The organism is Shewanella sp. WE21, assembly GCF_002966515.1.
GTDB classification, from domain to species: Bacteria; Pseudomonadota; Gammaproteobacteria; order Enterobacterales; family Shewanellaceae; genus Shewanella; species Shewanella oncorhynchi.
This window is the reverse complement of sequence record NZ_CP023019.1, coordinates 2,306,855-2,537,540: the sequence shown is the minus strand read 5'-3', so window position 1 is coordinate 2,537,540 and position 230,686 is coordinate 2,306,855. Positions and strand designations below refer to the sequence as shown.

At 46.8% G+C, this 230,686-nt stretch carries 199 protein-coding genes, 3 tRNA genes, 4 rRNA genes and 4 pseudogenes (1 of these 210 only partly in view); 99 read left to right on the top strand and 111 right to left on the bottom strand.

The features are described 5' to 3' along the window. Window positions 1-94: 94 nt before the first annotated feature. Window positions 95-2,221 carry a TonB-dependent receptor gene (locus tag CKQ84_RS11030; protein ID WP_105251300.1) on the top strand — a complete coding sequence of 709 codons (2,127 nt, stop codon included), beginning with the start codon at window positions 95-97 and terminating at the stop codon, window positions 2,219-2,221. A gap of 266 nt (window positions 2,222-2,487) precedes the next feature. Here CKQ84_RS11030 and pmbA read toward each other — a convergent pair whose 3' ends face one another. Next, window positions 2,488-3,831 (bottom strand): metalloprotease PmbA, encoded by a 1,344-nt coding sequence (gene pmbA, locus CKQ84_RS11025; RefSeq protein ID WP_105251299.1) that lies wholly within the window; start codon window positions 3,829-3,831, stop codon window positions 2,488-2,490. A gap of 174 nt (window positions 3,832-4,005) precedes the next feature. Here pmbA and yjgA point away from each other — a divergent pair, with 174 nt between their 5' ends. Together yjgA and CKQ84_RS11015 are read left to right on the top strand one after the other, a co-directional pair. Then, window positions 4,006-4,542 (top strand): ribosome biogenesis factor YjgA, encoded by a 537-nt coding sequence (gene yjgA, locus CKQ84_RS11020; protein ID WP_105251298.1) that lies wholly within the window; start codon window positions 4,006-4,008, stop codon window positions 4,540-4,542. Window positions 4,543-4,571: 29 nt separating this feature from the next. Then, window positions 4,572-7,094, top strand: coding sequence for an Ig-like domain-containing protein (locus tag CKQ84_RS11015; protein ID WP_105251297.1), 2,523 nt, complete (start codon window positions 4,572-4,574; stop codon window positions 7,092-7,094). A 162-nt stretch (window positions 7,095-7,256) separates the two neighbouring features. Here the strand turns inward: CKQ84_RS11015 and CKQ84_RS11010 are convergent, their stop codons facing one another. From CKQ84_RS11010 to CKQ84_RS10840, 35 genes are all read right to left on the bottom strand, one after another. Beyond that, the gene (locus tag CKQ84_RS11010) at window positions 7,257-8,582 is read right to left on the bottom strand and encodes an APC family permease (protein WP_105251296.1); all 1,326 of its coding nucleotides are present in this window, start codon (window positions 8,580-8,582) and stop codon (window positions 7,257-7,259) included. Window positions 8,583-9,006: 424 nt separating this feature from the next. Then, window positions 9,007-9,894: an ion transporter gene (locus CKQ84_RS11005; RefSeq protein ID WP_105251295.1), complete on the bottom strand. Its 888-nt coding sequence runs from the start codon at window positions 9,892-9,894 to the stop codon at window positions 9,007-9,009. Between the two features lie 222 nt (window positions 9,895-10,116). Then, window positions 10,117-11,307, bottom strand: coding sequence for an ABC transporter permease (locus tag CKQ84_RS11000; protein WP_105251294.1), 1,191 nt, complete (start codon window positions 11,305-11,307; stop codon window positions 10,117-10,119). Window position 11,308: 1 nt separating this feature from the next. Further along, on the bottom strand, window positions 11,309-12,526 hold the full coding sequence (locus CKQ84_RS10995; protein WP_028759359.1) for an ABC transporter permease: 1,218 nt from the start codon (window positions 12,524-12,526) through the stop codon (window positions 11,309-11,311). Between the two features lie 80 nt (window positions 12,527-12,606). Then, the gene (locus CKQ84_RS10990; RefSeq protein ID WP_105251293.1) at window positions 12,607-13,581 is read right to left on the bottom strand and encodes an HlyD family secretion protein; all 975 of its coding nucleotides are present in this window, start codon (window positions 13,579-13,581) and stop codon (window positions 12,607-12,609) included. After that, complete coding sequence (locus tag CKQ84_RS10985; protein ID WP_105251292.1) at window positions 13,571-14,953, bottom strand: TolC family protein; 1,383 nt, start codon at window positions 14,951-14,953, stop codon at window positions 13,571-13,573. Before CKQ84_RS10985 ends, CKQ84_RS10990 begins: the two co-directional genes overlap by 11 nt. 94 nt (window positions 14,954-15,047) lie before the next feature. Continuing rightward, window positions 15,048-16,496, bottom strand: a complete 1,449-nt coding sequence (gene tldD / locus CKQ84_RS10980; RefSeq protein ID WP_105251291.1) for a metalloprotease TldD — start codon at window positions 16,494-16,496, stop codon at window positions 15,048-15,050. A 133-nt stretch (window positions 16,497-16,629) separates the two neighbouring features. Further along, window positions 16,630-17,460: a carbon-nitrogen hydrolase family protein gene (locus CKQ84_RS10975; protein WP_105251290.1), complete on the bottom strand. Its 831-nt coding sequence runs from the start codon at window positions 17,458-17,460 to the stop codon at window positions 16,630-16,632. After that, window positions 17,384-21,730 carry a YhdP family protein gene (locus tag CKQ84_RS10970; protein ID WP_105251289.1) on the bottom strand — a complete coding sequence of 1,449 codons (4,347 nt, stop codon included), beginning with the start codon at window positions 21,728-21,730 and terminating at the stop codon, window positions 17,384-17,386. Before CKQ84_RS10970 ends, CKQ84_RS10975 begins: the two co-directional genes overlap by 77 nt. Beyond that, a complete protein-coding gene (rng, locus tag CKQ84_RS10965; RefSeq protein WP_168825804.1) occupies window positions 21,730-23,196 on the bottom strand; it encodes a ribonuclease G in 1,467 nt (488 codons plus the stop codon). The genes CKQ84_RS10970 and rng overlap by 1 nt, the downstream gene beginning before the upstream one ends. A gap of 218 nt (window positions 23,197-23,414) precedes the next feature. After that, window positions 23,415-24,020, bottom strand: coding sequence for a nucleoside triphosphate pyrophosphatase (locus tag CKQ84_RS10960; RefSeq protein WP_105251287.1), 606 nt, complete (start codon window positions 24,018-24,020; stop codon window positions 23,415-23,417). 2 nt (window positions 24,021-24,022) lie between these two features. Then, on the bottom strand, window positions 24,023-24,511 hold the full coding sequence (gene mreD, locus CKQ84_RS10955) for a rod shape-determining protein MreD (RefSeq protein WP_105251286.1): 489 nt from the start codon (window positions 24,509-24,511) through the stop codon (window positions 24,023-24,025). Beyond that, complete coding sequence (gene mreC, locus CKQ84_RS10950) at window positions 24,511-25,515, bottom strand: rod shape-determining protein MreC (protein ID WP_105251285.1); 1,005 nt, start codon at window positions 25,513-25,515, stop codon at window positions 24,511-24,513. The genes mreD and mreC overlap by 1 nt, the downstream gene beginning before the upstream one ends. Window positions 25,516-25,559: 44 nt before the next feature. Beyond that, window positions 25,560-26,609, bottom strand: coding sequence for a rod shape-determining protein (locus CKQ84_RS10945; protein ID WP_105251284.1), 1,050 nt, complete (start codon window positions 26,607-26,609; stop codon window positions 25,560-25,562). Window positions 26,610-26,949: 340 nt separating this feature from the next. Continuing rightward, a complete protein-coding gene (locus CKQ84_RS10940; RefSeq protein ID WP_105251283.1) occupies window positions 26,950-30,684 on the bottom strand; it encodes a DUF6701 domain-containing protein in 3,735 nt (1,244 codons plus the stop codon). Beyond that, entirely contained in the window at window positions 30,674-31,165 is a 492-nt protein-coding gene (locus CKQ84_RS10935) for an MSHA biogenesis protein MshP (RefSeq protein WP_173913174.1), read from the bottom strand. The genes CKQ84_RS10940 and CKQ84_RS10935 overlap by 11 nt, the downstream gene beginning before the upstream one ends. Next, window positions 31,155-32,027 carry a PilW family protein gene (locus CKQ84_RS10930; RefSeq protein ID WP_105251282.1) on the bottom strand — a complete coding sequence of 291 codons (873 nt, stop codon included), beginning with the start codon at window positions 32,025-32,027 and terminating at the stop codon, window positions 31,155-31,157. The genes CKQ84_RS10935 and CKQ84_RS10930 overlap by 11 nt, the downstream gene beginning before the upstream one ends. Then, window positions 32,027-32,581, bottom strand: a complete 555-nt coding sequence (locus CKQ84_RS10925) for a prepilin-type N-terminal cleavage/methylation domain-containing protein (RefSeq protein ID WP_105251281.1) — start codon at window positions 32,579-32,581, stop codon at window positions 32,027-32,029. Before CKQ84_RS10925 ends, CKQ84_RS10930 begins: the two co-directional genes overlap by 1 nt. Continuing rightward, the gene (locus tag CKQ84_RS10920; RefSeq protein ID WP_168825685.1) at window positions 32,571-33,059 is read right to left on the bottom strand and encodes a type II secretion system protein; all 489 of its coding nucleotides are present in this window, start codon (window positions 33,057-33,059) and stop codon (window positions 32,571-32,573) included. The genes CKQ84_RS10925 and CKQ84_RS10920 overlap by 11 nt, the downstream gene beginning before the upstream one ends. Window positions 33,060-33,230: 171 nt before the next feature. Then, on the bottom strand, window positions 33,231-33,749 hold the full coding sequence (locus CKQ84_RS10915; RefSeq protein ID WP_105251279.1) for a type II secretion system protein: 519 nt from the start codon (window positions 33,747-33,749) through the stop codon (window positions 33,231-33,233). 127 nt (window positions 33,750-33,876) lie between these two features. Continuing rightward, window positions 33,877-34,494, bottom strand: coding sequence for a prepilin-type N-terminal cleavage/methylation domain-containing protein (locus tag CKQ84_RS10910; protein WP_105251278.1), 618 nt, complete (start codon window positions 34,492-34,494; stop codon window positions 33,877-33,879). 76 nt (window positions 34,495-34,570) lie between these two features. After that, entirely contained in the window at window positions 34,571-35,065 is a 495-nt protein-coding gene (locus tag CKQ84_RS10905; protein ID WP_105251277.1) for an MSHA biogenesis protein MshF, read from the bottom strand. Between the two features lie 50 nt (window positions 35,066-35,115). Next, complete coding sequence (locus CKQ84_RS10900) at window positions 35,116-36,336, bottom strand: type II secretion system F family protein (RefSeq protein ID WP_105251276.1); 1,221 nt, start codon at window positions 36,334-36,336, stop codon at window positions 35,116-35,118. A 2-nt stretch (window positions 36,337-36,338) separates the two neighbouring features. Next, complete coding sequence (locus tag CKQ84_RS10895; protein WP_105251275.1) at window positions 36,339-38,099, bottom strand: GspE/PulE family protein; 1,761 nt, start codon at window positions 38,097-38,099, stop codon at window positions 36,339-36,341. Beyond that, window positions 38,096-39,409 carry a lipopolysaccharide assembly protein LapB gene (locus CKQ84_RS10890; protein ID WP_105251274.1) on the bottom strand — a complete coding sequence of 438 codons (1,314 nt, stop codon included), beginning with the start codon at window positions 39,407-39,409 and terminating at the stop codon, window positions 38,096-38,098. The genes CKQ84_RS10895 and CKQ84_RS10890 overlap by 4 nt, the downstream gene beginning before the upstream one ends. After that, on the bottom strand, window positions 39,406-40,314 hold the full coding sequence (locus CKQ84_RS10885) for an ExeA family protein (protein WP_105251273.1): 909 nt from the start codon (window positions 40,312-40,314) through the stop codon (window positions 39,406-39,408). Before CKQ84_RS10885 ends, CKQ84_RS10890 begins: the two co-directional genes overlap by 4 nt. Before the next feature lie 6 nt (window positions 40,315-40,320). After that, the gene (mshL, locus tag CKQ84_RS10880) at window positions 40,321-42,003 is read right to left on the bottom strand and encodes a pilus (MSHA type) biogenesis protein MshL (RefSeq protein WP_105251272.1); all 1,683 of its coding nucleotides are present in this window, start codon (window positions 42,001-42,003) and stop codon (window positions 40,321-40,323) included. Between the two features lie 14 nt (window positions 42,004-42,017). Next, a complete protein-coding gene (locus CKQ84_RS10875) occupies window positions 42,018-42,338 on the bottom strand; it encodes an MSHA biogenesis protein MshK (RefSeq protein ID WP_105251271.1) in 321 nt (106 codons plus the stop codon). Next, window positions 42,325-42,975, bottom strand: a complete 651-nt coding sequence (locus CKQ84_RS10870) for an MSHA biogenesis protein MshJ (RefSeq protein ID WP_105251270.1) — start codon at window positions 42,973-42,975, stop codon at window positions 42,325-42,327. The genes CKQ84_RS10875 and CKQ84_RS10870 overlap by 14 nt, the downstream gene beginning before the upstream one ends. Then, on the bottom strand, window positions 42,972-43,574 hold the full coding sequence (locus CKQ84_RS10865) for a fimbrial assembly protein (RefSeq protein ID WP_105251269.1): 603 nt from the start codon (window positions 43,572-43,574) through the stop codon (window positions 42,972-42,974). Before CKQ84_RS10865 ends, CKQ84_RS10870 begins: the two co-directional genes overlap by 4 nt. Beyond that, entirely contained in the window at window positions 43,571-44,449 is an 879-nt protein-coding gene (locus tag CKQ84_RS10860) for an MSHA biogenesis protein MshI (protein WP_105251268.1), read from the bottom strand. The genes CKQ84_RS10865 and CKQ84_RS10860 overlap by 4 nt, the downstream gene beginning before the upstream one ends. Before the next feature lie 245 nt (window positions 44,450-44,694). Then, entirely contained in the window at window positions 44,695-46,638 is a 1,944-nt protein-coding gene (gene csrD, locus CKQ84_RS10855) for an RNase E specificity factor CsrD (RefSeq protein ID WP_105251267.1), read from the bottom strand. Window positions 46,639-46,823: 185 nt separating this feature from the next. After that, on the bottom strand, window positions 46,824-48,068 hold the full coding sequence (locus CKQ84_RS10850) for a malic enzyme-like NAD(P)-binding protein (RefSeq protein ID WP_105251266.1): 1,245 nt from the start codon (window positions 48,066-48,068) through the stop codon (window positions 46,824-46,826). A 522-nt stretch (window positions 48,069-48,590) separates the two neighbouring features. Then, complete coding sequence (rpmE, locus tag CKQ84_RS10845; RefSeq protein ID WP_063883331.1) at window positions 48,591-48,803, bottom strand: 50S ribosomal protein L31; 213 nt, start codon at window positions 48,801-48,803, stop codon at window positions 48,591-48,593. A 181-nt stretch (window positions 48,804-48,984) separates the two neighbouring features. Then, a complete protein-coding gene (locus CKQ84_RS10840; protein ID WP_105251265.1) occupies window positions 48,985-49,998 on the bottom strand; it encodes a FimV/HubP family polar landmark protein in 1,014 nt (337 codons plus the stop codon). Window positions 49,999-50,100: 102 nt separating this feature from the next. Between CKQ84_RS10840 and priA the strand changes: the two genes are divergently transcribed. From priA to CKQ84_RS10820, 4 genes are all read left to right on the top strand, one after another. Further along, window positions 50,101-52,296, top strand: a complete 2,196-nt coding sequence (gene priA, locus CKQ84_RS10835; RefSeq protein ID WP_105251264.1) for a primosomal protein N' — start codon at window positions 50,101-50,103, stop codon at window positions 52,294-52,296. Window positions 52,297-52,430: 134 nt separating this feature from the next. Then, on the top strand, window positions 52,431-54,176 hold the full coding sequence (argS, locus tag CKQ84_RS10830) for an arginine--tRNA ligase (RefSeq protein ID WP_105251263.1): 1,746 nt from the start codon (window positions 52,431-52,433) through the stop codon (window positions 54,174-54,176). 3 nt (window positions 54,177-54,179) lie between these two features. Continuing rightward, entirely contained in the window at window positions 54,180-54,896 is a 717-nt protein-coding gene (locus tag CKQ84_RS10825; protein ID WP_105251262.1) for an SPOR domain-containing protein, read from the top strand. 315 nt (window positions 54,897-55,211) lie between these two features. Further along, window positions 55,212-55,436 carry a hypothetical protein gene (locus CKQ84_RS10820; protein WP_006083282.1) on the top strand — a complete coding sequence of 75 codons (225 nt, stop codon included), beginning with the start codon at window positions 55,212-55,214 and terminating at the stop codon, window positions 55,434-55,436. A 191-nt stretch (window positions 55,437-55,627) separates the two neighbouring features. Here the strand turns inward: CKQ84_RS10820 and CKQ84_RS10815 are convergent, their stop codons facing one another. Genes CKQ84_RS10815 through CKQ84_RS10805 form a run of 3 tightly spaced genes read right to left on the bottom strand, consistent with a single transcriptional unit; the run spans window position 55,628 to window position 57,984 of the window. Then, the gene (locus CKQ84_RS10815) at window positions 55,628-56,566 is read right to left on the bottom strand and encodes an SPFH domain-containing protein (RefSeq protein WP_168825701.1); all 939 of its coding nucleotides are present in this window, start codon (window positions 56,564-56,566) and stop codon (window positions 55,628-55,630) included. After that, entirely contained in the window at window positions 56,566-57,501 is a 936-nt protein-coding gene (locus tag CKQ84_RS10810) for a slipin family protein (RefSeq protein WP_105251260.1), read from the bottom strand. The genes CKQ84_RS10815 and CKQ84_RS10810 overlap by 1 nt, the downstream gene beginning before the upstream one ends. 12 nt (window positions 57,502-57,513) lie before the next feature. Continuing rightward, window positions 57,514-57,984: an NfeD family protein gene (locus CKQ84_RS10805; RefSeq protein WP_105251259.1), complete on the bottom strand. Its 471-nt coding sequence runs from the start codon at window positions 57,982-57,984 to the stop codon at window positions 57,514-57,516. 474 nt (window positions 57,985-58,458) lie between these two features. Here CKQ84_RS10805 and CKQ84_RS10800 point away from each other — a divergent pair, with 474 nt between their 5' ends. Further along, on the top strand, window positions 58,459-59,211 hold the full coding sequence (locus tag CKQ84_RS10800; RefSeq protein ID WP_105251258.1) for an outer membrane protein OmpK: 753 nt from the start codon (window positions 58,459-58,461) through the stop codon (window positions 59,209-59,211). Between the two features lie 102 nt (window positions 59,212-59,313). Here the strand turns inward: CKQ84_RS10800 and udp are convergent, their stop codons facing one another. Then, the gene (udp, locus tag CKQ84_RS10795) at window positions 59,314-60,072 is read right to left on the bottom strand and encodes a uridine phosphorylase (RefSeq protein WP_105251257.1); all 759 of its coding nucleotides are present in this window, start codon (window positions 60,070-60,072) and stop codon (window positions 59,314-59,316) included. A 413-nt stretch (window positions 60,073-60,485) separates the two neighbouring features. On the opposite strand from udp, the gene CKQ84_RS10790 reads away from it, so the two are divergent. Next, on the top strand, window positions 60,486-60,698 hold the full coding sequence (locus tag CKQ84_RS10790) for a YdcH family protein (RefSeq protein ID WP_006083288.1): 213 nt from the start codon (window positions 60,486-60,488) through the stop codon (window positions 60,696-60,698). Between the two features lie 65 nt (window positions 60,699-60,763). Here the strand turns inward: CKQ84_RS10790 and CKQ84_RS10785 are convergent, their stop codons facing one another. Both CKQ84_RS10785 and CKQ84_RS10780 read right to left on the bottom strand, forming a co-directional pair. Next, complete coding sequence (locus tag CKQ84_RS10785) at window positions 60,764-61,939, bottom strand: type III PLP-dependent enzyme (protein ID WP_105251256.1); 1,176 nt, start codon at window positions 61,937-61,939, stop codon at window positions 60,764-60,766. A gap of 377 nt (window positions 61,940-62,316) precedes the next feature. Further along, window positions 62,317-62,796, bottom strand: coding sequence for a hypothetical protein (locus CKQ84_RS10780; protein WP_105251255.1), 480 nt, complete (start codon window positions 62,794-62,796; stop codon window positions 62,317-62,319). Window positions 62,797-62,965: 169 nt separating this feature from the next. On the opposite strand from CKQ84_RS10780, the gene CKQ84_RS10775 reads away from it, so the two are divergent. From CKQ84_RS10775 to CKQ84_RS10765, 3 genes are all read left to right on the top strand, one after another. Beyond that, the gene (locus CKQ84_RS10775; protein ID WP_105251254.1) at window positions 62,966-63,802 is read left to right on the top strand and encodes a mechanosensitive ion channel family protein; all 837 of its coding nucleotides are present in this window, start codon (window positions 62,966-62,968) and stop codon (window positions 63,800-63,802) included. Window positions 63,803-63,920: 118 nt separating this feature from the next. Next, a complete protein-coding gene (locus CKQ84_RS10770) occupies window positions 63,921-65,459 on the top strand; it encodes a tetratricopeptide repeat protein (protein ID WP_105251253.1) in 1,539 nt (512 codons plus the stop codon). A 232-nt stretch (window positions 65,460-65,691) separates the two neighbouring features. Then, window positions 65,692-66,468: an ABC transporter substrate-binding protein gene (locus CKQ84_RS10765; RefSeq protein ID WP_105251252.1), complete on the top strand. Its 777-nt coding sequence runs from the start codon at window positions 65,692-65,694 to the stop codon at window positions 66,466-66,468. 33 nt (window positions 66,469-66,501) lie between these two features. Here the strand turns inward: CKQ84_RS10765 and CKQ84_RS10760 are convergent, their stop codons facing one another. After that, the gene (locus CKQ84_RS10760) at window positions 66,502-67,341 is read right to left on the bottom strand and encodes a LysR family transcriptional regulator (RefSeq protein WP_105251251.1); all 840 of its coding nucleotides are present in this window, start codon (window positions 67,339-67,341) and stop codon (window positions 66,502-66,504) included. A gap of 191 nt (window positions 67,342-67,532) precedes the next feature. On the opposite strand from CKQ84_RS10760, the gene CKQ84_RS10755 reads away from it, so the two are divergent. From CKQ84_RS10755 to CKQ84_RS10735, 5 genes are all read left to right on the top strand, one after another. After that, entirely contained in the window at window positions 67,533-68,264 is a 732-nt protein-coding gene (locus tag CKQ84_RS10755; protein WP_105251250.1) for an SDR family oxidoreductase, read from the top strand. Between the two features lie 482 nt (window positions 68,265-68,746). Next, window positions 68,747-69,076: a cytochrome c gene (locus CKQ84_RS10750; protein WP_105251249.1), complete on the top strand. Its 330-nt coding sequence runs from the start codon at window positions 68,747-68,749 to the stop codon at window positions 69,074-69,076. A 191-nt stretch (window positions 69,077-69,267) separates the two neighbouring features. After that, a complete protein-coding gene (locus CKQ84_RS10745; RefSeq protein WP_105251248.1) occupies window positions 69,268-70,992 on the top strand; it encodes a DUF3373 domain-containing protein in 1,725 nt (574 codons plus the stop codon). A 55-nt stretch (window positions 70,993-71,047) separates the two neighbouring features. Beyond that, window positions 71,048-72,436: a tetrathionate reductase family octaheme c-type cytochrome gene (locus tag CKQ84_RS10740; protein ID WP_105251247.1), complete on the top strand. Its 1,389-nt coding sequence runs from the start codon at window positions 71,048-71,050 to the stop codon at window positions 72,434-72,436. A 314-nt stretch (window positions 72,437-72,750) separates the two neighbouring features. After that, on the top strand, window positions 72,751-73,911 hold the full coding sequence (locus tag CKQ84_RS10735; RefSeq protein ID WP_105251246.1) for a putative sulfate/molybdate transporter: 1,161 nt from the start codon (window positions 72,751-72,753) through the stop codon (window positions 73,909-73,911). A gap of 104 nt (window positions 73,912-74,015) precedes the next feature. Here CKQ84_RS10735 and CKQ84_RS10730 read toward each other — a convergent pair whose 3' ends face one another. The 3 genes from CKQ84_RS10730 to CKQ84_RS10720 are packed head-to-tail and all read right to left on the bottom strand — an operon-like array spanning window position 74,016 to window position 76,779. Further along, the gene (locus CKQ84_RS10730; protein WP_105251245.1) at window positions 74,016-75,008 is read right to left on the bottom strand and encodes a polysaccharide deacetylase family protein; all 993 of its coding nucleotides are present in this window, start codon (window positions 75,006-75,008) and stop codon (window positions 74,016-74,018) included. Continuing rightward, a complete protein-coding gene (locus tag CKQ84_RS10725; RefSeq protein WP_105251244.1) occupies window positions 75,005-75,643 on the bottom strand; it encodes an ester cyclase in 639 nt (212 codons plus the stop codon). Before CKQ84_RS10725 ends, CKQ84_RS10730 begins: the two co-directional genes overlap by 4 nt. Next, complete coding sequence (locus CKQ84_RS10720) at window positions 75,643-76,779, bottom strand: alkene reductase (protein ID WP_105251243.1); 1,137 nt, start codon at window positions 76,777-76,779, stop codon at window positions 75,643-75,645. The genes CKQ84_RS10725 and CKQ84_RS10720 overlap by 1 nt, the downstream gene beginning before the upstream one ends. A gap of 111 nt (window positions 76,780-76,890) precedes the next feature. On the opposite strand from CKQ84_RS10720, the gene CKQ84_RS10715 reads away from it, so the two are divergent. After that, complete coding sequence (locus tag CKQ84_RS10715) at window positions 76,891-77,802, top strand: LysR family transcriptional regulator (RefSeq protein ID WP_071938732.1); 912 nt, start codon at window positions 76,891-76,893, stop codon at window positions 77,800-77,802. A gap of 7 nt (window positions 77,803-77,809) precedes the next feature. Here CKQ84_RS10715 and CKQ84_RS10710 read toward each other — a convergent pair whose 3' ends face one another. Continuing rightward, the gene (locus CKQ84_RS10710; RefSeq protein WP_173913173.1) at window positions 77,810-79,621 is read right to left on the bottom strand and encodes a PhnD/SsuA/transferrin family substrate-binding protein; all 1,812 of its coding nucleotides are present in this window, start codon (window positions 79,619-79,621) and stop codon (window positions 77,810-77,812) included. A 212-nt stretch (window positions 79,622-79,833) separates the two neighbouring features. Between CKQ84_RS10710 and CKQ84_RS10705 the strand changes: the two genes are divergently transcribed. The 8 genes from CKQ84_RS10705 to CKQ84_RS10670 all read left to right on the top strand — a co-directional run bounded on the left by CKQ84_RS10705 (window position 79,834) and on the right by CKQ84_RS10670 (window position 85,737). Continuing rightward, entirely contained in the window at window positions 79,834-80,436 is a 603-nt protein-coding gene (locus CKQ84_RS10705; protein ID WP_105251242.1) for a response regulator transcription factor, read from the top strand. Window positions 80,437-80,851: 415 nt separating this feature from the next. Beyond that, window positions 80,852-81,127 carry a hypothetical protein gene (locus CKQ84_RS10700; RefSeq protein ID WP_105251241.1) on the top strand — a complete coding sequence of 92 codons (276 nt, stop codon included), beginning with the start codon at window positions 80,852-80,854 and terminating at the stop codon, window positions 81,125-81,127. Window positions 81,128-81,142: 15 nt separating this feature from the next. Next, entirely contained in the window at window positions 81,143-81,694 is a 552-nt protein-coding gene (locus tag CKQ84_RS10695; protein ID WP_105251240.1) for a dihydrofolate reductase family protein, read from the top strand. A 165-nt stretch (window positions 81,695-81,859) separates the two neighbouring features. Next, window positions 81,860-82,435, top strand: coding sequence for a type II secretion system protein (locus CKQ84_RS10690; RefSeq protein ID WP_105251239.1), 576 nt, complete (start codon window positions 81,860-81,862; stop codon window positions 82,433-82,435). A gap of 144 nt (window positions 82,436-82,579) precedes the next feature. Then, window positions 82,580-83,104, top strand: coding sequence for an ATP-dependent protease subunit HslV (hslV, locus tag CKQ84_RS10685; protein ID WP_006083300.1), 525 nt, complete (start codon window positions 82,580-82,582; stop codon window positions 83,102-83,104). Window positions 83,105-83,123: 19 nt separating this feature from the next. Then, window positions 83,124-84,452, top strand: a complete 1,329-nt coding sequence (hslU, locus tag CKQ84_RS10680) for an HslU--HslV peptidase ATPase subunit (RefSeq protein ID WP_105251238.1) — start codon at window positions 83,124-83,126, stop codon at window positions 84,450-84,452. Between the two features lie 194 nt (window positions 84,453-84,646). Beyond that, entirely contained in the window at window positions 84,647-85,033 is a 387-nt protein-coding gene (locus tag CKQ84_RS10675; protein WP_063883307.1) for a gamma-butyrobetaine hydroxylase-like domain-containing protein, read from the top strand. Between the two features lie 119 nt (window positions 85,034-85,152). Beyond that, entirely contained in the window at window positions 85,153-85,737 is a 585-nt protein-coding gene (locus CKQ84_RS10670) for a DUF4375 domain-containing protein (protein ID WP_105251237.1), read from the top strand. Between the two features lie 34 nt (window positions 85,738-85,771). Here CKQ84_RS10670 and CKQ84_RS10665 read toward each other — a convergent pair whose 3' ends face one another. Further along, the gene (locus CKQ84_RS10665; protein ID WP_105251236.1) at window positions 85,772-86,248 is read right to left on the bottom strand and encodes a hypothetical protein; all 477 of its coding nucleotides are present in this window, start codon (window positions 86,246-86,248) and stop codon (window positions 85,772-85,774) included. Between the two features lie 291 nt (window positions 86,249-86,539). Then, window positions 86,540-87,002, bottom strand: a pseudogene (locus CKQ84_RS10660) (transposase); the annotation flags it as partial. Window positions 87,003-87,220: 218 nt separating this feature from the next. On the opposite strand from CKQ84_RS10660, the gene CKQ84_RS10655 reads away from it, so the two are divergent. The 5 genes from CKQ84_RS10655 to CKQ84_RS10635 all read left to right on the top strand — a co-directional run bounded on the left by CKQ84_RS10655 (window position 87,221) and on the right by CKQ84_RS10635 (window position 94,464). Further along, complete coding sequence (locus CKQ84_RS10655) at window positions 87,221-87,658, top strand: hypothetical protein (protein ID WP_105251235.1); 438 nt, start codon at window positions 87,221-87,223, stop codon at window positions 87,656-87,658. 423 nt (window positions 87,659-88,081) lie between these two features. After that, on the top strand, window positions 88,082-88,840 hold the full coding sequence (locus CKQ84_RS10650) for an IS5-like element ISSod6 family transposase (protein ID WP_011071076.1): 759 nt from the start codon (window positions 88,082-88,084) through the stop codon (window positions 88,838-88,840). A gap of 409 nt (window positions 88,841-89,249) precedes the next feature. Then, complete coding sequence (locus CKQ84_RS10645) at window positions 89,250-90,815, top strand: cryptochrome/photolyase family protein (protein WP_105251234.1); 1,566 nt, start codon at window positions 89,250-89,252, stop codon at window positions 90,813-90,815. A gap of 85 nt (window positions 90,816-90,900) precedes the next feature. Next, window positions 90,901-91,608, top strand: a complete 708-nt coding sequence (locus CKQ84_RS10640) for an SDR family oxidoreductase (RefSeq protein WP_105251233.1) — start codon at window positions 90,901-90,903, stop codon at window positions 91,606-91,608. A gap of 522 nt (window positions 91,609-92,130) precedes the next feature. Further along, window positions 92,131-94,464, top strand: a complete 2,334-nt coding sequence (locus CKQ84_RS10635; RefSeq protein WP_105251232.1) for a M4 family metallopeptidase — start codon at window positions 92,131-92,133, stop codon at window positions 94,462-94,464. Window positions 94,465-94,661: 197 nt separating this feature from the next. Here CKQ84_RS10635 and CKQ84_RS10630 read toward each other — a convergent pair whose 3' ends face one another. The 3 genes from CKQ84_RS10630 to CKQ84_RS10620 are packed head-to-tail and all read right to left on the bottom strand — an operon-like array spanning window position 94,662 to window position 97,443. Further along, on the bottom strand, window positions 94,662-95,213 hold the full coding sequence (locus CKQ84_RS10630; RefSeq protein ID WP_105251231.1) for a response regulator transcription factor: 552 nt from the start codon (window positions 95,211-95,213) through the stop codon (window positions 94,662-94,664). Beyond that, window positions 95,210-96,520, bottom strand: coding sequence for a HAMP domain-containing sensor histidine kinase (locus tag CKQ84_RS10625; RefSeq protein ID WP_105251230.1), 1,311 nt, complete (start codon window positions 96,518-96,520; stop codon window positions 95,210-95,212). Before CKQ84_RS10625 ends, CKQ84_RS10630 begins: the two co-directional genes overlap by 4 nt. 8 nt (window positions 96,521-96,528) lie before the next feature. Further along, window positions 96,529-97,443 carry an SDR family oxidoreductase gene (locus tag CKQ84_RS10620; RefSeq protein WP_105251229.1) on the bottom strand — a complete coding sequence of 305 codons (915 nt, stop codon included), beginning with the start codon at window positions 97,441-97,443 and terminating at the stop codon, window positions 96,529-96,531. Window positions 97,444-97,621: 178 nt separating this feature from the next. Here CKQ84_RS10620 and CKQ84_RS10615 point away from each other — a divergent pair, with 178 nt between their 5' ends. Next, window positions 97,622-99,472 carry an alkaline phosphatase D family protein gene (locus tag CKQ84_RS10615; protein WP_105251228.1) on the top strand — a complete coding sequence of 617 codons (1,851 nt, stop codon included), beginning with the start codon at window positions 97,622-97,624 and terminating at the stop codon, window positions 99,470-99,472. A 4-nt stretch (window positions 99,473-99,476) separates the two neighbouring features. Here CKQ84_RS10615 and CKQ84_RS10610 read toward each other — a convergent pair whose 3' ends face one another. The 4 genes from CKQ84_RS10610 to CKQ84_RS10595 all read right to left on the bottom strand — a co-directional run bounded on the left by CKQ84_RS10610 (window position 99,477) and on the right by CKQ84_RS10595 (window position 102,816). After that, window positions 99,477-99,869, bottom strand: a complete 393-nt coding sequence (locus CKQ84_RS10610; RefSeq protein ID WP_105251227.1) for a hypothetical protein — start codon at window positions 99,867-99,869, stop codon at window positions 99,477-99,479. Between the two features lie 147 nt (window positions 99,870-100,016). Further along, a complete protein-coding gene (locus CKQ84_RS10605) occupies window positions 100,017-100,934 on the bottom strand; it encodes a pseudouridine synthase (protein ID WP_105251226.1) in 918 nt (305 codons plus the stop codon). A 53-nt stretch (window positions 100,935-100,987) separates the two neighbouring features. Next, entirely contained in the window at window positions 100,988-101,563 is a 576-nt protein-coding gene (locus CKQ84_RS10600; RefSeq protein WP_105251225.1) for an LON peptidase substrate-binding domain-containing protein, read from the bottom strand. A 197-nt stretch (window positions 101,564-101,760) separates the two neighbouring features. Continuing rightward, window positions 101,761-102,816: an alpha/beta hydrolase gene (locus CKQ84_RS10595; RefSeq protein WP_105251224.1), complete on the bottom strand. Its 1,056-nt coding sequence runs from the start codon at window positions 102,814-102,816 to the stop codon at window positions 101,761-101,763. 347 nt (window positions 102,817-103,163) lie between these two features. Here CKQ84_RS10595 and CKQ84_RS10590 point away from each other — a divergent pair, with 347 nt between their 5' ends. The 4 genes from CKQ84_RS10590 (at window position 103,164) to CKQ84_RS10575 (ending at window position 108,095) form a co-directional block, all read left to right on the top strand. Then, complete coding sequence (locus tag CKQ84_RS10590) at window positions 103,164-105,557, top strand: TonB-dependent siderophore receptor (RefSeq protein ID WP_105251223.1); 2,394 nt, start codon at window positions 103,164-103,166, stop codon at window positions 105,555-105,557. Between the two features lie 177 nt (window positions 105,558-105,734). Beyond that, window positions 105,735-106,196, top strand: a complete 462-nt coding sequence (locus CKQ84_RS10585; RefSeq protein ID WP_105251222.1) for a YhcH/YjgK/YiaL family protein — start codon at window positions 105,735-105,737, stop codon at window positions 106,194-106,196. Window positions 106,197-106,339: 143 nt separating this feature from the next. Then, a complete protein-coding gene (locus CKQ84_RS10580; RefSeq protein WP_105251221.1) occupies window positions 106,340-107,260 on the top strand; it encodes a manganese-dependent inorganic pyrophosphatase in 921 nt (306 codons plus the stop codon). A gap of 220 nt (window positions 107,261-107,480) precedes the next feature. After that, the gene (locus CKQ84_RS10575) at window positions 107,481-108,095 is read left to right on the top strand and encodes a DedA family protein (RefSeq protein ID WP_105251220.1); all 615 of its coding nucleotides are present in this window, start codon (window positions 107,481-107,483) and stop codon (window positions 108,093-108,095) included. A 12-nt stretch (window positions 108,096-108,107) separates the two neighbouring features. On the opposite strand, the gene CKQ84_RS10570 is transcribed toward CKQ84_RS10575, so the two are convergent. The 5 genes from CKQ84_RS10570 to CKQ84_RS10550 all read right to left on the bottom strand — a co-directional run bounded on the left by CKQ84_RS10570 (window position 108,108) and on the right by CKQ84_RS10550 (window position 112,317). Continuing rightward, window positions 108,108-108,332 carry a DUF6500 family protein gene (locus tag CKQ84_RS10570; RefSeq protein WP_105251219.1) on the bottom strand — a complete coding sequence of 75 codons (225 nt, stop codon included), beginning with the start codon at window positions 108,330-108,332 and terminating at the stop codon, window positions 108,108-108,110. Window positions 108,333-108,428: 96 nt separating this feature from the next. Further along, window positions 108,429-109,889, bottom strand: coding sequence for a thioesterase (locus tag CKQ84_RS10565; RefSeq protein ID WP_105251218.1), 1,461 nt, complete (start codon window positions 109,887-109,889; stop codon window positions 108,429-108,431). Between the two features lie 141 nt (window positions 109,890-110,030). Continuing rightward, window positions 110,031-111,071: an MJ1255/VC2487 family glycosyltransferase gene (locus CKQ84_RS10560; protein WP_105251217.1), complete on the bottom strand. Its 1,041-nt coding sequence runs from the start codon at window positions 111,069-111,071 to the stop codon at window positions 110,031-110,033. Between the two features lie 70 nt (window positions 111,072-111,141). After that, entirely contained in the window at window positions 111,142-111,654 is a 513-nt protein-coding gene (locus tag CKQ84_RS10555; protein ID WP_105251216.1) for a phosphatase PAP2 family protein, read from the bottom strand. Between the two features lie 414 nt (window positions 111,655-112,068). Next, window positions 112,069-112,317: a YgjV family protein gene (locus CKQ84_RS10550; protein WP_105251215.1), complete on the bottom strand. Its 249-nt coding sequence runs from the start codon at window positions 112,315-112,317 to the stop codon at window positions 112,069-112,071. Window positions 112,318-112,641: 324 nt separating this feature from the next. On the opposite strand from CKQ84_RS10550, the gene rraA reads away from it, so the two are divergent. The 13 genes from rraA to CKQ84_RS10485 all read left to right on the top strand — a co-directional run bounded on the left by rraA (window position 112,642) and on the right by CKQ84_RS10485 (window position 123,649). Beyond that, window positions 112,642-113,127 (top strand): ribonuclease E activity regulator RraA, encoded by a 486-nt coding sequence (gene rraA, locus CKQ84_RS10545; RefSeq protein ID WP_105251214.1) that lies wholly within the window; start codon window positions 112,642-112,644, stop codon window positions 113,125-113,127. Window positions 113,128-113,256: 129 nt separating this feature from the next. After that, window positions 113,257-114,321: a formimidoylglutamase gene (locus CKQ84_RS10540; protein WP_105251213.1), complete on the top strand. Its 1,065-nt coding sequence runs from the start codon at window positions 113,257-113,259 to the stop codon at window positions 114,319-114,321. Between the two features lie 245 nt (window positions 114,322-114,566). Further along, complete coding sequence (gene ubiE, locus CKQ84_RS10535) at window positions 114,567-115,322, top strand: bifunctional demethylmenaquinone methyltransferase/2-methoxy-6-polyprenyl-1,4-benzoquinol methylase UbiE (protein WP_006083326.1); 756 nt, start codon at window positions 114,567-114,569, stop codon at window positions 115,320-115,322. Then, window positions 115,322-115,942, top strand: a complete 621-nt coding sequence (locus CKQ84_RS10530) for an SCP2 domain-containing protein (protein WP_105251212.1) — start codon at window positions 115,322-115,324, stop codon at window positions 115,940-115,942. Before ubiE ends, CKQ84_RS10530 begins: the two co-directional genes overlap by 1 nt. Then, window positions 115,939-117,588 (top strand): ubiquinone biosynthesis regulatory protein kinase UbiB, encoded by a 1,650-nt coding sequence (gene ubiB, locus CKQ84_RS10525; RefSeq protein WP_105251211.1) that lies wholly within the window; start codon window positions 115,939-115,941, stop codon window positions 117,586-117,588. Before CKQ84_RS10530 ends, ubiB begins: the two co-directional genes overlap by 4 nt. Window positions 117,589-117,647: 59 nt before the next feature. Next, a complete protein-coding gene (gene tatA / locus CKQ84_RS10520; RefSeq protein WP_105251210.1) occupies window positions 117,648-117,887 on the top strand; it encodes a Sec-independent protein translocase subunit TatA in 240 nt (79 codons plus the stop codon). A gap of 6 nt (window positions 117,888-117,893) precedes the next feature. Then, window positions 117,894-118,382, top strand: a complete 489-nt coding sequence (gene tatB, locus CKQ84_RS10515) for a Sec-independent protein translocase protein TatB (RefSeq protein ID WP_105251209.1) — start codon at window positions 117,894-117,896, stop codon at window positions 118,380-118,382. 3 nt (window positions 118,383-118,385) lie between these two features. Beyond that, a complete protein-coding gene (gene tatC, locus CKQ84_RS10510) occupies window positions 118,386-119,138 on the top strand; it encodes a twin-arginine translocase subunit TatC (protein WP_105251208.1) in 753 nt (250 codons plus the stop codon). A gap of 45 nt (window positions 119,139-119,183) precedes the next feature. Further along, complete coding sequence (locus tag CKQ84_RS10505) at window positions 119,184-119,714, top strand: hypothetical protein (RefSeq protein WP_105251207.1); 531 nt, start codon at window positions 119,184-119,186, stop codon at window positions 119,712-119,714. Beyond that, window positions 119,714-120,517 (top strand): TatD family hydrolase, encoded by an 804-nt coding sequence (locus tag CKQ84_RS10500; protein ID WP_105251206.1) that lies wholly within the window; start codon window positions 119,714-119,716, stop codon window positions 120,515-120,517. Before CKQ84_RS10505 ends, CKQ84_RS10500 begins: the two co-directional genes overlap by 1 nt. Beyond that, window positions 120,510-122,396: a diguanylate cyclase gene (locus tag CKQ84_RS10495; protein WP_105251205.1), complete on the top strand. Its 1,887-nt coding sequence runs from the start codon at window positions 120,510-120,512 to the stop codon at window positions 122,394-122,396. Before CKQ84_RS10500 ends, CKQ84_RS10495 begins: the two co-directional genes overlap by 8 nt. A gap of 9 nt (window positions 122,397-122,405) precedes the next feature. Continuing rightward, complete coding sequence (gene hemB, locus CKQ84_RS10490; RefSeq protein WP_105251204.1) at window positions 122,406-123,413, top strand: porphobilinogen synthase; 1,008 nt, start codon at window positions 122,406-122,408, stop codon at window positions 123,411-123,413. A gap of 8 nt (window positions 123,414-123,421) precedes the next feature. Then, entirely contained in the window at window positions 123,422-123,649 is a 228-nt protein-coding gene (locus CKQ84_RS10485) for a hypothetical protein (protein ID WP_105251203.1), read from the top strand. Between the two features lie 6 nt (window positions 123,650-123,655). Here CKQ84_RS10485 and rrf (CKQ84_RS10480) read toward each other — a convergent pair. The 9 genes from rrf (CKQ84_RS10480) to CKQ84_RS10440 form a co-directional block, all read right to left on the bottom strand. Next, window positions 123,656-123,771 (bottom strand): 5S ribosomal RNA (gene rrf, locus CKQ84_RS10480). Between the two features lie 37 nt (window positions 123,772-123,808). After that, window positions 123,809-123,884, bottom strand: a tRNA-Thr gene (locus CKQ84_RS10475). Window positions 123,885-123,921: 37 nt separating this feature from the next. Beyond that, a 5S ribosomal RNA gene (gene rrf, locus CKQ84_RS10470) occupies window positions 123,922-124,037 on the bottom strand. Between the two features lie 139 nt (window positions 124,038-124,176). After that, window positions 124,177-127,079, bottom strand: a 23S ribosomal RNA gene (locus CKQ84_RS10465). A gap of 362 nt (window positions 127,080-127,441) precedes the next feature. After that, a tRNA-Ala gene (locus CKQ84_RS10460) sits at window positions 127,442-127,517 on the bottom strand. A 138-nt stretch (window positions 127,518-127,655) separates the two neighbouring features. After that, a tRNA-Ile gene (locus tag CKQ84_RS10455) sits at window positions 127,656-127,732 on the bottom strand. 99 nt (window positions 127,733-127,831) lie between these two features. Continuing rightward, window positions 127,832-129,376 (bottom strand): 16S ribosomal RNA (locus tag CKQ84_RS10450). The 16S, 23S and 5S rRNA genes sit together here with 3 tRNA genes alongside, the layout of an rRNA operon. Before the next feature lie 760 nt (window positions 129,377-130,136). Further along, on the bottom strand, window positions 130,137-132,863 hold the full coding sequence (secA, locus tag CKQ84_RS10445) for a preprotein translocase subunit SecA (protein WP_105251202.1): 2,727 nt from the start codon (window positions 132,861-132,863) through the stop codon (window positions 130,137-130,139). A 60-nt stretch (window positions 132,864-132,923) separates the two neighbouring features. Next, window positions 132,924-133,823 (bottom strand): M23 family metallopeptidase, encoded by a 900-nt coding sequence (locus CKQ84_RS10440; protein ID WP_105251201.1) that lies wholly within the window; start codon window positions 133,821-133,823, stop codon window positions 132,924-132,926. A gap of 27 nt (window positions 133,824-133,850) precedes the next feature. On the opposite strand from CKQ84_RS10440, the gene CKQ84_RS10435 reads away from it, so the two are divergent. Further along, the gene (locus CKQ84_RS10435; protein ID WP_105251200.1) at window positions 133,851-134,297 is read left to right on the top strand and encodes a DUF721 domain-containing protein; all 447 of its coding nucleotides are present in this window, start codon (window positions 133,851-133,853) and stop codon (window positions 134,295-134,297) included. Between the two features lie 12 nt (window positions 134,298-134,309). Here the strand turns inward: CKQ84_RS10435 and lpxC are convergent, their stop codons facing one another. The 15 genes from lpxC to mraZ form a co-directional block, all read right to left on the bottom strand. Continuing rightward, entirely contained in the window at window positions 134,310-135,230 is a 921-nt protein-coding gene (lpxC, locus tag CKQ84_RS10430) for a UDP-3-O-acyl-N-acetylglucosamine deacetylase (protein WP_011845621.1), read from the bottom strand. A gap of 182 nt (window positions 135,231-135,412) precedes the next feature. Next, window positions 135,413-136,600 (bottom strand): cell division protein FtsZ, encoded by a 1,188-nt coding sequence (gene ftsZ / locus CKQ84_RS10425; RefSeq protein WP_105251199.1) that lies wholly within the window; start codon window positions 136,598-136,600, stop codon window positions 135,413-135,415. Between the two features lie 33 nt (window positions 136,601-136,633). Then, window positions 136,634-137,869 carry a cell division protein FtsA gene (gene ftsA / locus CKQ84_RS10420; protein ID WP_006079897.1) on the bottom strand — a complete coding sequence of 412 codons (1,236 nt, stop codon included), beginning with the start codon at window positions 137,867-137,869 and terminating at the stop codon, window positions 136,634-136,636. Then, a complete protein-coding gene (locus tag CKQ84_RS10415; protein ID WP_168826587.1) occupies window positions 137,850-138,599 on the bottom strand; it encodes a cell division protein FtsQ/DivIB in 750 nt (249 codons plus the stop codon). Before CKQ84_RS10415 ends, ftsA begins: the two co-directional genes overlap by 20 nt. Window positions 138,600-138,750: 151 nt before the next feature. Beyond that, complete coding sequence (gene murC, locus CKQ84_RS10410; protein WP_105251197.1) at window positions 138,751-140,217, bottom strand: UDP-N-acetylmuramate--L-alanine ligase; 1,467 nt, start codon at window positions 140,215-140,217, stop codon at window positions 138,751-138,753. A 2-nt stretch (window positions 140,218-140,219) separates the two neighbouring features. After that, on the bottom strand, window positions 140,220-141,308 hold the full coding sequence (murG, locus tag CKQ84_RS10405) for an undecaprenyldiphospho-muramoylpentapeptide beta-N-acetylglucosaminyltransferase (protein WP_105251196.1): 1,089 nt from the start codon (window positions 141,306-141,308) through the stop codon (window positions 140,220-140,222). Continuing rightward, window positions 141,308-142,519 carry a cell division protein FtsW gene (gene ftsW, locus CKQ84_RS10400; RefSeq protein ID WP_105251195.1) on the bottom strand — a complete coding sequence of 404 codons (1,212 nt, stop codon included), beginning with the start codon at window positions 142,517-142,519 and terminating at the stop codon, window positions 141,308-141,310. The genes murG and ftsW overlap by 1 nt, the downstream gene beginning before the upstream one ends. Then, window positions 142,509-143,828, bottom strand: a complete 1,320-nt coding sequence (gene murD / locus CKQ84_RS10395; protein WP_105251194.1) for a UDP-N-acetylmuramoyl-L-alanine--D-glutamate ligase — start codon at window positions 143,826-143,828, stop codon at window positions 142,509-142,511. The genes ftsW and murD overlap by 11 nt, the downstream gene beginning before the upstream one ends. A 6-nt stretch (window positions 143,829-143,834) precedes the next feature. Continuing rightward, complete coding sequence (gene mraY, locus CKQ84_RS10390) at window positions 143,835-144,917, bottom strand: phospho-N-acetylmuramoyl-pentapeptide-transferase (protein ID WP_006079891.1); 1,083 nt, start codon at window positions 144,915-144,917, stop codon at window positions 143,835-143,837. After that, window positions 144,918-146,300: a UDP-N-acetylmuramoyl-tripeptide--D-alanyl-D-alanine ligase gene (gene murF, locus CKQ84_RS10385; RefSeq protein WP_105251193.1), complete on the bottom strand. Its 1,383-nt coding sequence runs from the start codon at window positions 146,298-146,300 to the stop codon at window positions 144,918-144,920. A 156-nt stretch (window positions 146,301-146,456) separates the two neighbouring features. After that, complete coding sequence (gene murE / locus CKQ84_RS10380) at window positions 146,457-147,959, bottom strand: UDP-N-acetylmuramoyl-L-alanyl-D-glutamate--2,6-diaminopimelate ligase (RefSeq protein ID WP_105251192.1); 1,503 nt, start codon at window positions 147,957-147,959, stop codon at window positions 146,457-146,459. Continuing rightward, window positions 147,956-149,710, bottom strand: coding sequence for a penicillin-binding transpeptidase domain-containing protein (locus tag CKQ84_RS10375; protein WP_105251191.1), 1,755 nt, complete (start codon window positions 149,708-149,710; stop codon window positions 147,956-147,958). The genes murE and CKQ84_RS10375 overlap by 4 nt, the downstream gene beginning before the upstream one ends. A 13-nt stretch (window positions 149,711-149,723) precedes the next feature. Next, window positions 149,724-150,038, bottom strand: coding sequence for a cell division protein FtsL (gene ftsL / locus CKQ84_RS10370; RefSeq protein WP_105251190.1), 315 nt, complete (start codon window positions 150,036-150,038; stop codon window positions 149,724-149,726). A gap of 10 nt (window positions 150,039-150,048) precedes the next feature. Further along, window positions 150,049-150,990, bottom strand: a complete 942-nt coding sequence (gene rsmH, locus CKQ84_RS10365) for a 16S rRNA (cytosine(1402)-N(4))-methyltransferase RsmH (RefSeq protein ID WP_105251189.1) — start codon at window positions 150,988-150,990, stop codon at window positions 150,049-150,051. Between the two features lie 31 nt (window positions 150,991-151,021). Continuing rightward, window positions 151,022-151,480 (bottom strand): division/cell wall cluster transcriptional repressor MraZ, encoded by a 459-nt coding sequence (gene mraZ, locus CKQ84_RS10360; RefSeq protein ID WP_105251188.1) that lies wholly within the window; start codon window positions 151,478-151,480, stop codon window positions 151,022-151,024. Window positions 151,481-152,141: 661 nt separating this feature from the next. On the opposite strand from mraZ, the gene CKQ84_RS10355 reads away from it, so the two are divergent. Next, complete coding sequence (locus tag CKQ84_RS10355; RefSeq protein ID WP_105251187.1) at window positions 152,142-152,477, top strand: hypothetical protein; 336 nt, start codon at window positions 152,142-152,144, stop codon at window positions 152,475-152,477. A gap of 171 nt (window positions 152,478-152,648) precedes the next feature. Here CKQ84_RS10355 and glpK read toward each other — a convergent pair whose 3' ends face one another. The 6 genes from glpK to leuA form a co-directional block, all read right to left on the bottom strand. Beyond that, window positions 152,649-154,133, bottom strand: coding sequence for a glycerol kinase GlpK (glpK, locus tag CKQ84_RS10350; protein WP_105251186.1), 1,485 nt, complete (start codon window positions 154,131-154,133; stop codon window positions 152,649-152,651). Window positions 154,134-154,326: 193 nt separating this feature from the next. Beyond that, window positions 154,327-155,676 (bottom strand): outer membrane protein transport protein, encoded by a 1,350-nt coding sequence (locus CKQ84_RS10345; RefSeq protein ID WP_105251185.1) that lies wholly within the window; start codon window positions 155,674-155,676, stop codon window positions 154,327-154,329. A 526-nt stretch (window positions 155,677-156,202) separates the two neighbouring features. After that, the gene (gene leuD, locus CKQ84_RS10340) at window positions 156,203-156,808 is read right to left on the bottom strand and encodes a 3-isopropylmalate dehydratase small subunit (protein WP_105251184.1); all 606 of its coding nucleotides are present in this window, start codon (window positions 156,806-156,808) and stop codon (window positions 156,203-156,205) included. Window positions 156,809-156,835: 27 nt separating this feature from the next. Next, window positions 156,836-158,236: a 3-isopropylmalate dehydratase large subunit gene (gene leuC / locus CKQ84_RS10335; protein ID WP_173913221.1), complete on the bottom strand. Its 1,401-nt coding sequence runs from the start codon at window positions 158,234-158,236 to the stop codon at window positions 156,836-156,838. Window positions 158,237-158,259: 23 nt separating this feature from the next. After that, on the bottom strand, window positions 158,260-159,354 hold the full coding sequence (gene leuB, locus CKQ84_RS10330; RefSeq protein WP_105251182.1) for a 3-isopropylmalate dehydrogenase: 1,095 nt from the start codon (window positions 159,352-159,354) through the stop codon (window positions 158,260-158,262). A 70-nt stretch (window positions 159,355-159,424) separates the two neighbouring features. Further along, complete coding sequence (leuA, locus tag CKQ84_RS10325) at window positions 159,425-160,993, bottom strand: 2-isopropylmalate synthase (protein ID WP_105251181.1); 1,569 nt, start codon at window positions 160,991-160,993, stop codon at window positions 159,425-159,427. A gap of 509 nt (window positions 160,994-161,502) precedes the next feature. On the opposite strand from leuA, the gene CKQ84_RS10320 reads away from it, so the two are divergent. Then, a complete protein-coding gene (locus CKQ84_RS10320) occupies window positions 161,503-163,284 on the top strand; it encodes a diguanylate cyclase (protein WP_105251180.1) in 1,782 nt (593 codons plus the stop codon). On the opposite strand, the gene recQ is transcribed toward CKQ84_RS10320, so the two are convergent. Continuing rightward, entirely contained in the window at window positions 163,266-165,089 is a 1,824-nt protein-coding gene (gene recQ, locus CKQ84_RS10315) for a DNA helicase RecQ (RefSeq protein WP_105251179.1), read from the bottom strand. The two genes, CKQ84_RS10320 and recQ, sit on opposite strands and share 19 nt — an antisense overlap. Window positions 165,090-165,416: 327 nt before the next feature. Here recQ and CKQ84_RS10310 point away from each other — a divergent pair, with 327 nt between their 5' ends. Both CKQ84_RS10310 and rarD read left to right on the top strand, forming a co-directional pair. After that, window positions 165,417-165,881, top strand: coding sequence for a thioesterase family protein (locus CKQ84_RS10310; protein WP_006079875.1), 465 nt, complete (start codon window positions 165,417-165,419; stop codon window positions 165,879-165,881). 205 nt (window positions 165,882-166,086) lie between these two features. Continuing rightward, the gene (gene rarD / locus CKQ84_RS10305) at window positions 166,087-166,971 is read left to right on the top strand and encodes an EamA family transporter RarD (protein WP_105251178.1); all 885 of its coding nucleotides are present in this window, start codon (window positions 166,087-166,089) and stop codon (window positions 166,969-166,971) included. Window positions 166,972-167,020: 49 nt separating this feature from the next. Here the strand turns inward: rarD and CKQ84_RS10300 are convergent, their stop codons facing one another. The 5 genes from CKQ84_RS10300 to radC form a co-directional block, all read right to left on the bottom strand. After that, complete coding sequence (locus CKQ84_RS10300) at window positions 167,021-167,539, bottom strand: PH domain-containing protein (RefSeq protein ID WP_105251177.1); 519 nt, start codon at window positions 167,537-167,539, stop codon at window positions 167,021-167,023. 119 nt (window positions 167,540-167,658) lie between these two features. After that, a complete protein-coding gene (argA, locus tag CKQ84_RS10295; protein WP_105251176.1) occupies window positions 167,659-168,978 on the bottom strand; it encodes an amino-acid N-acetyltransferase in 1,320 nt (439 codons plus the stop codon). Window positions 168,979-169,300: 322 nt separating this feature from the next. Next, window positions 169,301-169,474, bottom strand: a complete 174-nt coding sequence (gene rpmG, locus CKQ84_RS10290) for a 50S ribosomal protein L33 (protein ID WP_006079871.1) — start codon at window positions 169,472-169,474, stop codon at window positions 169,301-169,303. Window positions 169,475-169,480: 6 nt separating this feature from the next. Next, the gene (rpmB, locus tag CKQ84_RS10285) at window positions 169,481-169,717 is read right to left on the bottom strand and encodes a 50S ribosomal protein L28 (RefSeq protein ID WP_006079870.1); all 237 of its coding nucleotides are present in this window, start codon (window positions 169,715-169,717) and stop codon (window positions 169,481-169,483) included. A gap of 121 nt (window positions 169,718-169,838) precedes the next feature. Further along, window positions 169,839-170,516 carry a DNA repair protein RadC gene (gene radC, locus CKQ84_RS10280; RefSeq protein WP_105251175.1) on the bottom strand — a complete coding sequence of 226 codons (678 nt, stop codon included), beginning with the start codon at window positions 170,514-170,516 and terminating at the stop codon, window positions 169,839-169,841. Between the two features lie 122 nt (window positions 170,517-170,638). Between radC and coaBC the strand changes: the two genes are divergently transcribed. The 5 genes from coaBC to folE all read left to right on the top strand — a co-directional run bounded on the left by coaBC (window position 170,639) and on the right by folE (window position 175,989). Further along, window positions 170,639-171,862 carry a bifunctional phosphopantothenoylcysteine decarboxylase/phosphopantothenate--cysteine ligase CoaBC gene (gene coaBC, locus CKQ84_RS10275; RefSeq protein ID WP_105251174.1) on the top strand — a complete coding sequence of 408 codons (1,224 nt, stop codon included), beginning with the start codon at window positions 170,639-170,641 and terminating at the stop codon, window positions 171,860-171,862. Next, window positions 171,859-172,317: a dUTP diphosphatase gene (gene dut / locus CKQ84_RS10270; protein WP_105251173.1), complete on the top strand. Its 459-nt coding sequence runs from the start codon at window positions 171,859-171,861 to the stop codon at window positions 172,315-172,317. The genes coaBC and dut overlap by 4 nt, the downstream gene beginning before the upstream one ends. A gap of 34 nt (window positions 172,318-172,351) precedes the next feature. Continuing rightward, complete coding sequence (slmA, locus tag CKQ84_RS10265) at window positions 172,352-172,945, top strand: nucleoid occlusion factor SlmA (protein WP_105251172.1); 594 nt, start codon at window positions 172,352-172,354, stop codon at window positions 172,943-172,945. 135 nt (window positions 172,946-173,080) lie between these two features. Beyond that, window positions 173,081-175,069, top strand: a complete 1,989-nt coding sequence (locus tag CKQ84_RS10260; protein WP_105251171.1) for a S9 family peptidase — start codon at window positions 173,081-173,083, stop codon at window positions 175,067-175,069. A gap of 269 nt (window positions 175,070-175,338) precedes the next feature. Next, entirely contained in the window at window positions 175,339-175,989 is a 651-nt protein-coding gene (gene folE / locus CKQ84_RS10255; RefSeq protein WP_006079864.1) for a GTP cyclohydrolase I FolE, read from the top strand. Between the two features lie 226 nt (window positions 175,990-176,215). Here folE and pyrE read toward each other — a convergent pair whose 3' ends face one another. Continuing rightward, entirely contained in the window at window positions 176,216-176,857 is a 642-nt protein-coding gene (gene pyrE / locus CKQ84_RS10250) for an orotate phosphoribosyltransferase (protein ID WP_006079863.1), read from the bottom strand. 176 nt (window positions 176,858-177,033) lie between these two features. Further along, entirely contained in the window at window positions 177,034-177,747 is a 714-nt protein-coding gene (rph, locus tag CKQ84_RS10245) for a ribonuclease PH (protein ID WP_006079862.1), read from the bottom strand. Between the two features lie 537 nt (window positions 177,748-178,284). On the opposite strand from rph, the gene CKQ84_RS10235 reads away from it, so the two are divergent. Continuing rightward, the gene (locus CKQ84_RS10235; protein ID WP_105251170.1) at window positions 178,285-179,148 is read left to right on the top strand and encodes a YicC/YloC family endoribonuclease; all 864 of its coding nucleotides are present in this window, start codon (window positions 178,285-178,287) and stop codon (window positions 179,146-179,148) included. 137 nt (window positions 179,149-179,285) lie between these two features. Here the strand turns inward: CKQ84_RS10235 and yjjG are convergent, their stop codons facing one another. After that, the gene (gene yjjG / locus CKQ84_RS10230) at window positions 179,286-179,966 is read right to left on the bottom strand and encodes a pyrimidine 5'-nucleotidase (RefSeq protein ID WP_105251169.1); all 681 of its coding nucleotides are present in this window, start codon (window positions 179,964-179,966) and stop codon (window positions 179,286-179,288) included. 295 nt (window positions 179,967-180,261) lie between these two features. Between yjjG and CKQ84_RS10225 the strand changes: the two genes are divergently transcribed. The 4 genes and pseudogenes from CKQ84_RS10225 to CKQ84_RS10210 all read left to right on the top strand — a co-directional run. Continuing rightward, window positions 180,262-181,158: a LysR family transcriptional regulator gene (locus CKQ84_RS10225; RefSeq protein WP_105251168.1), complete on the top strand. Its 897-nt coding sequence runs from the start codon at window positions 180,262-180,264 to the stop codon at window positions 181,156-181,158. 293 nt (window positions 181,159-181,451) lie between these two features. After that, on the top strand, window positions 181,452-181,718 hold the full coding sequence (locus CKQ84_RS10220; RefSeq protein ID WP_105251167.1) for a helix-turn-helix domain-containing protein: 267 nt from the start codon (window positions 181,452-181,454) through the stop codon (window positions 181,716-181,718). Next, window positions 181,718-183,025 carry a type II toxin-antitoxin system HipA family toxin gene (locus tag CKQ84_RS10215; RefSeq protein WP_105251166.1) on the top strand — a complete coding sequence of 436 codons (1,308 nt, stop codon included), beginning with the start codon at window positions 181,718-181,720 and terminating at the stop codon, window positions 183,023-183,025. Before CKQ84_RS10220 ends, CKQ84_RS10215 begins: the two co-directional genes overlap by 1 nt. 6 nt (window positions 183,026-183,031) lie before the next feature. Continuing rightward, window positions 183,032-183,259: pseudogene (locus CKQ84_RS10210) on the top strand (LysR substrate-binding domain-containing protein); the annotation flags it as partial. A gap of 11 nt (window positions 183,260-183,270) precedes the next feature. Here CKQ84_RS10210 and CKQ84_RS10205 read toward each other — a convergent pair. Both CKQ84_RS10205 and CKQ84_RS10200 read right to left on the bottom strand, forming a co-directional pair. Beyond that, entirely contained in the window at window positions 183,271-186,438 is a 3,168-nt protein-coding gene (locus CKQ84_RS10205; protein WP_105251165.1) for a DUF3427 domain-containing protein, read from the bottom strand. Between the two features lie 222 nt (window positions 186,439-186,660). After that, window positions 186,661-186,855 (bottom strand): annotated as a pseudogene (locus CKQ84_RS10200) (DUF4172 domain-containing protein); the annotation flags it as partial. 396 nt (window positions 186,856-187,251) lie between these two features. On the opposite strand from CKQ84_RS10200, the gene CKQ84_RS10195 reads away from it, so the two are divergent. Further along, on the top strand, window positions 187,252-188,085 hold the full coding sequence (locus tag CKQ84_RS10195) for a sulfotransferase (protein ID WP_105251164.1): 834 nt from the start codon (window positions 187,252-187,254) through the stop codon (window positions 188,083-188,085). Between the two features lie 53 nt (window positions 188,086-188,138). On the opposite strand, the gene CKQ84_RS10190 is transcribed toward CKQ84_RS10195, so the two are convergent. The 3 genes and pseudogenes from CKQ84_RS10190 to CKQ84_RS10180 form a co-directional block, all read right to left on the bottom strand. Then, on the bottom strand, window positions 188,139-189,203 hold the full coding sequence (locus CKQ84_RS10190; RefSeq protein WP_173913172.1) for a phosphotransferase enzyme family protein: 1,065 nt from the start codon (window positions 189,201-189,203) through the stop codon (window positions 188,139-188,141). Beyond that, window positions 189,196-190,067 (bottom strand): annotated as a pseudogene (locus CKQ84_RS10185) (NTP transferase domain-containing protein). The gene CKQ84_RS10190 and the pseudogene CKQ84_RS10185 overlap by 8 nt, the downstream one beginning before the upstream one ends. A 166-nt stretch (window positions 190,068-190,233) precedes the next feature. After that, complete coding sequence (locus CKQ84_RS10180) at window positions 190,234-191,946, bottom strand: hypothetical protein (RefSeq protein WP_105251163.1); 1,713 nt, start codon at window positions 191,944-191,946, stop codon at window positions 190,234-190,236. Window positions 191,947-192,198: 252 nt separating this feature from the next. Between CKQ84_RS10180 and gmk the strand changes: the two genes are divergently transcribed. From gmk to CKQ84_RS10030, 30 genes are all read left to right on the top strand, one after another. Further along, the gene (gmk, locus tag CKQ84_RS10175; protein ID WP_105251162.1) at window positions 192,199-192,822 is read left to right on the top strand and encodes a guanylate kinase; all 624 of its coding nucleotides are present in this window, start codon (window positions 192,199-192,201) and stop codon (window positions 192,820-192,822) included. 58 nt (window positions 192,823-192,880) lie between these two features. Beyond that, entirely contained in the window at window positions 192,881-193,159 is a 279-nt protein-coding gene (rpoZ, locus tag CKQ84_RS10170; protein WP_007651394.1) for a DNA-directed RNA polymerase subunit omega, read from the top strand. Between the two features lie 42 nt (window positions 193,160-193,201). After that, window positions 193,202-195,307: a bifunctional GTP diphosphokinase/guanosine-3',5'-bis pyrophosphate 3'-pyrophosphohydrolase gene (gene spoT / locus CKQ84_RS10165; protein ID WP_105251161.1), complete on the top strand. Its 2,106-nt coding sequence runs from the start codon at window positions 193,202-193,204 to the stop codon at window positions 195,305-195,307. Window positions 195,308-195,332: 25 nt separating this feature from the next. Next, entirely contained in the window at window positions 195,333-195,716 is a 384-nt protein-coding gene (locus CKQ84_RS10160) for a RidA family protein (RefSeq protein WP_105251160.1), read from the top strand. A gap of 228 nt (window positions 195,717-195,944) precedes the next feature. After that, complete coding sequence (locus tag CKQ84_RS10155) at window positions 195,945-197,609, top strand: AMP-binding protein (protein ID WP_105251159.1); 1,665 nt, start codon at window positions 195,945-195,947, stop codon at window positions 197,607-197,609. A 181-nt stretch (window positions 197,610-197,790) separates the two neighbouring features. Further along, window positions 197,791-198,735 carry a calcium/sodium antiporter gene (locus CKQ84_RS10150; RefSeq protein ID WP_105251158.1) on the top strand — a complete coding sequence of 315 codons (945 nt, stop codon included), beginning with the start codon at window positions 197,791-197,793 and terminating at the stop codon, window positions 198,733-198,735. Window positions 198,736-198,982: 247 nt separating this feature from the next. Next, window positions 198,983-199,687: a tetratricopeptide repeat protein gene (locus CKQ84_RS10145; protein ID WP_105251157.1), complete on the top strand. Its 705-nt coding sequence runs from the start codon at window positions 198,983-198,985 to the stop codon at window positions 199,685-199,687. Window positions 199,688-199,805: 118 nt separating this feature from the next. Next, window positions 199,806-200,885: a sensor histidine kinase gene (locus tag CKQ84_RS10140; protein WP_105251156.1), complete on the top strand. Its 1,080-nt coding sequence runs from the start codon at window positions 199,806-199,808 to the stop codon at window positions 200,883-200,885. Next, the gene (locus CKQ84_RS10135; RefSeq protein WP_105251155.1) at window positions 200,885-201,481 is read left to right on the top strand and encodes a DNA-binding response regulator; all 597 of its coding nucleotides are present in this window, start codon (window positions 200,885-200,887) and stop codon (window positions 201,479-201,481) included. Before CKQ84_RS10140 ends, CKQ84_RS10135 begins: the two co-directional genes overlap by 1 nt. Window positions 201,482-201,672: 191 nt before the next feature. Beyond that, the gene (gene recG, locus CKQ84_RS10130; protein WP_105251154.1) at window positions 201,673-203,748 is read left to right on the top strand and encodes an ATP-dependent DNA helicase RecG; all 2,076 of its coding nucleotides are present in this window, start codon (window positions 201,673-201,675) and stop codon (window positions 203,746-203,748) included. A gap of 203 nt (window positions 203,749-203,951) precedes the next feature. After that, on the top strand, window positions 203,952-204,848 hold the full coding sequence (locus CKQ84_RS10125) for a DUF3014 domain-containing protein (RefSeq protein WP_105251153.1): 897 nt from the start codon (window positions 203,952-203,954) through the stop codon (window positions 204,846-204,848). A 337-nt stretch (window positions 204,849-205,185) separates the two neighbouring features. Then, entirely contained in the window at window positions 205,186-205,923 is a 738-nt protein-coding gene (locus CKQ84_RS10120) for a beta-ketoacyl synthase chain length factor (RefSeq protein ID WP_105251152.1), read from the top strand. Then, window positions 205,916-206,791 carry a 1-acyl-sn-glycerol-3-phosphate acyltransferase gene (locus tag CKQ84_RS10115; RefSeq protein ID WP_173913171.1) on the top strand — a complete coding sequence of 292 codons (876 nt, stop codon included), beginning with the start codon at window positions 205,916-205,918 and terminating at the stop codon, window positions 206,789-206,791. The genes CKQ84_RS10120 and CKQ84_RS10115 overlap by 8 nt, the downstream gene beginning before the upstream one ends. Further along, entirely contained in the window at window positions 206,775-207,029 is a 255-nt protein-coding gene (locus tag CKQ84_RS10110) for a phosphopantetheine-binding protein (protein ID WP_011787697.1), read from the top strand. Before CKQ84_RS10115 ends, CKQ84_RS10110 begins: the two co-directional genes overlap by 17 nt. 9 nt (window positions 207,030-207,038) lie before the next feature. Continuing rightward, the gene (locus tag CKQ84_RS10105; protein WP_014609665.1) at window positions 207,039-207,287 is read left to right on the top strand and encodes an acyl carrier protein; all 249 of its coding nucleotides are present in this window, start codon (window positions 207,039-207,041) and stop codon (window positions 207,285-207,287) included. Beyond that, a complete protein-coding gene (locus tag CKQ84_RS10100; protein WP_105251151.1) occupies window positions 207,287-207,835 on the top strand; it encodes a hypothetical protein in 549 nt (182 codons plus the stop codon). Before CKQ84_RS10105 ends, CKQ84_RS10100 begins: the two co-directional genes overlap by 1 nt. Then, window positions 207,832-209,196, top strand: coding sequence for an AMP-binding protein (locus CKQ84_RS10095; RefSeq protein ID WP_105251150.1), 1,365 nt, complete (start codon window positions 207,832-207,834; stop codon window positions 209,194-209,196). The genes CKQ84_RS10100 and CKQ84_RS10095 overlap by 4 nt, the downstream gene beginning before the upstream one ends. Further along, the gene (locus CKQ84_RS10090; RefSeq protein ID WP_105251149.1) at window positions 209,189-209,596 is read left to right on the top strand and encodes a thioester dehydrase; all 408 of its coding nucleotides are present in this window, start codon (window positions 209,189-209,191) and stop codon (window positions 209,594-209,596) included. Before CKQ84_RS10095 ends, CKQ84_RS10090 begins: the two co-directional genes overlap by 8 nt. Beyond that, window positions 209,590-211,449, top strand: a complete 1,860-nt coding sequence (locus CKQ84_RS10085; protein WP_105251148.1) for a glycosyltransferase — start codon at window positions 209,590-209,592, stop codon at window positions 211,447-211,449. Before CKQ84_RS10090 ends, CKQ84_RS10085 begins: the two co-directional genes overlap by 7 nt. Further along, window positions 211,446-213,020 (top strand): histidine ammonia-lyase, encoded by a 1,575-nt coding sequence (gene hutH, locus CKQ84_RS10080; protein WP_105251147.1) that lies wholly within the window; start codon window positions 211,446-211,448, stop codon window positions 213,018-213,020. Before CKQ84_RS10085 ends, hutH begins: the two co-directional genes overlap by 4 nt. Next, entirely contained in the window at window positions 213,017-213,451 is a 435-nt protein-coding gene (locus CKQ84_RS10075) for a thioesterase family protein (RefSeq protein ID WP_105251146.1), read from the top strand. The genes hutH and CKQ84_RS10075 overlap by 4 nt, the downstream gene beginning before the upstream one ends. Continuing rightward, complete coding sequence (locus tag CKQ84_RS10070; RefSeq protein WP_105251145.1) at window positions 213,448-214,200, top strand: outer membrane lipoprotein carrier protein LolA; 753 nt, start codon at window positions 213,448-213,450, stop codon at window positions 214,198-214,200. The genes CKQ84_RS10075 and CKQ84_RS10070 overlap by 4 nt, the downstream gene beginning before the upstream one ends. Before the next feature lie 2 nt (window positions 214,201-214,202). Then, window positions 214,203-216,665, top strand: coding sequence for an MMPL family transporter (locus CKQ84_RS10065; RefSeq protein ID WP_105251144.1), 2,463 nt, complete (start codon window positions 214,203-214,205; stop codon window positions 216,663-216,665). Between the two features lie 23 nt (window positions 216,666-216,688). Continuing rightward, entirely contained in the window at window positions 216,689-217,978 is a 1,290-nt protein-coding gene (locus tag CKQ84_RS10060) for an NAD(P)/FAD-dependent oxidoreductase (RefSeq protein WP_105251143.1), read from the top strand. A 4-nt stretch (window positions 217,979-217,982) separates the two neighbouring features. Further along, on the top strand, window positions 217,983-218,747 hold the full coding sequence (locus tag CKQ84_RS10055; RefSeq protein WP_105251142.1) for a DUF3261 domain-containing protein: 765 nt from the start codon (window positions 217,983-217,985) through the stop codon (window positions 218,745-218,747). Between the two features lie 46 nt (window positions 218,748-218,793). After that, the gene (locus CKQ84_RS10050) at window positions 218,794-219,993 is read left to right on the top strand and encodes a beta-ketoacyl-[acyl-carrier-protein] synthase family protein (RefSeq protein ID WP_105251141.1); all 1,200 of its coding nucleotides are present in this window, start codon (window positions 218,794-218,796) and stop codon (window positions 219,991-219,993) included. Between the two features lie 4 nt (window positions 219,994-219,997). Then, complete coding sequence (locus CKQ84_RS10045; RefSeq protein WP_105251140.1) at window positions 219,998-220,531, top strand: hotdog family protein; 534 nt, start codon at window positions 219,998-220,000, stop codon at window positions 220,529-220,531. Between the two features lie 111 nt (window positions 220,532-220,642). Continuing rightward, complete coding sequence (locus tag CKQ84_RS10040) at window positions 220,643-221,368, top strand: 3-ketoacyl-ACP reductase FabG2 (protein ID WP_105251139.1); 726 nt, start codon at window positions 220,643-220,645, stop codon at window positions 221,366-221,368. Continuing rightward, window positions 221,369-222,628, top strand: coding sequence for a beta-ketoacyl-ACP synthase (locus tag CKQ84_RS10035; protein ID WP_105251138.1), 1,260 nt, complete (start codon window positions 221,369-221,371; stop codon window positions 222,626-222,628). Between the two features lie 31 nt (window positions 222,629-222,659). Then, window positions 222,660-223,403, top strand: coding sequence for a hypothetical protein (locus CKQ84_RS10030; RefSeq protein ID WP_105251137.1), 744 nt, complete (start codon window positions 222,660-222,662; stop codon window positions 223,401-223,403). A gap of 477 nt (window positions 223,404-223,880) precedes the next feature. On the opposite strand, the gene CKQ84_RS10025 is transcribed toward CKQ84_RS10030, so the two are convergent. Beyond that, on the bottom strand, window positions 223,881-224,876 hold the full coding sequence (locus CKQ84_RS10025) for a hypothetical protein (protein WP_105251136.1): 996 nt from the start codon (window positions 224,874-224,876) through the stop codon (window positions 223,881-223,883). Window positions 224,877-225,448: 572 nt separating this feature from the next. Between CKQ84_RS10025 and CKQ84_RS10020 the strand changes: the two genes are divergently transcribed. After that, window positions 225,449-225,904, top strand: a complete 456-nt coding sequence (locus CKQ84_RS10020; protein WP_105251135.1) for a GNAT family N-acetyltransferase — start codon at window positions 225,449-225,451, stop codon at window positions 225,902-225,904. A gap of 51 nt (window positions 225,905-225,955) precedes the next feature. On the opposite strand, the gene CKQ84_RS10015 is transcribed toward CKQ84_RS10020, so the two are convergent. Next, window positions 225,956-227,143 carry a benzoate/H(+) symporter BenE family transporter gene (locus CKQ84_RS10015; RefSeq protein ID WP_105251134.1) on the bottom strand — a complete coding sequence of 396 codons (1,188 nt, stop codon included), beginning with the start codon at window positions 227,141-227,143 and terminating at the stop codon, window positions 225,956-225,958. 163 nt (window positions 227,144-227,306) lie between these two features. On the opposite strand from CKQ84_RS10015, the gene CKQ84_RS10010 reads away from it, so the two are divergent. From CKQ84_RS10010 to CKQ84_RS10000, 3 genes are all read left to right on the top strand, one after another. Further along, window positions 227,307-227,882, top strand: a complete 576-nt coding sequence (locus CKQ84_RS10010; protein WP_105251133.1) for a helix-turn-helix domain-containing protein — start codon at window positions 227,307-227,309, stop codon at window positions 227,880-227,882. 119 nt (window positions 227,883-228,001) lie between these two features. Next, window positions 228,002-228,325 (top strand): rhodanese-like domain-containing protein, encoded by a 324-nt coding sequence (locus CKQ84_RS10005; protein ID WP_105251132.1) that lies wholly within the window; start codon window positions 228,002-228,004, stop codon window positions 228,323-228,325. A gap of 75 nt (window positions 228,326-228,400) precedes the next feature. Beyond that, on the top strand, window positions 228,401-228,586 hold the full coding sequence (locus CKQ84_RS10000; RefSeq protein WP_105251131.1) for a hypothetical protein: 186 nt from the start codon (window positions 228,401-228,403) through the stop codon (window positions 228,584-228,586). Between the two features lie 166 nt (window positions 228,587-228,752). On the opposite strand, the gene azoR is transcribed toward CKQ84_RS10000, so the two are convergent. The 4 genes from azoR to CKQ84_RS09980 form a co-directional block, all read right to left on the bottom strand. Further along, on the bottom strand, window positions 228,753-229,349 hold the full coding sequence (gene azoR, locus CKQ84_RS09995; RefSeq protein ID WP_105251130.1) for an FMN-dependent NADH-azoreductase: 597 nt from the start codon (window positions 229,347-229,349) through the stop codon (window positions 228,753-228,755). A 181-nt stretch (window positions 229,350-229,530) separates the two neighbouring features. Continuing rightward, window positions 229,531-229,968 carry a thioesterase domain-containing protein gene (locus CKQ84_RS09990; protein ID WP_105251129.1) on the bottom strand — a complete coding sequence of 146 codons (438 nt, stop codon included), beginning with the start codon at window positions 229,966-229,968 and terminating at the stop codon, window positions 229,531-229,533. A 94-nt stretch (window positions 229,969-230,062) separates the two neighbouring features. Beyond that, entirely contained in the window at window positions 230,063-230,500 is a 438-nt protein-coding gene (gene dtd / locus CKQ84_RS09985) for a D-aminoacyl-tRNA deacylase (RefSeq protein ID WP_105251128.1), read from the bottom strand. A 16-nt stretch (window positions 230,501-230,516) separates the two neighbouring features. Beyond that, window positions 230,517-230,686: the 3' end of a hypothetical protein gene (locus CKQ84_RS09980; RefSeq protein WP_105251127.1), read on the bottom strand. Its footprint extends 436 nt past the window's final position; the window shows 170 of its 606 coding nt (coding positions 437-606); its start codon lies beyond the right edge, outside the window — the gene reads right to left on this strand; it ends in the stop codon at window positions 230,517-230,519.

Below are 230,686 nucleotides of genomic sequence, written 5' to 3'. Positions count from 1 at the left end.
TTTGTTACCCTCTGCGACAATATGCCGCACCTGCCACACTGAGATGCTCTTTATAATGCAGCGCAATTAATCCAAGTGAATGGAAGACAATAAGATGGCTGCAAATTCTGCGTATTTATCTCACCCGTTTAAAACTTCAGTAATTTCCTCATCCCTCGCAATCGCCATGGGCTTATCGCTAGCGCCACAAGCCATGGCTGACGACAGCGAATTAGCCAATATTGAACGCTTAGAGGTACATGGCCAACAGACCGAAAACCGTAACGCCTTAGGCTCGGCTGAAAATCTACTGAAAGGGCAAGGAGTCGATTTCTCCGAAGCGGGCGGCGTATCGGCCCTACCTATCCTCAATGGCATGATGGGCGATCGTATCAAAGTGCTGGTCGATGGTGCGGACATTACTGCCTCCTGTGCAAACCAAATGAATCCACCACTGTCCTATATCTCCGCCAATCAAATCACCACAGCCGAAGTCATTGCGGGCGTATCGCCAGTCAGTGCCGGTGGCGACAATATTGCGGGTGTGATTAAGGTTAGCAGCCTTAACCCTAAATTTGGTGAAAGCGATAGCATCAAGTGGAATAGCGGTGATATTTCAACTGGATATCGCAGTGTGAGTGACACCTTATTACTCGGCACCAACGCCACTGTCGCCAGCAAAAATGTCAGTCTTAGCTATCAAGGCGCTTATGAAGATGCCAACAGCTATAAAGATGGTAATGGCGATAAAGTCATCGATACCCTGTACCGCGCACAAAACCATGCACTGACCGCCGCATGGCGCGATGAGACTCAAGAAGTTGCCATCAAATTGACCCACCAAAATATTCCATTCCAAGGTTTTGCTAACCAATACATGGATATGACGGATAACAAGAGTTACGGTGCCCTCGCCCGTTATCAACTCAAACTCGACGATGACGGTGAATTCAGTGCCCAAGTAAACTGGCACGGCGTGAAACACGAGATGGGCTTTTTCACCCCAGAAAAAACCGGCAAGATGCCAATGAACACTGAAGGTGATGACTACAGCTATCAACTACACTGGCGCTTGCCAATGGGTGATGACAGCACCTTACTGGTCGGCCAAGAATACTATAGCTACCGGCTCGACGATGTTTGGCCTGCGGTGCCTGGCACTATGATGGCGCCCAATGACTACATCAACATCAACGATGGCCAGCGAAAACGTGCCGCCGTTTATGGCGAATGGCAGCAAGATTTAAGTCAAAGCTGGTGGTTATCGGCGGGTGTTCGCTTTGAGTATGTCACCACCAATACAGGTGAAGTCCAAGCCTATAGCAACATGCCTATGATGGGCATGCCCAATGTCGACGCCGAAGCGGCAAAAGCCTTTAATGCGATGGACAGAAAACGTGATGATAATCTGATCGATGCCACCTTACTGGCGCGCTATCAATTATCGACCAATCAACAACTTGAGTTTGGTTTAGCCCGCAAGAATCGTGCACCGAATCTGTACGAACGTTACAGCTGGGGCCGCGGCACTATGGCGACCACTATGATAGGTTGGTATGGTGATGGTAATGGTTATGTGGGTAATCCGGATCTTAAACCAGAAACCGCCCATACCCTGAGCGCAGCCTACAAATATAACGATGATAGCTGGCAAGTCTCGACCACGGCTTGGTACACTGCTGTAACTGACTATGTCGATGCCGAAGTCATTGGTAGCTTCAATCGCACCAGTTCGCCTGATGGCAAACGCAATATTCTCCAATTCACTAACTTAGATGCCAATCTCTATGGCGCACGTTTTAATGCGCTCTACCAGTTTGCCGAAACCAGCACAGGTAAATGGCAAGTGTTAGGCAAAGTGAATATAACCCGTGGCGAGCGAGATGAAGGTGATGAACCTTTATATCAAATCAAGCCGTTGCAAACAGAGCTGGCACTGCAACATCAGTTAGGTCAATGGGAAAACAGTCTTTCATGGCAATGGGTTGCGACCAAAGATCGCGTAGATGACCGCCGCCTTGAAAATGAAACCGACAGCTACTCCTTGCTCAATTTGAACAGCAGTATGAAATGGCAGGATCTGACTGTTACCGTCGCCGTGAATAACCTGTTCGACAGCTACTATGAGCTGCCACTGGGCGGCGTGAGTGTGGCGGAATTTAAGGCCGATAATACCAATGGCTTTAACCAGATTGCCGGTGCAGGTCGCTCGTTCGAACTCAGCGCAAGCTATGCATTTTAACGACTGATTTTAAAGGCACTGTTTTTAACAACATCGTTTTTAACCACATGGTTTTTAACCACATGGTTTTTAACAGCACGGCTTTTTAGGTCGAACAGCTCTAATCCAAACGTTAAACAAAAAGGGCAAGCAGATTAAGTGATTAATCGCTTGCCCTTTTTTATGCTCAAACCACATTCATGCTACTAACACTAAAGCACAGGCACTAAAGCACTGAGACGACTTAAGCGCACTATGCAGCACGGCTGAATGAGTGACACTATGGATTAGTTACCCGCAATCTTCATTTCAGATAACAAGATACCGCCGGTACGAATCGATGAGCGCAAATCAAAATCCTTACTCACGGCTTGCACGCCACGGAACATCTCTTTTAAGTTACCCGCGATAGTGATCTCTTCCACTGGATATTGAATCTCACCGTTTTCAACGTAGAAACCCGCCGCACCACGGGAATAATCGCCCGTTACCATGTTCACGCCTTGGCCCATGACTTCGGTCACAATCAAACCTGTGCCCATGTCTTTAACCAATTCGTCGAAGGTTTGGCCTGTATGACCAAGCGTCCAGTTATAAATACCGCCCGCATGGCCCGTGTTGGTTAAGCCTAACTTGCGCGCCGAGTAGCTGGTCAGTAAATAGGTTTCTAACATGCCGCGGTCAATAATGCGTCTGTCTTGGGTCGCCACGCCTTCACTGTCGTAGTTCGCACTCGCTAGAGCACCCAGTAAATGTGGCTGCTCTTCGATATTGAACCAATCGGGGAAGATTTGGGTGTTGATCGAATCCAATAAGAAACTGGATTTACGGTATAAACTGCCACCGCTGATCGCACCGATAAAGTGGCCGATTAACCCTGTGGCGATATCTGGCGCTAATAAAATGGGTAAACGCGTCGTCGCGATCTTGCGCGCACCGAGGCGGCTTACTGTCTTCTCGGCGGTCTTTAAACCTACCGTTTCAGGTGCAAGCATCTCGCTGAATTTACGGGCGATAGTGTAATCGTAATCCCGTTGCATATTGCCTTCGCTATCTTCACCGATCACGCTGCAACTCAAGCTATAACGCGAGCTGCAATAACCGTTTAAGAAACCGTGGCTGTTGCCATACACTTTAACCGCGGTGTGAGCATTGGCACTGGCGCCGTCGGAATTATTGATACGTGGATCGGCATCGAGCGCCGCAGTTTCGGCGCGGATCGCTAGTTGCGCTAACTCATCGGGGGAAATATCTTGTGGATAATACAGTTGAAGATCGCGGATCTGATTTGCCATCAAGGCTTTATCGGCAAGGCCACTGAATGGATCGGGAGAAGTATAACGGGCGATATCGTCGGCCGCTTTCACCGCGAGTGCAATGGCCTCTGGACTTAAATCCGACGTCGATGAACTGCCCTTGCAACCATCGCGATAAACCGTAATCCCTAAGGCACCATCTTTATTAAATTCAACGGTTTCAACTTCTTTTAAACGGGTAGAAACCGACAAACCTTGTTGTTTACTGATCGCCACTTCGGCAGCGTTCGTTCCTAATTTGTTGGCATATTCCAGCGCCACGGCCACCGCATCTTTCAGCGCGCCCAATTCACTATCGATTCTGTTCAAAGACACAAAGCTACTCTTTCGTTGTCGGCAATTGCCGTAGCATAACAAACACAAATCCCATTCACATTAATTATTCGCGGCTGACTTAGGCTTAAGAGCGCATCCTAAGCACATTCACCTAGGCGATTTTTGGCTGGAGATGTTATTATTAGCCAGTTATTTACTTGAGGTTTTATCTATATGAAGATTGTTGGTGATTCAGAACATTTTAAACAGCCCTACGACATAGATGAAGATTATGTCAGCAGCAAAACAACGGACAAGCGTGATAGCGAAGCCGTGCAAAAAGTCGGTATGGAGCTTGTTTCACTGAGCAAGACTCAGCTAGATAAAATCGAGCTGGATGAGTTTTTGTACGACGCTATCCTGCAAACACGTAAAATCAAGGTCAATACTGAGGCGTATCGTCGTCATATGCAGTATATCGGCAAATTGATGCGTAATTTTGATATTGAGCCTATCAAGGCTTCACTCGCTATCGTGTTGAATAAAAACAACAACGAGACCGCGAAGTTGCAGATGTTCGAAAAAATGCGTGAACGCTTACTCACCCAAGGTGATGATGAGATTCAAACTGTCGTCGAGCATTATCCGCAATTAGACAGACAAAAACTGCGTACTTTGGTGCGTCAAGCCACCAAAGAACTGGCCAAAGGCCCTGAATCAAAATCATCTAAAGAGCTGTTTAAATATCTACGCAGCGAAATCCAAGACTAATTAACTTCAGCCCCACAAGGATGTTGCTTATGCGACTTAGCAAAACGTTATGTAGCCTAGCTTTGCTTTTTATTGGACTATTTGGACTCGGGGCCTGTAACGGCCCTGCGGACGAAGATAACGGTGGCACAGATGCCACTGACGGTATCTATAAACTGTCTATCGACTTTAAAACCTTATCGGGTTCTGAATGCGGCAGTGTTACTTCACTCCAAAGTTTCCCTAAAAACACAGGCTTTTGCGCAGTCGCGAAGTTAAAGAAAGGCTCAGCTACAGTGAGCAATCAGAAAGTAGACTTTACGACAGACCTTGGTGTATTAACACCTAATAGCAAACTAACAGACAATAACGGTGAAGCCATTATTATCGTTAGTAATCCTGATTTACTTGTCAATGCAGGGATAATTACTGCAACGACAACCCCAAATGATTCCACAACGGCGCTAACAGCTACCCGCAATTTTGAGTTTTTAAGTGCTAGCGATGGTACTTCTCCTGCTGCACCCAAACTCAGCGCCAGTATTTTAAGCAGCTCAGCCTTAGTCACTCGCTTTAAAGTCGATGAGTCGGTGCAATTACAAGCCATATTGCTCGATAGCGAAAGCAAAGGTATCGAAGGCGCTAAAGTCACCTTTACTGCTGGTTCAGCGGCGCTCAATCCTGCCAGTGCGCTGACCAACACTCAAGGTATTGCGCAGGTACCCTATACGCCAAGTGCAACTGAATTGGGGGCAAATGCCTTAACGGTCACTGTGGACTATCAAGGTCAATCGCTGCAAACCAGCAGTTTGTATGAAGTCTTGAGTAAAGATGCCGTCAACCAAGAAGGCACGCTAAAACTCGGGTCATTCAATGGCGCAGTCTTTACCGAAGGTCAATTGGCGAGCACCTTAACAGCCGATGCCAATGGCAAATATAAAATCAGCGCAGGCGGTAGTTTTGGTGTAAGTGCAAGTTTAGTATTAGAGGCCAATGACGGCACGGTTACGCGAGTACAAACACCCTCATCCATCAGCTTTAGCTCAGATTGCACCACAAACAATAGCGCCACACTCGATACCCCAGTTACAACCTTATCGGGTAATGCGAGCTCGACCTTCCAAGACACAAGTTGCAGTGGCAACAGTGAACGTAGCGACCAAATCATCGCTACAACCGTAGCTGGCAATCAGACGTTAACGGCGAATTTCCCATTTACTCTGCAACGTCAAACGCTTGCCAGCTTAAGTTTTGAGTCGGCAGAGCCTGCACAAATTCGCATCAAAGGTGCGGGCGGCACAGGTTCAAGCGAATCCTCTTTAGTCAGCTTCAAAGTCACCAGCGCCAATGGCCAACCCGCAGCGCAACAGAATGTCAGCTTTACCTTAGATACGGTTGTCGGTGGTTTAAGTTTTGCCAATGGCACTGCGAATGCGCAAAGCCTGACTAACTCCCAAGGTATCGCCAGTGTGCGCGTATTATCCGGTACAGTACCCACGCCAGTGCGCGTAGTCGCTACTGCAGTTGATACTGATACTAAAGAAGTCATCACTAGCCAATCGGAGCAACTGACCGTCAATACCGGCTTGCCGCAACAGCTTGGATTTAGTTTAGCGACGAGTAATGCCAACCCTGAAGCGGGTAATATTGATGGTGAGAAAGTCACAGTGACAGCAAGACTGTCTGATAGTTTTGGCAACCCTGCGCCCAATGACACAACAGTTAACTTTACCAGTGAAGGTGGCCAAATAGAGCCAAGCTGCTTAACTCAAAATGGTGTCTGCAGTGTGACTTGGACATCAAGCGATCCAAGGCCTCAAAACCATCGCATAACAGTATTAGCCTACGCTTTAGGTCACGAAACCTTTTTCGACACCAATGGTAACAACCAATTTGATACAGCCGATGGTAGTGCCATTGCAAAAGCTTGCTTGATAAATGGCGTTCCTGTGGCTTGCAGTGGTAACGGCTTAGATATTGAAACCTTTCATAGCTCAGGCTTTAGCGATCTGCCGACAGCCTTTCGCGATGATAACGAAAACTTCGCCTATGATAGTGGTGAACGCTATTTCGATAACCTCGCTAGCGACACCTATAAAGGTGCCGATGGCAAGTTTAATGGCCCTCAATGTCAAGGCGCACTCTGCGGGACAGGACAAGCGAATAAGACTTATGTTCGTAAAGCAGTTGTGATGATAATGTCTGGCTCAAAAGCTTATTTCTCCCTATGGCAAGATGGTGTCAAAGTATATGAAGATCGCCTAGGTCAAAATATTCTCAACAATCTTGAGTCTTTAACGGCAATTCCTGCAGGGCAAACATCCGAATTTACCGTAAAGTTCTACGACAGTGCCGATCAAATTATGCCCTCTAGTACAACGCTTAATATCGATGCGGATAAAGGGGAATTGCTATCAACGACCTATACTGTCCCTAAAACAAATAGTGCAAATGCAGGCTTGACGGACTTTTCCCTCAAGAATACTGAAACCGCTAGCAGCCAAGTGGTACTAACTGTGAATACACCAAGTGGCGTTGAAACCTTGCTTAAGTTCAATGTGTTGCTGCAATAATAACGAACTGATAGATAATAAAAAGACCCGCGAATGCGGGTCTTTTTATTGGAAGATTTTATTAGAGGATGACAACCCACGCCCCTTCGATCTACTACACATCTTTAGTTATAGCTGTGCATCTATGAGCCATGACTCTCACTAATTTTATAACTCTTAATTTTATAGCTCTACTGCACGGCGTAAACGGAAACTCCGTAAAGCCAAATACAATGCTCCCACAGCCGCCCATATAAGCCCCAGCTCTAATGATTGTGACTCTAAGTTCACCCAAAGCACACCAATAGTGCCGGCGCCACACAAGGGTAATACTAAGTATTGTAAGTGGTCTCTAAAAGATTTATTACGCTGCTCCCTTAGATAAAACTGCACAATCACGGATAAATTCACGAAGGTGAACGCCACTAAAGCGCCAAAATTCACTAAGGCTAAGGCCATTTCCAAATCAAATGAGACGGCAGACAGCGCAAGCGCACCCACCAACAAGACATTAAATGCAGGGGTTCGCCATCTAGGATGGATATAAGCAAACCCTTTACGTGGCAACATATTATCCCGCCCCATCACATATAAAATCCGTGCAACCCCAGCATGGGCAGCCATACCGGATGCCAATACGGCAACTGTGGTCGCGACTAATACGATGGACTGGAATAGATTACCACCCACATAGAGTGCAATTTCAGGCAATACCGCATCAAGCTGTTGAAAGCGGGAGATATCGGGGAAATAGAGCTGCAAAAAATAAGACACTCCAACAAAAATCACGCCACCGAGCAAAGCCGTCAACACAATCGCGCGAGGAATAACACGTTGAGCATCTTTAGTTTCTTCAGTCAGTGAACTTAACCCGTCAAAGCCGAGGAAGGAGAAACACAGAATCGTCGCCCCTGTGAATAATGGCGCCATCGCCATATTATCGGCATAAAATGGTCGCACACTCGCGACGACACCTTCGCCTTCACCGAAGGAAATGCTATAGGCCATTAGACCAATGAACACCACAATAATGGCGATCTGTGCAAACACTATCACCCCATTAAAGTTCGCGACGAGATCAATCCCCTTGAGATTAAGCAAGGTCATTATGGTCACAAGAGCGAAAATAAAGATCCAAGGTTCGACGCTGGGAAACATGGCGGTTAAATAGATTTTTGCGAGCAACATATTGATCATTGGCATAAACATATAGTCCAGCAGCGATGACCAACCCACCATAAAACCAACATTCGGGTTAAAGGTTTTTTGAGCATAAGTGTAGGCTGAACCCGCATAGGGATATTTACGTACCAAATGACCGTAACTAAACGCGGTAAATAAAATCCCCGCCAATGCGAATAGATAAGACGTAGCCACATGGCCAGAGGTGATCTCGGAAACAATACCAAAGGTGTCAAAAACGGCCATCGGCGTGAGATAGGCAAGCCCCATCACCACCACTTGCCATAAGTTGAGGGTCTGCTTCAAACCTAGATTTTGTTGGCTCATCAGCACACCCCCATTGTACAGGGTTGAACACCTAAGCACGCATCTGCAATTAGTTTTTTCTTGCGGCTAACCGTCTGCACTCTAGGTTTAATGGCTAACGCAACAACTTGATTTACAACAACTACCGACAATCCGGTACACAACAGCCCCATTGGTCTTTCCTCAGTAAAATAGGTTCAACTGAACCTCATATCATTTCCGGATGTTTACCGGCCTCAATTGTTTTAAAACACATACGCCATAAATAAAAAATAACCGAGATACTGAGTATCTCGGTTATTTTTTCGGCGCGCATTCTCCCCCAAAACCAACAAGAAGACAACCCAATAAAAATATTAAGTGATCCGCAATCTGTGATGGCTTAGCGAAAAACGACAGAATCCAAGTACAAGACTTGATATCAGCTCACGATCCTTAATCTGCTTTAATCAGAACCAATATCTCCCTTTGTCGATACATTAGAAGAATCACCAGCAGCACTGCGCAGCAAGGTTTGTAATTGTTGTAGCTCGAGTCTGATGGCTTTCAACTCCTCGTGCATTTGTCTTTGTTCCTGCTCCAAGACTTGTTTGTCCCGCTCACGCTCTAATGCATGCTCTTCGTCACTGAAGGTTTGCATGGTATTGACGATAATCGCAATAAACAAATTTAGCATAGTGAAAGTAGCCACCAGAATAAATGGCACGAAAAATACCCAAGCATAAGGGTAAACTTCCATCACTGGCCGCGAAATTCCCATAGACCAGCTTTCAAGCGTCATTATTTGAAATAGGGTATAAAACGAATCAGCAATGGTGCCAAACCATTCCGGAAACGTACCACCAAAGATTTTGGTGGCGATCACCGCAAACACATAATAAATCAACAGTAATACCGTGGCGATCGATGCCAATCCTGGAAGTGATCCCAACAGAGCTGACACGACCCGTTTCATTGATGGCACAATTGTTAACACTCTCAGCACCCGCAACACCCGTAGCGAACGCAGTACAGCCAGAGGCCCAGATGCAGGGATCAGTGCAATCACTATCACGGTAAAATCGAACACACTCCAAGGGTCTTTAAAAAATTTCCCCCTATAGGCATAAATCCGCAGCAATAACTCCACGACAAATACACTCAGCAGCACCTTATCAAGATTCATCAATAAAGTACCGTATTGTGCCATCAGGCTGGCTGAGGTCTCCATACCTAACTGCACCGCGTTGATTAAAATCAATGTCAAAATAAAATGACCAAACCAGTTTTGCTCAACCAAGCTAATCACTCGTGCCTGCAAACCCGTTGGTGCGTTAAGTAAAGATGTACTCATGTCGACTCCTATAATCACAATTGCGGCGATTGTAGCGAGTGCGCTTTCAGATGCCCAGTTTTTACGGTGGGTTAAATAACAACAGGGTTAAATGCAGTGGATTGAGCAAGATTTGGATAATATGAACAGCAACTTTTATGAGGGGGTGGGTAAAACGTCATAACGTCCTCAGTAAACGATTAACACTCGCCAATAAATATAAATCTAAGATATCGCTAAAAACTAATGGGTACCAATCAGCAACAACTTCGTTCTTCGCTTAATCCCCAACATCGCTAGGCCGAAAAAGACCGCAAATAAGCCCCAGAGTTGCAGCCATTTTGGCATAACACTCGCCCAACTTGCGCCCATTTGATTGAGCTCTAGCATACCCATAATCGCGGGTACGGCCGGAATAAACTGTGAGCCGAGTACTAAAGGCTCTGGGATCAGGGCTATCGGCCACACAAAACCTGACACGAATAGAATAGGCATAGAGATCAGCAGTAGCACTTGGGTGGGTAAATCGCGGCGGGTGAACAAGGTGCTCATGGCAACACCTGCGGCGGCGGTAGCCAGTAAAAACGGCAATAACCACAGCGCAACTAAGCCAAGGCTCGCTTGAATACTCACGTTATACCAGTGATAACAATAGCCCACATAAAAGCTGGTAAAGAAGATATAAATCAACATGAAAGCAAGAATACGACCACAGACTAATTGCACCGGTGACACCTGCTGCCAATACCCTTTATGCCGCCATTGCCCGGCCCCTAAAATGCCAGTACCTATGAGTAAGGTTTGGTGCAAAATCAGCAAGAACAGTCCAGGTACCACATAGGGCGTATAACCTAGGCTCTGGTTAAAGGCAGGCACACTGTTAAGATGAAGCGAGTTTAAACTCTCTTGGGCCTGCTTAGGATTTTGTCCTTGAGCAAGCATGCCAATCAATTGCACTTGCTTACCCGCATCCATTCCTGCGCTAACTAAGCCTTCAACAACCGCGGAATAAATCAAAAAGTAACTAGCATCACCGCCATAGCTTAGCGTCACACCTTTACCGAGCAATAAATCGCGGCGGAATCCTTCAGGGATCACGAGTAAGCCGTGGGCCTTACGCGTCTCAATAAAACGCTTCGCCTCAGTAATCGAACCGACTTGGCCTATGACTTGAATTTTTGCGCTGGCATCGGCATGACGGATCAATTGACGGCTTAGGGAAGAATGATCTAAGTCCACCACGATCAGTTGTTGCTCGGTCGGCACTTGATTCAAATAGGGCAAAGGATACAAAACCGAATAAAACAGTACACCGCCAAATAAGGTCACAGCGATCGCTTTATCGCTAATAATGGCCTTAAACTCAGTGAGGATCAGTCGCCACAGACTGAGCTGACGTGGTGTGTTTGCGTGTTCGCTCTTGGATAAATTCATCCTATTGCCCCTTCGCAGATATAGCTGCGTCCGAGTCATAAACCGTCACTGCAGCATTGGTGTTAACTGTGGTAGGCAGTAATTTACGCGACAGAAAATATATCAAAGGTATCAAACAGATAAAGCCCCAATAGCTGGTGATTTGGCTCGCTACACTTGGCCAAGTGGCGCCATAACTCACGATACTAACATGGGACTCAATATAATGGCTCGATGGCATGATAAGTCGCCACCACTGGGCTAATTGCGGCATTTCGTGAGTCGGAAAAGTAATGCCCATAAAAGCAAACGCTGGCGCAAATAAAGCGGTACAAAAGCTGATGACCCGCGCACTGTCACGCATCACTACAAATATTAATAACACTAAGCTCCAGACTGCCAATAACATGACTAATTGCGCGAGCAATAATAGGGCTAAACTCCCCGCCATCGGCAGAGCAAGATACAAATACAGCCAAGCTAAAATAAAGCCTCCCTGCAGCATCAATATCGGCGTAAACAGCACCATTTTCGCCCACACCTTAGGCCAAAAATGTTCAGTTAAGAGATTCGACATGCCATCGGCCTGAGTGGTAGGCGCTAAATGCAGCTCTCGATTTAAACTGTTTGCCATCACTAACATAGATAACAACTGCCACAGCGCAATCAGCACTGGCGGTACTAAGAAACCTATGTAATTGTTATTTCGGTTAAACAAGGCTGTTGTTTGGCTTTTGACTGGGCTTAAATTCACTGCGACTTGGGATTTCGGTGTACCATTTGCGAGCTGCTTTAAACCCGCCACTTGCTGTAATCCGTCGCCTAAACTCAGCTGAATTTGGCTTGAGAGTAACTTACCCACCAGCAAAAATTGACTGTTGTAGCGCACATCAATTGTAGGCTTATGGCCTGTAAGTAAATCCTTTTTCATATCATAGGGAAAAACCACAATAGCGTAGACTTTCGCCTGTTGCATCGCGCTTATCGCCGAGGATAAGTCGGTAAAACTTTGCGGATCGGTAACTGGGTTTGCCTTAAGCTGACGGGTCAACATGCGGCTCAATTGACTATGATCTTGGTCGACAATCGCCACGGGCAGTTGCCTTGGCAGACCTGCACTGAACAACCACCATAAGCATAAAATCCCCAGTAGTGGAATATAACTTATCAGCGCTAACTGCCAAGGGTCATGCCATAGGGCACGCAGCTCACGGCGAACTAACGCTGTGAGCAACGCCATAAAGCTTATGCTCGATGGCTGTGATTCGCCCTTAATCTTGTCCGCCGCGTTGGCGTGAGGCGTACGTTCAGTCACGACTTTTACTCACTACGCAGCAGCACAGACATGCCGACACGCAGATCGGTAATCGGCTGGTTTGGACGCAATTCCACTTCAAAGGTTCGCATATCAAAATCATGGCCACTTTCGGTCGAACGCCAAGTGGCAAACTCACCCATCACACTGATATGGGACACAGTAAAATCCACATCCTGCCAGAGTGCCGGAATCGTTAATTGAATTGTTTGACCTTTTTTGAAACGTTTAAGTTGGTCTTCTCGCACTTGGAACACGGCCCAAGCATCCTGCATATCAATCAAACTGACAATCGGAAAACCACTGGGTGCCAATTCACCCGCCTGTAACAGCACGTCGCTGATCTCACCCGATTTAGGTGCGCGCATTTGGCTATCTTCCATAATGGCGCTAACTTCTTTCACTGCACCTTCAGCCTTACGGGCATTACCTGCCGCAGCCACTTTGGTTTCCGCCCGCGCACCTTCCTCGGCCATTTGGTACATGGCTAAGGCCGCTTGTTCTGTGTATTTTGCAGCTTGCCATTGGGTAAAGGCTTCATCGCGTTTTTGTCTTGCCGCCACACCTTCGTTAAATAAATTTTCGACTCGGGTATAAGTGGTTTTAGCGAGCGTTGCCGCCGCCTGCGCCTTGAGCCATTGCTCCTTGGCTGCCATCACTTCTTGACTGCGAGCACCGTTGTTGGCTTCTAGCTGCATCGCCTTAGCGGCATCACGGCCACCTTCGGCCTGCATTAACTTTGCATCTAGCTCAGGACTGCGGATCGCAAATAATAAATCCCCTTGGGCCACACTATCACCGCGGCGCACGAGCACTTGCTCGACTCTGCCTGGCACCTTGGACGAAACATTGTACTCACGGGCTTCAATCTGGCCCTGCAACAAACTCGGCTGCGGGCTATAAGCGAGCTTGAGTCCATAGGCTAAGATAAGGCCTAATGCGACCAACGCCACAAGGGCAAGTATTCTGTTAGCGCGCATTGTTTGTCTCCTGCACTTGGGTAGGGGCTGTGGTACGACCGATAAATTCATCTAATTGACCACTGATGGCCATTAATCTGGCATAGGCTTGCACATAACGATAACGGGCAGCCAATTGCTGAGTTTTCACTGCGCTCAGTTTCAGCTCCGCATCGACTCTGTCGATAGAGGTTGAAAGCCCTTGATTAAAGGCGATTTCCCTAAGACGCAGGTTTTCAATAGCAAGTTCGAGCGAAGTATCGAGCGCCGTCACTTCTTCCTCGGCCTGTAATAATTGGCGATAGCTTTGATCCACCAGCAGGCTCAAGTCTTGTTTAGTTTGTGCCTTGGTATAACGAGCTTGTAAGAGTGCACTTTTCGCCGCTTCGACCTTACCGCTACGGCCATCGCGGCTGATCAGTGGTACATTGACCCCAACCCCAACCATCCAGTCAGGTGTGATGCTCGTCAAGAGTGTGTCTTCTTCATACAAGGTGTAGTTACCGAAGAGGAAAACCGTTGGATGGTATTTACCTTTTTCCAACGCTATTAAACCGTTCGCTTGCGTTTCTTTCGCTTCGAGCAATTTGAGCGCCGGATGTTGGCTCAGGGTAATTTGGCTGAGTTGAGCAAATGAAGGAGCCTGCGGCAGTACAAATAAGGGAGAATTTGTGCTCACCTGACTTTGCTGTAGCATACGTGCCAGCGCGATCACTGCCATTTCGTGTTGCCGACGAGCACTGCCTAAATTGACTTTAGCATTATCTAGGGCGACCTGCGCATTGAGGCGCTCGACCTTAGCAATTTGCCCTTCTCGCTCTAGTGCTAAAGCATGATCAACATGCTTAGCTAACGAGCCAACCAGATCAGTCTGAGTATCCACCAATGCCAACGTCACATCGACAGCGTAATATCTATCCACCAGCAGGGTAAATAAATCACGCGTTGCCAATTGTAATTCTTGTTGCTTCTCGGCCACCATCGCCGCGTGTATACCTTGAGCCGCAGTGATTTGTCCGCCCGTATAAATCGGCCACATTGCCTGTAAGCTGGCGCTAAAAATATCTTGCTCACTTAAGGGCAGCGGCGGAATACCCGCAATAATGCCGCCAAGCGATGGCGGGATAGAAATCACAGAATTTAATTCTTTCAGATCAAACTCAATCGGTTTATCCAAATGAATATAATTACCGCGAATGTCTAATGAGGGCAAATTTAAGCTCTCGCCCGCCTCTTGTTCCCCCTTAGCGCGGTTAACTTCCTGCGATTGTGCTTGCAACTTGTCGCTCACCTTCAGCACTTGCTGCCAAGCATCAGTAAAGCTAATCGGCTGAGCATAGCCAGCCGAAGGCAATGATAATAGGCACAGCCATACTACACGTGATAGTTTCATTAACACCTCTAGAGTAGTTACTCTAATTTCCTTTGCGAATGATAACATTCATGGTGGGTAGCGACTAGAACCCATAAGCGTAAGGTTCTAGGTTTTATGCTGTTCCGCCCACGGTGAGCTTATCGAGTTTTAGGGTCGGTTGACCCACACCCACAGGCACACTTTGACCATCTTTACCACAAACGCCCACACCTTGATCTAAAGCCATATCGTTACCGACCATAGAAATCTGGCTCATAGCCTCAGGGCCATTACCGATTAAAGTAGCGCCTTTAATGGCTTGAGTCACTTCACCATTTTCGATCAAATAGGCTTCGGATGCTGAGAACACAAACTTACCCGAAGTGATATCGACTTGACCACCGCCAAAGTTAGGGGCGTAAATTCCCTTCTTCACTGACTTAATAATCTCACTGGGATCTGACTCACCAGCCGTCATATAAGTATTGGTCATACGTGGCATAGGCAAATGCGCGTAGGATTCACGGCGGCCGTTCCCCGTTGGCGCAACACCCATTAAGCGAGCATTGAGTTTGTCTTGGATGTAACCCTTTAAAATACCGTCTTCAATCAATACGGTTCTTTGGGTTTGTACACCTTCATCGTCGATACTCAGTGAACCACGACGATTAGGCAAGGTGCCATCGTCGACCACAGTCACTAACTTAGACGCAACTTGCTGACCAACCTTGCCGCTAAAGGCACTGCTGCCCTTACGGTTAAAATCGCCTTCCAAACCATGTCCAACCGCTTCGTGGAGCAATACACCGGGCCAGCCATTACCTAACACCACTGGCATTTCACCCGCAGGTGCATCGATGGCATTTAGATTGACCTGCGCTTGACGCACGGCTTCGCGGGCAAAGGCGAAACACATAGGTAAACCAGTGTCATCGCTTGCCATTAAAACACCGTAGTCATGACGACCACCACCACCAGCGCCGCCACGTTCACGTTTACCGTTTTCTTCCAAAATCACGCTGCAATTAAAACGCACCAGAGGACGGATATCGGCCGCCAGAGTGCCATCACTCGCAGCAACGAGGATTTCTTCGTGCACACCAGCAAGGCTAACCACCACTTGAATAATCCGGCTATCTAGACTGCGAATAAAAGCATCGGCTTCTTTCAGTAGGTTGATTTTTTTGACTTCTTCCATCGCCGCAATCGGATCTAAGCTGTCATATAACGCCAATGCTTTTTGACGTTTAAAGGCTTGAACCTGAGTCTGCTCACCCGCACTAGCAATGCCACGGGCAGCCTGTACTGCAGCGCTTAAGGCGGCAGGAGTGATATCGTCGGCATAGGCAAAACCCGTTTTCTCACCGCTAATGGCCCGCACGCCCACACCGCGTTCAATATGGAAACTACCGTCTTTGATGATGCCGTCTTCCAGCACCCAAGATTCGTGGCGACTACCTTGAAAATAGAGATCGGAATAATCGATTTTGTGCTGATGTATGGTGTTTAGATAGGTTTGCAGGCCCTCTAACGCTAACCCATTCTTCAATAAACTTTGCTCTACTTGTGCTAAAAATGGCATCTATGCTCTCTTTGACCCCAAGGGATCTTGATATTCTGAGTGTAAATTCGGTGTACTAATTCTATGTGTTAATGCTGCATATCGACTCAAGCGCAAATTCAGCATTTCAACTCGTCTGCTGGCTATTGGCACATTATTTCAAGCTTGGTTCAAGGAAACGATTATGCTGCATGACGGGCATTTTACTGCGCATACTGTGCAGTTCGGTTAAGTCGACCTCAGCCTGTACCCAACCCGTACCGGTTTTAAGTTCAGCCAAAATATTCCCCCAAGGACCGACTATCATGCTCTGCCCCCAAGTTTCGCGGCTACCTTCGTTATGCTGTCCCCACTGAGCTGCAGCAAGAATAACGCATTGGGTTTCAATCGCTCTGGCCTGTAACAATACCTGCCAATGGGCTTCACCCGTCACCTTGGTGAAGGCAGAAGGGACAGCAATAATCTCGGCACCCGCAAGGCGCATCGCCCTAAACAAGTCAGGAAAGCGTAAATCATAACAGATGGTTAAGCCAATTTTGCCAAAAGGTGTATCGATAACACTAATGTGATCACCGGGGCAGAAGGTTTCGCTCTCGCGATATTGTTTTGTACCATCGGCAACATCCACATCAAAAAGGTGCAGTTTATCGTAATGCCCTAAAGTATCACCTTTATCATCAAACAGATAACTGCGACTATAGACACGACCATCCTCAGCCAACGCCGGAATAGTCCCCGCGACCATAAACACCCGATACTTGGCGGCCAGTGCACTTAACGCCGATTTGAGCGGACTCTGATGAACATCGCCCGCATAGGCAAGTTGCTGACTTTCATGGCCACCAAACAGTAAACTGCATTCGGGTAACACGACTAAATGGGGCGCATCGGCATCCCGTTTGAGTTCGTTAAGCTGCGATTCGATAAACTGCAGATTGGCGCTGACGTCGCGACTGCTCTGACATTGCAACAGGCTGATGTGCATTCTGCTCTCCCTGAATTTGCTTAATCGGTTCTACTGCTGGCTGATTCTCTGGTGTGGCAGGCGTGTTCGGCACGTCAGGCGAAGGCGTCGCTTGAGGTTGCTCCCGCTTTAAATCGGGCGCTTTAATTTGATCTGTTGCAGGCTTTAGCTCTTCTGATTTTGATTCTTCAGATCTGGCCTCTTCAGGCTTAACGTCTTGTGGCTCGAGCGCTTCTGGTTGTGTTTCTTGAAGCTGTGGCTCAGATTTAGCGTTGCTTGGTTTGACTTCAGTTGACTGAGCTTCAGTTAATTTAGCTTCAGTTAGCTTAGCTTCTGTTAATTGAGCCTCGGTCGATTTAGTCTCTACCGGCTGAGCGATATCGGCGTTATGACTCGCGGCTTCGGTTGGCACCGCTGGGCGCTCAACGCCAACCACAGGTAAAATAGATTCTGGAATTTCAATCTCTTTACTCTTACGCTCTAACTCTTCGACCACGGGCTCAGCCATAGTCCCAGTCACCCGAAAACGAATTTCTGAAATCACTTCAATCACAGGCTCAAGCACTTTTGTCAGGGCAAAGGCCCCCAGACCCAGTGTCCACGCGCTGGTACTGAGCAATACGACAGTCGGCACACTTGAGGCCAATTGTGGCACAAAGCGGATATCGTAATTCAAACTTTCAGTGGTGAGATCCGTATAGCCACGCACCTTCATATTACCCGCGATGGCATCCATTTCAGTGTCTGTGGTTTTCACCACGCCATTATCAATCTGCAGATTGCCATTGAAAGAGTTGAAATACATGCCCTGACCGAAGACATCGGTGAAATCCAGCGACAGTTTACGCACCAGAGAATCTAAACTGAACAGGGAGAAAATCCGCGCGCCCTTGTCACTCACCTGAGATAAGTGGCCTTTGCCTAAGTTGAATTTCACCTTGCCATTTAAGGTTTCGAGGGAGAAGGCATAGGGAGCACCTTGCCAAGATAAGTCCGCATTAACCTTCAAGGGGGCTTCATTAACGCCAGGCTCTATACCCAATTGAGCAGATAGATAACTAAACTGAGTGGCATTCAACTCAACACTGAGATCAGTTTTATTCTGTCCAGCCTGTTGCTGCCAAATGCCACTGCCCTGCAAATTGACATTGGGCGTAGTCAAAGACAATGTTTGAATCTTATATCCTGCCGCTTGTGGGCTCGCCTGCAAAACGAGCTTTCCAAAGGATTTATCGAAGAAACGAAAATCTTCCACATTCACTGCCACGGGCGGCAAGTTAGTGAGCACTTGATCACTGGCAAAATTGGCATCCGTGTTCGGCTTTACCTCAGGTGAAAAATAGAATTTATTCGCCACAACTTTGAGACCTTGAGTTTTCCAATTTGGATAGAAATCGATCCAACCGTCAAATTCGTTGGCAACGGTATTAAAACGCCATCCCGTCTCGTTAGGCTTAGCATTAAGCCTAAGCTCCGTCAGTTGTTGCCCTAAAAGATCGAGCCGACCGATATGAGAATCGATACTCGCCACCGCGGGAAATAAACTTTTATGGGGAATATCATCAACTAAAATGCCCGTTTTCGGTATTTTCTCTTGACCAACAAAGGCATTAATCACAGGTAACCATTCGGCTAATTTGGCCTTACCGAGATCGATTTGAATATGACCTTGTTCCGTATTTCTGGCTTCATCCTCATCGAATAAACGCCCCAATAACAAGTCAAAATAACTAAAATTTGCGCCTTTATCGGCATCGAAACCACCGATAAACTCGGCATGACTGGCAAGTTTGACATCGAGCGTCGCATTATCTTGATCGCCAACAAACTCAGCGACTAAAGGTCGTGGTTCATTTTCGGGTTTAGCAAAGTATCCTGGAAGTAACAGTTGCGTCCCCAGCATATCCGAAGTCACTTTGGCTTGGATTTGATAACCTTGCTCAGTAAATAGCATAGTCATAGCACCGTCCCAACTGATTTTTCCTTGATAAAAATCACTCAAGGGATTGTGCAATTCATCGGGGAGACGGCTGAGATCCCAACGACTTTTCAGCGAAAGATTAAGGCCAAAATCTTTACCTTTAGGCTGAGTGTCGAAAGTTAAACTGAGCGGTTGTTCGAACAACCGCGCTTTGATGCCTTTTCCTGTCACAACTTCATTCGCAAAGTCGACTACACCAGTCACGCCATGAAGTTGAAGCCCTGGCTGAGCAATATATACAGGCGTATTATCAAAACGGATTTGACCACGAATATCTTCAGCTTCACCTTCATACAGTGGAATGCTGATGTCTAAAGTGCCAGTGACAGCACCTTGCACTTGCACGACATCTAAGGTTTTACCTACTGAGTTCGCCAAAGGTGAGGCTTGTAACACCTTAGTCGCCGCACTGCCTTGAGTAGCAAGTTCGGCTTCAATCCTTAGCAGCGTCTGTTCACCAATGGCGGGAATAAATACATGGGCCCCTGTGGCATCCACATTCATCAGCTTGCCTTGGTTTAACCAAAGATCCATGCGGGTATTTTCAAACAAAGCGTTAAGGGACAGATCTGTGACCGCAGGCCAGTCGGGTTGAAACTGAAATTGGGCGTCTGTTAAGGTAAATGCTGCCTGAAATACGCCGCTATTATCGTCGAAGGGAAAACCACTTAACGGACCACGCCAAACAACTTGCGCATCTTGGGTCTGACCCGCTTTAAGCCCAGTATCCAAATACTCAGCCAGTGATTCACCCATCGCCTTATTGGGGAAATACTTGTCGGCATTAGCCACATTGTTGATACGAACATTGGCCGCCAGCGCCATGTGTGCAGCACCGCTAAAGTCCAAATTCAATGCCGCATCAACGCCGATATCTTCGTTTTCAAACTGCAACTGAGGCACATTTAAACTCAGATGTTCAGTATCGAATTGACCATTAATTGGCGCCCCATTGAACACTAATGGCGCCGAAAATTCATCACCAAAATCGAGGGTGTACACTTGTTCAGGTAGAGAGAAATACAGCGTCTTATCTTGCCAGCGCAGGCTTGCATCTATTGGATGAGTATTGGGAATACCCTCGACCTTCTGCCAATGCAACTGCTTCACTTCGGTACTGGCGAGCAAAGGCTGGTCTGCTTTTTGATACAGGCGGATTGGTCCAATACTAGCCTCGGGAGCTAACGCATGCCATTGACGTAATACGGCTCTATCGACTCCAGGAAATAGCGGCAGCAGCGGCAATAGACTCTGAGTATTAACTTGATTCACATAGGCAAATAATTCATCGTTTTGACGCTTCGCGGCCAGCGTTAACGCCGGCCAATGCTCACCATTGGTGACAAAATCCAGTCCTGAACTTTGCACTTCCCAACCTGTCGCCTTTGGCTGCCAAACAATATCGCCCGCTTGAATTTCAAATCTCTGCGGCTCTTGCTTTAATGTCCATTGCAGCCAGCTCGGCTCAAAATGAACCATAGCAGAACTGATGCTGCGGTCGGCAAACGTAAGCCAAGCCTTAAGATTGACAACCCCTTCTAAGGGTAACTTTTGAGTAGAATCATAGGGATTAGGCTGACGTGAAGCCCATTCACCTAAATCCAAAGAGTTAGCCGCCAAATAAATCTGCCCAGTCAAACTGTCGGGATTTGCACCATCGCCCTTGATATCTAACTGTAATCCGAGAGATTCATGCTCAGAGGCATGACTATCAAGATACAACTCTCCCGCACCGCGGTGACGTTCACCCTGATTGCGCCAGTTCAAATGACGGATATGGATCGGGCGAAACTCTTGGTGCATGCTCAGCAATTGCACTGTGGCATTGGTTAAGGAGAATCTATCGAGTTGTTTGAGTAACAGGGCATAAAGCCAATCGAGTTGCGGGGCTTTATTAATTGTGGCGGGATCGTTTTCAGTAAGCTTATCCATGTCTAAAGCGACATGGACACCCTCAAAATTGACATCTTCGATTCGCGGGGTGAGCGTGAGCAGCGATTGCCAAAAATCTAACTTCACTTGTACGTTCTTGATCATCAAGGTCACAGGCAGTTGTTCCTGTGGCGGGATCACTAAGTCATCGATGTTAATTGCAGGGCCAAATGCCTGCCAATGGGCGGATAGCTCCCCCACTTGCACATCGACTTTATATTCGCTTTTTACGTAATTAACCAGTTGCTGGCGAACTTCATCAACCTGCGGTAATAAGCCACGGATCAAACTGACGGCAAGCGCAAACAAGACCAAAATAAGCGCCAGAAATTGCCAACAAAAACGGCTAAATTTTTTTGCAGTAAAAAGCGTAGCCACTACATCATCACCACATCATATTTATGCTGTGAGTACATAGGCTCATTTTGCAAACGGATGCGCTTACCTATGTAAACCTCAAGTTCAGCAATAAGATGATTATCATCGGTATGCAGACTTTGATACACGGCAGGCGAACAATACAACAGGAACTCATCAGCATCGTAGGCACGGTTTAAACGGATTATTTCGCGAAAGACCTCATAGGAAACCGTCTCGACTGTCTTCATGCTCCCCGTGCCATGGCAGGCCGGACACTCGCCGCAGACGACATGCTCTAAACTTTCTCGGGTACGCTTACGGGTCATTTCGACTAGACCTAACCCCGAAAAACCACTCACATTGGTTTTCACCCTGTCTTTAGACAAAGCGCTGGTTAAGCTACTAAGAACACGAGCCTTATGATCCGCCGTCATCATGTCGATAAAATCGATAATAATGATGCCGCCGAGATTACGCAGACGTAACTGCCTCGCTATCGCTTGGGTCGCTTCGAGGTTGGTATTAAAGATGGTTTCTTCAAGATTCCTGTGCCCCACAAAGGCACCGGTATTGATATCCACAGTCGTCATGGCTTCGGTTTGATCTATGATCAAATAGCCACCAGACTTGAGCTCGACTTTACGGCCGAGTGCACGTTGAATTTCGTTCTCCACATCGTAGAGATCAAAAATAGGCGCAGGTCCTGAATAGTGCTCTATCTTATCGGCAATCTCTGGCATAAACTCCTGCGCAAAAGACTGCAACTCGGCAAAAGTGCGGCGAGAATCCACTTGAATACGGTCCAGCTCAGTACCGACAAAATCACGCACAATACGCACAGGTAAGGCTAAATCTTGATACAGGAGCGACACACCACTGCGTTTACGTCGCTCACTCACCTTTGACCAAACTCGGCGTAAAAATGCCGCATCTTGGGATAACTCATCTTCCCCTACGCCTTCGGCGGCGGTGCGGATAATAAAACCACCGTCATCATCAACATAAGGCAAAGTAATTTGTTTGAGACGACTGCGCTCTTCTTCTAGTTCAATACGCTGGGAAACACCAACATGGCTAGAACCTGGCATAAAGACTAAATAACGGGAAGGCAGCGTGATATCGGTCGTTAGGCGTGCGCCCTTAGTGCCCAGCGGATCTTTAACCACTTGCACCATAATGTCTTGCCCTTGACGGACTAACTCGGCGATATCACGAACAACGAAATGACCTTTCTCAACATCGGCGACACACTCAGTGTGCGGTACTATGTCGGACGCATGTAAAAAAGCGGCTTTATCTAAGCCAATATCGACAAAGGCGGCTTGCATACCGGGTAACACACGGCTGATTTTACCTTTGTAAATATTACCCACTAAACCCCGTTTCATCCGGCGTTCAATATGGACCTCTTGCAGCACACCATGCTCAACTAAAGCAACGCGCGCCTCAGATGGAGTTACGTTGATCAGTAATTCTGAACCCATCTTGCGCTGTATTTTATTTGGATTTAAGCGACTGGTATTCACGACTCACCCCATTCGGGAAACTAGATTAATTAATCGAAGTTACAAACTCTCTAAGCATGAAAACCGAATAAAGGAACAAGGTCAACGTCATTGGAGTACTCGATTCAGAGCCCTAAACGCCAATAAGGTTCATTCTAACCTCAAGCCAAAATCGCAATATAAGCAACCAGCAACAGTTAAATAAAGCCAATTTCGGCTAACAACTCACGCGTTTCAACCAGAGGTAAACCTACAACGCCAGAATAACTGCCTTCAATTGCAGCCACAAAGCAACCGCCGAGCCCTTGTATGCCATAACTGCCCGCCTTATCCATGGGCTCTTTTGAAGCCACATAAGCCTCAATGTCAGCTGTCGATAAAGCGCAAAAACGCACTTGTGTTTCGACTAAGCGCACTGAGGTTTTTAAGGTTGAGTCAGACTCGCCTGCTTTGTAGGTCAGTGCCACAGCCGTCATCACAGTATGCGTTCTGCCAGACAGTTCACTGAGCGTTTGCTTAGCATCGGCCACATCCAGCGGTTTACCTAATATTTGATTTTCAAGCACTACGATAGTATCAGAACCTAATACAGCAGGCTGTGACATATCTGCGCATAATGCCAGTCCAGCTTGGGCTTTTTCAGCAGCTAAACGTCGTACATAATCCCTTGGCGCTTCGCCCTGTTGCACAGTTTCATCAATATCCGGTGCCACTTGCGTGAAACTAAACTCAGGACGACCGAATCCAATCTGTGCCAATAATTCTTTGCGACGTGGCGAAGTTGAAGCTAAAACTAAATCCACAGTTAACGAACCTTATAATGACGTCGAACCCGACGTAAAATCCAAAATATCCAAGGCCAGATCACTAATCCTGAAATCGCAGGTAAAAATAGATCTGTTTTGAAAACAGCCTCTTGCATCACAAATTCAACCCAGTAAATCACTAAGTGATAAATACAAATCAGTAGCATGATCACTAACGACTGCTGCCATTGAGGGAAGTTTCGCAAACGCTGGCAATGCAAGATAGCAATATAAATAACCAAAGACATGGCTAAAGAGCGCACACCTAAGGTGGCTCCCAATAAAATATCTAATACTAGGCCTAAAACCCATGCGGTTAAGATGTTGTATCTGTGGGGTAATGCGATAGACCAATAGAGAACAATCATTAATAGCCAGTCTGGACGCCAAGCATCAACAGCACTTGGCAAAGGCATGATCTGGCTGATCACGCCGATAAATAATGTCACCCAAACAATAAAGCGCCCATTGGCGGCCTGAAAACTCATTAATGCACCTCAGCCACAGGAGGAGTGGCTTCCGTTGACGGTTTGGTCGCAGGCGCGGTCACAGGTTTAGAAGCCTCTGCTGACGTGACACTTCCGCCAGCAGGAACAGCGCTATCTGCTTTTGATACATAATCGCTCGATGAATGATCCGCAGCAGGCACGGTAGGCTGGCTCGGTAAAGTCACACCAGAATCGGGAGATGGCCAAATCAACAATAAATAACGAATACGATCTAAAGCCGCTAAAGGCTGGGCGGTGACTCGAGCGTAACTTTGACCATCTTCAGTCAACACTTCCATTACCCGCGCGACCGGATAACCTTCCGGGAAACGATTCCCTAAACCTGAGGTGACCAGCAAATCGCCGACACGAATATCGGTACTCTTGGCCACATGGCGCAGCTCTATTTCATCTAACTCACCCGTACCATTGGCAACAAGGCGCACATCATTACGGGTGATACGCACAGGTAATCCGTGTGATACATCGGAGAGCAATAGCACCCTACTGGTCATTTCACTGACTTGTACCACTTGGCCAACAACCCCTTGGGCGTCGACCACAGGCTGCCCAACAAATACACCACTGCGTGAACCATGGTTTAACACCGCATAGTGATGGAAAGGATCGCTAGCAACCTCCAATACTTCAGCCACCATTTTGCGCGAATCAAGGTAGGCTGGTGAGCCCAACAGTGCGCGTAAACGTTCATTTTCTTGGCGTAAGTGTTCGAAACGCTGTAAGCGTTCACTCATCAGCAATTGCTGCCTGAGCAGCTCTTTATTCTGCAACGCTAACATATTGCGGGTGGCAAAACTTTCAGACGACCAGTCAAGCGCAACACCGGGCACGCTCGCTAAATACTGCAATGGACTAAAAAAAGAGGATAACGATTGCCGTACAGGATCGAGGCGATGATTAGCCACGAGCAAAGCCACCGACAAAATAATTGCCAGTGTCAGACGGAATTGGTTTGAAATACCACGAACAAAAATTGGCTTCATAGGAAAGCTAAGGCGGTGATTAACCGCCCCATACCGAAGTTAAATTAGGTTTCTTCGGAGAACAGATCGCCGCCGTGCATATCAATCATTTCGAGGGCTTTACCACCGCCACGTGCTACGCAGGTCAATGGATCGTCCGCCACCATTACAGGAATTCCGGTTTCTTGCATTAATAAACGGTCTAAATCACGCAATAAAGCGCCGCCGCCAGTTAACACCATACCGCGCTCAGAAATATCTGAAGCTAATTCTGGTGGAGATTGTTCTAACGCCACCATCACAGCACTTACGATGCCAGACAATGGCTCTTGTAAGGCTTCTAAAATTTCATTGCTGTTCAGTGTAAAGCTACGAGGTACACCTTCTGCCAAATTACGGCCGCGGACTTCGATCTCGAGCACTTCATCGCCAGGATAAGCAGTGCCGATAGTGTGCTTGATACGCTCAGCCGTGGCTTCACCAATCAAACTCCCGTAATTACGGCGGACATAGTTGATGATCGCATCATCAAACTTATCACCGCCGATACGTACCGAAGACGAATACACTACACCATTAAGTGAAATAATCGCGACTTCAGTGGTACCACCACCGATATCCACCACCATAGAGCCGGTCGCTTCAGATACGGGTAAACCCGCACCAATCGCAGCTGCCATTGGTTCTTCAATTAAATACACTTCGCGAGCACCAGCGCCCATGGCTGATTCACGAATAGCACGGCGTTCTACTTGAGTGGCACCAACGGGCACACACACAAGCACGCGTGGACTTGGACGAAAAAAGCTATTGTTGTGCACTTGTTTAATAAAGTGCTGCAACATTTTCTCCGTCACATAAAAATCTGCAATAACACCGTCCTTCATTGGGCGGATAGCTTGGATATTGCCAGGCGTTCTGCCTAGCATTTGTTTAGCTTCTGTGCCGACCGCGGCAACAGATTTCTGACCGGAGCCACTACGCTCACCACGTATAGCAACAACAGAAGGCTCATTGAGGACTATGCCTTCGCCACGAACATAAATTAATGTGTTAGCTGTACCCAAATCGATCGATAGATCATTAGAAAAAATGCCGCGTAGCTTCTTAAACATGTAACTAGCCTGTATTCTGTGGAGTCAGAAGAAAAGAAAAATCAGCTAACTTTATCAATGCCACCCTGATTCCACAAGACCGATGAGGTTAACAATCGCTAATGAGGTGATTTTTTTTCAAATCGCCACGTAAAAAACAGTATTTAAGCGGAAAATACTGTTTATTGACGATAATATCAGCAACAAAAAACGAGTGAACACACAATTCAGCAACAAATATAAAACTAAGGCATTGCATTTAGAATCTGTTATAAGCGTTTTCGTCGACTTCCAATAAGTGAAATGGCAGCCCATTTCAAGGGAAAGCCTGAGTTCAATTTAATGAGAGAAAGAACTCAGATTAGTTTACCTCACGCCAATAGATTATTTTGTCATGCCCTCGGTAGCGACCAAAATACGCGCTCGCCCGCGGTTCAGTAAGATCTGCTGGTGATACACCATTCCAATTCCAGTACCATTCTAGCCATGGCTGCACATCCAAGGGCGCAGTCACTTGACCTCGGTATGGCGCGCCACTTGAGGTGACCGCTTGCCAGAGCAACTCAAATTGGCCAGCTTGGAATGTAGCAGTCCCGCCAGAACGAACAACACTTTGTCCCGCCACTAAGTCGGGATCAAAATTGTAACCCAGAGCGGAATGATCAACCTGCGAACCCAAAGCATACACTGCCGTTGTGCAGTTATCGGCAGTATTTAAGGCCCAGCTGCTGCCATTCCAATATTCGGCTCGAGTCGGCATACGCAGTATTTCTGTCTCAGGACCATAGGTGTTATCCATCACCACACGGCCATGACGAAGGGTTTGAGTGCTGATTTTCTTAGCATTACAGTTAGTGCAAGTGCCTGTAGATGCTGCATCCATGTCTGGTGAGGCCACATAGCTGTAAAGCCCATTCGGCCGAGGATCGTTATCCATCAATTGCACGCCAATATCGAGCAGCTCGAAGGGGCCATCCTGATACAGATTCGTCGCCACATTTGGGGTCACCCGACTAAAGTTAGCTTGGTAAGAAGCATCGACCGTCGCCACACCTTGATTCCAACTATCAGCCTTTATACGTAAGTCACTTAAGCGACTCTGTAAATCAACACCATTATTGTTGTTTTCTCCCACCAGTTTTGCCGTGGCAAGGGAAAATGGCGGGAAATAGTTTTTCGTTATATCCCCCGCGATATTTAAAGCACTGAGCTCCATCGACATAGGGAACAGCTGATCCATATAGCTAAAACCGCCACAGGCAGGTATGACCGATACGTTACTGACTAAAAATCTATCGGGCACAAAACGGCCAATATTAGCTGAATATCCAATTGGAATATTTAAGCTGCTTGCCGTCCCTAAATAATTTGGGCTAGCCTGCGCTGCAATTTGGAATACTCCAACTTCGCTGATGGTCTGATTGCTGATGGTATTGATATTATTGGCCTGCGCCGAGTGGCTGTAGGATGCCACGCCTAACGCCCCATCAAGTCCGCCGTTGGCAATGCTTGGCGCAACGACTTTACTGGCAAGCTTCATCTGCGCATCACTAAAGTTAGGCGTGGGTAAGTTGCCCGAACAAAAGTCCGGATCGCCATCTTTTTCCCATGCCATCGCTTGTACTGTCATGCCGAAACTTTGTCCGGCTTTATGGTAAGCATTGCAGCTCATATTCGCACTTGGGCAACTGGCACTGGCGTCCACAGGCTTAACACACAATCCCGCGGGTACGCTGACAAATTGGTCTGAACCTGCCATGACTAAGCCCTGTTCATCACCAGTACCTGTATATTTTGCATCTAATTGTAATTTACCTGCATCAGGGTAATTTACTGAAATGCTTGCTTGTCCGTTGGTATCAAACAGCAGGTTCACCGCCGTAGGCGAGGCACTTGATGTGCCAATTGCCGTATTGTTGATGGTGACTGCTTTAGGCGAGATAGGCGCGCTTGGCGTTTGGTAACTGCTCCAGAAATTCAGCGTTTTGGTCTGGCTTTGGAAGCTTGGGACACACTGCTTCGTCACATCGGATTTTTTCACCGCTTTGACTAACACTTGCTCGGGGCGATTCGCACGCTTATCGGGTACATCGAATACAAAACCACTGTCGGCAAAGGTGAGTGAACAATTGTTTTCACTCAAGCCACCATTACCAATACGGCAAAGGGTTTTGCTTAATGGTTTAGTGGTGGGATTAGAGCCCTTCACCCCTAAAGTCACTACACCGGGAGTATTTCGCCTCAGTTGCAGTTGCGCTGTGCCACCGCTAAAACTCACTTGATTACCGCCAACCCATACGCCATCTGCCGCAGAATCAGGTAATAAGGTTGCGCTAAGAGGTGCAGTAAAGGGTTGACTACAACTCGCATTTGCACAGGCTCTAATCGTTACCGTCTCAGCATTACAGGTCAGACCTTGACCCGTATGATCAAACTCAAAATGATCGATCTGAGCACCAATAGGATTCGATTTTAACGCACAAATTTGCACGTTATCGATTTCGTGGTTGTTATTTGAGCCCCCCGTTGAGCCCGTTAAAGACAATAAAAAATCACTTGGAATGGCAGCCTGACCAATTTGTGCAGCGACGTTAAATGCGGGAACTAAAGTCACAAAACCCGAACCGGTATTACGCTCAATTTTCACAATAGATTGATTCGCGGCTTGCGAATCAATTGTAATTTTATACCTGTGCGCAGGCGACACATTATTGCCGTCTACCGCAGGCGATAAGCAACTACCGTTCGTATTAGTAGTGCCATTACTACAAGCGCCGCGTAAATAATTATACCCTGACGTGCCGACACCCGAACCGCGAACCGCAACGGACTGGCGTCGCTGGCCGACATTAGAACTACCGCCTTCACCGGAGAAGTTACCGAACTCATCAATACCAAACCCAAGCCAACCACCCGCGAACCCATTAATACCAGGTTTATAACCGTAACCCAATGGACCGCCAAAGGCGCCAGGCTGCGGCGTTATAGAAGCATCCGATAACACTACCGCAATGCCGTCGGCACCATTGCCACCATAGGCATAGTGATCAAACTGGATCTCCACTAAGTTAGCTTTTCCAGGAAAGAGTCTTTGATAGGTAGATGCCGTAGATTGGTCAGATTTAGCTTCGGTTAAGCGTAATCGACCGCTTCGAATAGATGGAGTAAAAGTGCCACTGCTACGGGAAACGACCCAATCACTGCTTAATGCACTTTGGGAGAAAGTGTCATTAAAACACTGTAATACCGGTACATAATCATTAATACGACCACTACTCATAACCAAATAACGGCTGGTGACTCGGCCATTGATAATCGAGTTATTATTTAGACTTAATGTTGCATCGCTATAAACTCGCCCATTGAGTACAGCATCACTATTTAGCTGAATATTGCTATAACCGATAATAAGAGCAGAAGCAGCATTATTTTCATTGAATTTACTGCCATTTAATTCAAACTGTTGCTTTATAAAAATGCGGACATTGCCTTGCAAAATCACCTTAGCATCTTGATTCAAAGTAAAACTATCTACCCAATAGTCCCCTTCAGGTAAAACGAGTGTCGCGCCGCCCCCAATAGCGATAGTGTTAAATCGATACTCATTTTGAGTGGACGATAGAGTCAGAGTACAAGCAGAATAAAGCGAAACATTGCTAAACTGACTTTGCCCATTACCACCAAGCGTTAATTGCTCGCCAGTATTACAAGAACCATAACCGCCACCAGCGCCGCTACTCGATAAAAAAGCATTACTCCCAGTTAATTTTAAACCTCGAATATCACTGCCATCGATAGTGCATTTCCGCACTCCGCCTGTACCGTTATCACAACTGTTATTAGAAAGCCCACTGCCATCGTTACTCGAGCAATAATCTAATGCAGCACCACCAGTACCATTAATGATGCCATTACCATTTATCATTAATTGTGGCGATGATATCTGACGGCACACGTTTGAGTAATCACCATGATGACCTTGAGCAACTTTGGCAAAAATCGCACTCTGATCAATAGGGTCGAATGCCATCACTGACGAGGGAAAACTCAAGATAAGTGCTGCCAATATGGTACGATAAAAAAGATTAATTCCCACGAGCTTCTACCTCAACTTGTCGGCTGACACGGGTCTCGCCGCTTTCACATACTGCTTTACTGTTGATTCGATATTGGGTGGTTGTACCTACCGCATAGGCTTTGCACGTCAAGGTCACAGTGCAGGCATGAAAACCGGTTACATTAGGAGGATTCCAAGTGCTCGTTGCAGGGCAAATGCCAACTAAACCATTTAATGGGAATAATGTTGCCAATGCGGCATCGGCGCCACTGTTCGCGGCGGCAAAGGCACGAGTCCCCCACACCTCCTGGGTTAATCCAGTATCCCCATCCTGCACAATATTGATCAGGGCTGACGCCAGTAGAAACATCACTGTGATCACAAACACGCCAATAATCAATGCACTGCCGCGTTGACGCGCAGGTAAAGCAGTTCGTTGCAACCTTGCTAGTGATGTTCTGGGTAAGATTCGCATTACCGAGTGATGACCTGTCGATTGACGATATAAATTAAGGGACATTGATCACCTGCACTTGATGTCGATATTGGAACGTCTCACCATTAACATTAAACCGCGGTTGTAAATGCACCATGGCATTATTCACTAGGCTAGATGGCGTTAAAATCAGCGGTAAATCAGCACCATTATTTAAAACATTTGCCACACTTTGCGCCATTAGCACGCCCGTGCCCATAGTGGCAGGCATAGCGGCAGGATTTGGCTGAATGGCATTAAAGCTATAACCAGCATAACGCAATAATTGTAATTCATTGCCGCTTGGCCCCTTTTCAAAGCAATAGCTCACTGGACTCGAACCAAAATAGATCCTTTGTCGTGGTGATGCTTCTGCAAAACGTGTTGGCGCAGTAAAAGTCAGCGTCACTTGATGCTCCAAAGGGGAAGGCGCAGTAGCAATCGTTTTAACCTGTGCCCGCTTTTGTCTCGCGCTGCTATACACATCGGCATCAATCAAGGGATAGATCCAAGCGAATTGATTCACACGAATCGCACTCACCGTATTATCTAGAATAACTATCCCAGTGCTCGCGGCGGCAACTGGCACTATTGGCATGGTTAGATAAGTCGTGCTGGCTTCGATAGGCACAAACTCAACACATTGATAGGTCAGCGAATCGGTATTAACTCGCAAGCTATTAGGTAAGGCACTGCGCAACTCACGGGTCACTCGCTCAACAGCAAAACGGCTCTGACTTAGCACTTGATCGACTGAACTCGACTCAACAAAAATCCGCGTACCAAAAATAATAAAACTACTCACCCCGACCACGAGAATCCCCAGAATCAAGATAACAGTGACCATCTCGACCAAGGTAAAACCTAGTGTGGATTTTTTATTAACCGCAGATAAAGGTGAGGCCATCAGTAATTACTCCTCACCATATTGTAAGTAATCACTTCGTTGTCGGGCGTAGTCACATTAATCGTCACTAGCTTAGTATTGGACACTGCGCCATAAGCAACTGTGACGCTTAAGCGATAGTTAGGATAAGCATTTGCATAGGTTTGGGTCGAATTGAGCATAGTCGCGGTTTCATTTAAGCCATTGTAATCATCCACATCGTTAAAGTTGTTACGACTCTCACCGAACTCAGGGCCTAATGACGTTGAACAATTACTACCGAGCGAACTACCACAGGCTGGCGTGCCACCATTGGCATTGGTGTTTTGATCGTAACGTTTACCCCAGATTTCATTCATCACCGAATGTGCAAGCTCAGCACTGCGTACTCTATGTAAGGTACTGGCCGCACGATCAGCTTGGGGGAATAACATGCTGGTTAGCATCACTATTGCAATGGCAATCACCAGCATGCCAATCACTAATTCGATAAGGGTAAAACCCTGCTGTGGTTTGGCTTTTTTGGATGCTTTTACTGATGCTTTGCCCAATAGCAACCGAGGATTAATTCGCATAAATATAGCCCTCAGAGGAGACGTTAATCATCACAGTGTCATTAGCAATCACATTAATGCATGGCCCATTACAAGCCAACGAAGTGCTACCATCGATATCGAAATCAAGGCTAAAGTCGCTGCTGTTAGGGCTTACTAGTACTAATTGAGCACCACCTTGAAAAGCTTGGGTATAAAGCGGGTTTGGCGATAATGCAGTACCAGAACAAACCGCCCCATTTCGGGTAGAGAATTGACTCACTTGATAGCCAGTGCCAGAGACGGTTACACGAAAACACCTGTCGGTATTATTGAGCGCTTTTTGCTGTACTTGACGCAGCTCGCTAATGAACTCGTTACGTAAACTATAGGCACTGTAGGAAGACTGGGTAAACAGGCGAGGCAGTACCACCACAGCAAGAATTGAAATCAAGATGATGGTCGTTACTAATTCTACTAAGGTAAATCCAGCTTGTTTTGACATAGAGAATTTAAGCATCGCTCGCGTTAATTGCTGATTTCAAGTGCTAGGTTCAGTTTCTGCCAACGATATGATTAACGCAAATAAATGTCGGAAAACTCTTGGCTGGCTCATTTATTTAAAATCATGTAAGAACCGTATTTTATCTAAAAAAAAGGCCTGCTAGGCAGGCCTTTTCATAAATGCATATTAACAATCAGAAGCATCAGGAATTGCAGAGTAAACAGGAGCAACTGTCGCACTTGTTGCTTGTGTATAAGTAAAACGACATTCTGCTGGAGCACCTTTTTGCCACATGGTCACAACACCCTGACCTTCAAATATAATCCAATCTGCACCGGTGTCAGTAGCAACTGTTGGATCTGTAGCACTGGTTCCTTCATCAAAGCTCACTTCTATAGCATTCTCCAACTCAATTTCTGTTGCTTGAAGATAGCCAAATTGCGTAACTGCGTTAGTACCTGTGCCAATATCAACAGAAGGAGGAGGAGTTGCTGTTGCAGCTTTTTTCTCTTCTCCAGCCAAGGCCGCTTTAGAATAAACCAAGCTATTTGCACCTTGGATTGAGGCTTTTAGGCCATTCAAAGCAGAAACACGCGCATCACCTTGCAGGTTAATAAACTTAGGTGCCGCTGTGACAGCAAGAATACCTAAGATAATGATCACTACGACTAATTCAATTAAGGTAAAACCTTGTTGTCTTTTCATATAAAACTACCTTTCTTTCTAAGTGAGTACTCGTGTGAGTACTAATTAAGTTAAGTCACTTTTAGACTCTATTACTTTTAAACTAAGCTACTTAAAACATGAACAAAATAAAACTATTAATTACGGCCTATGGTACAAATGGTGTTTGAGTGAAGCTTAACACTCTGCCTGTGCCTGGGTTATACACAATTCCCTTAGCACCTACAGTTGTTAAATCAGGGGCAGGAGTGGGTACACCATTCGTTTGATTTAGCACTAGTGAAGCCACTTGGTGATAAACACATAAATCTAAACCTGCGACGACTGCGCCAGTAATTGAGTTAGCACTGCCACCTGCGGCGTTAATAACACGAGCGGTATAACGTTGATTACGTGCATCTTGGTTAAATAATACGTTACGTGGAGCACTCTGCAACACAGTGTTAAACACTTCTTGGCAACTGGCATTAGTCATAGCAGTCGCACTGGTTACTGAAGTCCCTGTAGGATAACCAAAACGTGTATCGACATTTACTGTGTTACCGTCGAGGATAACGCTGCTATTTTGACGCCCATCAACTTCCCACTGAGAACGCACAAAGCTGACTGCAGTCGATAAACCACCCGCAACACCGTCAACACTGGCATCTTCAGCATCATCGGTGACATTTAAGAATCGTGGGATCGCAGTTGCGGCGAGTAAACCCAAAATCACAATCACAATCACAAGTTCGATTAATGAGAACCCTGTTTGCTTAGTTTTCATATATATGTCCCCAGACCTCAGAAATTTTATTCTAACAGTTAAATCAATTTTAAAAAGCCATTGAGTTAACAATATTTTACGGAGCAGTCAAAAAAATGACCCTGCCAGAGTTCAGTTGATAGCCTAAACTATCGCCATTTTTAGACCGATAGTGGCAGCTATTATCCTTAGCCAAATAATCCGCCTCTAGACCTAAATTATCAGTTTCAGCGCCCATTAACTGTTGCCACAAATCTTGGCAGCCTTGATCATTTAAGTGCTTAGGTTGTGGCCATCCTAAATCATTGATATCGACAACACTCGACTCAGTTTCTGGGGAGAGATTATCAAATACCTCCCAGTTCAACTGCAATTGCGCCGGCTTACCCAAAGACAACCACTGGGAACGCACCATCACCAGCACATTTAAAAAACGAGCGTGTTCCACTTCCAATCCACGAGTCGCTATTTGTGGTAGCGTAAAAAAGTACTTAGCTCCGATCACCGCCATGATAACCAATACAATTCCAATGGCGATCATACGTCCATAGATACGTAATAGATCGCTTTCAGCCTTTTGCTGAGTCTGCATTTAACCTCAGTCCCACGTATAAGATAGGAAATAAATATTATCCATATCGCTTACTTACCGCCTTTGACCACATTGAGCATATCCCACATTGGCAGGTATATCCCCAAGGCCAACACTAAGACAATCACGGCCACAAAACCGATCAAAATTGGCTCCAATTTCGCGGTGAGGTTCTTTAAATCATAGTCTACTTCGCCCTCATAGAAATCTGCCGCATCATTAAGTAATTGATCGATTTGCCCCGTTTCTTCGCCCACAGCCACCATTTGCAGCACTAGTGGCGTAAATAACTTGCTCTGATTCGATACCCTCAGCATAGAGTCGCCAGACTCTATGCCACGGCGCATACCGACTATCTTGTCGTGCATGTAGGCATTATCTACCGCGTCGGCCACTAAACTTAAGGCCTGCGTCATCGGTACGCCCGCACTGAGCATCATAGAGAAACTGCGACAATAACGGGCTAACGTCGAACGCTCAATAATCGACCCTACGGCGGGAATGTGTAACTTCCACTTATCCCACTGCTTCTCGCCTTTTTCCGTATGGTGCCAGTAACGAATGCCAATAATAGTGCCAATCAGCGCCACCAACATCAGCGCCCAATAATTCACGAATAGATTTGATGTACCAATCAACACTTTTGTCGCCCACGGCAAGTCGGCGCCAAAACGAGAAAACATCTCAGCAAACTTAGGGATCACCATGATATTGAGGATCACCATAGCGAGCGCAATCGCAATCAATACAAAAATGGGATAACGCATGGCCGATTTAATTCGTCGCCGCGTCTCTTGCTCACGCTCGATATAACCTGAAAGTTGAATGAAGGCATCTTCTAACTTACCCGTGTTCTCCCCCACGTGCACCATAGAAACAAACAAAGAATCAAACACATCGGGATGTTGATTCATGGATGATGACAAGGGTCGCCCTGCGGTGAGGTGCTCAGAAATATCATTAAGCGCATCTTTCATTCGCTGGGAATGCGCCGTTTCAGATAAGCCTGCAATCGCCCGCAAAATAGGAATGCCAGAACGGGTCAAGGAGTACATTTGTCGGGTAAAAATCTGTAATTCTTCTAACGCGACTTTGCCACCAAATAACTTAGTCAGTGAGAACGACTTAACCACTTTGGCGACTTTGACTTCAAGGGGGATAATGCCACGCGCCAATAGCATGTCAGCAGCGGCACTTTCCGACGCGGCATCCAATTGTCCCGTAACGGATTGACCTTGACCACTGCGTCCACGGTATTGATAAATTGGCATAATTACGCCTCAACGCCTTGTTGGCTGATAATATCCTTCGACAAAGGTATCTGAGATTCACTCACGTCTTCCACCAACTTAGCAACCTCTTCAATCGTCGTCATGCCTTCGCTCAGATATTGCAAAGCTGACTCAGCGAGTGGGGTGAAGTTAGGGCTCTGCAACGCGGCTCTGGCAAAATCCTGCGGATTACCAGTACGCATAGCATCGATCATCTTTTCATCTAGCTCGAGAATTTCAAAAATACCAATACGGCCACGATAACCACTGCCATTACAACTCTGGCAACCCGTACCAATTCTAAAATTCGCATGGCTAAAATCTTTACGACTCACACTACTCAGCCAGGCTTTTTCCTGCGGTGTCGGTTGATACTCTACCCCACAGTTATGGCAGACACGGCGCACTAAACGCTGGGCAATAATCACCCTTAAGGCACTAGCAACTAAATAACTCGCAGCGCCCATATCGAGTAAACGCAGCGCACTGGTGACCGCATCGTTGGTATGCAAGGTCGATAGCACAAAGTGACCCGTTAATGCGCCCCTAAGGCCAATCTCCACGGTTTCTTGGTCTCGCATTTCCCCCACCATGATGATATCGGGGTCTTGACGTAAGGTGGTGCGTAATACATTTGAAAAGTTTAAGCCAATCTTATGGTTAACTTGTACTTGGTTGATCCGCGGCAATTGATACTCGACCGGATCTTCGACCGTGATGATCTTACGGTCGGCGGTATTGAGCTCGCTCAAAATACCGTACAAGGTGGTCGTTTTGCCGCTACCCGTTGGACCTGTGACCAGTAGCATGCCGTGGGGACGTTTAATCTGTTTACGAATACGCGCCAAAATAGCAGGCGGCATACCGGTTTCGTTTAAGGTCAATAAACCCGCCGATTGATCGAGCAAACGCATCACCACAGATTCGCCGTGGTAAATCGGCATAGTAGACATACGCACATCGATATGATGACCTTTGATTTCCATATGAAAACGACCATCCTGCGGCAAACGTTTCTCGGAAATATCGAGACCCGCCATCAACTTAAGTCGTAATACTAAAGCCGCGGCAATATTAACTTCATTCAGAATCGTTTCATGTAGCTGACCATCGATACGCTGGCGAATACGTAAGGCTTTATCACCGGGTTCGATATGGATATCCGAGGCGCGCATTTGCACCGCATCTTCAAAAATCGACTGCAGCAACTTAACCACTGTGGTTTCATTGTCACTGTCGCCCGACGTGAGGCTGGCTAAATCGAACATCTCATCGGCGGCGTATTCTTCTTCGAGCTTACCGGCAATCTGGGCAATTTGGTCTGTACGACGATATAAGTTATCAAACGCTTGCAGCAGTTGCTGCTCGGGCGCTACCGCTAACTTCAAACGCTTAGGTGCGATAAGCATTTCGAGGTGATCGAGCGCCTGCAAATCCGCGGGGTCGCTCATTGCAACCAATACGCTATCGCCCCGGTCTTCAACCGCTAAAGCGCGGAAACGTCGTGCTTGCACCTCAGGAATAAGATGCACCACTTCCGCAGGGATAGGCATTTTACTGATATCCAGCAAAGGCACATTCAATTGTTGCGACAAGAACTGCAGTAACTGATGTTCGGTAATCGATTGCAAATCAATCAGAGTACGACCCAGTTTTTTGCCCGTATTGCGCTGCTCGGCCAACGCCTGTTGCAACTGCGCTTCAGTAATAATGGCTTCTTGAACTAACAGATCGCCCAAACGCATTTTTAATCTGGGTTTCATTGGCTATCTCCTAGCTGAGTCAAACGTTGTTCAATAAAGGCACTCGCCTGCGCCGATAAGCCTCTATGGCCTAAAGCAGTCCGATAGGCTTGGCGTGCTTGGGGAAATTGTTGCTGCGAATCGAGCGCATAGGCCAGCCCCATCCACCATTTAGCCTGTTGAGGTTCTTGTTGCAATAATTGTCTATAGGCTTGTTCTGACAACGAAAACTGTCCTAACTTTTGCGCTAAATCCGATTGTGCCATCCACTTTTGTCTCGCCAGTGGATGCGTGTCAGGTATGTTGGCTAACGTCACTAATGCGAGATCAGCCTGACCAGAGGCTTGCTGAACCCGAGCAAGCAATAAGGCAAAGTCTAACTGCTGTGGGAATAACAGCATGCCTTGCAGTAACACTTCACTGGCTTTGGCTAATTGACCTTGCCCATAATGCAGCGCAGCTAACTGCTTGCGCGCTTCATGCATACTGGGATCAAAGCCTAATGTTTGCTCATAATAACTAATGGCATCTTTGAGTTTGCCATCCCTTTCAGTCTCATTCGCTAATGTGAACCGCTTCTGCGCCAGCTGCTTTGGGGTCAACTTCACCTCAGTAATCGCCATTTGCCCTTGCTGTTGGGGCGTGAGTCGATTAGTGCCTGCATCAGCTTTAACTTCTTGTACTTTAAGCTCATTGCTCGCGTTAAGTTCATTATCGGCAGCAACACTGGCACGTTCTGACATCATTAATGCAGAGGGTGCGGCAGCAGTGACCTCGGCGCTTCGCACACTCGATGTCACACGATTTGACTGTGAATGGCTTGGCTCGCTTGACGTATTGACTAGGCCATCGGCGAGTACTGAGCTCTCATCTTGTTGCCGTTGTGACTCTTGTTCAACATCATGTTCTGATTCAAATTCTTGCGGCTGATTAAGTACAACGTCGTCGACACTGGGTTCAAGCTCTTCATTCTTAGTCGTAAACTCCTGCGTCGTCGCAACTTTAAGCGGTTCTTCGACGACAACGACGCTTGCTGAAGGCTGCCTCGAAGTAATCTTGTCTACCTGCACAGGCTCGATTTGAGTCTGAGTAGATTCATTTTGCCCATTTGTTTGAGCCGAAATAGTCGCTTCAGCAGGCTTTGCCATGAAAAGTTGCCAGCCATAAACCAGAGCGCCACCGAATAGCAATGACACACCACAGAGCAGCAGCCCGTTAAACGGAGCCCGCCTGCGAGCTAAATATTGCACCTGTGGCTGAGCCACGTTGCTGAGCTCATGCCCCTGCTGACGCTTATCGAGATCCTGCAGCATCTTGTTGATCACGCTCATACAACACCCCTGAAAAAGTGTTGTAATCCCAAACCGAAAGCCACTGTCATCAAAGTGAAAAAAGGCAACCATTTCCACGATAATAATCGGCGAACACTTGCATCTTCGGTGTCTTGAATTGCGGCTTTAACGTGGGAGGTTTGCACACGAGTAGCGCCTTCGCCGAAACTCAATAACAAGGCTTTATGGGCAAGAATATTGATCAATCTGGGGATCCCTCGGGACGCATAGGCTATCTGACGTGTTTCCCGTGATGTAAAGAGTGGTTCGCCCGCACGCCCAGCGATAGCTAACCGGTGGCGAAGATAAGCGTCGGTTTCATCCCATGTCAGTGGGCGAAGGTTGTAGCTAAAAGTAATCCGCTGTCTTAATTGCCTAAATTCTTGGCGTTTAAGCCTGTCATCGAGCTCGGGTTGCCCAAATAACACTACCTGTAATAATTTGCGTGTCTCGGTTTCCAGATTAGTGAATAACCGCAGCGCCTCAAGACTGTCGTCCGGCAATGCCTGCGCTTCATCGAGTACCAATACGATGGCGTGACCGTGGGCGCTCAAGGCTAAAAGCTGCTGTTGAATAAGTCCTGTGAGTTGCTGCTGGTCGATATTGCTGGTGTATTTAAGGCCCAGCTCACTCGCTACCGCCCAGCGTAATTCAGCTGGCGTGAGATAAGGATTAGGCAAATATGCGCAATGAAACTGACTCGGCAATTCGTTGATGAGCTTGCGGCAAATCAACGTTTTACCAGTCCCCACTTCCCCTGTCACCTTGATAAAGCCTTCGCCCGTTTGCAGCGCGGTTTGCAAGACTTGCAAGGCTTCTACATGTGGCGACAGGCCGAAAAAAAATCCGGTATTGGGTGTCAGTGAAAATGGAGGTTGGCTTAGGCCAAAATGCTTCTGATACATAGAAGCTTACTTTGTCTCCGGATACCAACGATCTAATAAGGTCTTAGAACGTTGCAGCTCCGTTTTCCAAGTATCGACACCGACTATCGTAGGTTTTAACAGAATAATAAGCTCGGTTTTCTTCTTCTGCTTACTACGGTTTTTAAACAATTCACCTAGGAAGGGAATATCACCCAACAAAGGCACTTGCGATACCACTTCGATGTTTTCACTCTTCATCAAACCACCAATCACCACCACATCACCGGAAGCCGCGCGGATGACAGTATCAGACTCACGAATTTCACTCTGAGCTAAGGGTAATTCAAGCAATTCATTACTCACTTTGATATTTTTTCTCTGCTCTTTTACATCGATAACAGATGGATGCACATGCAGTAACACATTGCCGTCACTATCAATTTGCGGCGTAACGTCTAAGGCTATGCCCGAGAAAAACGGCGTAAGCTCGACTTGCGGAGTCGTCACAGGTGTTGTTCCCGCAACTGTGGTCGAAGAAACGTCGGTGACAAAGTACTCATCGGAACCCACTTTAATTACGGCTTTTTGGTTATTCGATGCAGTGACCCTTGGGCTAGACAGTACATCTACATCACCTTGGGTATCTAATAGGTTGATCATAGTCGTAAAGTCAGAACCTTTAATGCTCAACGAGGTGACACCACCCATAGCCGAGGTGATTTTATCACTTAAACCTGGGCCCGCTGATGTACCAAAATTCACATTAGTATTGCCAACATGTCCCAGCACATTATCCCATTGGATACCTTGCTGATAACCATCGGATAATGTGACTTCAAGGATCTTCGCTTCTAAAATTACTTGGCGTTGTAAATGACTTTCTGCGGAATTTAAGAAAGTACGCACTTGGCGTAATTCACTAGGAAAAGCACGAATAGTGACTAAACCCGCCTGCGGCGTAACAACAACCTGACGACCGCCACCCGTTTCGCCGATTATCGAGGATAATGTCTCTTTCAACTCTCCCCAAAAATCTGTCTTAGTACGCGAACGGATAAAAGTACCGTTGCTACTATCGCTACCGCCATTACTACTCGAGTTATTGCCATTACTGCTGTTCGAGTTATTGTTATTATTCGAGCCGCTATTGTTTGAATTGTTATTGTTCGAATTACTATTGGAATTATTGCTATCCGAAATCCGTCCTGAACTCACTGACGTCACAGATAAGCCATCGCGTTCCATGTAGAGATAATTCAGCGGAAACGTCTCGGTACGCATTCCAGCAGGAAACACTCTTAGGATGCGCCCTTCGCGACTGACTTCGTAGCCGTAGATATCTTCAACCACTTGAATTGCTTCAGTTAACGTCACACCTTTAAGGGATAATGAAATCGTACCTTGCACGTCAGGATGTACGGCAACACTCAGCGGTGTACCTTGAACTAAGCTTGGAAAAAATACTTTAGCATCAACATCGTGGGCTGATACATCGAAACGACGCTCAGTTTCCAATGTGGGGGTCAAACCTGATAGCAATGCGCCTGAATTCAATTCCCGCTGAACCGCGTCCGGCATAGTCGCAGGCGGTGGCGTCGTTGATGCCGTTGCCGTCGCCATTGAGGCCGCTAATTCAGCCTTACTCGCCTCCGGCTGTGGCCTATTTGTGGTCTGACACGCCACAAGGCAAAGTGAGAGCAGAGGTGTAAAGTATTTAATCGCTTTCATCTGAGGTGTATTCCCTATCTCTCTGTTATTGCTTGAAACAATGTCAATTTCCGTCCATCGGACAGCGATACATAAGTGGGGGTAATTTTAACGATACTCAGCCCCTGAACGCTGTCGCCAACAGACAATATCTTGTTATTTATCACAGCATAAGCCGTGTTTCCTGAGCTTACTATGCTGTTAAGTACAAGCGCCTGATCCTGCGTTTGACTCGCATGACCCTGCACAGCAAAGCCTTTACCGGGCAAAGTCGGGTCGCGCAGCGATTCAGCAGATACCATAGGGCTACTAACCAATAACAACACACTGATAATATAAGACTTATTTAGAAACACTGATAAAGTCCTTATTAATACTCAAGGTATAAAGTTCAATCTCAACGGTCGCTTTTGGATATTCCGCGACTTTATAGTCGAGACGCTTCCAATAAAGTTTATCTGCCATGGCCTCAACGGCTTCAACAAAGCGCAACACAGAAAAATAATCGCCCTCTAGACTTAAGCGAATACCATGGCTATATAGATTGAGTTTTTTCTCTTCACCCACGGGTAACAAAGGGATGGGCGCTATCGACATAAACTTAACTAATTTAATCCCTTGCACTTGTCCTAGTAAATTACCCAGCAACTGCGGCATATAGTCTGCCGGCACCATATCCACCATCTGCTCATCGAGCTGGGCATCTAGGGCTTGATTCTGTTGCTGCAACAGCACTAAACGCTGTTGGTAATCTTGATTGGGATCTAACGCTAAACGTTGCTGATACAAGTCAATCTGCTGAGCCGAAATCGCGTTTTCCTGCTCTAAGGCTTTTAGCTGTTGTGAAACAGCCACATGGGTTTTCCACAGGGACTCTAAAGGTAAATAACTCAGCATGCCGACCACGGCCAGAATGGCGACTGAGATCAACACTCGCTCACGGCGACTTAGCGCATCAAACTGTTGTCCTAATTGGGCTAACTTTTGCTTCATTGCGCGGCTTCCTCCTTGTTATCGCTTTTCAAGGTAAAGGCCAAAGGTTTATCTTCACCGCGATCCATGCTCATCGACGAGAAAGCTTGCCCCTTTAAAGTCTGCGTAGTTTTGAGTTTGCCAATCCACTGCGGAATGCTTTGAGGATGGTCGGCAAAACCTTCGAACATAAAATCTTGCTCATTAATGACGATATGACTAAGCCAAACACTCGCATCCGACACGACGGCTAAATCTTTAAGAACTGGCGCAAAACCACGGCTAGTTAAAGAAGTCCTAAGACTCAATTCTCCCATGAGTAATTGCTTCAGCTCTAACTGTTGTGCAGCTAAATCGACTCGCGCAACAAGATCGGCATCGGGTTTACGCGCAGCAATTTGTGCTTCTAATGCCTGTTTTTGGGTATCGAATTGCTGCTTTTGTTGGGCAGCCAACTGCTGGGCCTGTTGTAACTCACTGACTTGCCAGTAGCTATAACCACCTAAAACCGCAAATAAGATCGCAAAAACCAAGGCGTAGGCACTTAAACGCGCAAAGGTTAATCTTTGCTTCGGGGGCAATAATGAAGGAGTGTAAAGATTGACTCGGTATTTAATCACTCAGTACCTCGATAAAATTCAGCAAAGGCTAATCCCGCCATTCGCGCGCCAACACAGCTTTTATCAATGACATTCACAGCTTGATTGAAGTTTGCCGAGACTAACTTAGCTAAAGTATCCACGGCACCATCGGCGAGGAGTTCGATAGAAGATACCGGAGCCTGTCTCAATTGACTTTCAAAATAATCCATAGAGCGCTGAATTTCTAAGCTTAAATTGTCTGCCATGCCATAACTTAACTCATCCGCTTGAGTCTTATCCAATTGAGTAAATCCGCGTACGCGACGCTGCATATACAGCTGACCTTGCTTAACCACAGTCAGTAGCAATTCTTGACCGGGATTATGGCTTACCACCAGACGCGCTTGGTTGTCATCATTAAATAGGTTAGTCACGGCTAACTCTTCGATACTAATACCGAAAAGTTGTAAATCTTGTTCATGAATGGCCTGCACCATACTCACTAGCTTAGCTTTATCCACCACCACAACATTGATTTTATTACTCGGAATGGGTGACTCAAAGTAATCCAAATGGATTTGCGGTACAGGTAGCGTGACCATGTCTTTAATTGACCACAACAAGGCTTGGGATAACTCGACAGTATCGACATTCGGTTTATCGGTCAGCAGTAATTGATAAAGGCCTGAAGCCAAAATCAGCTGTAACTGTGCATTAGGAAAGGATTTAGCCACAGCAGCAAACGCCAATGACCAGTGCTCATCTTTCAGCTCAAAGGGTAACCACTGCTCAGCATTCTCTTTTTGGGCAGGTGCGTACACCCATAATTTATCGGCGCAGACATAGACACCAAGGCTAGTCGGTTCTGTTCTCTTCTGCCAAAAGGCTAATCGACCTATAAGACTTTTTTCCATAAAGATGCCTATAACCAACTGAATTTAAAAGCTTGAGTAGTCTCTTTCGCACAAACTTCCTGTCACTCCACTCTCCAGTGCTCCTTGACCTATGACCTGCTCGATACAGAATAAAAACCGCAAACGTCATATTTTTGGCACTGGCTAGTTTAGCCGCAAATGCTCGTATTTTATAGATAAATACGTGAATAATAGGATCTATTTGTCTCTAAGACGACATTAATCACCCAAACACTGAACTTCCCTTACTTAGCCTCTATGGGTTCACTGAAATACATACCCTGCGCTGCGCCAACACCGAGGATTTGCAGTGTCTGCCACTCTTCAAAGACTTCTACCCCTTCGGCGCAGACTTGTACTTCCGTTCGATATAAACCGCCAATCAAACTGCGGATAAATAATTGGTTTTCTGGCCGTAAATGAATATGACGCACGATGGATCTGTGTAACTTAATTAAATCAAAATGGCATTCGCGAATGTAATAAGTACCGACAACCTGCTGACCCACATGATCGACACATAATCTCGCGCCCATTTTACGGATCATATCTAATTTAGGCTGCAACTTTTCTTGATGTTGAATAACGATATCTTCAGACACTTCGAAAATCAGTCGCGTGGTTAGATGGCGATATTCTAATAGCGTCGTTTTTAGCCATTGAGTGAAGGCTCGGCTCATTAGCGAATCCAAACTCAGATTAATACTGTATATCTGCGGCGCTGATTTCTTAATTGTTTGAGCATTCGATACGCCGTCTGCTAATTCATTCGACAATAATAACAATACCCGCTCAATAATTTGCCGTTCAACCTGTGGCATTAAGCCACATTTATTAGCCATTGGAATAAACAGTGTGGCACGGATTAACGCTCCCTGATTATCCCGAGCCCGCGTAAATATCTCTTTATGGTGCTCATTACCATCTGAATCAATTATCGGCTGGCTAAAGGGGAAAAATCGCCTTTGCACTAATGCATTTTCTAAAAAACTACGCCAACGCACTGAGCCTTTGGCAAATTCTTCATCAATCGCGCCTTTGTCATACATAAACCAATTACTATTACCCTGTAATTGTGCCGCCCTTAAAGCCATATCGGCTTCTTCAATTAACTGAGCCGCATTATCGCCTGCGGTAAAATAAGCGCATCCGAGGTGGAAAAAGTTATCGCTATTCTCAACATCAGGCAAAGGCTGGCTTAGACATATCTTGAGTAATTTGCTGGCAAATTGATCCGCTTCAATTAAGGAGATTTGTGGCACGACTATGGCAAATTGATTATGGGAGCGACGGGCAAAAATACTATTAGCTTGAGTTTGCAGCAATTGACTTATCGCATTAACTGTCGAGTTTAATAGCTCTTTCGTCACTGCTTCACCTTGGGATTGCTGCAATAAATCCAGATCATCCATTTCTAATAAATAGATCACCCCGTGGGCAAGCATAGCCTGATTATGACTAAGGGCGTCGAGACGATTATTCAAAAAGAGTCGGTTACCAATGCGAGTTTCCGCATCGAGAAAGGTATTAGAACGGATGAATTTGTCGAAACGCCCCCGCTCCTTTTGTGCGTCTTGTAACTCTTCTAACAACTTAGTCAAAGCACGGTTAATCAGCCTTGGTTTACCATTTCCGGGGGTAGCGAGTGCTTGCTCATGCTTACCTTGCAAAATCAATCGACTGCGTAAGGCTAATTCTTCAATGCCATCGAGCTGCTGTGAAAACCATAAATAACCAAAACGCACTAAGGCAGCCACGGCTAAGATACCGACCAACAAAATCAGAATTTCATACCAACTGAAAGTGTAATGCTCGAAGGGCTGAGTCAAGGTTAACTGCATACGCAAGCCTGATGTCGGCTCTAGCACATGGTCATACACCATCGCATTTTGCGTAGAAAGGTTGCCTTCATAGGCAAATAACACTTCATCTTTCAAGGTCAACCGAAAATTAACGGCATTATAAGCAAGCAACATAGGCGGTAGCCAAGCCTCTAGCTCCCAATCCGGTTGGTGTTGGAACTGATCGACTAACATAGTTTCGAGTTCAGCGACTTTTTGCTGCTGAAATTTATAGGTCAGCTGCACGAAACTCATCATAGCGCTCAGCAAAAATACGAAGGCGATAGCGGCTAATGACATTAACCAAAAGCTGGTTAATTTTGTAGTTAACATTCGGGTGAATTTCATCTATCCACTATCCTGCAGGATTATTATAATTATTTGTGCGATTTTAACAGGAGTACAACAAAGTTGTCCGTTGATTATTCAGTAGCATAACCTAAAAGGCAACTAAGACGCTGTGACTTTAATGTCCACTTAAAAACAAAAAAGAGGCTAATTAGCCTCTTTTTAATGTTTTTACCACTTTTAGCCTAGTCGGCGTATTTAGGTAAAGTGGTGATCGCAGCCACACCAGAGTCGATAGCCGCTTGTGCAACCGCACGGGCAACATTTGGCAATAAACGTGGGTCCATAGGTTTTGGCAGCACATATTCAGGGCCAAAACTCAGCGACGTCACATTAGGATAAGCCTTCAATACACTCGCAGGCACAGGCTCTTTCGCCAGTGATGCAATTGCATGAACTGCCGCAATTTTCATCTCATCATTAATGCAAGACGCACGCACATCCAATGCACCACGGAAAATAAACGGGAAACACAATACGTTATTGACTTGGTTTGGATAGTCGCTACGACCCGTACCCATGATCAAATCACTACGCGTTGCATGAGCAAGTGCAGGTTTGATTTCAGGATCTGGGTTAGAACACGCAAAAATCACTGGCTTATCGGCCATCAGCGCGACTTCTTCTGCACCAATGACGTCAGGACCTGATAGACCTAAAAATACGTCTGCACCTTTAATAACATCAAGAAGCGTGCGTTTTTCGGTATCATTCGCAAATAGTGCTTTATATTCATTAAGATCTGTACGGCCAGAATGAATAACTCCTTTAGTATCTAGCATGTAAATGTTGGCGCGATTCGCACCGCATTTTACCAGCATAGTCATACAAGCGATGGCAGCAGCACCCGCGCCCATACACACAAAAGTCGCGTCGCTTATCAACTTACCTTGAATTTCCAGCGCATTGATCATACCCGCCGCAGTCACGATTGCGGTGCCGTGTTGATCATCATGGAATACAGGTACTTTACAACGAGCAATCAATTCACGTTCGATAACAAAGCATTCGGGCGCTTTAATATCTTCAAGATTGATACCACCAAAGGTGTCAGCAATCGCAGCAACAGTATTAATAAATTCCTCAGGCGTATTATGCGTAATCTCAATATCTGTCGAATCGATATTCGCAAAATGCTTGAACAATAATGCTTTACCTTCCATTACAGGTTTAGAAGCCAAAGGGCCCAAATTCCCTAAACCTAAGATAGCCGTACCATTGGTAATCACGGCAACCGTATTACCTTTATTGGTATAACGATACGCATTGTCAGGATCTGCAGCGATTTCGCGTACTGGCTCAGCCACACCTGGGCTATAAGCTAGGGCGAGATCGTGACTCGTTTCGGCGGGTTTGGTAAGGCAAACTGCGGTTTTGCCTGGTATGGGAAATTCATGATAATCGAGTGCTTGTTGACGAATATCTGACATTTTAAAATCCTGAAATGCGACATTTATAATTTATGAGAGTAAGACCTACCAACACACATCTAGTCTCACCAAAGGGTGATGTTAATAGTCTGGCTGGTCGGGGTAAGATACGCCAATAAGGGGAATTTATAAATAAGAGATTCATAAATTTCACTTTAGCCGCCAAATAGACCCTCTAAGCTTAGTTTTATAAACTTATCTCCTATAATAAAGCTGCATTTCTTAATATGTTTTGTAGGAAACAAACATATATTTTGTAGTTACTGCGCTAGTTGTAGCGACTTAATCTCAAAAATGTTGGTTAAATTACAATATATGGCGACTAGCATATTTATCTTATAGTTAATTGCTATAAATAAGTCGAATTATACACTTGAACTCTCAATACAGAATAAGTTGACGATTTATTGAGTGAAGTCGTACCAGCTAGATATGTAGAATAAGCGGAATAAAGAAAATTGACGAATAACAAAAAGCAAAAAGGCGCCATAGGCGCCTTTTCTAGAAACATTGCAATCGCAATTATTTCTTTGCAAGCACTGCGAAGCGCTTGTTGAATTTGTCGATACGACCGCCGGTATCAACAACTTTTTGTGTACCAGTGTAGAATGGGTGACAAGCACCACATACGTCTAAATGCAGATCTTTACCAGCAGTAGAGTTTACTTTGATAACGTTACCACAAGTACAGTTTGCAGTGATGATAGCGTATGTTGGGTGGATACCTGGTTTCATTGGGGTTACCTCAAAAGTGTAAGGCCATGTCGCTCTTCCAACCCGTAGTCGGACACCACATGCATGTTAATAACAATATGTTTAGGGCGCAGAATGGTACAGCATACCTACAAGGGATACAAGTAGATTATCTGAGCGTTTGCCGGTTAATCTGTGTCTATTTTGACTTTAGTTAAGCGGCTTATTTTCCCGCTTCTTTAGCCTCAAATACCGCCCGCGCCTCTTTAGCATCAGAATGCTGATCCAAAATCATTTTCGAAGGACAAGATAGCACCGCATTGCTCTTGAGTGCATTGATTCTATTCTTCGAGAAAGCCACAGGATTTGCCTCGTAAATCGCCAACATAGCGCCATATACACTCACATCCCAATCCTTGGCATATCGATTGGCGATACGCCACAACGTCTCGCCAGCAAGATACGTTAACTGGCAATGTTCGGGCGTCTGTGAGGCCGTTTCAGCAATATTCTGTTTTTGCTCATTATTTGCCGTTTTCACTATTTCTGGAACCACAGTTTCAGTTGCAGCGTTTTCAACAGCCCCTTTTTCAACAGCAATCGTCTCAGAGGTTTTAGCGAAGGCGTTTATCTCAGTAGCCGACGTATTTTGTTTATTCGCGGCTTCAGGAAATTTAAAGCCAGTCACCACTTCTACCGTTGGTACTTTGGATTGAGTATTTGCAGCAGTAACAACAGTAGCTGCGGGCGTTACCTCTACAAGTAGCTTTGATTCTGCCACCACTTTTACAGGCTTAATGCCCACTTTATCAGCACTTTTGGGGGCGCCCGCTGTGGTGGTATTTTTCGAATCCGAAACCGCTTTTGTCGTTAACGCGGCAGAGGCCGGTTTAGCCGCACCGAATAAATTGATACTTTTGACGTCATACCATCGGTCAAGGCGATACTCTCTCACTAAAAGTTTAGCGCTGCTATCCTTCACATCTTCAACGCCAGTGAGTAAAACTAAAAAGCGATTAATCTCCTCAACCATTAACCTTTCTTCGCCGCTAGCTTGCTGCACGACAAACTCTAAGCGCGACATATCTTGATTGTCTGCGATCACATTCACCCTGAGTTTAGGGTAAGCGCCTAATTCAAACATCCGGCTATTAATGCTCACATGGGAGACTTGTGCCATGCTAGGTGCGCTGCACACCAAAGCAAGTAGACCTAATGATTTCACTATATTAGCCATTTATTTACTCTCAACTATCCTTGGTAAACCATCATTAGGGCTAGCCCTAGCCAGCCGCGCTGAGTACACTAAACCACATTCTTGTCTAAGACTTGCCTGCATATGTCATTGTTTGTCGAAGTTGCGTTACCTGTGCCTATGCGGCAAACCTTTAGCTACCGCGTACCCGAATCCTATCCTAGTACACCGCAAATAGGTGTGCGCGTTAAAGTTCCCTTCGGTCGTCAACAATTGATCGGGTTAGTCACAGGTATCACTGAGTCTTGCAGCTTAGCCCCAAAGCAAATTAAGTCTGTGCTCGAGTTTATCGACGATAAACCTTTACTGCCTGAATCACTTTATAAATTAACTCTTTGGGCTGCGAGATACTATTTTTGCAGCCAAGGGCAGATGCTAACCCAAGCCTTACCTGTGGCTCTGCGTAAAGGGCTCGATGCCGCGCCACAAAAAATCCAATTCTGGCAATTAACTGAAATAGGCCAAAATATTGCGCCCGAAGTGGTTAAACGCGCACCCGCACAGAAAAAACTACTCGAGTTACTCAAAACCGCCAGCTTAACCCAAGAAGAGGTTATCAGCTTAGACATCAGTAAAGCGGCGCTTAAAGCCCTAGAAGATAAAGGCTGGGTGGCACGCCATGAAAAAATTGCCGAGCTTAACCTCGACTGGCGCACCACACTCGAAATGGACGAAACGCCACATAAACTCAATAAAGAACAAGCCGTCGCTGTTGCCACTTTAAATCTGCAACAAGGATATCACTGTACTTTATTAGAAGGCATTACCGGTTCGGGTAAAACGGAAGTCTATCTTGCTGTACTCGAAGAAATCCTCAAGCAAGGCAAACAAGCGTTAATTTTAGTGCCTGAAATCGGCTTAACACCCCAGACAATCAATCGCTTTAAGCGCCGTTTCAAAGTCAATGTTGCCATTTTGCATTCAGGGTTAACCGACAATCAGAGACTCGAAGCATGGCGCCAAGCCCGCTGTGGTCAGGCGGCAATCATTATTGGCACGCGTTCAGCCTTGTTCACACCTATGGCGTATCCCGGCATCATCATACTCGATGAAGAACACGACAGTAGCTTCAAACAACAGGAAGGCGTTGGTTATCATGCCCGCGACTTGGCAGTCATGCGTGGCCATTTAGAAGCGATTCCGGTGATTTTGGGCACAGCAACGCCCTCACTCGAAAGTCTACAAAATGCCTTAAGCGGCCGTTACCATCATTTACAATTGGGTGAACGCGCAGGTGCGGCTAAAAAAGTGCGCCAAGGCATTATCGATATTAAAAATATGCCGCTGAAAGCCGGTATGTCAGTGCCGTTACTGAACGAAATCCGCTTGCATTTAGACGCAGGCAACCAAGTCTTGTTGTTTCTCAATCGCCGCGGCTTCGCACCAGCCCTGCTTTGCCACGAGTGTGGGCACTTACACGAATGCGACCGCTGCGACGCGTTTTTCACAGTACATCAATCCCTTGGCGAAATTTGCTGTCACCATTGTGGCAATCAATACGCTATCCCCAAGCAGTGTCACAAATGTGGCAGCACTATGTTGATGGGCCAAGGCATAGGCACAGAACAGCTCGCCGAAGCGCTGCAACAAGAGTTTCCTAAACATCCAGTAGTGCGCATCGACCGTGATACGACCCGCCTTAAAGGTTCATTAGAAACCCACTTAAATGCGATTCATAAGGGGGAATATAAAATCCTCGTCGGCACGCAAATGCTAGCTAAGGGCCACCACTTCCCTGATGTGACGCTTGTTGGGTTACTCGATGTCGATGGCGCTTTATTTAGCGCCGACTTCCGCGCGCCCGAACGTTTTGGACAACTCTATACCCAAGTTGCAGGTCGCGCAGGGCGCGCCAGTAAACCCGGCACGGTATTATTGCAAACTCATCAGAGCGACAATCCCATTTTGCGGGATTTGCTGCACCGCGGTTATGGCGAGTTTGCTCGCAGCCAGCTCAAAGAACGTCAACAGGCACTGCTGCCGCCAGCATGGCATATGGTATTGGTGCGCGCCGAAGCGCATTTAGCCAGTGATGCCGATAACTTTCTCAACGCCTTCGCCGCGCTCTTGCCCCAAGATAAAGAATTTGAGGTGATTGGCCCTATGCCCGCGCCCTTAGATAAAAAAGCTGGCAAGTTCCGTCGCCAACTCTTATTCCAAGCTAAAAACCGCAACCGTCTGCAGCAAGAGTTTGAACGTATTCATCCGCTTGTAGAACAACTTATCGAAGCTAAACGCTGCCGATGGAGCTTAGACAGAGATCCGCAGGATCTCCTCTGAGTCGAGTATTTGATAAGTATTTAAGCGCCATTTGATAAAAAATCATCGGGAAGATAGCAATTGTTAACCACAAACGGCTAAAATATGCGGTTATTCCCTGTATTCACTCTTAAAGTTAGTGCCGATTAGAACCCATGAAATCACATATCCAATCATTACTTGAACAAACTCTAGAATCCTTTAAACAACAAGGTATTGTGCCTGCTGACTTTGAAGCACGCATTCAGGTAGATCGAACCAAGGATAAGAGTCATGGCGACTTGGCAACCAACTTAGCCATGATGCTAACCAAGGTCGCAGGCAAGAATCCACGCGAATTAGCCCAACTGATCATAGATACCTTACCAGCTTCGGCTTTTGTGGCTAAGGTTGAAATTGCAGGACCAGGCTTTATCAACTTTTTCATCAACGACAGCGCCTTAGCAGATCAACTGCAAAATGCCGTCAACGATGAGCATTTAGGCATTAAGTTACCGACACCACAAACCGTTGTTGTCGATTACTCTTCACCCAACCTCGCCAAAGAAATGCATGTAGGCCATCTGCGTTCAACCATCATTGGTGACAGTGTTGTGCGTGCATTGGAGTTTTTAGGCCACAAGGTTATCCGTCAAAACCATGTGGGCGACTGGGGCACACAATTTGGTATGTTGCTGGCCTATATGGAAGAGCTGCGCGCCAAAAATGGTGAAGAAGCTCAACTTGAACTGTCTGATTTAGAAAACTTTTATCGTGCCGCTAAACTGCGTTTCGACGAATCAGCAGAATTCGCAACCCGCGCTCGTCAGTTAGTGGTCGAACTGCAATCTGGTGACGAGTATTGCAACAAACTGTGGCGCGAATTTAACGACATTTCGTTAAGCCACTGCCATGAAGTCTACGCCCGTTTAGGTGTGAGCCTGACCCGCGCCGACGTGCACGGTGAAAGTGCTTATAACGCCGATCTCGAGCAAGTGGTTAAAGATTTAGATGCCCAAGGTTTATTAACCGAAAGTAACGGCGCTAAAGTCGTATTCCAAGAAGCCTTCCGTAACAAAGAAGGTGAGCCACTGCCTGTTATCATCCAAAAGGCCGATGGCGGCTATTTGTATGCCACCTCAGATCTTGCGGCAATGCGCTACCGCTCGAACGTGTTAAAGGCCGATCGCGTCCTGTATTTTGTTGACCTACGTCAGGCACTGCATTTCCAACAAGTCTTTAGCCTAGCGAAACTGGCTAAGTTTGTCCGTGAAGATATGTCATTAGAACACTTAGGTTTTGGCACTATGAACGGCGAAGATGGCCGTCCATTCAAAACCCGTAGCGGCGGTGTCGTTAAGTTAGTTGACCTGTTAGAAGAAGCCAATGTGCGCGCGCTAGAACTCGTTCGTAGCAAAAATCCTGATATGGATGAGGCCACGCTGACTGAAATCGCCCGTGTCGTTGGGATCAGCGCCGTTAAATATGCTGACTTGTCGAAAAACCGTACCAGTGATTACATTTTCAGCTTTGAACAAATGCTCAGCTTCGAAGGCAATACCGCACCTTACCTGCTGTACGCTTACACCCGTGTTGCGGGCATATTCAAGCGAGTAACCGATCTGGATCTCAGCCAAGCGAAAATCGTGCTTGAGCATGAAAAAGAGAAAGATCTCGGTAATAAGTTGGCGCAGTTCGGTGAGATCCTCAATCGTGTTGTCGATAAAGGTCAGCCGCACGTACTGTGTGCTTATTTATATGAATTAGCGGGTGCTTTCTCTAGCTTCTACGAAGCTTGTCCAGTGCTTGCCGCCGATAATGACGCGCAAAAGAACAGCCGTTTATTACTCGCGCAACTGACGGCTCGTACGTTACAAAAAGGCCTAAATCTACTCGGTATTGAAACCTTAGAGCGGATGTAAGCCATGAGTAATCGCGATTATGCCAATAGAAGGCCGCAGTCGGGCGCTAAACCGCGCCCAATCCGCGCGACTCGCCCAACTCGAGCAAAGCCTTCACAATCTAAATCGGCGCCGCGTAAGAAGCTGCCGCTGACCTTGATAGGCTTTGTCATACTCGCTGTGGGTTGTTTCGTCTATTTCCTGTCAAGCATTAAAGATAATGCTAAGCAAGAAGTGAAGCCGATACCCGCTCCAACCAAAAAAACGGAAGTACAAGTTAAGCCTCAAGAGACAGCAGTGCTCACTCCTAAGGTCAAAGAACCTGAACGCCAAGCGGTCGTTATCCCAGTAGAGACAACTGAAACTGCTGAGCTTATTGTTCCGCCAAAGAAGGATCCTAATGCTCTGCCACCACAACCAAAGGAAGAATGGACCTATCTCAACGAGCTTGAAAATAAGCATGTTGAGGTCGATATTCCCGATATTGTTGCGAGCAGAACACCGATGCAATATCAGTTGCAGTGTGCTTCTTTCCGCCAAGAATCACAGGCGAACGAGATGAAAGCCGTCATCGCTTTCCAAGGTTTAGAGGCGCAAGTGAGACAAGTCGAAGGTACGACTGGCGTATGGTACAAGGTTGCTTTAGGCCCCTTCGAGCGTAAACGTGATGCAGAGCGTAAACGTCATACACTGCAAAAAGCGGGGATTAATGGTTGCCAGATTCTGGCGATTCCTAAATAAGGCTTTAGCCTACTCCTGATAGACTATTAAGAATAAATAGCGGCCAGCGTTTTATCGCTCGTCGCTATTTTTTTATCCGTATAACATGACTCACTCATTGATTCTGCCTGCCCATAAAAACTCAGTTTTAAACAACAACTCATTTCAAATTTGCTGATCTACTAAATTTATAACCCATTATTTACAAACAACAAAATCCTTTATTAAGAAAGATTAATATGCAGTTTAATTGACCTAGATCAAACTTAGGCGTATCTCTTAATTAACAGCAAGACCGCTGTATCTGTGTCAAATCCAACCTCAGGGTGAAGTATTATGAATGCATTAATCGAGATAGAAGCCACCGAATTCAGCCAACTGTTCAAGAGTGGCGACATGCTGGGAATTAGGATGTTTATGGAACATGTGCGCATGCCGCTGGATGTTCAAGACAAGATTTATGACGAAATTTCTGCGCTTCAGCAATTAGAACAAAACCAAATTGCCAAGCTCATTGAAACCCACGCCCATTCCCAAATTCATGAACGCCTAGCTTATTAGCCTTCCATTCAATGAAAAATTTATCTATGCCCAACTGCAGCTTCTGGCGGTTCATTCAACAGAAGCTGTATGATCTCCCCGCAATTCGCGACACAAACTGTTATATCATCCAATTTCAGCCAAAAAATAAGGCCAAATACTTGGGTATTTGACCTTAATGATCTAGCTAGTTTCAGATTTTAACCACAGCCTTAGCTCGGTTTTTCTTCCGTTAAGCCTATGCTATTCATCCAATAATCGAAATCCACCATATTACCCGGTAACACCACTCGACTATTCTTCTGGCTTAAGCCATCGAGCTGTTTAAAGTATTGCTCACCGAGTTGCATCCGCAGGGCATTGTGACCACCCGGCGCGGCAATCACAGAAGCGAGACGTTCAATCGATTCTGCCGTTGCGCGGGAAATGGTTAAAATTTCCTCAGCCTTACCTTCGGCTTCGTTAATCCGGCGCTGCATCTCACCTTCAGAACGGTTTACCGTTTCAGCTTTAACCCCTTCAGAACGGTTAATTTTACTCTGTTTGTCGCCTTCACTCTTAGCCAATAATGCACGGCGCTCACGCTCGGCATTTACTTGCATTTCCATGGCATTTTTAACGGTTTCAGGTGGTGTGATATTTTTTATTTCATAACGATGCACACGTATTCCCCACAGGGCACCCGCTTGATCTAAGACTTGCACTACCTTGGCTGAAATCACATCACGCTCTTCAAACGTACGATCAAGATCAAGTGTCCCTATGACAGAGCGCGTCGTCGTTTGCGCCAACTGAATTGCTGCATAACGATAATCAGTAATACCATAGCTGGCCTTCACTGGGTCAGTCACAGAGATATAAATCACCCCATCCACTTCAACGTTTACTTCGTCGCTCGAGAAACATTCCTGCGGTGGTACGTCAATGGTTTCTTCTTTCAAATCATGAATAAAAGCCACTTTATCCACAAAGGGGATCAAAGTATGGAACCCCGCATCTAACGTACTGTGATACTTACCTAAACGCTCAACAATAAAAGCCGATTTAGTGGGCACTAGGCGGATCGATTGAAATAGTTTAATCACAAAAATGGCAAATATCAGGCCCCAAATCGCCATCACAATCAAATCTGTATCTACTGGAATATTCATTATCGCGCTCCTTTGCCAAGATTATTCTGGCCACTCATAGTCTGAGTGACTTGCTCCATACCTTCGAAGAAACCTTCAAGTTTTGCCATTTCAGCGGGAACAACAGAGACTTGTGCATCATTGAGGATCTTACCAACTTGAGCAATAAACTGTTCTTTTAATAGCATATTCATCGCATCTGTACCGCCATTGACGGCTAATGCTTGCGAGATCATTGCCATACCTTCGGATTTTGCTTTCGCTATGATAGCGATCTCCTGACCTGTACCTTTAGCTTCATTAATCCGTTTCTGTTTTTGACCTTCTGACAGGTTAATGGCCTCTTGGCGCTCACCTTCAGACATATTGATCATCGCGGCTTTTTCAGCATTCGCTAAGGTAATTTCGGCACGTTTACGACGCTCAGCTTCCATCTGCTTCTCAAGAGTGTGGATCACATGGCGTGAAGGCGTGATATTACGAATTTCATAGCGCAATACCTTGATTCCCCATGGCTCGGAAGCCTTATCTATTTCCCGCACGATTGATTCATTTAAGCTATCACGTTCAGAGAAAGTCTCACTCAAACTCAGCTTACCGATTTCAGATCGCATAGTGGTCTGAGCTAAATTCACCGCTGCTTTACGGTAGTTTTCAATACCATAACTCGCCAATTTGCCATCCATCACTTTTAGGTAGACCAAGCCGTCCACTTCAAGTTGAGTGTTATCTTTGGAGATACAACTCTGTGGCGGCACATCTAATACTTGCTCACGGGTATCGTGACGGTAGGAGACGCGATCGAAAAAAGGGATCAAAAAATGAAATCCAGGGCTTAATACTGCGCGGAATTTGCCAAGACGCTCAATGACATGCACTTCACGCATCGGCACAATTAACATCAACTTATAAAGAATAAAAAAGATAAATAAAATGACTAAGGTAAATACAAACATAGATTCCATCCTTTAGTTTTTGGAAGCTTCTATTGAAATAGGCTCAACGACTAGAGCGATATTTTCACGACAAATAATTCTGACTTCGGTACCCGCCTCAATAATGCTGCCATCGCCAAGCGCTGGCCATTCACTACCTTGAAACTCCACCCGCCCGGGTGTTTGCCCAGGACCTATGGTCTGCTTTACGCGAACAATTTGATTGTATAGTTCGATTGCTTCATCCGTGTTATCCACATGGGAATCACCACCAACGAGCTTCTGAGTGACTTGTCTGAAAGCCAATAACAACACAATGGCAGAGATAAACCACAGAGTCATGCTCTGCACGACACCTTCGACCAGTCCTATGCCTAACGCACCTGCCACGACTAAACAAGCCGCACCCAGCAACACTATTATGCCACCTGGAACCACTATTTCGGCGAGCATTAACACTAAACCAACCACTGCCCACACTAAAATCGGATTTGAAAACTCCATATTTCCCCCTGAAATGAGAGTGTCCTTTACTGCACTATAACAGCAGAGTTTCGGATAATCGACATAATATGTCAAAATTTACCCTGTCAAAACGCACACTCAATCACCTATGACTTAATCCTCATTCTCCCATATCCGCCCACGAAAGCCGTCAGGTTGTTTTAAAATTAAGCATAATCAATTCAAAAAGATAGCAAGCCCCCAATCCACAAGCGGCGCAATAACAATAAAAACATTAAAAATCAATTATCTAAAAACAAAACTCCTCACTAATGATTATGTGATTTTGACAACAACATTCGATAAAAACTTTGAATAAATGTAAATTTTTGCATATATTGCCCCCACTTTTGAGCAAGTCCTTTGACGTACACTCGCGCTAGGTTTGAACTTACCCATCAAACCATGCCATAGGTCAGAGAGCGGATTGAGTAAGACACGAATTAACTTCGACCTATACAACAGGAAATAACAATGAAAAAAACATGCCTATGCCTAGCACTAATGCTTTCTCCTCAAGCATTTGCGGGTGACTTAGTACAGTGGTGGGATTTCAGTGCAACAGCCCTCTATGGCGAAGACTACGATTTAGCGCCATCAGATAAACAAGCCACTATTACCTTAGAAACGGCTGGCGGCTGGAAATACGGTGATTGGTTTGCCTTCCAAGATTTTATCTATTTCAAAGGTAACGACACGGGCATGGAAAGCACTACCTATGGTGAAATTTCGCCACGTTTTAGTGCCAGTAAAATTCTTGGCGAAAAAATAGCCTTTGGCCCAATAACAGACTTGTCTCTAGCGTTAACCTATGAAGAAGGTGAAGGCCCAGTCCACAGCTTACTTTACGGTTTAGGGGTTGACGTAGCAGTACCATACTTCACTTATCTTAACTTTAACACCTATCGCCGCGATGGTATGAGCACTGGTAACCATAGTGACGGCTGGCAGTTCACTCCTGTATTTCGTATCGATATCCCTGTTGGATCTGCCAACATAGTACTCGATGGCTTTATCGACTGGGTATTTGCCACCGACGATAACGGCTACGAGGAGAACTTCCATTTCAACCCACAGCTAAAATACGATCTCGGAAAGAGCCTGTTCGGTGATCATCAAGCCAATAAATTATTGGTGGGTATCGAATACGATCTGTGGACCAATAAATACGGTGTGAAAGGCGTCGATCAAGACACTTACTCTGTGATTGCTCAATACCATTTCTAATCGGTATCGGCATAGTTTTAAAACAACAAAAAAGGTGCCATTGGCACCTTTTCTATTCTGAGCACTCACTTTGCAGGGGAGTGTTGCTTAGCTTACTAAAAATTAAGCTAACAATTTTTTCGCTGCTGCAACCACGATAGAAACCGCACTCACTTCAGTTTTCTTCATTGTGGCTTCATTAGGAATTTCTTGTTGGGTGCGGTTTACAATCACACCTGCAACGCAGGCTGCACGCCAACCTTGAGTAGCACACATAGTGAACAAAGTGGAAGACTCCATCTCATAGTTCAGTACGCCCATATCTTGCCATTCTTTCATTGAACCCGCGAAACGACGCGTTACACGGCCTGTGACAGTGTCATAACGCTCTTGGCCTGGGTAGAAAGTATCAGAAGAAGCTGTTACGCCAATGTGTGGCTCAACACCAGCATCGCGACACGCTGCAACCATAGCAGTGGTACATTCAAAGTTTGCAACCGCTGGATATTCCATAGGTGCAAAATGTAAGCTCGCGCCATCTAAACGTACTGAAGCTTGAGTCACAATCACATCACCCACATTAACATGAGGTTGGATTGCGCCTGTAGTCCCTACACGCAGGAAGGTATTCACACCTAATTGTGCAAGTTCTTCTACTGCGATAGAAGTAGATGGACCACCGATACCGGTTGAACACACCACTACTGGCTTGCCATCGGCATACGCTAAATAGCTTGTATACTCGCGGTGGCTAGCAAGAAACGTCGCATTGTCCATTAGTTCAGCAATACGTTTTACACGCTCTGGATCACCAGGAACGATTGCTAAGGTTGCACCATCGAGCATCGCTTTGGTCAAACCTAAATGAAATACATCAGCCATTGTGAAAACCCCTTTCATTTTTGATAATTAAATTCTTATAAAATCGACTTTAACCTAGTATCGAAGCGGTGAAGGTTAACTTGATCACAGAATTATCGGCAAGAAGTAATTGTTTAGTCGTAATGAAATTACCAACTACACCAGCATCTGCTCACAAGATAGCAAATTTGCCCATATTTCGAATGTCAGTCTGATTTATACCAAACAAAGTGTGAACCAGATCCTGAACTCATGCCAGAGTCGGTGGTAATAAATGTCTAAGATGCTGATTTAAAATAGATTAAAATAAATCATCCATTAGTATTAATCTAAGTGACCGCTAAAAGTGATCTAAGTCACGTTTAACGACTTGGTATAAGGTTAGGGTTAAGGCGTAACCTGAAGTGTAGTAAATGACGACAAGGAGAATGCCGATGTTTCCAGAGTACAGAGAATTAATTTCCACCCTGAAAACCCAAGATGCTCATTTTCAACGTAAGTTTAATGAGCATAATCAGTTAGACGAGGAAATCAAACAACTGGAAAAACGTGTCGCCAGTGATTTCAACCCCACTGTGAAAGAACTCAAAAGCAGAAAGTTACACTTAAAAGAGGAAATTTATCAGATCCTCAAATCCCACGAGTAATCCCGCTATTACTCTAAAGACAAATAAGGGCGCCTAAGCGCCCTTATTAATGTCACCACAATCGCTTACAGATAGTAATCCTTCAGCGGTGGGAAACCGTTAAAGCATACTGCTGAATACGTCGTCGTATAAGCCCCTGCGGTTAACCAATACATACGATCGCCAATGGCTAAGTCATTTGGTAAGCCATAGCTATAGTGCTCATACATGATATCTGCACTGTCACAGGTTGGGCCGGCAATCACGCATTTATCCAGCTCGCCTTGACGCTCAGTATAAATCGGGAACTTAATCGCCTCGTCCATCGTTTCAATCAAGCCAGAGAATTTACCCACATCGGTAAACACCCAACGCTCTAACGCTGTGTAAGATTTTTTGCTGATCAGTACCACTTCAGACACTAAAATCCCCGCGTTAGAGATCAACGAACGACCTGGTTCCAAAATAATTTGTGGTAAATCATCACCAAAATCTTCCTTCAGGAAGTGAGTGATTTGCTCGGCATACACACCCAATTGATTGGTTTTATCAATATAGTTAGCAGGGAAACCGCCGCCCATATTGATCATCTTCAGGGTGATATTGTGCTCATCACGCAGACGGTCAAAAATACTTTTCACTTTACCAATAGCGGAATCCCAAGCACCTATGTCACGTTGCTGAGAACCCACATGGAAAGAAATACCGAAAGGTTCTAAGCCTAATTCCTGTGCCAATACTAATAGCTCATAGGCCATTTCGTTTTGGCAGCCGAATTTACGGGATAACGGCCAATCAGCGGTATCTGTACCTTCGGTCAGAATACGCACATAAATACGTGAACCCGGCGCTTCTTCAGCGATCATTCGCAAATCGGCTTCTGAGTCAGATGCATACATACGCACGCCACGCTCATAAAATGCACGCACATCTTGACGCTTTTTAATCGTATTACCATAGCTGACTCGATCGGTTGTCACACCGACATTCATGACCATATCTAGCTCATAAATCGAGGCAATATCAAAGTTTGACCCTTTATCTTTTAGTAAAGATAAGATCTCGGCCGCGGGGTTTGCCTTAACTGCATAATAAACGTTGGCGTAAGGAAAACTATTAACCATGTCATCGTATTGTTTCGCTATGATACTGGTATCGATCACGACGAACGGGGTTGCTTTGTCTTTGGCAAACGCTTCAATACGCTTGAATGTGTCCATATCATAATAGTCAGCAACATCAATAGATTGAAATTGGCTCATTGGGCCAGAGTCTCCTTTGGGTCAGATAGATAACAGTAAGTGTGATGTATTAAAAACGTGCGCAGTAAACGATATTTTTTCGCTTTACGCAACGAATTTTTATGCTGAATTAATAACTTTTTATTCCCCAACTCTTTAAGGAACTGAACCATCAAAAAAAGGCGCTATAAAACAAATAATTATGCACACAAACCCTAAGGTAAATTTGTGTTCATTATCAGAATAAAAAGTGAATTTTTTACGACGTTATCGGAAGGGAGATGGATAGACTGGCTGGAGCCAAAATATCCATCTAAAAACAGTTATCTTGAAGTAACAATCACACAGCGAAAAGAAGACTAATGGATGCCTTAAAATACGTCCGTTAAATCGAGTCGTTACTGCGGCTGATTGAGTTTTGCGAGAGCTTGGTTCAAGGCTTCACTGGAATCAAAATAGGCAATGTCCAAAATGTTACGCTGCTTGAGCAATATCATAGTGGCCATATCTTTGTTATCAGGTAATAAACGACTGATCTCACCATCCCTATCTAACCCAATCGCAAAAGGTAAATCTTGCATCTGTGGCACAGCCACAAATTTAGCGATCAAAGAAGGCATACCACTGATATCGGCAACATAAACTAAACCCGTTGGCATTTGAGTCGCGCTCAAGGGCGTAAGTGCATCCTTAATCACATCACCGCCTTTCATGCTGCGACTAAAGAGCAGCACTTGAGTCTCATCAGTCACATTAATGGTTTTATCATTTTGGTCGAGAAGTGAAATGGGATTAATCGCATCTCCGGCAACATAACTCGCAGCATACGCCCAGATTGGGGTTAACAGACAAGACAAACATAACAACAGCGTTTTCATAAACACTCGACTCCATTATTGGATAGGCGAACAGCATACCTGACTCCCCCTATCGACTCATTAAACCAACCACGATTACATGATACGCTTCACACATGAAGGGCGAAAAGTATTTGGTGAAATTTCTACGCTAGAATCGCACAGTTAACTTTATTACAAGGATATCATAATGATAACACCTGGACTCGATCAAGAATTGCAGCAACTACAAGGCGTTTATCAACTCATCACAGAATTTTTAGTCACCTACAGCTTTCAACTCGTAGGTGCTTTACTGATCTTTTTGTTAGGTTTATGGGTAGCCAGTAAAGTGTCACGCTTAGTCGCTAAGCAATTCGACAAACACAATATCGATATCACCCTAAGCAATTTTGTCAGCAATCTTATCCGCATTCTGATCATCGTCATGGTCGGGATTATCGCCCTCGGCAAAATCGGCATCAGTATTACCCCTATGGTTGCGGCAATTGGTGCCGCCTCCCTCGGCGCAGGTTTAGCCTTACAAGGTATGCTAGCGAACTATGCCGCAGGCGTGACTATTATCGTCACCCGCCCTTTTGTAGTAGGCAATACTATTGAAATTAAAGGGGAAAGCGGCGTTGTTAAACGTATCCACTTAGGCATGACCATACTGACCAATGAGGAAGGTGAGCAAATCAGCATTCCTAATAAGCATATCGTCGGCGAAATTCTGCACAACTCCTTCAGCAATAAGCTAGTCGAAACCCAGTTCAATCTCAGTTACAACACAGATCCCGAACGAGCCATTAGTGTGATTACTGAGTTATTGAGCAATAATCCCTATGTTTATCAAGAGACCACACCTAATATTGGCATCAATGGTTTTAATGCTAATGGAATTGAAATGGGGGTTCGTTACTGGGTGCCCACACAAAGCTATTTTCAGCATAAATATAAGGTAAACCTCGCTCTTTATAACACCCTTAAGCAGGCGGGAATCGAGATTGCCTGCCCCATTAGGGAGATCCATCTGCAAGATAAATAACGCTAATGCCCATGGGATTGATCGGCTTAGTCGATCAGCCTAGCCCAAATTGTAAACTTGCATTCTTGTAAAAACTTACGTTTACTATACTCCCAAATATCGATAGTGATGGACTACTATGTTGTTGATACTCATAATTATTGCTTTTATTGTACTGTTTATTTTTTTCGCTAAATATCAAAAAAAACAAGTGCAAGCTAAAGCACTTGCCGCAGGTGATCCTACTGCGCTACTCAATCATGGCTTAACACTGATTAATCAAGGCGAAGTCAACTCTGGCCTAGATTATATTCAGCAGGCAGTCGATAAAGGCTTAGCCGTTGCCGCCATTGCTATGGCCGAACTTTATTCCGGTCGATTCCCACAAGTTCCCGCCGATCCCAAGGCATCTAACGATTGGTATAAAAAAGCCGCCGAAATAGAGCCTCAATATTTACCCATGCTCACACTACCTAATTTGCTCTCTTCTGAGTCGCAAACACTCGATGAGTTAATCGCACAGGCAGAACAGCTCAAACCTAATGCCGAAGCGGGGCAAGCCGAGTTTCAATATGAGCTTGCTTACTTGTATCTAAGCCAGCCTTTTCTCGATCCCGATGCTAGCCAAGCAATTTACTGGTTCGAAAAAGCCGCCGCACAAGAAAACCAAAGAGCCTATTACCATTTAGCCACACTCTACTGGCATGATGAGCGCGTCACTTCGGACTATATCAAAGCACGGGAATACTTTGAGAAATCCGCCGCCGCAGGTGATGAATTAGCAAAAGATGATCTAGGGCATATGCTTGCTGCTGGCCAAGGTGGACCTAAAGATTTAGCGCGTGCAGAGGCATTACTTAGCGAGCGCGCCGCAGACGATGATTTCCGCCAGTATTATCTTGGTAAACGTTTCCTCTACGGTGAAGATTTGGCTGTCGACTATGACAAGGCGCGCCATTGGTTAAGCCAATCTGTCGCTAGAGGTAATGACTTCGCTAAGATTGAATTTGCTCATCTTTTACTGAAAGCGCCACAAAATGAGAGTGATTACCAACAGGCTAAAATTGACTTTGAAGAATTCGCACTTAAGTGGAATGAAGACGCACTGCTAGGCTTAGGCAAGATTTATGAGCAAGGTTTAGGCGTGAGTCGCCAACCGATTAAAGCGTTAATGTATTACCAGCTCGCGGCCATGAGCAATAGAGCCGATCATCTAAAAGAATTAGCCAGATTCAGTCAGCAACTAGGTACCTTAGAGATAAGAGAGGCTGAGCGTCTACGTGACAGTTTCTTGCATCAGCATCCAATCCCCGCTGAGCAACAACAATATTTTTATTTCTATAAGGCTGAATCATTTTTAAGTGGTGAAAAAACCACTCAAGAGGCTCTACAAGCGGCAGAAGCTTGGTACGTCAAATCGGCAGAGCTAGGTCATGAAATTGCTATGCGGGAGCTGGTCAATATTTACGGCGCAGAACAATTAAATAAACCTATACAAATGTTTATTTGGTCTAGTTTATTGCTACGTCATTTTGGTAAATACGGGATGAATAGCGCTCAACGACTCCATCAAAACACCGCAAAATCATGTTTAACCGAATCCGAACTTGCCTACGCCGAAACTCAAATTGAGGCTATTGAAACCCAATTAACGCCCTATATTGAGTCGGATAGGTAAGTTTCCTAGCAGCGAATGAGCCCCAGAAAAGGTTTGGTCAGATTTAACAGGCCAAACCGTTTGGTTACAAAATAGAGTGAATTTATAATTACTTAAAAAGCACAGTGGATGTATAAGCACTACAATCAATTATTGACCAAACCTGCGCAGCTAAACGACTCAAAAATAAAACCTAGTCGAATTAACTGTCCAGCCCGATAATTAAAACTGAGCATTTTAATAGGCAAGATGAATGAGGCTGATACTGATCATTGTCATTTCATGCTTATTTCTGTCCCAAGCAAGGGCAGAAACCTCTGCTGTTGTCTGGCAAGCACACTGCCGCGATAGGCATCCTGTTATTTATGTCGAAAATGGTGAGTGCAAAGGCCCAGGTGCAGCTGTCATCAATGAAGTCATCGCCCGCCTAGGTCATAAGATAAATTGGAGTAATGTGCCTTGGGCACGCACAATTAAAGTGGCAGAAATGGGACAAGTCGACCTAATCCCTGTCCATTCGATGACGCCAGAGCGCAACGATTTTCTAGACCCTATGCTACTGGGATACGACAAGCACTACGTCTATTACTTTGCCCTTGCGAATAGACAACTTGAAGTCAAACATTTCGATGAACTAAAACCTCATATCATTGGCGCACTTAGAGGCGCTTTTTACTGTCCGCAGTTCAATGACAATCAAAACCAACTAAAAGTGTCTTTTGTTAATGATAATGGTCAGTTAATCAATATGTTGAAGGCTGAGCGTATCGATTTAGCCATCACCTCCGAACAGCATGAGATGCAATTTTTTGCCAAAGATCCCCAACTCAAACAGATGGCGTACGTAGATATCAGCAAAAATGGCCGCTATTTCAGTATTCCGCTCATGTCGCCGCAGCATCAATATGCCAAGCAAGTTCACCAGATAGTCGACGACATGCGCACCTCTGGTGAAATTACTCAACTATTTAAATCCTACGGCGTCGAGCCTCCACTTAATCTCACTGAATCGCCCTTAGCGACTCACTAATCTGAATGCTGATAACCCAAAACTAACTTGGAATTAATTCGGTCGAGCGGCTAAATGCCGTAACAAGGTCGCCAATGTTGGCGCAACTGCCTGATGGGAGGGATAACACAAACCAATACGACGGAACATTCTCGGACCATCAAATTTCACTTGCTTGAGCCTAGGCTCATCTTCAATCAAACCATCGGGTAAAAAACTCACGCCAAATCCGGCTAACACTAGCGACATCACTAGAGATTTTGACTCAGCCTTAGCGACCAAATTAAGCGACATATTGCTGCACGCCAATAAACCTATTGTTTGCTGATGGGCTTCACAGGGTGGGCACTCAATAAAGTCAAAGCCATTGAGCTGCTCGGGACGTAGGCTATCTACTTGGGCGAGGGTATGATCCTTGGGGACGCAGAGCACATAATCCTCCTCCCACAGCGGAAAAAATACTTCATCTTCATGGCGTAAACTGTCGATAGTTAAACGACAATCTGCGGGGCTTTGGTAATCCAACAGCTCCAGATCGAGCTTCTCAATGGCTTGATTCACCTGTTGTAAAAATCCCGCCAAACGCCGCTGACTGAGATCTGGCATCACAGCCAAACGTAGCTTTTGCCGGCTCGCCTTCGCCATAAATAAGCCTGGTAACTTACTCGCCTCCTCGACTAATTTAACCGCCAAAGGGTATAGATAGTGCGCGCAGTCCAAAGGTTTAACGCCTTTTTTGCTGCGCTCAAATAACTGACCACCAAGCTCTTCTTCGAGTTGCTTTAACCCAGCAGACAGTGAAGGCTGGCTCACAAAGCAACGGTTAGCCGCCGAGGTAATATTGTTCTCTTCAAAAATTGCGATAAAGAAACGCAGCAAACGCAAATCGACCATTTAATCTTCTCCGACAACCGACGAGTTCAGCACAAATTTCAACAATAGTGCCATAGGCTGAGCCTATCATATCCAGCTGGAATAAGTATTTTTCGACTGAAAATCCCCAGCCTATACTGGTTAACAGGTTCAAGACGCCGAACAACAGTTTGTTTACGGCTTACATTGGCTCCAATTAATAGGAAATACTAATGAATCAAGTTACTAAATCACTGGTTGTCATCACGGGCGCTTCATCGGGTATTGGCGCCGCTATGGCCAAAAGCTTTAGCGCTGCAGGCCACCCGCTGCTATTACTGGCACGCCGAGTTGAAGCAATGCAAGCGCTTGAATTACCAAACAGCCTTTCTATCAGCGTCGATGTCACCGACGGCGCAGCTATTAAAACAGCCATAACCCAAGCAGAAGCGCAATTTGGCCCGGTCGGCTGTCTTATCAATAACGCGGGAATCATGCTACTAGGCCAAATCGATGTGCAAGATCCCAATGAATGGAGCCGCATGCTCAATATCAATGTGATGGGCGTGCTTAATGGTATTCATGCGGTATTAGCCGACATGAAAGCTCGCAAAACTGGCACTATCATTAATGTCAGCTCAGTGGCGGGGCGTAAAACCTTTCCAAACCACGCCGCTTACTGCGCCACTAAATTTGCCGTGCACGCCTTAACAGAAAACATTCGTGAAGAAGTCGCCATGGATGACGTACGCCTTATCACTATCGCCCCAGGCGCGGTAGAAACCGAGTTGTTGAGCCATACCACCAGCGATGACATTAAAGCGGGTTACCATGACTGGAAAGAAGAAATGGGCGGCGTTATCGCCCCTGAAAATGTCGCCGCTGCTGCGTTGTTTGCATGGCAACAACCGCAAAATGTGTGCGTACGCGAAATCGTTCTAGCACCAACGCGCCAGCAACCTTAATCCGTTCTGAGTCTACTTTTATCTAAGTTATCTTGCTTCGAAAGACAACCAAACCTGTCCCCAAAATCAATAATGCCAGAGTCAACTCTGGCATTATTTACTTCCCAATAAAGCCTGCCAAACAGCTGCTAAGTTTCAACATCACTACTTTAGTGAGTGCATATTTTACAAAGTGTTAGCTTAATCACAGTCCATTTTTTGTGCTTTAGGCGCAAAACTCGAAACTCAAAGTTATCAGCGCTAATTTAGCACGTTGACTAGTTCATTGTTTTTAAATAATAAAAAAAATAATCACACCCTTCTATAACATTATCAATTAGATTTTTATCAATGAACTTTTTATCAATTAGATTTTTTTAATGAAAGTGATATACCTCAAATTTACACACCGTAGGATTTGATAAATTAATTTACAAAGTGGAATCAATAAAAACACTTAACCAACAAATAAATGTAAATGATCACAAAAAGTAAGGAATGAGATGATGAAAACGTCAACTAAGATAGCAATTGCCATGGCAGTGATCGGCAGCTTGAGTATTAATGCGTATGCCGCAGAGGGAGGTAATCCAAAGAAAGGTAAACATTTGTACAAAAAAGAATGCAAAGCCTGCCATAGCCAAGGCGGTGAAGGTGGTGAACTCACGCCAATGGCCAAAACGATGAGCCAGTGGGATCGCTTCTTTGATAAAGATAAGCACAAATTCAAACCAGAGGTATTCAATGGCCTCTCGGAGCAAGACCTCAAGGATATACAGCAATTTTTGTATGACCACGCCGCCGACTCGGACCAACCCCAAACCTGCGGTTGATCTCTGCCAACGTTATGGCCTAAGACAATGGTAGAGAGCCCCCCTGCAACTGCTCACTAACACATTGAATTAAAAATTAAAAACCCAATTCGAGAAAAATGGGGAACACACCTCAGGGACTCCTATTGGGTAAATTTGGCGAAATGCACTTAGCGCAATCATGCCAACAGAACAACTCTGGGAGAAACCTTATGCGTACTCTTATCTCAATCCTCGTTGCCAATACCTTGTTTATGTCAGGCCAATCTTTTGCTACACCTAATGATGTGCAACAGGAAAATAAAAAAATTACCGAGTTAAAACAGAAGCTTGCCGATATTACCGAGCAATTGGATGATCTCAATAATCGCGTCGACAAAACCGAGCGGCACACATCGTTAGACCGCCTTGAAATTACAGGTGATTTCCGCACTAAAGCTCATTCACTACATTACCGCGATGTTGTCTGGAATCCTGCCATCAAAGTCAATTTCAACGACTTTGGTGCCAAAGCCATGTCCGGCGCTTTCGGTATGCCCAACGATCTCAACTCCCCACTAGGAAAAATGATGCAAGCTAATCCAGACCTTACTGCAGCCTTCCAAAATGGCATGTTACAGGGCGTGATGCCCTATGTGCTCGCGCCCAAAAGTGTACAGGACATAGATAACGATATTTTTTACACCACTCGCCTGCGGTTAAATCTGAAAGCTAAGGTATGGGATAACGTCAGTTTTGCTGGCCGCCTCAGTATGTATAAAAACTGGGGTGATTCTACCGGAGTTCAAGTATTTGATTCTTGGCGGTCTTTCACTATGGATGGTACCAGTAGCGGCAATACCAGTGGTGACTGGCTGCGGGTTGAACGCGCCTATTTCGATTGGAAAAACATTAATGGATCAGAGTTTTATCTTTCCATAGGTCGTCGCCCTTCCACCTATGGTCCACCCAGCCACTACCGCGAGAATGAAATGCGTGGCGGCACACCTTCAGGACATTTAGTCAACTTCAACTTCGATGGCGCCACCTTAGGCTACAACCTAGGTGAAATCACAGGTATCGAAGGCCAAGTCGTCCGTTTCTGTTACGGCCAAGGCTTTGAATCACAATGGGGAAATGGCGAGATGTTTGGTGATATTGTCACCAAGGATACTCACCTTGGTGGCTTTAATATCGATGCGATCAACGATGGCACCAACTTCCTCCAGTTCACCCTGTTTGGCGCCAAAGATGTTAATGACGGCTTTAAAGGCACCATGGCCTTCCCTACCCAGCTTGCGGGCATTTTCGCCCCCACCATGTATCAAGATATGCAAAAGTTCGACAACTTTAACTTTGTTACCCGAGTACAACCCAGCGGGGTTATCGGCGACATGTATCTAGGAGGAATTGGTTTTGCGCGCGAAGAAGCAAACGATATCAAATGGTTTGCATCATTCGGCTGGACTCGCGCCGAGCCTAACGGTAACGCAGGCATGTTTGGCGGCATGTTATCCGATGCCATATTTGAAGCCGAGCTAAACAGCACTGGTACTGAGATTATTATGGTGCCTAAAACCAGTGACGATACCGAAGCCAAAGACGGTTATGGTATTTATGTCGGCGTACAAATTCCTGCTCCCTACGGCAAATTGGGTCTGGAATATAACTATGGCTCCGAATATTGGACGCCTTTTACCCAGGCACAGGATGACCCTATTGGTAGTAAGTTAGCTACCCGAGGACATGTAGCAGAAGCCTATTACATCTTTGATATTAACCCCAAAATGTTTATCAAACTTGCTGGCCTCTATTACGACTACGAGTACACAGGCAGCGGTACACCTGTGGGTGCTCCACAAAAAATCGACGATGTGCTAGCTGGCTCTGCTTATTCCATGTTGCCAGTGGTTGATACCGCGTTTGATGTCAACGCCTCACTCACCATCAACTTCTAATCCGTCATTGATAACAACTATCAGCCCTCGGTTACATCGAGGGCGGGAGTACAAAATGAATAAGCTCATCCTCATTGCCTTAGCGGGCATGACATTAAATGCCTACGCCGCTAATCCCCATAAAGAGGCACTTAAAGGCCCGTTTACCACAGGCTCACAGGTGACCACACAATGTTTAGTCTGCCATGAAAATCAAGCGACTGACGTGATGAAAACCTCCCATTGGACTTGGGAGTTAGAACAAAAACTTCCCGATAGGACAGTCGTAAGAGGTAAGAAAAACAGCATTAATAACTTCTGCGTTGCCATTTCCAGCAATGAACCCCGCTGTACCAGTTGTCACGCGGGTTATGGTTGGAAAGACAGTAACTTTGACTTTAAAGATAAAACCAAAGTCGACTGCCTAGTTTGTCACGACACTACAGGAACTTATGTTAAAGATCCCGCTGGCGCAGGTGAACCTATGGCAAAACTCGATCTGACTAAAATAGCTCAAAACGTTGGCGAACCTGTACGGGATAACTGCGGTAGTTGCCACTTCTATGGTGGCGGTGGTGACGCGGTAAAACATGGGGACTTAGACTCATCCATGTCTTATCCAGACAAAGCGACAGATGTGCATATGGATAGCGACGGTAATGACTTTCAATGTCAGAACTGCCACACCACTGAGAAACACATGATCTCAGGTAATGCTATGGGGGTTTCACCCGGTGGTGTAGACCATATTGGCTGTGAAAACTGCCACGAATCAGCGCCGCACGCGAATAAAAAACTCAATACTCATACAGCGGCAGTTGCCTGTCAAACCTGTCATATTCCGTATTTTGCTAAAAACGAACCGACAAAAATGCGCTGGGACTGGTCAACGGCTGGAGATGATAAAAATGAAGCACTCGACCAATACGGTAAGCATACCTACCAAAAGAAAAAAGGAGATTTTGTTTGGGAAAAAATGGTCAAACCCCAATACGCTTGGTACAACGGCACAGCCAATGCTTATATGGCAGGAGATAAAATGGATCCGAGTACAGTCACTAAATTGACCTATCCCATTGGCGATATAAATGATGCCAAAGCAAAAATCTATCCTTTCAAGGTGCACACGGGTAAACAGATTTACGATAAAAAACTCAATATTTTTATCACACCGAAAACCTATGGCAAAGGGGGATTCTGGAGCGAGTTTGATTGGAACTTAGCGGCAAAACTAGGAATGGAAGCGAACACGACTATGCTTGAGAAAGGCATCAAATACAGTGGTGAATATGACTTTGCAGCAACTGAAATGTGGTGGCGGATAAACCATATGGTGTCACCCAAGGAGCAAGCATTAAATTGTAACGACTGCCATAACAAAGGCACAAGACTCGATTGGCAAGCCCTAGGTTATCAAGGTGACCCGATGAAAAGTAAACAAGGGCCAAAACACAAACAGCCTTGATTGAATCGTTCACTGATTTGAGCATCACAGATATCTTACTTTTAGTAAGGCATCGAAGTGAACACAACTGATTAACCAAATCGAGTTCCCAGTAATACCCTTTGAGATCTTAGTTTTTACTAAGATCTCTTTTTTTATAATCTTGTTACTCTCACCCAAAAAGACAATTAGACTCAGCCATTCTTCGGCCTTGCCCCAGTTTGTCTCATTGAGTGACTCAATACGGTAGTTTGACTCTGTTTACCCCCCAAATCATCTGATTTTTATGGCATTTATTTTGCGTAGTCATAGCGTGTTCAATTACGGCAATCAGTATGACCTCGGGCAAAATTTCCCAAACAGTATCCAATCCTTCATTCAACCGTTTACTCGGTGAAACCAGTGGCGCTTTTGCCGACTTAGGCACTTTTTTACCTTTAGTGCTAGGGCTAATTGCCCTCAATCAATTTTCGCCCCAAGGGATATTTTTGGGGTTTGGTCTATTCGCTATTCTCAGCGCGCTGTTTTACCGTCGCCCGATTCCGGTACAACCGATGAAAGTCATCGCTGCACTGGTGATCGCTCAGGGCTTAACCCCAGGCATGTTGCAGGCAAGCGCCATGTTAATGGGCATTATCCTGTTAATTCTCGCCTTTAGCGGCGCCATCACTTGGTTAGCCAAACAGTTATCCCAAGCTGTGAGTGTTGGCATTCAACTCGCCATAGGTCTGCAACTGATGTGGATGGGCACTAAGATGATGAGTGAATTTTGGCTGGTTGGCGTGGGGGCATTTGTACTGTTATTTATCAGTAAATTTTTGCCGCTGCGTTACCTTGCCATGCCCTTAGTCATAGCAGCGGGGATGATTTGGCAAGCAAGTACACAAACTAGTTTAGCCACTAACTTTGATATTCAAGCAATGACAGCGCCATTTCAATTAGCGTGGCCGACATCTATTGAATGGACCTCTGCCGCCGTTTTGTTGGTTTTGCCACAACTGGCATTAACCTTAACCAATGCGGTCATTGCCACGTCTGTAATGGCACAGGAGAAATTCCCTGAAGATGCCGCCAAACTCACGCCCAAAAACTTCGCAATTAGCTCTGGTCTTGCCAACTTATTGCTCGCGCCCTTTGGAGCCTCGGCCATGTGCCACGGTGCGGGCGGACTCGCGGTGCAATACCATTTTGGCGCCCGCACTTATCTGGCGCCGTTAATTTTTGGCAGTACGTGCTTAATGATAGCCCTATGCTGGGGTAGTCATATTGCTTGGCTATTAAGCCTTATTCCTATGGCAATCCTCGGCAGTTTACTGACCACTGCGGGGCTGCAACTGGCATGGTCGAAACGCTTAATCGATGGTAAGCCCTTCTGTATCTTTGTGATTTTATCAACCGCGGTGACTTGCCTCGCCATCAACGCCGCTGCGGGACTTGCCGTGGGGATAATTCTGGAGCAAGGTCGCCGCACTTGGGCCATGTTGGCCATGCGTTAATCGCTTCCGACTCGCAGTAATAAGGGTTCCTAAAAACAAAAAGCGCGTTAAACAATGCGCTTTTTGTTAACCATTTAAACCTCTTCCAACAAAGCTACAGCAGGCTAAAATGTTCTTGCAGGATTGGTCGGTGTGTCCTTTTGCGCCAGCGCCCATTTAGCAATGGCATCTTTACGCATAAAGCCTACATTGGTGTGATCTTTAGCGTACTGAATAAACTTATCTAAAGCGGTCACAAGTCCAGGAGCGCCACCAATACGGTCGTGCACACTGATCGACATCATCCGTCGCTGCGTCGAACCTTCTTGATAGAGCATATCGAACTCATCCTTTAGTTCCTGCAAAAAGGCCGTGGCCGTCATAGCAGTGTTGCCAGCAAAACGTCCGATATCATTGTTACGTAAAGTGTAAGGCACAACCGCAAAAAGCTTATTTCCTACTGGGATAATTGAAGGTTCGTCCCGCGATAGGTCATCGATGTGATAAATAAAACCTAAGTCCTGCAAAATATTGAGGGTTTGAGTACTATGGCGCATCCAAAAGGCATTAAAACCTAAGGGGCGCTGACCAGTGATCCTTTGCAGCGTCTCAATACTCGCCACATAGGAGGCGCGTTCCTCTGCTGGCGACATGCTGTACTGTGGCGTCCACGTTTGTCCGTGGCCCGAAATCTCATGCCCCTCATCTGCAACTTGTTTGGCAAGTTGAGGATGTAGCTCAGCGGCGCGCCCAACCATGTGAGAAGTCACCTTGATATTGTGCTTACGCCACAAACGCAGCAGTCTTGGAATGCCTTCGTTCATACCGTAGTCGTACCAAGTCGGGGTGATGGTATCTGGATAGCCCTTTTCCATCGGCGGAAACGGCCCTTCGGCATTTTTATCTTGAGCACCTGCTTCAAACTGCATTGAGATTGAAATCACTAACTGCTCACCACTTGGCCAAAATATTTTGTTCATCCCACTGCCACCTGAACTTTTGGAGTCATTTTCTAAGGTATCTAATGATGGTAAACCAATAGCAAGCGCCGTTTGGCTTAGGCCGAACCCTGCAGCGATGGCGCCACCTGCCATTAAAAATCGTCGACGTTGATTCATGATTGAGTCCCTGCAGCTAATTGAGACAATAGCGTTTGATAATCTTCAAGGTGCCAGTTATCTGTGATGAAACCATCCCGTACTCGATACATGTCAACAGCACGAAAATCGATTTTCTGCCCTTGGCCTTTTTGCTCACCAAAGACACCAGTAAAGCGGCCATTAAAACGCAGACGTACCACTGCACGATCGCCAACTACTAGCAAATGCTCAACTGAAACAGAGAGATCGGGGACCGCTGCCCTAAATGCCTTTGAGGCTTCGAGTGGACCCGTGATTCCCTGTGCGCGGCCAGCGGGCAGAGTACGGTCGATAAAACCAGTCGCCAATGCGCCGTGGGCAAAACTTGCATCGCCCGTGTGCCAAAAACTGGCATATAACAAAGCGGCGCGGGCGATAGCTTGTGCCTGCGGTGATTGATCAGAAATCGTTTCCATTGCCGCCACTTTTGGCACTAACGCCGCTCGCACTTTAGCACTATCCTGTGTTGTTGCCCCTTGAGCGGCTAACGCATCCATGCTCAGACTTGCTAAGCTAAAACCCACAATAGCGATACCTATAAAGCCTGAAAACCATAGACTTAAACTGAGCCAAGCGGGTAAGCGCTGAACATACAAAGTGTTAACCCGATCCATTATGCCACCTCATCGTCAGCGGAGCGGATGACGGCTCTCAATGCTTCGTTGTGTGTAGGATAATCTGTATAACCCGCTGCACTACCGCCAAACAAGGGCCCTTTGTCGAATGCAGATAAAGGCAATTGATGCATTAAACGGTAAGGCAAATCAGGATTTGCAATAAAAGGTCGACCGAAGGCAACTAAGTCCGCATAACCGTTATCAATCACTTCATTGGCACGCGCCACATCATAGCGACCCGCAACAATAATGCTGCCCTTAAAGACTTTACGCAGCTCGACTCTAAAGGACTCTGGCACCTGCGGCGCATCATCCCAATCAGCCTCTGAAAGATGTAAATATGCCACGCCCAATGCCGATAAATGCTTAGCCGCTAACAGAATAGTGTCTACAATTTCAGGACACGCCATATCTTTAAACGTCACGTAAGGGGCGAGGCGAACCCCGACTTTATTGGCACCAATTTTCGCACTCACGGCTTGGACAATTTCGAGTAAAAAACGAATGCGATTTTCCTGAGTACCGCCGTAGGCATCAGTTCTGTGGTTTGAATTGGTGCGTAAAAACTGGTCAATCAGATAACCATTGCCGCCGTGAATTTCGATGCCATCAAAACCCGCCGCAACCGCATTCACTCCCGCCTGTGCAAAATCGGCCACAACGCGGTCGATATCCGCTTGCACCATAGCCCTAGGTTCTGGGCAATCCACCATTTGCCCTTCAGGATGCGCTTCATCCACAATCCATACTTTAGTGCCAACGGGCGCAATAGCTGATGGCGCAATCGGGGCATTACCCTGCTGAAAAATCGGGTGCGATACACGGCCAACATGCCAAATTTGATTGAAGATTTTACCACCAGCCTGATGCACTGCCGCTGTGACTTTTTTCCAGCCCTCAATTTGCTCAGCGGTATACACGCCCGGCGTAAATGAATAACCTTGGCTGTCATCGGAGATTTGTGTCGCTTCTGTGATGATTAACCCCGCCGAGGCGCGCTGGGCATAATATTGCGCCATCAGATCATTAGGAATATTGCCTGGCTGCGTAGTACGCGCCCGAGTCATAGGGGCCATCACAATGCGATTGTTTAATGCCAGTGACGCTAATTTGTAAGACATGAATAGACTCATACACACTCCGAACCAGAAATTAAGATGAAACATCAGTGGTGCAATTGTGCATTAGTTAATCTATATTGATAATCAGGCTATTATTAAAATCATTTTCAAAAATAATTTGATATGTATCATTTAAACGATCTGCAATTAGCGCTGCGTATCGCAGCCTTAGAGAGTCTCTCGGCAGCCAGTAAAGAAATAGGCATGACGCCGGCAGCGGCAAGTGCCGCGCTGCAAAGATTAGAGAAAAAGCTAGGATGTCAGCTATTTGCTCGCTCGACGCGGCGCTTACAGCTCACAGAAGAAGGGCGGATTTTTCTCGATTCTGCGAAACCCGCACTGGCGATTCTCGAAACCGCCAGCGCCAATTTAGCCGAACACAGGGGTGAGCTTAAGGGCGAAGTACGCCTCGCGTTACCTTCGGATATTGGTCGCAGCCAGATCCGTGCTTGGCTCGATGAATTAATGGACAGCGCCCCAGAACTGACAGTGCAGCTGTATTTTGGCGATCATATGACAGACTTAATCGACCAAAATATCCATTTGGCTTTGCGCTATGGTCAACTTGACGACTCAAACCTTAAAAGGCGTCAGCTCGCCATGACCCCAAGGGTACTGGTCGCCTCACCCGCTTATCTGGCACAACACGGCACACCAAGCACGCTAAATGAACTTAGCCAACACGCAGTACTGATCTTAAATCGCGGCGGTGAGCCATGGCAGAAATGGAAGTTAAGTCATAACGGCGCCCCCGTTGAAATCGAAGTCAGGGGCCAACGTTTCTGTAACGATGGCGCAGTGATCCGCGACTGGGCACTATCTGGTCGTGGGATTGCCTATAAGAGCTGGCTCGATGTGGCGCAAGATGTAACCGAAGGCAGACTCCACTTAGTGCTAGCCGATAAAATAGCCCCACCGATCCCACTGCAATTGGTATACCTACAAACCGATTATCCCAGCCATAAGATCCGTCGCACCATAGAGTTTTTAGTAGAAAAGCTCAGCCAGTTCTCCCAAAACTATCCACTGCCCTAATGGTAATTTATCCCTTGGGAAGTACGACTGTCACCACACAGCCCTGTTGCCAAGGGAGTAAAGCTTGCGTGGATTGCTGACAGTTTTCGATTTGAATGCTGCCGTGATGGCGGGTAACCACATCCTTACAGATGGCTAAACCTAGGCCTAATCCCGCATCTTTGGTTGAGGCAAAAGATGCCATCAACTCACTCGCCTGCCCCTGTAGCCCTTCGCCATTATCAATAACTAACACTTTGATTTCATTTGGATGATAATAGATATCGATCCATAATTGACGCACACGATTATCGCCGCAGGTTTCTAACGCATCTAAGCTATTTTTTACTAAATTGACCCACATTTGACTTAAACCAACGCTATCGCCCATCAGTTCAAAGGGCTCACCCTGCACTCGCACATTCACTTGCACATTCGCGCGGTCTAGCTCGCGCCGCAACAGAGCTAAAGCTTCTTTCACCACTGGCACTATATCTAAAGGTTCGGCCTTGGCCTGACGCCGTTTGAGTAAACCGCGAATACGATGTACAACCGCTCCAGCGCGAATCGACTGCGCATTAATTTTACCGAGTACATCATAGAGTTCCGGATTATCTTGCCCAAGCCTTTCCAGTTGTAGCATGGCACCTTCGCTGTATTGGGTAATGGCGGCTATAGGTTGATTGAGTTCATGGGCAAGTCCTGCACCTATTTCCCCAAGAATCGCCGCACTTTGCAGTCGCTCAAGCTGCAGTGCCTTGTCCTTTAATTGGCGCTCAGTGCTGACTAAAAACTCACTTTTCTGGCGAAACTTATATTCAAGCCACAGGTGATAAATGGTGGAAATAATGAAAATTAACAACAGTGCGCCACCCCATTCTTTATTTTTTGCCATCCATTTGTATACGGTTTGATAAAGTGGTGGTGATGCACCCTGTAGTTGTAATTCTTTAAATAACTCAATCACTTTTAACTGGCTCACGGGCGCAGTCCAGCCCAAAGTATCGGCGGTAATTGCTGCAATATGATCGGCGGGTAAATCGAATAAGGCGCGGGTAATCGCCATCGTCAGCTTAGGAGAAACCGTATCCGCCGCAGCGAATGACCAGTTTGGGTATAACTGAGTGCTCACCTCGCAATCATATCCTGCAGGTGTTGCAGGATGGATAACCCGATAATCGACCTGATTAACAAGACCCGTTGCGATCATTTCCTCTAAGGTACAAAAAGGCGCTATTGCGGCGTCGGCACTGCCATCTCTGACTTGATAGATAAGCGGTTCTAACGGGAACCCGAGGAAGCGCACTTGCCCAAAAAACTGTTCGGGTAAAAAACCCATTTTATGCAGTAACCCCATTGCCGCTTGATACCCGCCTAAGGCCTGCGGATCACTGGCGACCACATTGCGCCCGCGCAAATCCTGCAAGGTGCGGATAGGGCTGTCGGCGCGGACAATAATGGTCGCGCCTATGGTAAAAGTGCTGCCTTGATGCTTACGGCTCTTCATTGTCGCAAGCCAAGACAGCGGGAAGTTGTTACTTAGATGCAGATATTGCCCGGGGTTAGTGACGATAAACTGCAAATCATGCTCAAGTAACTGACTACGCATGCCATTAAAATCCACAGGCACGACTTCAAAATGATTATTAGGCACTTGCTCACTGAGGTAATCCATCATAGGTTGCCAACGCTGCTTGGCCTGTAATACGCCATGGTTTGCCAGCACTCCGACTCTAAAATGGTTCACCTCTGTCGCTTCGTTGGCATAGGACGGATTAAGCCCAATGACACTCAGCAAGAATCCCATCAATATCGCTTTACACCAAGAGTCAATCGTCATCGCCTCTATTACCCACTCTTATATGCCATTGTCATGGAACGACTTTAGCTCGCAGATAAAAATCAAGCTGTGAAATGCCGCCAAACTCTGGTTTATGCCCAGAGGGAATTGGCTAATTTAGTGATGTATCTCCCAAGACCTAGGCTTAAAATTGAGCCCACTCTGTACCCAGCTTAAGCTGATAGCATGCTTACCGCCCCACAAGGAACACCATGTCGATAAAATTGCCACTCTATCTAGTCGATGACGATGAAGCGATTCTGGATTCACTGGGCTTTATGCTCGGACAATTTGGCTATCAAGTGCAAACCTTCAACAGCGGCCGCGACTTCCTTGAGCACTGTGCATTATCACAGGCGGGCTGCGTGATTTTAGATAGCCGAATGCCGGAAATCACCGGCCAAGAAGTGCAGCAAAAATTACTGGAAACCCACAGCCCGCTAGGCGTGATATTTCTCACTGGCCACGGCGATTTACCTATGGCGTTAAGCGCCTTTCGTAAGGGGGCCTGCGATTTTTTTCAAAAACCCGTATCGGGTAAGGCATTAGTACAAGCGATTGAAAAGGCGCAGCGTGAAAGCCAAGCGGCCTTCGAGCAGCAAAGTCTGCAGCATAAGTTTGACCAACTGACCGAGCGCGAACAGCAAGTGTTAGCCCATGTGATCCAAGGCATGACTAACAAGCAAATATCGGAGGCGATGTTTTTATCCCTGCGCACGATTGAAGTACACCGCGCAAAAATCATGAAAAAGCTCGAAGTGAACAATATGGCAGAGCTAGTGCAACACTTAGGCAATCTGAATTCTGTCTTATAAGTCAATCACCCGTGGTCACTAAAAAATCGTTAAGCCTTCTCGCCACGCATAAGGATTTAACCGTTAAACCCTTTTTACCCCGACCATTCAAGATACCGTAACTACACAGTTTTCATCCAGCCTGCGACAAGCTGTCGCAGTTTGCGCATTTGGCTTTGTTAAATATCGTATCAACCCGCACAATCAAGCCATAGGTTCCTTCCTTTGTGCCCCGCAGGCGCTCAAGAAATCCACTGCTTTTTGAACCTCCACCCGAGGGTAACTATGCCCTCGGGGATTTTTTTCTTCCATCCGCGAATACCTTCCTCCAAGATAATAACTAGAGTAGAAATGGAACGATCCAATTCTAGTTCCGTCTGCAAAGCAGTTATATACTTACCAACCGTCTCAAATAATAAGAATCATGGAAGAGCGAATGTTCAAACCTTTAATATTACTCAGCTTTAGCACCTTAGTCTTGGCCAGTATGAGTGGCTGCGTTGGGCCGCTTAATTCAAAATGTGATACAAATTCCCCCTACAGCAAACAAGAATGCAATGCAGCCGACGCCGCAGTTTATGTTGCGGCGGCCATATTGGAAGGCCCAGATAAAGGTCAAACGTGTAACGATATGTCGGGCAAAGCAAAACAAGACTGCCTAGCTCAGCAACAGGCACTGAAAGAATCACTAGAGAAACACGCTCGAAAATAGCATTAAGGAAGATGAATGAAAGCCTCCGTTTTTATTGCCACGACCCTCGATGGTTATATCGCAACGCCCGATGGGGATATCGACTTTTTAAATCAGCACCCCAGTACTAATCCCGATGAAGACTTTGGTTATCATGCCTTTATCGACACTATTGATGCGATTGTAATGGGACGAAAAAGCTTTGAAAAAGTCCTCTCCTTCGATTGTGATTGGCCCTATGTAAATATCCCAGTGTTTGTATTAAGTCGCAGCGGCGTAACAGTACCGTCGGCGTTAAGTGAGCACGTACAAGTGCTAAATGGCGATGCGGCAAGCATTAGCGAACAACTCAAAACCCGTGGCTTTAAGCATCTCTATATCGATGGCGGCCAAACAATCCAAGGCTTTTTAGCGGCAGGGCTAATTCAGGAACTCACGCTCACTCGCATCCCCACTTTACTGGGTAAAGGTATTCCCCTCTTTGGTGACTTAGCTCAAGCGATTCAATTAATGCCAATTCACACGCAGCAGTACGACAATGGCTACGTACAAACCCGCTATCGTGTTATAGACAAAACGGCTTTATAAGCCGTTTACATTCGGCTGATTGCATTGAAGGGTGAAGTGATGGCTTGCCATCTTGCTGCATAACCATGTAACAGCAATGTTAAACAACTAAATATTATCAATGGCTTACTGATTGCAAATCAAAGTTCCGTTAGAATATTGTCCTCTAACAAATAGGTGAGCAATATGAGTCGTTTGCAGTCATCGAAGGGTTTTACATTAATTGAGCTGGTTGTGGTCATTATCATCCTTGGGATCTTGGCCGTCGTCGCAGCACCACGGTTTTTAAACCTAGGCCAAGATGCTCACGATGCCAGAGCCAAAACCGCATTTGCGGCCTTTACCTCTGGTGTTAAGCTTTATCACAGTTGCTGGCTTGCGGGCGGTCACTCTGGTTATACCCAAGATCTCGCCTGTTATGGTGACGGAAAACTCGACTCGACCACCACAGGATTTCCACTGGGAATAGAGACTGCAACCGCTGATGCCGGTGCTAAATTGCAGGGCGATTATTGTGGTCAGTTATGGCAAGGTCTTTTGGCTAATAATGAATTTGTCATTGCCGATCAATACTCTTGGCGCACAGTTCCCAATGTCGACATTGTTTACTGGTATGGTGCCGTCGACATAAAAGATCCCAATGCTTACTGCATTTTCAACTATGTCTCTGACGATCGCAGCTTCGGCAGTGAAAACTGGGATCTTAAATACTATCCCTTCGATGGCCGCACTATTGTAGGTCGATCCACCCTTTCCCAATAAGCGCTTATTTTTATTGCTAAAGGAGCGCGAAAGATCGCAAACTCCTTTGGCATTTGCCGCGATTACTTGAATTATTGTCATCCATCCCCATATATATCCCATCATCCACCGCAACTTTTGCTGCGGGCCAGAAGAGGATTCACTGTGACCACTATCGTATCAGTACGCCGTAATAATCAAGTTGTCATCGCCGGCGATGGCCAAGTCTCCCTAGGCAATACCGTCATGAAAGGTAACGCCAAAAAAGTGCGTCGCTTATATCACAACAAGGTACTGGCAGGTTTTGCAGGCGGCACCGCCGATGCTTTCACCCTATTCGAGCGTTTCGAAGCCAAACTCGAAATGCACCAAGGCCATTTATTGCGCTCGGCCGTTGAGCTCGCCAAAGATTGGCGTACCGACCGTATGCTGCGTAAGCTCGAAGCCCTGTTAGTCGTGGCCGATGCGGAAACCTCGCTGATCATCACAGGTAATGGTGATGTCGTTCAGCCAGAACACGACTTAGTCGCCATTGGTTCGGGCGGCAACTATGCCCAAGCGGCGGCCCTTGCGCTATTGCAAAACACTGAACTGTCAGCCTTAGAAATCGCCGAAAAATCCCTGACCATTGCCGCGGATATCTGCGTATTCACCAATCAATTCAAAACGATTGAAGAACTCAATTACTAAACAGCCCGTGAGGAATATTATGTCTGAAATGACCCCCCGTGAGATTGTCCACGAGCTGGATGCACACATTATTGGCCAACAAAAGGCCAAACGTTCTGTTGCTGTCGCCCTGCGCAACCGCTGGCGCCGGATGCAACTTGACGCGGATTTCCGTCAAGAAGTCACCCCAAAAAATATTCTGATGATTGGTCCAACAGGCGTTGGTAAAACTGAAATTGCCCGCCGTTTAGCCAAGCTGGCGAACGCGCCTTTTATCAAGGTCGAAGCGACTAAATACACAGAAGTGGGTTATGTCGGTAAAGAAGTCGAGCAAATCATCCGCGACTTGACCGATATCGCCATCAAGCTGACCCGTGAACAGCAAATGGGCAAGTGTCGCCAACGCGCCGAAGAAAATGCCGAAGAGCGCATTCTCGATGCCCTGTTGCCTAAGCCGAAAAACGACTGGGAAAGCACTGAAACCGATTCCAACTCAAATACCCGTCAAGTCTTCCGCAAAAAACTACGCGAAGGCCAATTAGACGATAAAGAAATCGATATCGATGTGGCCCAACCGCAAATTGGTGTTGAAATCATGTCGCCTCCAGGCATGGAAGAAATGACCAACCAGCTGCAAAGTCTGTTTAAAAACATGGGCCAAGCACCAGCAAAACGTCGCAAGATGAAGATCAAAGAAGCCTTTAAGCTATTGATCGAAGAAGAAGCCGCCAAACTGGTCAATCAAGAAGATTTAAAAGAACAAGCCATTGAAATGGTTGAGCAACACGGCATAGTGTTCCTCGACGAAATCGACAAAATCTGTAAGCGCGGCGAAACCTCAGGCCCAGACGTTTCCCGTGAAGGCGTGCAACGTGACTTACTGCCGCTCATCGAAGGCTGCACTGTTACCACAAAACACGGCATGGTAAAAACCGACCACATACTGTTTATCGCCTCTGGCGCATTCCAGATGTCTAAACCGTCGGATTTAATTCCTGAATTACAAGGTCGTTTACCGATCCGTGTCGAGCTAGATGCATTATCAGCCAATGATTTTAAACGCATTTTAACCGAGCCACACGCCTCGCTCACCGAGCAATATATCGCGCTGATGGGCACAGAAGGCGTGAAAGTTGAATTCAGCGAATCGGGTATCGACAGCATTGCGAAAGCCGCATGGCAAGTAAACGAGCGCACCGAAAACATCGGCGCCCGTCGTTTACACACTGTGATGGAAAGGCTGATGGAAGATATCTCCTACGAGGCATCGGAAAAATCGGGCTCCGCCTTTGTTATCGACGCCGACTATGTCAGCGCCCACTTAGACAACTTAGTCCAAGACGAAGATCTCAGCCGCTTTATCCTCTAGTACTAAACCGTTCACCGCCAAGCTCAAACGACTTGGCGGTAAACGACTCAAATGCAAAAGTGTGACTTAAACGAAAAAGCCTGACCAAGGCTCTCGCTTACCCTTTGTATCCTTGGCCGCGAGTGGTTACATTAGTCAGGTGTTATTTTAATGAGTCGTTATCCTATCCTTAGCATTTTCTTGGTAGCCAACCTATGACCACAGCAACGCCCAATGTCACCGATCTTAAACTGAAACGTAAATCGCGCATTCTAGAAATCAGTTTCGATAATGGTGAGCAATATCAGCTCAGCTGCGAGATGCTCAGAGTCTACTCGCCCTCGGCCGAAGTGCATGGTCACGGTAATCCAAAGCTGGTCACCCACAAGAAAAACGTCAACATCAGCGCCATTGAACCCGTCGGTAACTACGCAGTGAAAATCGTCTTCGATGACGGCCACGACACAGGCCTATTCTCCTGGAAAGTACTCTACGATCTCGCCACCCACCAAGTGGATCTATGGGAAAAATACCTCGCCCGCCTACGCGCCGAAAAAGCCTCCCGCGAACCACTGATCGCGATGAATATAAAGTACAACTAGTACGTTAGGTAAATAGACGCTTAATTGTGAGATGTAAACTCTAGAAACAGAGAATTTAACAATGGGTAGCTTGTGAAGCTGTGAGTTCTCTTACTGACTTGAGTATCAAAGGAAAGACCATGTCGGAAAAAATCCCCTGCCAAGAATGTAACACCTTAATCCTTCCGAGTACCGCCGAGAAAAATGAGGGTTTATGCATGCCCTGCAAAAATGGCATACGTGCAAATCTCGAGCGTGCGAAGGAATACTACCAACAAGAGCGTGAACTCGATAAAACCTGTCCCTTTCGAGCCTTTTGGCGAGATCTTGTTGTAAGGGTACATAACAAAGATCAAGGTTTTTATACGCTTAGACCAGAGGAACAAAACTACTATGCGGTGAACTGCTTATCTGGCGAAGTCTATAATGGTGGATTTATTCAGTATTTCGACAACTCTTCAGGTGAGCATTACGCCTTCGCCGAACGTGGACTTATCCAAATGGGAGCAAGCCACTCGTTAAACTTATTGCACCAAGCAAAACAGGCCGTGTTTGGCGAAAAGCCAGTACCAATCGACAGAGATCGTCGTTTAGCCGCAACCGATAACCAAGACCTGTACAGCGTACTCGATAAGCTAGATGACGAGTTTTATAAAGATCTAGATGATCTCGATGCCAAGCTTGAAAGCTACGCCCTTGATTACGGACTGGTAAATAAGACTTAACAGGCGATTGTCGGTAATCACTTAAAGATAAAGGCTATCCTTGGCAGAAATAAGCATAATTGAGCCTATCTTGCTGACCCCATACCGCAGTCCAGCCATTCACATCGCTCATATAAGCGAAATAAATGGACTGCGTTTTAAGACAAACATCTTGAAATGGCGCTTTATTCTTATTAATAAAATGAGCCGACCTAACCAGCACATCGGCACAAACGTCTTCATCCTCCACTAGCCAAATAAAATCATCACGCCATTCATCCAGTACTATCGCTGCCTCAGGGGAATAGAGCCTCAACTTATCTTGAGCGAGTTCCATTTGCTCGGGAGTCACAGAACATGAAACCGCCAACTTATCGAATACACCTGAGCCGCCAGCCCAAAAAGACAAATCAAATTCCAACCTATCCTCTAGCGGCGTAAAACCCAATAAATTTTCGATAATCATCAAACTTTTAGCTAAATCGGCATCTGGCCTTTGGTAACGCTTTTCAATCCCATCATATTCCCGCATACGAACTAAGCTCCTGCTGCGTTAAGTGACGCATTAAAATTGAGTAACATACTATAAAATAATAACTTTTTGATCAATGTACCCAACGATTAAGACTATTACGCCAGTGACTCGCCGACTTTGATTTAAAAATGAGTTATCCCTAAGCGCTCGATGGCGCCATTTGCAGCATAAGGAAGCGCGAACACCGCGAGCACATGGTCAAGGATAATGGAATGAAAATTATCAGGCCTACCATTTTAAATCAGCAACTTCATCAAGTAAGGCCTGTGGTTTAAACCGTCCTTGCTAAAAGCGGCCTGTACAGTTATCTTCTTGATTTGCTTGTCTTGCTATTAGCTCAATCAAACATCGCGCTCTTTTGAAAACTTAGGCATGAAATATCGCATAATCGGTTGACCTCATGCGCCTCAACTAGCTCTCCTTAAACGGATTTTTGCGTTAATTCATCGTCTTTAAATAGCTAATGCCACTGCTCCAGCACTTCTCAGTCAGTTCAACGATTGGCACTGTCGATATCGACTGGCAGCACCACATGCAGATAATTCGACATCACCGCAAAGGCTGCAACATCGATAGCAAAAACGGCTTCAAGTTCAAACAGTAGTGACTCAACCCAACTACAGCGATGGTCATAATTTTTCCCAGAATAGGCATCATCGCCACATAAAAAAGTACGCCGCACAACGCGGCTATAGCAATGGTAATAGGGAGTGTCTTCAAGGCTTATCTGAATTCTGAGAGGACGCGGCATATAAACCTCCTTGTTTAATGCTTAATCAAAACATAGTCGGAGGTTAACTACCACGCCATTTAAGCTGGGGGTCTTGAAAATAGCTTCTTTGTAGGCAACCTGAAAGTGCATTATATTGTTGCTCTAAAATGGATGGCCAGATTTATTATTAGCCCTGCATATGTGATAAAACAGTTAAACCTTCGCTGGAAACAAATCTTAGAAATGGAGTATTGTCAGTGACAACGAGAACGGAATTACTCAATAAATTAAGCGCCTTATCGACCGCCGATCCAGAGCACTGTCCGGTAGTGACATTAAATGAGTACTTTTTAGAAAACGAAGATGAAGAGTCTATCGCACCCAATAATTGGGGTTATGGTCGACCATCCATCAAAGAAATCTATCGTTGCTTGAAAGAAATCGAACATAGGTCAGATGTGCAAGGTGTTTATGTTGGGATGCACGATGAATGGTCCGAAGCACTTGAGGATGATGAGCTATGGCCTGCAGCTGAGAACATTCATATTCTTACCTGTGCGCTTCTGGCGGAAGTGGAAGAATGGATTGAAGGAATCGCGGCAGATGGAATGGAGACAGGCTGGCCCTATGGCGAACATCAACTATCCCCTAAGCCGTATGCTGGCTATCATGTCTATACAGTATATTGGGATTAGTGGTTAGCTATCTCACTGTTTATGTGAATTTTATTGCATCAGATAACCCCAAAACATCGGTCTAGGCCGATGTTTTTATATCTAAGGATACCCAATCTCATTTTTGTAATATAAAACGTGCTCCCCCAGCCTTATTATATGAATTAGCTCGTGTTATTTAGACTCCCATTGTTAAATTTTAAAAATGGAGTGTTAGTACTCTTTTTAAATACTAACAAACAACACTAAAACTTCAGAAGTTCATCTTCCCCTGCGAAGTTGCTGAAGGGCGTTGAAGAAAATCGCGTGAGCGAGGCATGGATGCCGAGTTAGCTTTCGGATTCTTTATTTGATTAGGGTCTGTTGATCTTTCGAGAGTGATTTTTAGACAGCATGGCAAGACGTTATAATTTGCTTCGCCAAAAGTAACCATAACCTCAAGCCATGCCAAGACTTATGCTAACCGATGCACGCTGGGAAAAGCTATTTCATTTAATGAAAAGCACAGGCCGTGTTTATGACAAACCTGAACATAGACAAACATTCGAAGGTATTCTTTACCGCCTTAGAACAGGTATCCCTTGGCGAGATTTACCTAAAGAGTTCGGTCATTGGAGCACGGTCTTTAGACGGTTTCATTTATGGTCTAAGAAAGGCGTTCTAGCACATTTATTCAAGGCCTTAGCCAACCTTGCTGATATAGAATGGGTCTTTATTGATGGCTCGATAGTGCGGGCTCACCAGCACAGTGCAGGTGCAGCGACGCTAAGTAATGAGAGTATTGGTAAAAGTCGAGGCGGTAATTCAACCAAAATTCACTTAGCCGTCGACAGCGGAGGATTACCGATTTATTTCGAATTATCAGAAGGCCAAAAACACGATATTACACACGCCCCCAGCTTAATTGAGCACCTGAAGCAGGTTGATACCGTCATTGCAGATAAAGGTTATGACAGCGATGCTTTTCGTGAACTTATCGCAAATAAAGGCGGGAAATCTGTTATTCCAAGGCGCCGCTATAAGAATACACCTCAAGAAAGAGTCGATTGGTGCTTATATCGGTATCGACATTTAGTGGAGAATGCTTTTGGAAGAATTAAGCACTATCGAGCAATATCAACAAGATATGACAAGCTAGCAAGAAATTACGCCAGTATGGTGTCACTGGCGTTTATGTTAATGTGGCTGCCGATGTATTGCTGAACAACATTTGTACAGCAAAGATCAACAGACCCTAATAGGGGATGTACCATCGGAAACGTTAGCTATTTCAAATAAGCACGAAGCCCTGCTTATAAATAAAGAGTTAATGCATGTAACTTCGCTAGGGTGAGTGCTGCGAAAACAGCGGTACGAACGAGAGCCAAAGATTGTGAACTGGCAGTTAGACATCGACGTTGTTCGGCAAGGGCTCTTGATTGAAAATCAAGGGGTGAAGCCCCCAACTTTGACTTTGCTTTAAAAGCTATCAAACCAAGTTTAGATAAACCTCCTTGTCGAAATCACGACAAATACCCTGCTTTGTGATCCTCACTGCAACCCAATTCGTAATGTCAGGCAATATTACATCGCGAAATGCTTAACCGCGAAAGTCATTCAACGAGTCCACTTAATGCAATTACAGCAATTCCATACAGTCAGGTTAATTTTAGGCGATCAACTCAATGCCCAGCATTCTTGGTTTAACCGCGTTGATGATCAAGTGCTGTATGTGATTGCAGAACTGCACCAAGAAAACACTTATGTGACCCATCATGTGCAAAAAATATGTGCCTTCTTTGCGGCAATGGCACAATTTGCCCAAGAGCTGCGCGCGCAAGGGCATCAAGTGCTCTATTTGAATCTGGATGACACTCATGATGACACCCAAGGCTTTAGCGATCTACTGACGCTAATTCAACATCAGGTAACACTGGTTGGCGCGATCAAGTTTGAATACCAAAGGCCAGATGAATACCGCCTACTTGAGCAATTGAGTCAGCTTAAGCTCAACACCGCCGTGGTGAACTGTGTCGATACAGAACACTTTATCTTACCCTTTGACGAAATCGATGCGCAGTTCCCCGTCGGCAAACACATTATGATGGAGCACTTTTATCGCCGCATGCGTAAACGTTACAACATCTTGATGCATGACGGGAAACCACTCGGCGGGCAGTGGAACTTTGATACCAGCAACCGTCAGAAGCTTAAAACTCAGGATATAAAGGTCTTGCCTGAGCCATTAATGTTTAGCCTCGATGTGACTGAAATTCGCGCTAGGCTTGAGCGTCACCAAATCCCGACCATGGGTCGCATTAATGCGCCATTACTCTGGCCGATAAACCGTGCGCAAAGCCTCGAATTATTAACATATTTTTGTCAGGTTTGCTTGCCTTCCTTTGGCCGTTTTCAAGATGCCATGACAGCGCAACATCCCGCCAAGTGGAGCTTGTACCATAGTCGACTATCATTCAGCCTTAACAGTAAATTAATCAGCCCGTTAGAAGTCATCAATGCGGCCATCGACAGTTATCAAACGAATACTGAGATTGATATCGCCCAAGTCGAAGGATTTGTGCGGCAGATATTAGGTTGGCGAGAATACGTTCGCGGCATTTACTGGGCGAATATGCCACAGTACGCCAGTACTAACGCGCTCGATGCCCATGGAACACTGCCCGATTATTTTTGGCATGGCGACACTAAGATGAGCTGCATGCGACAAGCCTTATCTCAATCATTAGATTTTGCCTACGCCCATCATATTCAGCGCTTAATGGTGATCGGCAATTTCTGCTTATTAACCGAAATCGAGCCAAATCAAATCGGTGAGTGGTATTTAGGCGTGTATGTTGACGCCATCGAATGGGTTGAAATGCCCAACACCCGCGGCATGGCATTGTTTGCCGACGGCGGCATTGTCGGCACTAAACCCTACGCCGCCAGCGGCTCTTACATCAATAAAATGAGTGATTATTGCAGCGGGTGTCATTACAAGATAAAAGAGCGCAGCGGCACACTCGCCTGCCCGTTCAATAGCTTTTATTGGCGCTTTATGGACAAACACCGCGCGCGATTATCGCAAAATCCAAGGATCGGCATGCTGTACAACACATGGGACAAGATGGACGAGCCCGTAAGGCATGCCATATTAGCCACAGCCGAGCACAACCTCGTTCACCTAAACCGTTTGTAGCTGAGTAATGCTAAGCGTGACTCATTAATATAAAGAGTTTGATATAAAGAGTTTGATATAGATATTTGGATAGGGAGAGTTTGCTATGAAAGTACTTATCGTCGGCGGGAGTGGGGGTATTGGCAAAGCCATAGTTAAGCGAATTCAAGAAAGCTATCCCAACGCAACCGTGCACGCCACCTACTGGCATCATCTTCCCCAAGACAGGCAGGAGAAAATCCAATGGCATGCATTAGATGTGACCAATGAAGCTGAGATTAAACAGCTAAGTGAACAACTCACTGAATTAGATTGGATTATTAACTGTGTCGGCATCTTACACTCCCAAGATAAAGGGCCAGAAAAAAGCCTACAGTCACTGGATATCGACTTTTTCCAGCACAATTTAACGCTCAATACCCTACCCAGCATCATGTTGGCAAAGCACTTTGCTAAGGCATTAACACAAAGCCACTCGGCAAGGTTTGCGGTGATATCGGCGAGAGTCGGCAGTATTACCGATAATAAATTAGGGGGCTGGTACAGCTATCGCGCCTCAAAAGCCGCGCTGAATATGTTTCTCAAAACACTGTCGATTGAGTGGCAACGCACCATGAAACACGGCGTAGTGTTGTCTCTGCATCCGGGCACGACAGACACGCCATTATCTCAGCCATTTCAACAGAGTGTCCCCAAAGGCAAACTGTTTACACCTGAGTATGTCGCCAACTGCTTACTGCCCATCATTGCCAATGCTACACCCGCACAAACAGGGCGTTTTTTTGCCTACGATGGCACAGAGTTACCTTGGTGAAATAAGCTGAAGAGCATGTCAAACAGCGGCAACTCCGATGGAGTCTTTCTAAGTGAATAAATCAAAGCAGAGGGTCTCAACACCTTGATAGGATGATGATCCCAACGCACAACCCATCCTTAATCAAGCCTTTTCAAGAACACTGAAAAAATAAACAATTGAAATAAATCATTAAATTACTGCAAAACACTCAAGTGCATCACCCTTCCGCTTGGCTAAATCGCTATTACCCAAAAGTCCTAATTCAGATTTAAAAGCGTCTAAATGAACGTTGAAGATAGTTCCTTTGTACGATTGTTAATACTTTTACATTTAAATAACATCTAGAGTCATGCGGTCATTCACGCTTTGCGCAGAATAAAACCCTGAGAATTTCCGCCTGAGCAACAGCTCATTCTATTCGGCCATGGCAGAGGGATGCCGACGACCCTGTAGAAATCACAATAAAAAAACGCTCGCCCGAGCCAGTTAAGCTGTATGGCATTCCAACGTTATTTACAAAACGGAAAAAGGATTTCAAGCATGATGCTAAACAAAAAACTGTCGCTACTCTTCATTGCTGTGTCGGCCACGTTAGGCACATCCGCATTTGCTGCCGATGTTGTCGATGTCGGCACTCTTAGAAGCGCGTCTTCAAGCAATAACTTAGTGTCTCAGTTCAGCTTAGACGCAGGTAGCCAACTCAAAGTCGAGAAAAAATTCAACCTAGGTCAAGGCAAGCAAAAACAACGTTTACAACAATATTTCCATGGCGTACCTGTTTATGGTTTCTCTGTTGCGACGTCACAATCGAGCATGGGCTTTTACAGCGACATGTCTGGCCGCGTATTAAAAAATATTGAAAAGTCGGCTGATTTTGTCAAACCCACTTTAACTGCTAACAAAGCGTTAGATATTGCGATCCGTGGCAAGTCTGACAAAGCCGTTGCAGGCCAAAAAGCTGAAAACAAACAAGCAAAATTATGGCTTTACCTCGATGATGCCGCTAAAACTCGCCTCGTTTATGTGACCTCATTTGTAGTATATGGCGATGAGCCAAGCCGACCATTCACTATGGTTGACGCGCACTCAGGTGAAGTGATTAAGCGTTGGGAAGGGATTAACCATGCTGCAACCGGCACAGGTCCAGGCGGTAACATTAAGACAGGCCAATACGAATACGGTACTGATTTTTCTAGCTTAGACGTTGAAGTGAGCGGTGACACTTGCACCATGAACTCACCTAACGTGAAAACCGTTAACCTAAACGGTGCCACATCAGGCGCAACACCCTTCTCTTATACTTGTCCGCGAAACACAGTCAAAGAGATCAACGGTGCTTACTCGCCATTAAACGATGCGCACTACTTCGGCAACGTGATCTACAAGATGTATAGCGAGTGGTACAACACTGCACCGTTAACCTTTCAGTTAACGATGCGAGTTCACTACAGCAACAACTACGAAAACGCTTTCTGGGACGGCAGTGCTATGACCTTCGGTGATGGCGCAACAACCTTCCACCCATTAGTGAGCTTAGATGTCTCGGCACACGAAGTGAGCCACGGTTTCACTGAACAAAACTCAGGGCTGGTTTACGCAGATCAATCTGGCGGCATGAACGAAGCCTTCTCAGATATGGCGGGTGAAGCCGCTGAATTTTACATGCACGGCACAAACGACTGGTTAGTCGGCGCCGATATATTTAAAGGCAGCGGTGCACTGCGCTACATGGCAGATCCAACCTTAGACGGTATCTCAATCGGTCATATCGACGATTACTATGATGGCATCGACGTGCACCACAGTTCAGGTGTATTCAATAAAGCTTTCTACACTTTAGCTAACTTACCGGGTTGGGATACACGCAAAGCATTCCAAACATTTGTAGTCGCTAACCAATTATATTGGACGGCGGACAGCTTATTCTGGCAAGGCGCCTGTGGTGTTAAATCGGCCGCAACTGACTTAGGCTTAAATGCTAGCGATGTGGTCACTGCGTTTGCCGCAGTGGGTATCACCCCTTGCGAAACCCCACCACCACCGCCACCACCAGAAGCAACTGAGCTCGCCAACGGTGTTGCTGTAACAGGTTTGGCGGGTGCGTCAGGTAGCAAAAAATACTACAAACTAGATGTCGCTAGCGGTGCAACTAACCTGAGCTTCAATATGTCAGGCGGCACAGGTGATGCGGACATGTATGTTAAATTTGGTCAAGCACCAACGTCTAGCAGCTATGATTGCCGTCCATACAAGTCAGGTAATACCGAAAGCTGTGCTATTGATCCAGCTCAAACAGGGACTTATTGGGTAATGGTCAGCGGCTATAGCAGCTACACAGGTGTGAGCCTAGTGGGTGCTTATGACGGCGATGACACACCAAACCAAGCTCCAACCGCAGGCTTTACTGCAAGCTTTGCTAACGGTAACGGCAGCTTCACAAGCACCAGTACTGACAGCGATGGCGACCTGACGTCATGGAACTGGGATTTTGGTGATGGTACAAATGCCGCAGGTGCGAGTGTCAATCATCAGTATGCCCAGTCAGGCAGCTACACAGTCACACTGACTGTAACAGACAACGATGGCGCAACAGCAAGCACTTCGGCAGAATTTGCGGTTGAAGTGCCAGAAGTGGCGTTAGAAATGACAGTTAAAAATGCGAATAAATCTCGTCGCGGTAGCATACGTGTTGCACTCGAATGGGATGGTCACAACGCTGATGAGTATACTATCTTCCGTAACGGTGTTGCGGTGGGTACTTCAAGCAGCTCATCGTTTATTGACCGTTTCACCGACCTAGCTGGCGCAAGCTTCACCTATAAAGTATGTGAAACTAACGGCCCTTGCTCAAACGAAGAAACCGTTAATTTTTAATCGCATAACCTAATCGTGCAGTGGCGCTAGCGTAAAATCCTAGCGCTAATTCATCGATTCACTTCTCGTTTTCTTGTTAATGCCACTCAGCCCTTTTGAGTGGCATTTTTTATGGTCAAACGGCTCTGCACCTCATCAGGTTTGCCTTAAGCTGTTGCCTGTTGCCTGTTGCTCCTTGCCCACACGTGGATGAATCGTTACTTCAAATGTCCACTTTCACCCACTGGTTTCTTCAGCAATTTACGTTGTAACGTCCGACGATGCATTCCCAATTGGCGAGCCGTGGCGGACACATTGCCTTGGTTAGCATTGAGCACTTGCTGAATATGCTCCCACTCCAAACGCTTAGGATTAAGTGGCGAATCGTCGACTTCATCTTCTTGAAGAGTATGGGAATGCCCATCCATTTCCAGTGCCGCGAGCAAGGTTTGGGTATCCACAGGTTTAGCTAAATAATTATCGGCGCCGAGGCGAATCGCTTCCACCGCAGTGGCGATACTGGCGTAGCCGGTGAGTAACACCATAGTCACCTTGGGCAGCAGATGACGCAGCGGCACAATTAACCCTAGGCCATTGGCTTCGGCAAGCTTCATATCTAAAAGAATATGGCTAGGACGAAACTCCCGCGCCACCAGCAGCGCATCACTGGCATCATGGGTTAATCGGCATTCAAAGCCATGGCGTGTTAATCGGCGGCCTAAAATACTCGCAAGGGAAAGGTCATCCTCTACAATCAACAAACGTTTCATGAACTTACCTCGTCACTAGCCTTAGTCTTGTGCGATACAGACGGCGCCAGCTCCCTTAAAATAGTGAAACGAATTTGTGCCACAGTGCCACCTTGGGGATGATTAGCCAAAATCAACTCTGCACCCAAACGCTCTAAACTGGCATGACTGAGTAGCAAAGCAACCCCTAAACCCTTGGGACTTTCTATGAGTAAGGTGCCCAACTGTGGCAATAAATCGGGCGCGATACCAGTGCCATAATCGCGGATCTGCAAGTAGATCTGCTCTTCGTTTGGCGCTATATCTAAACTGATATCCACCTGCGGCGCACCTATGGTTTCGGCGCTAGCGCGGGCAGCATTTTCAATCAAGGCCATGATGGCTGGCGTTAAACTCATATCAGTCAGAATGCTTTGCTCTGCCAGTTGTTCAGGCATACAAGTGATCAACCAATTCAGTTCAGTTTGCGGCATTAACAACAAGGTTTTTTGCTTTAAACTATCCACCAGCTCAATGATCTTTAGTGGGCGCTGGCGGCGATCGCGGATCGACTCCGTCGCTAATCTCAACTCGGCAAGCGTATGTTCACAGCGACCTAACGCAGTTTCCATCTCGACAATCGTTATCGAGGTATCACTCATGTCTTCTTTTACTTCATCGAGTAATAACCTCAGACTCGAGAGCGGTGTGGCCAGTTGATGTGCCATCTGCGCCGATACTGTGCCTAGGGCTAAGAGTTGTTCCTGACGCAATTGCCCTTCGCGCATATAGGCTAACTGCGCATCTTGGCGGCGCATACGCTTAGTAATTAATGCCACGCTGGTTGTCATCACCAATGCTGAAATCACAAAGTTGAACCACATGCCTAAATAGTGGGAACTCATGTCCATACCGTGATGCTGCATGGGGGATTCGGGCACAGTAAAGATCATCAGGCTGTAGGCAAAGGTTGAAATTGCCGTCAGTGCCCAAGGCGCCCAGATTGGCAAAGTCACAGCCGTAAGTGCAATCGGCAACAGTAATAACGAGATAAACGCATTGGTCGCGCCGCCGGAAAAGTGCAACCAAGATATCCAAAATAATGTGTCTAAGCTGAGCGCAATAAAGAGGCCGCGCTCCTTAGCAAATAAGGGTTTACGTAGCGCCAATGTGAGCGAAAGGTATAACACCTCCAGCACTAACACATGCACTAACGGCTCCATTTGCAGGCTAAGACCAAAAGTATCGGCGGCAAACGTGGTTAAGCCTATTTGCAGCAGCAAACCTAAGGTTCGCAGTAATGCGACTTGGTCGGCAGCCTGTAGACTGGTCCCTAAGATCTTAGCCATGGCGATCCCTACAGAGTGAGTCCGAGCGTGGCAAGTGCACCACTCGATTGTGCTAATGCTTGGCGCACGCCAGTGGCAAAATTGATTTCAGAACTAATCCCGAGCGCAGCTAAACGTGCACAACTCAAGCTACAGTCTCTTGGCCGCTTGGCATTATCCGTCGGCGTAGACTCAGGCGTTAAGTGCGCTGTGCTAAGTTGTAAAATCTCTCCTAAGGTCAACAACATCTGATACTTAGTCATAGTCTCGGCGGCGCTAAAATGATAAATCCCCTGCACGGTAGAATGTTCAATATGCTGTGCAATCATCTTGTCTATGGCTTGGGCAATATCGGCGGTCGAGGTTGGACTGCGTATCGCCCAATGATCAACACCCTGAGCGCGACGCTCAATCAATTGGTTAACCAGCACTAGCACAGCAGATTCACTCAGCTTTTCTACTTGACCGTAAAGGATTGGCAAGCGTAGCACGGCAAAATCAGCGCTAGTGTCTAGCACTATCTCTTCGCCCTTTAGCTTAGATTCACCATAAAAATTAACCGGATGAGTGACTGCATCTTCAGCGTACTTAGGTTGAGTGCCGTCGAACACATAGTCAGTAGAAATATAGATAAGCCAAGCGTTATTGGCCTTAGCTGCCATAGCTAAGGCTTGGCTCGCGGTTAAGTTAAGCGCCAATGCCGCCTGCGGATTTTGCTCGGAAACATCGGGGCGACGCTCGGCGGCGCAGTGCACTATCACTTGCGGTTGCTCGCGGGCGATAAATGCCTCGACATCTAAAGGGGCGGTAAGATCGAGTTTATGCACTCGTTCACTTGCGCGGCTAAAACCCGTGGCGATAACCTCATGTCCTGTTAATTCAAGCTGTTTTACGACAGCTCTGCCGAGTAGCCCAGTCGCCCCCGTGACCATAATCTTAGCCATATCGCCCCATTCAGTTTCAACGCATATTTATGGCTAACAATTCTAAAAGCTTTTCATATTCAACGCACTTGTTTACTCTTCTAAACCAAACTTACTTAGGGTTAACTCATGCAAGATTAACCCAAATACCTATAGGCAGAATTTGAGTACGACACTTCCTCTGATATTAGCTGGCCCCATGCTGCGCCACTGCGATGCCTCACACTTTACCCTGTGGTTTGTAAGTCGTGAGCCATTAACTGAACTTAAGCTGCGTCTTGGTGAGCAAGAGTACCTGTTGCAGGATGCCGATTTACACTATGTGCCACTCGGGCAACATGCCCATCAATATCTAATAATACTGTCGCGCCCAGAGTTGCTCGCGCCCAATATCGTCACACCTTACCAAGTGTCTGCCGCTCAGCATGGTGATATTTTTGCCACGATAAGCCAGCTAAACTACGGCGATGCGTCGACGCCAAGTGTACGTTTTACCCCTGAATTAACCCAAGTATTCCACGGTTCCTGCCGCAATCCGCATCACCACAGTGACGATGCACTGGTCGCCGCCGATACCCATTTAGCCAAGATAATCAACAGGGGTGCGGAGGATGATCGCCCTGCACTTATCATAATGAGTGGTGATCAGGTCTATATTGATGATGTTGCGGGACCTATGTTGAGCGCCATAGGACAAGTCATCAATTTGCTTGGTCTTAAACATGAGCAATTTGAAGGCGCAAGCATCACCACTAGCGAAGACATTCATTATCAGCCCGCATATTTGTATCAACGGCATAAAAACCTGTTGCCTCATACCCAATATCCGGCCAAAACCGCGCTGTGGCGTTGGTATCGCAATCACCCCATTTTTACCTCCTCCATCGCCGTAAATCATTTGGTCAGCCTAAATGAAATCATCGCCCTGTATTTACTCACTTGGTCACCTGAGCTGTGGGAATTAGTGAATATCTCAAAGGATGTCGACGGCTTATCACCCGCCAATACCGCCCGCTGGCAAAATGAGTGGCAACACTTGCTTGGCTTTAAAGCTGGGCTGGGGCAAGTCAGGCGCTTTATGGCGCACATTCCCGTTTATATGATGTTTGATGACCACGACGTCACCGATGATTGGAACCTGACGGCTAAATGGGAACAAGCGGCCTACGAACACGCATTTTCGAAACGCATTATTGGTAATGCCTTAATCGGCTACACCTTATTCCAAGGACTTGGCAACGCACCTGATAAATTTGCCGCCGATATCCGCCCGCTGCTCGATGCGTTTTTTGCGCGACAAGAAAGCGAAAGTCAGGATCTGCTCATCGATGAATTACTTAAATTTGAGCAGTGGCATTACACCTTAGAGTCCTCGCCTAAACTGGTCGTGCTCGACACGCGTACCCGCCGCTGGCGTAGTGAATCCAATCTCGCAAAACCTTCCGGCTTGATGGATTGGGAGGCGTTAATGGATTTGCAGCAAGAGTTACTCGGCCAGTCGAAGGTCATTATCGTCTCTCCTGCCCCCATGTTTGGGGTCAAGTTGATTGAAGCTGTGCAGCGCACTGCCACTCTGATCGGCGGTTCCCTGTTAGTAGACGCCGAAAACTGGATGGCCCACCCGGGCGCCGCCAATGCACTGCTGAGTATTTTTATGCACCGTAAAACCCCAGAGGAGTTTGTGATCCTCTCCGGCGATGTGCATTACTCCTTTAGTTACGACATCAGTATTCGTTTTAGACGCAGTAGTCCTAACATCTACCAAATCACCTGCAGCGGTATTAAAAATCACTTCCCTGAGAAGCTGTTACCGATTTTCGATAAACTCAATGGCTGGTTTTATGGCCACTTTTCACCACTTAACTTGCTGACAAAACGTAAACGTATGTTGCTGCGCGGCAGGCGACCAAATGGTGAGCCGAGTAAACGTCTAGTGAATAAAAGCGGAATAGGTATGTTGGAATTAGCTGATGATGGTGCACCAACAAAAATTGCGGTTTTACATGGCGATATGAGCGAAACCCTGTTCGAACCACCCAAACAGGAATAACAGATTAAACAGGTTTATTATGTTTAACCGTTTCAGGCTGAGTGGCACCAGAGCCAGAATCCATCAAGGGCGTATTTTTGGATAGCGCCTCATCGGTTTTGGCAGGTTTTGGCTGAGCCTGATTGAAAATCAGTGCTTCTGGCTGCGACTTATTCGACGGTTTTTCATGCGCCATTTGATCCCAAATGATCTTAGGGCTTTGATCCCGCTCGGCATCGACTTCTGCTGTCGATGTGCCAGACGAACTCGGTTTCTTCGGTTCAATCACCGCACTCGCCTTACGGATCTCGGCGGCAATGTCATTCAGATAAGGCTGCTTAGTCCAGTCACCAAAATACATGGCCCCCACTAATACTGCAGCGCAAAGCAAGATAGAGAAGATCGCAGATTTGGTCATAATGGACTTCCTTTAAACAATCGTAATATGGCTCCCTATGGCAGAGACTCAGATACTGCAGATTGTATTCATACCATCACAGGGTCAAGCACACAATTGCACCCGATTATTTCCTTTAAACAGACTGGAAATAATGCTTTCCGCTGACTAAAACTCAAAACCTTGACATTGCATGTCGTGGTGCATCCCGCTCACTGGGTCAATAAAACGTAACCGCTGCGCCATCAACTTAAGAGGCGTCGCAAAGTTATCCGGCCCTTTAGGTAATAAGCTTGGATAAAATCTGTCGTTTAACAATGGCATACCTAAGCTTTGCATATGCACACGAAGTTGGTGAGTTTTACCGGTAATCGGGCTCAAATGAAATAAACCGACATCGCCTTTTATGGCCACTAAACTGATTTCGGAATGGGTATTTGCCTCGCCTTCCACGACTTTCATGGTAAAGCTCGGGTCGCTCGGCTGCATGCGGTTTTTCACCGTCCAGTGCAAGGGCAAAGTTAAGCAGCCCTGTTGATATTGTTCAATAATCTCAGGAGTCAATTTGGCAATCGCTTGATAGTCTTTACGAATCGCATCGTCAATAAAGAGTTGATGATAGAGCGCGCGGGTTTCAGGCGCGACCGTCATCAGGATCACTCCAGCGGTTTCACGATCAAGCCTATGAGCGGGCGCGATAGTATCAATGCCAGTACGCAATCTTAGTCTATGCACCAAACATTCGTTCACATAGTTGCCACTTGGCGTCACAGGCAAAAAGTGCGGCTTGTAGGCCAAAATGACATTGTCATCTTGGAATAGGATCTGTTCTTCGAAGGGGATTTTCGCTTCAACCGGCACTTCACGGTAGTAATACACCCGCGCCGCAGGGCGATATTCAGTGTCCAAGGCGATCAAACTGCCATCCCGCCAATGCACTTTTCCGTCGAGGATCCGCTGACGCCATACATCTTCACCTATACGGGCAAAATGTTGTACGAGAAAGGCAAACACTGTGGGTTTATCTGTGACATTCACAGGAAGCACTATGTAAGAAGGTTGGGCGGCGCGGGCAGATGCTGTCATATCACAAAAAAAGCGGCTATAGAAAGCCGCTATTCTAGCCTTTTTGTGGTTTTTCAGTCCACATGGGACTTGATGAGTTGCAGCACGAAGTCCAAGGTTTTATGGCAATCTGGCTGATTCACTAACACTAATTTATCTTTGTTATACATAGGCAAAACCTCGAGCCAGCGTTGGCTCACCCAAGCGGCGTCTTCCAAATGCACTTGAGAATAGAGCTCAAACAGATCGGGATTCACTTCATAAAATTGCTCTAATGCGGCGCTTATCAACTCAAATTCACCTTTAATCGGCTCTTCTTGCCAGTTACGGCAAGGTAAAGTACGCGCCATCCACAGCTTATCTTTGGCCTGCGCCGCCGAGAGGATGCTGACGCGTTGACGCCCTTCGAGCACTATGCTGAGTGAATCATCTTCTAGCTGATTAAAATCGATAATGTCACATTGGGTGGCTGTGGGATAACAGGGCGGACTACCACTGGGTCTAATGGTGGCAAAGGCGAGCACATACTTTCCCTTGAATACATCGGCCACCATGCGCAGATGACCGGGGTCAACCACACGAACCTCCACCCGTCCCTGTGGCAGTAACAAGGCATCGCGCATGAGTAACGCCATTTCTCGTGTTTGCATAGCAACCTCCTGCCCCAAATAGAAGGAAACGAACTCAATGCATTCGTATTTCCTATTATTGTAGAGTGTAGCAGGTGAAAGAATTTCCTTCCTGAAGCCGCTGACCGCACAAAGAAATTTCCGACCCTGCTATTTTGAATCAGGGCATTTCAACCACGTCATGTCAAACCCAGTTTTCGAGACCAAATCACTTCAACCTAAAAGTGTTCTAGCCGATCCAGCACATTTCCCCTCGCAACAACCGAGGCAAACTCCTCTGCAAGACGTTCGCTCAAAGCCACAGACGTACGCCAATATTGCATCCGCTGCGCCGTGTCCAGTTGCTTAAAATCTTCACGGTCGGGGATTTTGCCAAAGGGCAATGAAGCGACAAATTCGGCCGATGGCGCCAACACTAGCGCATTGTGATAATTAGCGCGACCTTGGCGCCACTTCAAGGATTTATCGAACCATCCTGGGCTGATGGTCGGATAAAAATGCGGATACAGCGTCAGCCCCTTGGCACGGGATAAAGGCAAATCAAAGTGATAGTCGGTAATGCCGCCATCGTAATACTGCCCATCGGCAACGCCTTCAATTTGGGATACTGGGGCCAGCAACAAAGGAATCGACCCCGTTGCTAACATCACAGCATCGACATTAGCCTCAGTTAATTCAACCTGCTGACTGGGTAAATCGTTGAGTTGCAAAAAGGGAGATGCTGCAGCTTGTTGGCTAAAGACCACACGTTCAAAATGCCAGCCTAAACTCCGACGGCTCACTAAGTTGGTCGCCGCCGCCATCGCCAGCCCCGCCGCAAGCGGAAGCTTTGCCGTTAAACGATTTAAATGTTTAGCTCGGCACACGACGAAATGACTGTGAATATGAGCGTTATTAACGATTTCCCTGCCACCGTTTGCCCCTAAAATGCCCTGCACTACGCCTTTAACTTGCGCACTGACTTCCTGCGGTGTTGGCATATTGTCGTAACGCTGACCAATATAAAAATCCTCTAAGCGGCCATAGGCTATGAGGGGATCTTGCTGCGCCAAACACGCTAAACGCCACGCCCCTGAAGAAGCGCCGAGTGTATAAAGCGGTGTTTGTCTGTCTTTGAAAAACTCAGAAAACAGATACTTATCTAACCCAGCGATACCAAGCCATTTAGGTCCACCAGAGGCGGCAAGTAGCTGGGTAAAATGCTCAGATTTAAGACCTTGTTCTGCCAAGGTCTTAAATGCCGTTGCTCCCGCGAGAAATCGTAACGCTGACAAATCTGTGTTCCTTCAAATCAATGCCATTAAAGCAAAATAACGCATTAAACCACGATGGCGCACGTCAATAAACAATTCATATCATCGACTTAACTCAGTCGCAATGTGCATGCGACAACGTGTATTGTGCCGTACAAAGCCTCAAAAGCACGCAGGTCGATAGTGAGGTTTTCATCAATATATTCAACTGCATTTTAAATATTATTTAGAACACTAGGCTCTGAGTTAGCATATTTACGTCTTAATGTAACAATTGTTACAGTGATAACCTTCTCGGCATCAGATTGTTATTTTATCTGCACACCTAAGTTCGAGTATTGGGTCACAAACATCATTGAGAGGTTTTTATGCGTCTAGCCGTTATCGCATTGGCAGTGTCATCCACATTGGTTATTCCAGCAGTCCAAGCCGTAGAGCAACAAACCGGCTTCGAAAAAATCGAGATCATAGGCTCACGCATAGCACTACGCACGGCAACTGACAGTGTTGCGCCGGTCGATATCATTACTGCCGAACAACTCGAATCAACAGGTATGACCGAAACCGCTAAAGCGCTGCAATTTGCGGCGCCAAGCTATAGCTTCCCATTCTCCTCGGTGACTGACGGTTCAGATGCGGTGCGCCCCGCGAGCTTACGTGGCCTGTCGCCAGACCACACCTTAGTACTCGTAAATGGCAAGCGTCGCCATGGTTCTGCCCTAGTACATTTAAGTGGCACTATGGGAAAAGGCTCCTCTAACGTCGATTTAAATGCGATTCCAATGACAGCGATAAAACGCATTGAAATTCTCCGAGATGGAGCCTCGGCACAATACGGTTCAGATGCAATTGCTGGCGTAATTAACGTGGTACTCAAGGACAGCGATCAAGGGGGAAGCGTCTCGGCGCAAGCCGGACAAACCTACCAGGGTGACGGTGAGCAATGGCGTGTAGGCGTTAACCATGGGATCAGTTTAAGTAATGATGGTTTTGTGAATATCGCCCTCGAAGCGCATCACAAAGACAGCACAAACCGCGCAGGATTAGATCCACGGCAGCAATACCCTAAGTTCGCAGATGGCTCAGCAGATCCACGCGAAGCGACATTTAACCGTAAGAGCCACCACGTTGGTGATGCCGAATATGATAATGTCGGTTTGTTTATCAATGCGGTTCAGCCTATATCTACCGACGGAAAACTGTATGCCTTTGGTAGTATTAGCCAACGTGAAACTAAATCGGGTGCTTTTTACCGTTTAGCTCTCGATGCCCGTAACTTACCCGAAGTGTATCCCGACGGTTTTTTACCGCAAATTAACCCCAAAATTATCGATTCATCTCTTACCCTAGGCTATGAATTCAACCTGAGTGACTGGGACATTGATGCCTCAGTAGGATATGGTAAAAATTCATTTAACTATAATATCGTCAATACCTTAAATGCTTCCTTAGGCCCTGAAACTCCTACCGAGTTCGACGCAGGAACGTTATCGACCCGTGAAGCCAATATCAATTTGGATATTTCCCGTTATTTTGCCTTTATAAACGATTCTGAAATTCTGTTTGCAACCGGTGTTTCATGGCGCCAAAACGGCTATGAAATTGAAGCCGGAGAAGAAGATTCGTATATCAATGGTGGCTATAATGGTAAAGCGGCGGGTAGCCAAGGCTTCACCGGTTTTACCCCTGAGTCTGAGGTTGATGAAACGCGCGATAACACAGGCATTTATGCCGAACTTGAAAACCAATTAACCAACGAGTTTTACTGGGCGGCAGCGCTACGCTACGAAAACTACTCTGACTTTGGCGGCAACACGAGCTGGAAACTCGCGGGTCGTTACGATTTTACCGACAACTTAGCCCTGCGTGGCACTATCAATACAGGCTTTAGAGCGCCGAGCGTACAACAACTGTACTTCAGCAATATCTCGACGTTGTTTAATCCCGATCCAGTGACGGGGCAACTGGTTCCTATTGAATCAGGCACCTTCAACACCTTATCACCAGTGACAAAGGCGCTTGGAATTAACGAACTAGAACCTGAAATATCGCAATCATTTAGTCTCGGTCTTGTTTATACCAATAACGCTGGCCTCGCGGTAACACTCGACACTTACCAAATAGAGATTGATGATCGCATCATCTTATCTGGCTCCCTAAGAGCGACTGATAGCCCTGCGGTTGCAGCGGCACTTGCGGGCACCAATGCCGATTCAGCACGATTTTTCGTCAATGCCGTCGATAGCCGCACTCGCGGGGTCGATCTCGTTGTTAGCCAAGATATTGATATTGGCACTTGGGGCGATTTACAGGCGAATTTAGCCTATGCCTATAATAAAACCGAGATCCAAGACATCAATCTGCCGTCTATTTTAGGCGGATTAGAAAAGAAACTCTTTGATGGTATAGAAAGAACCCGCATGACGTCTGCTACGCCGCATAACACGGGCAGTATTGGGCTAACCCATGAACTCGGGGATTTTAAAACCAATATCCGCTTAAACTACTTTGGTGACTATAGTGAAGGTTATTCAACGGGCGATGTGAACTATAGCGATCAGTGGGTGATGGATCTGTCGGTAAGATACGCTGCCACCAATGCGCTAAGCTTTACGGCTGGGGTGCAAAATTTGTTTGATGTGTATCCAGAAAAACGACCTGATAACAATAATTTCAATGGTATCTTCGTATACCCATTAACCAATACCCCCTTTGGCTTTAATGGTGGCTACTACTTTTTAGAAGCCAAATACACTTACTAAACTCGTTTTAGCTAAGTTTAATAATACTTGATGTAGAAACAGGTCATTCAATGGCCTGTTTTTTATGCCGACATGTTTAGACCTGCTTCCAATCGACAAAGCTTATGTCCTAACTGTGATGATCAGATTATAATCTTTACCATTCGCCCATTTCACTTCCGCCATGTCGAGTAACCGATGATCGTCGATACCTTAAAAAACCGCCATATTTATCAATCCTTAAGCCCTCGGCTTGCGACTGCATTAGAACATCTAGCGACGACCGACTTTAGTCAGCTACCCGTAGGCAATTATCCCCTCGATGGCGACAATATTTTTGTGATAGTGAATGACTATCAAACCAAGCATAAGTCGACAGAACCCTTTGAAGTTCATCAAAAATATATCGATGTGCAATATGTTTTCAGCGGTGAAGAAGAGTTTGGTTACTTGCCACTAGCGGAGCAAACACCCTCGAAACCCTATTTTGAAAAACACGATTACGCCGAGTTTGATTACGAGGCAAACCAAGCCAATGCCTCTTATATCAAACTCAAAGCAGGCATGTTTGCGTTATTTTTCCCCGGTGACATGCATATGCCCGGCACAGGCGATATCGCCACGGCGGTGCGTAAAGTCGTGATAAAAGTGAAGATCTAAACCTTAAGCCATCTTTGCCGAACCTGAGCGTTCGATTTTTAGAGAAATAGCAACTGAAGAGCGCAGTGATATGCGCTTTGGCTATTTCCGATTAAAGCCAAATATTGCTAAAATTGTCACAAATTTAAAGGAGAGTCCCTGAAATGCCCATTTACGTTGTCGGTCACAAGATCCCCGATTCAGATTCAATCTGCGGTGCTATCGCGTTAGCCTATTTAAAAAACCAAATCGGTGAAGAAGCCATTGCCGCACGTTTAGGTGAATTGTCACCCGAAACCGCTTTTATTTTGGAACGTTTCGGCTTCGAAGCTCCAGAATACAAAACCAGCTACGCTGGTGAGCAAGTGTATATCGTTGACCATTCAGAACTGACTCAAGCACCGGATGATATCGCCCAAGCGACTATCGTCGGGATTGTCGATCACCACAAACTTGGCGATCTGACCACAGATACACCGTTAGAATGCTGGATCCGTCCAGTAGGTTGCAGCAACACAGTGATCAAGATGATGTTCGACTTTTACCAAGTCGCTATCCCTAAAAATATCGCTGGCATCATGATGTGCGCCATTTTGAGCGATACCGTGATTTTCAAATCACCGACTTGCACCACTGCAGACATTCGCTGCGTTGAAGCGTTAGCTAAGATCGCCGGCGTTGAAGATTTCAAAGAACTGGGCATGGAAATGTTCAAAGTGAAATCCGCCGTCCAAGGCACACCAGCACGTGACTTAGTAATGCGCGACTTTAAAGACTTCAACATGAACGGTAACTTGGTCGGTATCGGCCAGTTAGAAGTGATCGACCTGTCAGTATTTGACGATATCAAGGCAGAGTTAGAAGCCGATATCAAAGCACTGAAAGTGGAAGGTAACCGCCACAGCGTTTTATTGCTGCTGACTGACATCATGAAAGAAGGTTCAGAGTTGTTGATTGTGTCTGACGATGCGCAGCTGACCCAGCGTGCCTACGGTAAAGATACCGTCGATGGCAAAGTGTGGTTAGACGGCGTATTAAGCCGTAAGAAACAAGTAGTACCACAGCTACAAGCAGCATTCGCCTAGACATTATATCGTCGCCGAATCGCAACAGTAATAGCGTATTAAGGCCGAACTCAGTTCGGCCTTTTATATTTTTAAGGCAAAATTGATATCACCTGTGCCTTAGCCTTGCTAATCACTGCAAACGAAAACGGGCATGAAACTTTGCTCATAAATCTATCCAACCAGAGAAGTTGGCGAGTATGATGACCCTATCGTCCCATTGATTTGATCACTTTCATCCATGCCAGAAGCGCTACAACATATCATCACCGAACTCACGCCTTGGCTGCAGCAATATGGTTATGTTCTGCTATTTGTCGCGATTGCTGTCGAGGGTTTTGGCATTCCGGCGCCTGGGCAATCTTTATTAATTGTCGCCAGTTTATTAGCCGCTACAGGGCAAATGTCACTGCCACTAGTGTTAATCGTCGCTGCTTGCGCTGCACTCTGCGGTAACAGTTTGGGATATTTCATCGGTTGGCGCTTTGGTGATGTGTTGCTTAAGAAGGGCTGGATAAAACCGCAATTGGAAGACAAAATCCATGGCGTTATTGGTCAATATGGCATCGCCGCTTTAGTGCTGAGTCGTTTTGTTGAGGGATTAAAACAATTTATGTTTATCGGCTGCGGTCTCGCTAAAATGCCACTAAAACAATTTGTGATTGGTAATGCCCTCGCCACCAGCATTTGGATGGCACTCTTTGGGTTAGGCCCAGTGTTAATCCGCGATGAAATCGCTCCCATGCTAGCGTTTTACCACCAGCATAAATACCCCACATGGGCCATGGTCAGTCTGATACTCGCCGCACTAATCACTTTTACTTGGCGCAGGTGGCAAACCAAAAATCCGCAGTAAGCGATTTAGGATCTATTCTTCCGATTCCTTTTGGATTATCTCTATCACCTTATGAGCCTTAACAAAATGGTCTAAGCGATGAGTTTGAATCCACCAAGTCGCCGCTTCCATAAGCAACTCTGGATCATCATTTTTGTTCGCAAAGAAAGCGTAAAATGAGAGGCCGACATTATCGCCTTTAGTCTCAATTTTTTTATGACAAACAGTGATGATTTTTGCTCTTAACTCAGATCTCATATTGACTCATAAAGTTTATTCACCAGCTTATTATCTATTTTCAATGAGATACAACACTAGATGTATCGCCTATCACTTACTCCGTACAGCTACCTATCACTTTATGCCTTCAGTTTCAATCTTAGGCTGAGGCTCTGCGCCGTCGTTTGGCTTAGCCTCAGGCTTTGATTCCGGCGCTTTAATTGGTGCGGGTGGCGCCTCAGTCGCAGCAGGCTTATCTTGTTCCTGTGATACGTTTGGCTCCTGCAATGGTGCATTAACCTTAGGTGTCGGTGAACTTTGCTCTTCAGGTAAAGGCTCAACAATAATCACTGGCTCTTGTGGCACAGGCGTTTCACCTTCGGTAGATGTTGCAGCTTCTGACTCTGGCGCTAAGGTGCCGAGATCTTGGTTCGCAGGGCTTTCCACCGCATGTTTAGGTAATTGATTTCGATATAAATCAATCATACGCATCACCTCAGACAAGGCTTTACCATGCTCTGGAGTGAGAATGCCATTGTGCCCAGAGACGATTTCGTCAGACACGGCCAGTACCCATACGGCTTGCATATTGGCATCAGGGCAGGTTTGCACGGTACGACGAGCCTGCAGGCGAGCACGAATTTTCCAGCCTGATTGAGGCAGCGTCATCATACAGCCAGGGATTTGATCGTGCGCCATCAAGGCCGAAGGCATCTTCATTGGTGTAGTGCAATTGCCACCAGAGCATTTGTCAATATCGTGAGTAATAGCCCAAGAGTTCCCTACAGCGCGCTCGCCGTCCTTGATGTAATTGAAGGCTTCTTTCACTGCAAAATCCCCCTTCGATTGCAACACCACCATACTCGGTTTTTGTCTATCTAAGCTCACCAACGTATCTAATGGCTGATACTCTTTAGCAGGTACGGCGGGATTTAACAGTAAGAATAAATTAGGATTATCCTGCTGATTATCAATGGCGGCTTTGATGCGATCTTTACTCGCATGCAAAACAACAGCACCGCCAAGACTATGGCCAATCACAGTGTAACGCAGCAGTTTATGCTGTGTTACTAAGCTATCAAGCTTATCCAGCAGCTGTGATAGACCTAACTGCCCGATACGTTTAGCAACCCGTTTACGCTGTAAAATAGTGGGAAAATCTAAGGGTTCAATCCAACTTTTTGCATCATCTGAGCCATCGATCCAAAAAGGATCATATTTATCGCCCCGCCAGCCAATATACAACCCCAACAAGTTGCGCTGGGTATCGGACGCGGCCATTTGCTGATAAAACTGCTCAAAGGCAATAAAGTTTTCATCCTTAGGCTCAGCGCTATGATGCCAGCCATGGACAAAAATCAATAATTCAGGGATCTGTGCAGGCTCTGGGTGTAAAATTCGCGTCTCTAAACCTTGCCATTGCCTTTCGTCGTGGGGCTGACCTTTATCATTAAACTCAATCACATGAAAATTTTGCTTAGCGATATCAGGGCCGGGGATGTGGTAAGCCTGATCTGGAATAAAAGGAAGTAGGACACAAAGTAATAACAACATTAAAAACAGTAACTTGTACTGAGTAAACTTTTTCAGGCTCATTTATAACAACATAATTAACGGCCAGGCTAGGCCAAAATAGACGTGCTGAAAGGGACTAACAGCAAAATTGACGAAATTATACGCTAACGCAATTAAGCCAGCTAGTGCCTAAGTTGCTTTTCATCTGAACAGCAACGCTGTTTAACGCCAAGTATCGGGAAGCGTGACTTGGCTCCATAACTCTTGGCACAGCGGCTGACTATTGTGCCAGTCGCCACCGTTAATCCATTTAACCAGCGTATCCCCCACCTTTGGATATGCGATTGGATTAGGCGATGCCGTTTTAAGCCAGCGCTTAACTATGTTCACATCGAGACTCATCATGCTATCTGCAGCCGCTAAAAGTTGTAACGCCGCCACATTCGATAACTGCTCAAACTGGCCAATCAGTGGTTTGACTAAGAGTTTTTTACCTAAGGTTAATGCTTCGCTGGCAAGCTCAAAACCCGCATTGCCTATCACACCGCCGCAGCTGGCAAGATGTTGCTTAAACCCCTCACGATTAAAACCATGCCATTTAATGTGCTCAGCAACTTGGCCTTTAGGTTGTTGGCTGTGATATACCAAAAACTGATAATCACTAAAATGAGACAGAAAATGAGCAATCATATCCGCATCTTCAAAAGGCAAATAAACTAAAATCTGATGCGTGTGTTCGAATGGGCTGGCATCCACTTCGACAAAAGGCGGCAAAATAGGGAAGCCAAAATGATGCCAATGACACCCCAGCGCCACATCCACTGGTGCAAAATAATTGAGCAGCATCTCATTAAACCAAGTGCTACCGAGTTTTGGCACCGGATGAGTTAACGCCGCCTGATGGCTAATACCAATGGATGGCACGCCTTGGCGCCGCGCAGCCCAAGCCGACACAGGTTCAAAGTCGTTGAGTACTAAATCGTAGCAACTAAGATCTAATGCTTTAATATCTTTAAATAACGACAAGGACAAATTTTGCCGGACAGTTTGTGGCACATTCACGCGCCCGGAGTGCGTCGCAAACGTCATTCCCGCTTGAACGCGATAATCGCCAAAGCACTCCATATCGAAAAACTGATCAGGCTTACGCCCCGAAAATAGAAAGTCCACTTCAATATCTTGTTTCATCAATGCTTTAGCCATGACGCGTGCACGACTTAAGTGGCCATTCCCTGTGCCTTGAACTCCGTAGAGTATTCGCATTACGTATCCTTAAACTGATGAGTGAAGGAGAATTCCCACTAATGAAATGATTAACAGGCGCATATTTGAATTAAATCACTGGATGAACCAGCAATACCGACCCAATTCCCAATGAGGCTCCCGCCAGAATATCTAAGGGATAATGCACGCCAAGTGCAATACGTGAGCCCCCTATGCTAAAAGCCCATAAATACGCCACAGGAGCCGCCGCAGGATAAATTTGTGCCACGCTCGTTGCCATCACAAAGGCCGCAGCTGTATGACCAGACGGTAAGCTGAAACGATCCGATGGTTCAAAACCACTCTCAAATCCCACTAATGCATGGCATGGCCGTGTCCGACGAATACTATTTTTCAATAGTAAATACAGAGGTAACTCAACCAAAAAACTCGCTAACATCAAATTAAATAGAGCCTGTCCTTGAGCGTGCGTTAGCATCAAACCCACGGACAAATATAAATACACATGCCCATCGCCACTCGCTGACACCCGCTTTGCATGGGCATATAAACCATGGTGCTGGGTGAAGCTCACGATATGGCAAAACATTCGCTTATCTAAGTCTGCAACGTAACTCAACATAAAACAGGCTCCTTGCTGGCATACCAGCGAGTTTTACTGTGATGTTAATCTGTGCATTCTCTCGACGACGCTTAGAGTGCTTAGTCTGAAACCAACCGACTCACCAAGGCTCTATTCACGATTGAATTCGTTATTGACTGCTCACGGCTAATTTACTGTTTGCTAATAGTTAAACCTAAATCACATTAGCTAAAGCACTATTAGATAGCTTGAGACTAAGAAAGACCTGTGACGGCTAAGTGACATCTGCTCGAAGGTTTTATGACAAGAAGCATGGCTGAGGTTTTGATCTAGAAGGATTCTAGAGACGTTATGCTGGGGCTAAGGGATTTATTTAGGAATAGCGATAGGACTGAGACAGGATATTGTGTTGCTCTAAACGTTAATCTCAAGAGCAACACAATCCAATAAAACTTAGGCTGCAGCGGGAATATTTGCCTTAGCACGGTAAATTTTTGTCAAATGGTAAATATTAATACAAGCAACAAACGCATTCATGCCGGCCACAGGCCAAGCAGAAATAAACACCCCATAAACCACAAACAGAGTGCATCCTACAAAATTCAACCATCGCAACCAAATGATATTCTTCATCATTAGAGAGATCGCCACCATTATAGAGGCAAAATAACCAATAATTTCAATCGTATTTACAGCTTCCATAGGCACCTCTCGAAGGCCCTCTACCGTCCATAAGCGTAACGGGGGGTCCATGCCCCTAAAGCAAATTAAGTTAAGTAAGTTAATTTAAACTTGGGATATAATACCAAAGTGCGCAACAGAGTTGTAATAAAAAACCGTTATTTAATGACCAATATCAAGTTTTACCGAATAAATTCTATAGTGTGACGAAAATTTACTACAGATGTGTTAACAGCCAAGTGGCAACAATACCGTGATTGATAACACTTTTCTTTTCAATAATCCCTTTTATACTGGCGTAAACTCGCTAAACTGTACGCAACGCGGATCAATAGGAGTGTAAATATGGAATACAACACCTCAGAACTATGTGACATGTACTTAGATGTCGTAGATGTAGTCGAGCCCATGTTCAGTAACTACGGTGGTTGTAGCTCTTTTGGCGGTTCTATTAGCACCATCAAGTGCTTTGAAGACAACGGCCTAATTACCGAAGTCCTACAAGAGGATGGCCAAGGTAAAGTCTTACTCATTGATGGCGGTGGCTCATTACGCCGTGCGCTGATCGATGGCGCTATCGCAGAACTTGCGGTTAGCAACAACTGGGAAGGCATTATCGTTTACGGTTCTGTACGCGATGTGGATGCATTGGAAGAATTAGACATTGGTATTCAAGCCCTTGCCTCTATTCCAGTGGGTGCTGATGGCAATTCAGTAGGCGAAGTGGAAATTCCAGTCAATTTTGGCGGTGTGACTTTCTTACCCGGTGATCACATTTATGCTGATAACACAGGTGTGATTTTATCACCTGAACCACTCGACATTGAGTAATCTCACTCTTCAGTCAAGAAAGCCAGCTAAGCTGGCTTTTTTATTCACTATTTTCAGCGTTTCCCCATTGAATCCTCGCCCTACTCTGGCCACAATAGCTCGACTCTGGCCGAATAAGAATATCAATCTATGCCTGAATTTATTCCTTTTACCCATACTGATATCGCCTCACTCGTCAGCACAAGAACTGGCGAAACTAAGCTAGGCCAATGCGTCCATTTGGCCAATCACGAACACACGTTAGAGACCATACTTGCGACTGCAAAAGCCCACGGGGCAAGCTTTGCCATTATCGGCGTTGGCGAAGATATCGGCCCACGTGCCAATTTAGGCCGCGGCGGTGCAACCGATGCGTTCACAACCAGTATGCGCCAATGGCTCAATTTACAATCGAATCGTTTTCTTTCTGGCGCCGAATGCCTAGTGTTAGGCCAAGTGAACACCGCCGATCTGCAGCAACAAACTACGAGCAATACAACAGATAACACTAACGTCACCCTAGATGAATTACGTGATGCGGTGGAGCAACTCGATGAGCGCGTGATCCGCATCATCAGTGCGATTTTAAAGGCGGGTTTAGAACCCATACTCATCGGCGGCGGCCACAACAATGCCTATGGTTTGTTGATGGCAACCTACAGCCACTATCAGCGCCAAGTCGCCGCGGTGAATCTTGACCCTCATTCGGATTTTCGTTTGCTTGAAGGCCGTCACAGCGGTAATGGTTTTAGTTATGCAGCCGATCGCGGCGCCTTAGGTTGCTACCATGTACTGGGTTTACACGAGTTAAAAAACAGCGAAGCCAACCTAAGCCAACTCAGCGAATTTGGTGGCACTTGGCATAGCTTGCAACAAATTTGGGTGCGCCGTGAAATCAGCCTTAGCCAAGCTTTACTTGAAATCGCCGCCAAACTTAATGACACAGGTTTACCCGTAGGATTAGAACTTGACGTAGATGCTATCGCTAAAATGCCCAGTAGCGCTTCAACCGTTGCAGGTGTGCCATTGCTCGATGCGGCGCATTATGTCAGCTATATCGCCCGCCACTGCCCATGCGCTTATTTGCATTTAGCCGAGGCTGCGCCAAGTTGCCACGAAGCTGGGATTGAAGCCGGATTCAGGGATGTTGGCCAAAGCCTAAGCGAGCTTATCTACGCTTATGTGCAGGCTCGCATGCAATTTTTGGCACAATGAATATCACCAGTTGCACCCAACTGGACGCTAAGCTATTCACCAAATCCTGATATTGTGGTCTAATGCCAGTCCATTTTACGTGGTCGCTAAGCACTTAATCCTACGACTGTTCAGGAGTGCCTCAAGCTAAGGCATTGCAGTTAGTTTACTAGCTCGATCACAGAGTGATAGATCAAAGATTCAGCAAATGCAGGCGATGGCTTACACTCGCAACTAATACATTGCAAAACAATAGGAACACATTGATGTCTGAGGGCGAATCTAAAAGTACCCACTTTGGTTACAAAACCGTAGAGGCCGATAAAAAGGCTGAACTCGTTGCCGGCGTGTTTCATTCTGTTGCCGCTAAGTACGACATAATGAACGATGTGATGTCCTTCGGCATTCACCGTTTTTGGAAACGTTACACCATTGAAGTCTCTGGCGCCCGCCCTGGCATGAAAGTGCTCGATCTGGCCGGCGGCACAGGCGACTTAACTGCAAAATTCTCTCACTTAGTGGGCGATAAAGGTGAAGTGGTTTTAGCTGACATTAACGATTCCATGTTAAAAGTCGGGCGCACTAAGTTGCGCGACAAGGGTATAGTCAACAATGTCAGTTATGTGCAAGCCAACGCCGAAGCACTGCCGTTTCCCGATAACCACTTCGATATCATTACCATCGCCTTTGGTCTGCGTAACGTGACCGATAAAGATGCGGCGCTGCGTTCAATGAATCGCGTGCTTAAGCCCGGTGGCAAATTATTAGTGCTAGAGTTCTCTAAGCCTCAGCATGAAATCATGCGTAAAGTATATGATTTATATAGCTTCAAAGTCTTACCTAAGATGGGTGAGCTCATCACTAAAGATGCCGACAGCTACGAGTATCTGGCTGAATCGATCCGCATGCACCCAGATCAAGACACATTAAAACAAATGATGGTTGATGCAGGCTTTGAACAAGTCGACTACACCAACATGACCGACGGCATTGTCGCATTGCACCGTGGTTATAAATTCTAATGATGCCGCAAGAAGTTGTGCTGCTTGCCTGCGCCGCAATTGAAACGGGTCTGAAAAAACTTCAGGCCCAAGCTGGCGACGATTATTCGCGCCAGCGCCAGTTGCATGGCAAAGTGTTTCGCATCCAATTATCGCAGCTCAGCTGGCCATTCTATTTAGTGTTTGCCAAAGAGATCCAAGTACTGAGCCGCTATGAAGGCGATGTTGATGTCAGTCTACATGCCGATGCGACGACGCTTTACCGCGTGTCCGAAGGCGCAAACCTAACTGAACTAATCAAGCAAGATAAACTCAAGCTTGAGGGCGATCTCAATTTATTACAAAGCTTTAGCCAATATCTACGCGGTATCGAGTTTGACTTTGCCGAGCCAATATCCCGTTATTTAGGTGATGGTCCCACTCACAAACTCATCTGTTCTAGCCATCTGGCAAAAGACTTTGCACTCGAAGTGTTGCGTAAAACCCGCTCCCACTTAGGGCAACTCGCAGTTGAAGAGTATCGCCTCGCACCGCACCCAATTGAGTTAATGCACTTTCGCGATCAGATGGATGATTTAGTTGCCGACACTCGCGCGATTGAACAACGGATTGCCCAATTAAGAGACCAAATTAAGCCATGACCTTTGCCAGTATCCGCCGCGGTTACCACGTCATTAAGACCTTACTTCAGTACGGGTTAGATGACGTATTGCCGCCAAAGATGACACCTTGGTACTTTAAGCTCGCCCGTAACAGCCTATTCTGGATCCGTAATAAGCATAAAAATAAGCCCGGTGGCGAACGCTTAAAATTGGCGATGCAGGAACTCGGCCCCGTTTATATCAAGCTTGGGCAAATGCTCTCAACCCGCCGCGATTTACTCAGTGATGAATGGGCCAGTGAATTGGCAATGCTGCAGGACAAAGTGCCGCCCTTTGATGGTGCACTTGCCCGCCAAGCGATTGAAGCTGAGCTAAAAGCGCCGATTGAATCCCTATTCGATGACTTTAATGAAATACCACTGGCCTCAGCCTCTATTTCTCAGGTGCATACCGCGACCCTCAAATCTAACGGTAAAGACGTCGTACTTAAGGTGCTGCGCCCTAATGTAGAAGCTAAAATCCAGGCCGATCTGCAGTTGATGTCGCAAACGGCCAAACTGATTGAATACCTCCTCGGTGAAGGCAACCGACTGCGCCCTGCTGAAGTGATCGAAGATTACCGCGTGACCATTTTAGGCGAGTTAAACCTTAAGCTCGAAGCCTTAAACGCAGTCAAGCTACGCAACAACTTCCTCAACTCAGATGCGCTCTATGTGCCTTATGTGTATGAAGAGTTTTGCTATCCACGCCTGATGGTGATGGAACGTATTTACGGTATTTCTGTCTCGGATATTGCCGCCCTTAAAGCGCAAGGTACCAACTTTAAGTTATTGGCCGAGCGGGGTGTTGAACTATTTTTTACCCAAGTATTCCGCGATAACTTTTTCCACGCCGACATGCATCCGGGCAATATCTTTATTTCCCGCGATCATCCTGAGAACCCATACTACATTGGGCTCGACTGCGGCATCATGGGCACACTCAGCGAAGTCGATAAGCGCTATCTCGCCGAAAATTTCCTCGCCTTCTTTAATCGCGATTATCACAGAATCGCCCAGCTCTATATTGAGTCTGGCTGGGTATCGGAAAAAACCGATCTACAAGCTTTCGAACAGGCCATCAAAGTGGTGTGTGAACCTATGTTCAACAAGCCGCTCGACGAGATCTCCTTTGGTCATGTGTTACTGGAATTATTCCGCACTGCGCGCCACTTCGATATCGTGGTGCAACCGCAATTGGTATTGTTGGAAAAAACCTTACTCTACATCGAAGGCTTAGGCCGTCAGCTGTATCCGCAGTTGGATTTATGGCAAACCGCCAAACCCTTTTTAGAGCAGTGGATGGCCGACCAAGTCGGTCCTAAAGCTATGTTTAAAAAGGTATCCACAAAACTGCCATATTGGGCTGATAAACTACCTGAATTCCCTGAACTAATTTACGATAATCTTAAGTTAGGCAGGAAATTGCTGAGTTCTCAGCAACAAATGCTAGATAAGTATTTGAAATACCAGCAGCAGGCACATAAGAGTAACTACTTGCTTATCACTTCTGCCGTTTTATTGATCTGTGGCACGTTATTGATTAATAGAGACGCTACACTATGGACCCCTTATGTTTGTCTAATTTCAGGCATGATATTGTGGTTTGTAGGATGGCGATCTAGGCCAAAGAATCGCAAATTTTAGCTAGCACTAATTAATCAGAGGTTCATAATAGAACCGATATCAATTAAGAGGATACCTTCATGGGTGGTATTAGTATTTGGCAACTGCTTATCGTTGCGTTAATCGTTGTCTTGTTGTTTGGAACTAAGAAATTACGCTCTTTGGGTGGTGATTTAGGTGGTGCGGTTAAAGGCTTCAAAAACGCCATGTCTTCAGAAGAAGACAAGAAGGCATTAGAAGACACCGAAGCGGTTAAAACAGCGCAAACAACTCAACAGGCGACTGAAAAGAAACCTGAGTCTAACAAAGAACAGGCGTAACTCTTTATGTTTGACGGTATCGGCTTTATGGAGCTGCTGCTGGTTGGTGTTTTGGGGCTAGTGGTTCTTGGCCCCGAACGTCTACCGGTTGCGGTGCGTTCGGTAACGAGTTGGATCCGTGCGATGAAACGCATGGCGAACTCGGTAAAAGAAGAACTTGAGCAGGAGCTGAAGATCGAGCAGTTGCATGCCGATCTTAAAAAAGCCGAGAGCAAAGGTTTATCTAACCTCTCACCTGAACTCAAAGAGTCTATTGAGCAACTAAAGCAAGCGGCGCAGTCAGTGAACCGCCCTTATCAGGTTCAGGATCCGTCAAAAGACACCCCTGCGCCTGAGAATCAAATTCACACTCCTGCTCAAGTGAATCCAGTTCAAGCTAGCCAAACTAATCCAACAGCCACTGTAGAGGCGAGTCAAACATCGGCTTCTCCCGCTACTTCAAGTGAGCCATCTCAGGGCGTGGATACCAGTTCTAACCCGAAAGCCAACGGATAATTCATGTCGCAACAGCAGCCACTTATCAGCCATTTGCTTGAACTTAGGTCCAAGCTGCTAAAATCCATTGCCAGTGTGTTATTAGTGTTCATTTGTAGTGCGTACTGGGCAAATGATATCTACCACTATATGGCAATACCTTTAATGCAGTCTTTACCTCTTGGTGGCAGCATGATTGCGACGGATGTCGCTGCACCATTTTTTGCACCTTTCAAACTAACCCTCGTTTTATCATTTTTTGTGGCAGTGCCCTACGTGTTATTTCAAATTTGGTCCTTTGTGGCACCGGGTTTATATAAACATGAAAAACGCCTAGTGATGCCACTACTATTTAGCAGTACCTTATTGTTTTATCTCGGTATTGTCTTTGCATATTATCTTGTATTCCCTGTTGTTTTTGGTTTTTTTGCTAACAATGCGCCAGAGGGAGTTCAGGTTGCGACAGACATTACCAGTTACCTTAACTTTATTCTGAAGCTGTTCTTTGCCTTCGGCCTATCCTTTGAAATCCCCATTGCCGTTGTTTTACTCTGCTGGTCAGGTGTCACTACACCTGAAGATCTCAAGCAAAAACGTCCTTATATCATAGTGGGCGCCTTTGTCGTCGGCATGCTATTAACCCCACCAGATGTGATTTCCCAGACTATGCTTGCTGTACCAATGCTGTTATTGTTCGAAGGCGGTTTATTAGCGGCTCGTTTCTACAGCAAACCAGATGACGAGTCTGGCGAAGAGACTGAACAAACAAACGACTAACGTCCTCGAAGGCGTTAGGGGAATAATATAATAAGGAACATTCTCATGCGCTTAACTCTTATCACGGCAGCGATCATGCTTGTATCTGTCCAAGCAAATGCCAGCATTGAACAGCAGTTAACCCAATGTGCAGCAACCGCCGATAAACTCGACCGCTTGATTTGCTATGACAAGCTAGCAGAAAGCGTAAAAGGCATGACACCAGACACCATTAGCACTCAAGCGATACCGGCTACAGTAGCAACAGTTGCAGCTCCTACAACTGCAGCTGCGATAGTGGCAACCGCCCCCCAAACGCCAGCGGCAAAAATTGCCGATGACTTTGGGATGGAAGCCAAGCGTGCTCAAGAAAATACTGTCGATAAGATTTATTTAGAGATTCAATCTATAGCCGAAGATGCTTACGGAGCCATTAAAGTGACTTTCACTAACGGTCAGGTATGGAAACAAACTGATGGCCGTAAGTACAACGTTAAGCAAGGTGAAACTGTCTATATTGAAAAAGCCGCTTTAGGTTCTTTTTTAATGGGTACCGATGATCGCAATGCCAAGGTTCGGGTAAAACGTCTAAAATAATGCCCTCATACATAGATATCGCTGTCAATTTACTTGGCAGCGCACTCGAACAAGATACTGTATCGATAATACAAGCGGCGGCGGACCAAGGGGTTTCGCCGTTAATTGTTATTGGCAGCGATTTAACTGAAAGTGCGGCAGCCATTGCTGTATGCGAGCAATATCCTAATCAACTTTACTGCACTGCTGGTGTGCATCCCCACCATGCCAGTGGTTGGCATGATGGCTCAAACGCTCGACAAGCTGAACTCTGTCACGCACCGCAAGTGGTTGCCGTTGGCGAATGTGGTTTAGACTACAATCGTGATTTCTCCCCGAGACCTATCCAGCGCCAAGCTTTTATTGCCCAACTCGCCTTAGCCGTTGAACTGCAAATGCCAGTGCTAATGCACGAACGCGATGCCCACGAAGACTTTATTGCTATCCTGCGGGAATATCGCCCACAGCTTAGTGGCGCGCTTTTGCATTGTTTCACTGGCACTCACGCACAGATGGAAGCCTATATTGACCTAGATTTACACTTAGGCATAACAGGTTGGGTCTGCGATGAAAGACGCGGCCAAGAACTAGCGCAACTCGTCCCCTTTATTCCGCAGAATCGCATTTTAATCGAGACAGATAGCCCTTACCTACTCCCCCGTAGTATGCGGCCCAAGCCTAAATCGAGCAAAAACAAGCCCGAATACCTTCCTTATATCGCAAATTATATTGCAAACCTACGCGGAGAAGATGCGGATGAGTTTGCAAAACGTTGCTACCAAAATAGCTTAGCGTTTTTTAATTTGGATCGAATCCATGCTTAACAAAAACATGCCACTCATACTCTTGCTGTGGCTATGGATATACCCAACACAGGCCTTGGCAACCCTATTGAGCATTGACGAGTCAACCACGACACCTTTAAACCTTACGCCTTGGTTAATGGTCAGCCACCCTACACCAGCAAAAGAACTGGCCGAAATACAAGCTTTGCCAAAAACTGATTGGCATAACTTTACCAATAAAGACATTCAAAAACTCAGCGGCCATAATTTTTGGCTCAGTTTCAGCTTAACCAGCCCTGACGAAACACTTTCGCGCATTTTAGCGCTAGATAACCCTTTGTTAGACAAGGTAACTATCTACCATTTAGTCAATAATAAACTCATGAATACTGTGCTGATGGGTGATATATTCCCCTATGAGGATCGACCATTCTTGAGCAATATTTTCCTATATCCTTTCAAGATCAACACAGATGACTCCCATACTTTCTATCTGCATATTCAAACTGAAGGTAGTGCTGCAGTACCATTAAACCTATGGTCTTCTAATGACTTAGCTCAAATTGCCGAATCTACCGCCGTTGAGCATGGATTCCAACTTGGTGTACTTGCCGCAATTGGCATTTTTAGCCTTTTTATCGCCATAGCATCGGGCTCATTCAGCTACAGCTATTACTCTGGCTATGTCCTTAGCATGACCTTACTCGTTGCCACGATTAACGGTTTTGCCTTCCGATTCCTCTGGCCAGACTGGCCGCTATTGCAGCAAGTTATGGTGCCGTTTTTACTGCCAATCGTTATGGCATTTGCGTTAATGTTTACTGAAAAAATATTACAGCTCAAATATTTAAACCGCCGTATGTTACTCACTTGTCGCTATAGTGCTGTGTATATCCTCTGTGTTGGACTCGCCACACCATTTATCCAATATGGAACGGCGCTCTATATCGAGATCATTTCCGTTGCAGTACTCAGCCTAGTCCTGATGGTCTTTGCCATTACTCAGGCTATCAATGGCCATAAACTGGCACGTATGTACACTATTGGCTGGGTGAGTATGCTGACAGGCGCCTGCATCAGTAGCTTGCTTTATCTCAGCGTGATTGACCTCAATTTAAAACCGCAAACGCCTGTGATGCTTGGGCTGACTTTTGAAATTATCTTCATGTCTCTGGTGCTCGCCATCCGCTATAACGATGAGCGCAAAGCTAAACTACGTATCCAGCAAGAAGCCTTGAAACAAGCACAGAAAATTCGTAGTGCGCGGGAAGAAGCCCTAAAAGCGGAAGCCGAGAGCAATGAGAAACTCGAACAAATGGTGCAAGAGCGGACTTTAGAACTGGAAATCACCCTCAGAGAATTGCATGAGGTGAATCAAAAGCTCACAGAACAAAGCACTATCGACAGTTTAACTGGGGTCAAAAACCGCAGTGCCTTTGATAAACGTTTAATCGCTGAAAGCCGGATCAGTCGCAGGCAAGAAACACCCATAGCACTGTTAATGCTTGATATTGATCGTTTCAAGCTGATCAACGACAGATTCGGTCATCTTGCAGGCGATCAAGCATTACGTACAATAGCTCAAACATTACAGCAGCATTTAAAACGGCCAACGGATCTAGTGTCACGTTTTGGGGGGGAGGAATTTGCTATCATCCTTCCTAATACAACTGCAGAAGGTGCTCTCCAAGTTGCTGAAACAATAAGAGACGCTGTTGCCTCTATTCATTTTGAATGGGAAGGTGAAGCGATACCTTTGACTATCAGTATCGGAGTCAGTGCCGATATAGTGACCCACGATCAACACAGTACTAAATTACTAGAACAAGCAGATAAAGCCCTCTACAAAGCAAAAAACGGTGGGCGTAATCAAGTCAGCTTGTATTTGTCGGATCAAGCAAGACCAGTACCTAATTAGGAGTCAAATGTGAATATCATTACCAGTGCCTTCCCTCAGCGTAGAATGCGCCGCATGCGTAAACATGATTTTAGCCGTCGCCTCATGGCCGAAAATCATCTAACGGTCAATGACTTGATTTACCCAATGTTTATTCTAGAAGGCACTAATCGCAGTGAAAAAATAGCCTCTATGCCCGGTGTTGAACGCTACTCGATAGACTTGCTACTGAAAGAAGCTGAAGAACTGGTTGAGTTAGGTATCCCATTGATCGCACTTTTCCCTGTGACACCTGCAGAGAAAAAAACATTAATGGCAGAAGAAGCCTATAACGCAGATGCCCTAGTGCAACGTGCAGTGCGCGAGCTCAAAAAAGCCTTTCCACAGCTAGGCATCATGACTGACGTGGCACTAGATCCTTTCACCACTCACGGTCAAGACGGCATCATAGACGAAACGGGTTATATCCTTAACGATATCACCACCGAGATTTTAGTGAAGCAAGCACTGTCACACGCCGATGCTGGAGCTGACATCATTGCACCATCGGACATGATGGATGGCCGTATTGGCGCGATTCGCCAAGCATTAGAAGCGGCAGGGCACGTCAACACCCAAATCATGGCTTACTCGGCAAAATACTCTTCAAACTACTACGGTCCATTCCGTGATGCCGTAGGCTCAGCGGGTAACCTCAAAGGTGGCAATAAGCATAGCTATCAAATGGATCCAGCGAACAGTGACGAAGCTTTGCATGAAGTCGCACTCGATATCCAAGAAGGAGCCGATATGGTGATGGTTAAGCCAGGTATGCCGTATTTAGATATAGTGCATCGCGTTAAAACTGAACTTGCAGTGCCAACATTCGCCTATCAAGTCAGTGGCGAATACGCCATGCATATGGCTGCAATCCAGAATGGATGGTTAGCCGAAAAGGCCATCGTCATGGAGTCCCTACTCTGCTTTAAACGCGCAGGCGCAGACGGTATTTTAACTTACTTCGCTAAACGTGCTGCCCAGTGGCTTAAAGAAGCTTAAGCAACCTAATGCAAAAGTACCACCTCAAAGCAGCCTTCTGGCTGCTTTTTTTATCGATTAATAGTGAAAAATCTGGAAGCAAAGCTTGTGTATTGAAGGGAAGAAAAGACTCGCCAACAAAGCTAATAGCAATACTTACAGTCGGCAGCATTGCTATTAGTGCAAATAATGTTACAGATTACAAAAGCAAAAAAGCCAGCTTATTCAGCTGGCTTGGTTACATCTCAACGAGATAATTAGGCGCTTGGCGATGACCTACTCTCACATGGGGAGACCCCACACTACCATTGGCGCGTTTGCGTTTCACTTCTGAGTTCGGGATGGGATCAGGTGGTTCCACAAGGCTATTGTCACCAAGCAAATTCTTTATTCTAGGATTAGACACTAGATTGTAATGGTGCTGATACCCAGAATCGAACTGGGGACCTCATCCTTACCAAGGATGCGCTCTACCGACTGAGCCATATCAGCAATTCTATACTAATCAATTAAGATTATTTAAATTAGCGCTTGGCGATGACCTACTCTCACATGGGGAGACCCCACACTACCATCGGCGCGTTTGCGTTTCACTTCTGAGTTCGGGATGGGATCAGGTGGTTCCACAAGGCTATTGTCACCAAGCAAATTCTGTTTATTACCGTGTCCATCTCTGGCTCACGTTAATAATAATTCGGAAAGCTGATTTTCTTTGTTTGAGTTCAAACTTTATCAAGTATCTGTATTCTGTCTAAGGCTTCTTTGTAAAACCCATCTGGGTTGTATGGTTAAGCCTCTCGAGTCATTAGTACATGTTAGCTCAACGCCTCACAACGCTTACACACCATGCCTATCAACGTCCTAGTCTCGAACGGCTCTTTAGAGGAATTAAATTCCTAGGGATGACTCATCTTAGGGCTCGCTTCCCGCTTAGATGCTTTCAGCGGTTATCGATTCCGAACGTAGCTACCGGGCAATGCCATTGGCATGACAACCCGAACACCAGCGGTTCGTCCACTCCGGTCCTCTCGTACTAGGAGCAGCTCCCTTCAATCATCCAACGCCCACGGCAGATAGGGACCGAACTGTCTCACGACGTTCTGAACCCAGCTCGCGTACCACTTTAAATGGCGAACAGCCATACCCTTGGGACCGACTTCAGCCCCAGGATGTGATGAGCCGACATCGAGGTGCCAAACACCGCCGTCGATATGAACTCTTGGGCGGTATCAGCCTGTTATCCCCGGAGTACCTTTTATCCGTTGAGCGATGGCCCTTCCATTCAGAACCACCGGATCACTATGACCTACTTTCGTACCTGCTCGACGTGTATGTCTCGCAGTTAAGCTGGCTTATGCCATTGCACTAACCGTACGATGTCCGACCGTACTTAGCCAACCTTCGTGCTCCTCCGTTACTCTTTGGGAGGAGACCGCCCCAGTCAAACTACCCACCAGGCACTGTCCCTAATCCCGATAAGGGACCTAGGTTAGAACATCAAAACTACAAGGGTGGTATTTCAAGGACGACTCCATCATGACTAGCGTCACAACTTCAAAGTCTCCCACCTATCCTACACATGTAGGTTCAATGTTCAGTGCCAAGCTATAGTAAAGGTTCACGGGGTCTTTCCGTCTAGCCGCGGGTATACGGCATCTTCACCGCAATTTCAACTTCACTGAGTCTCGGCTGGAGACAGCGTGGCCATCATTACGCCATTCGTGCAGGTCGGAACTTACCCGACAAGGAATTTCGCTACCTTAGGACCGTTATAGTTACGGCCGCCGTTTACCGGGGCTTCGATCATGAGCTTCTCTTGCGATAACCCAATCAATTAACCTTCCGGCACCGGGCAGGCGTCACACCGTATACTTCCTCTTGCGAGTTTGCACAGTGCTGTGTTTTTGATAAACAGTTGCAGCCACCTGGTATCTGCGACTCCCGTCAGCTTAGAGAGCAAGTCTCATCACCAACAGGAGCGTACCTTCTCCCGAAGTTACGGTACCATTTTGCCTAGTTCCTTCAGCCGAGTTCTCTCAAGCGCCTTGGTATTCTCTACCCGACCACCTGTGTCGGTTTGGGGTACGATTCCCACTAACCTGAAGCTTAGAAGATTTTCCTGGAAGCATGGCATCAACTACTTCAGTCCCTTAGGACCTCGTCATCAGCTCTCAGTGTGTACATTAAAGTACGTGTCCCCGGATTTGCCTAAGAACACCACCTACCACCTTAAACGCGGACTACCAACGCCGCGCTAGCCTAGCCTTCTCCGTCTCTCCATCGCAGTTAGCGGAAGTACAGAAATATTAATCTGTTTCCCATCGATTACGCCTTTCGGCCTCACCTTAGGGGTCGACTCACCCTGCCCCGATTAACGTTGGACAGGAACCCTTGGTCTTTCGGCGAGGGGGTTTTTCACCCCCTTTATCGTTACTCATGTCAGCATTCGCACTTCTGATACCTCCAGCGTGGGTTACCCCTTCACCTTCAACGGCTTACAGAACGCTCCTCTACCGCGCACAGTAAACTGTGCACCCGTAGCTTCGGTGACTAGCTTAGCCCCGTTACATCTTCCGCGCAGGCCGACTCGACTAGTGAGCTATTACGCTTTCTTTAAATGATGGCTGCTTCTAAGCCAACATCCTAGCTGTCTAAGCCTTCCCACATCGTTTCCCACTTAGCTAGTACTTTGGGACCTTAGCTGACGGTCTGGGTTGTTTCCCTTTTGACGACGGACGTTAGCACCCGCCGTCTGTCTCCCGAGTAGTACTCATTGGTATTCGGAGTTTGCAAAGGGTTGGTAAGTCGGGATGACCCCCTAGCCTTAACAGTGCTCTACCCCCAATGGTATTCGCTCGAGGCGCTACCTAAATAGCTTTCGAGGAGAACCAGATATCTCCCGGTTTGATTGGCCTTTCACCCCCAGCCACAAGTCATCCGCTAATTTTTCAACATTAGTCGGTTCGGTCCTCCAGTTGATGTTACTCAACCTTCAACCTGCCCATGGCTAGATCACCGGGTTTCGGGTCTACACCTTGCAACTAAACGCGCAGTTAACACTCGGTTTCCCTACGGCTCCGCTATTCGCTTAACCTCGCTACAAAATGTAAGTCGCTGACCCATTATACAAAAGGTACGCAGTCACGGTCTCAAGAACCGCTCCCACTGCTTGTACGTATACGGTTTCAGGTTCTATTTCACTCCCCTCACAGGGGTTCTTTTCGCCTTTCCCTCACGGTACTGGTTCACTATCGGTCAGTCAGGAGTATTTAGCCTTGGAGGATGGTCCCCCCATATTCAAACAGGATGTCACGTGTCCCGCCTTACTCGTTTTCATCAATGGTTAGTTTTCATGTACGGGGCTATCACCCTGTGCCGCTGCGCTTTCCAACGCATTCCACTAACACCCCACTGACTTAAGGGCTAATCCCCGTTCGCTCGCCGCTACTAGGGGAATCTCGGTTGATTTCTTTTCCTAAGGGTACTTAGATGTTTCAGTTCCCCTCGTTCGCCTCGCAACACTATGTATTCATGTTGCGATAACAGCTTATGCTGCTGGGTTCCCCCATTCGGACATCGTTAGCTCAAATGCTTGTTACTAGCTCGCCAACGCTTTTCGCAAGTTACTACGTCCTTCATCGCCTCTGACTGCCAAGGCATCCACCGTATACGCTTAGTCGCTTAACCATACAACCCAAATGAGTTTCACTCACCTGAGTCGCATTGCGACCAGCTTGGTTTTACTTGTCTCACTTCTGACCAAAGAAGTGGACGCGCCTTAGACGTAAACTATTCAGCAAAGAATAATTTACTATTGAATATTCAAGACACTTAATAAAGTGTTTGAGAACTCATGTTCAATGCTTTCGCATTAAACGTTTTGTAATTAATCACATGACAGACTCATGTAATTAAATACTATCAGCTTTCCAAATTGTTAAAGAGCGGGCTTAAAAAAGCCAAAGATAATTTTTAAGTTTATCTTTGGCATCTCTATCCATAGTGCATATGCCTTATTACTTTGCAATAAAGTTAGAATAAGGTGTAAATGGTGGAGCTATGCGGGATCGAACCGCAGACCTCCTGCGTGCAAGGCAGGCGCTCTCCCAGCTGAGCTATAGCCCCATTTACATGCAGTGCGAGTAAGTAAGATGTTCCAAACCTCTAAAAGGATTGGTTTGCCAAATCGAGTTATCCGCGGCAAATTAACGCGACGTTTAGTTCACTAAACGAGTGTTAATTTAACAAAGGAGAACGAAGATTTGGTGGGTCAGAGTGGACTTGAACCACCGACCTCACCCTTATCAGGGGTGCGCTCTAACCAGCTGAGCTACAGACCCATCTTTGATAAACCTATTTGACTAGGTCCATTTTTTACTCTTTCTTCTATCAAGCAAATCTGTGTGAACACTCAACAAACATTAAGTTAGTCGTATAGGTAAGGAGGTGATCCAGCCCCAGGTTCCCCTAGGGCTACCTTGTTACGACTTCACCCCAGTCATGAACCACAAAGTGGTGAGCGCCCCCCCGAAGGTTAAGCTACCCACTTCTTTTGCAGCCCACTCCCATGGTGTGACGGGCGGTGTGTACAAGGCCCGGGAACGTATTCACCGTGGCATTCTGATCCACGATTACTAGCGATTCCGACTTCATGGAGTCGAGTTGCAGACTCCAATCCGGACTACGACGAGCTTTGTGAGATTAGCTCCACCTCGCGGCTTTGCAACCCTCTGTACTCGCCATTGTAGCACGTGTGTAGCCCTACTCGTAAGGGCCATGATGACTTGACGTCGTCCCCACCTTCCTCCGGTTTATCACCGGCAGTCTCCCTAGAGTTCCCACCATTACGTGCTGGCAAATAAGGATAGGGGTTGCGCTCGTTGCGGGACTTAACCCAACATTTCACAACACGAGCTGACGACAGCCATGCAGCACCTGTCTCACGGTTCCCGAAGGCACTAAGCTATCTCTAGCGAATTCCGTGGATGTCAAGAGTAGGTAAGGTTCTTCGCGTTGCATCGAATTAAACCACATGCTCCACCGCTTGTGCGGGCCCCCGTCAATTCATTTGAGTTTTAACCTTGCGGCCGTACTCCCCAGGCGGTCTACTTAATGCGTTAGCTTGAGAGCCCAGTGTTCAAGACACCAAACTCCGAGTAGACATCGTTTACGGCGTGGACTACCAGGGTATCTAATCCTGTTTGCTCCCCACGCTTTCGTGCATGAGCGTCAGTCTTTGTCCAGGGGGCCGCCTTCGCCACCGGTATTCCTCCAGATCTCTACGCATTTCACCGCTACACCTGGAATTCTACCCCCCTCTACAAGACTCTAGTTCGCCAGTTCGAAATGCTATTCCTAGGTTGAGCCCAGGGCTTTCACATCTCGCTTAACAAACCGCCTGCGCACGCTTTACGCCCAGTAATTCCGATTAACGCTCGGACCCTCCGTATTACCGCGGCTGCTGGCACGGAGTTAGCCGGTCCTTCTTCTGTAGGTAACGTCACAGATATAACGTATTAAGTTACACCCTTTCCTCCCTACTGAAAGTGCTTTACAACCCGAAGGCCTTCTTCACACACGCGGCATGGCTGCATCAGGGTTTCCCCCATTGTGCAATATTCCCCACTGCTGCCTCCCGTAGGAGTCTGGGCCGTGTCTCAGTCCCAGTGTGGCTGATCATCCTCTCAGAACAGCTAGGGATCGTCGCCTTGGTGAGCCATTACCTCACCAACTAGCTAATCCCACCTAGGTTCATCCAATCGCGGAAGGCCCGAAGGTCCCCTCCTTTCCCCCGTAGGGCGTATGCGGTATTAGCAGTCGTTTCCAACTGTTATCCCCCTCGACTGGGCAGATCCCTAGGCATTACTCACCCGTCCGCCGCTCGCCGGCAAAGATAGCAAGCTATCTTCCCGCTGCCGCTCGACTTGCATGTGTTAGGCCTGCCGCCAGCGTTCAATCTGAGCCATGATCAAACTCTTCAATTAAAGTTTTGGTGTTTGACTTTCGTCAAACGGCTCAATGAATTCTGTCATTTGTTTCCGCTTTTAAAAAAGCGGAAACAAAATTATGTACATATTGCTATGAACACTCATTATTACATTGATTTAAATTTTTTACTGCCAACCCGAAGGCTAAGCAGTTTCGATTAACTCAACACCTGTGAGTGTCCACACAGATTTGCTTGATAAATTGTTAAAGAGCGTTGACCACACACTGAGTTTTCAGCGGGTCAGGGCTGCGTATTTTACGCATTCCCGTTAGTGCGTCAAGTAGTTTTTTCAACTTTCTCAACACTCATCGTTTAGCTTGCTAACCGATGAACTGCTTGGCTTTCTTTGCTTAACTTGCGTTTCGCTGTCTGCCGTGTCAGTGGATGCGCATTATAGGGAGATTGAGAAAGTCCGCAAGGGCTTTTTTGAGAAAAATGGATCTTTTTTTAATACTTTCAATTAGTCACACAATACCCCCACTTTATCCTCAGACTTATCCACAAAATGGGTTTTAACGGTTAAATTTGCTACAGCGGCGGGTTAACTTTAGTGGCTATAGATAAGAGTGAAACTATGTTCAATGGGGAATAACGACGATTAGCTATATAAAGAAGAGTAAGAATGTAATCCGGATGACACGAGAGTAAGCGCTAGGCTTATTAAAGAGGAAATAAAAAGGCAACTTAGATAAGTTGCCTTTAGTGTGCGTTCTATTCTACTTATTCAGTAGGCAGTAGGCTAATCTGTCAGCAGATTAACTTAACTTGCCGTGGCATTGTTTGTACTTACGACCAGAGCCACAAGGACAAGGATCGTTGCGACCCACTTTGTCACCATCACGGATCATCGGTGCTTGCGCAGTGACAGCTTCATGCTCATCACCACCGCCAACAAGCGACTCTGCCGCTGCGTGTTGATAGTCGCGCTGGATCTTGGCATCTTCTTCACGACGACGCGCTTCCATTTCTTCCACATCTGACTGAGCCTGCACTTGTACTTTCGACAGCACACTGATGACGTCATGTTTCAAGGTGTTCAGCAGTTGTTGGAATAACTCAAACGACTCACGCTTATATTCTTGCTTTGGATTCTTCTGCGCGTAACCACGTAAGTGGATACCTTGGCGCAGATGATCCATCGCCGCTAAGTGTTCTTTCCACAGGCCATCGAGAGTTTGTAGCATAACGGCTTTTTCAAACTGGCGTAGCACTTGCGCGCCAACCATTTCTTCTTTTGCCTTATACGCATCGCCCCAAGCAGTGATAATACGCTCACGTAGACTCTCTTCATGCAGATCGTCTTCTTTATCTAACCATTCTTGGATAGGTAATTTGAGCATAAATTCTTGGTGTAGACGTTGCTCTAAACCCGGGATATCCCACAGCTCTTCTACTGATTGCGGCGGAATATATTGATCGATTACCGCACCAATCACATCGTCTTGGATGTTTTGGATAGTATCTTCAATACTTTCCGCATCCATCAACTCGTTGCGCTGGGCGTAAACCACTTGGCGTTGATCGTTAGCGACGTCATCAAATTCGAGTAATTGCTTACGGATATCGAAGTTACGCGCTTCAACTTTACGTTGAGCGTTTTCGATTGCGCGAGACACCCATGGATGCTCGATCGCTTCGCCTTCTTCCATTCCCAGCTTTTTCATCATGCCAGAGACACGATCCGAGGCAAAGATACGCATTAAGCTATCTTCCATCGACAGGTAGAAGCGTGATGAACCCGCGTCACCTTGACGACCCGCACGACCACGTAACTGGTTATCGATACGGCGTGATTCGTGACGTTCTGTACCTAGGATATGTAAACCACCCGCAGCAACGACTTCATCATGACGAATTTGCCAATCGGCTTTGATCTTGGCTTTTTGCTCTGCTGTTGGATTATCGAGTTCATCGATTTCCATGTTCCAGTTGCCGCCAAGCACGATATCGGTACCACGACCTGCCATGTTCGTCGCAATAGTCACAGAACCAGTACGGCCAGCTTGCGCGACGATTTCAGCTTCTCGTTCGTGGAATTTAGCATTTAAAACTTCGTGCGGAATCTTTTCCTGCACCATTAAGCGCGCTAACAGTTCAGACTGTTCGATTGAGACTGTACCCACCAATACTGGCTGACCACGTTCGCGGCAATCTTTAATGTCTTTGATGATCGCTTGATATTTTTCATCGGCGGTCAAATAAACTAAATCCGCCATATCCTTACGCACCATTGGACGGTTAGTCGGCACAACGACTGTGTCTAATCCATAGATGTGTTGGAATTCAAACGCTTCAGTGTCGGCTGTGCCTGTCATACCTGCCAGCTTCTCGTATTGACGGAAGTAGTTCTGGAAAGTGATCGAAGCCAATGTTTGGTTTTCGTTTTGAATGTGTACGCCTTCTTTGGCTTCGACAGCTTGATGTAAGCCTTCTGACCAACGACGACCTGGCATAGTACGACCCGTGTGTTCATCGACTATGATGACTTCGTTGTCTTGTACTATGTAATCCACATCACGTTCAAACAGCGTGTGCGCACGAAGCGCCGCGTTGACGTGGTGTAACAGGGAAATATTAGCTGCAGAATAGAGTGAGTCGCCTTCGGCTAACATGCCGCGCTCGATCAACAGGTTTTCTACTTTTTCTTGACCACGTTCGGTAAAATGCACTTGTTTGGCTTTTTCATCGATGCTGTAGTCGCCCTCACCCACAAACTCTTCCGTATCTTCTTTATCTTGACGGATAAGATTAGGGATCAGGGTGTTGATCTTGATGTATAGCTCAGAGCTATCTTCGGCAGCGCCAGAAATGATCAGCGGCGTACGCGCTTCGTCGATTAAGATTGAATCCACTTCATCGATTAGGGCGTAATGCAACGGACGTTGAACCCGTTCTTGCGGTGAAAACGCCATGTTATCGCGCAGATAATCGAAACCAAACTCGTTGTTGGTCCCGTAAGTGATATCGGCGTTATAGGCAGATTTCTTCTCATGTTGACCAATGCCTGCGACGTTGATTCCTACGGTTAAACCAAGGAACTCAAACAGTGGGCGGTTATTCTCGGCATCACGACGTGCCAAATAATCGTTCACTGTAATCACGTGGACGCCTTTGCCTGTCAATGCGTTTAAGTAGGCGGGTAAGGTTGCCGTTAAGGTTTTACCTTCACCCGTACGCATTTCAGCAATACGGTTGCTGTCGAGTACCATACCGCCGAGTAACTGTACGTCGAAATGACGCATATCAAATACACGCTTAGACGCTTCACGCACTGTAGCAAAGGCTTCAGCCATGATGCTATCTAATGCAGCTCCAGCAGCTAAACGCTCACGAAACTCTGCGGTTTTCGCTTTTAATGCTTCATCGGTTAATTTTTCATAATCAGCTTCTAATGCGTTAATGCTAATAACGATCTTTTGAAGCCCTTTAAGGGTGCGGTCGTTGCGACTACCAAATACTTTTGTCAGTAATTTACCAAACATCTGAATCACTTATTCTCTGTAGGCCAAGTCCATGATGGAAACTAGAAGCCAATGTTTCAATTAACTTGCTTTGCGGTAGACAAACTTTTGTGGATCTATCTGCTGTCCGCCGCGCAACACTTCATAATGCACATGAGCCCCAGTTGAGCGCCCAGTGCTTCCCATACTGGCGATAGCATCGCCTTTTGCGACCACATCACCTACAGTCACTGACAAAGCTTTATTATGGCCATAACGCGTATGCAAACCGTTACCATGGTCGATTTCAACCAATTCGCCATAACCGAACATATTTCCAGCAAAAGTCACCACGCCTGCAGCAGTCGCAACAACTTTAGCTCCTTCTCGACCGGTAAAATCAATCCCCTTATGCACAGACCTGCGACCGTTGAAAGGGTCATTACGTAATCCGTAGGGTGACGATAACCAACCTTTATCGAGCGGGATACCTGATATATAACGTTCATCATCTATATGGTGGTTAGATGACACTGTTTCAAGTAGTGAAAGCTGAACATTATTATTGTCAATTCGTGATGCCAACTTATCCATATCGTCGATAAGCTGTCCGAGCTCGATGTTAGTGCCTAGTTCACTCAAACCACCCACACCAACCTCGGATGAAAAATCAAAATCTTCATCCAACTTATTCTGTTGGGCGACCTGTTGACCTAAAGCTTCGAGACGGGTGATCTTGGCTTGCATACGTGCAACATGAGTCACAAGCATAGCCAGTTGAGACTCAGTAGCACTTTTAAGCTCTAAGACTTGTTTCTTTTGTTGTTCGCGCACGAGACGATCGTTATCGACACTGGCTTGCTGATCTTGAAATCGAGCGGAGTTGTGTTGATAAATACCGGACCCAGTGGCCAACAATAGTATTGGAAGTAGCAACCAGCGTTTACTGGGCTGCCAGCGTGTGACGCCATTCCGACCTTGAATAAATACTGTTACACTCATAGCCTAATTCAGCCATCTTATTATCATATGAAAAAGCCCCCTCAAGATCTCAGCCAATTACTGCATCAATCGGGAAAATTACCCGACCTTGCTGAGAAAGCGGAACTACTTATGTATCTGGATCAGCATGTGAAGCAGATTATTGCAGGTCCTGTTGCGGAGCAACTAAAAGTCGCTAATTTCCGCCAGGGTGTTCTTGTGGTTGAAACCACTTCGGCGGCCTGGGCTGCGCGAATTAATTTCCAAAAGCCGAAGCTATTAATCCAGCTTCAAGCAGAAACGCTCCCAATCCTTACCGCAATTGAAGTTAAAGTCAACCCGAGATTAGCAATGTATGACGCAAAGCCTAAACAGGGACATAAAGAATTAAGCCCAGCAGCAGCGGAGCACATTGCAGCATTAGCGGAAAATATTGGCGGTTCACTGGGTGAAAAACTAAAACGGCTGGCCTCATTGGCCAGCCGTAATAAATAATCTTACCGCTTTTTAAGCAAATACAGCGCCACCTGGTACGGTAAAGCTGACGGGGACATCGGCTTCTTTTTCGAAGCTGACCAACTCCCACGCATCCTGTTGCGCGAGTAAAGCACGCACCAATTGGTTGTTCAACGCATGACCGGTTTTATACGCAGTAAACTCACCTAAAATAGCGTGTCCTGCCACATATAGATCACCAAACGCATCTAGAATTTTGTGCTTAACAAATTCGTCCTCATAACGCAGGCCGTCGGGATTAAGGACGCGATATTCATCAAGTACAACAGCGTTTTCCATGCTGCCGCCCAACGCTAGGTTGTTGGCTCGCAAATATTCGATATCACGCATAAACCCAAAAGTACGGGCGCGGCTGATATCTTTCACGAAAGCAGAAGTTGAAAAGTCCATCACCACATGCTGTTGGCTACGAGCGATTTCTGGGTGCGCAAAATCAATTTTAAAATTGACTCTAAAACCTTTAAACGGTTTTAACTCGGCCCATTTATCGCCATCTTCAACGCGCACAGGGCGCTTAATCTTTAAGTACTTCTTAGGCGCGGCCTGCTCTTTAATACCTGCAGACTGCAACAAGAAGACGAATGGGCTTGCACTGCCATCCATAATAGGAATTTCAGGCGCGTCCACTTCGATTACAGCGTTATCTATGCCTAAACCCGCAAGAGCTGCAAATAAATGCTCAATGGTCGAGATACGAATACCTTCGTCATTGACAAGTGCCGTACACATAGTGGTTTCACGAACTTGCTCCGCCTTCGCTGGGATGGCGACGGCAGGACTCAAATCGGTGCGCACGAGTACGATCCCTGAATTAACGGGCGCGGGCATAATGCTCAAAGTGACCTTGTTGCCAGAATGCAATCCGACACCAGTTGTTTTCACCATTTTCTGAACAGTTCGTTGAAATATCATTCAGTTACCCGTTTATATGCCAATTATAAAGCCTAATATTTGTACACTCAGCGTCGGCAAATCGAGCCGCACTGGTTCAACATAATAACATAACTTTATTATGTCACACAAATGCAGCTATGTTGTGGTATTGCCCAAAACGAACAACACCTCACATATTACGCTGGACTCAAACGCTCTCGCTAGTCGGCTTGCTTACGCAAAAAAGCTGGAATATCAAGATAATCCAATTCATGCTTTGTCGATGGTGCAGGCGTAGGAGCTGGCTGCGGTGCGGCTGGCAACACGTTGCCTTTTGGCGCTACATAGTTCACATGTGCAGCTTCTTCGACATAGGCTTCGACTTTTGGTTCAACAACTACAGGCTCTGGACGAGGTGCAGGTTTAGAAACCAATTGGATATCTGGACGCTTTTCAGCACCGATACCGGTAGCAACAACCGTTACACGCAGCTCATCACTCATTTCTGGGTCGATGACAGCACCAACAACCACAGTCGCGTTGTCAGAGGCATAAGCCTTAACATGATTACCGACAGTTTCGAATTCTTCGATACTCATATCCATACCCGCAGTAATGTTCACTAACACACCACGCGCACCGGCTAAGTCGATGTCTTCTAATAATGGGCTGGCAACAGCAGCTTCGGCCGCTTCTTCAGCACGGTCTTCACCGCGAGCGACGCCTGTACCCATCATGGCATTACCCATTTCAGACATCACAGTCTTCACGTCGGCGAAGTCAACGTTAATCAGACCTGGACGAGTGATAAGCTCGGCAATACCTTGTACCGCGCCAAGTAACACATTATTCGCTGCGGCAAACGCATCGAGTAAAGAAGTACCACGGCCCAATACTTTTAATAATTTTTCGTTCGGGATCGTGATTAACGAATCCACGTGCTTAGCCAGCTCAGCAATACCTTGCTCAGCGTAAGCCATACGTTTTTTCCCTTCGAATGGGAAAGGCTTAGTCACAACCGCAACGGTCAGAATACCTTCTTCACGTGCGATTTGAGCCACAACAGGTGCAGCACCTGTACCTGTACCACCGCCCATACCGGCAGCGATAAAGATCATGTCAGAACCTTTGATTGCCGCGCGAATGTTTTCGCGGTCTTCTTCAGCTGCAGCACGACCCACATCTGGGTTTGCCCCTGCTCCAAGACCTTTAGTGACATCGCGTCCTAATTGAATTGTTGAGCCAGCGCCTGATTTTCTCAGGGCCTGAGCGTCTGTATTGGTAACGATAAACTCAACACCTTCAATGTTGTGTTTGACCATATGTTCGACAGCGTTACCGCCGCCGCCGCCAACGCCGATGACTTTAATCACCGCGTCGTCTGAGTGAGTATCCATGATCTCAAACATTGTCTGATCTCCGTGTTGCCTGCGTTATGAAAATTAAAATTCGCCCTTAAACCAGCTTTGGACCCGATTCCAAGCGCTAGTTACCCCTTGGCGCTCAGGACGTTCGAACTGACGTTCGATCACCCGTCGTGCACCGTAATGAAGCAGTCCGACTCCTGTGGAGTAAATAGACTGGTCCACGTATTCATATAAACCTTTGATCGGTAGCGGTGACGCTACGCGAACTGGCATGCCAAAAGTCGCTTCCGCAATATCGACCACACCTTGAATCGACGCTGTGCCACCTGTGAGCACAATACCTGCGGCGATTTGATCTTCTAACCCACTGTCTTTCAACTCTTTAAGCACAAGCTCAAACAGCTCTTGGTATCTTGGTTCAACCACTTCGGCGAGCGTGTGACGTGACATGCTCCGCGATGGACGACCACCTACCGATGGCACTTCAATACTGTCTTCGCGGCTCACCATAGAACTGCGAGCACAGGCGAACTGCACTTTAATTTGTTCAGCATGTGACGATGGCGTGCGGAAAATCTTCGCAATGTCGTTCGTCACTTGGTTACCAGCAACCGGTACAACCGCACAATGACGCAAGGCGCCATTGGTATATACCGCGATATCCGTAGTGCCACCGCCGATATCGACGATACACACACCTAAATCTTTCTCATCGAAGGTCAACACAGCATCGGCTGAAGCAATCCCAGAGAACACTAAGTCGTCAACCTTAAGGCCACAACGCTCAACGCTCTTAGTAATATTCTTCGCCATATCATTGGCGCAGGTCACTATGTGTACCTTGGCCTCCATACGCATACCGGACATACCGATTGGGCTGCGAATACCGTCTTGAACGTCGATTGCATATTCCTGCGGCAGCACGTGTAAAATGCGACGTTCGGTCGGGATCTTCACCGAGCGAGCCGTATGGATCACGTTATCAACATCTTCCTGTGTCACTTCTTCATCGTTGATCGATACCATGCCGTTTTCATTTTGGCAGGCGATGTGTTTACCCGAAATACTCAAGTAAACCGATGACACTTGGCAATCCGCCATTAATTCCGCTTGATCGAGCGCACGTTGCACACTGCGAACTATCGAATCTAAATCGTTCACGCCACCTTTATCCATTCCCCTTGAGGGATGGTTACCAAGGCCGACTATGCTAATTTCGCCATCGGGCAGAACTTCGCCTATGATCACTGCGACCTTAGAGGTTCCTATGTCCAATCCGACGATAAGGTTTCTATCTTGGTTTTTGATCATTAATTATCGGCTCTCTTGTTTGTGCATCGCCCCAGCCTACGGCCAACCCTGTGTCGTAGCGCAAATCTACTCTGGCAACGGATTTCTCTTGTTTCGCCAAAACCGGATAAACAGTAATAAATCGTTGTATCCGTGCAATTTTATCTTCTCGACCCAAATCTAAAACGATACCGTTTCCAAGGGTCGCGTGCCACGCATGTCGTGGCGTTAAATTCAAACTGGCTAAGGTAAAGCCATTAATCTTTAGTAGGGAGTTGATCTGTGCATAGACAGTCAACACCTCAAGGCCCATATCATTTGGTCCAGATAACTGCGGTAAATGCTCAAGCTCTGGGTGCGATGGCGCTTCGAATACTTCTCCATGCACGTTCAACCACAAGTCACCATTCCAATGGGCTGCGGGTTGTTGCTCTTGCAAATACACCCTGAGTTTCGCTGGCCACTCACGCCTTACCGATGCGCGATATACCCAAGGTAAAGCTTCTAACGCCTGCTGCACTAAGGTAATGTCAGCACTAAAAAAACTGCGCTGCATTAAATGCTGTAGTGCTACTTGTATATCTTTATCTGTGGTGTAAACCCGCTCACCTTTGATGGCAACGGCCTCAATCGGCAAGTTGCTGGCATCATTCAAAAATTTATGTAACTGATAGCCACCAAATACAAAACTGGCTACGATGAAGAATAAAAAGCCAGCCCCGCTCCACTGATACCAATTAAACCGTGACATTCTTGCCCGCCAGTGCCGCCTCTTATCACTCCAAGACACGCTTCATCCCACCTTTAACGACACCCATTAAAAACCACAGAAAACCGGCCATTATATAGACCAAAATCCTTTGGTCAAAATTTCCTTTTTCTCGCAGATCAAGCGCTAAAGATCAGCTTGCTTGCGCAGGTAATTCCACCACAGCAAACCCTAATCCAGACGACGCTAACTGTCGGGACAGGGCGCCAATATTACCCGCACCTTGGGTGAGTAATAAATCCCCGTCCTGCAATACATCGGGCAGCACTTCTGCAAGCAAATCTGGGCTTGCGATAAAGATCGGATCTAGCTGACCACGCAAGCGAATTGAGCGGCATAATGCTCGACCATCCGCACCTGTGATCGGCGCTTCACCCGCACTATAAATATCGAGTAACAATAAGCAATCCACTTGCGATAACACTTCCACAAAATCCTCATACAAATCACGGGTACGAGTGTATCTGTGCGGCTGATACGCCATGACCAAACGTCTATCAGGCCATCCTGCACGCGCAGCTTTAATGGTCGCCGCAACTTCGCTGGGATGATGACCATAATCATCCACTAACATAACTTCGCCCTTCGGCGTGGCAAATTTGCCTAAATGCTGGAAACGACGCCCTATACCTTGGAACTCCACTAAAGCCTGAGTAATAGCGTTATCGTCGATTTCATCTTCAGTCGCCACCGCAATGGCCGCTAACGCATTGAGCACATTATGTTGGCCCGGTAAATTCAACACCAGATCGAGATCTTCTTTAGCTTTACGTCTGACAGTAAAACGGCACTGATGACCTTGCTGGCTAAAATTAAGTGCTTGCACGTCCGCATCGTCACTGAAACCATAGGTCACGTGTTTACGGCCAATACGCGGCAGAATCTCACGCACGACGGCATCATCAATGCACACCACAGCAACACCGTAGAACGGCAAGTTGTGTAGAAAATCCACAAAAGTCGATTTTAGTTTTTCAAAATCACCGCCATAAGTATCCATATGATCGGCTTCGATGTTGGTCACCACACTGACCATAGGCTGCAAATGCAAAAAGCTCGCATCACTCTCATCGGCTTCGGCAATCAAATAACGGCTGGTACCTAATCTGGCATTGGTACCGGCACTGTTAAGCAAGCCACCAATCACAAAAGTTGGGTCCCGCCCAGCTTGACCATAAACGCTGGCGATAAGACTCGTTGTCGTGGTTTTACCATGGGTGCCCGCAATCGCCACACCATGTCGATAACGCATCAACTCGGCTAACATCTCGGCACGACGCACAATAGGAATACGTAATTCTTTAGCGGCAAGGATTTCTGGATTTTCCAGATTAATCGCGGTTGATATGACGACCACATCCACTTGCTGCACGTTTTCAGCGGCATGACCAATTTGGATCTTGGCTCCGAGTAAACACAATCTGTCGGTCACGGCATTTTGCGCAATATCCGAACCACTCACCTGATAGCCTTCGTTCACTAACACTTCGGCGATCCCGCCCATGCCCGCGCCGCCAATGCCGACGAAGTGAATACGCTTAATACGGCGCATTTCTGGGATCATACTTCTCAGTTGTGCGTATCTTTCTGTCTTAGTCATGCTTATCCTTTCTCAGCAAGGCTGATGCACACTGCGGCAACTTGTTCAGTCGCATCCAGTACCGCAACGTCTCTCGCTCTTTGGCCCATACGGGCTAATTCTGTTCTGTCATTGGCGAGCAACTGTAATTTGTTCGCCAGTTTATTCACATCCAAGATGGCCTGTGGCAATAGGAAAGCTGCGCCAGCCTCAACCAATACTTGAGCGTTACGGGTTTGATGATCATCCACTGCATGGGGATAAGGTACCAGAATACTCGGTAGTCCCACCGCCGCTAACTCAGACACAGTCAAGGCGCCAGCTCGGCACAATACCACATCAGCCCAGCGATAGGCGGCTTCCATATCGTCGATAAACTCAGCGATATTCACGCCACCATCTTGTCCTTGTTGCTGATATGCCGCCTTCACGCCCGTAAGATTATCTTTACCCACTTGATGCCAAACCGTCACAGACTGCTGCTGACTCAGTATCGCAACCGCTTCAGGCATCAGATCGTTAAAGATTTTGGCGCCAAGGCTACCGCCGACAACTAATACTTTTAAGGCTTCATCAGCCTCAGGCTTTGGTTCTGCACCTAAGGCAATCAGTTCTTGGCGAATCGGATTACCAACGACCTTGGCCTTCACTGTGGTAAAGGTATTTTTAAAGGCGCATAACACTTGCGTCGCAATCCGCGACAACAACTTGTTTGTCATCCCTGGGATGGCATTTTGTTCATGCAGCACCAGTGGAATACCGGCTAATCTTGCCGCAACACCTCCTGGGCCACTGGCGAATCCGCCCATGCCAAGGACCACATCGGGTTTAAATTCCGCAATCACGGCCTTAGCCTGCAATATTGAACGCACCACTTTAAAGGGCGCCGCAAGTTTTCGGATCAAACCATTACCGCGCACACCTTTGATATCGATGAAATCAATATCAAATCCATACTGGGGCACTAAACGCGCCTCCATACGATCGGCCGTGCCTAACCAACGCACTTGCCAACCCTGTTGAGCTAAATACTTAGCCACCGCCAGTGCCGGGAACACATGTCCTCCCGTACCACCCGCCATGACTAAAATACGTTTTCCTGTTGGAGTCATCACTTCAATCTCCCTTGCACGGCCTGAACTAATGTCATGCGTCGCTCGTAATCAATGCGCAACAACATCATAGCTGCCGCAGTCATGACCCATAAACTACTACCACCGTAACTGATAAAAGGTAATGTCAGCCCTTTGGTTGGCAACATGCCGATACTCGCGCCGACATTCACCACAGTCTGGAAACAAATCCAAATACCGATGGCATAACCTAAATAACCTTCAAATGGCTTATCCATGGCTAAACACAAATTACCTAAACGAATCGATCTCAGCGCCACAAATAGCAGTACAGATAACACGGCAATAATGCCGATAAAGCCCAATTCTTCCCCGATCACGGCAAAGATAAAGTCTGTGTGCGCTTCGGGTAAATATTCTAATTTTTGAATACTATTACCTAGCCCTTGGCCAAACCAATCACCTCGACCATAGGCCATCAAAGATTGAGTCAACTGGTAACCGCTACCGAAGGGATCTTGCCAAGGATCCATAAAGGAGGTCACTCGGCGGATACGATACGGTTCCAATAGCACTAGGGCCACAAACGCCAATACGCCCGCAAAAATCAAGGCAAAGAAATCGAGTAAACGCGCACCGGCTAAAAACAATAGACCAACCGTTCCCACAAATAGCACCACCACAGTACCTAAGTCGGGCTGCATCAAAATCAGCACAGCGTAAATCGCAAATACTGCAATCGGCTTATAGAAGCCTTTAGCATTCTCGCGCACTTCCTGATGACGCCTCACTAAGTAACCCGCCATATAGATGGCGAAGGCAAATTTAGCGACTTCCGCCACCTGGATGCGAATAGGGCCTATGGATAACCAACGCGTTGCACCGTTTACCGTAGTGCCAACCACTAAAACCGCCAACAACATCAAACCCACAATCAACAACAACATGGGGCTCCAGCGCTGCCAAGTCTGCATCTCTACTCTTAGCACAAATGCCGCAATGAATAAGCAACCCACTAAATAACCCACATGGCGAGTCATAAAATAAAATGGGTTCCCCGTGAGCGTTTGCGCTTCAGGCATAGAGGCTGACATCACCATTACAAAGCCGAAGCTAATCAAAGACAACACAGCCGCGAGCAAAGCACGGTCGTACAATTGCACGCCCGGGACTTCGGTATCACATTGCCAATTGGGTATTGCTAAACGCAAACGCCCAAATAGGCTAAGTTGTCTTGCATCACTCGCCATTAAGTTGTCCCACGAGGTTTCTAAAATCATCACCTCGAGCCATGAAGTTACTGTACATATCTAAACTGGCGCAGGCTGGCGATAATAAAACGATATCACCAGAGGTGGCCAATTCAGCGGCTTTCGCTACCGCAGCAGCCATAGTGTCGACTCTTATCGAGCCGTCTTTCAATGCAGCAATCTTTTTACCATCGCGGCCTAAGGTGATGAGGTGTGTGACTTTAGCTAAAGCCACAGCTAAAGGCTTAAAATCAGCCCCTTTACCGTCACCGCCAGCAATCAAAATAATATCGCCTAAGTGGTCACTCAAGCCATCGAGTGCGGCGACTGTGGCACCGACATTTGTCGCTTTAGAGTCATTGACATAGGTCACGCCATTCTTAACACCAACCACTTCACAGCGATGGGATAAGCCAGTAAAAGTACGCGCCACTTTTGCCATAACGTGCTTATCGACACCGACGACATCCACAAGCGCCATCGCCGCAAGTAGGTTGGCATGGTTATGACTGCCAATCAGCGACACTTCAGTAATCGGCATGATTTCGCTGCTGCCGTGATAAATCTTGCTGTCGCTGATGCCCCATTCGTCCGCTTCTGGCGCAGCTAAACCAAAACTATTTTGGTTCATTGGTTCTGGCGGTACGGTCAGTTTATCGTCACGATTAAAGAGTACAGCACGGGTTTGTTTGTATAAGCGTAATTTAGCCTCGCGGTAGGCATCAATGTCGCTGTATCTGTCCATGTGATCTTCGCTGATATTCAAACAGGTCGCCACCACACACTTAAGACTGTGGGTGGTTTCCAATTGAAAGCTCGACAACTCAAGCACAAATAAGTCGGCATTTTCATGCAGTAGATCCAGCGCAGGCACACCAATATTCCCACCAACGGCAACAGCAATACCCGCTTCCCTTGCCATCTCGCCCACCAGCGTAGTGACGGTCGATTTTCCGTTAGAGCCAGTAATGCCAATCACACAAGGTTTACGGTCAGCAATCTCACGGGCAAATAGCTCAACATCACCAATCACTTCGATACCCATATCCACAGCGGCACGTACCTCTGGGGTATAAGTGGCAATGCCTGGACTGATAATGATCTGCGTCGCTTGCACAAGATAACGGCAATCGAATCCGCCAGAAATCAGCCTCACATCAGGAAAAGACGTCGCTAACGTTTCGGCGCCCGGAGGCTGCCGACGACTGTCCATCACCAATGGCGTAATGCCCTTTCCACACAAATAGCGCACCACGGACAAGCCCGTGGCCCCCAAACCTAACACTATGTGTGAATACTGATTTTGCATAACCAATTACCTTAACTTCAACGTGGCTAAGCCAAGTAAGACGAGGAATATCGAGATAATCCAAAAACGCACTATCACTCGAGGTTCAGGCCAACCTTTTAACTCATAGTGATGGTGGATCGGCGCCATGCGGAAAATACGCTGGCCGCGTAACTTGTACGAACCCACCTGCAGAATGACTGACAGGGTTTCCATCACGAACACGCCGCCCATAATCACTAACAAAATTTCTTGGCGAACAAGCACTGCGATCGTGCCCAGTGCAGCACCTAATGACAGAGAACCCACATCGCCCATGAAGACTTGCGCAGGGTAAGTGTTGAACCACAAAAAGCCCAGACCCGCACCGACAATGGCGGTACAGACAATCACAAGCTCACCAGAACCGGGTAAATGCGGAATATGTAAGTAGTTAGCAAACTGAGCGTGACCCGACAAATAAGCGATCAACGCAAACGCCGCCGCGACCATTACCGTCGGCATAATCGCCAAACCGTCGAGGCCGTCGGTTAAGTTCACCGCATTGCTCGAACCCACAATAGTGAAATACGCCAATACGATAAATACGGCGCCGAGTTGCGGCATCACGTCTTTAAAGAAAGGCACCACTAATTGGGTTTCGCCTGGATTGGCCGCCGTGGCATACAGAAAAAAAGCAATAAGCAGCGCAGCTAAAGATTGCAGAATGTACTTCCAGCGCGCGATCAAGCCTTTAGTGTCTTTACGTACCACTTTGCGATAATCGTCGATAAAACCGATCAAACCGAAACTGCCGAGCACAAACAACATGACCCACACATAGCGGCTACCCAGATCACCCCACAACAATACGCTGATGAAAATAGCAGCCAATATCAGCAAGCCACCCATAGTCGGCGTGCCACGCTTACTAAAATGTGATTCTGGACCATCGTTACGCACAACCTGACCAATTTGCAGTAATTGCAAACGTTCAATCAGTTTAGGGCCAAACCATAAGCTAAAAACCAATGCAGTCAATAAGCCTAAAATGGCTCGAAATGTCACATAGGAAAACACGTTAAACCCGGTATGAAAACGGGTTAAATACTCGGCCAGATATACCAGCATTTACACTAACTCCCCACGCCCGAAGGCTACTGTTAGGCCATCCACGACCCGCTCCATGGCGGCGCTACGTGAACCTTTAACGAGAACCGTTACCTGTCCCGGCAACTGGTTTATATGCTTTATAAGTTTTTCTACTAACGTCGCCACACTGTCATAGTGCTCCGCACCGAAAGCTTGGCTCGTGTGCTGACTTAAAGTTCCGGTACAAAACAAGGCATCAATCCCCTGTTGCTTGGCCAGTTGCCCTAGTTCAGCGTGTAAAAGGGGCGCATTGTCGCCTAATTCTCCTAAATCTCCCAGTACCAGACAGCGATTTTCAGAAATTTCCTTTAACCAAGCGATCGCAGCGCCAACGGACACAGGATTTGCGTTATAGCTATCGTCGATTAGACGCACGCGTCCCAATTGACTCGGCTGCATACGTCCTTTCACTGGCGTTAATTGGCTCAAGCCTTCAGATATTTCAGTCAAACTCAATCCCAAAGCAATACAAACACTTGCAGCGGCGAGAGCATTACTCACCTGATGACGACCCGCCAACGGCAATACCACTTGGCAAGATTCACCTAAATAATTGAGCATAAAACGATAGCAACCATCCGCATTAGTCTTATGGCCTGTCGCTATCACGTCGATATGACGTTTAGCGGCGCCATCTTGCTGGGAGAAGCTCAGTTGCTTATAAGGTCTTGCCTTAACGCTCATAAAATCAGCGAAGGCATCATCGGCGTTAATGATGGCAGTGCCATCGGCCTGCAGATGATTAAAAATCTCTGACTTCGCCTGTGCGACACCTGCTTGTGATCCAAATCCTTCTAAATGGGCGCTGCCGACGTTATTCACCAGCGCGACGTTTGGACGCACAAGTCCCGAGGTGTAATCGATTTCACCTTTATGGTTAGCGCCGAGCTCGAATATCCCAAACTCATCCGCTGGCGTTAAACGCAGCAAAGTTAGCGGCACACCAATCTCATTATTAAAATTGCCAGCGGTATAGAGGATTTGATGCTTTGCCGACAGAATGGTCGCAATCATTTCCTTCACGCTGGTTTTGCCGTTTGAGCCAGTCAAAGCAACACAAATCGGATTGATCTGGTCACGAACATAAGCACCAATCGCACCCATGGCTTTTTGACAATCAGCCACTATGAGCTGCGGGATATCAAAAGCTAACTCACGCTCAACCATTAACGCCGCTGCGCCGTTCGCAATAGCTGTAGCTGCAAAATCATGGCCGTCAAAGCGCTCACCCTTTAAGGCAACAAACAGGGTTGCAGCGCCGATTTTACGGCTATCACTGCTTAAATCTTGGATGGTGACGTCGTCACCGACTCGATACACGCCTAAGTGTTGACTTAGGGCCTCGAGAGAAAGTGGGATCATCTTGATTGCTCCAATGACCGGTGTGCCAATACACATCCATCATAGTGTTGACTTAGAGTCTCGAGTGAAAGAGGGATCATCTTGATTGCTCCAATGACCGATGTGCCAATACACATCCATCATAGTGTTGACTTAGGGCCTCGAGAGAAAGAGGGATCATCTTGATTGCTCCGATAACTGGCGTGCCAAGGCGCGTTCATCATAGTCATGACGCACACCTGCCGCCTCTTGGTAAGTTTCGTGGCCCTTGCCCGCCAGCAAGATCACATCGCCAGGTTTAGCCAATGCCACAACCTCTTTAATTGCTGTGATACGGTCAACCTGAGTCAATGCCTGCTCTGGTGTTGCAAGCCCTTGGATAATATCGGTAATAATTTGCGCGGGGTCTTCACTGCGCGCATTGTCGCTGGTCACCATAATGCGGTCGGCAAACTGTTCAGCAGCTTGGCCCATCAAAGGACGCTTGCCCTTATCACGGTCGCCGCCACAACCAAACACGCACCATAAATCACCAGCACAATGGCGACGTAGCGCGTTTAACGCTTGTTCGATCGCATCGGGTGTATGGGCATAATCGACCACTAAGGTGATGTTATCCGCAGTAGTGAAACGCTCCATACGACCTGCAACGGGCGTTAAATATTGCACCTGCTCGGCTAACGCTTTCATATCAAAACCTTGCAGATACAAGGCCGATAACGCCGCGAGTAAATTAGAGAGATTAAAGGCACCAAGAAGTGGCGAGTGGATTTGAGTCTCGCCCTCGGGCCACACTAAGGTTGCACTGACACCTTGATCGTCAAACTTGGCATTTTTAGTATAAAAAGCCGCGGCTTGATGACCTTCAATACTAAAGCCCCACATTTGCGCAGGCACAGATTTAAGTTCAGTCAACCAAGACACGCCAACTGCATCGTCGAGATTCAATAAACCGTGACCTAAAGTGCTGAAACGAAATAGGCTTTGTTTAGCGGCGGCATAGCTTTCCATATCGCCGTGGTAATCGAGGTGATCGCGCGTCAGATTAGTGAACACGGCAACATCAAATGGTACTGCGTCGACGCGGCCTTGCACTAAGCCGTGACTCGACACTTCCATGGCGCAGACGTTCGCGCCTTGGGCTTCAAACTCATGCAACTGACGCATTAAGGTAATCGCATCGGCTGTGGTGTTACCACTATCAACAAGCTCGCCCCAGAGACCATTGCCAAGGGTGCCCATGACGGCGGCTTTGCGCCCCAATGAAGTTACCAGTTGTGCAATGAGTTGACTCGTAGAGGTTTTACCGTTAGTTCCGGTAATACCGATAACCCCAAGGGATGGCATAACGGCAGACTTGTGCGCTAAGGGATAACGCTGGGCGGCAATTGCCGATACCTGACGACTTAACTGAAAGAAATAAATCTGCACACCGTGCTCGGCATTATCGCCCAGCAGCACTTTGCCATGTTGGTCAGCATCATCCGTGTGAACTAATACGCCTACGGCACCTAAATCTAAGGCTTTTTCAATAAACTGTCTGCCATCGACCTTATGTCCTGGCAGCGCCAAAAACACATCGCCGCGACGTATTGCGCGGCTATCTAAGGTCAGATCATTGAAGGACTGCGCGCCGGCATAATGCAGCCAAGGCGCGAGCAGATCCCGTAATAACATCATTCTGCTCTCCCGGCGGCGATACCCGCCAATTGCACTTGTTCTTTATCGGTAATGGGTTCAACGTTTAACATTTGCAGTGCGCCAGACATGACTTTGGCAAATGCAGGCCCCGCCACTGAACCACCATAATAGAGATCGCCCTTAGGCTCGTTCACTACCACCACTATCGCTAATCTAGGATTATTCGCAGGAGCAACACCCGCAAATAAAGCAACATAATCATCACCATAACCACCAGCAACTGCCTTACGACTTGTGCCAGACTTACCTGCAACTGGATAACCGTCGATGTGCGCTAAGGTGCCTGTGCCGCCTTTTTCCGTTACACCGACCAGCATTTGCATCACATCGTGAGCCACATTTTCAGAAATGACTCGCTCACCGACAGGTGGCTTTTTCAGTTTCATTATCGAGACTGGGAACAAAGTACCGCCATTGCCTAAGGTGGCGTACATGCGCGCAAGTTGAAGTGTTGTTGCCGTTAAGCCGTAACCAAACGACAAGGTGGCACGTTCAAAGTCTGACCAACGGTGGCGATCTTGAATCAAGCCAGCGCTTTCACCCGTGAGGTTAATTCCCGAAAAACTGCCAAGTCCCATGGATTGATAAGTACCGAGCAGTTGCTGCACCGGAATAGACAAAGCCAATTTACTGATGCCGACGTTACTGGATTTAGCCAAAATACGCGCCAAACTCATATCGCCGTAGTTCGCAGGATCACGTACTTGGCGACCACCTAAACGCATCCAACCCGGTGAAGTGGCAATAATATCGGTCGATTTAACTGTGCCAGCTTCAAGCGCTGCGGCTACCACAAATGGCTTAATGGTCGAACCCGGCTCAAAGGTATCTGTCATAGCACGGTTACGCATTCTGAAGGTTTGCAGATTGTCGCGCGCATTGGGGTTATACGAAGGCGTATTCACCATAGCCAAGACTTCACCCGTGTGAATGTCGAGGACGACAATCGAACCCGAAGTCGCTTGGTTCATCTCAGTGGTGCGTTTTAATTCGCGATAGGCTAATTGTTGGATCCTATGATCGATACTCAGCACAAGATCGTTAGGACTCTCACCTTCCTGCACTATATCGAGACGCTCGACGACATGACCATCGCGTGACTTACGCACTTTTTGTTTGGAAGGCGTACCTGTTAACCAACTATTATAAGCATTTTCAACACCTTCAATCCCAACATCATCTATGTTAGTGATGCCGATTAACTGAGCTGTGATTTCACCGCCAGGATAATAACGGCGTGATTCAGACTTTAGAAATACACCGGGTAATTTAAGCTGAGTAATATAGTCCGCAACCGCAGGGGTAATTTGGCGTTTCAAGTAGGTGAAGCGTTTGGTGGGGTTACTGCGCACTCGCTCTAACAAATCTTCGAGGGGCTCATGCAACACATCTGCTAAGGCTTGCCAGCGGCGCATATCGGCAAAACCATTACTATCATTGACTTGTTTTGGATCGGCCCAGACGGCTCGTACAGGTACGCTCACGGCCAACATGTCGCCATTACGGTCGGTGATCAAGCCACGCTGCACTTCACGACTAGTGGTCCGCAATGTTCGCATGTCACTTTCGTGACGTAATTTGTCGGGCTCGATAATTTGAATGTAAGCTGCGCGTCCCACTAGGCTGCAAAACAACGCACACACAAACCCGACCACTACGTATAAACGCCAGTGGATCAATTGAGGTTTTTGCGGTTTGCTTACCCGTTTGATTTTCGCTTGCCTAGTCATATCTTCCCTATACTCACGGCACCTTTACCACAACTTCTTCGCTGGGTAACGGACGACTCATGTTGAGTTCCTTAGAGGCAATACGCGTAATACGACTGTGCTCAGTCTGCGATTGCTCTTCTAATAATAAATTGCGCCACTCAATATCTAATCTATCTCGCTCCTGCAGTAACTGGTCCCACTGGGTTGTCAGTTGACGGCTAACATGACTGCCATAAACCACGGCAACCGCATTACTCAGCACAAGCAAGGCTAATAACAAGATCCATTTGTGCAGCCATAAATCATGTAAAACGATCCGTGGCAGATTAATCGAGGGCTTACTCACAGTGCGCCCCTTAGTAATCTAAACGCTCGGCAATGCGTAACACTGAGCTGCGAGCTCTGGCATTGCGTTCGATTTCTTCGTCGGATGGCATAATCGCCTTGCCCACGGCACGTAACTTACGCGACTTGTTAATTTGATCTTCAGTAACCGGAAAACCGTGCGGTACACTTTCGCCTTGGCTATGACGACGAATAAAACGCTTCACGATACGATCTTCTAAAGAATGGAAACTGATGACCGACAAACGTCCTTGGGGAGCGAGCACATTGACTGCTCCTTCAAGTGCCTGATCAATTTGATCTAATTCACTATTGATATAAATGCGGATCGCTTGAAACACCCGAGTCGCAGGGTGCTTATTGCGTTCTTTATTTTTAGTGATACGCGCAATTAAATCGGCTAAATCTTTGGTACGTAAAAACGGCGTTTTCTCACGATCGGCAGCAATACAACGGGCAATATGGCGAGCATTTTTCTCTTCACCGTAGGTTTTAAATACCCAAGCCATATCTTCAATTTCAGCACGAGCCAACCATTGCGCAGCCGTTTGGCCTTGGCTGTTATCCATACGCATATCGAGTGGACCATCGCGCAAAAAACTAAAACCGCGTTCAGCATCGTCGAGCTGGGGTGAAGACACACCTAAATCGAGTAATACGCCATCAATTTTGCCCACAAGCCCAAGCTCTTCGACATAATCGGCTAATTGACCAAAGCCACCATGCACGATTTGAAAGCGTGGATCGTCAGCAAATTGTTTGGCCGCTTCAATCGCTTGAGGATCACGATCGATGGCGATCAATCGACCATGTTCACCGAGTTGTTGTAATACTTGTCTTGAATGACCACCGCGGCCGAACGTGCCATCGATATAGATGCCATCGTCTTTGATGTTTAAACCGCCAACCGTTTCTGCTAGCAGTACGGATAAATGGGCAAATTCTTGACTCATTACTCTCTTCTTATTTAGTTATCACGACTCGTTAAAGTGAAAAATCCGCGAGGCGCTCATTATTAACGAGATCCTCACTTCGAATCGTTTCCTGACATTCATCAATTTGCTGCAGCCAAGATTGCTCATCCCACAGCTCAAATTTATTCAATTGCCCCACCAGCATGATGCGCTTATCTAAATTGGCATATTGCCTTAACGGTGGCGGCAGTAATATGCGCCCATTACTATCGAGCTCCACTTCGTGGGCGTAGCCGAGTAACAGGCGTTTTAAGGATCTCTGGGTTTTATCGGTATCTGAAAGCTTCAACAACTTAGCTTCGATCAATTCCCATTCGTGAATGGGATACAAGAGTAAACAGGCGGATTGGATATCGACGGTAATCACGATACGGCCTTGGTGCTCAAGCTGCAAAGGTTCGCGGTATCGCACTGGAATAGCGATCCGTCCCTTTGTATCTAAGTTGATAGCACTGGCTCCACGAAACACGCTAATTCATCCTATCCTTTGATTTTTGATCCACAAATATCCACTATTTCCCACAACTGCTAAGTTTAGGGACAGTCGACAAGCATTGTCAAGGGATGGGATCCTTTTATAAATCCAGTCGGCAAGCGGGTTAGCCGCATGTTGAGCACTTAACCTCGCGACAAACTTTTGACAAGAAAAACCATTAGAGATTGACTAAACAGAGGAAACAACAGGAATAAATAGCGCCGATATATTCAGCAACCTTTTGCTTTCAGGTGCTTGCGATGAAAAAAATGGGGAATTATTTCTGTATTTGTGGGATTTTACGGGTCGAGAAATAACGTCAAACTCAAAAACGCAACAAAAAAACTTACGTCCATCCTTATTCGACAGTCAAAAAAGAGTTGAAATCAGCATAAAAATCTAAATTTTTATTCCAAATAAAGACGTTCATCTTTTTACTAATGGCTGAATATTAATGTCGCGATTGCGAGAAAGATCAAAATCCCACGTAAAATCCACCAAAAGAACCACTTTCTCCCTATACATTCACCTTATACCCGCACTAGCTACCTAATGGCTCGCCTTATTCGCCTTAACAAGTTAAACGGCGTATAGTCTAAATATTGACCTACTTCAGCCGATATCATATTAAGAGGTGTAATAACAAGGAGGCGTTATGAGTGGATTGGATAGCATTTATGCCATGCTGGCACAGCCAGTAAAAGCCGTGTTTCACCCTAAACGGGTTGTTGACCAAGTCAGCAGCGCAAGCGCAAATGCCCCCGATAGCCATGAAACACCGCAGTCGCAGTTACCTCCAGCGTTAGAAAGCCGCAATACTAAAGTCAGGGAAAGACGCAAAGAATCAGATAACAATAAAAATAAGAAACGCCGTGCATCGGATGAAACCGAAACGCTAAAACTAAAAGAAGGTGTCGTACTTGAAGTGACCGATGATTCCGCAGAAATCAAGAAGCTACCGAGCCAACATATCATTGATGTAGAAGTATAAATCCGTACTGATATAAAACGGAAAAGGCGCAATCCCATTGGATTAGCGCCTTTTTATTAGCCTCTTTTTAGCAGCACTATCGAGCATGTCTGAAATCAGGCCAGATTTCGAATCATGCGATACCTCAAATTAAGTTTTATCTCAAACCAATGCCGCCTCAAGGCGTATTGTTTAAGTTCGAGTTCTGGCCACCGCGTCCTGCCAACCTGCATATAGCTGCACTCGAGTCTGGGCATCGATATTAGGGATAAAATGCTTATCGATGCAGGCTTTATGCTCAAGCTCTATCACACTCTCCCAAAAGCCCACGGCCAACCCAGCTAAAAATGCCGCGCCCAAAGCGGTTGTCTCACAAACGCTTGGCCTTAATACTTCGACATCGGTAATATCGGCTTGAAACTGCATCAAAAAATCATTGGCGACCGCGCCGCCATCCACCTTCAAACGCTTAAGGCTGACGCCACTGTCTTTGGTCATGGCATCGAGTAAATCTTTACTCTGGTAAGCGATAGATTCTAGCGCTGCCCGAATAATATGATTACGATTCGCCCCGCGTGTTAGACCAAATAGCGCACCACGGGCATTGGGATCCCAATAGGGCGCACCGAGTCCCACAAAAGCGGGCACCAGATACACGCCATTAGTATCGGCGACCTTAGAGGCAAAATACTCGGTATCACTGGCATCACGAATAAGCCCCAGTTCATCTCGCAACCATTGAATGGTCGCACCGCCCATAAAGACTGAACCTTCAAGAGCATAGTTCACTTCACCCTTAGGCCCCACGGCAACTGTAGTCAATAAGCCATGGTTTGAGCGCACCGCTTTTGTCCCTGTATTCATCAACAAAAAACAACCAGTACCGTAGGTATTCTTCGCCATGCCGGGCTCGACACATAGCTGACCAAAAAGCGCAGCCTGTTGATCGCCCGCCATTCCTGCAACTTGGATTTCACTGCCTTCGCCAGCAATCCGTGTCGTACCATACACGCTGCAGGAGGGTTTAACGTCAGGCAACATAGACAAGGGAATATCTAAGGCTTCGAGTAACATATTATCCCAAGTCAGGCTATGGATATTGAATAGCAAAGTGCGGGCAGCATTGGTGGGATCGGTGACATGCACCTTGCCCTCGGTTAACTTCCACACGAGCCAAGTATCGATAGTGCCGAACAACAACTCACCACGCTCGGCTTGCTCACGGGCATTGGGCACATTATCTAGAATCCACTTGATCTTAGTGCCTGAAAAATAAGGGTCTAGTAATAAACCAGTATTCTCACGCACATATTCTTCTAACCCTTGAGCTTTGAGTTGCTCACAAATCTCAGCGCTGCGACGGCACTGCCACACTATCGCGTTATAAATAGGTTTACCTGTGGCCTTCTCCCATATAACAGTGGTTTCCCGCTGATTGGTAATGCCAATGGCGGCCAATTCATCGCTGTGAATACCCGCACGCGCCAATACTTCAATTAACACTGAACTTTGGCTTGCCCAAATCTCCATGGGATCATGCTCGACCCAACCCGGATTCGGGTACAACTGGGTAAATTCCCGCTGGGACACGCTGACAATATTTGCGTCGTGATCGAACACTATCGCCCTTGAGCTGGTCGTGCCTTGATCTAAGGCCACCACGTATTTTTTCTGCACGCTACTATCCTATCTGAACTCTCCGCCGCCTTTTTATGCTAGGGAGAATTAACATGATCCACCGACTTATGCAGTGAATATATTCGGAATTTACCGCCGTGACCAGCAAGCAAGCCGTAAAACAAGATAACGCCACCATGCTATAGCCATAAAAAAGCCCTGAAGATTCAGGGCTTTTTTTAACATACTGAACTTACATCTTGTAGCTCATTTGGATACCCGCAAGCCATACATCGCCGCTTGCTTCGCCGTTAAAGTTAACAGTCGCTAGGTTCAATAGGTTTTGCTGTTCGTTGATTGGCGCATCGCCAGTCGCTTTAATATAAGTCACAGCAAAATCAACGTTCAGATTCTTAGTTGCCTGATAACCTGCGCCCACAGAGAACCACAGACGGTCAGAGTCTGGAATTGTGGTTGTGCGCCACTCGTCATTTGCCGCCGTTTTATCTAAAGCAACACCGGCACGCACTAACCAGTCGTTATTCACTTGATAAGTCGTCCCTAGCGCGAAGCGCCAGTTATCTTCGAAGTGCTCTTCTTTAACTAAATCAGACTCTAAACCGCCCTTAGGTTTAACTTCACCAGGGAAATAAGCCACTAGTTGATCGAATACGCTCCAATCTGTCCAGTTCACACTCGCATGCATGGCCCAGTTATCGGTCAATTGGTGATGGGAAGCTATCTCTGCAAAAGCGGGCAATTCAAGCGGTAAATAACCTTCAATGGACACATCTTGGCCGCCAGTGTATAGCACACCTGACGCATGACCATCCAAGTCCAGTTGCACGCCGCTGTGATACGCAAAGCCTAAACGGTTAGCAGGATTAATTTGCCAGCTTGCACCTAACTGCCAGCCATAACCCACATCATCACCCTTCATGCTTTTCAGCTCAGTGCCACCTGGAGGTAACACAGCCTGCACCGGAGCCGGCAGAGCAGGTTTGATATCATCGACCCAACCTGGTAATGAGGCACCGATTTCGCCTTCACCATAAACGATACGTACACCAGCACCTACGCTAACAGCATCATTGATGCGATAAGCGATGTTTGGATTAAATTCAACGGTCGTAACCGAAGTCTTATTACCAAAAATAGCCGCTGCGTGGGTCGCGGGTAATTCAGTGGCTAGACCATAATTAGAGTTTACCGCTAGGCCCCAAGTCCATTGATCATTTAGCTGATTTGAGTAGTAAAAGTTTGGCACGAGTGCATCATCGGCCACATCCAGTGCATCGCCACCTTTCATAACAACAGGATTAGGACCAATTAACGGTGAGCTAAGGCTGACATCACCTGTCACATCGACGTTTGGCATAACGTAAATGCCACCCGCGGACAACTGACGTCCTTCTAAATAAGTCAGCATTGCAGGATTTCGACCTTGAGCCGAAGCGTTATCCGCCATAGCGGCTTCACCCGCAAAGGCGCGACCTAAACCTGTAGCAGAGTATTCCGCAAGTTGAAAACCCGCGGCATGGAGTTGAGTCGTTGAACTTAACAAGGCTGCAGTGACAGCCAAAGTCAGAAGACGTTTTTGCATTGTTATTCTCTAATCATATTATTGTTATCTGTACTACTTAGATGAGTACTGCGGCGTTCAGGCAAAATAGAGCAAACACTCCAGATTGAATGCGCAGCAGTTTACTTATGCAGAAGATGTTTGCAACCAAAGGAGATAAAACAGACAAAAACTCTAAAGAAATACAAATTTAAAACAGATTTAGTGACACACGTCACCATTCAAACAAAGACTAACCTTTAAACACTCAAAAATCATTCACGACAGTCGTGAGATTCAAATTATAAACCCAACAAATACCAATATTAAACAATAAGATAAAAAATTAAAACTTTGGAACACCTGTAAATCATTTAAACTCGACAAATACAGCATAAATCACTGCAGAGAATAAAATTTTCTAGTATCAAAACGACAATAAAAATTTATGCTTTAAAATACAATTAATTAAATTAAGAGTGTTTTGAGATTTAAAACAAAAACGCCTAGGTATTAACCTAGGCGCATAAATATAGACTCAACACGAGTACAAATGTGCGCTGAAAGTTTAGCGGCGCCAACCTTGGATTTGAGTTTCGTACTGACTGATTTGCGCAGCATGGGACAAGGTCAGCCCAATAGCATCTAACCCATTGAGTAGCTTATGTCTCGCCGACTCTGCCAGCGTAAAACTAAACTCAGCACCTGACGGTGCAATCACTTTACAGCTGGTGAGATCAACTGTGATTTGCGCGCCCTCTTCTGCCGCCACTTCATCCATCAACTGACGCACCTGCGCGTGGGTTAACGCCACAGGCAATAGGCCGTTATTGATTGAGTTGCCGTAAAAAATGTCGGCAAAACTCGGTGCAATAATGGCGCGCAAACCGAAGTCCGCCAGCGCCCAAGGCGCATGTTCGCGGCTTGAACCACAACCAAAGTTTTCCTGCGACAAAAGAATTGAAGCGCCTTTATAACGAGGCTGGTTCAATGAAAACTCAGGATTGGGCACATCACCCGCATCATCTAAATAACGCCAATCATGAAATAAGTGCACGCCAAAACCATCGCGCGTCACCTTAGACAAAAACTGTTTAGGAATGATTTGATCAGTATCGATATTGGTGCTGTCGATCATGACCGCAAGCCCGGTATGGGTCGTAAAAGGTTGCATTAGCTTCTCCTCTTGGGTTTACGGTAATTAGTAAGGTTTACGAATATCGACAAAATGCCCAGCCACCGCAGCGGCGGCGGCCATTGCTGGGCTCACTAAATGGGTGCGACTGCCACGGCCTTGGCGACCTTCGAAATTACGATTACTGGTCGAGGCACAGCGATCGCCCGCCTCTAATCTGTCATAGTTCATCGCTAAACACATGGAACAACCCGGTAAACGCCACTCAAATCCCGCTTCAATAAAGATTTTATCTAAGCCTTCGGCTTCGGCTTGGGCTTTCACTTGACCAGAACCAGGTACTACAATCGCGGTGACGCCACTCGCGACTTTACGGCCTTTGGCATGTACTGCGGCGCTGCGTAAATCTTCAATCCGCGAGTTAGTACATGAACCGATAAATACTTTGTTGATACTGATGTCTGTCATAGGCGTCCCCGCACTCAGGCCAATGTATTCTAGGGCCTTTTCCATACTAGCTCGGGTACTTGGATTTACTTCATCAATAGGATTTGGCACTTTTCCATCGATCGCTACGACTTGGCCAGGGTTAGTACCCCAAGTCAATTGCGGCGCAATATCAGCGGCATCTAACTCAACGACAGCATCAAACACGGCGCCATCATCGGTCTTAATGGCTTTCCAGTAAGCGACAGCCTCAGTCCAATCTTCGCCCTTTGGCGCAAATTCGCGGCCTGCTAAATAGTCGAAAGTGGTTTGATCCGGCGCGACCATGCCCGCTTTAGCGCCCATCTCAATTGCCATGTTGCACACTGTCATGCGGCCTTCCATCGACAGGGCTTCAATCGCCTCACCGCAGAACTCCACCACGTAACCCGTGCCACCATCCATGCCGATTTTGCCAATAATAGCGAGTACGATATCTTTGGCGGTCACGCCATCGGTGACATGACCACGCACTTCAATCTTCATGGTCTTAGCTTTTAGCTGACGCAGAGTTTGCGTCGCTAAAACGTGCTCAACTTCAGATGTGCCAATGCCAAACGCCAGCGCCCCAAAGGCGCCATGGGTCGCGGTATGGGAATCACCACAGACAATCACAGTGCCGGGTAAGGTAATCCCTAACTCTGGCCCCATTACATGCACAATCCCTTGATTAGGATGATGAATGTCGTATAAACGCACGCCAAAGTCTTTACAGTTTTGCGCTAGGGTTTCAACCTGAGTGCGTGCCATCGGGCTTAGGGCATCCAAGCTGGCGCTGCGGGTCGAAGTATTATGATCCATAGTGGCAAAGGTTTTTTCCGGTGCACGCAGTTTGCGGCCCGCCACTTTTAAGCCACTAAATGCTTGGGGAGAAGTCACTTCATGGACTAAATGTCTGTCGACATAAATGATCGGCGCTTCACCTTCAGGAGTCGCTACAACGTGGGCATCCCATACTTTTTGATACAGCGTTTTTGCCACCGCGTTTTTTGGCACAGTCGTCATTACACACCTTCCTTTATAGCATTGGCGATAAAGTCACCCATCTCGGCGGTTGATTTAGCTTGGCTACGCTTGTCGCTGCTCAATAGCTCACCGGTTAAGTAGCCAGAATTTAATGCTTTGCTGACGGCACGCTCAATCGCACACGCAGCTTCTTCTTGCTTTAAGCTGTGGCGCAGCATTAATGCCGCCGACAGAATTTGGGCGATAGGGTTTGCAATGCCTTTACCCGCGATATCGGGCGCACTGCCACCCGCAGGTTCGAATAAACCAAAGCCAGTGCTGTTCATGCTCGCCGATGACAACAAGCCCATAGAGCCGGTTAACATGGCGATTTCGTCGGATAAAATGTCGCCGAACAGGTTAGAACATAACATCACATCGAACTCATCGGGACGACGTAGCAACTGCATAGTCGCATTATCGATATAGATGTGTTCAAGCTCGACATCGGGGAAGTCCACCGCGACTTCTTCTACCACTTGGCGCCATAACACTGAACAGGCGAGCACGTTGGCTTTATCCACTGAGGTCACTTTTTTACGGCGACCACGGGCGGCTTCAAAGGCGATGCGGGCGATACGGCTAATTTCGCGGCGGCTATAACGCATGGTATCGAAAGCTTCTTCATTTTCGCCTTCACCTTGACGACCCTTTGGCTTACCAAAATAAATGCCGCCAGTTAACTCACGCACACATAAAACATCAAAGCCACGGGCGGAAATATCGCTACGCAGCGGTGACATATGTTCTAAGCCATAATGCAATTTAGCTGGGCGCAGGTTACAAAACAGTTCGAAGTGACCACGCAGTGGCAATAGCGCGCCGCGCTCAGGTTGCTCATTTGGCGGTAACTTTTCCCACTTAGGACCACCTACCGAGCCAAATAGGATCGCATCAGCCGCTTCACAACCTTTTAGCGTGGCATCGGGTAGCGGGCAACCGTGGTTATCGATGGCAATACCGCCAACATCGAATTCAGTGTATTCGATATTCAAATCGAAACGCGCTTCAACCTCACGCAGCACTTTACGCGCCTCTACCATCACTTCAGGACCGATCCCATCCCCTGCTAATACTGCTATTTGATAACTCATACGCCAGCCAACTCCTTTAAATGTAAATGCTTTATGCTCGACCTTGCTATTCTTTGGATGCTTTTAGCGACTAGACACCGCCTAGCTCTCGATTTTTTTGCATGCTTTGTTTGTAATCGGCGACCTTGTCTGCGCGGCACGTTAAGTTCATCACATGCACTAAAGCGCGTGCAGAGGCTTCAACCACATCGGTCGCTAAACCTACACCATGGAAGTTTTGCTCGTGGTAAACCGCGGTAATGTCCACTTGGCCTAAGGCATTTTGACCTACGCCCTTAGCGCCTAGCTTATAGCTGATGATATCGATTCGACGATCGGTTGCGCGGGCAATCGCGTTATAGGCAGCATCGACCGGACCATTACCCGTTGCGGCTTCGGTTTTAATTTCGCCGCCCACTTCGATACGCACAGTCGCCGTAGCAACGCCTTCAGTTGAGTCAGACTGCACCACTAATTGCTGCAATTGATAGTGATTGTCTTCTTCGGCCTGCGCCTCCATAAAGGCTAAGGCTTCTAAATCATAATCAAATACTTGGCCTTTTTTATCTGCCAATTTTAGAAACTCTTCGTACAGAGTATCCATATTGTAATCGTGCTCGCTATAGCCCATTTCCTCCATGCGATGCTTGATCACATGGCGACCCGAGCGCGAGGTCATATTCAAGTTGTTACGATTCAAACCTATGCTTTCGGGCGTCATGATTTCATAGGTATTTTGTGCTTTTAACATGCCATCCTGATGGATACCCGACGAATGGGTAAAGGCATTGGCACCGACAATCGCCTTGTTCGCCTGCACTGGCATATTGCATAACTGGCTGACTAAATTAGAAGTACGATGAATTTCCTTGGTATTAATGCCCGTTTCTAATCCCAACATCCCCTTACGCGTCGCTAAAATCATCGCGATCTCTTCCAGTGAACAGTTACCCGCACGCTCACCTATGCCATTGATCGTACATTCAATTTGACGCGCACCGTGCTGTACAGCGGTAATCGAGTTAGCCACAGATAAACCTAAGTCATCGTGGCAATGCACTGAGATCACCGCTTGGTCGATATTCGGCACCCGATTAAACAAAGTCTGAATGATATTGCCAAACTCGCTTGGTACTGTGTAACCGACCGTATCGGGAATATTAATGGTGCGTGCGCCCGCACGAATGGCGGCTTCTACCATAAGACATAGATTATCGATGGGCGTACGCCCCGCATCCTCACAGGAAAACTCCACATCGTCGGTAAAACGGCGGGCATACTTCACCGCGCCTACGGCCATCTCTAACACTTGGTCGAAAGAACGCTTCAACTTGCTCTCAACGTGAATCGTTGAGGTCGAGATAAACGTATGGATACGGAATTGATCTGCGACAGACAAGGCCTGCGCCGCGGCATCGATGTCCTTTTCCAATGCACGGGATAAGGCACAAACGCGGCTATTTTTAATGGTACGCGCTATGGTCTGCACTGACTCAAAATCACCGGGTGAAGAAACCGGAAAACCCACTTCCATCACATCCACACCGAGACGTTCCAGCGCCATAGCGATCTGTAGTTTTTCTTTGACCGACAAACTTGCGGCTAACGCCTGCTCACCATCACGCAAGGTAGTATCAAATATTATGACTCTGTTAGACATCTCGCTTCTCCATGGAACGTCACCGTTCGTTAGTTAATTTTTGCCGTATTCAGATACAAAAAACCCCGCAACATCGGTGCGGGGTTTGTGAATGCTTTGCCTCTTTATCGAGCGTGCAACACTAAGACCTCCGCGTATAAACCGCGAGAGAGAGAAGGAGGAGGTCGAGTTTGCGGCTAATAATATTCATTTAATCTGTATATTTATTCTGTTTGAATTATTGAGGACGGTTAATATTTAACTTGCCTAGCCGATAGTGTCAACCCTAATTTTTTCATGTTCCACTCATTCAACCTGTCTTAAGGCTAATAACGGTGAGTTTCATCCCCAAATTAGTGATCGATTCCACAGAATTAACCAGCTGTTTGGATTCAGAAATCACTGGGATGTGTTAACTTATTCCCCTTAGAAAAAAATAGTTTTTTATGCAAAAAACGATTAAGAAAAGTTATAATCCCGCCTTAGTGATTAGGGATATTAGAACTTACGCATTTTATATGGAGCACAAAATGGATTTTCGCGTCTTGGTACTGAGCCTGTTGTTATGGCTGTTTCCCTTTGGGGCCAGTGCTATAGACCAATTAGATGAACTCACTGAACTCGTCTACCAATATCCCAGTAAAGCACTCACTCAAATAACAGCGTTAGAAAAACAATTTGCAACCAGTGCAAGCTCAGATATCAATCGACTCAGATTAAGTGTATTGAAATGCCAAAACCTACTACAAATAGGGGAAAATGAAGCCGCTATCAACGTCGCTCAATTAGGCGAAGCAAACGCTAAACAACTTAAGCTAGATCAAGTACGACCTTACTTTTTGATTTGCCAAGCCGACGCCAACCTTAGCTATAACAATGTTCAAAATGCCCTACCTTTGCTTGATTCAGCCATTAACCTAGCGCGACGTTACCAGCAACCACAAGCCTTAGTCGATGCTTTACGCTTACGTGGCCAACTCGATACTGACACTGATAACTTCTCCTCTGCTATCGAAGATTTACGCCTCGCGATTGATATTTATCCGGATATTCATGCTCAAACCCAAAATTGGATTTGGCCACCACAGGCCTATGTGTATGCCGCGATGGGAAATTTACTTTATGCCACCCATGATTTCCCCCAAGCCATGTATTACACCAACTTAGGTATACAAAGTGCCGATGCAAAAGGGAAAGTTTTACACTTTATTTTACGCAATGCAGCTCGGATAGCGCTTGATAATCAAGAGTTTGATTACAGTGATAAACTCGAACAACAAGCTAAAGCGCTTTTACCTGAGCTCGGTTCGCCACTTGAACTCGCATACAGTTATGCCATTTTGGCCTCAATCGCGCTCGATAAAGGCCGCATCGATAATGCCGAAGAATATCTTTCTATCGCGATTAATACGTTTAAAAAACAAAATCAACAATTAGCGACAATGCGTTCAACTCGCCTACTCGCCCAAATTCGTTTTGCTCAGCATCAAGAAGATGCCGCTTTAATCCTCATGAATCACGCTATTGAGCAAGCTGAAAACCTAAAACAATACTCAGATCTCAAAGGGTTTTACGGGATCATGAGCGATCACTACTTAGAAAAAGGGGATTTTAAACAAGCCTATTCTTTCTTGCTCAAACGTTATCGAGCGGCCGAGCTCACCAATCAAGCGATGAATAATGCTCGGATATTGCAGTTTAAGGCCCGTCTAAATCAACAAGATCTACAGCAGGAGCCAAATAGCACTGCACCAGAAAAAGATTCAATCTTACAAGAGCTAAATGTCGATTGGGCCTATAGCACACTGTTCTTAATCGCGATGACATTATTGGGCGGAGCTATTTGGTATTTGATTGATAAACAGAATAATCGTGCCCCACATATTGAAGGTAATGAACCTGCGGAAACGCTGCTCCAACAAGTCACATCAGCATTAAACAGTGCCAAACAAGGTAATTACCCACTGTCTTTATTATTGTTTAATGCGAGTCAGATCCGTCAAGTTGACCTACCTCTCTTACAGGATGAGCTACAACACAGACTACGGGAGCAAGATAAGTTAATCCGATATTCGATGGATGAAATTGTCATTATCCTGCCGCATACCTCGGCAACTGGTGCTAAAAGAGTCGTTAGTCAGTTAGTTGCTTGCATTCAGCCTTGGCAGGGTTCAAGTAAGGTCAATATTGGTATAGCGGCGATGCAACAGTTTGATACCTTAGAGTCTTTAATTAAGCGAGCCAGCATAAATCAATTGGGCAAGGTTAAAGTCAATGAGAATAATCCAAACTATTATTCTCCCGCTAAATAAGCCGCGATTTCATCGAGAAAAGCGTCACCGAAACGGCTCAGTTTACGCTCGCCCACTCCGTTGACTGCGAGCATTTCCCCCGCGCTCGTTGGCATCATGGCTGCCATTTCTGCGAGGGTAGCGTCGTTAAAGACTAAATACGGCGGCACATCCTGCTGCTCGGCAATGGTTCTACGCAATAACTTCAACCGTGCGAACAACTTACGGTCATAATTCAACGGTGCTTTAGACTGACTCGCCTTACGTTTTGTGGTTGTTAACTGAATACGCGGTTCGGCGAGCATTAACGCTACGTCACCTTTGAGCACAGGCCGTGCCGATGGGTTTAAGGTAATAGATGAGCCGCGGGTCACATCTTGACTCGCCAGTCCCAGATGAATGAGTTGGCGGATCACACTCAACCAATATTCATGGCTCTTGTCTTTACCAATCCCCCAAGTCGTGAGTTTGTCATGCCCTCGATCGACTATCGGCGCGCCTTTCGAACCGCGCATCACTTCAATTAAATGATTGATACCAAAACGCTGGCCTAAACGGAAAATACATGACAGCACCTTCTGCGCATCTTCGGTGCCGTTATAACGCTTAGGCGGGTCGAGGCAAATGTCGCAGTTACCACAGGGCTCTAATGCACTCTCATCAAAGTAATGCAGCAACACTTGGCGGCGACAGGTCTGCGCCTCAGCAAAGGCAGCCATAGTATTAAGTTTGTGGAATTCGACCTGTTGCTGCGGTCCTGGCTCGGACTGTTCAATCAAATGTCGCACCCGACCAATATCGGCGGGATCGAACAACATAAAAGCTTCTGCATCGAGCCCATCACGTCCTGCTCGGCCCGTTTCCTGATAATAGGCTTCGATACTTTTCGGGATATCGTAATGCACTACAAAGCGCACATTCGACTTATTAATCCCCATACCAAAAGCCACAGTGGCAACCACAATATCAATTTGATCTTTAAGGAAACTATCCTGTACTGCACCACGGTCTTCCTGCGTCATTCCTGCATGATAGGCCTTGGCATTAAAACCTTGCAGGCATAAACGGTCAGCCACTTCATCGACACGGCGGCGACTGCTGCAATAAATAATGCCGTTAGTGCCATTCTGCTGCGTTAAAAAATGTCGTAACTGATTAGCTGCATTAAGCTTTTCGGCGACTGTATAGCGAATATTGGGCCGATCGAAACTTGAAAGTAAACGGAACGGGTCAATACCGAGCCGCTCACAAATACTCTGCCGAGTCGCCTGATCTGCTGTTGCGGTCAGCGCCATCATGGGCACATAGGGGAAGAGTTGTTTTAGCTGGCCGAGCGCCGCATATTCAGGGCGAAAATCATGGCCCCACTGACTGATACAATGCGCCTCATCAATGGCAAACATCGCCAACTGGAGCGACTGCATACGCTCAATAAAATCAGCGGTTAATAAGCGCTCAGGTGACACATAAAGTAGTTTTAACTCACCGTGGCGTAGCTGCCTTAATACTTCGGCACTCTGCTCGCGCGGCAAAGAAGAATTCAGATAAGCCGCAGCAACACCGGTTTGCAACAAGCTATCGACTTGATCTTTCATCAAAGAAATCAATGGAGATACGACAATAGTGATGCCATTCATCAGCAACGCGGGGAGTTGATAGCAAAGACTCTTACCGCCGCCCGTTGGCATGATCACTAAGCAATCTTGCCCGCCACAGACACGTTCTATCACCTCCCGCTGACCGTCCCTAAAGTCACGGTAACCAAACACCTGTGCGAGGCGTTGCGAGAGCGGATCATCATGCGTGTCGAGTACGAGCTTTTCCATGGATCTTCTATGTCAAAAGTGAGGGGGCCTATTCTATACCCAAACTAGTTCAAAATGCAGGATTCAACGGTAATTTAAAGCGTTTTAGACGAGGCAATTCACCACGATTGCAGCTATTTTAACCCTAGTGGGCTAAGCCAAAAATAACGAACGCGGGGTAAAATACTTTAAAAACTGCCGAAACGGTGTCGTCATTTTAGCGACGGAGTTGCATTAGCCGTAAGCTTCACTGTAGATTAATTGCTCTAAGCCGCACTTTGTTTATCTCAGTGTTGATAACAAATCCAATTACGCCTAATACCGTCACTCAGTGACAAGGACCCCAAAATGACCAGCCCAATCCAAGCCGAAGCTTTGAGAAGAGTCGCAGCAGTATTTGATCAACATGTCCCTTTCCATAATCTACTCGGACTCGATATCAAGCGTTATGACATTGATGGCGTCGAAGTCGTGATCAACATGAAGCCTGAGCTGATTGGCAATATCCACCAGCAAATCCTCCACGGCGGTGTGACAGCAACGGTACTCGATGTGGTTGGCGGACTCACGGCCTTTGCAGGACTGGTCGCCAGTCGTGATGATTGGACGGTCGAAGAGCTGCAACAACGCCTGCAAACCCTAGGGACAATTGATATGCGCGTCGATTATCTGCGGCCGGGACGCGGCCTCACCTTTACGGGCACGGGCAGCGTCATTCGTGCGGGTAATCGAGTTTCAGTATGCCGCATGGAACTACATAATGAGCAAGGCACCCATATCGCTTTTGGAACAGGGACTTATATGGTGGGTTAGGCGGTTAAATTTAGATGTGTATTACTGCCTTAGGGCTCAAAATTGACTAAGGTAAACGTCTTGATCAACAGGATGTTTACTCACTTTAATCGCCCATTCAATCTATTGCGGAGATATTCTGTAACGAAAAGAACACGGCGATACCCTTGAGTCAGCGGTCAGACACACCTACAATCGCCACCTTGTTGTTCTTCGAAGATGTCTCATGCCAAATCTTGAATACCGCAAAGGGATCCTACTTGCCGTCAGTGCTTACTGTATGTGGGGTTTTGCGCCTTTATATTTCAAATTACTCAACCATGTTTCCGCCACCGAAATTTTGCTCCATCGAGTGATTTGGTCATTCGTGTTTATGCTGATCATTATGCAGTTTATCGGCGGTTTTTCTCGCTTACGCTTACTGTTTAAACAGCCTAAACAGTTGATGGTTCTCACCATTACTTCCATATTGATCGCGGGAAACTGGCTACTATTTATCTGGGCGGTAAATAACGATCACATGCTCGATGCCAGCCTAGGTTACTTCATCAATCCTTTACTCAACGTTTTACTCGGTATGTTATTTCTAGGCGAAAGGTTGCGTAAACTGCAATGGTTTGCGGTTTCACTCGCCAGCGCTGGCGTATTGATCCAGTTAATCTCTTTTGGCTCGATTCCCATCGTCTCACTGGCACTCGCGGGCACCTTTGGTTTCTATGCACTGCTGCGAAAAAAGGTCAATGTGGATGCTAAGGCCGGATTATTGGTCGAAACCGCAGTGTTATTACCGGTAGCGCTGATTTATCTCCTCGCAACCTTAGACACAGCCACAGCGAGCATGCTGACTAATGATTGGCAACTGAATCTGATGTTAATGGCGGCTGGGATAGTGACTACCATTCCTTTACTGTGTTTTGCAGGGGCAGCGGTACGTATTCCATTGTCTATGCTCGGCTTTTTCCAATATATTGGCCCGAGTATTATGTTCATCCTCGCGGTGAGTCTGTTCAATGAGCCCTTCGATGCCGAAAAAGGCGTGACCTTCGGCTTTATCTGGAGCGCGCTGCTCGTCTTTACCTTAGATATGGCCTATAAACGCAAAACGGCGTGAGCATTATCACGCCGATAAACACAGTGGCAGAAGTGATGACATATGATGATTACTTCTGTAACTGTGCTAAAAACTCACTCCCTTGCGGTACTGTCAGTAATAAACTGTAGCCTTTAGTCGTTGGCACTAACACTAACTGCGATTTATCTGTTATCGCCAAAAATGCCCTGCCTTTCCCTTGTAGATTAAACCAGCCCAATTGAAATCCTGGCATGCCTATACCGTTGGTTTTAAAGCTCGGCGTTAAATCTGCCTCTTGCTGCAAATCGACTATGCGCGCCTCTGCAGGCAATAAATCCACGCGGGATAACTGCACTTTATAGAAGGGAACATCCAATGTGAGCTCTGTATCGGTTAACACTAATTCGGCGCTATTCGATTGATAGAAGACCCAAGAAAATCCGCCCATCATCACCAGCAATATACCTAAACTCGCTGACTTCGCTATCTTAGGCATATTTTTTAGCCATAACATCAGCAAGATACCCACTAAACCGAGCAATAAGACGATAAAACTGAAGATAGAGGTTTGGGTTAAAGGGGCGAGTTCAAAAAATTGAGGACTCATTGGCAGTATCTCCCGTGCAGTGAAGCCTTAATCTGCCAATAAAGACATATTATGTCAATAAAAATGCCAGCGCTAATATGAGTACTAGGCTGGTATTGATTGGATTGATTTAGAACGGCTTAAAGATCGAGCGCGAGAATTTTTGAGCGGCGTTGATAGTTATACAACTGCTTCTTCTTCTGTGGCAGTGCTTCAACATCTTCAATCACAAAACCATGCTCTAAGAACCAGTGAATGCTCCGAGTTGTCAATGCAAACAAGCGTGAATAACCACGGTTTCTGGCCTGATTGATAATGTTCTTCAGCAGTAAGCTCCCTCTGTCGGCATCGCGATAATCGGGATGCACCACCAAACAAGCAAACTCACCCGCATTGTCCTCTTCAAAAGGATAGAGCGCAGCGCAACCAATCACTAAACCATCACGTTCAATCAACATGAACTGTTCGATTTCAATCTCAAGCTGCTCACGACTACGACGCACCAGAATGCCTTGTTCCTCCAATGGACGGATAAGGTTCAACACACCGCCAATATCGGCGATTGACGCACAGCGTAAACGCTCAGCACTCTCAGTGACGATTTGTGTACCAATCCCTTCACGGGAAAACAGCTCTTGTAGCAAAGCACCATCTTCAAGGTAGCTAACTAAATGACAACGTGGCACACCATTGCGGCAAGCATCGATACTGGCTTTGAGAAACGCCATAGTGCCAACACAAGCAGAACCTTGCTCGGCCAGCTTGTTCATGATGTTTTGCGCATCATTTGGCATCAACTCGGCAATTACATCGCCATTACGATCGAGAATACCGTTCTGTGAGCTAAAGCCGATCATCTTGTCTGCTTTGAGCTTAATCGCAACTTGAGTCGCGATTTCCTCGGCGGTGAGATTAAAGCTTTCACCAGTAACCGAAGCAGCAATCGGCCCCATCAATACGATGCAGTGATTATCTAACTGACGTTTTAAGCCTTGCACATCAATACGACGCACTTTGCCACTCAGGCAAAAGTCCACACCATTATCCACACCCAGTGGTTGAGCAATCACAAAGTTGCCGCTTACTAAGTTAATTTGCGCACCTTGCATCGGCGTATTACTTAAACTCATGGATAAACGCGCTGTGATATCAAATTGCAGTGCACCCGCAACTTGCTTAATCACTTTGAGCGAATCTTCATCCGTGATACGCACACCGTCGTGGTAGGCAGGCGCAATACCGTTGGCGGCTAATGCAGCATCAATCTGCGGCCTAGCGCCATATACCAGCACCACTTTGATCCCTAAACTGTGCAGCAGGGCGACATCATTTAAGATGGCGCGGAATTGATTTTGAGCCAAAGCTTCACCGCCAAGCATGACCACAAAAGTTTTACCTCTGTGAGCATTAACATAGGGGGCAGAATGACGAAATCCATCAACCAGTTCAGTGGTACGCACGCGTTATTTACACCTCATTTTTGAGCTGGCAGCGTCACTATGACATGCCAGGAATGAATCGCTAACTTTCGCGTATGGTATTGCATTTTAATTCACATATAAAGAATTTATTCTCACTAAAGTGCAGATTTAATGATTTAAAGTGCTTAGAACCGCACTATTTTATATTTTCAGCAAGTATTCACACTTTTTTAACTTCACAGGGGATGATTCAGCGGCTTAAGTTTGCGAGGCAATTATCTCAACTTGATGACTAGCCACTAAAAAAATGCAAAAAAAAGCCCCTTAAATAAGGGGCTTTTCTCGAAACACTAACCAAGGATTACTTGATTTTGGCTTCTTTGTAGATAACGTGCTGACGAATAACTGGATCAAATTTTTTGATTTCCATTTTTTCAGGCATGTTACGCTTGTTTTTTTCAGTTGTGTAGAAGTGACCAGTCTTAGCTGTAGAAACTAATTTGATCTTCTCACGATTACCTTTAGCTTTAGCCATGATCTATTATACCTTCTCGCCACGGGCACGAAGTTCAGCAACAACAACTTCGATACCTTTTTTGTCGATCAGACGGATACCTTTAGTAGATACACGTAACTGTACGAAACGCTTTTCTTCTTCTAACCAAAAACGGTGGTTTTGTAGGTTAGGTAAAAAACGACGACGGGTCGCGTTTTTTGCATGCGAACGGTTGTTACCAACCATCGGCTTCTTGCCAGTAACTTGGCATACTCTTGACATGTCAATCTTCTCCAAAAACAATTTTAACGCTCGAGCATTAATGTGCCTCGTATGGCCGTCGCCCGAGGCACAAAGAGGGCGCATTTTATACACGATCACAGAGTGAAGATCAAGTGTTAGATTAATTAATCCAGCCTCGTTCTGCAAAAGAAACTATCTCTCGATCACCTACAACCATATGGTCCAACAAGGATACGTCTATGGTTGCTAACGCATTTTTTAATCGCTCAGTTATTCGTCGGTCAGCCTGACTGGGCTCGGCAATACCAGACGGATGATTATGACAAACTATAACTGCTGCGGCCTTTTTCTCCAGCACTAAGCTCACCACTTCACGTGGATACACTGAGGCTGAGTCTATTGTGCCGCGGAATAATTCGACAAATTGAATCACTCTATGCTGGCTATCCAGCAGTAAAACTGCGAACACTTCATAGGAGCGATCGGCCAATTGTCGCATTAAATAGTCCCGAGTTAAATCGGGATTTGTCAAAACCTGACCTCTTTGCAGATTTTCCTGCGCTACACGCCGCGCTAATTCGGCCGCAGCTTGAAGCTGGGCGTATTTTACAGGTCCTACGCCCGGAAGTCGACACACCTGATTTCTTGGGGCACAGAGCAGGTTTCTGAGGCCGCCAAACTCGCTAATAAGCGACCTAGCAAGGTCAACCGCGTTTAATCCAGCTAAACCATTACGCAGCAATACTGCCAGTAATTCAGCATCCGAGAGATGCGCAGCTCCTTTTTGTAACAGTTTATCTCTGGGACCTTCGCCCTCAGGCCAATCTTTAATCCCCATGTGACCTCCCTGTCATCTCACATATTTTCACTTTACTGAGTATGGACGAGATTTTTTGAACTGGGATAGTCACTAAAATTCACCGCTTTGTGATATTGTTGCCGGCATTATTTCTATCTCGGATGATGTCTGTGAGTCTGACAAATAAAAACGTCCTGCTGGGCATTGGCGGCGGTATTGCGGCCTATAAAAGTGCTGATTTAGTACGTCGCTTGAAAGAGCGTGGTTTTGATGTGCGCGTGGTGATGAGCCAAAGTGCGATGGAATTTATCACGCCTCTGACGCTGCAAGCGTTGTCTGGACATCCAGTGGCATCTAGCTTGCTCGACCCCGCAGCAGAAGCAGCCATGGGTCATATAGAACTCGCTCGTTGGGCAGATCTCGTCATCATCGCCCCTGCAACCGCAAACCTATTGGCGCGGATTAATGCAGGCATGGCCGATGAGCTAATCACCACCACATGTCTTGCCACTGAGGCGCCAATTGCCCTGTGTCCAGCAATGAATCAGCAGATGTACCGCAATCTGGCTACGCAGGCGAATTTAACTAGCCTAGCATCACGTGGTTTTACACTTTGGGGACCCGCCAGTGGCAGTCAGGCCTGTGGTGAGGTGGGTCCTGGACGCATGCTAGAGCCATTAGACATAGCGGAACTCGCTACGCAGTTTTTTGCCACTCATGACGCTGTTGAACTTAAGCCACTCGCAGGACAGTCACTGCTGATTACCGCAGGGCCAACCCGTGAGGCAATTGATCCCGTCAGATACATTTCAAATCACAGTTCTGGAAAAATGGGCTTTGCACTCGCCAAAGCCGCGGCAGATATGGGTGCAGCAGTCACCTTAGTCTCAGGCCCAGTAAATCTCAGCACCCCAGAAGGCGTGACACGCATTGATGTTGAATCGGCGCAAAATATGCTCGATGCTGTTATGGATAACGTTGATAAAAAAGATATTTTTATTGGCTGCGCCGCCGTTGCAGACTACCGCATTAGCGATATTGCTACCTGTAAGATCAAAAAATCGACCGAAGAAATGCAACTTGCGCTGGTGAGGAATCCTGATATCTTAGCCACGGTTGCGAGCTTACCTAACCGTCCTTTTGTGGTGGGATTTGCCGCCGAAACCCATGATGTAGAAGCCTATGCGCGCGATAAGCTCAAACGTAAAAACTTGAACATGATCGCCGCAAACGACGTTTCCATTGCTGGCCTAGGCTTTAATGCCGATGCTAATGCCCTGCGTGTTTTCTGGCCGCACGGCAGTCAAGATTTGCCTGCTACTGACAAACTCACGTTGGCACGGCAATTACTTTCGTTGATAGTGAAAGAAAAAACAAATACATGAAAACACCGATTGAATTAAAAATTCTCGACTCCCGTATCGGCTCAGAATTTCCCTTGCCCGCTTACGCCACCGCAGGCAGTGCAGGCATGGATCTTCGCGCCATGATAGACACGGCTTTAACCATAGCACCGGGTGAAACTGTGCTCATTCCCACGGGGATTGCCATTCATGTGGCCGACCCAGGACTTGCAGCGGTGATTTTACCGCGCTCTGGCCTTGGCCATAAACACGGTATCGTACTGGGGAATCTAGTAGGACTCATAGATTCAGATTACCAAGGCCCCTTAATGGTATCTTGTTGGAATCGTGGTGACAGTCCATTCACCTTAGAAATGGGCGATCGTCTCGCGCAACTGGTGTTTGTTCCTGTGGTACAAGCACAATTCAAACTCGTTGATGAGTTCGACAGCTCAGACCGTGGTGAAGGCGGATTTGGCCATTCAGGCACTAAATAATCCCCTAAGTCGTTATTGAGCCAAGGATACTGTAATGGCTGTAAGCCCAAAAATTAATCGTCGTGAACACATTCTGCAATGTCTAGCGCAGATGCTAGAAACCAACCCAGGACAAAGGATCACCACAGCGAAACTGGCCTCAGAAGTCGGTGTATCGGAAGCCGCACTGTATCGCCACTTCCCGAGTAAAGCGCGGATGTTCGAAGGCTTAATCGAATTTATCGAAGAGTCGTTATTGTCGCGCATCAATTTAATCATGGATGACGAAAAAGACACCATGAAGCGCTGCCAGTTGGTACTGCAACTGCTGCTGATCTTTGCCGAGCGTAACCCAGGAATTTCACGCGTTCTCAACGGTGATGCTCTACTCGGTGAAAATGAACGCCTGCGAAGCCGTATTGGTAACTTATTTGCCAAAATTGAAACCCAGTTAAAGCAAATTTTACGGGAAAAAACCCTGCGAGAAGGTAAAGGCTTCAACTTAGACGAAGCCATATTAGCCAATTTACTGTTAGCCTTTGCCGAAGGCCGCATCGCCCAATTTGTACGAAGTGAATTCAAACTCAAACCGACGACACACTTCGATGAACAGTGGCATTTTATCCAGCACCAACTTTTACAAAGCTAATGATTTTTCAGCATAAAGGACGGTAACTATCGTCCTTTATTTTCGATATTCCTTCCTTGTTTCGCTCCATCTTTTGTTTTATCCTCGAAAAACATTTTAAAAACAAAAAACACAATGATTTTACAAGGATGTCAGATGAAACTCTTCCGATTAGCCATGTTGGCGACACTTTGTTTACCAATACTTCCAATATCCACCTTTGCAGCCAATAGCTCTAACGCGAATGCGTTATCGCAAGCACAGTTATTCAGCAAAGATGATGAGTACTCGGATGTAAAAATATCGCCTACTGGTAAATACTTAAGCGCTATCACAAGTGTCGAAGGTAAAAACGTTCTCTTAGTCTTAGATACCCAAACCAAAAAACTCCTCAATGCGATACGTTTTCCCGGTAATGCTCAAGTCGGCGACTATGAATGGGCCAACAGTGAGCGACTGGTACTGGCAAAAGAATACCTAAAAGGCTGGCAAGATACACCTATCTACTACGGTGAATTGATGGCGGTAAATGCCGATGGTTCACGAAAAGCGTATCTATTCGGTTTCGAGAGTGGCGAGCAACAAACAGGTTCAAATATCAAGAAAAACACCCCTATGCGGGCGAGCGCATTTATCCTCGATCCTCTGCCAGATGATGAACGCTACATGTTAGTTAATGCTATTCCATGGAATGATAGGATCAATCTGGACGTGGAACTGTTACAAGATGTCTATCGCGTAGACTTGTTCAATGGCACACGCAAACGCATCACAGGCTCACCTATTGGCCAAGCTCGCTTTATGACAGACCATGATGGAGAGGTTCGCTTCGTTGCAGGTGAAGACAAACAAAACATCACTAAAGTCTTCTATCGCAAAGATGGTGACTGGATAAATACTGACAAACTCAACCTAAGTCTAACTGACTTTAAACCACTCTCCTTTGCCGATGACAAAAATACGATTTATGCAGCGGGACGCTCCCAAGGTGAAACCTTAGGGGTTTATAAAATTAATCTCGAAACGGGCGATAAAACTGAAATCATTCAGGATAAAAACGTTGACCCTAGCAACTTTTGGATTAACGGCACCAATAAACAACTTTACGCCGTCGAGTTTGAAAATGGTTACCCAAGTTATGCCTTTGTCGATAATGAGGATTCGCACGCTAAATTGCTAAAAGATCTGCTGGGTGCTCTCCCCGGTCACCAAGTACGAATTGTTAGCGAAACCCGAGATGCAGCAAAACTCGTCATACTTGCGTTTAACGATCGAAACCCTGGCGACTACTACATATTTGATACGAAAACACTAAAACTTGAATATCTAGCCGCCGCTAAAAAATGGCTCGACCCAGAGCAAATGGCTGATGTTAAACCCATCAGTTTCACCAGCCGGGATGGTAAACAACTCCATGGATATCTAACGCTCCCCTTTGGTAAAGAAGCTAAAAACCTACCCTTAGTCGTCAATCCACACGGTGGTCCACACGGTATCCGTGACTGGTGGGGCTTTGACCCACAAAACCAATATCTAGCAAGCCAAGGCATAGCAGTGCTACAGGTCAACTTCCGTGGTTCAGGCGGATATGGCGATCAATTTGAACGCGCTGGCTATCAAAAATGGGGCTCAGATATTCAGCATGACATTATCGACGCAACCCAGTACGTCATTGACCAAGGTTTTGCCGATAAGGAACGCATCTGTATCGTTGGTGGTAGCTTTGGTGGTTACAGTGCCTTGCAGAGCGCTGTGCTTGCGCCAGATATGTTTAAATGCGCTATTGGTATGGCAGGTGTCTATGACTTACCACTGTGGAAAGATGACAGTGATGTTGCAAACTCATCATCTGGAAGCAGCTATCAAGCAGATGTGCTAGGAAACAATTTGGAGACACTTAAAGCCATGTCGCCAAGCTATAACGTCAATAAACTCAAAGCAAACTTATTGCTAGTTCATGGTGGAGATGATGAGCGAACCCCAATAACTCAACTCGAATCCCTCGAAAAAGCCCTAAAAGCTCACAATTATCCTTACCAAAAACTGGTGATGGACAATGAAGGCCACGGTTTTTATAACGATGAGCATAGAGCGAAATACTATGAACAAATGCTCGGTTTCTTAAAAACCAATCTGAAACTTTAGAATTATCTCAAACTTGCCGACACTGCTAGGCTAAACTCGATTGGCAGTGGAAGATTTAAAGCCGATATCCGATAAGGACTATCGGCTTTTTCATGTGGCCTATGCGCGTTTTCGGTATGAATTGTCTGCAATTCGCGCTATCCTCCTCCCCCTATTCTTGCCCTAGCGAGAATAACAATAATTTGTATCTGATGCTGAACAGCCCAAGTACCACGCGATGATCAGCATAGGTTTTCTGTTATAGCCGCTACGACGTAGTGGAGGATAAGATGGCATTAAGTGAAGCAGCAGTAAAAGTACAAGCCGCGTTATTAGAACGTGGACTTGAAACCCCAATGCTCCCAAGCGTTTACAGCAGTGAAGAACGTAAAGACAAGATTGAACATCATATGAAAGAAATCCTGACATTAATGTCATTGGATCTGTCAGACGATAGCCTTGCCGATACGCCGCGCCGCATTGCTAAAATGTACGTCGATGAAATCTTCTCCGGCTTAGATTATGCGAACTTCCCTAAGATCACGGTTATCGACAATAAGATGGGCTTCGATGAAATGGTGCGTGTGCAAGACATTAGCCTCACCAGCACCTGCGAACACCATTTAGTGACGATCGATGGCACTGCGACCATAGCTTATCTACCACGCAAAAAAATCATTGGTTTATCAAAGATTAACCGTATTGTGCGTTTCTTTGCTCAACGCCCTCAGGTACAAGAGCGTTTGACTCAGCAAGTGTTAGTCGCACTGCAAACCTTGCTCGAAACCAAAGACGTTGCCGTTAAAATGGATGCCGTGCATTACTGCGTAAAATCCCGCGGTGTGATGGACTCCACCAGTTCGACCACTACCACAGCGCTGGGCGGTATTTTCAAATCTAACCCTGCGACCCGCGCCGAATTTTTGCACCAGTCTAAATAAATGTATTGAAACTTAACGCTATTTAAAACGTGTCGAAATCAATAGCAACCAATACAGCTCAATAAAAAAACGCTGCGATTCCTTCTATAGAATCGCAGCGTTTTTTGTTTTCATACCCACTCAATCAACCCCTTCTCAACCTAGCTAAGATCAATGCTGGCTGATTAACTGATTTCACCAAGCCTGCGATAGCCGCTTGATCAATACCAGCCGTCAAACACTAGACTTAAATGCCATATTGCTCGCGATATTGACTCACGGCGGCAAGTTGCACTTCCATTCCAGGCTTTTCAGACAGATAACTGATTAGGTCGGCGAGTTTAATAATTGCTACTATTCCGCAGCCAAAATCACGCTCAACTTCTTGGATGGCCGATAACTCGCCCTTGCCTTTCTCTTGCCTGTCTAAAGCAATCAACACACCCGCTAATTGTGCCTTATGGGCTTCGATGATTTCCATCGACTCACGAATCGCAGTACCCGCAGTGATCACGTCATCGACGAGCATCACGCGGCCTTTCAGCTCGCTACCGACTAAGCTGCCACCTTCACCGTGATCTTTTTTCTCTTTGCGATTAAAGCAGTAAGGAATGTCAATATCGTGATGCTCACACAGGGCAACGGCCGTAGTCGTAGCAATCGGAATACCTTTGTAAGCAGGGCCAAACAGCAAGTCGTAATCAATGCCAGAGTCCACTAACGCAGCGGCATAAAAACGACCTAAACGCGCTAAGTCACGGCCAGTATTGAACAAACCCGCATTGAAGAAATAAGGACTGATACGGCCCGATTTAAGGGTAAATTCGCCAAATCGCAACACCTGACGTTCTAGGGCAAATTCAATAAACTCACGTTGATAAGCTTTCACAATATCTCCTTACGACTTTGTATTTTATTGGTTTTTATTAGGTAATGTTTTATTGGGTAACATTTAATTCGGTACAGGGCTTGTCTAACACTAGCATCTTGCTGCAAATAAAAAGTTGCAGTTAATAAAAAGCCCCGCACTCTATAACATGACGGGGCTTTTTCATCACCACAATATTAGTTCAGTGCGGCTTTCTGCACATCGACGATTTCACGAATGCTGTTCTTCGCCAATGCCAACAGTTCGAGTAATTCTTCGTGGCTGAATGGCTCGCCTTCGGCGGTGCCTTGAATTTCGATGATCTTACCCGTTTCTGTCATCACGACGTTCATGTCAGTTTCAGCGGCGCTGTCTTCGATATATTCTAGATCGCTTATCGCTTCACCCTTGTAAATACCGACGCTGACAGCAGCGATAAGGAATTTCAGCGGGTTAGATTTAATGATGCCTTTACCACGCGCCCAGTTCAACGCATCCACTAAGGCCACACAGGCGCCAGTGATAGAGGCAGTGCGTGTGCCACCGTCAGCTTGGATCACATCACAGTCGATCACGATAGTGTTTTCGCCTAGGGCTTTCATATCCACACAGGCGCGTAGGGCACGACCGATAAGACGTTGAATTTCTTGCGTACGGCCAGATTGCTTACCGCGAGCGGCTTCACGATCCATACGGCTATGGGTCGAACGTGGCAACATGCCGTATTCCGCCGTCACCCAGCCTTGACCCTGACCTTTAAGGAAACGTGGCACACCTTCAGTAAAACTGGCGGTACAAAGCACTTTCGTTTCGCCAAATTCCACTAACACAGAACCTTCGGCATGGGCCGTAAACTGGCGAGTGATAGTGATGGGACGAGTTTGTGCTGGCGTTCTGTTACTTGGACGCATGCGAGATTCCTGTATTCTGAGTCATTGACCGATTTTGGCTGCATATTATAAGGGCTTGAGCCTTAGGATGCCATGCTTAGGGTGATTCTCTGGCAAACTCATCACACTCAAACGCCTAATCCGTGTCCTTATACCCAAACAACCTGAAGATGCAGAATTCAGCGGGAGTTTAACGCACTTTAGGCAAGGCCATTTATTGCTCCTGCATAAATGGCATTCACGCCATCCATGGCGATTGCGGTTATTTGCGGACCTAGTGGACTAAGTTAAAAATAACCAACGCAGCATAAAGTGCGTTACCCCGTGGTTAACATCAGCCGCCGGGACGGAACGCCTAGGGCACTTCACTTCCGTGTTGCATCAATTCAAAAGGTAGCCGACATTCTGTCATTGCTGCGCCTTGAATTGAAGCACCCTAGGCGCTCTGAAACTCGTATCTTCAGGTAGCTTGGGTATATTTACTGTATGCCTTTAATCCTAAAGCCATTGACTCTATAATCGCCTCTCATTATGACGATTACACCATTAGGACAACCCATGATCCAAAGCATGACAGCCTACGCTCGCATCGAGCACAAAGCACAATGGGGCACTGCCTCCTGGGAAATTCGCTCAGTCAATCAACGTTATCTCGAAACTTACCTACGTTTACCCGAGCAATTCCGCAGCTTCGAACCCGTACTGCGCGACCGCCTTCGTAAACGTTTAAGCCGCGGCAAAGTTGAAGTCAATTTGCGCTACGAGCTGGCAGACAACAGCAATAACGAGCTGCAGTTGAATCAAGCGCTAGCAAAACAGTTATTAGGCGCCGCCACTTGGCTCAAGCAAGAAGCGGGACAAGGCGATGTCAATCTGACCGACATCCTGCGCTGGCCGGGCGTACTAGCGAGCGGTGAACAAGATATGGATGCCATCGGCGCAGATCTGATGACAGCCTTCGACTCAGCCATAGATCAATTCATCGAAGCCCGTGGCCGTGAAGGCGAAGCCATCAAAGACATGCTGCTAAGCCGCTTAGACGGAGTCAGCGAGCAAATCGCCATCGTACGCGAGCACATGCCAACGGTAATGCTGTATCAACGCGAAAAGCTCACCAACCGCCTTGCGGAAATCAAAGGTGAACTCGACCCAGCCCGCATCGAGCAAGAAATGGTGCTTCTGGCTCAGAAACAAGATGTCGCCGAAGAAATGGACAGACTCGAAGCCCATGTGGCCGAAGCTCGCCGTATCCTCAAAAAAGGCGGCAGCGAAGGTCGCCGTTTAGATTTTATGATGCAGGAATTTAACCGCGAATCGAACACTCTCGCCTCTAAATCCATCAGCACTGAAATCACTTCAGCCGCAGTTGAACTTAAGGTGCTGATTGAGCAAATGCGCGAGCAGATCCAAAACGTTGAGTAATGATAGTTAACACGTTTTAGATACCAAAAAACCCTTAATTTAAGGGCTTTTTGTATTTTATGGCATAGAGGGAATATCACACTCTTAGCCAAACCTATCGCGTGCGAAGTACTGAGCTAGGCTCAGTGAACAATCGTTTACGGTAACAGGATTTTTTGCAGCTCTTGGTGCGAGCTCACTTGATAGTGCGGGGCGATACCGGCGGGTACATCGTGGCCGTGGACGTTATACCAACAAGTATGAATACCTGCATTGATGCCGCCTTGGATATCTGAATGCGGGTTATCACCGACCATGAGCACAGCATCACGCTCAGGATGGTCCATGAGTTCGAAGGCGTGCTCGAAGATGCCCACATCAGGTTTGGCTATGCCGACTTTTTCTGAAATCACCAAAATATCAAAATGATGCTGTAAGCCTGTACGCTCTAATCGCACGGTTTGTAGCTCAGTGAAACCGTTAGTGATGATACCTAATTTGGCTTTGCCTTGGAGCGCGGCTAATAACTCGCGGGCACCGGGTAGCGGCGAACAAATTTCGGCCATTGCTGATAAAAAGGCACTATTGAGCGTCATGGCCGTGACAGATAATTTGGCAGCCCAAGGTTCGAAACGTATGGTTTGCAACTCGGAGGCAGTTATCTTGCCATCTTGATAATCAACCCAAAGTGGTTTGTTAACTAACTGATACTCATCAAAATCGGCTTGGGTAAAATCGACCCCAAACTCACTAAACATCAATTTAAGCCCTTTTAAGGCATCGAAATAAAATAGGGTTTCATCGGCATCGAACAAAATCCATTGGTAAGGCAAGGACATAGAAACTCTCTTTCTGACAAAATAGCTAAGACCCATCCCATGCCGTTCAGTGGCATAGAGAATGGTACATCGGCGATTGCGGCAACACTGTGGCTAACTACCTAGCAGTAATCAAGATAAGCGATAAACATGAGCGATGAGCGCGAAAATAACTAGGCTCCACAGTCGACACTCGCAATCAGCAAGTGCATTAGTCTACCTTGCATCAAGGGCAATGATAACCACGATAATAAAAACTGACTGTTGAGGTATCATCAACAATAATGGCAGGGGAACGCGATAATCTAAGGACACCATGGAGCACTTTTCAGCACTACCTATCTTTGTCACTGTAGTGGAATGCGGTAGCTTTTCGCTGGCCAGTCAAAAGCTTGGACTGAGTAAATCGGCGGTGAGTAAACGCATTACCCTATTAGAACAAAGTCTGGGTATTCAACTTTTGCACCGTACCACTCGCAGCTTAAGTCTTACCGAAGCGGGCGCCCGCTATTTTGACTATGTTCGTCCTGCAGTTAAACTCGCAGCAGACGGCTTGGACGCCATTTCTGAGCTACAACAAGCGCCTCAGGGCAATTTACGCATCGCCGTCCCTATGGTATTTGGCCGCTTGCATATCTCACCTTTGATCCCCGAGTTTCTGCGCCGTTACCCGAAAATACAGCTGCAAATGCAGATGGATGATAAGACAACCGATTTAATTGCTGGCGGATTTGATCTGGCAATTCGTATAGGCGAGCTACCAGATTCAAGCCTGATTGCCCGTAAAATCGCCCCTTGTTTAAGTGTCATTTGCGCCTCACCCGAGTATCTTGCTCGCCACGCTGTGCCACAAACGCCGCAGCAACTCAGCCAACATAACTGTTTGTTCTACTCATATTTTCGTGATGGTGTTGAATGGACCTTCTTAAGCCCGCAGGGCCCCACTCGCATCCAGCCGAACGGTAACTATCAAGTCAACAATAGTGATGCCATCCACCAAGCCACACTCGATGGTCTAGGCATTGCCAACCTGCCCCGTTTCATGGTCGACACCGACTTACAAGCTGGCCGCCTACAAGCCTTGCTCACAGATCATCCCCTCCCCGAACATGGCATTTATGCGGTTTATCCACAGCGGAAATATCTGCCGACTAAGGTGAGTGTATTGATAGCGTTTTTGATGGAGAAGCTGGCGAGTGGCAAGTTAGGGTAAATTTTCACTTGTCAGTAATGAGGAAGGACAACTCTCTTTCACCCCCTATGAGAAATAAACAATAGACCAGAGACCATCAGACTGACTCTCTCGAGAGGCTGATAGCGGATCATTTGAACAATCCGATTTATGTTTTTAATCAATACTACACTTGCATTTTTAGCCCCTATTTATACGCTATAACGTATATAAACAAATTATACGCTGTAGCGTCTTAAATATTGACTATACGCTGTAGCGTGTTAAATTATGTTTATACTTTAAAGCGTATTGGGAAATAATGGGAATTCAAGATGAAGATCACCACAACCAAACAGCTTAGCGCTTATATACAAGATGTTCGCCAATCACAGGGACTCTCTCAGGCTAAAATTGGTGAGAAAATTGGCTTACGCCAAGGCACAATTTCCAACTTCGAACAGAATCCCGACAGCACTAAACTTGATACATTTTTCAAACTCTTATCAGCCCTCGAACTCGAAATAGAACTCAAACCTCGCAACGCGAGTGACAGTGATACAGGCTCAGTTGACAATAAGCAATGGGCTCAGGAGTGGTAATGGCTGCACTTGACGTTTATATGAATGGCTTTCTAGTCGGTACTTTCTCTAAAGAAGATACAGGCGCCCATCGATTTCAATACAATAGCAACTGGCTGGCTATTCCAGGAAATCGCCCCATATCGTTGTCTATGCCTCTACGCCAACGCCATTATCAGGGCAATGAAGTTTATAACTTCTTTGATAACTTACTGCCTGACTCACCGGAAATTCGCCAGCGTATCCTCGCACGCTATCAAGCTAGTTCAACCCAACCCTTCGATTTACTGACTAAAGTCGGCCAAGATAGTGTCGGAGCCTTGCAACTGGTACCACAAGGTATTGAACCCGAAGACATTAAAAAAATTGAATGTGAACCACTGGATGACGCAGCCCTAGTACGGGTCTTAGCAGGTTACCAATCCAAGATCCCATTAGGCATGCTCGAAGAATATGACGATTTTCGGATCTCAGTTGCTGGAGCACAGGAAAAAACCGCCCTGCTGAAATATGATGGTCTGTGGTGTTTACCCCATGGTTCAACGCCAACCAGTCACATAATCAAACTCCCTATCGGCCAGATAGTCACCCATTCCCACACCTTAGATCTATCGGACAGTGTCGAAAACGAGTACCTGTGCATGTCTATTGCTCGAGAATATGGTTTACCAGTTCCCGATTGCGAAATCCTTAAGGTTGGGAATATCAAGGCGCTCGCGGTCGAACGCTTCGATCGCCGCTACGCAGCGGACAATAGTTGGCTGATGCGCCTACCACAGGAAGATTTTTGCCAAACCCTTAATATCCCCTCAGCGAGGAAATACGAGAACCAAGACGGACCAGGCATTAGCGAGATAATGTACGTATTGATGGGATCGCTTGCCCCAGAAAGAGATCGGCGCATCTTCATGAAAGCACAAGTGTTATTTTGGTTACTGGCGGCGACAGACGGCCACGCTAAAAACTTTTCGCTATTTATCAGGCCCGAAGGAAAATACGAGCTTACCCCACTCTACGACATCATCTCCGTTTATCCAGTGCTGGATGGTACAGGACTTAACATCCGCGATGCGAAACTGGCCATGGGACTGACAGCCACTAAAGGGAAAAAATACCAGATTGAACAAATCTTTCCCCGCCATTTTCTCGCTACGGCAAATCGAGTCGGCTTTAGTCAACAAGCCATGAACGAGCTTCTTGAGGAGTTTGTTGAAAAAACGCCTATGGTTATCCAACGGATACAAGCGCAACTGCCAGATGATTTCCCCCCACATATCCAGCACAGCATCCTGAACGGGTTAGAGCATAGGGTAAGGCGACTGCTATAACAGCGCTCAAATAGTGACGCTATCCACCAAGCCACTCTCGATGGTGTAGGCATAGCCAACCAGCCCCGTTTCATGGTCGACGCCGACTTACAAGCAGGCCGCCTACAAGCCTTGCTCGCAGACCATCCCCTCCCCGAACATGGCATTTATGCTGTGTACCCACAGCGAAAATACCAACCGACCAAAGTAACAGTATTGATTGAGTTTTTGATGGAGAAGTTGGGAAAAATCTAGGAAAGTAATATTTAACCCACTGCCAGTTTAGCCGCGTCATGCCACATTACATCAGGGATTGGCTGTTCTAATCGCCATGTGACATTCATGGGTTGTGAACCGTTATGGCTGACATAATGCACTTTGCCAAAATTCACGAATCCCATCGTGCGGCCATTTTCATCTTTTGATTGTTCTCGAACAAACAACAGCACGGTTTTCCCCAGCTTTTGTTGCTCAATATAACTAAGACCTCGACCTCGTTCTGGCCGTGCGCTATTTTGCGATTGCCAATGGAATAGATGTTCGCTAATGGCATAGTCGTGATACATGGTTGTCGGTGAAAACTGCTTCTCTGATTTGTTTAACGTGACAAATAAGCACTCAAGGTTTTGCTCACTAATCGCAAGCACACCTTCCCTTGAAGGAGATTTAGCAGCAAATGTGCTTGCACCCATCGCCGCTAAAATTTGCTCGCGAGTATAACGAGAATGCACTTTCAAAGCGGTGGGTTGGTGCAATTCTAAATCCATTTCTTGATGGTGTATCCGGTTAATCAGTATCGCCAATACAGCTAATAACTCTTCTTGCAACGGCTTATTGCGTAGCATCAGCAAGCTAGCCGCTAGACTGTTAACGTTTAAAGCCGCTCCTGATTTATCCCAAAAGTTGTAGTGACACATCAAGGCAAACTGATATTGAATAGGATCCAACCCATTAAAGACAAAATCATTTTTGCATAACTGTTTGATAAATTTTAAATAGGATAATGAAGTACAACTGAGTAAGTGGAAGTTAATCGCGCGATAATAGGCTTTGGCTAAATCGGACTGCGCAGTAGGTTCAGCAATTTGATTACCCTGAACAGCCTCGACTAATAAGGTCCATCCACATTGGCCATTAATCTTTATTCGATAAATATCTTCCAAGGTCACTTGCGGGTTCATGCATAAAAAATTGCCTAGCGTGAGCGGCAAGTCAGTCTGATGTTTAAAGTTTGCCATTAGACTGGTTAATCGATTGGCATTGAGTGTTGCGCGGCTAATATTGCGCAAAATCATCGACTGCGCTTTTTCCTCAAGATCAATTCGACACCCTAGCGGTAGATGCGGAAAGTCATTCAGAATTTCATCTTTTATCGACTGATTGGTTTTACCGACTAATGCTCTAAATTTTTGTGAGAAATCATATTCATCACGTGAATTTCCAACAAAATCTAATATTGTGCAGCACTGCTTATCATCGGTGAGACGCAAGCCACGGCCAAGTTGCTGCAGGAATATGGTCAAGCTTTCCGTTGGCCGTAAAAACAACAAGGTGTCCACTTCTGGAATGTCGACACCTTCGTTAAAAATATCCACCACACACAAAATGGATAATTTGCCACTGACCAAGCTCTGCCGCTTTTGTTGCCGTTCAGAGCTATTATCACTGGTCAGCACATCGGCGCTGATCCCCGCCAAATTGAACTTCTTCGCCATATACTCGGCGTGTTCCTTGGTTACACAAAAGGCTAACGCCTTAATATTGTCTATATCAGTTACGGTTTCAGCTAGACTGCGAATAATGCGCGTCACGCGTTGTTCATTGTGAGTGTATAAATTGCTCAGCTCAGCGACGTCATAACGACCACGGCTCCAATTTAACTTGCTAAGGTCGGTGTTATCGTCGATCGCAAAATATTGAAATGGACATAAATGCCGTTGATTGATGGCTTCGGGTAAACGTATTTCAGCGGCAATGACACCGCAGAAGTCAGCCAGAATATCGACACCATCATGCCGTTCAGGGGTTGCCGTGAGCCCAAGTAAAATCGTCGGCTCAAAATGAGCTAATAGCCCACGGTAACTATTCGCAGCAACGTGATGGACTTCATCAATAACAATATAATCATAAAAATCAGCAGCTAATGGCAGGGTATCAAGTTGCAGATTCAAGCTTTGGATGGATGCGAATAAATGTTTGTAACTATTAGGTTTATGCTCTGCCACCCATAGCTCGCCAAATTGATTATTCTTTAACACACCGCGATAAGCACTGAGAGCTTGCTGTAAAATTTCTTGCCTATGAGCAACAAATAGAAAATTGGCTTCTGGATGCAGCTTATAAAACCGCGCGAAATCGAATGCGGAAATAATAGTCTTACCCGTGCCTGTTGCCGCGACGATGAGATTTTTAAAACGGCCATGAACGCTTCGCTCTACTGCAAGCTGTTCGAGGATTTCTCGCTGATGCGCAAACGGCTTAATGTCAAAATGAAATGAGCTCGATTCAGTGCCACTGCCTTTCGCTTCTTTCAACGCATTGTTTAACTTTTCTTTACTACTCGCATCACCGCTAAAAAGCTCAAATTCGTTCGATTGCCAGTAAGTTTCAAATGTACTGAGTGATTTCTCAATGATGTGGGGAATTTCTTGGGTGGTGATCTTAAGGTTCCACTCAAGCCCGCTGGTCAATGCTGAATGCGATAAATTTGAAGAACCGATATAACCGGTATGAAAACCCGTATTTCGTAGAAATAAATAGGACTTTGCATGCAGCCTTTCACGCTTAGTGTTGTAACTTAATTTAACTTGGGTATTGGGTAAACTGGCTAGAAACTCGACGGCTTTAGCATCAGTCGCGCCCATATACGATGTAGTGATGATGCGTAACTCTTTACCACTGCGTGTAAACTCCTCAAGTTCATGCTTGAAGATGCGAATCCCCGCCCACTTGATAAATGACACCAGCCAATAGATTTTATCCGATGAGCGGATCTCACGCTTAAGCTCACTCTCAAGCGATAATCCCGCATTACTACCACAAAAAAGCTCACTCTGAGTGAGCCCCGTTAATGGAAATATGGCGGCCGTATATTTAGGTAAATCAGTTGCAATAGGATTTTGCTTGTTAAAGAGAGCTGTAAGTATCCTACCTTGGCTATCGATAAGATTTTCATTAATAAAATCATCATCGTTAATGTGCTCTTTGAGCCACATCACTAACCGGTTAGCCAAACTGATTTGATTGAAGACTTGGTTTTCATCGGCGGGAACTGAATTAATTACATATTCAATTACTTTCGTCAGAAAACGCGAGAGCCAAATACTTGCCTCAGCAACCTCTAGCTTCCTTTCTCCAACAAAAAATATGTCCCTATCTAAACGCTGCTCAATGAGTTGAGTAATAAGCTTTTCGTAAATCCCGACCTGTTCCATAGCCAGATATGCCCCAAGACTAACAATCAAAGTTGTAGCGAATATATCACATAACAATTTGATTCAAATTGCGATTTGCAGAATGGTTTTATCATTTACGAGAAGGGTTAATACAGCCTAGGCTTTAAACTAATCGATTACTTACGACATAGGCCGTCATTACACACGGGAAAGATGTTCGGCAAGTGATCATTGAGCACCACCACAAAGGTAAACTTGCCTCTATTTTCCACTCGGCAATAAGTACCTTGTACTCCGGCCGCCAGCGCCGGCTTTTACTAAAAAGCGCTGTTCGACCATTTGCGCAAGATGACGAGTTGCGGTGGCGCGACTAACCTTCGCGACTTTTTGATACTGGCTACTATTAATCCCTAGTTCAAAATCGCCGTCTAACATCCGATTGAGTACTTTGGCTTTGAGGTGATATTCGCTATTTGCCTCACATAATGAGGCGATTAACAAACCTATTCGCCTCACTTTATGAGTCGAATAGCACTAATAATCGCCTCATCAATACCAACATGGCTATGCAGGGAAATGAGCCTTGTTGGTAATCCGGGAGCTCTGTTTCTAAGCCTTGCGGTCAGCCACTTGCTATTATTGTCCAGTTACAGTGCAGCTATCATACAACTTAGTGGTGCATTGGCGTTGCGCGTGACTTTTATGTATAGCCACCGACAAATATGTATAGTCACCGACAAAGCCTTCGCGCTGAGATATACTGCCGCCGCTGATTTGACACGCCAATGTGAAACGCCGAAGTGAAAACTTACGGCTTTACCGCACCGCTGACACACATTCTGAGCCTAACCTATGCCTGATAACGCCAACAATTCACCAACCTCTACTCACGTACAATCTACTGCTAATGCACAGCGTATCGGCAATGTTCAACCTACTGGTAATTCACAGATTGCTACGCCAGATACAATGCATCCAGCCCAGTCGAATGCGCTCAGTGACGAACAGATAAAGGTGAAAAAGCAGAAGGTCTTTATCATAGGTTTGCCACGCACAGGCACCACGAGTGTGAGTGTGGCGCTGTTGGAGCAAGGGCTAAAAGTGGCACACATGGCCTTTACTAAACAGGCATTTATGCTGGCCGACGCCGTGTCTGACACGCCTTGTTTCAGCGATTATCAGCAGTTGGATTTATTATTTCCCGAGGCTGTGTTTGTCTATCTCGACCGCGATATCAATACTTGGTTGCCGTCAATGCAGATGTTACTTGGTAAAATGGCGCCCCATTTGGATGAAAAAACGGGCCGCTTCCATCCAATATTAAAGCGCAGTTTTAGGCATACTTTCGCCATAGATAAAGTGGCGGAACCTGCCAGCAGTGAGCACTTAATTACTTGTTATCAAAAGCATCAGCAAGAAGTGTTCGCTTACTTTAATGGGCGGGAAGACTTTATTTCAATCGATGTGAGCCATGCAGGAAGCTTAAGTCAGTTACTGCAATTTTTGGGAATGGAAGCAAACGCGGAGAATAGCGATGTCGCATTAGGTTTAAGCGAGCCACTGAGTTTCCCTAAACTTAACGTGGGCCGCAACGTGGCAAGTTGGGGCGAATATAAACACCCCAACAAGGTCAACACCAATAGCGCAGGCCCACAAAGTCGTAAGTTTTTCGACTACACGCTTTAATAATGCATTGGATCAGTACACAAATACCAATGCGCAGATATCCAAGCGCTGAATTAGAAATTAGCTTTAAGCGCAGCCTCTTGGTCGAGCAAGCTTTGGTACAAGGTAAACTGGTTGGCCGCGCGGTCTAAATTATGGCCTTCGCGGTGGATGTGGAAATACACATCACCGTTAAGATAATCCGTTAAAAAACGCACACCTATCATCAAACAAATCACCCGAGCACCGAGCCACAGACTGCGCTTTTCGTCTTCCGTTAAGACGTCACCCAACTCGCTCAAGTAGCCACGGCAAATCGCGGCGAAGATGTCTTGACGCACTTGGACTTTATCCAAGGCCGTAGAGTCTTCCTCCTCTGGCGAGCAGAAAGTGCGTACCATGTCGCCGAAGTCATACATAAGATGACCTTTCATGCAGGTATCTAAATCGATAATCGCCATGCTGGACATGTCACGTTTATCAAAAAGCATGTTATTGATTTTAGTGTCGTTATGACAAATTCGTAGCGGCAGCTTTGGCGATATTTCTGCAAGTTCATCCAGCAAAGCCTGCTGAGATAACGCGTAATCGACCCAATGACGGCAGAGCGCTAAGCGATGTTGACTATCGAGTTCAGCGGCCTGCTTTAGTAAGGCCATGCGTCCCGGTAAATGGTGAAATTGAGGGATCACATCTTCAAGCTCTGTCGCATCAAAATCACTCAAGGCAGAGGCAAAATGCCCAAAGGCCTTGGCCGCCATTTCCGCTTCTTGTTCCGACTTAACCACTTCAATGCTAAGACTATGGGGCAAGTAACTGATAGCACGCCAAAATCCTTGCTCGCCTAAATCGATAGCCAGCTTACCCTCTTGGGTTAAACATGGGCTAACGACTTTAAGGCCGTATTGTTGCTGCAACGACTTAGCGCATAAATGATGGCTAATTTTATCGGCATTGCTAACCAAAGCGTTGGGCGTTTTAAATACCTCAGTATTAATTCGCTGCAATACTAATTCGCCCGCAGGCCAGCGCACCAAAAGGGTGTCATTGATGTGGCCATTACCGAGGGCAGAAATTTTTGCCTCGGCAGATTCAATACCAAAATGAGGCAACACTGACTGCCTGATGAGTTTAATCACTCAATAACTCCGTTAATTTTTGTTTTACCCAGACAGTGTCCTGCGGATAAGTCACGCCAAGCCATGGCTCACAGGCAACATCGACATACACAGGCAAACCTTGCTCAATTCCCGCTTGTACTATGGCGGGTAAATAGCATTCAGACTTAGGTTGTTGCCCCTGTTGCCCGATAAATTCGGTTAATTCACGTTTAATAACATCAAATATGTTTGGGGAGAAGCCCCAGCATGTCATAGAGACCAAGGACTGCGCCGGCAAATTAGCATGACCCTGCGGGCCATCACCCATTAAGTGGCCTGCTTGCTCGGCGATATTAAGCCATTCGGCGACCGATTTAAGCTGACCATTTTCAACCTGACACAGACCACGGTTAACACCACCGTGTTCCGACAACGTGAGTTCTATGGGATAGGCCACCATCATCCACTCAGTTGGCCTAGTGCTTAAGCCTTTGGCTAAGGAAGCAAAAGCGCTATCACCATAAAAATCATCGGCATTGATAACGGCCATTGGCCCTTTAACGAGATGGCGCGCACTCCACAGTGAATGGGCCGTCCCCAAGGTTTAAGCCTGTGGCTAAGATCCGCCAACTGCGCCGCTTCGGGTAAATCCGTTAAGACTTGATAGCAAAAATGATATTCAAAATCAGCTGGCAAAAATCGTGTCAGGATCTCAGTTAATTCACTTTCTAATTCTGGGCGGATCACCAGCACAGCACGCTGAAAACCACTGCGAATGGCCGACATGATTGATAGCACCAACATGGGTTCACCCGCGGGGCCGAGTGCCGCCAATTGCTTATCGCCGCCGAAACGACTACCTAGCCCCGCAGCCATAATGACTAAGGTCAATTCTGTATTCATGCTGGATTGATATATTCAGTTCAAATTTAAAGGTGTTTCCCCAAACCGCAGCGACCTAAACAACCTAAAGTACGGTTTGAGAAAAAGAGGAGCAAAAGTGTAATCTACCCCTCTAATTGTGACTAGCATTTAAGCAGAATTTTTATCGACTTAGCTGCAGACTTTTTTAACGAGCAATATAACCGCCAAAGGTGCGATTTTGTTCCAATATCGCTTGGCTGCCCTTAAGACTGAACTTATAACCACACAGGCTAATATTACCTCGACGGGCGAGGTCAATAATGATGGCCTGAGTATCGAGTGGTGAGAATCGCGCCTCTGAAGCGGAATCCGCTTTCAGATCCACAGTCACAGGGCGATAGTCAGTGCCATTGTTAAAGGATAAGACGCTGCAAGTTTTATCTCCCTTTGCCGTCGCTAAGGACCACAGATTTTGTGCTTTACCTTTCTCACCTAGCCAACGCATGATCAAGATGTCATCCTCCAGCGCCACAGAAAAACCGTCCGGTAACGCGAGCGTCACCCGCTCACCCGCATAGGGCGCAATCGCGTTAACCGTGACAACTTCTGCACCATCACCCGTCTCAGCGTCACCATTTGGCCAAAGGCCCCACACCAAGGCAATCAAGAGCACCACACCACAGCCAATTCCTGCTGGGCGCCAATAACGGCGTTCCACTTTCGGCAGTTTAATCTTAGGCAACACCAAGAAACGCTTTAGTGGCGCCAAAAACTCAAATAAACCGCGAAATAGCTCGGTCATCGAACCAGAATCTTTTGCTTCGGCGCGGCGCTGACGCACTTCTTCGGCATGATCTCTATCGTTAAAGCTGTCAGACTCGTCATCTTCTTCGGCGGTAAAACGCCAACCGGGTTCAGCACTACGCTCGGCAGGATCTAATTGCGCCGCAGTAAAGTCGACATGTTTCAAATCAACATTGTCCACATCGACATCGACCAACTCAATGTGGGTCTGTTCAACGCGGCTAGTATTAGCAGGACGGAAATCCGCATGGCTGTCTGGTATCACAAAATCGGCAGGATTCTGCGTCATTCGAGTTAACGCATCAAAGCGCAGCTCATCTTGACGCAACGCCTCTCGCTCAGCCTCCGCCGCGCTAACACTCGGCTCAATCCTCGGCGATGTTAAAACAGATTCAACATGGGTCGATAAATCGACCTCTGGCTCAGACACAGTCTCAGCACTAATGGTTTGGGCATGAAGCTGCTCAACATGCGGCTCATGCCTTTCAGCTTGAGGTTGTGCTTGAATATGAGAGGTAGATTTTGCCGATTGTCTTACGGCAACGTCTTGAGCAACAATAGGTTTAGGGTCAATGATGTTAGGATCTATGGCAGTTTTAGATGCCATAGCTTTAGGGTCTATAGTGTTAGGATCTACGATTTTAGGATCTATGGTTTTAGGTGCGATGGTTTTAGGAACGATAGTCGGTTCCACACGGCGCCTAGGCATTGCCTGTGATGTTGGTGCATCCAGCTCAGGACCGAAATAACCGTAGCGATAATCCACTATCGTTGGTGCAGGAAAGCGCCAGCCCCAAAATGTCAGTCCCGCGGCTAACACTAAACTCAATCCAATTAAGGCAATATGCACACCGGCCGCTAACAGGCCGATGAAAATTATTAACGGCAATAGAAATACGCCAATCAAGCCTTTTGACTTATCGGCATCGGCCAAACGACGCAAACTGGTGAGCCCTAATAAAGGTAGACCCAACAATGCCAGCAAATACATCAGAAAATTAGCCCCAAAAGCAGCGGCGGCAAATGCAATACAGACGTAAACGCCAACACTGATTGCGACAAAACGGGGACGAGAATCACGCCCGTGAAGGCAGAAAAGAGATTTTAACAGCACGACCCTTCCTTTATTGTTGTAAAAACGAGATACAAAAAGACACTCATTGCCTTATTCGCACGAGCGTAACCAATTTACCCGCAATTGTCAGTGCCTACGACCCAAGTCGGATAAAAATGCACATAATATCGAAGTAAATCTAAAATAGGCTTAAATTGCCAGCCAACAAGCCCTAGTATTTCTATGGTCAAAATCGGTATAATACTCGGCTTTCTGGGCCCTTCTTGCGTTAACCCATTGGATATTTAGCTCATGACCGCACGCGGAAATTTATTTATTGTGTCGGCGCCAAGTGGCGCAGGTAAATCATCGTTGATTTCAGCCTTGCTTAAAGACAAGCCAGCCGACATGCAGGTTTCGGTATCTCATACCACCCGCGCACCACGCCCAGGTGAAGTTGATGGTCAACACTATCACTTCGTTAATGTTGAGCAATTCAAAGCCTTAATTGCTGAAAATGCCTTTTTTGAATGGGCAGAAGTGTTCGGCAATTACTATGGTACCTCGCGCCATGTGATCGAGCATACGCTCACCCAAGGTATCGATGTTTTCCTCGATATCGACTGGCAAGGTGCCGAACAAGTTAAAGCCGTGATGCCAGAGGCCGTTGGTGTGTTTATTCTACCACCCTCTAAAGCCGAGCTAGAGCGCCGCCTAACAGGTCGCGGACAAGACAGTAGCGATGTTATCGCCAGCCGTATGGCACAAGCCGTATCGGAAATGTCCCACTATAAAGAATATGATTTTATTATCGTCAACGACGATTTTGACACTGCCTTAGCCGATTTGCGTGCCATCATTCGCAGTCAGCGCTTAACAGGTGCTAGTCAGATCCACGCGCAAAATGATATGCTTCACGATCTGTTGGCAGGATAGCTGTCATAGTGTACAATTTTGCGTCATTTTTTCCCTAGATAAACTGGAGTTTCAACACATGGCTCGCGTAACTGTAGAAGACGCCGTAGAACAAATCGGCAACCGTTTTGATATGATCTTGGTTGCGGCGCGTCGTGCTCGCCAAATCGCCGTGCAGGGTAAAGACCCTATGGTTGAAGAGATGAACGACAAACCCACGGTTATCGCCCTGCGTGAAATCGAACTAGGTTTAGTTAATGCTCACACCTTAGATGCCGATGAGCGTCAAACGGTGCGTGAACGTGAAGCCGCTGAAATTGCAGCGGTTGCAGCCATTGCTGAAGGTCGTTCATTATAGTTTTTGAGTAAAAACCTATTTAGGTAAAAGGAGAGCTGCCACTTGTATCTGTTTGAAGGTCTAAAGGAGTCTGCTTCCGGTTACTTAGAACCTGAACAGGTAGAATTGCTCAAGCAGGCGTACCAGATTGCGCGCGATGCCCACGAAGGGCAAATGCGCACGAGTGGCGAACCTTATATTACTCATCCGGTTGCGGTTGCCCGCATCCTTGCTGACATGCGTCTTGATCATGAGACGCTGATGGCAGCACTGCTCCATGACACCATCGAAGATACCCATGTCACCAAAGACGATTTAGCCGAACTATTCGGTGTCGCGGTGGCCGAACTCGTCGAAGGCGTGTCAAAACTCGATAAGCTTAAATTTCGCGACAAGAAAGAAGCTCAGGCTGAAAACTTCCGTAAAATGATGATGGCGATGACGCAGGATATCCGCGTTATCCTCATCAAGCTTGCCGATAGAACCCACAACATGCGTACCTTAGGCGCACTGCGTCCCGACAAACGTCGCCGTATTGCCCGCGAAACCTTAGAAATCTACGCGCCCATCGCTAACCGTCTCGGTATCCATAACATCAAGACAGAGTTAGAAGACTTAGGTTTCCAAGCTTATTATCCAATGCGATATCGGGTGCTTAAAGAAGTCGTTAAAGCCGCCCGTGGCAATCGCAAAGAATTGATCCAAGGCATTGAAGCCGCTGTGTATACGCGCTTAAACGATGCGGGTATTCCGGGAAAAGTCAAAGGTCGCGAGAAAAACCTCTACTCCATCTATAACAAGATGCAGAGTAAAGAGCTGCAATTCCAAGAAGTGATGGATATCTACGCCTTTAGGGTGATAGTCGATTCCATCGACACTTGTTATCGCGTACTCGGCGCCATGCATGGACTGTACAAGCCTCGTCCCGGTCGTTTCAAAGATTATATCGCTATCCCCAAAGCCAACGGTTATCAGTCACTCCATACCTCTTTATTTGGTCCACACGGCGTGCCCGTTGAGATCCAAATTCGTACCGAAGATATGGATCAGATGGCTGACAAAGGGGTCGCTGCACACTGGGCCTACAAAGGCGGTGCACAAACAGGCCAAGGCACGACGACTCAAGTGCGTGCCCGTAAGTGGATGCAAAGCTTGTTGGAGTTACAACAAAGCGCTAGCACCTCATTCGAATTCGTTGAAAACGTGAAGACGGAACTCTTCCCTGAAGAGATTTATGTGTTCACCCCTGAAGGTCGCATTCTGGAATTACCCGTCAATGCCACCGCGGTAGACTTTGCCTACGAAGTGCATACGGATGTAGGTAATACCTGCGTCGGCGCCCGTGTTAACCGCCAAGCGTATCCGCTCAGTCAGCCGTTAATTTCAGGCCAAACCGTTGAAATCATTACCGCTAAAGGCGCCCGTCCTAATGCCGCTTGGCTGAACTTTGTGGTAACCGGTAAAGCTCGCGCTAAAATCCGCCAAGTGCTGAAAAGCCTTAAAGGTGATGATGCGATTGCGCTTGGTCGCCGCCTGCTCAACCATGCGCTAGGCAAAACTAAACTCGATAGCATTGCGCCTGAGCAGATTGAAAAAGTGATCCGCGATACTAAACATACGACGCTCGATTCGCTGCTCGCCGACATCGGCCTTGGCAATGCCATGAGTATTGTTATCGCCCAGCGTTTGATTGGCGATAATCTTGAGAATCAAGAAAGTCGCGACGGCCACATGATGCCAATTCGTGGCGCCGAAGGCATGCTCGTTACCTTCGCTAACTGTTGCCGTCCCATCCCAGGTGATGCTGTGATAGCCCACGTGAGCCAAGGTAAGGGCTTAGTGGTACACATGGAAAACTGTGCCAATATTCGTGGTTATCAAGGCGAGCCAGACAAATATATTCCCGTACAATGGGATAATGTTGAAGGCGTTGATTACCAAGCCAATCTGCGGGTCGAAATCGTTAACCACCAAGGTGCACTGGCGAAGATCACCTCGATCATTGCCGCCGAAGGTTCAAACATTCACAACCTCAGCACTGAAGAACGTGATGGTCGCGTGTATTTGATCAACCTGCGGATTTCGGTGAAAGACAGGATCCATTTAGCCAACGTGATGCGCCGAATTAGGGTACTGCCCGAAGTACTGCGCACGTCCCGTAATCGTTAATTAACTCAACACTAAAGAGAGCGTCATGGCAGAAAAAATCATCATAGCGACCGAAAACGCCCCAGCGGCCATAGGCACTTATTCACAAGCGGTTAAAGTCGGCAGCACAGTGTATTTATCTGGCCAGATCCCGCTCGTGCCAAGCACAATGCAAATTGTCAGCGATGATTTTGAAGCACAAGTCGTGCAAGTATTTGAAAACCTAACGGCGGTTTGTGCTGCTGCGGGTGGTTCAATCAACGATATCGTTAAGCTCAACATCTTCCTGATTGATTTAAGCCACTTCGCTAAAGTGAATGAAATCATGAGCCGTTACTTCAGCCAGCCATATCCAGCCCGTGCTGCTATCGGCGTGAAGCAATTGCCGAAGGATTCTCAAGTTGAAATGGACGGCGTGATGGAGCTGTAAGCGCTAGCATTTCACCTTCTATAAACGAAAAGGCGCTACGGCGCTTTTTTTGTTGCCAACACAATCCAACCCCCTGCTCGCCACTCTCTTCATCTTGCTTTCACACTCAACTTGTAGGCTTTGCGCTCCATTCTCATATTTTACAATCTTGTAAACTATTTGCGCGAGCTCACAAAACTCGCCATACTGGGTACAGCCAAAAGAACAATAAATAACAGGGAATTGCCAATGGATACAGCGATTAAGACGCCAATTGAAATGCTGGCGCACTGGGCTAAGACTCAGGGGGACCAAGTCTATTTACGCCAACCGATCAAGGGTCAATTCCTTGATTTTACTTGGGCTGAAGTTCAAGAAAAAGTTCAACAACTTGCCGGAGCCTTACATCACTTAGGCTTAGAGCGTGGTGATAAAATTGCCGTTCTCTCTAAAAACTGTGCCGAATGGTTTATCACCGACCTCGCGTTGATGCACGGCGGCTATGTCAGCGTACCTATTTACCCTACCGCCAACACAGATACTATTCGCTATGTGCTGCAACACAGTGGCGCAAAAGCCATTTTTCTCGGCAAGCTTGACCATTGGGCTGACCAAGAACCCGGTGTCGGCGGCGAGCTACTACGCCTTGCCATGCCCTATGATACGATGCCAGCACAATATCAATGGGAACAATTACTTAAGCTAGGCTATCCCTTAATTAATGCCCCGCTGCCGACTCCAGATCAAGTGATGACACTCATCTATACCTCTGGCTCGACTGGCCAACCTAAGGGCGCGATTCAAACCTTCGCCAGCTATGGCTGGACTTGCCAAGCAGTAGTCCGTGACCTGCGCACCGATGGCAACGATAGACTTTTATCCTATTTACCCTTAGCCCATATCACAGAGCGCGTTGCGATTGAAGGCTCATCCTTCTACTCAGGTAGTGTGGTGGCTTTCGTTGAAAGTCTCGACTCCTTCGTTGTCGATGTTCAACGAGCAAAACCAACGGTATTCTTCTCGGTACCACGGTTATGGAGCCTGTTTCAGAAAAACATCATCGACAAAATTGGGGTCAGTAAACTTAATCTATTATTGAAAATCCCACTGCTTAGCAGCTTTGTGAAATACAAAATCCATAAGGGTTTAGGCTTGAACCATTGTCGTCTACTCGGCTCTGGCTCGGCGCCTATTCCGCCATCACTGATCCACTGGTATCACAGTATTGGTCTTAATATCTGCGAAGCTTGGGGTATGACAGAAAACTGTGCCTATTCGATCATCAACTATCCTTTTGATGCGCGTAAAATTGGTACTGTTGGCCGCCCAGTTGAGGATTGCCAGATCCGCCAAGGCGAGGATGGTGAGCTACTGCTCAAGAGTCCGGGATTAATGACTGCTTATTATCTGCAGCCTGAAACTACTGCAGCGGCATTCGATGCTGATGGTTTCTTCCACACAGGCGATTTGTGCTCAATTGATGCCGATGGTTGTGTCACTATTACTGGCCGAGTGAAAGACAACTTTAAAACCGCCAAGGGCAAATATGTAGCGCCCGTGCCTATCGAACGTAAACTGGCACAGGATCCCCATGTTGAACTGATCTGCGTGATTGGTTCTGGTCTGCCGCATCCCGTCGCACTAGTGCAGTTATCCGAAGGGGCAAATCTACAAGCCCGCGAAGAAGTCCGCTCCTCACTCAAAGCGACACTTGATAGCGTTAATCCGCACTTAGAGTCACACGAACATGTCGATGCGATTGTCGTGGTCAGTGATCCTTGGACGATTGAGAATGATGCGCTCACGCCTACCCTCAAAATCAAACGCCATGTGCTTGAAAAAGCCTTTAGCGAACGAGTTGACGGCTTTCGTGGCGCCCAAGTCCGCTGGGAAGATGAATTAACTCAAAAATAACTAGGCCAAACAATCAGTTGGCGAGCATGGTCATCAGCTAAAACTAAGCACGCCTAGGGTGTGCTTTTTTATGACATATTCTGTCAAAATCCGATAAAACCACGTATCATGTGCGCCAGTCGGCCAAGGGACAATTCCCTTGTACTTTTCCATTCAATATTAGGTTTAACAGAGTCTAACGATGCTAATTACACTATCGATTATTGGCGGTTTTATTATTTTAACCTTAGGCGCAGAAGCCCTAGTGCGTGGCGCGAGTTCAATCGCTCTACGTTTAGGTATTACGCCACTTATCATAGGCTTAACTATTGTAGCCTTTGGTACTAGCGCACCAGAACTGGCTGTGAGTGTAAAGTCTGCTCTAGCAGGAAACAGCGGTATCGCCTTAGGTAACGTTATTGGCTCTAACATTGCTAACATAGGTTTGATTTTAGCCATCACCGCACTTATCCGCCCTATTCAAGTGCAATCTCAAGTCGTAAAGCGTGATATCCCTTTGATGATATTGGCTTCCATGTTGTTCTGGGCACTCTTGTTAGATGGCGAGCTCAGCCTAATTGACGGTGTGATATTGCTGTCACTACTGTTCGGTTATTTAGCCTTTAGTTACATCAGCTCGAAAAATGGTAATGAAGAGGAAGAGATTGAAGCAGGTCCAAATAATCCGCTACTTTCAGCCCTATTTATCTTAGTCGGTATTGGTATGTTAGTCGGTGGCGGTATTTTGTTTGTCAACGGCGCAGTAGATTTAGCCAAGACCTTCGGTATCAGTGAAGTCATTATCGGCTTAACGATCGTGGCGATTGGTACCAGTATGCCAGAGTTAGTAACTTCTGTTCTAGCGGCACTGAAAGGTCAGAGTGACATAGCCATAGGTAACGTTGTCGGTTCTAACATATTCAATATTTTGGGTATTTTAGGTATTACTGCAATAGTACAGCCGGTATCATCACTTGGCTTCCAACCCTTTGATTTCATAGTGATGTTGGCATTTGCTATCATGATTTTACCTTTCGCTTGGACAGGATTTCGTATTGGCCGCCGCGAAGGTTCAGTATTACTACTGTGCTACTTAGGTTACTTGGGCTACCTAATAAACCAAGCAAGCACTCAAGCTGTGGTATAACACTTAGCTGCTCATTTACGATAAAAAACACCGGAGCCTCTCCGGTGTTTTGCTCTCTAGGTATTGTCCCCTTTATTAATCAAGCACTTTCTTTAAAGCACACCTCATAAAAAATATAAGCACACAACTCAACTGATGACATTTGTCATGCCAAAGCCATGACCTTTGTATCTGCATTTCTTCTATCGAATTTCTGATAATGAGCCCGTACCCAAACATTGGGAAACTCACTCAATAAGGAAATACCATGAAAACATTACTCCTCGCCTCCAGCTTTGTGCTTATCAGTACTCACTCGTTTGCAGCAACGCCATCAAACACTAACATCACCAACGTAGACGCGGCCTCGAATGCGATGAATCTAACGCAATTACAACAACTGAGCGGTAGCACTCAAGATTATGATAAAGCCTATGCGAACTATCGCTTAGCCATCAGTGCCAATGTAATGGGGCAGAAAACACTCGCTAGCAGCGCACTGACTACAGCGCAAATCACATTAGAAGCACTCGAAACCAGCCAAGCGAATGCAGAATCCCTTGCCCTGTTATCGTCGGTTTATGGCATGCAAATCGCCTTAGATAATAGTAAAGGTGCAACGCTCGGCATGAAATCCGCCAAGGCGATTGCCAGTGCCGAACAATTAGAACCACAAAATCCACGGGTCGCATTGGTTAAAGCCATCGCCGCCTATAACACGCCAGCTATGTTTGGCGGCAGCATGCAAAATGCTAAGACCTTAGCCACTACGTCCATAGAAAGATTCGCCCAGCCTTGCGACAACATTTGCTGGGGTGAAGCCGAAGCATACACGTGGCGCGGGCTCGCTAAACAGGAATTAGGCGATAGCCAAGGCGCGATTGAAGATTGGCAACAAGCGATCAAAGTACAAGCAGATTACGGTTGGGCAAAATTTTTGCTTCAACAAAATCAGCAATTAAGTGCAAAATAGACAAAGTTGTTAACGGGGATCTATGGCGCTGACGATAGCGCCAATCCCTAAAAAGAATAAATTAAAACAGATGCCATCGGTGGGCATTCAACAACCAACTCAGTGACACAGAGGCATCATGATAAGCACTCCCCTTCAGCTCGAACGAAAACTTGCTTGGGTGTATTTGATAAACTTAGTGTTTTATCTGATCCCACTTGCCATAAATCCCTATCCAAGCTGGAAAATCGCCCTCAGTTTTGCCGTGTTAATCCCTTTTATTGCCAGTTATTTTTGGACCTATAAGTGCAATAGCCGTAGCGCCTATCTGCCCATTCTCATTATGGTGGCCATAGCAATAGCGATCACACCAATCAACCCAGGCTCTATCTCGCTATTTACCTTTGCCGCTTTCTTCATTGGCTTTTTTTATCCTCTCCGGACCTGTCTGTTGGCTATTACAGCACTCATCGGCCTGTTGTTTGCCCTCAATGAGATTTACCACTTTAACAGTTACTACTTTCCGCTTTACGGCTCGGGATTAGTGCTCGGCGTGGGCATGTTTGGTGTCGCCGAACGCAGACGTTATCGGCATAAATTGAAAGAACAGCAAAGTGCCCAAGAAATTACCACCTTGGCCACTATGCTTGAGCGTGAACGTATCGCGCGGGATCTACACGACATTATGGGGCATAGCCTTTCTTCCATCGCCCTTAAGGCTGAGCTAGCCGAAAAGCTTATCGCAAAACAAGAATATGAACTCGCATCAACCCAATTGACTGAGCTAGGACAAATTGCGAGGGAAAGTTTAAGCCAGATCCGCCACACAGTGTCAGACTACAAACACAAGGGTCTAGAGAGTTGCGTGACGCAGCTTTGTAAATCCTTAAGGGATAAAGGCTTAAGTGTCGAACTCAGTGGTGAGCTACCCAAGCTAGGTGCAAGCACAGAAAGCCAACTGAGTTTGATCCTCACCGAACTCATTAATAATATTCTTCGCCATAGCGGTGCAAGTGAATGCTCTATCCACTTTTCTAAGCAATCAGACCGCCTGCTGCTCGAAGTCAAAGACAATGCCGCGGCCAAACCTTTTATAGAGGGTAATGGCCTCACTGGTATACGCGAGCGTCTCGACAGTTTAGGCGGCAGCTTGAGCTATAATCTCGAACAGGGATATAGATTTACCGTCAGTTTACCTTTGCAGGGAGCAACACATTAATGAAGATTTTATTGGCGGAAGATCAAGCTATGGTGCGAGGAGCACTCGCCGCACTCCTCACGCTTGCAGGGGGTTTTAGTATCACCCAAGCGAGTGACGGCGACGAAGCTCTAAGCTTACTCAAACAGCAAAGCTTTGATCTCTTGCTAACGGATATCGAAATGCCCGGCCGCACAGGCTTAGAGCTGGCCGCATGGTTAAAGGAGCAACATAGCCAAACCAAGATAGTGGTCATTACCACCTTCGGCCGTGCGGGCTATATTAAACGTGCCATCGAAGCGGGTGTGGGCGGCTTTCTGCTTAAAGATGCGCCCTCGGAAACCTTAGTCAACGCGATTCAACAAGTAATGGCGGGAAAACGAGTGATCGATCCTGAACTTGCGATGATGGCGATTGGCGATGTCGACCCACTCAACGACAAAGAACGCCGCGCTCTTCGCCTCGCTAGCGAAGGCAAATCCACCTCCGACATCGCCGAAACACTTTTTATCGCCGAAGGGACTGTTCGCAACTACCTCTCAGAAGCCATAGCCAAACTCAATGCCAGCAATCGAATCGATGCAGCGCGCATCGCCAAACAAAAAGGCTGGTTGTAATAACACTCACAGTTAACCACGCTTTCAGCCTAACGATATCTTATCAACAATTTTGTGGTCTTAAGGCCACAGAAGGATATTAGCTATGCTTCCAAACAAAATTTGATAACACCCTAATTCCCCTTGAGATTGCCTTACGCTTATTCTCTGTTAATATATGTATAAATTCACAGTGATTGAGTGCTAACGACTTGCAGCAATTGGATCTTGTTCCGATCACCGACCTCAAAGGCGTCGCCAAAAAGGTCGCGGAGAAACTCGCAAAGCTCGGCATCACAACAGTACAAGATCTACTGTTTCACTTACCCCTGCGCTACGAAGACAGAACCCAAATCTATCCCATTGCCGCCCTCAGCCTAGGCGGTTACGGCACTATAGAAGCTGAAATCCAATCGACACAAATCATCCAAGGCCGCAAGCGCATGCTGGTCTGCAATGTGCGCGACGATACGGGCAGCTTAAGCCTGCGCTTCTTTAACTTTTCCGTTGCTCAGCGTAATGCCATGCAAAATGGTTTGATGATCCGCGCCTACGGTGAAGTGCGCCGTGGTAGTCATCAAGCTGAGATAGTGCATCCAGAATATAAAGTGGTGTATCCCGGTGAAGATGTTCACCTGAGTGATACCCTAACGCCGATTTATCCCACGACTGAGGGCTTAAAACAGGCGAGTTGGCTAAAGCTGACGGAGCAAGCCTTGGTATTGCTGGAAGAGGGTGGCTTAACTGAGCTGCTGCCACCGCAATTGCAACCTAACAACATCAGCCTTAAACAAGCGCTGCAGACGCTACATCGCCCTCCTGCGGGGATCTCTCAGTTCGATTTAGAGCTAGGCCAACACCCAGCCCAGCAACGACTCGTGCAGGAAGAATTACTCGCCCACAATCTCAGTATGTTACGCCTAAGGCAGCGCAGTAATTTAGATGCAGCTGTCACCATGCAGGCCACGGGGCAGTTGCTCAATCCCTTCCTCGCTGCTTTGCCCTTTAAGCCGACTGGCGCCCAGCAAAGAGTCGTGGCTGATATAGGTAAAGATTTAGAAAAACCGCACCCTATGATGCGCTTAGTGCAAGGGGATGTTGGCTCTGGCAAAACCTTAGTCGCGGCTATGGCGGCATTACAAGCGATTGAAAACGGTTATCAAGTTGCCATGATGGCACCGACCGAGTTATTGGCCGAGCAACATGCAACTAACTTTGCCGCTTGGTTTGAGCCACTCGGACTTAAGGTAGGTTGGCTGGCGGGAAAACTTAAAGGCAAGGCCAGAACCCAATCCCTTGCGGATATTGAATCTGGCGCAGCCCAGATGGTGATTGGCACCCATGCCATCTTCCAGCAGCATGTAGTCTTTAGCAAACTCGCGTTAATTATTATCGATGAGCAACACAGATTCGGCGTACACCAACGCTTAGGCCTGCGGGAAAAGGGCGTGAACCAAGGTTTCCACCCGCATCAATTGATCATGACAGCCACACCCATTCCCCGCACGCTGGCGATGACGGCCTATGCAGATCTCGACACGTCCATTATCGATGAACTGCCGCCGGGGCGAACTCCAGTGACCACTGTGGCGATTGCTGATTTACGCCGTAACGAAGTGCTTGAACGGGTGCGTAACGCCGTCATCAGCGACCAACGTCAGGCCTATTGGGTGTGTACTCTGATTGAAGAATCCGAAGTGCTCGAATGCCAAGCCGCCGAAGACACAGCCGAAGAACTGCGCCTCGCCCTGCCCGAGCTCAATATTGGCCTAGTGCATGGCAGGTTGAAGAGCGCCGAGAAACAGCAAATCATGGCCGACTTTAAGGCAGGCATTATTCATCTACTGGTAGCGACAACCGTGATTGAAGTGGGCGTCGACGTGCCTAATGCCAGCCTGATGATCATTGAAAACCCTGAACGTTTAGGTCTAGCACAACTACATCAACTGCGCGGACGAGTCGGTCGAGGCGCCATCGCAAGCCATTGTGTGTTACTCTACAAGGCGCCGTTGAGCCATACCGCCACCCAAAGACTGAGTGTACTCAGACAAAGCAATGATGGTTTCATCATAGCGCAGAAAGATTTAGAAATTCGTGGCCCGGGTGAAGTGCTTGGCACTAAGCAGACGGGACTGGCTGAGCTCAAAATTGCCGATCTGGTGCGCGATCAAGCTTTGATCCCACACATTCAGAAATTAGCGAGCCATGTAATGGTGCAAGCCCCCGAAAAGGTCGATGCAATTATTTTACGTTGGCTCGGGCACAGGCAGCACTATGTGCAGGCTTAAGCCGTAAATATTAAAGGGTAAAGAACGAGGCGTAACATCTGCCTTTACTCGAAATAAATTGTTTATGTTCAGCTAAGCGCTATAGACAAGCGCATGGAAACTTGCAAAATGAACCTGCGGCCTTCAAATAGCCCGCTCTTGCACTTTAATGTTAGCTGCATGTATTCACCAAGTTACCTTGACACTCAAGCGAAGGATGTAAAATGCAAGTTAATCAAGATGATAGAATAACACCTCAAGAGACTTCTTCTAGCAGCAATCGCTTTGCGCTTTTTGCGATAGTGCTCGTCGTGCTACTTTCTGCCGGAGGATATTATTACTACAGCGGTGATTCTGACTCACCTAAACTCATCCCTAACGCCCCTATTGTATTGCCTGAAACACCGCCATCTGAACCTATGACGCTCGAAAGTGCGCCAGAGCCTGAAACCACAGAGACGACGCCTGCCGTTACAGAAACGAACATCAATAGCACTGAAACCACTGCAGTGGCAGAGCCTGAAGTTGTCGTAGAACCTGTGCCTGTGCTGGCTGAAAGTGATGCATTTGTGCAACAAAAAGCTCTCGCCATGATCAATAACAATGTGCTGAGTTCTTCGTTAGTGCAGCAAGATCTCGTCCGCCAATTTGTGGTATTCGTGGATAACCTAGCTCAGGGTGAATTAACCCGTAAAGTTAGCCCACTTAAAGGACCAGAGAAGCTGTTCTCAGTCTCAGAAATCACCAACAAAGTGTATTTAAATCCTGAGGGGTTCCACAGATACGACGCCTATGTTGACTCGATTGCCAAAATGGACGAACAGAGCTTAATCACAACTTACAAGCAACTGACGCCGCTCCTAGAGGAAGCTTTTACCGAACTCGGCTACAGCAACGCCAAATTTAACGACAGAATGCTGCAAGCAATTAAAATGTTACTCGCAGCACCTATTATTGAAGATCCGATTGAGCTGAATTCAATTAGCGTTAACTATCAATTCGTTGACCCTAACTTAGAGGCACTACCCAGTGCACAAAAACTGTTGATCCGTATGGGTCCAGAAAATACTCGCAAGTTGAAAGTAGCGCTGCGTAAAATCGAGAATCAATTGTCGCAATAGGTTATCAAGCTCATGCCAAAAGGCGCTCAGTGCGCCTTTTTTCATTTTAACCTGTAAGTTAAAGCATCTGCGAAATCAGATAGCCACTGCGATATTTGTTATTCAATGTCGAATAAGTGCTGTAAATCACAGCACTTGATCCCATTCCGTTAACCCGCACAATGCAAATGGCTTCATAAAAATAAGGGGCATAGTGTAGAATGACCACGCTGTAGAGGGCATTTCGAGCGTCATTCTTCTAACGCGTATACTCCTCACTATGGTATGACAATCCATTAATGTTCTAACTTAGTTAGGGATAACTAAGACAGCTTAAATTTAGTGTCGAGGCAAAGTAGTGCAACTAACATTCAGCATTCTCTCTTGGGGCGCTTGGGCCCCCCAATATCAGCACCATCAAAGTTGGCAAACTTGGTGCGAGAGTTCGGCTGAGCTCAATCTCGATACGCCACCACAGTCGGATACCACCGCTCCCGCACTCAAACAAATTCCCGCCATGCAGCGCCGCCGTTTTAGTCGCTTGACTAAGATGATGTTAGAGGTGAGTTTTCAGTGCGAAATGCCTGCAAATTGTCGCTCTATTTTTGCCTCGCGCCATGGAGAGTTGCAGCGCACCATTGGCCTGCTCGAAGACATTATCGCCAAACAGCCCTTATCGCCCTTAGGTTTTAGTCAGTCGGTGCACAACACCGCCAGCGGCATTTTTGGCATAGTGGCGGCCAATACCGCGCCTTCAACTTCAGTTGCGGCGGGCACAGAAACCCTGTCCCAAGCTATGGTCGAAGCCTTCGCCCAATTACATCAATCGCCAGAACCATTGTTATTGGTCTTCGGTGATGATCCAGTGCCTCCTGTTTACGATGAGTTTACCCAAGAATTTGAATTACCTTTGGCCCTAGGCCTACAGCTCGCGCCCTTCGATACACCCTCTTCGGCCAAGCTCACGGTGAGCCGCATTTCTAAAGCAACAGCTTTAAATCCGCTGACCTATGGTGCATTTATCCACGCCCTAGCGACGGCGCAAAATATTTCAGGCTGCTTATCCCAATGGCATTGGAGACTTGAGCATGTTTGATGCAGCCCACAGCCATAACGCCGCCAAGGATCATCAAGATTCAATACTCAATGCCGCTTATACCTTGCCGGAAACTCGCCGCGAAGGGCTGAATTATGTGCCACGTTGGCTAGGTGGCGTGAGTTGTTATATCGCCTTTGGCTTAGGTGGCTTATTAAGCTCCTTGACCATTCTGCCGCTACTGCGTTTTTGGCCAGGCACACCAGAGGCGCGGATTATTCGGGTACAAAAGGCCGTGCATTTAATGTTCAAAGGCTTTGTCGCCATGCTCACTTGGGCAGGTGTGATTAAGGTCAGCAGCCACGATGCACAAAAATTACATGATGCCAGAGGCGTTATCGTCATAGCCAATCACCCCAGTTTAGTCGATGTGGTGGTATTGATAAGTCTTATGCCCAATGCGGGCTGCATAGTCAAACAAGCTTTGTGGCGGAATCCATTTTTGCGTGGTGTGGTGTCCTGCGCGGGTTATATTCCCAATCGCGGCGCCGAACTCATGCTAGAGGATTGCCGCGAAGTGCTCGCAAGAGGCACCAATTTAATTATCTTCCCCGAGGGCACGCGTACGGTGGTCGGTGCGACCATTAACCACTTTGCCCGCGGCGCTGCCAATTTCGCCTTAAGGGCCGAAGCGGATATTTTACCTGTGGTGCTACGTACCAATGTGCGTGGTTTGACAAAGGAGCAACCTTGGTATGAAATCCCAAGGCAAACCATGGGAATGGCCGTTGAAATCGGCACAATCGTTTCTTACCAGAAGTACCAAGCAGCTTTAGGTGAGCATGCAAAAATGGCCCGGCAGCTGACGCGGGATCTTGAACATTACTATAAACAACAACTCGAAAATAATTATGAACTTAAACAATGAAATAAAACAGTTAATCATCGACTGTCTCGATCTAGAAGACGTCAGCATTGATGATATTGAAACCGATGCGCCGCTATTTGGCGAAGGTTTAGGCTTAGATTCTATCGACGCCCTCGAGCTCGGCTTAGCCATCAAGAAAAAATTTGATGTCAAAATCGAAGCCAATTCGGATGCCACTAAGGCCCATTTCCACAGTGTTGCCAGCTTAGCTCGCTTTATCGAATCACAGCGTCCATAGGAGAGGAATATGCAAAATCGTGAACAAATCCTCGCTATGCTGACCACTATTTTAGTGGACGAATTCGAAATTGATGCCGAGGCGATTACGCCTGAGGCCAACCTGTATGAAGAGCTCGATCTCGACAGTATTGATGCAGTCGACTTAGTGATAAAACTGCAGCAACTGACAGGTAAAAAGATCCAACCCGATGAATTTAAATCAGTTCGCACAATCAACGATGTGATTAATGCTATCGAAGGTTTAGTGAGAACCTAATGCGAGCCTTGCTACAGGTCTTAACCGCCCTAACTTTGCTGGCCTACCCCGTTACCGTGTATTTAGGGCTCAGTTACTTGCCTGCTGGCACCATAGCGCTCGTGCTGTGTTTATTGCTGATAGTGCGGCTAATGCTACAAAAGCAAAAGGTTAAGACATTAGTTTTACCACTATTGGTGGGGATTGTGCTCACGGCAGGCAGTTATCTTGCCAAGCGCAGTGACTGGCTGCTGTATTACCCAGTAGTGATAAATCTCACTATGCTGGCGCTGTTCAGTTATTCACTGCACACTGGCCCTAGCATGATCGAACGTTTAGCCCGTTTGAAAGAACCCGATTTACCGGATGAAGCCACTGGGTATCTTAAAAAAGTCACTCTACTTTGGTGCGGCTTATTTATCTTCAATGGCACTATGGCGGCTTACACCGCTGGCTTTACTAGCTTAGCAACCTGGACCTTGTATAACGGTTTGATTGCATACGTACTCATGGGACTGCTCCTCGGTGGGGAATGGTTATATCGCAGCTTTTGGTTGAAGAAAACATGACACAGCTACTCAAAAACTGGTTAACCCAAGGGCCCTTTGCCCAACAACTGATCAGCTTTAATCACCACGACATAGTCACAGGTGCCTTATTTACCAATCAGGTGGCGTATTTTTACGAGCAACTGCTGGCGGCGCCAGAGAAAAAATGGCTGCTCGCGAGTGATACCAGCGATCTGTTTGCTGTGGGTTTATGTGCGGCGCTGTTAGCAGGCAAGGAAATTATCTTACCAGCCAACACCCAAACGGGCACGCTGAGCGAGTTAACCCACCAGTTTGAAGGCATATTGTCGGACAAGCCATTGTGTGAAAGTCAGGCCTTTATTCTACTGAGAAAAGAGCTGAGCCTGCCGAGCAAGCCTTGGCCGGCGAGCGAGGCTATCGGTGAACTTGTGCTATTTACCTCCGGCAGCAGCGGCGAACCTAAGGCGATCCGTAAAACACTTCAGCAATTAGACGTTGAAGTCTCAGTGCTCGAACATACCTTTGCCGAACATTTACCCCATTGCAGTGTGGTTTCAACGGTTTCCCACCAGCATATCTATGGCCTGTTATTCAAGATTTTGTGGCCACTCGCCGCCAGTCGGCCGTTTTTAAGTGAGCAGATTGAATACCCAGAAACCTTAAGCTATTACACTGCCTTACTGCCAAACCTGTGTTTGATCAGTAGCCCTGCCCAGTTATCGCGTTTACCTAAGGCCTTAGAGCACGAGCGGCAGCTGCGCTCACCGAGCTTAGTGTTTAGCTCTGGCGGGCCCTTAAGTTTTGCGGCAGCTCAAGGGATCAGCCAATGCTATGGCCATCTGCCCATCGAAATTTTTGGTAGCACAGAAACGGGCGGCATCGCCTATCGCCGTCAGCATGAGGCCGATGAACCTTGGCAAGTGTTTGACAGAATATCGATAGATCAAGATCCTAACGACGGAGCCTTGCTACTTAAATCACCCTATTTGGCCGACGATGAATGGTTGCGCTGCGAAGATAAAATCGAACCAACCGAAAATGGCCAGTTTAGACTCAAGGGCCGACTCGATCGCATCGTTAAGATTGAGGAGAAGCGTCTATCGCTGGCGCAAATGGAAACGCTACTCTGCAGCCACGCCTATGTTGAGCAGGCCGCACTTGTGGTATTGCCGCAGTTTAAATCCCAACTGGGCGCTGTGATAACCCTCTCCGCACTGGGCCGCAGCGTGCATCAAGAGCAGGGAAAACTCAGTATCAACAATGCGTTAAAAGTACATTTACTGACGCAATTTGAGCGCGTCACCCTGCCACGCCGCTGGCGTTATCCCGATATTTTACCGCTTAACACTCAGGGTAAGCGTGTCACTGCCCAGTTAGTCGAGTTATTTGACCATGATTAAATCGAGTTTACCGCCGATCCTGTATTCCAATATCGGCATGGATAACATTGAATTACGTCTGTTAGTGGCGGCCGACCTTGAATATTTTAAAGGGCATTTCCCCGAACAGGCCGTGCTGCCGGGCGTGACGCAATTAGATTGGGCGGTGCGTTTAGGCTGCCAATATTTTGGTTATTCAGAGGCGGTTGCTAACTTAGAAGTGCTTAAGTTTCAGCAACTCATACTGCCGGGGCAAGAAGTCACCCTAAGCATTAGCAATAATGCGGCTAAGGGGAAACTCACCTTCGCCTATAGCGATGGTGAAAACCGCTACGCCTCAGGTCGTATCGCCTTCGATATCTCGCCCGTTAACAGCAAGCCTTCTGATACCAACAGCAGCGATGGGGCGAGCCAGTGCTAACACCTCCCAGCGACTTAGTTGAGTCGGCGCCCATTAAGCTCGCCTTAGTGATCCCCAATTACAATCACAGTGCCGCAATTGCCCAGACCTTGGCCGAACTCGCCCAATTTAATCTGCCCTGTTATTTGATTGATGATGGCAGCAATGACGAAACCCGTTATCTACTGCAATCCTTAGCCCAAACCTATCCTTGGGTGACTTTGCTGCTGCATCCTTACAACCGTGGTAAAGGCGCTGCTGTGATGACGGGCCTACGCCGAGCCTACCGCGATGGCTTTAGTCATGCACTGCAGGTCGATGCCGATGGTCAACACAATCTAGCCGATATTCCAGCTATGGTAGCAAGGGCACAGGCTAAACCCGATGCACTGATTTCAGGCAAACCCGAGTACGATGAATCCGTGCCTAAGGGCAGGCTCTATGGCCGTTATATCACCCATTTTTGGGTGTGGGTCGAAACATTAAGCTTTGATATTAAAGATTCTATGTGTGGCTTTCGCGTTTATCCCCTCGCCGCCACCGAGCGATTACTGTGCCAGCAAGCATTAACGGAACGAATGGATTTTGATATTGAAATCCTCGTCAAACTCTACTGGCAAGGGGTGGAAATTTTATTCCAGCCGACTAAGGTGATTTATCCCGAAGGTGGTGTTAGTCACTTTCAAGGTGTGGCCGACAATGTGCGCATCACTAAACTGCATACCAAGTTATTTTTCGGCATGCTCAAACGCCTGCCTTGGCTGTTGCAGCGAAAGCCGTTGCGACAAGCCGCGCAAAACTCCCATTGCTCGTCAGCAACATCATCAACTTCAGCCACCCATTGGTCGGGCATGAAGGAGCGCGGCAGTTACTGGGGCATCAAACTGTTAGCCGAGAGCTATCGTATTGGCGGCCATTGGTTGTGCCGCGCCATTATGTATCCGGTGATTTGCTATTTCTTTCTCACAGGCAAAGTCACCCGCGAAGCCTCGTTAGATTTCCTGCGCCGCGTGCAAACGCTTGAGCCGCAAAATCCTAAGCTCAATCAGCCCGTAGGCTGGCGCGATAGCCTGAATCACTTTTTAGCCTTTGGAAATGCCGCACTCGATAGAATCGATGCCTGGTGCGATCGCATTCAATTGAGCCAAGTGGATTTCCCCGATCGCCAAGTGCTGGCCGACCAACTCGAAAGCGGTAAAGGCGCCGTGTTATTGGTGTCTCACCTTGGCAATTTAGAACTCTGCCGCGCCATTTCAATCCACCAGCGCAAAGTCAAAGTGAATGTCATGGTGTTAACGAGCCATGCTGAAAATTTCAATAAGGTACTCAAGCAGTTAAACCCTGATAGCACGCTTAATCTTATTCAAGTGACCGAGCTGAATCCCGCGACGTCTATGTTGTTGCAGCAAAAGATAGAAGCCGGTGAACTGGTGGTGATCGCGGGCGATAGAACCTCGCCGAATACCCAAGGTCGCGTCCTGTACGCGCCCTTTATGGGCCAAGATGCGGCGTTTCCCCAAGGACCGTTTATTTTAGCAGGCTTACTCGATTGCCCTGTGTTTTTAATGTTTTGCCTGCGGGAACAGGGCCGTTATCGGGTGCATTTAGAACACTTCGCCGAAACGCTTAAAGGCCCAAGGACGGGCAGAATGGACAGGTTACAGCAGGCGGTAAATCGCTACAGCGAGCGCTTAGAATACTTTGCCAGACGCGAGCCTTTGCAATGGTTTAACTTCTTCGATTTTTGGCGTAAAGACAGCGAATTAGAACGCGTATCAGCCAATTCAGTACAAGCCGATGCTGTAACAGCAGAGTCAACATCACCGCAGATCCCAGAGCAGGATCATAAGACAGACAGGACTAGTCATTCATGAGCCACACCCAAGCCGCCGACTCAAAGAATCAATCAGACTTAAAGGCTGTTGAGTTCGGCCGTCAATTTATCACCTTAGAACAAGTGGTTGCCGTCGCCAAGGGCGCACCAGTCAAGCTCTGTGATGATGCGGATTATCAAGAATATATCCAAAAAGGTGCGCGCTTTATCGATAGCCTGCTGCACGAAGAAGGCGTGGTTTATGGTGTAACAACTGGTTATGGCGACTCTTGCACAGTCAATGTGAGCTTAGATCTGGTCCACGAATTGCCACTGCATTTAACCCGCTTCCACGGCTGCGGTTTAGGCGAGACCTTAAGCATAATGCAGGCCCGCGCTGTGATGGCTTGCCGTTTAAACTCCTTAGCCATTGGCAAATCTGGCGTGACCTATGAGCTATTAAAGCGCATCGAAACTTTGCTCAATCTCAACATAGTCCCTGTAATCCCAGAAGAAGGTTCGGTCGGTGCCAGTGGTGATTTAACGCCGCTGTCGTATTTGGCCGCCGTGTTAGTCGGCGAGCGCGAAGTGATTTACCAAGGTGAGCGCCAAGCGACTCAAGCTGTGTACGCTAAGCTCAACATTATCCCGCATGTCCTGCGTCCAAAAGAAGGCTTAGCCCTGATGAACGGCACGGCTGTAATGACGGCCTTGGCCTGTTTAGCCTTCGATCGCGCCCAATATCTTGCCCGATTAAGTAGCCGCATTACCGCTATGGCTTCGTTAACGTTAAAAGGCAACTCGAACCATTTTGATGAAATCTTATTTGCCGCCAAACCGCATCCGGGACAAAACCAAATCGCCACTTGGATACGGGAAGATTTAAATCACCACGAACATCCGCGCAATTCGGACAGGCTGCAGGACAGATATTCCATCCGCTGCGCACCGCACATTATCGGCGTATTGCAGGATGCGCTGCCGTTTATGCGTCAGTTTATCGAAACCGAAGTCAACAGCGCCAACGACAACCCGATTGTCGACGGCGAAGGCGAGCATATTCTCCACGGTGGCCATTTTTACGGCGGCCATATCGCCTTTGCGATGGATTCGCTGAAAAATACTGTGGCTAACTTAGCCGATCTTATCGATCGCCAAATGGCGCTAGTGATGGACCCTAAGTTTAACAATGGCTTACCCGCTAACTTATCCGGCTCAACCGGCCCGCGCCGCGTGATTAATCATGGCTTTAAAGCGGTGCAAATTGGGGTATCGGCGTGGACAGCAGAAGCGCTCAAGCACACTATGCCCGCCAGCGTATTCTCGCGCTCGACCGAATGCCACAACCAAGACAAGGTGAGCATGGGCACTATTGCCGCACGCGACTGTATGCGCGTGCTGCAATTGACCGAACAAGTCGCGGCGGCAGCCCTGCTCGCCATGACCCAAGGTATTGGTTTACGTATCGCCCAAAATGAACTGGACGAAGCCTCGCTCACCCCTTCATTGGCGAAAACCCTCGCTCAAGTGCGCGGTGATTTTGAGACCTTAATCGAAGACCGACCGCTTGAAGCCGTGCTGCGCCAAACCATAGCGAAAATCCAAGCGGGCGAATGGGAAGTGTGCCGATGAAATCATTGCTCACTATCGATATAGAAATGCAAATCCCCTTCCACGATGTGGATTCCATGGGGATCACTTGGCATGGCAATTACCTGCGTTATTTCGAGATTGCTCGCTGCAAACTGCTCGATGAGCTGGGCTATAACTACCGCCAAATGCAAGCATCTAACTATGCGTGGCCAATTATCGATTTGCAGATTAAATACGTCAAAGCCAGCACCTTCGAGCAAAAAATCACAGTGCGCGCAGAGTTAGTCGAGTGGGAAAACCGCTTAAAAATCAGTTATCAAATTCGCGACGTTGAAACGGGTGCGCGCATCACTAAGGGTTACACCATTCAGGCAGCAGTCGATATGAGCACCCAAGAATTGTGCTTTGTTACCCCAGAGGTGTTCCGTGACAAAATAGCCACCCTGCTCGCTAAGGTTGAAAACCAATGAATGCCGCGCTAACACACATCAAGCTTATGCTTATCCTGTGTTTTTGCAGCGTATGGATATCGGCACAGTGCAAGGCTGACACATCGACAACGGCAGTTTCTGCCAGCAATTACCAGCAACTATTCAACCAACCTGCGGATAAAGCACAGCTTGTCGCCTTAAGCCAAAAGCTTAACTTGGGCGAAACGGTGAGAGGTCAGTTTGTACAATCTCGGCAGTTAAAGGTGCTCAAAAAGCCGTTAATCAGCCAAGGTCAGTTTATCTTCGATCAGACCCAAGGGCTGATTTGGCAGCAGATAAAGCCCTTCGAATCCCTGCTGATTTTAAAAGATAAGCAACTGATTCAGCGCGATAGCCAAGGTCGAGTCCAAGTCAGCAAGGCCGATGCCTCGGCGAGCGCCGCCGCTATGGGCGATTTATTACCCAGCCTAGTGCGCGCTATGCTCGGCGGTGATATTTCCGGTTTAAGTGAAAACTTTGAACTGCACTTCCTCATAACAGAAAGCTTGAACACAGACGGCCAATGGCAATTAGGCCTAACGCCCAAAGATCCCTTAATGAAAAAAGCCATCGCCAATATGGTGTTAGAAGGTGGCGATACCTTGCAATCCTTAGTGCTGCTGAGCGCAGCGCCGAATGTGAGCCCACAGGATATGACCCGCATCGACTTTAGTGCGCTTTCCCAAGGTAAACTCAGCGAAACCGAATTGACGCAGTATGCTGTGGCGATAGAGGCGAATAAACCTTAACCATGGCTGCTAATTTCACCGCGCGCGCCAATCAAGCGCTAATACAATCATCCCCTAAATGGCGCCTCGCCATTTGGTTGCTATTGATGCTGTCTGCCAGTCTATGGACGTTGCAACTTTGGCAAAACGGCGCAAGGGTGCAGAGCGATATTCTCGCCATGCTGCCCCATTTACAGCAGGACAAACTCACAGAGCGCGCCCTTAACCAAGTAGAAGCCACGCTTGCCGATCAAGTCTATATTGCGCTCGTCGCCAAGGATGAAACCACGGCAATCGCTGCAGCTAAGCTGTTGATGCAAAAGCTTGAAACTGACCTTGTTGCTACTGGAAAAAATGCTGCACTTACAGATATTCGCAGCGCCGATATGCAGCTCGGTGAAGCCTTGGGGCAATACTATTTCCCCCACAGATTTAAATTACTGACAGCGCCACAAGCTGAGGCGTTAGCAACGAAAGACATTGGAAATCTGATTGAAGCGGCCACCGCACAGCTTTACAACGCCTTTAGTTACGCCAATAGCAACTTACTTGCGCAAGATCCACTACTGTTATTCCCCGCCAATTTACTCGCCCTCGCGCCAAGTTCAAAAGTCAGAGCCAGCCAGAGTATTCTACTGGTTAATCAAGGCGATAATGTCGCTGCGGTTGTTATGGCAAAGGGGCGAGAAAGCGCTTTTAATCCCAATGCGCAATTGGCGCAGATGACGGCATTAACAGTAGCTTTGGATGCCGTTGAAAAAAACTATCCCGATATTACCCTGCTTAAGGCTGGCGCCCTGTTTCACGCGATTGCGGCGACCCAAACGGCTAAGAGTGAAATCTCGATCCTTGGTCTTGCATCCTTACTCGGGGTGATAGCCTTAGTCTGGCTGGCGTTTCGCTCCGTAATGCCGCTACTGCTGGCAATCGTCACCATTTCCAGCGGGCTGTTGCTGGCCGTGACTTTTACCTTAAGCGTATTTGGCGAGCTTCATTTACTCACCTTAGTGTTTGGCACTAGTTTGATTGGCATTGCCATCGACTACAGCTTTCATTTTTACTGCGAGCGCTTAAGCGATACCGAGCGGAGCGCTCAGGCGACGGTCGCGTATATCTTCCCCACTGTGACGCTTGCCTTTATCACCAGTGCCTTAGCTTATGTGGGCATAGGTTTAGCGCCGTTTCCAGGAATGCAGCAAGTGGCGATTTTCTGCGCCGCGGGGCTGCTCGGGGCTTATCTCACCCTCATTCTCGCCTACCCACTGTTAGCGGGAAGTCGTTTGCCATCGGGCTCCCACCCATTAGCGTTAGCGGGGAAGTACCTTACCAACCTCACTCAGTTATCCAACAGATTGACCACGCCTTTAGGCATGAGCATGTTTGCTTTAGTGATAGTGGTGTGGTGTCTGGTTGGCGTAACCAAGTTAACCGTCGATGACGATATTCGCCATTTGCAGCAAAGCCCCGCGAGCGTGACTGAACCTGAAAATCAGCTCAGGCAGCTACTCAGCGGCGGCACAGATAATCAATTCTTACTGGTACGCGCCGCGAGTGAAGAGGCACTACTACAACAGCTTGAGCGAGTGTCGCCCATGCTCAATGCTGCCATAACAAACCAAGAGTTAGGCAACTACGTCAGCCTCAGCCGGTATCTTCCCAGCCATCAAAGGCAAGACACGGCTTACCGCTTACAGGGCGAAATCTATCAAACTCAGATAGATACTGTACTAACAGGCCTTGGGTTGGATGAGAACTTAAAGCCAGAGCTGCAAGCAAGCTACTTAGCAGCTAAAGACCAATATATCGCCCCAGCGGATTTCTTTAAGCTAGAGGCAGGCAAGCAACTCGCACCGCTGTGGCTAGCACCAAATGGCAACGCCACCGACTATGACGCGATAAATGATGATGGTGGTGCACTAAATGATGGCGGCGCGAGCGCTGAGCATGGTGCCATTGTCTTGCTTGGCGGCATTCAGCAGATCGACGCGCTCAAGGCGCGCTTTGCCAATGTTCAAAGCGTACAACTTATCGATAAAGTCGCGGATATCTCCGCTGTCATGGGCCATTACCGACTGTTAACCCTAAAGCTGTTAGCGCTCGCACTCGGTATCGCACTCTTGTTGTTTAGCCTGAATTTTGGCATTAAAAAAGCCGCGGTTGTCGTTGCCGTTCCAGCCCTTGCGGCCTTGCTAACGCTTGCAACCTTAGGCTTAACGGGCTCGCCGCTGAGTCTGTTCCATGCACTCGCGCTCATTTTAGTTTTCGGGATTGGGATAGACTACAGCTTGTTCTTTGCCTCTGCTCAAAACCACGGCAAGGCAGTGATGATGGCGGTATTTATGTCCGCCTGCTCGACCCTATTAGCCTTTGGTTTACTCGCCTTTAGCCAGACCCAAGCGATTCATTATTTTGGTTTAACCCTGTCACTAGGTATAGGTTTAACCTTTTTACTTTCGCCACTGATTTTAACGACTAAAAAGTCCTGATAACGACAAGGAACGTACTTTACATGCCTACACCCGCTCACGATTTATCGGCTATGCCAAATTCACTTGCCGTCGATGTGGCTATTATCGGCGCAGGACCTTCAGGCGCCATTGCCGCCAGCTTGCTACACCAACAAGGCAAGCGCGTGCTGGTGTTAGAAAAACAACATTTCCCCCGTTTCTCCATCGGTGAAAGTTTACTGCCCTGCTGCATGCAGTTTATCGAAGAAGCCGGCATGTTAGATGCGCTCAATGCCGCCGGATTCCAACATAAAAATGGCGCCGCCTTTCGTCGCAATGGCACTTACACCACCTTCGATTTTACCGATAAATTTACCCCAGGGCCGGGCACCACATTCCAAGTGCAGCGCGCCAGTTTTGATAAACTATTAGCCGATACAGCCCAAAGCCAAGGGGTCGACATCCGCTACGGTGAAACCGTCGAGGCGATAGATTTAACCGAGAATCCATGCTTAATGGTGCGCAATGAACAGGGCGAGCTTTATCAAATCAGCGCCCAATATGTGCTTGATGCCAGTGGTTTTGGCCGTGTGTTACCCCGCTTGCTCGACTTAGAAAGTCCATCTTGCCTACCACAGCGCAGCGCCATCTTCACCCATGTGGAAGATAACATCAGCGATCCCAGTTTCGATCGTAATAAGATTTTAATCAGCGTCCACCCTGAGCATAAGGACATTTGGTATTGGCTCATTCCCTTTAGCAATGGCCGTTGTTCACTCGGCGTAGTGGCAGAACCGCAATTACTTGCGCGTTTACAAGGTTCGCTTGAGCAACAATTGATGAGCATAGTCAATGAAGAACCAGGACTAAAAGCCCTACTGGCAAACGCTAAGGTGGTGCAAGAATGCGCCACTCTCAAGGGCTATTCCGCCAATGTGTCACGCCTTGCGACCGACAAGTTCGCCCTACTGGGTAATGCCGGTGAGTTCCTTGATCCGGTATTTTCCTCCGGCGTCACTATCGCCATGCAATCGGCATCGATGGCGGCAAAATGTGTGACTAAACAACTCAATGGCGAAACGGTTAACTGGCAAGCCGATTACTCAGCGCCTTTAATGCAGGGGGTGAATACCTTCCGCACCTATGTGCAAGCTTGGTATGATGGCCGCTTTCAGGATGTGATCTTCTATGAAGAACCGAATCCACGCATCAAGCAAATGATTTGCTCGATTCTGGCGGGCTACGCTTGGGACCTCAATAATCCCTTCGTTAAAGACTCGGAGCGCCGCCTGAACATGGTGGTCGAATTGTGCCAAAACCAAGTTCCCATTCCTGAATTTGCAGAGGCGTAACCGCATGTCGCTTAACTTTGACGCGAAATGGCGAGTGTTCCTCGCGCTACTGATCATCAGTCTAGGGCTGACGGGATGTAGCGAACTGCTGTTCAGGCAAACCTGTGTCGGCCTCGCTAAAGACATGCGTTATTGCTTGGCGCCACTGCCCCATGATTTTGCCCCCGCAGCCGATAAGCCTCTGATTAAACCGACGGCCAAACCCGCCGACATTAGCAGCCAGCAAACCGACAGCAAAGTTAAGCTAACTTCGCCCCAGTCCTTTAGCCAAAAGGTCAGCATTAAAGTGGGTGATAAGTCCCACGAGTTACTCACTCAATTAGAGTTAGAGGATGAGCGCATGACGCTCGTGGGCTTAGCACCACTCGGACAGGCTTTATTTACCTTAGTTTATGATGGTAATACACTCAGCAGTGAACAAAGCGTGCTGCTAGGGGACAATTTTAAAGCTGAGTATTTAATGGCTATGATGCAACTGATCTATTGGCCTGAGCAGAGTATTCGCGCCCATTTAGAAGGTGGTCATTTAGTCACAGGCCTTTGCGATACGGTTGGGAGAAATCAGGGCGATACGCTTGAAGGCACCCGAGTGAATACAATCCCCTGTCGCCAGATCTATAGTCAAGATACCTTGATCAGTAAAAGCGGCCAGCAAACCCATGTGGTGCAAATTCGTTATCAACAAAATATCGGCGATGCTCTTTGGCAAGCCCACATCAGCTTAACTATGCCACAAGCTAAATTTGAGCTAGAAATCGAACCTATTTAATCTGTTAGCATCCGCACTTAACTGTGCCATGGTAAAAAGACACACAATGATGAACAGAGTAGCTATTACACAGATTGGATTGTGTACCCCGCTAGGGCAAGATCCCCAGCAGGTTTTAGATCGCCTGATCGCCGGTGATACCAGTGCGATGCTGCGCAGTGACACTCTCCTGTTCGAGCACCCAACCTTAGTTGCCCCCGTGACGGCAGCACTACCAACCATTCCCGAAAAACTCATTCAGTTCGATTGCCGTAACAACCAATTACTGCTGTGCGCCGCACTGCAAATTGCGACCACAGTTGAACAAGCGAAACGGGATTTTGGTCATGCCCGTATTGGTGTAGTGCTAGGCACAAGCACGTCAGGCATATCTAAAGGCGAAGCGGCACTTGCGTATCGAAATCAACACGGATACTTTCCCGCGGATTACCACTATTTCCAGCAGGAGCTCGGCAGCACCAGCGACTTTTTACGCCAGTATTTTGAGCTCGATGGTCCTTGCTACACAATTTCAACCGCCTGCTCATCCAGCGCTAAAGTGTTTGCCAGTGCCAAACGCCTATTACAGGCTAACCTCTGCGATATGGTGATTGTCGGCGGTGTCGACAGTTTATGCCAACTCACAGTCAATGGTTTTCACGCCTTAGAATCTGTCTCGAAAGGCCACTGCAATCCTTTTAGTATCAACCGTGATGGCATCAACATCGGCGAAGGCGCGGCGTTATTCACCCTCACTTTGGGCGAGTCAGAGGTCATGCTAGCGGGTATTGGCGAGTCGAGCGATGCGCACCATATGTCGGCGCCACATCCCGAAGGCGCAGGCGCGATCAAAGCCATGCACGCGGCGTTGCAAGATGCACACATTGCAGCAAAAAACATTGGTTACATAAACTTACACGGTACAGCCACGCCTAAAAATGATGCGATGGAAAGCCGCGCCGTGGTTGAGGTGTTTGGCGTGAACACGCCCCCTTGTAGCTCGACCAAGCCCTTAGTCGGCCATACCTTAGGTGCCGCTGGCGCCATTGAAGCCGCCTTCTGTTATTTATTACTTTCAGCACATAATCACCGCCAAGCCCTGCCGCCCCATGAATGGGACGGACAAGTCGATCCACAGGATCCGCCCATTGCATTGGTCGAGCGCCATCAAGTCGCCGCTAAGGGCGCGCTTAATTATGTGATGAGCAATTCCTTCGCCTTTGGCGGCAGTAATGCCAGCCTGATTTTCTGCCGTAACGAGGCCTAGTACCATGCAGTTACTTAAGATTAACCAACCCTTTGCCGAACAGGATATTGCCGATTTTATTCCCCATAGGGCACCGATGATTTTGCTCGATAAAATCATTGGCTATCGGCGCGATAACCTAGAGACCGAAGTCACTATCACGGCGCAGAGCCCTTATTTCGATGATAAATATCAAGCCGTACCCAATTATGTGGGTATCGAATATATGGCTCAAAGTATTGCCGCCCTTGCTGGGGTTGAAGCAAAGCTTCGCAATGATAAAATCCGCGTGGGCTTTCTATTGGGAGCGCGCAAATTAACCTTGTATGCCAAGCAATATGAGCTCGGGCGCACCTATCGCACCCAAGTCAGCCGCCTCTATCAAGAGGAATCGGGATTAGCGGTATTCGATTGCCAAATTTATCTGCTGCCCGAAGCCGGCTCTAACCGAGAAAAGAGCTTAGTGGCCCAAGCCAATGTGAATGTGTTCCAACCTCAGGACACACAAGCCTACCTTGCAGGCAATCAAGATGCGGCAAATAGAAGCCTTGGGCACTAAAGCTATGATGTAGATAAAAAGCGTTAAAGCGCCTTAACAAGCGACCTTTTTACCATAAATACATGAAACCCCATACCGACACATAACGATAAAATGGGGTGGAGAAAACAGATGAATAACAGAGTATTAGTTACCGGTTCGAGCCGCGGTATTGGTAAAGCCATCGCCCTAAAACTCGCCGCTGCGGGTTTCGATATCGCCCTGCATTACCACAGTAACCAAGCAGCTGCCGATGACACTGCCGCGCAAATCCGCGCGCTTGGGGTGAATGTGAGCCTGCTGAAATTTGATGTGGCCGACCGCGCAACCGTCAGAGCCGCCATTGAAGCCGACATCGAGGCCAATGGTGCCTATTATGGCGTGATCCTCAATGCTGGCATCAACCGCGACACCGCCTTTCCTGCTATGACAGAAAGCGAGTGGGACAGCGTCATCCACACTAACTTAGACGGCTTTTATAATGTCATCCATCCCTGTGTGATGCCTATGGTACAAGGCCGCAAGGGCGGGCGTATCATCACCTTAGCTTCGGTTTCTGGGATTGCGGGCAACCGTGGCCAAGTGAATTACAGCGCCTCAAAAGCGGGTATTATCGGCGCAACTAAGGCATTGTCATTAGAACTGGCAAAACGCAAAATCACCGTCAACTGTATCGCCCCCGGCTTGATTGAAACCGACATGGTGGCCGATATTCCTAAGGATATGGTCGAGCAATTAGTGCCGATGCGCCGCATGGGTAAACCGAGTGAAATCGCCGCCTTAGCCGCATTTTTAATGTCTGACGATGCCGCCTATATCACTCGCCAAGTGATATCGGTCAATGGAGGCATGATCTAAATGAGCGAAGCGACAAATCAAACCCGCTTAGGGAAACGAGTGGTCGTCACTGGCATTGGCGGCATTACCGCCCTGGGCCATGATTGGGAGACGATAGCAGCGAGCCTTAAGGCGCAGAAAAACTGTATCGTCACTATGGACGAATGGGATAAATACGATGGCCTCAATACACGCTTAGCCGCCCCCATTACCGACTTTGAAGTGCCAAGCCATTATTCGCGCAAGAAAATTCGTTCTATGGGTCGGGTTTCTATCATGGCGACCCGCGCCAGTGAACTTGCATTAATCGATGCGGGGTTGTTAGACGATCCTATCGTGTCCTCGGGTGAAATGGGTATCGCCTATGGCTCGTCCACTGGCAGTACCGATGCCATCATCGCCTTTGGCGATATGTTGAAAACCGGTGATATGTCGGGCGTCACCGCCACGAGTTATATCCGCATGATGGCACACACCACAGCGGTAAATGTGGGGGTATTTTTCGGCTTAAAAGGCCGAATTCACACCACTAGCAGCGCCTGTACCTCGGGGAGCCAAGGCATAGGTTACGCTTATGAAGCCATCAAATACGGTCATCAAACCTTAATGTTGGCGGGCGGCGGTGAAGAACTCTGCCCCACAGAGGCTGTCGTGTTCGATACCCTGTTTGCCACTAGCACTAAAAACAGCACCCCCGAACTCACGCCACGCCCCTTCGATGCAAGCCGTGATGGCCTCGTGATTGGCGAAGGTGCTTGTACACTGGTACTCGAAGAGCTAGAACACGCCAAGGCGCGCGGTGCCAAGATTTACGCTGAGTTAGTCGGTTTTGGCACGAATTCAGATGGCCAACACGTCACCCAACCAAACGCGCAGACCATGGAAATCGCTATCAGGTTGGCGCTCAAAGATGCCCAGCTTGAGCCTAGCGCCATAGGTTATGTGAACGCCCACGGCACGGCAACGGATCGCGGTGACATCGCCGAAAGCCACGCGACCCATGCAGTATTTGGTGCTGGTATGCCGATTTCATCCCTTAAAAGCTACACGGGCCACACCTTAGGCGCATGCGGTGCACTAGAAGCTTGGGTGAGTATTGAGATGATGAATGCAGGCTGGTTTGCGCCGACACTCAATCTTGAAAGTATCGACCCACAATGCGCCGATTTGGACTATATCCGCAACGAACTGCGCCCAATCGACACAGATTATGTCATGAGTAATAATTTCGCCTTTGGCGGTATTAATACCTCGCTGATTTTTAAACGCTGGGCCCAATAACGACATATAAAAACCACATAAGGACATCACCATGAAACCACTCTTTGCAGGTATGCTGCTTAGCATCAGTTTATTAAGCTCGCCTTTATTGGCTCAGGAATATACGGTTGAAACCTATCAAGAAATCTTTAAGGGTGATAACCAATTCAAGCAAAAAGAAGCCATTGAATCACTCACCATCGCTGGTTTATCCGATCCTGCCATTTTTGATGCGCTCGAAGCAAAGCTACTCGCATCTTTGCCCCAAGCCACTGAAAAAAATGCCATTGACTACAGTGCTTGGTTAGTCAAAGGCTTAGCTTATTCAGGCAATGATAAGTACAGCGAAACCATCAACAAGATTGTTAATGGTGATTATCCTAAAAAACTCAAAAAATACGCAGGTCAAGCTTTAGAAAACATAACGATATATAAAAAATGGAATGCGATTCTTGCGGATAAAAGCCAATATACTGCCGATCAAAGTCAGCAAAATAATGCCTTCGCCAATGCCCTACGCAGCAATGATTTAGAATTAATGCGTCTCGCGGCTAAACGCATCATGGATGACCGCCAGTACGATGATTTTATCCTAGCCGTACTCAGTAACGAATTGAAAACACCACGCTTAATGGCCAATGACAAACTCGCCATCGATACCTATGCCAACATGGCAAAAGCGCTAGCTAGTTCAGGGAATACCGCTTACCGCGATGTGATTGAAAATATGGCAACCGCAAGCTCAAACAAAAAACTCAAAAACTACGCCGAGAGTTATTTGAAGAAGTACTACTAAACCTACCCGTTTAAGCTTAATAGAACAAATCATGGCCGAGCTTATACTCGGCCATTTTTATATCCGTTTGGATCACTTTTTAAATTAAAAGAAAATTTGCTATTGTCCTTAGCATTTGCTGATATTCGCCTATACAGGCTTGCCATGACATTCACTCACAACACTGTGAAAGAAACTTAGGGAATCTAAGTTGATAAACGAAAGTTACGGAAGGCGAAGAGGCAGTTAAACATAGATATTGTTCAGAGTGAGGCCAACCATGGTACCGGCTCGACGACACGCAGCAAGTCCATCCCTGGATGCTCGACCGCCCCGTCCATGGGGCGGACGGTCGTCTCACCAATCACCATGGTTTGCCTTTCGAGCATCAGCGTAACCTTAGGTTCAAAGACTAGAGCTAACATTTAGCGATGACAATTTAAAAAAAATAACAAATGCCAATACCACACATTCACAGTTCACTTTTAGTCATCCAATTTACGCAAGTGTTACCACGTCTACTGGCACAACAGGCTCAAAGCCTTTTGTCGGCTTAAAGGACATGTTATGGATAAAATTTCGCATGCTGTCAGAAGGATCTATTAAATCCATATTCAAACTATCCAAAGTGCTCCTTGATACATACACCGACAATATAGTTTGCTCTTCAAGATATCCAGTAACCTTGTTTAACAGCTTATCGGTAGCATTAATCAACACAAACTCGTCAGGCAAGATTGCAAAAGTTTCTCTAGCTACGCGCAGAACTGAACTACATACATAGTCCTGATACAATTCGTTGAACTTACCTACAGGCATTTTCTTAACTGACAATTTACCGCTTTTAAGCAACGATTTTTGCTCATTTGGAATAATATCTGCGCCACGAATATTTATATTTATGGTTAGAAGATAATTCTCCAATACTGAAAAATGCAAACTAGAACCTAAAGTGTCTAACTCGCTAAAAGGATTAAGCTCTTTAATCATGTTAATTCTTGCTTCTGGCTCACCAGCTATAAGCAAATTAGCTTGCTCAACACTTTCCGCCCACTCTTTATAATTCTGCTGCCACTTTTCAAGTGACAACTCAAAATTAATTTGATCTTGCTTTTTAGCAGACTCAATTGCGACATCTAGAACTCTCAGCTTGTTTTCAATACGTTTAAATAAACGGTCAAAAAAACTCGGTTGATATTGTTCTTTTTGACTAATCGCCTCCGACTCTAATCCTTTGATGAAAATAGGTTTATTCGGTTCTGCTATAACTGCAACTTTTTCCCAATTAATGCTATCACCACACTCTTTGTGCATCGATTGAACAATTTCTATATAATTTTCAAAAAATTCTACATCATACGCGGCCTGTTCTAACTCTTGCATTTTTGCATATTCTTTATGTCTAAGTGCTAGCTCTCTCTGAGACTTTTTAGCATTTCGTTCGACTTTTTTAGCAGCTGCATTGATTGCTCTAACAGTACCTTTCCACCCCATATCCACCTCTGTTAATTATAATTATTGCTAACGTATTAGTAGTTATTCGCCGCGCTAAATTTGGGGGAATTCATGACGTTGATTTACTGCACTCCGCCCCTAAATTCAGGCTAAAACTCCTACCACAGGCAGAAACAGGACAACTACTCTTTTATGCTTTAAGGACGATCAGACAACTCTAAAGTCAAAAGAATATACCATCACCTCGGAGTTGCCGCAGGGCGAATAGACAAATTGCGTGAGTTCGGTCATGGATGACCGACTAGCTTTCGCAGGTGCAGGGACGCATCCTTCGGAAGCGATAGCAAATTTGTCAATGAGCACAAGGGGCTTTCAACTCCGTTGGGGACGCCGGGGGATATCCAAAAGGGGAACAGGCGCTTTTCCCCTTTTGGTCGGGTGTGGGGTGAAGCCCCACGACTTTGATTCTGGGTTTAGCTTTAGCTAAAGATAAAAACTCTTGGCCTACCCTTTGCTTATCCACCGCAGCGTTTACCCCTAAAAAGAACTAAACGCGATAACACTATGATGGATAAGCAACAACAGAGGGAGTTTCAATCTTGAGAAAGACGATGAAAATTATACTAGATGATCTAAAAGGGCCTGAAATTGCAGCACTTTTAACAGAACACCTCGACGATATGCGGGCAACCTCCCCGCCTGAAAGCGTTCACGCATTAGATCTTGATGGCCTGCGTCAACCCAATATTCGCTTTTGGACCCTGTGGGATGGCAACAATTTAGCGGGCTGCGGTGCACTAAAATGGTTAGATACCGAGCACGCCGAGATCAAATCCATGCGCACCGCTGCGCCCTATAAGCAGCAAGGCATCGCTTCTAAAATATTGCAGCACCTGATCAACGACGCTAAAGCTGCTGGCATTAAACACCTGAGTCTAGAGACAGGTTCGATGGACTTCTTTAACCCCGCCCGAATGCTCTACACCAAATTTGGCTTCGAAAGCTGCGGCCCCTTCGACACCTATCAACTCGATCCCAATAGTGTGTTTATGACAAAGAAAATCTAAAAAACATGCGCCTTAGTCTTTGAAATTCATCTCTAAGGCGCTTTGCTGCAGTTAAGTATTCGCTCGCTTAACTACTGATGCAGTTCTGTGCCCGTTCCACCAATGGATAATAAACCCAAGCAACAGCCCCCAAAATGCGCTGCCGATGCCCAGCACACTAAAACCTGATGCCGTGACCAAAAAAGTGATCACCGCTACTTCGCGATCTTCCGTTTTAGCTAATGCGGCGGTCAGGCTATTGGCGATAGTGCCGAGCAGGGCTAATCCGGCGATGGCCAGGACTAATTCCTTCGGGAAAGCGGAAAACAGACCAACCACAGTGGCACCGAGTAACCCAGTGATAAAGTAAAATACCCCGCCCCACACCGCCGCCCAGTAACGAGTCGCGGGATTCGGATCTGCTTCTTTACCCATACAAATCGCCGCTGTGATGGCGGATAAGTTAAAGGCAAAACCGCCAAAGGGCGCGAGAATGACCCCTATTAACCCTGTGCTCGTGATCAAAGGTGAAATGGGTGGCCTGTAACCATTACCGTGCAGCGCAGCAACGCCCGGCATATTTTGCGAGGCCATAGTCACCACAAACAGCGGTAATGCTACGCCAATCACACTCGCCAACGAAAACTCAGGTGTAGTCCACACCGGCATCGCCAGTTGCAGCTGAACGGCATCTAACTTGAGCAAATCTAATTGAAAACTCATGCCTATGCCCACCAGCAACGTCAGCAAGATGATGTAACGTGGCGCAAAAGGCTTAACGATGATAAATACCAGCAGCATGATCAATATCAGACTCAGCTGGGTTTGCATCGCCTGAAATAGCCCTAGCCCAAATTGCAACAGGATCCCCGCCAACATGGCGGAAGCCACCGACTGCGGCATGACACGGATAAGCTTATCCATCCAGCCCGCAACACCGCAAAGGGTGATTAGAATTGAACTCACCAGAAAAGCGCCTATGGCTTGGTTTACGCTCAACCCCGCTAAGCTCGTCACCATTAGCGCTGCGCCCGGTGTAGACCAAGCCGTTAGAATAGGATTCTTGTAGTAAAGTGATAACCCTATGCTGGTCACACCCATGCCCACACCTAAAGCCCACAGCCATGAACTGATCTGTGCTGGTGTCGCCCCCACAGCCTCCGCCGCTTGAAAGATGATCACAGCCGAGCTGCTATAACCCACTAATACCGCAATAAATCCCGCTGATATTTTTGATAAACTCCCTGCATCTCGCCACATATCCACTCCCTTTCTCTGCAATTGATGTCGCCATTACTTTGTGCGCTATAACTTATAAAATGAACAAGATAGCTTCTGTGCGCTATAACGTACGAGATGGACAAGATAACACCTGTGCGTTATAACGTACAAACTAAATTTTCATAAAAATGATGGGGCCATTGTGCAAACGATAAACAGCTATCTCGCCAGCACGCTTAAAGCACTTCGCAACCAAAAGGGATGGAGTTTAGATAAAGCCGCCCAAGAGACGGGCGTTAGTAAGGCCATGATAGGACAAATCGAGCGCGGTGAATCAAGCCCAACCATTGCGACGCTGTGGAAAATTGCCAGTGGATTCAATATCTCGCTGTCGACCTTTCTCGAACCCACACCCCAGAGCCAAGGCGCAGTATTCCGTAAGCCCGACGAGTTACGCCAACAACCCGCCACCGACGGCATGCTAGTCGCCTCACTCTTCCCCTTTGAAGAGCGCTTCGGTTTTGAGATGTTTGAACTCACCCTGCTGCCAAACTATGAGCGCCTTTCTGAGCCCCATGAAACGGGTGTCACTGAGCATGTCATTGTCTTGAGCGGTACTATGGAAGTGCTAGTCGATGGCGAGTGGCAAACACTCAAGCAAGGTGAAGCGGTACGATTTGCGGCCGACAAACCCCATGGCTATCGCAATCTAAACGAGCAAGCCGTGGTATTCCACGACATCATTCACTATCAAAGAGCTAATGTGTCTAGCCTCTAACTACTTGCCTAGTGCCGGCAATGCCAAAAACCATTCACTGCCGATAATCTGCAGCGCTTGCACTCGCCAATTCATTAGAATAAACTTATTGAAAATTTCCTAATGGTAGGGGCAATGCTATGTTTCAATCTTTACTGGCTAAGTTATCCGGCAGCCACTCAGGCGAAAAATGTTGGCAATTGATTGAGCAAGGCGCACGGGTGATTGATGTGCGTTCACCAGAGGAATTTGCCTCCGGTCACTTGCCCCAAGCCATTAATGTGCCATTGCCAACACTCGACCAATGGTTACACCAAGTCGACAATAAGCAACATCCCTTCGTGCTCTACTGTGGCGCGGGTATTCGAGCGCAGAAAGGCTGCGATATCCTCAAGGCCAATGGTTTTAGTTGCGTGGTGAATGGCGGTTCGCTTAAAGATTTAGTCTGCTGCCAACCGAGCTAATTTAAGCCTCGGTTGTTCGGCGCCAATCTTACCAATCTGTATGTTGTGATGGTTTAGATATCTGCGAGGTGATGTATGCATAAAACGAATTATGCCAAAGCGTTACAGCTTGAAGCTACACTGGTTAACCCTGCTGAAAAGCCGCTTGAAACTGAACGCCATGCACGCTTTAGCATCAGTCGTAACCGCGACCAAGCCAGCACTAAGGTGCGTTATGTTGAGACAAGCACCCTCGCCAAAGGCTGCAGCCTTTGCGAATAAGAGCTAAATCTGCGACTTAAACCTAGCCGCTCGAGTCTAGTCGCTCAAACCTAGCCACTTAAGCCAAGCGTGCTTAGCTGAAATGCACATACAAAAATGCCAGCCTATTAAGGGCTGGCATTATTTATTCAGCTAAATCAAATGACTCAGCTAATCAACGGAACAATTAAGCTTTCAGCTGATCGATACTGTGTTTCGCTTCGCCCATGCCTTTGTCGTGTGCTTCAGGACCCATGTTCAGCGCTTCGGCGTAAACCACTTCAACATTAGTGATCCCCATAAAGCCTAAAACCGTTTTCAAGTAAGGTACAACATGATCCGTTGGGCCATCTTTGTGAGCGCCGCCACGGGTCGTCACTAACACAGCACGTTTACCTTCCACTAATCCTTTTGGACCTGTTTCAGTGTAAGTAAAAGTCACACCGGCACGGGCGACAAAATCGATCCAGTTTTTAAGTTGAACCGGAATCGTAAAGTTGTACATAGGTGCAGCGATAACAATCGTATCGTTCGCTTTTAATTCAGCGACTAAGGTATCTGATAAGGCGAGCATTTCTTGCTGACGTGCCGATAATTCTGCACCACCGCGTAACCCAGAAGCGATTTCACCGTCCACCATAGGCAGTACGTCTTTACCGCCTAAATCACGCACTGTAATAGCGGCGCCTTGGGTTTCCCAGTGACTCGCTAAGTGATCAATTAACACGGCAGATTGTGAATAACCGCCAAGAATGCTTGATTTTAAAATTAAAACTTTAGACATAATCTGCTCCGAAAATAGGTAAATGACTCAGAGTCAGATGGAATATCTCAACTCTATGACACTAGTGTATTAGCCCATAAAAAAGAAATAAAGCGGATAAAATCTGAGATTATCTTCGATTTTTTAGAAAGGTTATACGTCACCTTCGACATACAAATACACTAAGTTGTTTTCAACGCATTCATACTTTCGACGTACTAACATACAGACCTTCAAAAACCGCACACAGTGAATCCATACAATACAATTGCACTTCCAGCTTCACCTTAACTCTGCGCCCCCTTTGTAACGGGCTGAGATCCACATCTGGCCATTGTACTTTTACCACAGGGTCACAAGTCACAGGAGCAAGATAACGAATATGGGCATCGGCGAGCACAATATCACCCGCCACGCCCACCAACTGTTGATTTAGCCACACGGCACCCCAGCCTGTTAAGGTCATCAAGGTATAAATGCTGCCCGCAAACATGGTCTGATGCAGATTAAGATTGGGCGTCATCGGCGCTGTGACTCGAAACTCTCCCTCGCTGTAATCGAGTGGCATTATCTGCATAAACTCGCTAACGGGGATCGTACTGTGCCAAGTCTGGCGTAATTTAATAAGTAATTGATCCATGTGCATTCCCTTAATACTCCCACTTGGTACAAGCGACATTGATTATGCCTAGCACCCCATCACCTAGACTCCTAAATAAACATCACGATAGAAGCTACACCTGCAGATTAAAGGTCACTGGGCCATCATTGACTAAGGACACTTGCATATCGGCGCCGAACTGTCCGGTTTCTGTATGAACGCCCTTAGCACGGCAGAATGCGACAAACTCTTCATACAAGCCTAAAGCTTGATCCGGCGTACCCGCCCCTGAAAAACTCGGCCTCAAGCCTCGGCCTGTATCAGCGGCCAAGGTAAATTGTGACACGACTAATAAAGACCCGCCGACTTGTTCTAGATTGAGATTCATCTTGCCATTTTCATCGGAAAAAACGCGATAACTCATGACTTTAGTCGCCAACTTTTCCATCTTCTCGCGGGTATCTTCTTGCTCGACACCGAGCAGAACCAACAAGCCTTTATTGATTTCACCTAGGGTTTGGTTATCAACCACCACACTGGCGTGACTCACTCTTTGAATTAACGCAATCACAACTTTTCCTTTTAGATTAAGGCTTAACGGGAACCATTTGCGGCATTAGCGGGAGCGGGCGGATATATTGCTCTACGCCATCAGGCAAAGATTGTACGACCTGCGCTAAGCCGCCATTCGTCCACAGCATAAAGCGACGTAATTCTTCTATTTCAATACGGTCGGCAAAGGTCACTGTACCTTGCA

What these genes read in the sequence shown, in the direction of transcription:
- CKQ84_RS11030 (WP_105251300.1), top strand. Translation starts at nt 95, where the DNA reads ATGGCTGCAAATTCTGCGTATTTATCTCACCCGTTTAAAACTTCAGTA.
- yjgA (WP_105251298.1), top strand. Translation starts at nt 4,006, where the DNA reads ATGAAGATTGTTGGTGATTCAGAACATTTTAAACAGCCCTACGACATA.
- CKQ84_RS11015 (WP_105251297.1), top strand. Translation starts at nt 4,572, where the DNA reads ATGCGACTTAGCAAAACGTTATGTAGCCTAGCTTTGCTTTTTATTGGA.
- CKQ84_RS11010 (WP_105251296.1), bottom strand. Translation starts at nt 8,582, where the DNA reads ATGAGCCAACAAAATCTAGGTTTGAAGCAGACCCTCAACTTATGGCAA.
- CKQ84_RS11005 (WP_105251295.1), bottom strand. Translation starts at nt 9,894, where the DNA reads ATGAGTACATCTTTACTTAACGCACCAACGGGTTTGCAGGCACGAGTG.
- CKQ84_RS11000 (WP_105251294.1), bottom strand. Translation starts at nt 11,307, where the DNA reads ATGAATTTATCCAAGAGCGAACACGCAAACACACCACGTCAGCTCAGT.
- CKQ84_RS10995 (WP_028759359.1), bottom strand. Translation starts at nt 12,526, where the DNA reads ATGGCGTTGCTCACAGCGTTAGTTCGCCGTGAGCTGCGTGCCCTATGG.
- CKQ84_RS10990 (WP_105251293.1), bottom strand. Translation starts at nt 13,581, where the DNA reads ATGCGCGCTAACAGAATACTTGCCCTTGTGGCGTTGGTCGCATTAGGC.
- CKQ84_RS10985 (WP_105251292.1), bottom strand. Translation starts at nt 14,953, where the DNA reads ATGAAACTATCACGTGTAGTATGGCTGTGCCTATTATCATTGCCTTCG.
- tldD (WP_105251291.1), bottom strand. Translation starts at nt 16,496, where the DNA reads ATGCCATTTTTAGCACAAGTAGAGCAAAGTTTATTGAAGAATGGGTTA.
- CKQ84_RS10975 (WP_105251290.1), bottom strand. Translation starts at nt 17,460, where the DNA reads ATGCACATCAGCCTGTTGCAATGTCAGAGCAGTCGCGACGTCAGCGCC.
- rng (WP_168825804.1), bottom strand. Translation starts at nt 23,196, where the DNA reads ATGGGTTCAGAATTACTGATCAACGTAACTCCATCTGAGGCGCGCGTT.
- mreD (WP_105251286.1), bottom strand. Translation starts at nt 24,511, where the DNA reads ATGAGTTTTCAGGCCGCCAATGGGCGCTTTATTGTTTGGGTGACATTA.
- mreC (WP_105251285.1), bottom strand. Translation starts at nt 25,515, where the DNA reads ATGAAGCCAATTTTTGTTCGTGGTATTTCAAACCAATTCCGTCTGACA.
- CKQ84_RS10945 (WP_105251284.1), bottom strand. Translation starts at nt 26,609, where the DNA reads ATGTTTAAGAAGCTACGCGGCATTTTTTCTAATGATCTATCGATCGAT.
- CKQ84_RS10935 (WP_173913174.1), bottom strand. Translation starts at nt 31,165, where the DNA reads ATGTCCCTTAATTTATATCGTCAATCGACAGGTCATCACTCGGTAATG.
- CKQ84_RS10930 (WP_105251282.1), bottom strand. Translation starts at nt 32,027, where the DNA reads ATGGCCTCACCTTTATCTGCGGTTAATAAAAAATCCACACTAGGTTTT.
- CKQ84_RS10925 (WP_105251281.1), bottom strand. Translation starts at nt 32,581, where the DNA reads ATGCGAATTAATCCTCGGTTGCTATTGGGCAAAGCATCAGTAAAAGCA.
- CKQ84_RS10920 (WP_168825685.1), bottom strand. Translation starts at nt 33,059, where the DNA reads ATGCTTAAATTCTCTATGTCAAAACAAGCTGGATTTACCTTAGTAGAA.
- CKQ84_RS10915 (WP_105251279.1), bottom strand. Translation starts at nt 33,749, where the DNA reads ATGAAAAGACAACAAGGTTTTACCTTAATTGAATTAGTCGTAGTGATC.
- CKQ84_RS10910 (WP_105251278.1), bottom strand. Translation starts at nt 34,494, where the DNA reads ATGAAAACTAAGCAAACAGGGTTCTCATTAATCGAACTTGTGATTGTG.
- CKQ84_RS10905 (WP_105251277.1), bottom strand. Translation starts at nt 35,065, where the DNA reads ATGCAGACTCAGCAAAAGGCTGAAAGCGATCTATTACGTATCTATGGA.
- CKQ84_RS10900 (WP_105251276.1), bottom strand. Translation starts at nt 36,336, where the DNA reads ATGCCAATTTATCAATACCGTGGACGCAGTGGTCAAGGTCAATCCGTT.
- CKQ84_RS10895 (WP_105251275.1), bottom strand. Translation starts at nt 38,099, where the DNA reads ATGAAACCCAGATTAAAAATGCGTTTGGGCGATCTGTTAGTTCAAGAA.
- CKQ84_RS10890 (WP_105251274.1), bottom strand. Translation starts at nt 39,409, where the DNA reads ATGAGCGTGATCAACAAGATGCTGCAGGATCTCGATAAGCGTCAGCAG.
- CKQ84_RS10885 (WP_105251273.1), bottom strand. Translation starts at nt 40,314, where the DNA reads ATGTATCAGAAGCATTTTGGCCTAAGCCAACCTCCATTTTCACTGACA.
- mshL (WP_105251272.1), bottom strand. Translation starts at nt 42,003, where the DNA reads ATGAAAGCGATTAAATACTTTACACCTCTGCTCTCACTTTGCCTTGTG.
- CKQ84_RS10870 (WP_105251270.1), bottom strand. Translation starts at nt 42,975, where the DNA reads ATGAAGCAAAAGTTAGCCCAATTAGGACAACAGTTTGATGCGCTAAGT.
- CKQ84_RS10860 (WP_105251268.1), bottom strand. Translation starts at nt 44,449, where the DNA reads ATGGAAAAAAGTCTTATAGGTCGATTAGCCTTTTGGCAGAAGAGAACA.
- csrD (WP_105251267.1), bottom strand. Translation starts at nt 46,638, where the DNA reads ATGAAATTCACCCGAATGTTAACTACAAAATTAACCAGCTTTTGGTTA.
- CKQ84_RS10850 (WP_105251266.1), bottom strand. Translation starts at nt 48,068, where the DNA reads ATGTCAGATATTCGTCAACAAGCACTCGATTATCATGAATTTCCCATA.
- rpmE (WP_063883331.1), bottom strand. Translation starts at nt 48,803, where the DNA reads ATGAAACCAGGTATCCACCCAACATACGCTATCATCACTGCAAACTGT.
- CKQ84_RS10840 (WP_105251265.1), bottom strand. Translation starts at nt 49,998, where the DNA reads ATGGCTAATATAGTGAAATCATTAGGTCTACTTGCTTTGGTGTGCAGC.
- priA (WP_105251264.1), top strand. Translation starts at nt 50,101, where the DNA reads ATGTCATTGTTTGTCGAAGTTGCGTTACCTGTGCCTATGCGGCAAACC.
- argS (WP_105251263.1), top strand. Translation starts at nt 52,431, where the DNA reads ATGAAATCACATATCCAATCATTACTTGAACAAACTCTAGAATCCTTT.
- CKQ84_RS10825 (WP_105251262.1), top strand. Translation starts at nt 54,180, where the DNA reads ATGAGTAATCGCGATTATGCCAATAGAAGGCCGCAGTCGGGCGCTAAA.
- CKQ84_RS10820 (WP_006083282.1), top strand. Translation starts at nt 55,212, where the DNA reads ATGAATGCATTAATCGAGATAGAAGCCACCGAATTCAGCCAACTGTTC.
- CKQ84_RS10815 (WP_168825701.1), bottom strand. Translation starts at nt 56,566, where the DNA reads ATGAATATTCCAGTAGATACAGATTTGATTGTGATGGCGATTTGGGGC.
- CKQ84_RS10810 (WP_105251260.1), bottom strand. Translation starts at nt 57,501, where the DNA reads ATGTTTGTATTTACCTTAGTCATTTTATTTATCTTTTTTATTCTTTAT.
- CKQ84_RS10805 (WP_105251259.1), bottom strand. Translation starts at nt 57,984, where the DNA reads ATGGAGTTTTCAAATCCGATTTTAGTGTGGGCAGTGGTTGGTTTAGTG.
- CKQ84_RS10800 (WP_105251258.1), top strand. Translation starts at nt 58,459, where the DNA reads ATGAAAAAAACATGCCTATGCCTAGCACTAATGCTTTCTCCTCAAGCA.
- udp (WP_105251257.1), bottom strand. Translation starts at nt 60,072, where the DNA reads ATGGCTGATGTATTTCATTTAGGTTTGACCAAAGCGATGCTCGATGGT.
- CKQ84_RS10790 (WP_006083288.1), top strand. Translation starts at nt 60,486, where the DNA reads ATGTTTCCAGAGTACAGAGAATTAATTTCCACCCTGAAAACCCAAGAT.
- CKQ84_RS10785 (WP_105251256.1), bottom strand. Translation starts at nt 61,939, where the DNA reads ATGAGCCAATTTCAATCTATTGATGTTGCTGACTATTATGATATGGAC.
- CKQ84_RS10780 (WP_105251255.1), bottom strand. Translation starts at nt 62,796, where the DNA reads ATGAAAACGCTGTTGTTATGTTTGTCTTGTCTGTTAACCCCAATCTGG.
- CKQ84_RS10775 (WP_105251254.1), top strand. Translation starts at nt 62,966, where the DNA reads ATGATAACACCTGGACTCGATCAAGAATTGCAGCAACTACAAGGCGTT.
- CKQ84_RS10770 (WP_105251253.1), top strand. Translation starts at nt 63,921, where the DNA reads ATGTTGTTGATACTCATAATTATTGCTTTTATTGTACTGTTTATTTTT.
- CKQ84_RS10765 (WP_105251252.1), top strand. Translation starts at nt 65,692, where the DNA reads ATGAGGCTGATACTGATCATTGTCATTTCATGCTTATTTCTGTCCCAA.
- CKQ84_RS10760 (WP_105251251.1), bottom strand. Translation starts at nt 67,341, where the DNA reads ATGGTCGATTTGCGTTTGCTGCGTTTCTTTATCGCAATTTTTGAAGAG.
- CKQ84_RS10755 (WP_105251250.1), top strand. Translation starts at nt 67,533, where the DNA reads ATGAATCAAGTTACTAAATCACTGGTTGTCATCACGGGCGCTTCATCG.
- CKQ84_RS10750 (WP_105251249.1), top strand. Translation starts at nt 68,747, where the DNA reads ATGATGAAAACGTCAACTAAGATAGCAATTGCCATGGCAGTGATCGGC.
- CKQ84_RS10745 (WP_105251248.1), top strand. Translation starts at nt 69,268, where the DNA reads ATGCGTACTCTTATCTCAATCCTCGTTGCCAATACCTTGTTTATGTCA.
- CKQ84_RS10740 (WP_105251247.1), top strand. Translation starts at nt 71,048, where the DNA reads ATGAATAAGCTCATCCTCATTGCCTTAGCGGGCATGACATTAAATGCC.
- CKQ84_RS10735 (WP_105251246.1), top strand. Translation starts at nt 72,751, where the DNA reads ATGACCTCGGGCAAAATTTCCCAAACAGTATCCAATCCTTCATTCAAC.
- CKQ84_RS10730 (WP_105251245.1), bottom strand. Translation starts at nt 75,008, where the DNA reads ATGAATCAACGTCGACGATTTTTAATGGCAGGTGGCGCCATCGCTGCA.
- CKQ84_RS10725 (WP_105251244.1), bottom strand. Translation starts at nt 75,643, where the DNA reads ATGGATCGGGTTAACACTTTGTATGTTCAGCGCTTACCCGCTTGGCTC.
- CKQ84_RS10720 (WP_105251243.1), bottom strand. Translation starts at nt 76,779, where the DNA reads ATGAGTCTATTCATGTCTTACAAATTAGCGTCACTGGCATTAAACAAT.
- CKQ84_RS10715 (WP_071938732.1), top strand. Translation starts at nt 76,891, where the DNA reads ATGTATCATTTAAACGATCTGCAATTAGCGCTGCGTATCGCAGCCTTA.
- CKQ84_RS10710 (WP_173913173.1), bottom strand. Translation starts at nt 79,621, where the DNA reads ATGACGATTGACTCTTGGTGTAAAGCGATATTGATGGGATTCTTGCTG.
- CKQ84_RS10705 (WP_105251242.1), top strand. Translation starts at nt 79,834, where the DNA reads ATGTCGATAAAATTGCCACTCTATCTAGTCGATGACGATGAAGCGATT.
- CKQ84_RS10700 (WP_105251241.1), top strand. Translation starts at nt 80,852, where the DNA reads ATGTTCAAACCTTTAATATTACTCAGCTTTAGCACCTTAGTCTTGGCC.
- CKQ84_RS10695 (WP_105251240.1), top strand. Translation starts at nt 81,143, where the DNA reads ATGAAAGCCTCCGTTTTTATTGCCACGACCCTCGATGGTTATATCGCA.
- CKQ84_RS10690 (WP_105251239.1), top strand. Translation starts at nt 81,860, where the DNA reads ATGAGTCGTTTGCAGTCATCGAAGGGTTTTACATTAATTGAGCTGGTT.
- hslU (WP_105251238.1), top strand. Translation starts at nt 83,124, where the DNA reads ATGTCTGAAATGACCCCCCGTGAGATTGTCCACGAGCTGGATGCACAC.
- CKQ84_RS10675 (WP_063883307.1), top strand. Translation starts at nt 84,647, where the DNA reads ATGACCACAGCAACGCCCAATGTCACCGATCTTAAACTGAAACGTAAA.
- CKQ84_RS10670 (WP_105251237.1), top strand. Translation starts at nt 85,153, where the DNA reads ATGTCGGAAAAAATCCCCTGCCAAGAATGTAACACCTTAATCCTTCCG.
- CKQ84_RS10665 (WP_105251236.1), bottom strand. Translation starts at nt 86,248, where the DNA reads ATGCGGGAATATGATGGGATTGAAAAGCGTTACCAAAGGCCAGATGCC.
- CKQ84_RS10650 (WP_011071076.1), top strand. Translation starts at nt 88,082, where the DNA reads ATGCCAAGACTTATGCTAACCGATGCACGCTGGGAAAAGCTATTTCAT.
- CKQ84_RS10645 (WP_105251234.1), top strand. Translation starts at nt 89,250, where the DNA reads ATGCAATTACAGCAATTCCATACAGTCAGGTTAATTTTAGGCGATCAA.
- CKQ84_RS10640 (WP_105251233.1), top strand. Translation starts at nt 90,901, where the DNA reads ATGAAAGTACTTATCGTCGGCGGGAGTGGGGGTATTGGCAAAGCCATA.
- CKQ84_RS10635 (WP_105251232.1), top strand. Translation starts at nt 92,131, where the DNA reads ATGATGCTAAACAAAAAACTGTCGCTACTCTTCATTGCTGTGTCGGCC.
- CKQ84_RS10630 (WP_105251231.1), bottom strand. Translation starts at nt 95,213, where the DNA reads ATGAAACGTTTGTTGATTGTAGAGGATGACCTTTCCCTTGCGAGTATT.
- CKQ84_RS10625 (WP_105251230.1), bottom strand. Translation starts at nt 96,520, where the DNA reads ATGGCTAAGATCTTAGGGACCAGTCTACAGGCTGCCGACCAAGTCGCA.
- CKQ84_RS10620 (WP_105251229.1), bottom strand. Translation starts at nt 97,443, where the DNA reads ATGGCTAAGATTATGGTCACGGGGGCGACTGGGCTACTCGGCAGAGCT.
- CKQ84_RS10615 (WP_105251228.1), top strand. Translation starts at nt 97,622, where the DNA reads ATGCTGCGCCACTGCGATGCCTCACACTTTACCCTGTGGTTTGTAAGT.
- CKQ84_RS10610 (WP_105251227.1), bottom strand. Translation starts at nt 99,869, where the DNA reads ATGACCAAATCTGCGATCTTCTCTATCTTGCTTTGCGCTGCAGTATTA.
- CKQ84_RS10605 (WP_105251226.1), bottom strand. Translation starts at nt 100,934, where the DNA reads ATGACAGCATCTGCCCGCGCCGCCCAACCTTCTTACATAGTGCTTCCT.
- CKQ84_RS10600 (WP_105251225.1), bottom strand. Translation starts at nt 101,563, where the DNA reads ATGCAAACACGAGAAATGGCGTTACTCATGCGCGATGCCTTGTTACTG.
- CKQ84_RS10590 (WP_105251223.1), top strand. Translation starts at nt 103,164, where the DNA reads ATGCGTCTAGCCGTTATCGCATTGGCAGTGTCATCCACATTGGTTATT.
- CKQ84_RS10585 (WP_105251222.1), top strand. Translation starts at nt 105,735, where the DNA reads ATGATCGTCGATACCTTAAAAAACCGCCATATTTATCAATCCTTAAGC.
- CKQ84_RS10580 (WP_105251221.1), top strand. Translation starts at nt 106,340, where the DNA reads ATGCCCATTTACGTTGTCGGTCACAAGATCCCCGATTCAGATTCAATC.
- CKQ84_RS10575 (WP_105251220.1), top strand. Translation starts at nt 107,481, where the DNA reads ATGCCAGAAGCGCTACAACATATCATCACCGAACTCACGCCTTGGCTG.
- CKQ84_RS10570 (WP_105251219.1), bottom strand. Translation starts at nt 108,332, where the DNA reads ATGAGATCTGAGTTAAGAGCAAAAATCATCACTGTTTGTCATAAAAAA.
- CKQ84_RS10565 (WP_105251218.1), bottom strand. Translation starts at nt 109,889, where the DNA reads ATGAGCCTGAAAAAGTTTACTCAGTACAAGTTACTGTTTTTAATGTTG.
- CKQ84_RS10560 (WP_105251217.1), bottom strand. Translation starts at nt 111,071, where the DNA reads ATGCGAATACTCTACGGAGTTCAAGGCACAGGGAATGGCCACTTAAGT.
- CKQ84_RS10555 (WP_105251216.1), bottom strand. Translation starts at nt 111,654, where the DNA reads ATGTTGAGTTACGTTGCAGACTTAGATAAGCGAATGTTTTGCCATATC.
- CKQ84_RS10550 (WP_105251215.1), bottom strand. Translation starts at nt 112,317, where the DNA reads ATGGAAGCTGTAAATACGATTGAAATTATTGGTTATTTTGCCTCTATA.
- rraA (WP_105251214.1), top strand. Translation starts at nt 112,642, where the DNA reads ATGGAATACAACACCTCAGAACTATGTGACATGTACTTAGATGTCGTA.
- CKQ84_RS10540 (WP_105251213.1), top strand. Translation starts at nt 113,257, where the DNA reads ATGCCTGAATTTATTCCTTTTACCCATACTGATATCGCCTCACTCGTC.
- ubiE (WP_006083326.1), top strand. Translation starts at nt 114,567, where the DNA reads ATGTCTGAGGGCGAATCTAAAAGTACCCACTTTGGTTACAAAACCGTA.
- CKQ84_RS10530 (WP_105251212.1), top strand. Translation starts at nt 115,322, where the DNA reads ATGATGCCGCAAGAAGTTGTGCTGCTTGCCTGCGCCGCAATTGAAACG.
- ubiB (WP_105251211.1), top strand. Translation starts at nt 115,939, where the DNA reads ATGACCTTTGCCAGTATCCGCCGCGGTTACCACGTCATTAAGACCTTA.
- tatA (WP_105251210.1), top strand. Translation starts at nt 117,648, where the DNA reads ATGGGTGGTATTAGTATTTGGCAACTGCTTATCGTTGCGTTAATCGTT.
- tatB (WP_105251209.1), top strand. Translation starts at nt 117,894, where the DNA reads ATGTTTGACGGTATCGGCTTTATGGAGCTGCTGCTGGTTGGTGTTTTG.
- tatC (WP_105251208.1), top strand. Translation starts at nt 118,386, where the DNA reads ATGTCGCAACAGCAGCCACTTATCAGCCATTTGCTTGAACTTAGGTCC.
- CKQ84_RS10505 (WP_105251207.1), top strand. Translation starts at nt 119,184, where the DNA reads ATGCGCTTAACTCTTATCACGGCAGCGATCATGCTTGTATCTGTCCAA.
- CKQ84_RS10500 (WP_105251206.1), top strand. Translation starts at nt 119,714, where the DNA reads ATGCCCTCATACATAGATATCGCTGTCAATTTACTTGGCAGCGCACTC.
- CKQ84_RS10495 (WP_105251205.1), top strand. Translation starts at nt 120,510, where the DNA reads ATGCTTAACAAAAACATGCCACTCATACTCTTGCTGTGGCTATGGATA.
- CKQ84_RS10485 (WP_105251203.1), top strand. Translation starts at nt 123,422, where the DNA reads ATGCAAAAGTACCACCTCAAAGCAGCCTTCTGGCTGCTTTTTTTATCG.
- secA (WP_105251202.1), bottom strand. Translation starts at nt 132,863, where the DNA reads ATGTTTGGTAAATTACTGACAAAAGTATTTGGTAGTCGCAACGACCGC.
- CKQ84_RS10440 (WP_105251201.1), bottom strand. Translation starts at nt 133,823, where the DNA reads ATGAGTGTAACAGTATTTATTCAAGGTCGGAATGGCGTCACACGCTGG.
- CKQ84_RS10435 (WP_105251200.1), top strand. Translation starts at nt 133,851, where the DNA reads ATGAAAAAGCCCCCTCAAGATCTCAGCCAATTACTGCATCAATCGGGA.
- lpxC (WP_011845621.1), bottom strand. Translation starts at nt 135,230, where the DNA reads ATGATATTTCAACGAACTGTTCAGAAAATGGTGAAAACAACTGGTGTC.
- ftsZ (WP_105251199.1), bottom strand. Translation starts at nt 136,600, where the DNA reads ATGTTTGAGATCATGGATACTCACTCAGACGACGCGGTGATTAAAGTC.
- ftsA (WP_006079897.1), bottom strand. Translation starts at nt 137,869, where the DNA reads ATGATCAAAAACCAAGATAGAAACCTTATCGTCGGATTGGACATAGGA.
- CKQ84_RS10415 (WP_168826587.1), bottom strand. Translation starts at nt 138,599, where the DNA reads ATGTCACGGTTTAATTGGTATCAGTGGAGCGGGGCTGGCTTTTTATTC.
- murC (WP_105251197.1), bottom strand. Translation starts at nt 140,217, where the DNA reads ATGACTAAGACAGAAAGATACGCACAACTGAGAAGTATGATCCCAGAA.
- murG (WP_105251196.1), bottom strand. Translation starts at nt 141,308, where the DNA reads ATGACTCCAACAGGAAAACGTATTTTAGTCATGGCGGGTGGTACGGGA.
- ftsW (WP_105251195.1), bottom strand. Translation starts at nt 142,519, where the DNA reads ATGGCGAGTGATGCAAGACAACTTAGCCTATTTGGGCGTTTGCGTTTA.
- murD (WP_105251194.1), bottom strand. Translation starts at nt 143,828, where the DNA reads ATGCAAAATCAGTATTCACACATAGTGTTAGGTTTGGGGGCCACGGGC.
- mraY (WP_006079891.1), bottom strand. Translation starts at nt 144,917, where the DNA reads ATGCTGGTATATCTGGCCGAGTATTTAACCCGTTTTCATACCGGGTTT.
- murF (WP_105251193.1), bottom strand. Translation starts at nt 146,300, where the DNA reads ATGATCCCACTTTCTCTCGAGGCCCTAAGTCAACACTTAGGCGTGTAT.
- murE (WP_105251192.1), bottom strand. Translation starts at nt 147,959, where the DNA reads ATGATGTTATTACGGGATCTGCTCGCGCCTTGGCTGCATTATGCCGGC.
- CKQ84_RS10375 (WP_105251191.1), bottom strand. Translation starts at nt 149,710, where the DNA reads ATGACTAGGCAAGCGAAAATCAAACGGGTAAGCAAACCGCAAAAACCT.
- rsmH (WP_105251189.1), bottom strand. Translation starts at nt 150,990, where the DNA reads ATGAGTCAAGAATTTGCCCATTTATCCGTACTGCTAGCAGAAACGGTT.
- CKQ84_RS10355 (WP_105251187.1), top strand. Translation starts at nt 152,142, where the DNA reads ATGAGTGGATTGGATAGCATTTATGCCATGCTGGCACAGCCAGTAAAA.
- CKQ84_RS10345 (WP_105251185.1), bottom strand. Translation starts at nt 155,676, where the DNA reads ATGCAAAAACGTCTTCTGACTTTGGCTGTCACTGCAGCCTTGTTAAGT.
- leuD (WP_105251184.1), bottom strand. Translation starts at nt 156,808, where the DNA reads ATGCAACCTTTTACGACCCATACCGGGCTTGCGGTCATGATCGACAGC.
- leuB (WP_105251182.1), bottom strand. Translation starts at nt 159,354, where the DNA reads ATGAGTTATCAAATAGCAGTATTAGCAGGGGATGGGATCGGTCCTGAA.
- leuA (WP_105251181.1), bottom strand. Translation starts at nt 160,993, where the DNA reads ATGTCTAACAGAGTCATAATATTTGATACTACCTTGCGTGATGGTGAG.
- CKQ84_RS10320 (WP_105251180.1), top strand. Translation starts at nt 161,503, where the DNA reads ATGGATTTTCGCGTCTTGGTACTGAGCCTGTTGTTATGGCTGTTTCCC.
- recQ (WP_105251179.1), bottom strand. Translation starts at nt 165,089, where the DNA reads ATGGAAAAGCTCGTACTCGACACGCATGATGATCCGCTCTCGCAACGC.
- CKQ84_RS10310 (WP_006079875.1), top strand. Translation starts at nt 165,417, where the DNA reads ATGACCAGCCCAATCCAAGCCGAAGCTTTGAGAAGAGTCGCAGCAGTA.
- rarD (WP_105251178.1), top strand. Translation starts at nt 166,087, where the DNA reads ATGCCAAATCTTGAATACCGCAAAGGGATCCTACTTGCCGTCAGTGCT.
- CKQ84_RS10300 (WP_105251177.1), bottom strand. Translation starts at nt 167,539, where the DNA reads ATGAGTCCTCAATTTTTTGAACTCGCCCCTTTAACCCAAACCTCTATC.
- rpmG (WP_006079871.1), bottom strand. Translation starts at nt 169,474, where the DNA reads ATGGCTAAAGCTAAAGGTAATCGTGAGAAGATCAAATTAGTTTCTACA.
- rpmB (WP_006079870.1), bottom strand. Translation starts at nt 169,717, where the DNA reads ATGTCAAGAGTATGCCAAGTTACTGGCAAGAAGCCGATGGTTGGTAAC.
- radC (WP_105251175.1), bottom strand. Translation starts at nt 170,516, where the DNA reads ATGGGGATTAAAGATTGGCCTGAGGGCGAAGGTCCCAGAGATAAACTG.
- coaBC (WP_105251174.1), top strand. Translation starts at nt 170,639, where the DNA reads ATGATGTCTGTGAGTCTGACAAATAAAAACGTCCTGCTGGGCATTGGC.
- dut (WP_105251173.1), top strand. Translation starts at nt 171,859, where the DNA reads ATGAAAACACCGATTGAATTAAAAATTCTCGACTCCCGTATCGGCTCA.
- slmA (WP_105251172.1), top strand. Translation starts at nt 172,352, where the DNA reads ATGGCTGTAAGCCCAAAAATTAATCGTCGTGAACACATTCTGCAATGT.
- CKQ84_RS10260 (WP_105251171.1), top strand. Translation starts at nt 173,081, where the DNA reads ATGAAACTCTTCCGATTAGCCATGTTGGCGACACTTTGTTTACCAATA.
- folE (WP_006079864.1), top strand. Translation starts at nt 175,339, where the DNA reads ATGGCATTAAGTGAAGCAGCAGTAAAAGTACAAGCCGCGTTATTAGAA.
- rph (WP_006079862.1), bottom strand. Translation starts at nt 177,747, where the DNA reads ATGCGTCCAAGTAACAGAACGCCAGCACAAACTCGTCCCATCACTATC.
- CKQ84_RS10235 (WP_105251170.1), top strand. Translation starts at nt 178,285, where the DNA reads ATGATCCAAAGCATGACAGCCTACGCTCGCATCGAGCACAAAGCACAA.
- yjjG (WP_105251169.1), bottom strand. Translation starts at nt 179,966, where the DNA reads ATGTCCTTGCCTTACCAATGGATTTTGTTCGATGCCGATGAAACCCTA.
- CKQ84_RS10225 (WP_105251168.1), top strand. Translation starts at nt 180,262, where the DNA reads ATGGAGCACTTTTCAGCACTACCTATCTTTGTCACTGTAGTGGAATGC.
- CKQ84_RS10220 (WP_105251167.1), top strand. Translation starts at nt 181,452, where the DNA reads ATGAAGATCACCACAACCAAACAGCTTAGCGCTTATATACAAGATGTT.
- CKQ84_RS10215 (WP_105251166.1), top strand. Translation starts at nt 181,718, where the DNA reads ATGGCTGCACTTGACGTTTATATGAATGGCTTTCTAGTCGGTACTTTC.
- CKQ84_RS10205 (WP_105251165.1), bottom strand. Translation starts at nt 186,438, where the DNA reads ATGGAACAGGTCGGGATTTACGAAAAGCTTATTACTCAACTCATTGAG.
- CKQ84_RS10195 (WP_105251164.1), top strand. Translation starts at nt 187,252, where the DNA reads ATGCCTGATAACGCCAACAATTCACCAACCTCTACTCACGTACAATCT.
- gmk (WP_105251162.1), top strand. Translation starts at nt 192,199, where the DNA reads ATGACCGCACGCGGAAATTTATTTATTGTGTCGGCGCCAAGTGGCGCA.
- rpoZ (WP_007651394.1), top strand. Translation starts at nt 192,881, where the DNA reads ATGGCTCGCGTAACTGTAGAAGACGCCGTAGAACAAATCGGCAACCGT.
- CKQ84_RS10160 (WP_105251160.1), top strand. Translation starts at nt 195,333, where the DNA reads ATGGCAGAAAAAATCATCATAGCGACCGAAAACGCCCCAGCGGCCATA.
- CKQ84_RS10155 (WP_105251159.1), top strand. Translation starts at nt 195,945, where the DNA reads ATGGATACAGCGATTAAGACGCCAATTGAAATGCTGGCGCACTGGGCT.
- CKQ84_RS10150 (WP_105251158.1), top strand. Translation starts at nt 197,791, where the DNA reads ATGCTAATTACACTATCGATTATTGGCGGTTTTATTATTTTAACCTTA.
- CKQ84_RS10145 (WP_105251157.1), top strand. Translation starts at nt 198,983, where the DNA reads ATGAAAACATTACTCCTCGCCTCCAGCTTTGTGCTTATCAGTACTCAC.
- CKQ84_RS10140 (WP_105251156.1), top strand. Translation starts at nt 199,806, where the DNA reads ATGATAAGCACTCCCCTTCAGCTCGAACGAAAACTTGCTTGGGTGTAT.
- CKQ84_RS10135 (WP_105251155.1), top strand. Translation starts at nt 200,885, where the DNA reads ATGAAGATTTTATTGGCGGAAGATCAAGCTATGGTGCGAGGAGCACTC.
- CKQ84_RS10125 (WP_105251153.1), top strand. Translation starts at nt 203,952, where the DNA reads ATGCAAGTTAATCAAGATGATAGAATAACACCTCAAGAGACTTCTTCT.
- CKQ84_RS10115 (WP_173913171.1), top strand. Translation starts at nt 205,916, where the DNA reads ATGTTTGATGCAGCCCACAGCCATAACGCCGCCAAGGATCATCAAGAT.
- CKQ84_RS10110 (WP_011787697.1), top strand. Translation starts at nt 206,775, where the DNA reads ATGAACTTAAACAATGAAATAAAACAGTTAATCATCGACTGTCTCGAT.
- CKQ84_RS10105 (WP_014609665.1), top strand. Translation starts at nt 207,039, where the DNA reads ATGCAAAATCGTGAACAAATCCTCGCTATGCTGACCACTATTTTAGTG.
- CKQ84_RS10100 (WP_105251151.1), top strand. Translation starts at nt 207,287, where the DNA reads ATGCGAGCCTTGCTACAGGTCTTAACCGCCCTAACTTTGCTGGCCTAC.
- CKQ84_RS10095 (WP_105251150.1), top strand. Translation starts at nt 207,832, where the DNA reads ATGACACAGCTACTCAAAAACTGGTTAACCCAAGGGCCCTTTGCCCAA.
- CKQ84_RS10090 (WP_105251149.1), top strand. Translation starts at nt 209,189, where the DNA reads ATGATTAAATCGAGTTTACCGCCGATCCTGTATTCCAATATCGGCATG.
- hutH (WP_105251147.1), top strand. Translation starts at nt 211,446, where the DNA reads ATGAGCCACACCCAAGCCGCCGACTCAAAGAATCAATCAGACTTAAAG.
- CKQ84_RS10075 (WP_105251146.1), top strand. Translation starts at nt 213,017, where the DNA reads ATGAAATCATTGCTCACTATCGATATAGAAATGCAAATCCCCTTCCAC.
- CKQ84_RS10070 (WP_105251145.1), top strand. Translation starts at nt 213,448, where the DNA reads ATGAATGCCGCGCTAACACACATCAAGCTTATGCTTATCCTGTGTTTT.
- CKQ84_RS10065 (WP_105251144.1), top strand. Translation starts at nt 214,203, where the DNA reads ATGGCTGCTAATTTCACCGCGCGCGCCAATCAAGCGCTAATACAATCA.
- CKQ84_RS10060 (WP_105251143.1), top strand. Translation starts at nt 216,689, where the DNA reads ATGCCTACACCCGCTCACGATTTATCGGCTATGCCAAATTCACTTGCC.
- CKQ84_RS10055 (WP_105251142.1), top strand. Translation starts at nt 217,983, where the DNA reads ATGTCGCTTAACTTTGACGCGAAATGGCGAGTGTTCCTCGCGCTACTG.
- CKQ84_RS10050 (WP_105251141.1), top strand. Translation starts at nt 218,794, where the DNA reads ATGATGAACAGAGTAGCTATTACACAGATTGGATTGTGTACCCCGCTA.
- CKQ84_RS10045 (WP_105251140.1), top strand. Translation starts at nt 219,998, where the DNA reads ATGCAGTTACTTAAGATTAACCAACCCTTTGCCGAACAGGATATTGCC.
- CKQ84_RS10040 (WP_105251139.1), top strand. Translation starts at nt 220,643, where the DNA reads ATGAATAACAGAGTATTAGTTACCGGTTCGAGCCGCGGTATTGGTAAA.
- CKQ84_RS10035 (WP_105251138.1), top strand. Translation starts at nt 221,369, where the DNA reads ATGAGCGAAGCGACAAATCAAACCCGCTTAGGGAAACGAGTGGTCGTC.
- CKQ84_RS10030 (WP_105251137.1), top strand. Translation starts at nt 222,660, where the DNA reads ATGAAACCACTCTTTGCAGGTATGCTGCTTAGCATCAGTTTATTAAGC.
- CKQ84_RS10025 (WP_105251136.1), bottom strand. Translation starts at nt 224,876, where the DNA reads ATGGGGTGGAAAGGTACTGTTAGAGCAATCAATGCAGCTGCTAAAAAA.
- CKQ84_RS10020 (WP_105251135.1), top strand. Translation starts at nt 225,449, where the DNA reads ATGAAAATTATACTAGATGATCTAAAAGGGCCTGAAATTGCAGCACTT.
- CKQ84_RS10015 (WP_105251134.1), bottom strand. Translation starts at nt 227,143, where the DNA reads ATGTGGCGAGATGCAGGGAGTTTATCAAAAATATCAGCGGGATTTATT.
- CKQ84_RS10005 (WP_105251132.1), top strand. Translation starts at nt 228,002, where the DNA reads ATGTTTCAATCTTTACTGGCTAAGTTATCCGGCAGCCACTCAGGCGAA.
- CKQ84_RS10000 (WP_105251131.1), top strand. Translation starts at nt 228,401, where the DNA reads ATGCATAAAACGAATTATGCCAAAGCGTTACAGCTTGAAGCTACACTG.
- azoR (WP_105251130.1), bottom strand. Translation starts at nt 229,349, where the DNA reads ATGTCTAAAGTTTTAATTTTAAAATCAAGCATTCTTGGCGGTTATTCA.
- CKQ84_RS09990 (WP_105251129.1), bottom strand. Translation starts at nt 229,968, where the DNA reads ATGGATCAATTACTTATTAAATTACGCCAGACTTGGCACAGTACGATC.